Raw genomic sequence first — 230686 nt, 5'->3', positions numbered from 1 at the left:
TGCGTCCGGGTCAGCAGATCCACGGCATCGTCGGTCACGCCGGCACCGCCCCGAACATCGTCCCCGGATCGGCGGAGATGTTCTACTACCTGCGCGCGGACACTGCGGAGGCACTCGCCGATCTCGATCGTCGCGCGCGGGGATGCTTCGAGGCCGGAGCGGTGGCCACCGGGTGCACCCACGAGATCGTCACCGTGTCCCCGACCTACACCGAACTCACTCCCGATCCTTGGCTGGTGGCCGAATACCGTCGTGTCGCAAGCACTCTCGGTCGCGCACTGGTTCCCGAGGAGTTCGAGACCTCGCGCCCGTTCGGCAGCACGGACATGGGCAACGTCACCGCGCGGATCCCGGGCATCCATCCGGTGATCGGTCTCGATTCCGGCGGCGCGGTCACTCACCAGCCAGGTTTCACCACGGCGTGCATCACCGAGTCGGCCGACCGCGCCGTCGTCGACGGGGCCCGCGCCCTCGCTCGGGTGGCCGTCGCGGCGGCCACCGACCCACAGCAACGCTCTCGACTCGTCGAGGGCACACACGAGAGGACGGTACGACGATGAATCCGGCCGACGCCTGGATCGCAGCACACGGGGCGGATCTCGTGACGTGGCGTCGACGGATCCACATGCACCCCGAGCTGGCCAGGCAGGAATTCGAGACGACCAAGTTCGTCGCCGAGACCCTCACCGCCGCGGGACTGTCCCCGGTGGTGCTTCCCAGTGGCAGCGGCGTCATCTGCGACATCGGCCCCGCCGGTCCGCGCGTCGCTCTCCGGGCCGACATGGACGCGCTGCCCCTGACGGAGTTCACCGGCGCCGAGTACTCGTCGACGGTCCCGGGTGTGTCCCATGCGTGCGGACACGACGCCCACACGACGGTTCTGCTGGCGACCGGGCTGGCGCTGGCCTCACTCGACTCGCTGCCGCACGGCGTCCGGCTGATCTTCCAGCCCGCCGAGGAAGTCATGCCCGGGGGCGCTCTCGACATGGTGGCCGCGGGCGCGCTGGAGAGCGTGTCGCAGATCTACGCGCTGCACTGCGATCCCCGTCTCGAGGTCGGACGCGTCGGCATCCGCGTGGGCGCGATCACCTCCGCGGCGGATACCGTGGAACTGCGGTTGGACTCGGCCGGCGGACACACCTCCCGTCCGCACCTGACGTCCGACCTGGTGTATGCGCTGGGCACGGTCATCACCGGTCTGCCGGGACTGCTGAGCCGCCGCGTCGACCCGCGCACCAGCACCGTCATGGTGTGGGGCGCAGTCGTCGCAGGTCAGGCCCCGAACGCCATCCCGCAGAAGGGGATGCTCACGGGCACGGTCCGGACGGGCGACCACGAGACGTGGGCACTGCTCGAGCCGCTGGTGCAGGAGATCGTCGCCGGCGTGCTCGCGCCCACCGGTGTGAAGTACGAGGTGCACTACCGCCGCGGCGTGCCGCCGGTGGTCAACGACGAACACGCCACCCGGCGCTTCGAGGCGGCCATCCGCTCGCTGGGCCCGGATGCCCTGGCCGACACCGCACAGTCCGGCGGCGGCGAGGACTTCTCGTGGTACCTGGAGCACGTGCCGGGCGCGATGGCGCGTCTCGGCGTGTGGTCGGGCGTCGGACCTCAGCTCGACATCCATCAGCCGACGTTCGACCTGGACGAGCGTGCGCTGGCCGTCGGTGTCCGCACGATGACGGCACTGGCGCTGGGACTGGGAGACGACCCCGTCGCCTGAGAATCAAAGCTGCCCGAGGATCAGAGCGACGAGGTCCCGGGGCCGACGTTGCGGCTGTTGCGGGTGCGCAGGTCGCGCACGTAGTCGGCCGGGGCGCCGGCGATCTCCGCGGCCTCGGCCATGACGCCGAGATAGCGCGCCGAGGGCAGCCCACCCTCGTAGGCGTCGAGCACGTAGAGCCACGCCAGGACGGGTTCGTCGTCCGTCTCGACGCGGAGGCGGATCTTGCGGTGGATGCCGAGCTCGGAACCCTCCCACCGGTCGAGGCTCTCCTCGTCCTCCGGTGAGACGTCGTAGAGCACGACGAACACCTTCGAGTCGGGGTCCTCCACGACGGTCGCGAGCGCGCCCTCCCAGCCGATGTCGCCGCCGCCGAAGGTCAGACGCCACCCCGGCAACCACCCGGTTCCGGCCGCAGGGGAGTGGGGGCACCGCTCGAGCATCTGCTCGGGGTGCATGTTGGAGCCGTAAGCGGCATAGATCGGCACGGCGGTCAGCCTAAACCGTCGTACCCGATTCGCGCGGATCGAGGTGCCCACCGATATGGGCTCGGCCTGACGTGCAGCCGCGGCACCCCGTGGAATAGGTTTGATGCTGTGAGCAACCCTCACTCGCCAGGACTCTCCCGAAAACCCGCAACGGAGGACGAATGACCCGCATCGTGATCATCGGAGGCGGACCGGCCGGATACGAGGCCGCTCTGGTCGCCTCCCAGCACGGCGGGACGGTGACGCTCATCGACTCCGACGGAGTGGGCGGCGCCTGCGTCCTCTGGGACTGTGTTCCGTCCAAGACCTTCATCGCCTCGACCGGCATCCGCACCGACATGCGTCGCGCGTCCGACCTCGGTATCGAGCTCGACCCGACCTCGGCCACCATCGACCTGCCGCAGATCCACAACCGCGTGAAATCCCTTGCGCAGGCTCAATCCTCCGATATCCGCGCCCGTCTGCAGACGGTCGGCGTGACCGTGCTGTCGGGAACGGCGAAGGTGGTGGACACGCAGCCCGGCCTGGCCGCCCACCAGGTGGAGGCCACCCTGGCGGACGGGTCGACGCAGGAGATCGACGCCGAGGTCGTGCTCATCGCGACCGGTGCGAGCCCGCGCATCCTGCCCGGTGCCGAGCCCGACGGTGAGCGCATTCTGACCTGGCGTCAGCTCTACGACCTCGACTCCCTGCCCACCCACCTCATCGTGGTCGGGTCCGGCGTGACCGGAGCCGAGTTCGTCTCCGCGTACACCGAGATGGGCGTCAAGGTCACCGTCGTGTCCAGTCGCGACCGCGTCCTTCCCGGTGAGGACGCCGACGCGGCACTCGTGCTCGAGGACGTCCTGTCCGAGCGTGGTGTCACGTTGATCAAGAACGCACGCGCGGACTCGGTGACCCGCACCGCCGACGGCATAGTCGTGACGATGTCCGACGGCAAGACCGTCGAGGGTTCGCATGCGCTGATGACGGTCGGCTCCGTCCCGAACACGCAGAACCTCGGCCTCGAGAGCGTCGGCATCGAGCTCGACCGCGGCGGTTACCTTCGCGTGGACCGGGTCTCGCGTACCCGCGTGCCCGGCATCTACGCGGCGGGCGACTGCACGGGCCTGCTGCCACTGGCCTCCGTCGCCGCCATGCAGGGCCGCATCGCGATGTACCACGCGCTGGGCGAGGGCGTCAGCCCCATCAAGCTCAAGACGGTCGCCTCCGCCGTGTTCACGCGACCCGAGATCGCCACGGTGGGTGTCGGCCAGTCCGCCATCGACAACGGGGACGTCCCAGCGCGCACGGTCATGCTGCCGCTGAACACGAACCCCCGCGCCAAGATGTCCGGCCTGCGTCGCGGCTTCGTCAAGATCTTCTGCCGTCCCGCGACGGGTGTGGTCATCGGCGGAGTGGTCGTCGCTCCCACCGCGTCCGAGCTGATTCTCCCCATCGCCATCGCTGTGCAGAACAACCTGACGGTGAACGATCTCGCCGCCACCTTCTCGGTCTACCCGTCTCTCACCGGATCGATCACCGAGGCGGCGCGTCAGCTCATGCGCCACGACGATCTGGACTGACACCCTCGCTCGACTGTATCCCACACTGTGAGACAGTGGTTCCACTGTGTGAAAAGCCGCGCTACGCTACGAGAACGGTGCCCCACCCGCGGCACCGTTCTCGTCACGACCGACTCCGAGCCCACCCCGGTGAGCGCGCCGCGACGCCTCGTGTCCCACGATGCTCGGAGAATCCATGTCGTCCTCTGTTCTGCCACCCCTGTCCGTCCGCGCCTCGGCGATCACCGGATCAGCGATCCGTGACCTGCTGACGCTGACCGCCCGGCCGGACATACTGTCCCTCGCCGGCGGTCTTCCGTCGCCGGACGTCATGCCGCACAGCACCATTCGTGACGTCACGCATCGAATACTGAGCGGCGACACCGCCGCCCTGCAGTACGCGGAGACCACGGGGGTGCGGCGGCTCCGAGACGTCATCGCGGCGCGGGAGTCGGCGCTCGTTCGGGACGAGGTGCCGTCCACCTCGGTGGTGGTGACGCACGGCTCCCAGCAGGCGCTCAGCCTGCTCGCGTCCGTGCTGGTCGATCCCGGCGACGTCGTCGTGGTCGATCGACCGGTGTATCCCGGTGCGCTGCAAGCGTTCCAGGCCGTCGGTGCCCGTATCGAGTCGGTCCCGGTCGATGCGGACGGCACCGACACCGATGCCCTCGCGCGGCTGCTCGAGTCAGGAGTGCGCCCTCGCGCCGTGCACACCGTCAGCAACTTCCACAATCCTCGCGGGGGAGTGCTGTCGGTCGGGCGTCGCCGCGCCCTCGTCGACCTCGCGGAACGGTACGGCTTCTGGGTCATCGACGACGATCCCTACGGCGACGTGTGGTTCGACGCACCCCCGCCGGGCCCCATCGCGTCCGATCGGGTGATCCGTCTGGGCTCGGCGTCCAAGATCCTCGCACCGTCGTTGCGCGTCGGGTGGCTCACCGCGGCCCGACCGGTGTGCGACGCCGTGGAGCGGATCAAGCAGAGCGCCGATCTGTGCGGCTCGTCGTTGACGCAGCTGGTCGCGGCGGACCTGATCGCCGACGAGCCATGGTTGCGACAGCATCTGGACGACGTGCGTGCGGTCTACTCGGCACGGGCGGAGGTGTTGGTCGGAGCACTGCGGAGCGAACTCGGTTCGGCGATCGAGGTCGATGCGGCCCGTGGCGGGATGTTCCTGTGGGTGCAGTTCACCGACGGCACGGACACGTCGGCGCTGCTGCCGGCAGCGCTGGACCGCGGCGTCGCGTACGTTCCCGGTCGCGCCTTCGATCCGGCCGGTGGCGACGAACTCGGTACCGCGTTGCGCGTCTGCTTCGCGACGTCGACCGACGACGAGCTGCGGGAGGCCGTGCGACGTCTCGCCACTGCGCACGTCGCGCGGTAGTCGCCTCCGGTTTTCCGACTCCCGCCGAACCTGGCATCGTGTCGGCATGCGGTCCGTCGACGGCGTCCAGCCACCGAGTGTTCGGCACGGAACCGCCCAACTCCGCACCCGCCTGCTGCGCCAGTATCTGCTGGTGACCACCTGCCTCTATGCGGTGGGGGTGACCGTCTCGCTGCTGCCGCACGGCGACCGGGTGACGTCACCGGTGGCGGGCGGCGTTGTGGCTGTCGTCCTCGGCGTGGCGGCGCTGCTCGTCCTGGCGGTCCGACCGCGCGGACGCACCGCTCTCGGCATCGCGGTGGGCGCCGCCCTGATCGCGACGCCCGCCGTCATGGCGTTCCATGTGCTTACCGCATCGCAGTTCATGTGCCTGATCGCGGTGATGTTCCTGGCCATGTACATCCGGGCCTTCCATGGACGGACGGTGGCACTCGTTCTCGTGGTCGTGCTGGTGGTGGCCGTGTGTGGTGCCGCGGCGGCATCCCCCGCGACGCTGTATCCCATCAGCTACCTGGTCTTCGTGGTCGCGATCGTCGGAGCTGCCGAGGCGTTCGGATCGGTGACCAGGGCGCTCATCGACGCGTCCCACACGGATCCGCTCACCGGTGTGCGGAACCGGGCGGGGTGGGAGATGGCCGTCAGCGAGGTGACGACGTCGTCGATCACCGTCGTCGCGCTGGACGTCGACGGTTTCAAGGCCATCAACGACACGTCCGGCCATTCCGCCGGCGACCGGTTCTTGATCTCACTCGCCCGCTCGTGGTCCGATCTGGCACCCCCGGGCACGGTGATCGCGAGGCTGGGCGGCGACGAGTTCGCGGCTCTCGTGCACGGTGCATCGCCGACCGTGAGCCGTGCCTTCGCCGACGCGACCGCCGCTGCCTTCCCGCACGTCAGTGTCGGCTGCGCAGTGTCCGCGTTTCCCGGCGAGTCGGCGTCGGACGTCCTCGCACGCGCCGACGCCGACCTCTACCAGGTGAAACGGAAGAAGGCCGGCGTCGACGACAAGGCGTGAGTGCGGGTCAGTCCTTCGGGTCCAGAGCGGAGGGCTTGTGCACCGCGTCCTTGCCGGACTTGTCACTCTCCACTCGGTACTGCGGGTCGTCCTTCGACGCCTTGACCTTCCGCCCACCGGCTTCGGTCTCGGAGGTGATCTTCTCGACCACCTCGCCTTCGGTCGTGGTGCCGTGCGTCTTCCACTCGACCTTGTCGCCCTTGCTGAACTCGTCCTTCGACATGTGTCGGTTCCTTCCGTCTGCCGATTCCTCTTGTCCGGTGTGGGGCTCATACCCGGGAAGTGCTGTCGGCACACACGACCGTCCGGTTGTCGATGGTGCAACTTGCATGGTGCAAAGTACACAGTCGGCGTAGGGTCTCGAACCGATCGGTCTCCAGCCCATGTTCGTGGGACGGGGACTCGGCACGTCGAACGGGGAAGACGAGATGGCCGCGAGAATTGCTGCGACGGTACTGACGCTGGCCTTGGTGGCAGCGGGATGCAGCTCGGAGGAGGCGTCGCCGGAGCCACTCGCGGACAGCCCGCCGGCCGTCCCTGCCGCCCAGATCGACCGCGCGGACGTCGACGCGGCCGTCGGCGATCTCGACGGGTACGTCGAGGCGATGATGGCGCGAACCGGGACGCCGGGAGTCGCGGCTGCCGTCGTGTACCAGGACGAGGTGTTGTACTCGCGCGGATTCGGTGTCCGGAAGGTCGGTACCGACGAGGCCGTCGACACCCACACCCGGTTTCAGCTCGCGTCGGTGTCGAAGCCGGTCGCGTCCAGCGTCATCGCTGCCTCGGTCGGAGACGGAGCGGTCGACTGGGCCGATCCCGTGCGGAGGTACGAGCCCGAATTCGCGGTGGCGGATCCGTATGTGAGCGAGCACGCGACGTTCGTCGATCTGCTCTCGCACCGATCGGGTCTGCCCGATCACGCCGGTGACGTGCTCGAGGACTTCGGCTACGACTACGACGACATCATGGGCCGCCTCGACCAGCTCCCGCTGGGATCGTTCCGAGACAGCTACGCGTACACGAACTTCGGGTTCACCGCCGCCGGCAACGCCGCGGCCAAGGCGCAGGGCACCGACTGGCCCGAGCTGTCTCGTCGTCGCATCTACGAGCCCCTCGGCATGGCCGACACCTCGTCACGATTCGAGGACTGGGCGAACTCGCCCAACCATGCGGTGAACCACGTGCTCGCCGACGGTTCGACCACCGAGTGGGAAGCGAAGTACGTCCGTGAGCCCGACAATCAGTCACCTGCCGGAGGAGCGAGTTCGTCCGTCGACGACATGACGAAGTGGATCCGCATGGAACTCGGCGGGGGAGAGTTCGAGGGACGTCGCATCGTGGACGCGGACGCATTGCAGTACACGCACACCTCGCACTCCCTATCGGGCGCGTCCGGGACGGAGGGCGCGCGAGACTCGTTCTACGGGTTGGGGTTCAACGTGGGCACGGACGACAAGGGGCGCGTCGAGCTGTCGCATTCCGGAGCGTTCGCCCTCGGGGCGAGCACCACGGTGTTCATGTTGCCGAGTGAACAGCTGGGCATCGTCGTCCTGTCCAACTCGGCACCGGTCGGGGGCTCGGAAACTGTTGCCGCGCAGTTCATGGACCAGGTGAGGAACGGTCGGCAGACCGTCGATTGGGCACCGTTGATCGCCGGGATCTTCGACGGGATCGCAGAGGAGGAGGCGTCGCCGATCGACTACGCGACACCGCCGGCCTCGGTGACCCCTGCTCGTCCCGCGACCGAGTACGTCGGAACGTTCGACAGCCCGTTCCACGGTCCGGCTCGGGTCTCGGCGGACGGTGATCGGCTCACGCTCACCGTCGGAAAAGACGGCCGGCTGACGTACCCCCTGACCCACTACGACGGTGACACCTACTTCTTCGAGACGTCCGGCGAGAACGCGGTCGGACCGACAGGAGTCACGTTCGAGATCGTGAACGGTGCTCCCGCATCGTTCACGGTCGAATACCTCGACAAGCAGGGACTCGGAAGGTTCACACGCTCATGACTGTTCGCACTGTCTCCCGTTCCGTCGGTATCGCGACGGCCTCTGCCCTGATCTTCATCGCGGCCTGCTCGTCCGGCAGCGGCGAGTCGCCGGCACCGGCCACGTCGTCAGCGACCGAATCGGCTCTCCTGCCACTCGATCCCGCAGCTCTCGACGCGATGGTCGAGGACGTCGCCACGACGTCGCGGGAGATCGGCATGGTCGTGCTGATCACCACGCCGGACGGTGAGTACGTCAAGACCTGGGGTTCGGTGGCGGCCGATCGGTCGGAGGCCCCGACGCTCGACACCAAGGTGCGGATCGGGTCGAACACGAAGACGTGGACGGGCACGGTCATCCTGCAGATGGTCCAGGAGGGGTTGCTGTCCGTCGACGATCCGGTGAGCACGTTCCGACCCGATGTGCCGAACGGCGATGCCATCACGATCGGGCAATTGCTCGACATGCGCAGTGGGCTCTACAGCTACACCCAGACCGTGGAGCTCAACGAGGCACTCGACACCGATCCCGGCCGGGTGTGGACCGCCGAGGAGCTTGTCGCACTGGGGCTGAGCAACCCGCCGAACTTCCCACCGGGAGAGGGCTACAGCTACTCCAACACCAACACGGTGCTGCTCGGACTGATCGCCGAGAAGCTCGACGGCAAGCCCATCGCTCAGATCTTCCAGGACAGGCTCTTCGGTCCGCTGGCGCTGGCGGGGACGTCGTATCCCGCCACCACCGACACGAGCATTCCGGCGCCGTTCACCCGCGGCTACAGCTACAGCGGCAACGTCGAGACGCTCGGGGAGGGCAAGGAAGCGCTGTCACCGGACCGGATCGCTTCGATCGACGCCGGCTCGGTCCAGCCGAGGGACACGACGAACGACAACCCGTCGTGGACGAGCTCGGCCGGTCAGGGCATCTCGACGGCGAACGATCTGGCCACGTGGGTCCGGGCGCTGGTCAAGGGCGACCTGCTCGACGCGGACACCCAGACGTTGCGGATGGACAGTGTGCAGCCGACCGACCCCGACAACCCGTCCTCTGCCGGGTACGGCTACGGGCTCGCGCAGATGGGACCGATGTTCGGCCACATCGGCGAGATGCCCGGGTACAACTCCTTCATGGGGTACGACCCGGTCAACGACCTGACGATGGTGGTCTGGGCGAACATGGCGCCCGGAACGGACGGGAGTGCGCCGGCAGCGGCGCTGGCCGGGTCGCTGGCGAAAGCCCTGTACCCGCAGCAGTCCGGGCCGTCATCCGGCGCCGAGGACACAGCCGACGACATCGAAGAGGTGGCGGAGGACACCGGCAAGTAGGCTCGTTACCGGGGGAGAAATCCAGAGGTGGAACCGGTGGCTCAGGGCGACCTCACCACGACGTCGTACGTCGTGCTCGGCATGTTGGTGTCGCGGGACCTCACCGCGTACGACATCTCGGAACTGTTCGGTCGTGGTGTCGGCGAACTGTGGCCTCGGGCGGGACGGCAGCATTACAACGCGCCGAAGAAGTTGCTCGAGCGTGGGCTCGTGACAGCGAGGGCCGATGCGGTGGGCGCGCGTCCCCGCACCGTCTACTCGATCACCGACGAGGGGCGCGCAGCCCTGACGGCATGGTTGGCGGAGAAGTCTCGCCCGTCGGCTCTCGAGTTCGAGGGCATGATGCGGGTGCTGTTCGCCGAGCAGGGTTCCATCGAGGACCTGCGCGGCAACCTACGGACGATGCGGGAACAGGCCGACGCCACCCGCCGACTCTTCGGGCGGCACGCCGTCACGCTGCGAGACACCACCGTCGCGACGTTTCCCGAGCGTCAGCACCTGATGGCTCTCGCCAATCGCTTCATGGTCGGACACTTCTCGCACATCGTCGAGTGGAGCGACTGGGCGCTGGCGGAGATCGAGGACTGGCCGGACACCACGTCTCCGGCCACCTCGCACCGGGATCGGACCGAGACGATGCTCGACGCCTCCGCGCGGCTGGGTGCACCGGAGGTGTCCCACGAGCCGTGACCGGACAGTCGGTTCACGGAGCGGGTTGGCACCTCGGGCACCAGTAGATCTGCCGCTCTTCGAGCGGGTTGTCGCCGAGCAGCCCCTCGCGGATGCGCGTTCCGCATCGGCGGCACGGCTTGTTCTCGCGGCCGTAGACCCAGAAGTGCCGGCCCGCACGGAGATCACCGGTGAAGGTGCGCGCGTTGCGGTTCTTGTTGGCCGTGATCGTCCGGTGTGACAGATCGATCATCTTGGCCAGATTGCCCGCCTCGGCAACGGGAGTGTGGGGATCGACGCCGCGCAGGAACAGGATCTCGTTGCGGTAGACGTTCCCGAGACCGGCGATGACGCGTTGGTCGAGCAGAGCGAGACCGATCGGCCTGTCGGGCTCCGCTTCGAGATTCGCAAGGGCCTCCGCCGGATCCCACAGGGGCCCCAGCAGATCCGGCCCGAGATATCCGACCGCTTCCTCGACGGTATCCAGTATCTCGACGACACCGAGTTCGAATCCGACTGCGACCCTGTCACTCGTCCCGAGCACGATGCGCGCTTGGTAGGCGGGCCGTCGCCACGGTGTGTCCGGCTGGTAGACGTGCCAGGCGCCTTCCATCTTCAGGTGGGAGTGGATGACCTTGCCGCCGACCTCGATGACGAGGTGTTTTCCCGCCGAGAGAACCGATTCCACTGTCTCGCCGGTGAAGTCGACCGTGGCGTAGCGCGGCACGCGCACATCACACGTGGTGAGAACCTTGCCGTCGAGTGCGTCGCGCAGACTGTTGGCCGTGCGCCAGACGGTGTCGCCTTCGGGCATGGATCAGGCCCTGATCCGGAGGCCACGCGGCGTCGCCGAGAAGCCCGCCTCGGTGAGGATCGTCGCGAAGACGGAGCCGTGGATGTCGCTCCCGTCGGTGCGTTCGATCACCAGCTTGTCGACGGACCTGGTGGTCACCAACGACACGAGAGCCGACGCCGCGGTGACCAGCACGTCGCGCTCCTCGGTGAAGGTGAGCACCGTCTTGCCGCCCCGCTCGACGTACAGCACGAGTTCGCCGTCCACCATGACGACGAGGGCACCGGCCTTGCGTCCGGGGCGGTGGCCCGAGGCGGCGTCTACAGGACTCTTGGGCCAGGGCAGTGCGGCGCCGTACGGGTTGGCGGGATCGGTCGCGGCAAGTGCGACGGCTCCGACAGGACGTTCCGACTCGCTGCGCAGTCGGTCGACGACGTCCGAGGTGGAGAACTGGGCGCCGCCGAGCGAGTCGACGAAATAGCCGCGTCGCGCCCGGCCGCTGTCCTCGAAGCCGGTGAGCACCTTGTAGACACCGCCGAAGCCGCCGGGGACGCCCTCGTTCATGACGGACCCTCGGGTGACGACGCCGTAGCGCTCGAGCAGGATGTCCGAGGTGGCGTGTGCCCGGATGGTGGGGTCCGACTCGGCCTCCGGGAGCAGTGCCCACCGCCCACCGGCAGACGGCGGGCCCGTGCGCGTCGGTAATGAGGGCCGCGCGAACCGCTGGTAGGACCGCGCCCGCGGCGAGCGCCGCGCGGGGCGGTGGCTCGGCGCCGAACGGGTGGTGCCGTGCAGCAGCGCTCGCAGCGGGGCGAACGTGTCGTTGGTGAGGTGCCCGGTCCACACTAGATCCCACAGTGCCGCAACCAGAGTCGTGTCGTCGGCCGGGGCGCCGGACTCGGTTTGATGCAGCTGCCCGACGGTGTCGGACAGCTGCCGGAAGAAATACGCGCCGCCGCCCGAGAGCACCTGCAGCACGGTCTGCTGCAAATCCGTCAGTTCGTCGTCCTTGGCGGGCGGCAGCGTCACCGGTGCGGCGTCGGCGGGATGGAGGCAGATCCACCCGTCCTTCGAGGAGATCGCGCCGTGGCCGGACCACACCACTTCGCCGGTGGCGGTGAGCTCGTCGAGCATCGCGGGGGAGTAGTCCCGGACACGCTGAGGCAGGATCAGCGATTCCCAGGCCGAGGCGGGCGCGGGGACGCCGGCGAGCTGGTCGATGACCGTGGCCACGCCGTCGAGTCCGCGGAGGGTGCCGCCGACGTGTTGCCAGCGCGGCAGGAAGCGACCCAGGACACCGGTGGACACGGGTTCGACGTCCTGGCGTGCGGCGGCGAGCGAACGTCGGCGGAGCCTGCGCAGCACCTCGGCGTCACACCACTCACTGCCGGAACCGCCGGGCCGGAATTCCCCTTCCACCACGCGCTTCTGGGCGACGAGGCGCAGCAGCACGTCGCGGGCGACCGCCGACCCGATGCCGAAGCGGCCGGCGACGTCCGCGACCGAAAACGGACCGTGGGTGCGCGCGTAGCGGCTCACGAGGTCCCCGAGCGGATCCTCGACCGGCTCGATGAACGCCGCCGGGGTGCCGATGGGCAACGGGACACCCAGCGCATCACGGAGTCTGCTGGCGTCCTCGATGGCGACCCACCACTGCGACCCGGCGAACGAGACCTCGAGGGCGCGGCGCGCCGCGGTGAGCTCGCCCGCCCACTGCGCTGCGGAGCCGGGCGACTCGATGCGTGCCTCGATCTCCGCCGTCGTGAGCGGGCCGAGCAGGCGCAGCAGATCGGCCACGCCCTCCGCGTCACGTGCCTTGCGGTCGTCGACGAGGCGCTGCAGTTCGAGCTCGGTGTCGGTGACGACGTCGCCGTCGAGCAGGTCGCGCAGTTCGACGCGTCCGAGCAGCTCCGCCAGCAGCGAGGCGTCGAGAGACAGTGCAGCAGCGCGACGTTCGGCCAGCGGAGAGTCGCCCTCGTACATGAACTGGCCGACGTAGCTGAAGAGCAACGAGGTGGCGAACGGTGACGGGGAGTCGGTCTCGACGTCGACGATGCGGATCTGGCGGCGTGCGATCCGCACACACAGGTCCTCGAGTGCGGGCAGGTCGTACACGTCCTGCAGGCACTCGCGCACCGTCTCGAGCAGGATGGGGAACGTGGGGTACTTCTTGGCCACGTCGAGAAGCTGCGCGGCGCGTTGACGCTGCTGCCAGAGCGGCGCTCGCTTGCCCGGATTGCGGCGGGGCAGAAGCAGTGCGCGCGCGGCACATTCACGGAACCGCGACGCGAACAGGGCGGAGCCACCGACCTGCTCGGTGACGATGTCGGTGATCTCGTCCTTCTCGAAGACGAACAGGTCCGGGCCCGGCGGCTCGTCGTCGGTGTCCGGGAGGCGCACGATGATGCCGTCGTCCGATGCCGTGGGCTGCGAGTCGATGCCGTACCGCTCGATGAGGCGCGCGCCGATGGCCAGGGCCCACGGTGCGTGCACCTGCTGGCCGTACGGGGAGTGCAGCACCAGACGCCAGTCGCCCAGCTCGTCGCGGAACCGTTCGACGACCAACGTGCGATCGGTGGGCATGTGGCCCGTCGCCGTGCGCTGCTCGGTGAGCAGCGCGGACAGGTTGTTCACCGCGTTGACGTCGAGCCCGCTCTCCTGCAGCCGGCCGCGCAGCGCGTCGTCGTCCGACGACTCGCGCAGGAACGCGCCCAGTGCCTCGCCCAGTTCGGCCGGGCGACCGAGTCCGTCGCCGTGCCAGAACGGCAGTCGGCCGGGCTGCCCGTAGGCCGGGCTGACGAGAACTCGATCGTGGGTGATCTCCTCGATGCGCCAACTGGTGGCACCGAGGGCGAAGACGTCTCCGACGCGCGACTCGTAGACCATCTCCTCGTCCAGTTCGCCGACGCGGCTGGCCTTCTCGCCGACCATGAAGACGCCGAACAGTCCGCGGTCGGGGATGGCGCCGCCGGAGGTGACCGCCAGACGCTGGGCGCCGGGGCGACCGGTGAGCGACCCGCCGTCACGGTCCCAGACCAAACGCGGCCGTAGCTCGGCGAACTCGTCCGACGGGTACTTTCCCGACAGCAGGTCCAGTGTGGACTCGTAGGCGGACCGGGGCAGCGACCCGAAATTGCCGGTGCGCCTGACCATGTCGAACCACTCGTCGGCGTCGATCGGTTCGAGGGCGCACGCGGCGACCGTGTGCTGGGCGAGGATGTCCAGGGGATTGGCCGGCACCTTCAGCGCCTCGATGTGCCCGTCGGTCATCCGCTGCACGGTCACGGCGCAGTGGATCAGGTCGGTGCGGTGCTTCGGGAACAGCACGCCGCGGGAGATCTCGCCGACCTGGTGGCCGGCGCGACCGACACGCTGCAGACCGCTGGCCACGGACGGCGGCGCCTCGACCTGCACCACCAGATCGACTGCGCCCATGTCGATACCGAGTTCGAGGCTGCTGGTGGCGACGACGCACTTCAGTCGGCCGGACTTCAGGTCGTCCTCGATGAGCGCGCGCTGATCCTTGCTCACGCTGCCGTGGTGTGCGCGGGCCAGCAGCGGCTCGGCGCCGTGGACGACGTCCCCGGACGCGCCGATCTGGGACGGCGGCGCGTGATCGACGGGGGCACCGTCACCGAGGCGTTCGGCGTAGATCTCGTTGAGGCGCGCGGTGAGTCGCTCCGAGAGCCGTCGAGAATTGGCGAAGACGATGGACGACCGGTGCTCCAGGACGAGGTCGACGATCTGCGCCTCGACATGCGGCCAGATGGACCCCTGCTGCGGAGCGGCGGAGGCCGACCCCTCCTGCGGCTCGGTGGTGCCGAGTTCCGTCATGTCCTCCACCGGAACGCGCACCGAGAGGTCGAACGTCTTCGGCGACGGCGGGCACACGATGCTGATGGGTGCGGACCCGGTGAGGAAGCGTCCCACCTCCTCGTGCGGACGGACGGTGGCGGACAGACCGATGCGCTGAGCGGGCTTGTCCAACCTCGCGTCGAGACGCTCCAGCGACAGCGCCAGGTGCGCGCCGCGCTTGGTGCCGGCGACGGCATGCACCTCGTCGACGATGACGGTGTCGACACGCTCGAGTGATTCGCGCGCCGCGGACGTCAGCATCAGGAACAACGATTCCGGTGTCGTGATGAGGATGTCCGGCGGCGTCTTGAGCATCAGACGACGATCGGCGGGGCTGGTGTCGCCGGACCGCACGCCCACCGAGATCTCCGGCGGCGCGACGCCCTGCAGCTTGGCCGTCTGCGTGATGCCGACCAGGGGAGCGCGCAGGTTGCGCTCGACGTCCACCGCGAGCGCCTTCAGCGGCGAGACGTACAACACGCGGGTGCCGGGTGCCGTGTCCTCGGGATCACGGCTGACCAGCTTGTCCAGCGCCCACAGGAACGCGGACAGAGTCTTGCCGGAGCCGGTCGGGGCGACGACGAGGGTGTGCGCGCCGCTCGAGATGGAGTCCCACGCACCGAGCTGAGCGGCGGTGGGCGCGGGGAAGGCGCCGTCGAACCACGCCCGCGTCGGAGCCGTGAACCGCGCGAGCACGTCCTCGGGCGACGGAGCGGTGGGGTTCTTCACCTCTCCATAGTGCACGGACCCACCGACACGGTCGCCGGATGAGCGTCCCCACCCCTGCGAGTACGTCGATAAGGTCGCTGAGAAGGCCGGGATCACAGCACTCTGGACGTACTCGCGAGGTGTGGCGGCGCGACGATCAGTCGTGCAGGCGTTCCTCGCCGCGATTGCGGAAGAACTTGAACCCCGGGATTCCGATGACGGCCTTGCGCACGTCCTTGGTCACCTCGAGCAACTCGTGGATCTCGGGGGAGACCGTGTCGAGCGTCGCGAGGATCGGCATGATCCCCTCCATCCGCTGCACCAGCTCCGGCAGCTGGTCCACGAGCTTCACCGCCGCCTCCACCTCGGCCTCGGAGAAGTTGTCCACGAAGGTGCGGCCCAGCGGGATCGCGCGCGCGGTGATGGGTTCGAGCTCGGAGATCATCGCCAGCGCCTTGGACGAGGCGGACTCCGCTCCGACGATGACGCCCTGCGCGTCCTCGGTGGTGGCCGAGACCTTGCCGATGACCGTCTGGGCCTGGTCGGTGATGCGCTCGATCGCGGCGATGACCTCGTCGACACGAACGAACAGGTCGTCGATCCGCCGGGGCAGCTGAGCGACGAACGCGACGGTGTCGAGCGACCAGAGAACGGTCCCGCGGGCGAGTCCGAGCATGTTGCCGAGTGACGGTACGGGCAGCCGGACGGTACGCACCGACAGATCGTTGTCGGGTGCTCGGTGTCGATCCACGTCGGCCATGAGCACAGTCTGCACGGTGACGCCCCTCACGCGGCGGTATGCGAGCGCACCGCACCCGTAATGTCGAGAGCATGACTGCTTTCGTGACCGGGGCCAGCGGCTACATCGGTTCTCGCCTCGTCGACGCGCTCGTGTCGGCCGACGAGAGCGTCGTCGTGGGCTCGCGCACGCCGGAGAGGCTGACCGCCTTCGACTGGCACGACGACGTGCGGGCGGTGCGACTCGATGTGACCGACGCCGACTCGTGCGCCGAGGCGCTGTCCGCGGAGGACATCGACGTCGCGTACTACCTGGTGCACGCCATCGGGGAATCCGGCTACCGGGCCACCGACCTCGCGTCCGCCCGGCACTTCGCCGAGGCGGCACGCGCCGCGGGTGTCCGCCGCATCGTCTACCTCGGTGGCTTCGTCCCCGAGGGCGAGAAGCTGTCCGAGCACCTCGCGAGCCGCGCCGAGGTGGGCGAGGCGCTCACCATCGACGGCATCGAGGTGGTGTGGCTGCGCGCCGCCATCGTCATCGGCGCCGGATCGACGTCCTTCGAGATGATCCGGTACCTCGCGGACCGGCTGCCTGTGCTGCCGCTCCCGAGCTGGTTGAGCAAGCCGGTGCAGCCGATCGCCGTCGACGACGTCGTGCACTATCTCCTCGCGTGCGCGTCACCCGACGTGCCCGCCGACGCGTACGACATCGCGGGCCCCGAGATCCTTCCGTACAAGGACCTCGTCTTCGCCTACGTCCGCGCCGCCGAGCTGCATCGTCTGGGTGTGCCCACCCCGGGCATCCCGACCAAGCTCGCGGCTCTCGTGATCGGCCGACTGATCCCGGTTCCGGGACTGCTCGCCGACGACCTGGTGCAGTCTCTCGTGAACTCGATGACCGCCTCGGAGAACCGCATCTCGGAGTTCGTCCCCGAGCCCGAGGGCGGTCTCACCGACGTCGACGACGCCATGCGCCGAAGCCTGCTCGGCGCGAGCGCCACCCGCGGCCTGGCCACGACGCCCGACTCGCTGCGCCTGGTGTCCTCGGACGCGGAGTGGACCGGCGGCGACGTCCGCAGCATTCGCCGCCGCGGCGCCGAACTGCTGAGCGAGGACGGGTGGAAGCTCGCCGAGGCACTCGGCATCGGCGCGGTGCTCTACTCGTGGCCCGTCGCTCCGGTCGTCCGGACCAATCTGGACGTGGTTGCCGCGGTCTCGTCCCGGGTACGGTCTCTTCTGAAGTTCTAGTCGGTCTCTCGTTCACCGACCGCAAGTTCCGACACGACCGACAGGTTCGACGAGCCGGAGGAGTACTTCATGGTGTCCTGGCAGATAAGGGCCGAATCCATCGTGCGCAACGCGCTGGTGGACAAGGTCGACCGCGACCATCACGAGACCGATCGCGCCTTCCTACGGCGGCGCATCATCGTGGCGGTCGTGCTCGTCGTGGGCGCGACGCTGCTGGGAGTGTCGCTGTCGACCGAGCCCGGCGACCCCATGTTCTACACGCTGACCATCGCGCTGGCATTGGTGTGGATCGTCGGCGGGTTCCTGTCCGGGCCACTGCACCTCGGTCGCATCAACTTCCGCGGGACCCTGCGGCGGCCGATCATCACGCCGATCGCGATCGGTCTGGCCGCAGGTGGCGTGTTCATCCTCGGCGCACTCGTCGTGCGGGAGATCCCGCCGCTGCGGGACTTCACGGCCAACGTCCTCGATCACGCGCGCGTCGGACCGCTCGCGCTCATCGTCTTCATCACGTTGTTCAACGGGGTCGCCGAGGAGATCTTCTTCCGCGGCGCTCTGTTCTCGGCCATCGGCGTGAAGCGGCCGGTCGTCATCTCGACGATCGTCTACACCATCGCCACTCTGGCCACGGGCAACCCGATGCTCGGCTTCGCCGCCATCACCCTCGGTTTCGTGCTGGGACTCGAACGCCGGGCGTCCGGCGGCATTCTCGCGCCGATCCTGACGCACGTCGCGTGGTCGACGGTCATGGTCTTCGCCATGCCACCACTGTTCGCCTGACGCTGCCCGATCGGGACGTGGCAGGGTAGCGCCCATGACCGGTGCACGAGGCAAGTCCGTCCGCTCGGACGATCTGGACGCCACCGATCGCGTGCTGGTGGAGGAACTGATCACCGACGGCCGCGCGACTCTCGCTCACCTCGCGGAGCGGGCGGGCCTCTCGGTCTCGGCCGTGCAGTCACGAGTGCGCAGGCTCGAGTCGTCCGGGGTCATCCTCGGATACACCGCGCGCGTCGATCGGGAGGCCATCGGCCAGCCACTGTCGGCGTTCGTGGCCATCACCCCCTTGGATCCGACGGCGCCCGACGACGCGCCCGCGCGTCTGCGGCCGCTGCCCGAGGTGCAGGCGTGCCATTCCGTGGCGGGGGAGGACAGCTATGTGCTGCTGGTCCGCGTCGCGTCACCGCGGGATCTCGAGCGACTCCTGCAGCAGATCCGGACCACTGCCAACGTGCAGACCCGCAGTACCATCATTCTGCAGACCTTCTACGACTCCTGATCGCGCTGCAGCATTCTCCAGACGCGGTCAGCCGACATCGGCAGTGCGTGCGGCCGTACGCCGACGGCGTCCGTGACGGCATTGGCCAACGCCGGTGCGACGGGGTTGTACGGAGACTCGCTCATCGACTTGGCACCCAGCGGCCCGAGCGCGTCATAGGTGTCCGCGAACAACACTCGGGTCGTCGGAACGTCGGCGAGTTGCGGGATGTGGTAATTCCGTAGCGACGCTGTGGTCACGTGCCCCGTCTCGTCGAGCCTCATCTCCTCGTACAGTGCCGCGCCCAGCGCCTGCGCCACACCACCTTCCACCTGCCCACGGCACTGCACCGGATTCATCACCGTGCCGGCGTCGACGGCCTGCACGGAGTCCAGGATCGCGACGCGGCCGCTCCCGGGGTCGACCGCGACCCGAAACCCGTGGACGTTGAACACCACCGAGCGAGGCGATCCGCCGTGGTACCCGTCCGCCGCCAACGGTCCGCCGTGGGCCGCGACGATCTCGTCGAGGGAGCACAGTGCGCCGTCCACCGTGACGCCCTCCGGACCGAGCACACCCTGCGTCGGCAGCGATCCGGTCAGGCTCGATGCGGCACCGATGATGCTCTCGCGCAACGACTCCGCGGCGAGTGCGACAGCCTTGCCGGCGACCACCGTGCCCGCCGACCCGAAGGCGCCCGTGTCGTGGGAGGTGACGTCGGTGTCCGACTGTGCGATCTCGATGCGGTCGACGGTCGTGTTCAGGATCGACGCCGCGATCTGACCGTGCACCGTCGTGGTGCCGTTACCGAACTCGGCGGTGCCGACGCGCACCAGGTAGCGCGCTCCGGGCAGAGCGGTGATCGACGCGTCGGAGACGTGGCCGCGCGGCGGCACGGTGGCATTCATGCCGATGGCCACGCCGACGCCCACCTGCCATCCGTCGGGCGCCGGCGATCCGGGCTCGGCGAGTGCCTCGTCCACGAGATCGAGGCACTGGTCGAGTCCGTAACTGCCGAACAGGAGGTCGCCGTCGAGGACGTGCGCGGCGACGAACGGATCACCCGGCACGACGACGTTGCGACGCCGGAACTCGATCGGATCGATGTGCAATCGGTGCGCCAACTCGTCGAGCGCCGACTCGACGGCGAAACCGGTCTGCCCGACGCCGTATCCGCGGAACGCGCCGGACGGAATCGTGTTCGTGTACACCGCTCTCGCCTCGACGCGCTTGGCCGCGCAGCGGTAGAGGGCGATCGAGTCGGTGGAATGGTGCAGCACACCGGGACTGTGGTTGCCGTAGGCGCCGGCATCGCTCAGCACGTCGAGGGTCAGCGCGGTGAGCGTGCCGTCGGCCGTGGCGGCTGCGGTGACCGACACCTCCATGGGATGCCGACAGGGCGCGACGGTGAACTGGTCGGCACGGGAGAACTCGAGCTGTACCGGTCGACGCACCGTCAGAGCGGCGAGCGTCACGAGATCCTCGGTGAGCATCTCCTGTTTGGCGCCGAACCCGCCACCGACCCGCGTCGTGAACACGCGCACGGTGTCGGGATCGAGGTCGAAGATGTGACACAGCTCGTCCCGTACGAGGAACGGGACCTGCGAGCTCGTGCGGACGGTCAGGCGCCCGTCCTCCGCGAACCAGGCGATCGCACCGTGCGTCTCGAGGTGAGTGTGCTGCACGCGGGCGGTGCGCCACGTTCCGGTCACCACGGCGTCCGCGGCCGCCAGGCCCGCCTCGACGTCGCCGGTCGTACCGCTCACCTCGGCCACGACGTTGCGCTCGACGTCCGCGATCCTGGCCTCGGGACCCTTGCCGGCGTGGACGATCGGGGCTCCCGGTGCGAGCGCGTCCGCGGGATGCAGCACGGCGGGCAGCACCTCGTACTCGACGACGAGGCGCCGTCTGCCCTCCTCCGCGGCGGCCACCGACTCGGCGATCACCGCCGCCACCCGCTGCCCGACGTAGCGGAGCTCGCGATCCAGAACGAGTGTGTCGTCGGGATCGTCGTCCCGTGACTCGTGGCGTGCGGTGGAGAAGGCGACGGGCGGCGCGTCCTCGTGGGTGAGCACCGCGACCACGCCCTCGACGGCCAGCGCGGCCGACGTGTCGATCGAGACGATGCGCGCACGGGCGTGGGGGCTCCCCAGCACCGACAGATGCAGTAGACCCGGCATCGCGACGTCGAGCGTGTAGGGCTCCGTTCCCGTGACGACGCGAGCGCTGGCCGGCGCGGCGACGGAGCGTCCGCACGCCGGTCCCTCGGTGGACTTCTCGATGGTGCGCACACCCGTGACCGCGTCGGTGATCGCCCGATACCCGGTGCAGCGACACAGGTTTCCCTTGAGCGAGGTGTCCAGATCCTCGGTCTGCTCGTCGGTGAGGGCGGCGGCGGTGACGATCATGCCGGCCGTGCAGAAGCCGCACTGGAATCCGGCGGCGTCGACGAATCGCTGCTGCATCGGATGCAGGTCGTCCGGCGTGCCCAGCCCGGCCACCGTGGTGACCTCCCGACCTTCGGCGCGGTAGGCCGGAACGATGCACGACTGGACGGCGGCACCGTCCAGCAGCACCGAGCACGCGCCGCAGTCGCCCGCGTCGCACCCCTTCTTCACCTCGAACCGTCCGATGTCGCGCAGGGCCGTGCGCAGGCACTGGCCCGGTCGCGGCGACATCTCCACGGTCTCCCCGTTGACTCCCACTCTCATGACAGCTCCTCGCAGATCTGCTGTGCCAGCACGCCGCTCACGTGGCGTCGCCAGTCCGGTGCTCCGTGCACGTCGTCGTACCACTGGTCGGCGGGTATCGCGGCGTCGAGCAGCGCGGCCACGTCCTCGGCGTGCGGCACTGCCTCGAGTCGCAGCTGGTGCGGGCGGCGCGTCGACGCGGTGACGGTGAGGACGCACGATCCGTCGGCGTCCCGGCGACCGATCACGACGGCGCCGGAGCGCCCGCGAGGTGCCAAGGACATTCTGCGGCAGGCGAATCGGGAGCGCAGAACGGCGTCGTCGATCTCGATGCTGCGTATCACCTCGCCCGGTGCGAGCGACGTGCGCTGGGGTCCGGTGACCAGCGCCGCGACGGGCACGCGCCGTTCGTGACCGTCGGGGGTCCAGATCACCGCGACGCCGTCGAGCGCCGAACAGAGCGAGGTCATGGATCCCGCGGGAAGTCCGAGGGCGATGTTCCCACCGACCGTGGCGAACTGCTGCACCTTGAACGACGCGAGCAACGCGTCGGAGCAGAGGGCCACCAGCGACTCGAGGTCCAGCCACCGCGGCGGCCACGACATCCGACGCAGCGTGTCCACGGTGCACGTCGCGGCGATCTCCAGCCCCTCACCGACGACGACGGGTTCCCAGCCGAGGTCCGTCAGATCGACCAGTCGGTGCACCCCCACCTGCGGTTCCGAGAAGACCCACGTCCCACCTGCCACCACGGCGGTGCCGCCGTCGATGACCGAGAGATCGCCCCGCGTACGAGCCCGGACGACCTCGCGCACGGTGTTCAGGTCCACGGAATCACCGCCCGGCCTTCGTGAGCAGCGCCGTGTGCGCCGCCGCCACGTCCCGGGCCACCGTCTCCTCGTCGACGGTCATGACCACCCCGTTCTCGACCACCACCCGCCCGTGCACGAGGAGCCGTTCGAGGGGCGGCCGGTCGCCCAGTACCAACGCGGCGACGGGGTCGGTGATGCCGGCGTGGGCGGCGCCGTCGATGCGCCACAGCGCCAGATCGGCGAGCTTGCCCACCTCCAGCGAGCCGATCTCGTTCTCGCGCCCGAGGACTCGGGCACCGCCGAGTGTCGCGAGGTCGAGGCTCTCGCGCACAGTCATGGCCCGGGGTCCGCCGCGCGCCCGTGCGAACAGTGCTGCGTGGTGCGCCTCCTCGAGCATGCTGCAGGACTCGTTGCTGGCGGCACCGTCGACGCCGAGCCCCAGGGGAACCCGAGCGTCGATCAGATCGCGCGCTCGGGCGATACCGGCGCCCAGCCGCGCGTTGGACGTGGGGCAGTGGGCCGCCCCGGTTCCGGTGGCCGCCATGGTCGCGATCGCGGCGTCGTCGAGATGCACGGCGTGCGCGTACCAGACGTCGTCGCCGACCCAGCCGACCGATTCCATGTACTGCACCGGCGTCATGCCGAAGTTGCTGCGGCAGAACTCCTCCTCGTCCAGGGTCTCGGCGAGGTGTGTGTGCAACCGGACGCCCAGCTCGCGCGCCAGCGTCGCCGATTCGCGAAGGAGGTCGCCGGTGACGGAGAACGGCGAGCACGGTGCGAGAGCGATGCGCAGCATCGATCCGAAGGACGGGTCGTGCCAGCGGTCGACCGCGGCGCTGCTCGCGGCCAGGATCGCATCGAGCGACTCCACGACGCTGTCCGGCGGCAGACCACCCCGACTGTGTCCCAGGTCCATCGATCCGCGCGTCGGGTGGAACCGCAGACCGACCGTCCTCGCGGCGTCGATCTCTGCGCCCAACACGTCGCCGCCGTCGTGGGGGAAGACGTAGAGGTGGTCGGTGGTGGTGGTGCATCCGGTCGCGGCCAACCGAGCGAGCCCACCCGTCGCCGCGACGCGGACCGAGTCGGCGTCGATGCCGGCCCACACGGGATACAGCGTCGTCAACCACTCGAAGAGCGTCGAGTCCGCGGCCAGACCGCGGGTGATCCACTGATAGAGATGGTGGTGCGTGTTCACGAGGCCGGGAGTCAGGACGCAACCGCGGCCGTCGATGACGGTGACCTCCGGACCGTCGGGACGCGGCGGCGGTGTCCCGTCGCCGAGCGCCGCGATGAGCCCGTCCTCGATCAGGACCCAGCCCGCCGCCCACTCGGAGCGGGCGGGATCCACGGTGATCACGTGGGCGCCCGTGATGAGAATGCGGTCCGGCACGTCGTACTCCTGTCCTCGCTGTGTCACCGAGTCAACACCGTGTCGGCCACCCGCGCAGGGCGCGCGCCGACGAAACGTGGCCGAAACGAGCGCCGCCTACTGTCGGATCCTCCAACGACGATGCGGGCGGGTGAACGGGTGTGCTGATCCAGGACGTGCTCGACGTACCGGAACTCGCGCTGCGGCGCCTCGTCGGCACCGACGACCAACTCGGTCGGACCGTGCGGTGGGCCTTCGCGACCGATCTGCCGGACCCGTCGCGCTACATCGTGGGCGGCGAGCTGGTCGTCACCGGCATGGTGTGGCGCCGCGCGCCGGAGGACAGCGATGCCTTCGTGGCGTCGGTCGTCGCGGCGGGCGCGGTGGCGCTCGCGGCGGGCGACGAAGTGTTCGGTTCCGTCCCCGACGACGTGGTGAATGCGTGCGAGAAGTACTCGCTACCGCTGCTCGCGGTGCCCTCGGCGGTCGCGTTCGCGGACGTCATCGCGGCCGTCACCAGCCGGGTGACCGGCGATCGGGTGGCGCGGCTCTCCGCCAGTCTGGCCCGCCAGCACCGATTGCTCACCGCGGTCACCGACGGACGCGCGCTCGCGGACCTCACGCACGAGACGGCGCGGGACACGGGCGTGACCTGCCGGATCATCACCGCGGTGGGCCGGCCCGTGGTGTCCGCCGAGCCGTTGGCCACGGAGGTGGTGGACGCTCTCGTCCGCACTGCGGCGCAGAGTCTTCCGTGCCGCGTGCTCACCGAGAACACGGTGCGGTCCGTGCTGCCCGTCGGATCGAGTTTCGGTCACCGTGCGACTGCGTGGTACCTCGTCGTGGACGGTGACCACGAGTGCCTGGACGGGCAGGTTCTCGATGCGCTCGGTCAGCTGGCGAGCATCGCGGCCCTCGATCGCGTGCGCGTGGACGACGGCGCGCGGGTGCTGCGCACCATGGCCGACCGCGCGGCCGAACTCCTCGTCGACGGATCCGGAGAGCAGGCGCTGGAACGCATTCGACAGATCGGCGTCGACGTGACAGGAGACGTCGTCGCGCTGGCCGCCACCGCGGATATGCCTGTCGAGGTCCTGGCCGCGGTGCTCACCGACGCGGTGCGGGAACCGGTCGACGGTGCGGTGAGTGTGGGAGTCACCGGCGGGGACCTCGTGATCGGCGTCGTCGGGCTACCTTTCGGTCGGACGTCCACCCGCATGGCCGCCGATCTCGCCCTTGCGCTGCGTCGACTCGAGGACACCGTGACCGGACGGATCGCCGTGGGCGTGGGTACGGCTACAGAAGCCGCGGCCCTCGTCGGATGTGTGCGGACGGCACAGCATGCGCGTGAGGTGGCGGCGGCATCGGCTGACCGGATCGCCGTGCGGACCAGCGCGGACACCGGGTCGGCCGCCGTCCTGCTCTCGGTGGTGCCGGACGGACTGCGCGCTGCCTATGCCCGGCGGGTGCTCGGCGCGGTGCTCGAGCACGACAGCCGCACCGACGCGGGACTGCTGGACACGCTGCGGGCGTACCTGCACCACGACGGTTCGTGGAGTCGCACGGCGGACGCCCTCCACGTGCACGTCAACACGGTGCGGTACCGCATCGGACGGGTGGAGGCGCTGACGGACCGAGACCTGGGGACGACGGAGGACCGCACCGACGTCTTCGTCGCGTTGGCCGTGCTCGGGCCTCAGCCGACGACGCTGTAACCCCGCCAGGCGGATCCCGCGTCGGGGGCGTCCTCGCGTTCGACGGTCGCCTGGATGAGCCCGTAGGGACGGTCGTCGGCGTGGAAGACCTCGCCGTTGTTCTCGACACCGAAACGGTCGAGGTCGTACAGGAAGTGATGCTTGTTCGGTGCGCTCATCCGGATCTCCGCGATGAACGGGAATGCCTCCAGCGCAGCGCGTCCCATCGCGAAGAGTGTCTGTTGCAACGCGAGCGACTGGAGTGTGGCGAACTGCTCGATCATCACTGCCTTGACGCCGGCGTACACCTCGTCCCAGTCGACGTCGGTGGTGGTGTAGCGCCACCGGGCCTCGAGCGAGGTGGCCATGACGCGGTCATGAGTCGGGGCGAGCACGGTGTAGGAGTCCTCGAGGAAGCCGGCGAACTCGGAGCCCGTCGACTTCAGGATGATCAGATCCTTGAAACCCGCGGTGACCCAGGTCTTCTGCTCCGCTCCGGAGCCGCCCACGGTGACCGAGACGACCCGCGTCTCCTGGCCCTTGCGCACCCAGGTGTGATCGTGGGGGCGGCCGTCCACGGTGACACGCTCCCACGAGTACTCCTCGAGTTCGACCCGCGCCTCCGTCACCGGCTCGACGTCGTCGACGAAATGCCGTGCCAGATCCAGGCCGTACGATTCGAGATGCAGCAGGCCCTTCTCCTTCGCGTAGGCGTACGCGGTCTGCTTCTGGGTGTCCGTCGGCAGGACCGCGCCCTGGTCACCGACGAGATGGGCGGCGGAGAAGTCGCCCCGCAGTGCCGAGGACACGGAGATGTCCCGGATCTCGTGGCGGGCGGTGTCGCGGTAGATGCGCACCACTCGGTTCTCGGCCTTGCCGTACTGGTTGGCTCCCAGGACGATGTTCCCGGTCAGATCGGTCATGGGGTCAGCTTCCTCGATAGGTGGAGTACGCGAACGGGGACAGCAGCAGCGGAACATGGTGGTGCGCATCGACATCGAGGACGGTGAAGGTGATGGACACCTCGGGGTAGAAGGTCTGCGTCCCGGACTGCTCGAAGTACGCGGCGGTGTCGAACACGAGTGTGTAGACACCGGCCACCGCGTCGTCCGGGAGCAGTTCCTTGGCGCGTCCCTCCTCGTCGGTGATGCCGGTGGTGACCACGTCGCCGTGCTCGTCGACCACCGCGAGACCCACCCCCGTCGCCGGTGTCCCGTGCACCGCGTCGAGGACGTGGGTGCTGACACTCACTGTTCGGTCCGCTCGGTCAGCATGCGGGTCAACCTGATTCGATTGATCTTCGCCAGTTCTGTTCTCATCACGCGCCTCTCCGTCTCCGGATCGTTGTCGAGCCTCTCGGTGAGGATAGCGAGAAGCTCCGTCGCCGGTCGGCCGGTCGCACACACCAGGTACACGTGGCCGAACTTCTCCTCGTAGGTCCGGTTACCTGCCGCGAGCGCGTCCTTGACACTCTGGTCCGCCTCGCTCACCGCGGCCTGCTCGCGCTGCGACGACGAGCCGGCGGTCACCGACGCACCGATGCGCGGATGACCGTCGAGAGCCCGGTCGATCTCGGTCTCGGACAGCTCCGCCAACTCGCTGTCGGCGCGGTCGAGAAGGGCTTCGGCGCTGTCGAAGGGGCGACCGACGGCCACCCGGCGCGCCCAGATGGACGACGAGCAGCACTCGAACAAGGCGTGCATCGCGGCGCGATCGGACAGCCGATTGAATCCGTCGAGCCCGAGTGCTTCGTGCAGGAACACGAGCGTTCCCTTCTGTGGTGGGGATCAGGACAGGTCGTTCAGTCTGCCGAAACGCGCCGCGGCGATGGGATTCGCATCGGCGACCAGGTCGTCGAACCGGTGGTTCGCGATCTTCGCGACCTCGATCATGGCGAACGACCGCTCCGCACCCGGTGAGTTCTCCATCCGCGACCGCCCGTTGGCGAGCACCCGGTCGTAGTGCTCGGTCTCGGCCGCGCAGATGACGAGGGGGAAGCCGAAGTGATCCCGGTAGGCGGTGGCCAGGTCGACCACCGAGCGGTGCTCCTCGTCGCCGAGGTGCGCGAGCGAGACGTGGTCCTTGGCGAACGCGGTGCCGGTGTCGTCCTCGCTGCCCAGATCGGGGAAGGCGCTGATCAGCTCGACCTGCTCCTCCGTGGTGCCTGCGAGCAGGGAATCCTGGAACGCCTCCCGTAGTGCATGAGCATCCGCGTAGGGCCGCTGCTCGTACGCGCGACGCACCACCCAGTCCGATCCCTGCACCACGTCGCCGAACGTCGTCGAGAAGTCGTCGAGGCTCATCTCGTTGACGGCGTCGAGGGTGATCGAGTCGCCGGGGGAGCCCGCCACCGTCGCCCCGCGCGAGCCACCCACGTGGAAGAACAGGATGTTGAGGACGATCGCGGTGAACGCACCCAGCACGATGCCGCTCGAGAACAGCAGCTCGAGCCAGCTCGGGACACCCTCCGATACGGTCGGCTGGATCGTGACCAGCAGGGCCAGACCGAGACTCGTCGCGACGATGATGAGGTTGCGGTGGTCGGTGAAGTCCACCTTCGACAGGGTCTGGATGCCCACGACCGCCACGGTGGCGAAGAGCGCCAGCGCGGCGCCGCCCAGGACGGGTGACGGAATGGACGCGACCACCGCCGCCGTCTTCGGCAGCAGGCCCAGGACGATCATGATGGCACCGGCGGCGGCGACCACCCAGCGGCTGCGCACGCGCGTCAGGCGCACCAGGCCGACGTTCTCCGAAAAGGCCGTGTACGGGAACGAGTTGAAGGAGCCGCCGATCACCGTGGCCACGCCGTCGGCACGCAGGGTAGCGGCGATGTCGTCCTTCGTGATCCGCTTGCCGACGATCTCACCCGTCGCGAAGACGCTGCCCGTCGACTCGACCGCCGTGATCATCAGGACCACGATCATCGAGATGATGGCGATGACACTGAACTTGGGCGCGCCGAACAGGAACGGCTGCGTGAACCCTACCCACGACGCCTCGGAGACACCGTCGAACGTCATGTCGCCCAACACGTACGCGGTGGCGCTGCCGATGACGAGTCCCAGCAGCACAGCGATGGTGGCGGTGAAGCCGCGGAAGAACCGCTGGATCAGCACGATGATCACCAGCGTGCCGATCGCGTAGGCCATCCAGCGGCCGTTCGTCGGATCCTGTTCGTGGGTCGCAGGATTCGTGACGGCGTCGTTGACGGCCACCGGCAGCAGGGCGATACCGATGATGGCGATCACCGTCCCTGTCACCACCGGTGGGAAGAACCTCAGCAGCCTGCTGAACCAGGGGGCGATGAGAAACGTGAACAGGCCCGCCACGATGACGGCGCCGTAGACGTACAGCAGGCCCTCGGTCCCGCCGCCGTTCGCCATCGCGATCGCGATGACCGGGCTGACACCGGCGAAGGTGACGCCCTGCAGGAGCGGCAGCTTCACACCGATCTTTCGGAAGCCGACCGCCTGGATGATCGAGGCGATGCCACACGTGAACAGGTCGGCGTTGATCAGGTGGATCAACTGCTCGTTGGTGAGGCCGATGGCCCCACCGATGATGATCGGGACCAGCACCGCCCCGGCGTAGAAGGCGACGACGTGCTGGAACCCGTAGGCCGCCAGCTTGTGGGCGGGGAGAACCTCGTCGACGGGGTGACGCCGCGTGACGGCGGAGCGAACAGTCATGAGTGGACCTGGTTCCAGGCGAGGGCCGAAAAGGCCTGAGGCGGTGCCCTGCGACGGTGCAGGGCGGCGAGTGACCGGAGTGCGGTGCGATCAGACTCCGCCATGCGGGGCCACCCCGCCAGTCGAGACCGCACAAAGTCGGGGCACCGGTCCGCGCTGGTCGTTGGGTGATCCGCCAACAGGTGGTGAAGAGTGAGGGGCGATGAGCAACCACTATCACCACCTGGTGTTCGGACCCTCGGCGCTGGCGCGGCAGCGCGCGAAGGGCAGCTACACGGCCTACGGTGCGCAGACGGAACGCGGCGACGACGGACCCGACGCACTCGACGGCCGCGAGAAGGTGATCATCCGCGCCGCGGACCAGTTCTACCTGTCGACGGTCACCGAGACCGGATGGCCCTACGTCCAGTACCGCAGCGGGCCGGCCGGGTTCCTGCAGGTGCTCGACGACCACACACTCGCGTTCGCCGACTTCGCCGGGAACAACCAGTACGTGACGGCCGGCAATCTCGACGCGAACGACCGCGTGGCGCTGATCGTCGTGGACTACCCGCGCCGCCAGCGCGTGAAGATCTACGGGCGCGCGACGGTGGTCGAGGGAAGTGCGGACCCGGCGTTGCTCGAGCGACTTCGGCAGGTGCCCGGCGGCACCGTCGAGTCGCGGTGCGAGCGCAGCGTCGTGATCTCCGTCGAGGCGATCGACTGGAACTGCACCCGCAGCATCATCCCGCGCTACGACCAGGACTACGTGAGCAGGATGGGTGCGCTGTACGAGCGCGACGCCGCGGCGCGGGAGAAGGTGCTGCTCGACCGCATCGCCGAGCTCGAGGCGCGGCTGGAGTAGGGGGCGGGGGGTGCGCGGGGTGTTCCACTCGCGGGCGCTGGGGGCGGGTTCCCGCGCGTGGGTGCGAAAAGTGGGACGTGGCGCCCGGGAGGTGGAGTTTCTGCTGCCCTCGGCGGCGGATGGGGCGGGATCCCGCGCCATTCGGCGTCGAGCGGAGCGTCACGTGCGCGGGGTGTTCCACTCGCGGGCGCTGGGGGCGGGTTCCCGCGAGTGGGTGCGAAAAGTGGGACGTGGCGCCCGGGAGGTGCTCGACGCGCACTGGCGCCGGGGACGCAGCCCGTGCAGGGTGGTCGCATGACGACGGTCGGCGTGGTGCTCGCGGCGGGTGCGGGCACCCGGTACGGCGCCCCCAAGATCCTGGCGCACGACGGGCTCTGGTTGGACCTGGCGGTGCGGGCGCTGCGCGAGGGCGGGTGCGACGAGGTCCTGGTCGTCGTGGGTGCCGCGGCACCGGAGATGCCTCCCGGCGCGCAGGCCGTGGTGAACGACGAGTGGCGCACCGGCATGGGCAGCTCGGTCCGGGTGGGCCTGCAGACATGTGAGACGACCGACGCCGACCTCGCGGTGCTGCACCTGGTGGACACCCCCGACATCGGCGCCGAGGTGGTGGGGCGGGTTCTCGACCACGCCGCGAGCACTGGAATCGCGCGGGCCACCTTCGATGACACTCCCGGTCACCCCGTGGTGCTCGCGCGCCGGTGGTGGGCGGAGGTCGCGGAGGCGGCGACGGGGGATCAGGGCGCCCGCACCTTCCTCCGCGGCAACCCCGACGTGATCACCGTCGAGTGCGGGGACCTCGCGACGGGTCGCGATCACGACCGCCCGAGCCCCTGACGATTACGCCGAGGCCCGGCTGGGCACAGGACAGTCATGCCGATGAGTTCGTCCGAAGGTAAGTCCTGGACCCGCGACCGTGTCCACGCCCTGGGGTCCGAGCGACCCGTCTCCGTGCTCGACATCGGACCGGGGGTGGGGACCTACGCGAAACTGCTTGCAGGGCCGCAGCTCTCCCGCATCATCGGTGTCGAGATCTGGGAGCCGTACGTGGAGACCTACCGCCTCCACGAGTACTACGACGAGATCATCCTCGGTGACGCGCGCACGGTGGACCTGCCGACGGCGGACGTGGTGATCATCGGCGACGTGGCGGAGCACATGACCGAGGCCGACGCGGTGGCGCTGTGGGCCAAGTGCTGTGCGGCCGCGACGCGGGCGGCGTACCTGTCGATCCCGATCGTCCACTACCCGCAGCACGAGATCGAGGGCAATCCGCACGAGATCCACGTCGACGAGGACTGGAATCACGAGCGCGTGCTGTCCTCCTTCGAGGGCATCGGCGCCTGGGAACTCGGGTCCGAGGTCGGCGTCTACGAACGACTGCTCGCCTGACCGGACCGGAGAAGCCTGCCCAGTTCCTCGAGGTCGTCGACGACGAACTCCCAGTCGTCGGTGGGTTCGGACTCGGTCTGCTGCGGTCCGTGCTCGTGCGGGCGGCGCACGAAGGCGGTCTGTAGTCCGCACCCACGGGCGGCGGCGAGATCATCGTTGTGTGTCGCGACCATCAGGCACTGGCCGGGAGCGAAATCGAGCAACTCCGCCGTCCGCAGATACGACTCGGGAGTCGGCTTGTAGGCCTGCACCACCTCCGCGCCGAGGACCGCGTCCCAGGGGATGCCGGCACGCTTGGCCATGTCGAGGAGCAACGACACGTTGCCGTTGGACAGGGGTGCCACGATGACGGACTCGCGGACGGCTGCGATACCGGCGACCGAGTCCGGCCACGGCGGCAACCGGTGCCACGCCAGAGTGAGATCGTCGACCGCCTCGGTGGGGAGCACGTACTCCGCCAGCAGTTCCACGAGACTCTCGCGGTGCAGCACGTCGAGCTTGGTGAAGGGGCGCTCACCGGTCCGGATCGGTTGCATCGAGGGCTGGTACCTCGCACGCCACAGGTCCGCGAAGTCGCCCGGATCGATGTCGTCGCGTTCGGGGGCGTACTCCTCCAGCCAGCGCCGCACCTCGTCGGCGATTCCCCCGCGCCAGTCGACGACGGTGCCGAACACGTCGAAGAGAGCGGCCCGGACCTCTGTCACGACGCGTGCCCGTACGAGCCGGGAGACGGGAACGCCCGCCCTCGTCGATCGGTTCTCACGTGCGGACTGTCGTCGGCCATGAGAGGAGCGTAACGGGGGCGGGCGTCCGGCCGGCTCACTTCAGTTCTGCGAGAACAGTTCCCTGGGTGATGGCGGAGCCGGGCTCCACGGCGAGTCCGGTGACGACGCCGTCCTTGTGGGCGGTGACGGGGTTTTCCATCTTCATGGCCTCGAGGACGGCGATGAGGTCGCCGGCGACGACTTCCTGGCCCTCGGTGACGGCGACCTTGACGACGGTGCCCTGCATGGGTGCGGTGACGGCGTCACCGGACGCGGCAGCGCTGCCGGCGCCGCCACGGGTGCGCGCCTTGGGCTTGCGACGAATGACGTTGCCACCGGCAGCAGCATTGCCGCCGAGCGAGAACTGGCCGGGCAGGGACACCTCGACACGGCGGCCGCCGACCTCGACGACGACGTTCTGTCGGGGTCCGTTCTCGTCGTCCTCGATGGGGGCGCCGGCGGTGAACGGTTCGACGGTGTTGTCCCACTCGGTCTCGATCCACCGGGTGTGGACGTCGAAGGACTGACCGTCGCCGATGAAGGCCGGGTCGGAGACGACGGCGCGGTGGAACGGGATGACGGTGGCGAGGCCCTCGACGCGGAACTCGGCGAGGGCGCGGCGCGAGCGAGCGAGGGCTTCCTCGCGGGTGGCGCCGGTGACGATGAGCTTGGCGAGCATGGAGTCGAACTGGCCGCCGATGACGGAGCCGGACTCGACACCGGAGTCGACGCGCACGCCGGGGCCCTCGGGGGCGATGAAGGTGGTGACCGGTCCGGGGGCGGGGAGGAAGCCGCGGCCGGCGTCCTCACCGTTGATGCGGAACTCGAAGGAGTGTCCGCGCGGTGCCGGGTCCTCGGTGATGGAGAGTTCGTCGCCGTTGGCGATGCGGAACTGCTGCAGCACCAGGTCGATGCCGGAAGTCTCCTCGGTGACGGGGTGTTCGACCTGCAGGCGGGTGTTGACCTCGAGGAAGGAGACGAGTCCGTCCTGTCCGACGAGGTACTCGACGGTGCCGGCGCCGTAGTAGCCGGCTTCCTTGCAGATGGCCTTGGCGGAGGCGTGGATCTCGGCGCGCTGGTCGTCGGTGAGGAACGGTGCGGGAGCTTCCTCGACGAGCTTCTGGAAGCGGCGCTGCAGGGAGCAGTCGCGGGTGCCGGCGACGACGACGTTGCCGTGTTGGTCGGCGATGACCTGTGCTTCGACGTGGCGGGGCTTGTCGAGGTAGCGCTCGACGAAGCACTCGCCACGGCCGAAGGCGGAGACGGCTTCGCGGGTGGCGGAATCGAAGAGCTCGGGGATCTCCTCGCGGGTGCGGGCGACCTTCATGCCGCGTCCGCCGCCGCCGAAGGCGGCCTTGATGGCGATGGGGAGGCCGTGCTCGTCGGCGAAGGCGAGGATCTCGTCGGCGTCCTTGACGGGTTCGGACGTGCCGGGCACGGAGGGGGCCTTCGCGCGGGTGGCGATGTGGCGGGCGGTGACCTTGTCGCCGAGGTCGCGGATGGACTGCGGGGACGGTCCGATCCAGATCAGGCCGGCGTCGAGGACGGCCTGGGCGAAGTCGGCGTTCTCGGAGAGGAAGCCGTAGCCGGGGTGGATCGCGTCGGCGCCGGACTTGGCGGCGGCGTCGATGATCTTGTCGATCGCGAGGTAGGACTCGGCGGAGGTCTGACCGCCGAGGGCGAAGGCTTCGTCGGCGAGGCGGACGAAGGGCGCGTCGGCGTCGGGTTCGGCGTAGACCGCGACGGAGGTGTAGCCGGCGTCGGCCGCTGCGCGGATCACACGTACCGCTATCTCACCGCGGTTCGCGACGAGAACCTTGCTGATGCGGGCAGTGGCGTGGCTGGGCACGAAGCCTCCTGTGAGGTCGGGTGGGCCGTCGCGTGGTGTCGCTCCGGCGGACGAGCACGGGCCTTCGCCCGCGCCATCGGTTGGTCATCCTAGTTTCGGAGTGTAGGGGTGAGGTCACTCCGGGCCCGCACGAGGTGTGTCCCGGTGGTCACGACGTCGCTGAGCACGGTCCGCAGTTCTGCCACGAACCGGTGGACGGCAGCGGTGGCGACCTCGCTGCTGGGGAACCGGGCCGAGATGTTGACGCCCTGCGGAGTGCGATGCACCCACAGGTAGACGTCGTGGTCGTACTTCCTGCTCCGCAGTGCGCGCGCGTTGACGTCGGGCCACGTCCGCGCGTCGGGTGCGAAGCGCACGTCCATGAAGGAGACGACGAAACGCGGGGTGTCGTGCAGGTCGATCGCCTCGGCGACGAGATCGAGGGGGACGCGCGAGATCGGACGAGTGCGTGCGATCTCGGCTCCCGCGCGCACGACGACGTCTCCGAACGACTCGCCGTCCGCGACGTCGAACGCGAGGGGAGCCACGCCGACGAACCAGCCGAGGGACGCGGCCCACGACGGGTCGTGACGGGTGTGCATCGGGGTGACCGTGCGGAAGCGCCCGGCACCGGACACGGCAGCCGCCGCAGCGCCCATCGAGGCCATGAGGCCGGCGGAGAAGCCCGGACCGGCGCGGCGGCACGCCACGGTGAACGCGTCCGCCTCCTCGGGCGAGAGGATCCACGCGGACAGTCCGGCCTGCGGGATCGGCACCTCCGGGACAGGTCCGATGTCGAGCGGGAAGGACGGGAATCGTCCCCCGTCCTCGGCGAGGAAGTTCGCCCACTCCACGGCGGCGTCGTGCGTCCGGTCGACGCCGCTGCAGAGGGTGCGCTCGAGTTCGCCGAAATCGAGGTAACTGCCGGTGGGGAAGAGCCCTGCCGGGGCGCCGGTGGTCTCCTGCTCGTAGAGGCGGGTGAGTTCGTGCGCGATGAGCACGATGGACAGTCCGTCGATGATCGAGTGATCGGCGGCGAAGAACACGGTGAAGTGGTCCGGTGCCGCGTCGCCGCCGGAGTGTCCGGTGGGTTCGAGAGTGACGAACGCGTACGACGGCCACACCAGCGGCGACGTGTACTCGTCGAACAGGTGCTGAAGATGCTGGTACACCTCGCCGGCCTGCGTGCACGCGTCCTGCTGAATGACCCAGATGTCGGTGGCACCGACCGGGGCCGTCACGCGCGAGAGCAGGCCCGTGTCGGGGTCGACGGTGGCGTTGGACCGCATGCCCTCGTGCCGGTCGATCCACGCCAGCACCGCGCGCCGGAACGCGGCGGTGTCGAGCGGGCCCGCGATGTCGAACGCGGTGCCGAGCCACGACTCGCGACCGGCGGACGGCCAGGCCAGGGTGCGACGCAGGTGCGCCTCGTGCACGTAGGAGGTGGGCCGATCGTCGGGCAGCCACCCCGCGTCCTCCGGCGTCGATGCGTGCGGACCGACACTCGGGATCCATTCGGTGAGGGTGCCTGCCGGAATCGGGTAGTCGACCAGTTCGGTGAACTCCACGATTCGGCTGTCCTTCCACACCGGCGCGACGCCCCGTCCGGACGCCGCTCTCGGTACCTCAGTCTACCGCCGAGAGCGACATTGTCCGAACAAAGCGGCGAGTCAGGACCGCAGGTGCTGTTTGACGCGGCTGAGCATCGCCGACATCCCGCGCAGCCGTAGCGGACTCACGGCCGCCGCGAGTCCCAGCTCGGTGTAGAAGTCGTCCGGGACGTCGAGGATGTCGTCGGCGGGAAGACCGTCGAGCCCCTGCGCCAGGATCGACGCGAAGCCGCGCGTGGTCGGTGCCTCCGGCGGGGCGCTGAAGTACAGGCGCACCGCAGACCGGTCGGACGAGTCCACCGACAGGAACAGCGGTGACTGGCACTCCGGGACGGGCTCCATCGCGGCCTGCTCGAGACCTGCGGGCAAGGCCGGCAGCTCCTTGCTGAACTCGAGCAGCATCGTGATCTTGTCCTGGCCCTCGACGGCCGCGAAGTCGTCGACGATCTCGGCCAGCGGCGCGGGCAGTGTTCCGCTCACTGCAGGGCTCCGGGCTCCTCGCCGCGCGCGATCGGTGTGCGCACGGCGTTGCCCCACTCGGTCCAGGAACCGTCGTAGTTCCGGACGTTCTCGTAGCCGAGCAGATGCGTCAGCACGAACCACGTGTGCGACGACCGCTCGCCGATGCGGCAGTACGCGATGACGTCGGCGTCGGAGGACACGTCCCCGTAGACCTCGTCGAGCTCGGTGCGGGACTTGAACCGGCCGTCGGGTGCCGCGGCCTTCGCCCACGGGATGCTCAGCGCTGTCGGGATGTGTCCACCGCGCAGCGCGCCCTCGTCGGGGTAGTCGGGCATGTGGGTGCGCTCGCCGGTGTACTCGGCGGGGGACCGCACATCGACCAGCGGGCCGGATCCGAGGTGTGCGAGGACGTCGTCCTTGAACGCACGGATGGCTGCGTCGTCGCGCTCGACGACGGGGTAGTCCGCCCCGGAGATGTCGGGGACGTCGAGTGTGGTGTCGCGGTTCTCGGCGAGCCAGGCGTCGCGTCCACCGTCCAGCAGGCGCACGTCCTCGTGGCCGAACAGGGTGAAGACCCACAGCGCGTACGCGGCCCACCAGTTGCTCTTGTCGCCGTAGATGACGACGGTGTCGTCGCGCGAGATGCCCTTGCGGTTCATCAGGTCGGCGAACTTCTCGCCGTCGACGTAGTCGCGCGTGACGGGGTCGTTCAGGTCGAGATGCCAGTCGATCTTGACCGCGCCGGGGATGTGGCCGACGTCGTAGAGGAGCACGTCCTCGTCGGACTCGACGACCTTGAGTCCGGGTGTGCCGATGTTGGCGGAGAGCCACTGCGTCGTGACGAGTCGTTCGGGGTGCGCGAACGACGCGAAGGCGGGGTGGGGATCTGGCGCGACGGACACGTGCGTCTCCTGAGGTTGTCAGACGGGGGGTCGAACTGATTGTGCGTGACCACACGATCCTAGGGCGCGCGTCGGGACGGCGTCAGACGCTGGTGTCGTCGATCCCGTCACGATGCGCCGCGGCGCTCTCCCACAGATCGGCGATGCCGACACCCACCTCGGCGAGCAACCGGCGTACCAGCGGCAGCCCGATACCGATGACGGACGACGGGTCACCCTCGATGCCGTCGACGAACCAGCCACCGAGACCGTCGAGGGTGAACGCCCCCGCGACGGCGAGTGGCTCGCCCGAGCGAAGGTAGGCCTCGAGGTCCCGCTCGGTCGGCGAGGAGAAGTGCACCGTGGTCCCGCAGTGGGCCGCGCCGCGTGCGGTCACCCGGCCGTCGTCGAGCCGTAGGACGCAGTGACCGGTGAGCAGGTCACCGCTCGCACCGGCCATCGCCGCCCAGCGTTCGCGAGCGACGGCGACGTCTCGTGGTTTGCCCACGAGGTCGCCGCCGATCGACAGCATGGAGTCGCAGCCCACGACGACGACGGTGCCGGTCGACAGCTCCGGATCGTGGGCGAGAGCCTCTGCGATCACGGCCGCCTTGGCCGCGGCCAGCTCGGTGACCACCACCTCGTGCGGGGAGTCGGAGGGCAGTGCTGCGGCGACCGCGTCCTCGTCGACGTCCGAGACCCGGACGATCGGATCCACCCCGGCTGCCCGCAACACGGCCAGGCGGGCGGGCGAGCGCGACGCGAGTACGAACCGGACCGTCACCGCGGTCCGGTGACCCCGGTGGTGAACGAGTAGGGCGAGAAGGCCGTGCCCGCGCGGTGCATGGTGGACGGGCGACCCCAGTGATCGAGCACGGGGATCTCGGTCGGCCCGGCGTCGGCCGTGGCGGCGGACAGGACGGCCACGAGGGCGGCGATCTCCTCGTCGGTCGGGTTGCCCGACTCGACGCGCAGGAAGGGCGCCGAGGGAGCGGTCTCGTCCGTACCGGACTCGGTCCGGTCGTCGGCTGATGTCACGAAGCGTCTCCTCCAGGTGCAGGTGTTCCCCGAACTCTAGGGGACGGTGACCGGCGCGTCGGCCGCGGTCCGGGTGTCCACCGCGAACCGTAGGGCGGCCTCGCACGGCTGGGCGACGAGTGCGAGGTGGTCCGTGACGGCGGCCACGAAGGCCTCGATCGTGGTGCGGGCGGTCGGGTTGTCGGGGAACCGGCTCCGCAGTGCGAGACCGTCCGCGGTGCGGGAGATCCAGAACTGCGCGTCGTCGGAGACGGTGACGTTGGAGATGTGGTGGGCGTCGATGCTGCGCAGCAGGTCGTGTCCGGGGGCCGACCGGTAGTCGACGTAGGACACCATGAAGACGTCCTTGCGCGGGCGCCGGAGTCCGCCCGCGGCCTCGACCACGCGGGCGATGGGCACCTCGCCCAGCGCGACCGCGCGTCGCACCGCCGGACCGGTCGAGCGGATCGTGGCCCTCAGGTCGCTCTCGGTGACGACCTCGAGCGGCGCGTTGGTGACGAACCAGCCGACGGACGACCGCCACGCCGCGGATCGACGGGTGTGCAGCGGGAACAGCAGGGGAACCGTGGCGGCACCACCGAGGTCGCGTACCGCGTGCGCCATGGCCGCGAGCACACCGGCGTAGAGGCTGGCCCCGTCGGCCCGGCACCCGGTCTCGGCCGCGTCGGCCTCCCGTGCGGTGAGCAGGGTGTCGACGCGGACCGCACAGCGGTCCGTGCGCCCGTGCGGGACTCCGAGATCGAGAGGGAACTGTGGCGGAGCGCCGGCGCCCGCGTGCAGGAAGTCGACCCACGTGCGGAGCCGGTCGTCCGCGAGGTCGATCGGCGTGCCCGCGGACTCGGCTGCGCAGTAGTCGACGAAGTCACCCGGATCCGGCGCGGGTCTCCGGCTCGCCGAGATAGCCCCGACGGACGTCGTCGATGACGACCGCCAGCGAATAGGCGTCGACGTGCGCGTGATCGAACCCGCACACCACCGTGGAGACGTCCGGACGATCGATGGCGAGGAAGGTGTAGGCCGGTGCGGAGAAGGGAGCGCACGCGGCGTCGAGCGCGGCGCGCACGACGCGGTGCGCCTCCGGGACGGACGGGACCGCGATGTCCGGTCGTCGTCGGAGGGTGAGCGCACCCTGCGGATGGTTCACGCGTGACGGACCGGCGTCGGACCGCACGAACCCGGTCCGGAGCGAACCGTGGCGTGCGACCAACCGCTCGAGAGAACGCTCCAGGGCATCGGTGTCCAGCGGCCCCGGGACGTCGAACGATGCTGCGAGCCAGGTGCTTCCGTCGTCGACGTCGGCGAGGTGCGCACTCTGGTTGAACGACGGCGGGACCGTCGACGGAACGGGTTCGGCGTCGGAACGCACGAGCCACTGCAGGACGACGCCGGGGCGCGGGGCCCAGGCGTCCACTCCGATCACGTGCACGCGCCACCACCGACGACGCGGTTCCCGTCCCGCGCGACCGTCTGCAGGACCTCCCGCAGGTGCTGGTGGTATCGCGCCACCTGCCGCTGAGCCTCGGGCGTCGCGGGAGTCTGCGACCCGAGATAGAAGTGGCGATCGTCCCGGTTGAACCACATGGACGCGTTCGCGGTGCGGCCCTCGCCGGTGAACAGGATCGCGTCGTCGTCGGCCTCGGAGCCGTGGCCGGGGAACCAGCGGAAATCGATGTAGGACAACAGGTGCGGGCTCGATGCCAGTCCGGCGCCGCCGACACCGGACTCGAAGAGCAGCTGCAGCACCTTCCCGATCGGCGCTGCCGCGGTGGCCTTCGTGCGGGCGTAGGCCTCGCTCGCCCGACCGACGAGGGTGCGGAAGTCGCCGGCGCCCGCCACGGGGAACGTCACGGGCGCGAAATTGCAGAACCAGCCCTGGGACAGGGCGAAGTCCCCGAGGTGGCGGGTACCGAGCACGGTGATGCCGGCGTAGTCGTCTCGGCCCGCGAGCTCGTGATCGGTGATCGCGACCGCGGCGAACAGGCCCGTGACGAACTTCCCACCCGCCTCCCGGCACGCGGCGTCGAAGTCCGCGGTGTCGTCCGCGCCCAGCAGGTCCATCTCGATCGGTTCGACGGGAGCGGTCTCACCCGGTGCGAGTCCGAGGTCGAGCGGGAAGGACGGCATCGCGCCGCCGTGGGCTCGCACGACGTCGATCCACTCGGCCAGCTCGGGGGAGTCGGCGTCGACGGCCTCGGCCTTCTCGTTCTCGATCGCGACGTGCTCGAGGAAGCTCCCGGTCCACGCCGAGATGTCGGTGGGTGCACGGTTCGACTGCGCCGCGCGATAGAGATCGATCAGCTCCGCCAGGACCAGGACCTGCGAGGCGCCGTCGGAGAACGCGTGGTCCGCTCCGTAGTAGAGCGTGAATCCCCCCGGTCGCGCCACCGCCCCGAACGCCACGGCGGGCCAACTCAGGGGTGTGGCGTCCCGCGAGAGCCGATCGCGCACGTAGTCGAGGAACTGGTCGGGCGCCGAGCACCCGCCCGCGGAGACGGCCCGCAGGCGCGCGGCCGCCGGGGGAACGCGGCGCCGCACGACCGCGCCGCCGTCCGTCTCGAACCACGTCTGCAGTCCCTCGTGGCGCAGGAGGAACTGCTCGAAGGCGAGGGTCAACGCGGCGACGTCGAGATCTCCGGCGACCTCGGTCGCGGAGCCGAGGTACGCGGTGTGCGTGCCTCCCCGGTCCGCCACCGCGCGCACACCGCGAACATGGTTCTCCTGCAGGAACGACGGCGGGGTGGGATCGACCGGTGCGGACTCGACGAGCGGCCGTGCGTCGTCGACCGGATGCCACTCGAGCAGTTCGCCGGGTGCGGGTTTCCAGTTGCGCATCGCCGTGATGATCATGCGTGCACCGTCCTGTCCGCCCCGCTCTCGACGACGGCGCCGGCGGACTCGCGCAACACCTCCTGGAATCGGGCGAGGTAGGCGTGCACGTTGCGGACCGCCTCCTCGTGGCCGGGGAACCGGGCCGCGATGCTGAGGCCGAGCGGCGTGCGGAGGATCCAGAAGTAGACCTCGTCGCGGGAGGCGGTGGCACTGCGGAGTGTGCGCGTGTTCCACAGCGGCCACGACTCGGCATCGGGGGTGTGGCGCAGATCGAGGTAGGACACCACGAACTGCGGCACCGAGTCCACGTTCAGCAGCCGCGCGACACGGGAGTACGGCTGGCGCGCATAGCCCTTGACGGCGTCCAGGCCGGCGGCAGCGCGGCGCACGGCGTCGTCCACGTCCGAGGCGGGGTCGACGTGGACGTCGACCGGCACCACTCCCACGTACCAGCCGACCGATTCGGCGTACTGGGGCTCGAAGCGCGTGTGCATGGGCATGGTCACACGCAGTCGGTGTTCACCCGCGAGGTCGCGGGAGGTCAGTGCCAGCGCACCGACCACGGCCGCGGTCATGGACGCACCCCGCGCGCGGGTGTGTGCGGCGAGCGCGTCGGTGTCCGCCGCACTCAACAGGTACCGGGAGAGACTGCTCTGCCGCTCGGGACCGTGCTCGTCGTCGGCGCCGACCGGGAGGGGGAACGGGGGGAAGCTGCCGTCGGAGAGGAAGGACGACCAGGTGCGGACCACCTCGTGGTCGGGGGTCAGGCAGTCACCGGTCTCCCGGTCGACGACGCTGAAGTCGAGATGACTGCCGATCGCCGCCAGCCGTGGATCGCGCGCGTGGATCTCGAACTCGTACAGCCGGCGGAGTTCGCTGACGGCCAACAGCATCGAGTACGCGTCCATGACGGAGTGGTCGGCTCCGAAGACGAGCAGGAACCGGTCAGTCTCGTCGTCCTCCTCGGTCGACGAACTCGGGGCGATGTCCTCGACCGTGGCGACCACGCAGTGCGGCCACCGGAACGGCGACAGGGTGCGGGCGAAGAAGTCCGAGACGTCGGCGTGCACGTCGGATCCCGTGCGCCGACGCCCGAGTACACGCGGAACCACGTCCACCGCATCCTCCGGGACGGTGGAGCGGGCGAGACGGGCGCCGCCGTCGGCGTCGACGCCGTCCGTCGTGACCGTCGAGCGGAAGGTCTCGTGGCGAGAGGTCCACGCGCGCAGAGCACGACGCAGCGCCTCGGCGTCGTACCGGTCGTGGATCTCGAACACCGCCCCGATCCAGGCGGCGCCGATCTCGTCCGAGGATCCCGTGGCAGCCTTGGCGAGGCTGTGACGGCAATGTTCCTCGTGCGTGTAGGCCAGTGGTCGGTCGTCCCGATACCAGCGGTCGGTCGCGGTGACGGTGGGGATCCACTCGGTCACCACGCCCCGGGGGAGCGGGTGATCGGCGAGCTCGGTGAATTCCATCTTCGGTCTCACGTCCGTTCGGGTCGAGATCGCAGGGTCGGGAAGTGGAGCGGTGCGCTCAGGGCATTCCGCGATCGGTGCGGGGGCGCAGGAGATGTCGCGCGGAGAAGGATCCGCTGTCGCTGTCGTAGGCGCGGATCATCACGAGTCGGCAGGCGTGGAGCGCGGACACCCCCGGCACGTACAGCACGAGCGCTGCCGCCGCGAGCGCGTGGCGTCGATGCAGTCGCAGGGTTCGGGGGAGGCACGCCATGTAGCGGACGAAGGACCGCATTCCCGATTCCATGCGCCGCGGCGACACTCCCACGGTGAGGGAGGGCAGAAAGGCGTTGCGCCCGCCCGACTCCTGGACGCAGAGCCCCATGTCGACGTCCTCGAAGACGTCGCGGCGCAGCGAGACGTCCTCGCGGATCAGCTTCCACGTCTCGCGGCGCAGGATCATGTTGGAGCCGTACAGGACCGGAACGTCGCGGACCTCCGGCGTGGACGGCGACCGCCGGGCGAGCGGTGACCACCGCGCCTTGATGCGGGCGGCCGCGTCGCCGTAGGGCAGCTCGTACGCCTCACCGCGTCCGCACGCGGCGGCCCAGTGCTGGTCGACGTCGGCGGCGAAGAAGTCGAGAATCGTTGCCGCCCAGTCATCGGGCACGCGGGTGTCGGCATCGATCCGGGCGACGAGATCCCCGGACGCCGCATCCATACCGGCGTTCCGGGCGAAGACGAGACCCTGCTGCTTCTCGGTCACCACGCGGATCTCGGGGTGGTCCGTGGCATGTCGTCGCACGATGTCACGGGTGCCGTCCGCGGAGTTGTTGTCCACGACGATGATCTCGGTGATGCAGTCGAGCTGGGTGCACAGCAGGTCCAGGCACGCGCCGATACACTCCTCCTCGTCGAATGCCGGGACGACGACGGACAGGGACAGTCGGTTCATCGGGAGGTCTCCGTTCGCGAGGCGGTCGGGTGCAGCGGGGCCCTGCGGCACTGCGCTGCCGCCTCGACGAGGTCGGCGCACCGCCGGACCGCATCGGTGGGCGAGACGAGGGAATCCGCGAGACGCTCTGCAGCAGAACCTGTCCGTGGGTGGAGCACCCGGGTCAGAGCGGCATCGAGCGAGGCGGAGGACGCCGATCGTGCGGCGACGCTCGCGCCGACTCGCGAGGCGACGACGCGTCGTCCCCACAGGGGTTGATCGGCACCGACGTGACACACGAGAGTGGGTCGACCGGCGCGCAGACCGGCGGCGGTGGACCCGGCGCCGCCGTGGTGGACGACGGCCTCGCACTGCGGGAGCACCGCGGTGTGGTCGACGGCCGACACCGAGAGGACATCGTGCCCGAACTCGCTGGAACCGGGGGCGTTCTCGCGCAGCAGCCGGTCGTCCCAGCCGCCGACGAGCAGAACGCGTCTCCCGGCACGCCGAACGGCAGCGACGAGTTCGTCGAGAAGAGCCGCGCCGCCGGGGACCGTCATGCTGCCGAACCCGATGTACACCGGTGGTGTGCCCGCGCGGAGCCAGGAATCGAGACCGTCGGTGACCGGGGCAGCTCGCTGCACCGCGGCGCGAGTGCGGGCGTCGGGATGCAGGAAACCGGTGAGCGGTCGCGCCGGGCCCCATTCCTCCGTGAGCCCGGGAAACAGCGCCGCGTCGTACGCCTGGATCTCGGTTACGCCCGAACGCGCCAGCGCCCCAGCGACACTGGATGTCATGGGCGGAAGTCCGAGTTCTGCTCGGAGGGTGGTGTGCGCACCACGGGAGGCGCGCCACAGTGTGGTGTCGAGCGCCCACCACGCCGCGCGGTGCACGAAACCCGGGAGGGCCGACGGTACCGGGACGACGGAGGCGACGCCGTTGCTGCGAACCGGGCAGAAGTGCAGGGGTGCGTAGGGGATCGAGTGCACCTCGGCGACGTCGTACGCGCTCTCCTGACCGACGGACGACCCCACGAGGACATCGCTGCCGGCGGCCAGGTCGGTCAGTGCGGCTCGCGCGGCGCGACCTCCCGCGACGGTGATGGCCGTGACGGCTGCCAACCGGCGGCGCGGGTTGCGCGAGGCCATGTCTCGGGTCACGAGGGGCGAGGTGAGCAGCTCCGCGGTGTCCACACCGCACGGGCGAGCATCGAGGCCGGCGGACGCGGCGAAGGCGACGAGGTTCGGCGGAACGGCGAGCACCACCCGGTGTCCACGTCGTTCCAGCTCGGTGGCCAGGACGACGCCGGGCTGCACGTCGCCTCTACTTCCCTGAAATACCAACGTGAACTGCATGTCTCACCCCCTCGAGCGTTGCTCCGCGACCCCCGCGCGCCGAGCGTCCGCAACTGATGACCTCCGCGAACTGTTCGTGGAACGACCATTGCAGACATGGTGGGACTCCGCCAATCGTGACGTCCTACGCCACACCGACACGCCAGGGTGACGAGTGTCTCGCTGTCCGAGTTGCGATCGGGCCCGTCGTGACATCCCACGCCGCTGCGCCGACCCGACCTCCTTGTTCGGCGTATTCTGCTGTCAGCCTTGACAAGTCGACTGCGGCGCTGCTTGTGACCAACGTGCGTTCCCGACCTCGAGGTCTGTCCGTGGTCCAGTTCTCGGATCGGCACCACGACATGCCGTCCCGTGCGTCGAATGGTACGAACAAGTGACACAAGCGGACGAGACGCCATTTCCGGCGCACTCCACATCAGGTATGTCCGAGGGGGAATCGAGTCGTGCGCATCGTCATGGCCGTCAGCGGAACGCGAGGCGACGTACAACCTGCCGTCGTCCTGGGTTCGGATCTGGCGGGCCGGGGCCACCACGTTGTCATGGCAGTTCCGCCCAACCTCGTGCACCTGGCCCGCGGGGTCGGACTCGAGACGGTGCCGTTCGGGTACGACACCCGCGAGCACATGAACTCGGACCTGGTCCGTCACGGCCTGTCCCGCGGGTCGGTCGCCGACCGTGCGCGGGCGCTCGCCGCACTGTGGAACTTCGGGTGGGACCAGATGGTGACGGAACTGCGCGACGTCGTCGACACCACGGCGCCGGACGTGCTGCTCACCGGCATCACCACCGAACAGATCGCGCTGCCCCTCGCCGAGGCGCGCGGGATCGGTCTCGTCGCGCTGCATCACGCGCCGGTGCGCTCCAACCCGCGGTACTCACCGGTGCCCGGCATCGACGGTGCGCCGGCTGCGGTCGTCGGACTTGCCTGGACCGTGCTGGACCATGTCCTGTGGACGGCGACCCGGCGGCGCGAGAACACGCTGCGCCGCTCCCTGGGCATCCCCACGGTGTCGTCACCGCTTCCCGGTCGCATGGCCCGTCGCCGGACCGTCGAGATCCAGGCCTACGACCGGGTGTTCTGCCCCGAACTCGCCGTCGACTGGGACGGCACGCGTCCCCTCACAGGTTTCCTCGAGGTGTCCCCGGAGCTGCGGGCACGGATGGATCCGCAACCGTCCGACCCGTCCCTGGACGAGTGGATCGACGACGGCCCCCCGCCCGTCTACGTCGGCTTCGGATCCATGCCGGTGACGAACCCGGCGGCCGTCCTGGCCGCCGTCGCGGATGCCGCGGCGCGCGTGGGCGAACGGGTTCTGCTGTGCGCGGGCTGGAACGACGTCGACTCCGCCGACGCGCTCGGTGATCACGTCCGTGTGACCGGCGCCGTCGACCACACCGCGGTCTTCCCCCGGTGCCGCGCCGTCGTGCACCACGGCGGCGCGGGGACCACCGCGGCGGGACTGCGGGCCGGACGGCCGACGGTGGTGTGCTCGGTGTCGTCCGATCAGCCCTTCTGGGGTCGGCGGGTCGTCGCCCTGTCGTGCGGCGCCGCGATGTCCGCCTCCGACATCACGGCGCAGTCGTTGGAGAAGGCGTTGCGCCTCGCTCTGACGCCCGAGGCGGCCGCGGGCGCAGCCGCCGTGGCCGCCGCCATGACGAGTCCCGCGGAGGCGGTCCGCCGCGCGTCCGACCTCGTGGAGTCGGCCCGCCCCGCACCGACGGACGCGGTGGTCGCATGACGGCGCGGCTTCAGGATCAGGACTTCACCTACTGGTTCCTCTCCGAGGCGTTCGGGTGGGACGTGGTCCTGCAACTCGTGTGGCGCTTCGACGACGCGGTGCCGGACGCCGACGTGACGGCGATGGCGGTGGGACTCGCGCGCGGAGCACTGCATCGACGCATCGTGCGACCGTCGATTCCCGTCGCCCGCCCGGGCTGGGTCCGGTCCGACCGGGATCCCGCCGTTCGGCTCGATGACGAGTCTGTGACACCGGACGAGGTCCTCGACTGGGCGACGCGCGATCTCGAGACCGTCGACCTCGACGCCGAGGCGGGGCGCTGCTGGGCGCTGCGGTCCACCCGGACGACCACCGGTGGATCGGCGCTGTCTCTCACCTGCCTGCACCTCGTCGCGGACGGCCGAGCGATGACGGCGGCCGCTGTGGCCGCCGTCGCCGACACGGCCGGGGTGCGCGACGACATCGGCGCCGCGCCGACCGGGCCGTCCGCACTCGTCGGGGACGTCGGCGACGCAGCACGTCAGGTGGTCGGAGCCGTGGCCGGCGTGGCACGGACCGCCGTCGCGGTGGTGTCCGATCTCCGCTCGACCGACTCCGGCGTCGCACGTCCGGCCTCCGTCACCCCGCGCACCCCCGCACACACCCGTGCGCCGCTGGCTCGTCCGTCCTGGGCGACGGTCACGGTGCCGGTGGCGGAGTGGGACGCCGTCGCGCAGCGTCACGGCGGGACACGGAACTCGTTGTTCGTCGCGGTACTCGCCGGTGCGCTCGTCGCCACCGGCTACGCAGACGACGGGCTGCCCGTGAAGGTCGGCATCCCGATGAGTCTGCGCCGGGGTGACGACGATCAGCGCAGCAACGCCACCGGGGGCGTGTCGATCTCACTCGCCGAGCGCGTGGTTCCGGGCTCCGATCTGGGCGGTGTCCGCGCGCTGTGCCGGGACGCGTTCGCGGCGCTGTCCGCCGGACGCCGGCCGGCGATGATTCATCTGCAGCCACTGCTCCAGGTACTCCCGCTGTCCGTCGTGACGTCCGTGGTGACGGGCGGCGGGTCCGGTATGCCCGACGTGGTCGCGTCGAATCTCGGGTCCTTCGACGGTCTCCGCCGGGTCGGCGGCCGTACCGCCACGGACGTCGCCTTCCGGGGAACAGCGCACCACGTCGACCCCGCCGGCACGCAACGCTTCGGCGAGGGCGTGCAGTCCTGGTACCTGGAGACGGACGGTGCGGCGACCTTCGCCGTGGCCGGGTTCGACGAGACACGCGTGGGTTCCGCGCAGGCGCTGACGACAGCCCTGTCCGCGGAGCTCACCGGATGGGATGTGCCGCATGAGTTCTGGTGACGTGACCACTGCTCAGGTCCGCCCGGCAGACCGCGTGGCGGGTGCCGACGAGTCGTACGCGTTGGCGGAGCGACTCTTCGGATGGACGGCGCCGATCCAGTACCTGTGGATCTTCCCGGCCGACCCGGGTGCGGACGCCGTCGCGACGCTCGCCGACCGGCTCGCGTCGGGATCGTTCGACCGCCGGGTGGTCCCCACCTCCGTGCCGTTCGGCCACGACCGATGGGTGCGGGCCGAGCGCCCCGCCACGGTGTACACCGAACCGGGCACCATCGCGGATGACGCGGTGGGGGACTGGGTCGATGCGCGGCTCCGTGCGGCCGATCTCGACCCGTCTGCCGGACGCGGTTTCACGCTCGAGTGCGCGCACACCGATACCGGGAGAACCGTTCTGGCACTGCTGGTCTCGCACATGATCGCCGATGGCCAGGCCGTGTACGCGGCGCTCGATGCGGCTCGCCGGGGGCCGACGCGCTCGGCACTGCCCACCGGGCGTGACGTCGCCGGGTGGGCCGGCGTGCGGGGCGATCTCCGTGACGCGGGGGCGCAGATTCCGGCGGTGGCGCGGGCTCTCGCGGTGATCGGGAAGGCGGCGGCGACGGCGGGCGCGACGGCGCTGCGGACGGGGATCACGCGATCCGACGAGACTGCCCCGACCGCCGCGCCGGTCGCGGCTCGCGCGGACGAACCCACTCCGACCGAGTCCGACACCACTCTCGCCGTGGTGGATCTCGATCGCCGTGAGTGGGTCGCCCGCGCGGCGGAGCACGGTGGTACGCCGAACAGCCTCTTCACGGCCGTCATGGGCGGGGTTCTGCGTGCGTCCGGCCATCCGACGGGTCCCGAGGGCACGCGCATCTGCATCGCGGTGAGCAACCGCGCCGACGGCGACGACAGAGCGAATGCGTCCGGGGGCGTGTGGATCCGGGTGCCCGGGCCGATCGGACCCGAGGTGGGGCTCGGCGAGATCCGCGCGCTGAGCAAGGCGGCGTTCGCGAAGTACGCGACCACGGACGACGCGGTCACCGACCACCTGCAGGCGGTGGCCAGGTTGCTTCCGGACCGGGTGCTCGGGCGGATGATGACGTCCATCGCCGGGCCGGACACCACGGTGTCGAACCTGGGCGCCGCGCCGCAGAGCGCCCTCGAACTCGGTGATCAGGTCGCGGAGTCGTTCGGTATCCGCGCGATCATGCAGGGCCGCGACGCGGCCGCCCGGCGTCGACAGGGACCGGCGATCGCCGCGTGGGCGGTGGAGTACGGCGACAAGGTGACGGTCACCGTGTTCGGCATCCACCCCGAGTACGCGGGAGACACCGGCCGGCTCCGCGAGACGGTGTCCGCGGAGCTCGACCGGTGGTCACTCGAGCACTCGTTCTGGTGAGGTCTAGAGCGGGATGTTGCCGTGCTTCTTCGGAGGCAGGGTGACCATCTTGCGTTCGAGCAGGCGCAGTGCGGTGACGATCTGTCCGCGGGTGTGGCTCGGGGGGATCACCGCGTCGACGTAGCCGCGTTCGGCGGCGACGTACGGGTTGACGAGGGTGTCCTCGTACTCGTTCTGCAGCTCGAGGCGCAGTGCGTCGACGTCGTCACCGTTCTTGGCGGCTTCGAGGAGGCGTTTGCGGTAGACGAAGCCGACGGCGCCGGAGGCGCCCATGACGGCGATCTGCGCGGTGGGCCACGCGAGGTTGAGATCGGCGCCCATGTGCTTGGACCCCATCACGTCGTAGGCGCCGCCGTAGGCCTTGCGGGTGATGACGGTGATCTTGCCGACGGTGGCCTCGCCGTACGCGTAGAGCAGTTTCGCGCCGCGGCGGATGATGCCGTTGAACTCCTGATCGGTGCCGGGCAGGAAGCCGGGGACGTCGACGAGGGTGATGATCGGGATGTTGAAGCAGTCGCAGGTGCGCACGAACCGGGCGGCCTTCTCGGAGGCGTCGATGTCGAGGGTGCCGGCGAACGCGGTGGGCTGGTTGGCGACGATGCCGACGCTGCGCCCGTCGACGCGGCCGAACCCGACGATGATGTTGCGGGCCCGCCCTTCCTGCACCTCGAGGAACTCGTCGTCGTCGAGGATGCGGCGGATGACCTCGTGCATGTCGTACGGGGTGTTCGGCGAATCCGGGATCAGGGTGTCGAGTTCCAGATCCTCGGCGGTGAGGGAGTCGGCGATGGCCCCGTCGATGGGGTCCGAGGGGGCAAGGCGGGGCGCGGTGGCCTGGTTGTTCGAGGGGAGGTAGCCCAGGAGTTCGCGGACGTAGTCGAGGGCGTCCTGCTCGCCGGAGGCGACGTAGTGGGCGACGCCGGACTTCTCCATGTGGGTGTGGGCGCCGCCGAGGTCCTCCATGGTGACGTTCTCGCCGGTGACGGTCTTGATGACGTCGGGTCCGGTGACGAACATCTGGGAGGTCTTGTCGACCATGACGACGAAGTCGGTGAGGGCGGGGGAGTAGACGTGCCCGCCCGCGGCCGGTCCCATGATCAGCGAGATCTGGGGGACGACGCCGGACATGCGGACGTTGCGGTGGAAGATCTCGCCGTAGAGGCCGAGGGAGACGACGCCTTCCTGGATACGGGCGCCGGCGCCCTCGTTGATGCCGACGAGGGGGCGTCCGGTCTTGAGGGCGAGGTCCATGACCTTGACGATCTTCTCGCCGTAGATCTCGCCGAGGCTGCCGCCGAAGACGGTGGCGTCCTGGGAGAACACGCACACGTCGCGGCCGTCGACGGTGCCGTAGCCGGTGACGACACCGTCGCCGAAGGGGCGGTTGTCGGCGAGGCCGAAGTTGACGGAGCGGTGGCGGGCGAGGGCGTCGAGTTCGACGAACGAGCCCTCGTCGAGGAGCGCGGTGATGCGTTCGCGGGCGGTGAGCTTGCCCTTGGCGTGCACCTTCTCCACGGCCGCCTCGCCCATGGGCTTCTCGGCCTGGGCCTGGCGGGCGGCGAGCTCGGCCAGCTTTCCGGCAGTGGTGTGGATGTCGGGTGCGGCAGCCCCCGTCTCTTCTCGAGCCACTGATTCCTGCGCGGACGCATCCTGAACACTCGTCATAGACCAGCACTGTATCGACGCCGCGCCGCCGGACGTGGCAGGGGTGGTGCGTCGGCCGCGTCTCTATGCTCGGCCCCATGTGGGAGAACCTGGACAGACCGCCGCTCGACGGGCGTGCGCTCACGCGCGCACTCGTCGACGGACCCCGCGGATCGTGGTCGCGTGTCGACGTCGTGGCGCGGACCGGATCGACCAACGCGGACCTGTTGGCCGTCGCCGACACCGCCGGTGACCGCACCGCGCTGATCGCCGACGTCCAGGACGCGGGCCGCGGACGGCACTCGCGGTCGTTCACCGCTCCCGCGCGGTCGCAGGTCATCGTGTCGGCGCTGGTCAAGCTGCCCGGCGTGCCGCCCGGATCGGTGGGGTGGCTCCCGCTGCTCACCGGTGTCGCGGTGGTCGACGTGCTGCGCACCGTCACCGAGGTCGACGCGGTGCTCAAGTGGCCCAACGACGTCCTCATCCGCGGCGACGAGTCGTCCGGCTACGCCGGAGGCAAGGTGGCGGGCATCCTGGTGGAGGTGGCCTCGACCCATCCCGTCGTGACGGCGGTGTCCGGAGTCGGCATCAACGTCAGCCTCACCGAGGCGGAGCTGCCCGTCCCGACGGCGACGTCCCTGCAACTGGCCGGCGCGGCGGTGATCGATCGCGGCACCGTGGTGCGCGCCTTCCTGCGGGCCATGGGTTCGGCACTGGACGAGTGGCGGGAGTCGGGGTGGGACACCGCGCCGATCGCGGAGCTGTACCGCTCCCGGTGCGATACTCTCGGCCGCCGCGTGCGGGTCACGATGCCGGGCGACACCGAGCTGGTGGGCGTCGCGACCGACATCGACGAGCACGGTCGGGTGGTGATCGTGCCCGAGTCGGGGGACACCACGCCGGTCGCCGTCTCGGCGGGCGACGTCACTCACCTCCGCGCGCTCGACGCCTGACCGCCCCTTCCCCTCAGGAGAATCGCATGTCGTTTCCGCAGGACGCACTGGGGCACGAGGAGGACCTGATCCTGCATCGGCACCCGCACTGGAAGATGCTCGTGCTGCCGGTGCTGACGTTCCTCGTCGCGACACTTCTCGCGGGCTTCCTCGTGGGTCTGATCGGACGGTCGCTGGAGTCCACGGCGCGGTCCGCCGCGCTGATCGCCGTCGCGGTGGTGTGGCTCGGGCTGATCGCCTGGCGCACCGCTGTCCCCGTACTGCGGTGGCGGTCCACACATTTCGTCGTGACCGACCGACGCGTCCTCGTCCGCCAGGGTGTGCTGTCGCACTCGGGCATCGACATCCCGGTACGCCGGGTGTCCAACGTGCAGTTCCGTCACGGTCTTCTCGACCGGCTCCTGAAGACCGGCACCCTGGTGATCGTGGCGAGCTCCGACGACCCCCTCGAGTTCGACGACATCCCCGACGTCGAGCGGGTCCACTCCCTGCTGTACCACCAGGTCTTCGACTCCCAGAATCACGGCTGGGACGACGGAGACGATCTCGGTCCGGCGCGCACTACGTAGGGTGGTCCGGTGACCGAAGTCCTGCTCGCCGAAGACGATGAAGCCATCGCGACCCCGCTGTCCCGCGCACTCGGACGAGAGGGGTACACGGTGACGGTCGAGCAGACCGGCCCGGCAGCGCTCTCGCGCGCCCTGGAAGGCTCGTTCGATCTCCTGATCCTCGATCTCGGGCTCCCCGGGATGGACGGCCTCGAGGTGTGCCGGCAGATCCGCGCCACCAGGTCCGACCTCGCCGTCCTGATGCTCACCGCACGCACCGACGAGGTCGACTTCGTCGTCGGTCTCGACGCGGGAGCCGACGACTACGTGAGCAAGCCCTTCCGCGTCGCCGAGCTCATGGCGCGGGTCCGGGCCCTGCTCCGGCGCCGCGGCGCGGCCTCCGAGGACGGCACCATCGAGGTGGGCGGCCTGCGCCTCGAACCCGCCGCACGGCGCGTCCTGCTCGACGGCCACGAGATCCCCCTGGCCAACAAGGAGTACGAACTTCTCAAGATCCTGCTCGACCATGCCGGTCAGGTGGTCTCGCGCGAGACCATTCTGCGCGAGGTGTGGGGCGACGCCGAGCTGCGCGGCTCGAAGACGCTGGACATGCACATGTCCTGGCTGCGCCGCAAGATCGGCGACGAGGGCTCGGTGGCCGAACGACGCATCGCGACCGTGCGCGGCGTCGGCTTCCGGATCAACACGGACTGACCGGGCCACCGCATGAGGCGTCGGATCCTGCAGTCGATCCTCGCGGTCGTCATCCTCACCGGCATGCTGCTCGGCATCCCGTTGACCTACACCGCCTGGCTGTGGGTCGAGGACTTCACTCGCGGCGACCTGCGCACCCGGCTCGAGCGCATGGCGTCCGAGATCATCGATCAGGAGGGCGGGGACGGCCGCGTGGACGGCGGCCTCGACACCGCCTCGCTGCGTCTCGTCGTGCCCATGGGCGGGCGCCTCGTCGTCGTCTACCCCACCCCCGAGAACCCGGCGTCACGCATGGACATCGGCGCACCGTCCGTCGAGGATCCGATCGAGGAGTCCCTCTCGATGGGCACCTCGGGGTCGCTGCTTCTCGAAGTGCCGTCCGACGAGATGCGCACCGCCCAGAAGCAGGCCGTCGGCGCGGTGGCGCTCGTCGTCCTGGCCTCGATCGCGGCCGGCACCGTCGTCGCCGTCCTCACGTCCCGTCGACTCTCCACGCCCCTGCAGCACGTCGCGGGGCGGGCCGCCCGGCTGGCCGAGGGCGATTTCCGCAAGGACCCCACCCGCCACGGCATTCCCGAACTCGACCGGGTGTCCGACGTGCTGGACTCCGCATCGGTGGAGATCGTGGGGCGCCTGCAACGCGAACACTCCCTCGTCGCGGACGTCTCCCACCAGTTGCGCAGCCGTCTCACCGCGGTGCGCCTGCGTCTCGACGAGCTGTCCGGACACCCCGATCCCGAGGTGGTCACCGAGGCCAACGAGGCGATGGCCCAGGTGGACCGGCTCACCACCGCGATCGACGACCTCGTGCGGTCGTCCCGCAGTGACGGCGCGGCCGACGCCTCGACCGTGCGCGTGCGCGGCGAACTCGAACCCGTCATCGACGACTGGCGCGGGCCGTTCGCCGATGCCGGGCGCGACCTCGAGCTGCGCGGCGACTCGTCGGTCACCGCCCTGGTCACGGGTTCCCGGCTCCGCGAGGCGGTGTCGGTGCTGCTGCACAACGCGCTGGACCACGGCGGCGGGCGCTGCGTCGTCACGGTGCGCCTCGTGGGGGAGTCGCGTGCACCCGCGCAGGACGGACCACGGCCGCCCGTGGTCGTGGAGGTCTCCGACGAGGGAACCGGTGTCAAAGACGAACTCGCGCCGCACATCTTCGACCGTGGCTTCTCCGGCGCCGGATCCACCGGGGTGGGCCTCGCCCTCGCCCGCGCGCTGGTCGAGGCGGACGGGGGACGACTCGAACTGCAGCGCCGACGTCCGGCGCTCTTCGCGGTGTTCCTGCCCGCGGCACGCGTGGACCAGGTGATCCCGGCCGGGATGTCCGAACCGCGCTGACCGGCTCGACTCACCTAGGCTCGCGACGTGACTGCGCCCGACTTCTATTCCGAACTGCGGACTCTGCGACTCGAGCGGGTGCTCGACGCCGGGGTGGAGATCATCGCCGACCGCGGGTGGGACGGCCTGAGCATGACCGAGGTCGCGAAGCGTTCCGGGGTGCCCCGGCAGAGTCTCTACAAGGAGGTGGGTACCAAGGACGACCTCGGTCGCGCCGTCGTGGACCGAGAGGTCGAGCGATTCCTGGAGCAGGTGCGCACCGGGCTGGCAGCGCATCCCGACAGCTTCGAGGACGGCATCTCCGCTGCCGTTCGGGGCGTGCTCGAACACGGTCGGGCCAATGTCGCTCTCGCAGCCGTTCTGCGGCCGGGGCACGATTCGGGTCTGCTCGCCCTGGTCACGGTCCACCCCGACGCCGTGTTGGGCCACGCGAACAGTGCCGTCGGTGCGTTGGTGGGCGAGAGAGCGCCGGACGCGTTGGTGGACTGCGTGGTTCGACTGACGCTGAGCCATCTGGTGCAACCGTCCGTGGACGTGGACGAGGCGGTGGATCGCATCGACCGGGTGGTCCGCGGGTTCGCCTGAGCGGACTCGGCTCGGTCCCACCGGCCCGGCGCACTACAGGTCGAGCACCAGCTTCGACGACAGCGATCGCGAGACACACATCATGACCGTGTCCCCGCGTTCGCGTTCGCGACGCGACAGCACGGAGTCGCGGTGGTCGGGAGTGCCGCTCAGGACGTCGGCCTCGCACGTCCCGCAGATGCCTTCCATGCACGACCCGATGACGTCGGCACCGGCCTTCTCGACGGCGTCGAAGATCGACGTGCCGTCGGGGACGGTGACGGTCACCCCCGAGCGCGCGCACTCGACCTCGAACGAGTCGAGCGCGTCGTCGGGTGCCTCGACGGTCTCGGCCGCGAAACGCTCCAGGCGCAGGCTCCCGTCCGGCCACGCCGCGCACGCGTTCTCCACGGCATCGAGGAGCGGGCCGGGCCCGCAGCAGTAGATCAGGGTCTCGGGCCGGGGCTCACCCAGCACGGTGTCGAGATCGACACGCTCGCCGCGTTCGTCCTTGGCCCAGACCGTCACGCGGTCGTCGCCGTCGAACTCGTCGAGGAACGCCATGGACGAACGAGATCGACCGGTGTACACCAGGTTCCACTCGGCGCCGTCGGCTCGGGCAGCGGCGATCATGGCGCGGATCGGTGTGATGCCGATGCCGCCGGCGATGAAGAGGTAGCTCGGTGCGGGATCGAGTGCGAAGTGGTTGAGCGGCCCTCGTGCTCGCAGAGTGGCTCCCTCCGGCAGGTGGTCGTGCACGTGCGCCGAGCCGCCGCGGCCGTCCGGCTCGCGCAGGACCGCGATCGTCCACGAGGACTCGTCGGCGGTATCTCCACAGAGTGAGTAGTGCCTGACCAGGTCGGGGCGCAGCATCAGTTCGACGTGCGCGCCGGGCGTCCAGGACGGCAGCGATCCGCCGGCGGCATCGGTGAGGACGAGTTCGACGACGCCCTCCGCCGCGGTACGCCGGTGTGCGACCCGCACATCGAGCTGCGTCCGCTCTGCTCCGTCGCCGTCGCGGCGCTGCCGAGGGGGCGTGACGGTGGACGTGTCCACCACGGGAGCGGCGCCGGCGGCCTTCCGGTCGGTGCGGTAGGTGCCGTGCCGTCGACGCTCCCCGCCCTTCGGTGTCGTCGTCACCATCATGGAGCTGTAGCCACGAACGAAGTTGGACTGCACGCGCGTCGGCTCCGCGAGGACCTCGATGTCGTCGAAGCGCGTCAGCAGCTCCTCCCAGAGGATCCGCAGCTGCATCTCCGCGAGCCGACTTCCCATGCAGCGGTGGGTGCCGATGCCGAACGCGAGGTGATGCCGTGCGTTGCGCCGGTCGATCACGAAGCTGTCCGGGTCGTCGAACGTGCGCTCGTCGCGGTTGGCCGAGGCGTACCACATGACGACCTTGTCGCCCTCGCGGACGAACTGACCGTTCAGGACGGTGTCTCGAGTCGCGATGCGGCGCATGTAGGCGAGGGGCGTCTGCCACCGCAGGATCTCGTGGACCATCTTCGGTACCAGGCCCGGATCGGCGCGCAGGCGATCGAACTGCTCCGGGAACTGGTTCAGGGCCAGCAGTCCGCCCGTCATCGAATTGCGGGTGGTGTCGTTTCCGCCCACGACGAGCAGGACGATGTTGCCCAGGAACTCCATCGGGCGGTCGATCAGGTCCTTCGTGTCCTCGGAGAGCTGCATGAGGGTGATGAGGTCGTACCCGGGCTTCTCGCCGGCTGCGAGGCGCGCCGCCTTGTCGTGCCACAGCGCACTGAAACTGCGCGCTGCTTCCGCCGCGGCCCGATACGCCGCGTCCGTGTCGGTGGACCCGCCGGTGGCCGACGCGCTCGCGGCCACCAGATCGGTCCACTCGACCAACTTCCGTCGTTCCTCGTACGGGAAGTCGAGCAGCGTCGCGAGCATCCGCGAGGTCAACTCGATGCTGACCCGGTCGACCCAGTCGAAGGGCTCGCCCACCGGGAGCTCGTCGAGGACCTCCGCGACCCGCGAGCGGATGAGACCCTCCATCTCCTCCAGATTCCGAGGTGCGACGACGCCTTGCACCGCGGCGCGCTGCTGATCGTGGCGCGGCGGGTCCATCGCGATGAACATCTCGATGTCGAGGCCCTCCGGCGGTGTGCCCAGGATGATCTGCGGTTCCGCCGAGAACGTCTCGAAATCCCGGTCGACTGCGACGATGTCGTCGTAGCGCGTGACGGACCAGAACGGCCCGAACGCGCTGTCGGCCCGGAAGTGCACGGGCGACTCGTCTCGCAGTCTCCGGAAATAGGCCTCCCACGATCCCTGCCGCCACAGGAACGGGTTGCTGACGTCGATCTCGGTCAGGTCCAGCTCCGCCACGTCGGGGATCGCGGACTCACGGAAGTGCGGCTGCCCGTCGCTCACCACGAGCCTCTTCGCGCGCTGCCACAGATGCAGTCCCTGGATCTGACGCTCCATCGGGACCAGTGCCTGTGTTCTCGTGATGATCGTGTCGCGAACGCTCATGACGACTACCGCCTCGGTGCTGGGATGGTTCTGACGAGTGGGATGACAGAACTAAACCATGTGTATCCGGATATGACAATAGTCGACCTATTGTCGCCGCTGAGCGGCAGCGCACCAGCGGGCCCGTCGCCGGGTGGGTGAGGAGAGGTGGCCTGACGCGTCGCGTCAGCTGTGACCCATGAACTGCGTCTGCTCGTCGTCCGGGTCGACGTCGGGATCGAGATCGGGGTCCGGCTCGTCCTCGATCAGCGGATTCGCGATGATTCCGCGGCCGTTCTCGTCCGGGAACGCGAAGCGACGCAGTGCCCAGAATCGGAAGACCATCTGCAGCAGATTGCCGATGACGTAGTTGAGGACGAAGTCGATGATGATCAACGCGGTGAGGGTGGTCTGTCCCTCGCGGATGTCGAAGACGTTGTTCGCGATCCAGAGCGGAGCGGCGGCGAGGATGACGCCGATGCCACTGATGGTGAAGAACAACAGTGCCTCGTGATGACGCTCGCGGCCACCACGGTTCTTGAACGACCACTCGCGGTTGAGGATGTAGCTGAGAATCGTCGCCATCACGCCGGAGAAGATCTTGGCGACGACGGGCTTCGACTCGAGCACGGTGAGGCTCAGTGAGTAGAAGATCGCGAGGTCGAACACCATCGTGGTCGCGCCGACGATCGCGAACTTGATCAGTTCGGAGTGGCGGAGGGCGATGCTTCGGAACGGCTGCGGGATACCGGCAACCACACGGTCGATCAGAGGCACGGTGACCCACTTTACGAAGAGCAGTGACCAAACACTAATCGGACTCGTGACACGATGAGCGGCGTGACAGCAGGAGACACCGTGAATTCGGACATCCCCCAGCAGACCCCGCGCACCGACCCGCCGCGGCAGCGCACCTCGTCCCTGCCCGTCGTCGCGATGGTCGGCGGAGGACAGCTCGCACGGATGACCCACCAGGCCGCGATCGAGCTGGGTCAGACCCTGCGCGTGCTCGCGGCCGGGGAGAACGATCCGGCGGCTCGGGTGAGCGCCGACGTGGTGCTCGGCGAGCACACCGATCTCGCGGCACTGCGTGCGGTCGCCGCCGGTGCCGACGCACTGACGTTCGATCACGAACACGTCCCCACCGAGCATCTCGACGTCCTCGTCGCCGAGGGCGTCAACGTCCAGCCGCCTCCCGAGGCGCTGATCTTCGCGCAGGACAAGCTGCGGATGCGCGTTCGCCTGCGGGAACTGGGACTACCGGTACCGGATTTCACGGAGGTGGCGTCCGTCGAGGACGTCGTCGCCTTCGGTGACGCCCACGACTGGCGCATCGTGATCAAGGCCGTGCGCGGCGGCTACGACGGTCGCGGCGTCTGGATGCCCGACGACGCCGACGAGGCGCGCACCGTGGTGTCCGACCAGCTCGCCGCCGGAGTGCCGCTGATGGCGGAACAGCGTGTCGACATGGCGCGCGAACTCTCGGCGATGGTCGCGCGGTCCCCGTTCGGGCAGGGAGCGACCTGGCCCGTCGTCGAGACCGTGCAGCGGTCCGGACAGTGCGCCGTCGTCATCGCACCCGCCCCCGGCCTGTCCGAGGACCTGGCTGCGGACGCCGAGCACATCGCGCTCCGCATCGCGTCCGAGCTGGGTGTGGTGGGAGTCATGGCCGTGGAGCTGTTCGAGAAGGTCGACGGCACCCTGTCGATCAACGAACTCGCCATGCGCCCGCACAACTCGGGCCACTGGACGCAGGACGGTGCCCGGACCTCGCAGTTCGAGCAGCACCTGCGCGCGGTACTCGACTATCCCCTCGGTGACTGCGCGCCACTCGCGCCGGTGTCCGTCATGGCCAACGTCCTCGGCGCCGAGGAGCAGCCGTCCTCGACCATGGACGAGCGGGTGCATCACCTGTTCGCGCGGATGCCCGACGCCAAGGTGCACCTCTACGACAAGGGTGAGCGCAAGGACCGCAAGATCGGCCACGTCAACATCGTGGGCCCGCGGAACGGCTCCGCGTCCGATGCCGAGCACGTCGCCGAGGTCCGGGAGCGTGCCGAGCGTGCCGCGCACTGGCTCTCGCACGGCGTCTGGACCGACGGATGGGATCCGCATCATGGATGAGAACAGCAACAGCACGGCCGTCCGGGTCGGCATCATCATGGGCAGCGACTCGGACTGGCCGGTGATGGAGGCCGCCGCCCTGGCGGTCGCCGAGTTCGGCGTCCGCTTCGAGGTGGGCGTGGTCTCCGCGCACCGGACGCCGCAGCGCATGCTCGACTACGCGCGGGACGCGGCGGACCGCGGAGTCGAGGTGATCATCGCCGGCGCCGGCGGTGCCGCTCACCTGCCGGGCATGGTGGCCTCCGCGACGCCGCTCCCCGTCATCGGTGTCCCGGTTCCGCTGAAGTACCTCGACGGGATGGACTCGCTCCTGTCGATCGTCCAGATGCCGGCGGGGGTGCCCGTCGCGACGGTCTCCATCGGCGGCGCACGCAACGCCGGTCTGCTCGCCGTGCGCATTCTCGGTGCCGCCGATCCGCAGCTGCGTGGACGGATGGCCGAGTTCCAGCGCGGACTCGAGCAGATGGTGCTGGACAAGGACGAGGCGCTGCGTCGCAGTCTGCTGGAATGACCGCGTCCGCGGACTCGGTCCGTCCTCTGCACCGCACGCCCGCTGCCCTGGCCGCGGTCGTCGTCGGCGGTGCCGCGGGGACGGGTGCCCGCTACGCGGGGGAGTCCTGGGTGCCGCACTCTGGAACGGGATGGCCGTGGGCCACGTTCCTGATCAACCTGAGCGGTGCGTTCGTCCTCGGTCTGCTGCTGGAAGCGTTGGCGCGCTCGGGACCGGACGCCGGGCGGCGTCGGTGGGTGCGCCTGGTGGCGGGCACCGGTTTCTGTGGCGCGTTCACGACCTACAGCACGTTCGCCCTCGAGACGGTCGAGCTCTTCCGGGACGGCGCACCGACGACTGCACTGACCTACGCCGCCGTCGGAGTCGTGGCGGGACTGATCTGTGCCTGGGCGGGCATCGTGACCGGTGGCACCCTCCATCGGAGGCCACGCACATGACGGTCGCCGCGGTGCTGCTCGCGGGTGCGCTCGGGGCGGTGGTCCGCTTCGTCGTCGACGGCGAGGTGACGGCTCGTTTCGGTCGGCCGTTCCCCCTGGGGACTCTGATCGTCAACGTCAGTGGGTCGTTCCTTCTCGGCATCCTGGCCGGGCTCGTGCTGTTCGCCGGTCGGCCCGCCGAGTGGCAGGCCGTCGCCGGCACCGGGTTCTGCGGCGGGTACACCACGTTCAGCACCGCGAGCGTGCAGACGGTCCGACTCGTGCAGGAGGGTCGGCACCGGGCGGCCGCGGCGAACGCGGGGACCACCGTGATCGTCTCCGTCCTGGCCTGCGCCGGTGGACTGGCTCTCGCGTGGGCGGCGTCGGGTGGGAGCTCGGTGTGACGTCCTCCGGTCCGCGGGGGTCGAGCCCGCTGCGACGGGTGTCGCGCGGCAGCCTCCAATCGCTCGTCGTCACGGCCACGGCGCTCACCTGGGCTCGTCTGTGGCGCTCGCGGATCTCGTACGACGCGTCGTCGAACCTGATCGTGTGCGAGGCGATGCGAGGCGGATACGCCCGCGGCGGAACGTGTTTCGGCGGAGCGTTCCTCACCGGACACGCGCTCGTCGATCCCCGTCGACGGCGGGCGATGCTGCGCCACGAGTCCGTGCACGCCGACCAGTGGGCCCGCCACGGCTTCTCGTTCGCGATCCGGTACCTGGTGGAGGAGATGCGCCGGCCGGGCGCCGCCAACCGCTTCGAGGTGGAGGCCGGACTCGGCGACGGGGGTTATCTCACTCGAGGACCGTCGTGACCTTCTCCGTGGCGACGCGGCGATCGAGTGCCGCCGGGTCCAGCGCGGTCACCTGAACCAGTGACGCGCCGGCCGCGAGCACCGCGACGAGACCGTCGAGCAGTCCGTCGGCGTCGTCCCACGACCCGGTCGCGAGAACCCGGTCCGTCGCCGACAGTCCGCGCGCTGCGGCGCGGCCCTGTGCATCGGTCAGAACGTCCTGGACGGAGCGACCCTCCAGGGCCGGACCGGCGCCGACGGGAACGAACTGATCGCCGTGCACGCGAACCGACGTCGCGTAGTCGGTGACTCCGAGGGGGAGGTCGTCGACGGGCCGACCGAACGGGTCGAGCGACAGCGCGGCCACCTCACCGGCGTCGGCGGTCTCCACACCCGCGGCGGTCACCAGTGCGACCGCCGCGTCCGGATCGGGCCGGAGAGTCACCTCGGCGCCGGCCCACCACGCGCCGAGCAGCACCGAGGCGGTCTGCCAGTGCGCGGGGAGCACGACGCTGACGACGTCGCCGGGCGACACACCGAGCTCGTCTCTGAGGAAGTTGGCCGTCTTCGCGGCCCAGTTGGCCAGAGTCAGCGCGGACAACTCGATGCGCTCACCGGTCGAGTCGTCGTAGTAGGTGATGCGCGGTCCCGCCGCGTCCGCCGCGAGGATGGGTCCGAGAAGCGCGTCCGTGAGCGTCGTGCCACCTGAGGTCATCGACGACATTCTTCCGAACGGGCCCGATCAGTTGACGCACTGGGGGCCCCGTGGACCCGGCGTCGATCGGGTCCGCGGCCGCGGGAGCCGGGGTGGCGGTGTCGCCTGCGGGCGAGACACCGGCCGGAAGCGATCCCGCCGCTGCGGGAGCGGAGTAGTCGGAGGCCAGCACGACGCGCACGGTCCCGGACGGCAGCGAGTCGTCGGTCTCGGTCCGGTCGGTGCCGACCCGCGCGGCGACGGCCGCCGCGGCGTCACCGTCCGACGACGCGGCGTACACGGTGGTCCGGTCGACGCTCGCACCCTCGTTGTTGCCGACCTCGCCCGGAACGAAGCCCTCGCCCGACAGAGTGTCGGAGACCGAGGACGCCAGACCGTCGACGCCGCTGTCGTTCGCGACGTCCACGGTGACACTCGAGGCGTCGATGTCGGGAACGGTGGGCGTCGGCGTCACGCTCTCGGACGGCGCCGCGTCGCCGATGAGGCCTCGCACCCACGTCTGGACCTCGACGGGGTCGACCGCGACGATCGACTCGCCGTAGTCGGTGACGCCGTTGATGTCCGCGACGGGAATGGTGTCGAAGGTGACCGCGCCGCCGGCGACGTCCTGCAACTTCGTGGCGAAGTCGAGGACGTCCCAGTCGTCGTCGATGGTGACGGAGCGCTGCACGGCCGACCCGAGCTGCCCCAACGTGCCGGGGTTGCTGAGCGTGCGGGCGCTGAGCACCTTGCGGACCAGCGACGCCATGAACACCTGCTGACGGACGATGCGGTCGAGATCGCCACGGGGGAGATCGTGGCGCTGGCGCACGAAGCTGAGGGCGTCGGCACCCGAGAGCGTCTGCTGCCCGGCCGCGAAGCGCGCGCCCGAGAGGGGCTCGTCGACCGGCGCGTTCAGACACACGTCGACGCCGCCGACGGCATCGGTGAGCAGGACGAATCCGAGCAGCCCGACCTCGGCGTAGTGATCGACCGTCACGCCGGTGAGGCCCGCGACGGAGTCGATGAGCGCCTTGCGGCCCGCGAGCGTCGACTCGCTGTCGGCTTCGGCGTCGGGCACCCCGCTCTCGACGAGTTCGAGGCGCTTCTCCTCCTTGGTGGCTCCGTACGCGGCGTTGATCTTGCTGTCGCCGATGCCGGGCACGTTCACGTAGGCGTCGCGCGGGATCGAGATCGCCGACGCGGACGATCCGTCGTTGGGAACGCGGATCAGAATGATGGTGTCGGTGTTGTTGGCCACCTCGTCGCCGGCGCGGAGCGAGTCGAGCTCGTTCTGCGAGAGCGCGTTGCCGTGCGCGTCGGTCCTGCTGTCGGTGCCCACGAGCAGGATGTCGACCGCACCGTCGGCCCCGTCGCCGAGATCAAGGTTCGACACCGTCGCGAGGTTGCTGCGCAGCGAGTCGATGCTCTGCCATGCCACACCCGTCACCAGCAACGCGCCGGCGGAGAACAGTGCGACGGCGATCCGGCCGGCATTGGAGTGCCCCGGTGTCCGCGAGGGGCGGTGGCTGGTCGGAGGTCGACGCCCCCGGTCGGAGCGGGTGGAGGAGCGCCGCGCACCCGGTTCCGACTCGCGAGAATCGGGTCGCCGCTGCGCACCGCGCTGTGTCCGAGGTCTGTACGGATCGCGCGGTGTCCCGGGGCCCGTCACAGAATCCGTCACGATCCCCAGGCTAACGGCAGGGTCGCCGTGCTCCGCGCAACCCGCCACGGCGTGCCACACTCTGTCGCTGTGACCACCGACGCAGAGCAGAGTTCGGACAGGACGATCGTGGTGACCGGAGCCGGAGGTCAGCTCGGTCGCCGACTCGTCGACCGCGCGCGGGACGGGTACCGCGGGGCCCGCGTGCTCGGCTTCGGATCGGCCGACCTCGACATCACGGATCCGGAGTCGATCGCCGCCGCCGTGGTGCCGGGCACCGTGGTGATCAACTGCGCAGCGCACACGGCGGTCGACGCGGCGGAGACCGAGGAGGACCGCGCCGCACTGCTGAACGAGGTGGGACCGCGCCTGCTCGCCGAGCGGTGCGCCGAGGTCGGTGCAGGTCTCGTGCACGTCTCGACCGACTACGTGTTCGCCGGAGACGCGCGGACCCCGTACGAACCCGACGATCCCACCGCGCCGGCGACCGCCTACGGGCGCACCAAGCTGGCGGGGGAACGGGCCGTCCTGGAGGCGTTGCCGTCCGCGACGATCGTGCGGACCGCGTGGGTCTACACCGGCACCGGCTCCGACTTCGTCGCCACGATGCTCCGGCTCGAGGCCGAGCGGGAGACCCTCGACGTCGTGAACGACCAGGTGGGTTCGCCGACGTACTCGGGTGATCTCGCGGACGCGCTCCTCGAGGCGGCGACGTCGCCGCGAGCGCTGCCGCAGATCCTGCACGCCACCAACGCCGGGACGGCGTCCTGGTTCGACCTCGCTCGGGCGACCTTCGAGACCGTGGGCGCCGATCCCGACCGTGTTCACCCGTGCGGCAGTGATCGCTACGTGCGGCCGGCGCCGCGTCCCGCCTACTCGGTGCTCTCGCCCGCGGCCTGGAAGGGTGCCGGGCTGACCCCGCTGCGGCCCTGGCGCGACGCGCTGACGGCCGCGCTGGCGGCTCGGGCGGTCGCGGACCCGCCCGGAGCCGCCCAGTAGGGTGACCGGCGTGAGTGCCCCCCTGGCCGTCGTGACGGTGACCTATTCGCCCGGCGAGCACCTCGACGCATTCCTCGAGTCCCTGCGGGATGCGACGACGCGGCCGGTGTCGGTGATTCTCGCGGACAACGGGTCCACCGACGGCGCGCCCGAGGCGGCCGAGGCCGCGTACGACAACGTCCGATTGCTGCGCACCGGAGCCAACATCGGCTACGGCGGCGCCGCCAATCGCGCTGTCGCCGAGGTGGATCCGGCCACCGAGTTCGTCATGGTCGTCAATCCCGACGTCCAGTTCGGCCCCGGGTCGATCGACGAGCTGCTGGCGGCCGCCGAACGGCATCCGCGGGCCGGGTCGCTCGGGCCCCTCATCCTCGAGCCGGACGGTTCGCGCTACCCGTCCGCCCGCCGCGTTCCCGATCTCACGTCCGGGTCGCTGCACGCACTGCTCGGTTCGGTGTGGCCGTCGAATCCGTGGACGCAGCGCTACCGGCAGGACAACGACGAGGTCAGCGAGCGGTCGGTCGGGTGGCTGTCCGGCTCGTGCCTGTTGCTGCGCCGTGCCGCGTTCGACTCGGTGGACGGGTTCGATTCCCGGTATTTCATGTACATGGAGGACGTCGATCTCGGAGATCGCCTCGGACGAGCGGGCTGGACCAACATCTACGTGCCCACGGCCGTCGTGACGCACGCCAAAGGTCATGCCGCGGGGCGTCATCCGGAGTCGATGTTGCCGGCGCACCACCGCAGCGCCTACCGCTTCCAAGCTGATAGACACCCGCGGAGATGGCAAGCTCCTCTCCGGTGGACGTTGCGCGCCGGACTGGCGTTGCGGTCCAGGGTGGTCGTGACTGCTGCACTGCGGCAACGCGACGACACGGTCGGGTCAGGTTCGAGCTCGTGAGAAGTTTCTGAGAAAGGCGATACGCGATGACTGCTCCGGCGACCGATGCCGTAGTTCTGGTCGGAGGAAAGGGCACGCGACTGCGTCCGCTCACGCTCTCCGCCCCCAAACCGATGCTGCCCACGGCAGGTCTGCCGTTCCTCACCCATCTCCTGGCGCGCATCAAGGATGCCGGGATCGATCACGTGGTGCTCGGCACGTCCTTCAAGTCGGAGGTGTTCGAGCAGCACTTCGGTGACGGCAGCGCACTCGGCCTCGAGCTCGAGTACGTGTTCGAGGAGGAGCCGATGGGCACCGGCGGTGGCATCCGCAACGTCCTGCCCCGGCTCCGCGCCGACAACGTCATGGTCTTCAACGGTGACGTGCTGGGCGGTACCGATCTGCGCGGCGTGCTCGACACCCACCGCACCACCGAGGCGGACGTCACCCTGCACCTCGTCCGCGTCGGTGACCCGCGTGCGTTCGGCTGCGTGCCCACCGACGAGTCCGGCCGTGTCACCGCGTTTCTCGAGAAGACCCAGGATCCGCCGACGGACCAGATCAACGCCGGCTGCTACGTGTTCAAGCGGGAGATCATCGAGAAGATCCCGTCCGATCGTCCGGTGTCCGTCGAGCGTGAGGTGTTCCCCGCACTGCTGGCCGAGGACAAGCGAGTCTTCGGACACGTCGACGCCGCCTACTGGCGCGACATGGGTACGCCGGAGGACTTCGTGAAGGGCTCCGCCGACCTCGTGCGCGGAATCGCACCGTCGCCTGCGCTGACGGGGACGCGGGGCGAGTCGCTGGTCCATCCCGGCGCGGGCGTCGCGCCCGGCGCGCTGCTGATCGGCGGCACGGTCGTCGGACGCGGCGCCGAGGTGGGAGCGGGCGCCCGTCTCGACGGTGCCGTCCTCTTCGACGGTGCCGTGGTCGAGGCCGGCGCGGTGGTCGAACGATCGATCCTCGGATTCGGTGCGCGCATCGGACCGCGGGCACTCGTGCGCGACGCCGTCATCGGCGACGGAGCCAACATCGGCGCGCGGTGCGAGCTGCTCCGCGGCGCCCGGGTGTGGCCCGGAGTGACGCTGCCCGACGGTGGAGTGCGCTTCTCGACCGACGTCTGAGGATCCAGGGCGTCCGAGAATCCAGGGCGTCCGAGAATCCAGGGCGCCCGAGGCTCAGCGAGCCGCCGCGCGGGAGATCATGTCCTGCAACGCGTCTCGTTCGGCGCCCGCCTCCCCGTCGGGGAGGTCGTCGACGGGCCACCACCGCAGGTCGTTCGACTCCGCGCTGCGGACGATGTGTGCACCGTCCGCAGCGCGTACGACGAAGCGCAGGTCGAGATGGCGCGTCGGCTCGCCGAGCGAACACGTGATCGGGTGTGTGTGAATGGAGAGCAGCTCCGGCTCGAGAACCAGGTCGTCGATGCCGCTCTCCTCACGCGCCTCGCGGAGAGCCGCGTCCCGGACGGTCTCGTCGTCGACCTCGCAGTGTCCGCCCAGTTGGAGCCATCGTCCGACCCGCGGGTGCAGCGTCAGGAGCACGTGGCACCCACTCCGATCGAGCACCAGCGCCGACGCGGTGACGTGACCGGCCACGTTCTCGCGGAGACAGCCACGCGGCGCACTGTCGAGGAACGCCAGCATCGTGTGGCGCATCGAGTCGTCGTGCGGCTCGGTGGTCGACCAGGTGTGGAGCAGTTCTCTCGCGGACTCGTGGAGGCTCTCGGCGCTCACGGACGGTTCCTCACAGTTCTCGGAACGCGGAGCCGGGCGGCGTCGGCGCGCGGGGCGACGGGGGAGTGAGCGGGTGCCCGACGGCGACGGCCCCGACGGGATGCCAGTCGGCGGGTAGATCGAGCGTCTCGCGCACGGTGTCGGCGGCGAAGATGGTCGACCCGACCCAGCAACTGCCGAGGCCGCGCGCCGCGAGGGACACCAGGAACGCCTGCACCGACGCGCCCGCCGCCACCGTGAACATGACGGTCTCCGCGGACTGCCGTTCCGCGTCCGGATAGTCGTGCGCCTCGTCGAGCACCGCGAACGCCAGAATCAGTTCCGGCGCGGTGCGCAGCAGATCACCGCGTGCCAGACGGGCTTCGATCGAGTCCGCGGTCCGTCCGTCTCGCTCGAGATCGGCGCGCCACCGCGTTGCCATCGCATCGAGCAGTGCGGTGCGCACCGCCGGTGTCCGGACGGCGACGTAGCGCATCGGGTGGGAGTGATGGGGAGCCGGCGCGGTGACGGCGTCCGCCACGGCGGCCTCGACGACAGCGGGATCGACCGGGGCCGAGTCGAACTCGCGTACCGAGCGACGAGCGGGTACCGCGCCGAGTGCACCTCGTCGCAGCGCCTCCTGCGTTCCCAACCAGAAGAGGTCGTCCTCGCCCGGCCGCACCAGATCGCGGGCGGAGGAGCCGTCGTCGGCGTAGTGCAGACCCCGGACCACGGCGACGGGAACCGAGCCGAGCTTGCCCTTCACCAGATCCCCAGCGGATGCCAGCTCGTCCGCGAGCGCGACCTCGGTGACCATCAGCTCGTTGCCCTGCGCGTCGCGACCACCGGCGTAGGCGTGCAGGACGGGCAACCCGGCCGATCCGATCGCGTTGTCCGTCTGGCCGTTCCGCCACGCGCGGCCCATCGTGTCGGTGACGACGACGGCGACGGCCACGCCCAGCGAACGGCGTACACCGTCGCGCAGTGCCCGGGCGGACGCGTCGGGATCCTCGGGGAGCAGGGCCAACTCGTCCGTCGACACGTTGGATCCGTCGATGCCGGACGCGGCCTGCACGATGCCGAGGCGGTTCTCGGTGATGAGCGTGCGACCGCGCTGGGCGAGGACGCGCACGGCCTCCTGCTCGACGAGGATGCGGCGCAGTGAGTCCCGCGCCTCCGGGTCGGTCGGCGCGGTCACCAGGCGTCCCTCGACCTTGGAGACGATCTTGCTCGTGACCACCAGGACGTCGCCGTCGGCGAGCCACGGTGCTGCCGTGACGACTGCTGCCACCAGGTCGTCGCCCGGCCGGAACTCGGGGAGTCCCGCGACGGGAATCACCTCGATCGAACCGCCCGGTGCATGATCGCCGGGACCGTCGGATCGGGTCACAGGACGCCCGCTGCCTCGAGCGCGGCGCGCGCCATCCGTGCGGTCACCGCGGGCTCGGTCATGAGCAGAGGTACCGCGCGCACGTCCACGCCGGGAACGTCGGCGGTGTCGGTCTCGTGGATCAGCCAGGCGTCGAGGATGCCGGCCGCCGAGCGGGCGCCGTAGTGGCGGCCGATGGCCTCGGCCGTCGTCTCCACACCGATGACGGACAGGCACTCGTCGGCCATGCCGCGCAACGGCTTGCCGTCGATGACGGGGGAGAGCCCGACGACCTTCGCGGGTGTGGTGCGCAGTGCGGAGCGGATGCCGGGCACCGCCAGGACGGCGCCGATGCTGACCACCGGGTTGGACGGTGCGAGCAGTACCGCGTCCGCGGTCTCGATCGCCTCGACGACGCCGTCCGCCGGGGTCGCCTTGTCCGCTCCGACGTACGCGAAACTGTGAGTCGTCACAGCAGCGCGGTAGCGCACCCACCACTCCTGGAAATGAACGGCCTTGTCGGTGCCGTCGTCGGGATCGGTGATCACCACGTGGGTCTCGCTGCGGTCGTCCGTGACGGGCAGCAGGCGGACACCCGGAGACCACCTGTCGCACAGGGCCTCCACGACTGCGGACAGCGGGTACCCGGTGCGGAGCATGCGCGTCCGGATCAGATGCGTCGCGATGTCGCGGTCCCCGAGCCCGAACCAGTCCGGGTGGGCCCCGTACGCCGCGAGTTCCTCCTTGACGCTCCACGTCTCGTCGCGTCGACCCCAGCCGCGCTCGGTGTCGATGCCGTCGCCGAGCGTGTACATGCAGGTGTCGAGGTCGGGTGTGATGCGCAGGCCGTGCATCCAGACGTCGTCGCCGACGTTCACCACGGCCGTGACGTCGCCGTCCGGCCCCAGCAGTTCTCGAACCCCCTGGAGGAACCGCGCGCCACCGACGCCGCCCACCACCACAGTCACCTTCATGACCCTCGACCCTAGGCGGTCGCCGTCGGCGCGATCGGGCCGGTGGGCGCGAACCACGGCGTGTCCGACGCGAAACACCGGGGAAGTCTCGCCTTCCGGGAAAACCGGAGATCGGATGGTATTGCAAATCGAGCGGTCCGCTTGACCGCGACACACCGCGGCGTGTCTAATCACAGTCATGTCATTAACGGTTCGAACAGCGGAATCGCTTGTAGCGAACCACCGTTCGAACACGTGTTCCCATGAGTCGACACGAGTTCGCGCGCTGCGTTCCGCAGCGTCACGTCCCATGGTGACACGAGGCTTCGCTCTTCGATCCGGCTTCGCGGTCGATCATCGACACAAGTGACCGACAACAACTGCGCTCGAACAGGTGAGGAGGCGGACGTGATGCCGGAACAACACCACGACCTCGGTCGACAGGAGTCCCCCGTCGGGGAACTCGACGACGTACTGCACGTGGATGCCGTGACGGAGGACGCCCCGGCGGAACCCGTGGACGGGATCGACCCGGAGGACGTCTCGGTCGACGACGTCGACCCGCCGCTCACGAGCCTCGGAATGCCTGCGCCCGCACTGCATCTGAGTCTGGTGCCGGGCGACATGGACCCGCTCGAGGATCAGTGGCAGGAGCGCGCTCTGTGCGCTCAGACCGATCCCGAGGCGTTCTTCCCGGAGAAGGGCGGCTCGACGCGCGAGGCCAAGCGCATCTGCCTCGGGTGCGAGGTGAAGGACGACTGCCTCGAGTACGCCTTGGCGCACGACGAGCGGTTCGGCATCTGGGGTGGGCTGTCCGAGCGCGAACGTCGCCGCCTCAAGCGCGGCATCATCTGACGCGTCGCGTCACCGCAGCCGCCGAACGACGCGCCGCATGCGCCGGGGTGTCAGTCGTCCTCGGTGTCGGGGTCGACCACCTCGGGCGTGACCCCCAGGTAGGTCGCCACCTGCTCCACCAACACGTCGTGCACCAGGTCCGTCAGCTCCAGCGAGTCGTGTGCTCTCCGCTCGAGGGGCCGACGGAACAGCACGATCCGAGCCCGCGTCGTCGCTCCGCGCGTGTCCACTCCCGCCGGAACGAGTCTCGACAACGGCACCGGGCCCTCGGCCACGACCTCGGGTGGCCAGTTCACCGATTCCGGGTCCACCGCACGGATCTTCGGCACGTCGTCGACGGCGATGTCCAGTTTCGTCAGCCGGTCGTGCCACTTGCGGTCGATCTCGGCGAACGCGTCCAGCACCGCCGCATCGAACTTCTCGGCGCGAGACCTGCGTGCGGGCACCGTGTCGGGGAACAGGGTGCCGCGCATTCCGCGACCGCGCCGCGCCGCGGACCGCGAGCTGGACGCCCGATGTTCCCGTCCGGGACGGCCGCCGGCGCGGCCGCGGGGTTGAGAGGATCCGGTGAACGACACGCGCCCATGCTACGACCGTGTCCTGCGAGGCATGCCGGAGGACACGCGCTAGGGTTCGACCTGTGAGAGCTGTGCGGGGATGCTGCCGACCGGGATGCAAGAGACCGGCCGTCGCGACGTTGACGTACGTGTACTCCGACTCGACCGCCGTCGTCGGACCTCTCGCCACCGTGGACGAGCCCCATTCCTGGGATCTGTGCGAGGTGCACGGTTCGTCGATCACCGCCCCCAAGGGGTGGGAGATGGTGCGCTACGAGGGTGGGTTCTCCACGTCCAGCCCCGACGACGACGATCTGACCGCACTCGCCGAGGCCGTCCGCGAGGCCGGTGCGCGTGAGCGTCCCGCTCCGTCCCTCGGTCGACGTGGTTCGTCGTCCGACACGCGCACCTCCGCCGACGTACCGGCCGCCGCGCCGACACGCACGGGTCGACGCGGACATCTGCGCGTTCTGCCCGACCCCACCAGCTGAACGACTGTTCCTGCGCGCGGCGTCGGGCTGCAGGACTGCTCGCGCGTCGCCCCCGGGCACTAGGCTCCCAGCATGGTCTCGCCGACTCGTCGTCGTGCGTGATCCGTCCGGTTCGTCCCAGATGCAGGAGTGTGCAGTGGCCCGACCAGCTGACCTGGTTCACAGCGTCATCAAGGCGTACGACGTGCGCGGTGTCGTCGGAGAGCAGATCGACGAGGACTTCGTCGCCGACGTGGGGGCCGCCTTTGCGAGACTCGTACGCGGCGAGGGCGTCTCGCAGCGCGTCGTGGTCGGGCACGACATGCGCGACTCGTCTCCCGCACTGTCGGCCGCCTTCGCGCGAGGGGTGACCTCACAGGGTCTCGACGTCGTTCTCATCGGCCTCGCGTCGACCGACCAGCTCTACTTCGCCTCCGGTCGGCTCGACTGCCCCGGTGCGATGTTCACCGCCAGCCACAACCCGGCGAAGTACAACGGGATCAAGCTGTGCCGGGCCGGCGCGAAGCCCGTCGGCCAGGACTCGGGACTCGCCACCATCTCGGCCGAGATCATCGACGGCGTCCCGACGTTCGACGGTGCGCCGGGCACGATCAGCGAGCAGGACGTGCTCGAGGACTACGCCACGTTCGTGCGCGACCTCGTGGACATCAGCGACATCCGTCCGCTGTCGGTCGCGGTGGACGCCGGCAACGGCATGGGCGGGCACACGGTGCCCGCGGTCCTGGACCCGACGTCGGTGACCGTGCACCCCCTGTACTTCGAACTCGACGGCACGTTCCCCAACCACGAAGCGAACCCGCTGGAGCCGGCGAACCTCGTCGATCTGCAGAAGTTCGTCACCGAGACGGGCGCGGACATCGGCCTCGCGTTCGACGGCGACGCGGACCGCTGCTTCGTGGTGGACGAACGCGGCGAGCCCGTCTCACCGTCCGCGATCACCGCGCTGGTGGCCGAGCGGGAGCTGGGCAAGCACCCCTCCTCGACCATCATCCACAACCTCATCACCTCACGGTCGGTGCCCGAGTTGGTGGAGCAGCTCGGCGGTACCGCCGTGCGCACCCGGGTCGGCCACTCGTTCATCAAGGCACTGATGGCCGAGACCGGCGCGGTGTTCGGCGGCGAGCACTCGGCGCACTACTACTTCCGCGACTTCTGGGGCGCCGATTCGGGCATGCTCGCAGCGCTGCACGTGCTCGCCGCGCTCGGGACACAGGACGAGCCGTTGTCCGCCCTGATGCGCAAGTACGAGGTGTACGCGGCATCGGGCGAGATCAACTCGACGGTGGCCGACGCTCGTGAGCGCACCGCCGCGGTGGTCGCGGCGTTCGCCGATCGCACCGTCTCCACCGACGAACTGGACGGTGTGACGGTCGATCTCGGTGACAGCGCGTGGTTCAACCTCCGCGCCTCCAACACCGAGCCCCTGCTCCGACTCAATGTCGAGGCACGCACCCCCGAGGACGTGGACCGCCTGACGACGGAGATCCTGAGCATCGTCCGCGCGTGACGGTTGCGGACTGTCATAGTGGGGGATACGGAACGAGAGAGGCGGGTGAGGTGCCCATGACTGCTCCTTCGGCGTACGTCGATCTCGACGACGCGAGCGCGATACTGGCTGCGGACTCGTTGGGCGCACTGCACTCCGCCGCGCTGGCCGGCGCACAGATCCGCGCCACCGCGTCCGCCGTCCGCGAGGGCCTGCTGGCGCCGCTGGACGGTCTGCGTCCCCGCAGTGTCGTGCTCGTCGCCGCGTCCGGTCCCGCCCGGAGGGCGTCGGCGCTGGTCGCCGCGGTTCTCGCTCCGACCGCCGGCGTGCCGGTCGTCTCGCTCCCCGCCACCCCGCCGTGGGTCGGACCCCTGGACGTCGTGGTGGTGGCCGGCGACGACGCCGGCGATCCGGCCATCGCAGAGTCCGTCGCCGCCGGGGTACGTCGGCGTGCCGAGGTCGTGGTGGCCGTACCGGACGAGGGTCCTGTCGCGGACGCCGGCGCCGGCCGGGTGGTGTCCTTCCCGCCGCGAGTCCGTGTCCTCGATCGCAACTCCTACGCCCGGCACGTCGCGGTGATGGCCGCGGTTCTCGCTGCGGTGGACCCGGCGTCGTCGGTCGGTGACCTCGACGCGGTGGCCGATGCGGTGGACGCGGAGGCCATGCGGCACCACGCGTCCGTCGAGGTGTTCCAGAATCCCGCGAAAGGTCTGGCGTCCCGGATGGCGGGTCGTCGGGTCCTCATGACCGGTGACGGCGTGGTGGCGACCGAGGTGGCCCGGCACGGAGCCGCGTCCCTGCTGCGTGCCGCGGGCGTCGTGGCGGCGGCCACCGAACTCTCCGATGCCGTCGGTGTGATCCACGACCTCGGCGCGATCGGTGGGGACTCCGCCGAGAGCGGCAGTGTCGACTACGACCCGCTGTTCCACGACGACCAACTCGACGGTCCACCCCCGGCCGATCCCGTTCGGGTGTTCACCGTGTCGACCGACCCCGACGACAGTCTGGTCCGCCGTCGGGTGGCCGTCCTGGGTGAGGTCGACGTGGTGCGCGCCGACGACGACGGTGGTCCCCGCACGGATCTGGAGGCGCCCGCGCCCGCCGCGGTGCCCGGTCCCACGACGCCGGTCGGGGCGTCGCTGCGCAGGGCGCTCGTCCTGGCGGTGCGGATCGAGGCCGCGGCGGCCTATCTCCAACTCTCGAATTCTCAGGCCTCGGGAGGCAGGGAGTGACCCCAGCCGTGTCCGGGTTCGCAGCGATGACGACGGCAGGTGGTGGTCGGTGAATCTCCTCGACGGAACAGCACGGTCCTACGCGTGGGGTTCGCGCACGGCTCTCGCCGAACTGCGCGGCGTCCCCGCACCCACCCGGCATCCCGAGGCGGAGATGTGGTTCGGTGCTCATCCGGGCGACCCGGCGCATCTCGTCACGCCGCGCGGTCGGGTCTCGCTGCTCGAGGCCATCGACTCCGATCCGACCGGACTGCTCGGAACCGGTGTGGTGGAGCGGCACGGTCCGCGCCTGCCGTTCCTCGTGAAGTTCCTGGCGGCCGAGGAGCCGCTGTCGCTGCAGGCTCACCCGTCCTCGGACCAGGCGCGCGAGGGTTTCCGACGGGAGAACGCCGCGGGCGTGCCCCTCGACGCCTCCGTCCGGAACTACAAGGACGCCAGCCACAAGCCCGAGCTCGTGGTCGCCCTGACGGAGTTCGACGCGCTCGCCGGGTTCCGCAGTCCCGCCGAGACGGTGGAGCTGTTCGGTCGGCTCGATGCGGACGAGCTGCGTCCCTACCTCGAGATGCTTGCCGCGCAACCTGATTCGAGCGGCCTGCGCACCCTCTTCACCTCGTGGATCACTCTGCCGCAGCGGGCGTTGGACTCCGTGCTGCCGGCCGTGCTGGACGCGTGCGTCCGCGCTCTCGAACGTGCCGAGCAGACCGGGGACCGCACCTTCGTGCCGGAACTGCGCACCGCACTGGAATTGGGGGAGTACTACCCCGGCGATGCGGGCGTGCTCGCGGCGTTGCTGCTCAACCGGGTCACGCTGCAGCCGGGCGAAGCTCTGTACCTGGACGCCGGAAACCTCCACGCGTACCTGCGCGGAACCGCGGTGGAGATCATGGCCAACTCGGACAACGTGTTGCGTGGGGGACTCACGCCCAAGCACGTCGACGTCCCGGAACTGTTGCGGGTGCTCGACTTCGAGCCGCTCGACTCACCGGTCCTCGTCGCCGACACCAGCCGTCCGCACGTGGTGCGCTATCCCACGCCGGCACCGGAGTTCGCACTCGTCGGTGTCGAATTGTCCGCGGCGTCCGGCGACGGTGAGCCGTGGACGCTCGCGCACGACGGTGACGCCGCGCCGCGCATCGTCCTGTGTGTCGACGGTCGGGTACAGGTGTCCTCGGGTGAGTCCACCCTGGTCGTGGAGCGGGGAAGTGCCGTCTGGATCGCCGCGTCCGATCCGGACCCGCAGCTGTGTGCTCTCACCGACTCGGCTCGCGTGTTCGTGGCGGGCGTCGGCGGGATCTGACGGCCCCGACACGCTGGCGGATACGTCCCGCCGAGTTCACTGTTCGTGTGACGATGACCTCGGGCGGTCGACGGCCGCCCGGAGGACGTGAGGAGTTTCGACGGTGACCATCGACGGCAAGGACGCACCCGGTTCGCGCAACACCGGTCTGCGCAGAACGAAGTCCATCGAGCAATCGATGCGCGACACGGACGAGCCGGACACGAAACTTCGCAAGAGCCTGTCATCGTGGGATCTCACCGTCTTCGGTGTCGCGGTCGCCGTGGGTGCGGGCATCTTCACCCTGACGGCGCGCACCGCCGGGAACGTCGCGGGCCCGTCCGTCTCGCTCGCCTTCGTGTTCGCCGCGATCGCGTGCGGACTCGCCGCGCTCTGCTACGCCGAGTTCGCCTCGACGGTGCCGGTCGCGGGCAGCGCGTACACGTTCTCGTACGCCACTTTCGGCGAGTTCGTCGCGTGGATCATCGGCTGGGACCTGATCCTGGAGTTCGCGCTCGCGTCGGCCGTCGTGGCGAAGGGCTGGTCCCTGTACCTCGGTGAGGTGCTCGGGACGTCGTCGCCCGTGGTGTCCGTCGGCGGACTCGACGTCGACTGGGGTGCCCTGGTCATCGTCGCGGTGCTCACCGTCCTGCTCGCGACGGGTGTGAAGATCTCCTCGCGCGTCTCCCTCGTCATCACCGCGATCAAGGTGGGCGTCGTGCTGCTCATCGTCGTGGTCGGAGCGTTCTACATCAAGGCGGCGAACTACTCGCCCTACATCCCGCCCGCCGTCCCCGCCGAGAAGGAGTCGGGCCTCACCCAGTCGCTGTTCTCCTTCGTCACCGGCGCCGAGGGCAGCAACTTCGGCTGGTACGGACTCCTGGCCGCCGCGAGTCTCGTGTTCTTCGCGTTCATCGGCTTCGACGTGGTGGCCACCACGGCCGAGGAGGCGTCCGATCCGCAGAAGGCCCTGCCGCGCGGAATCCTGGGATCGCTTCTGATCGTCACGATCCTGTACGTCGCGGTCACCCTGGTGCTGACCGGAATGGTGAAGTACACCGAACTCGGTGGCGAGGGCGCGACCCTGGCCACGGCGTTCGAATTGAACGGCATCACCTGGGCGTCGAAGGTGATCTCCTTCGGTGCGCTGGCCGGACTCACGACCGTGGTCATGGTGCTCATGCTGGGACAGTCGCGCGTGCTCTTCGCGATGTCGCGCGACGGTCTGATGCCGCGTCGTCTCGCGAAGACGGGGAGCCGTGGCACCCCGGTGCGCATCACCGTGCTCGTCGGCATCGTGGTCGGCCTTCTCGCGGCGTTCTTCCCCATCGGGACGCTCGAGGAGATGGTCAACATCGGCACCCTGTTCGCCTTCGTCCTGGTCTCCATCGGTGTCGTCGTCCTGCGTCGAACCCGTCCCGACCTGAAGCGCGGCTTCCGCGTCCCCCTGGTTCCGCTGGTGCCGATCCTCGCCGTGCTGGCCTGCGTGTGGCTGATGCTGAACCTGTCGGTGGAGACGTGGCTGCGGTTCGTCGTCTGGATGGCGCTCGGAGTCGTGGTGTACTTCGGCTACAGCCGCCGCCATTCGGTGCTCGGAGCCCGGCAGCATGCGGACGACACTCACTAGTCACCATATTTCGCGCCGATAACGGACCGATCTCACCATTCGGATCGGCGGGCCGTCGCGCTACTTGCTCTACACTCGGATTCGAGACCGGAAGTTTGTTTCTGCGGTGGGCACGAGTCCGCCACGGAGTCCACTCGATGTCGAGGAGTTGACGTATGGCGCGGCGGTGGCACGACCCGAAGAAGCTGCTCTGGCTACTGGGGATCTTGGCGCCCGCCTCGGCACTGCTGCCGTCCCAACTGGTTCTGCACACGGGGGTGTCGGCCTTCTGGTGGAGCGGCGCGATGCTGTTCTTCCTGGTCATCCCCGTGGTCGACGCGCTGGCGGGGGAGGACGGCAACAATCCGTCCGACGCGCAGGTGCAGGACCTGCAGCACGACCGTTTCTACCGGTGGTGCACGTTCCTGTTCCTTCCGGTGCAGTACGCGGGGCTCGGTGTCGCGTGCTACCTCGTCACCTTCGGCACCCTGTCCGCCGTCGACAAGATCGGGTACGCGGTCAGTGTCGGTCTCGTCGCCGGCATCGGGATCAACGCGGCGCACGAGCTCGGTCATCGGGTGGAGAGCACCGAGCGCTGGCTGGCCAAGATCGCTCTGGCGCAGAGCCTGTACGGCCATTTTCACGTCGAACACAACCGCGGACACCATGCGCGTGTCGCGACGCCCGCCGACCCGGCCAGCGCGCGCATGGGCGAGTCCCTCTACCGGTTCCTGTCCCGCAGTGTCAGCGGCGGCCTCGTGTCCTCCTGGGAGCTGGAGAAGCAGCGTCTCGAGCGCAAGGGCAGCGGCGTGTGGACGTTCCGCAACAACGTGCTCAACGCGTGGGCGATGTCCGCTGCACTCCTCGGTGTCCTGGTCGCCGTCTTCGGCGTCGGCATCCTGCCGTTCCTCGTGCTCCAGGCGGTGGTCGGCGTGATGACCCTCGAGTCCGTCAACTACATCGAGCACTACGGGCTGCTCCGGGGACGGACACCCACGGGCCGGTACGAGCGGTGCGCGCCGCGGCACAGCTGGAACAGCGATCGGATCGTCACCAACATCTTCCTGTACCACCTGCAGCGGCACAGCGACCATCATGCGAACCCGGGCCGCCGGTTCCAGACGTTGCGCACCTTCGACGAGGCGCCGCAACTGCCGGCCGGCTACGCGACGATGGTCGTCCTCGCGGCCGTCCCGCCCCTGTGGCGTCGCGTGATGGACCCCAGGGTCGTCGCGCACTACGACGGCGACGTCACCCGCGCGAACCTGCAGCCGAGCGCCCGCGCTCGACTGGAACGGCGCTGGGCGACCGTTCCCGAACGCGCCGCCGCAGCCTGACCCGTCGGCGCGAGACGACGGAACCGGACACGTCGTGGCCCCGACCCACCCGCGGGCAGCCGTGAGCCGATAGCCTGGAAGCCGATCATCAGCCGACAGGAGTGGCATCACACAATGACGACATCGACATCCCCCGACATTTCGAGCACCGAGGCGCTGCAGGCGGACATCCGCGGTGGCATCGAGTTCAAGGTCGCGGATCTCTCGCTGGCTGAGTACGGCCGCAAGGAGATCGGCCTCGCGGAGCACGAGATGCCCGGCCTCATGTCCCTGCGTCGCGAGTACGCCGACGTGCAGCCGCTGAAGGGTGCACGGATCTCCGGGTCGCTGCACATGACGGTCCAGACCGCCGTCCTGATCGAGACGCTGGTCTCGCTCGGAGCCGAGGTGCGGTGGGCATCGTGCAACATCTTCTCCACCCAGGATCACGCCGCCGCCGCGATCGTCGTCGGACCCCACGGCACGCCCGAGGATCCGCAGGGAATCCCGGTGTTCGCCTGGAAGGGCGAATCGCTGGCCGAGTACTGGTGGGCCGCCGAGAAGATGCTGACCTGGCCGGTCGCCGAGGACGGCACTCCCCGCCACGCCAACATGATCCTCGACGACGGCGGAGACGCCACGATGCTGGTTCTGCGCGGTGCGCAGTTCGAGAAGGCCGGCGTCGTGCCGCCCGTCGACGAGGACCGCGACTCCGACGAGTACAAGGTCTTCCTCGGACTGCTCCGCGAGTCGCTCGCGCAGGACGCCACCAAGTGGACGAGCATCGCCGAGTCGGTCAAGGGTGTCACCGAGGAGACCACCACCGGCGTGCTGCGCCTGTACCAGTTCGCCGCGGCCGGCGAGCTGACCTTCCCGGCGATCAACGTCAACGACTCGGTCACCAAGAGCAAGTTCGACAACACCTACGGCACCCGCCACTCGCTGATCGACGGCATCAACCGCGGCACCGACGTGCTGATCGGTGGCAAGAAGGTCCTGATCTGCGGCTACGGCGACGTGGGCAAGGGCAGTGCCGAGTCGTTGGCCGGCCAGGGCGCGCGCGTCCAGGTCACCGAGGTCGACCCGATCAACGCGCTCCAGGCGCTCATGGACGGGTTCGACGTCGTCACGGTGGACGAGGCGATCGGCAAGGCCGACATCGTCATCACCGCGACGGGCAACAAGGACATCATCACGCTCGACCACATGCGGTCGATGAAGGACAAGGCCATCCTCGGCAACATCGGCCACTTCGACAACGAGATCGACATGGCCGGTCTCGAGCGGTCCGGTTCGACACGCATCAACATCAAGCCGCAGGTCGATCAGTGGATCTTCTCCAGCGGCAAGTCGATCGTCGTCCTCTCGGAGGGTCGTCTGCTGAACCTCGGCAACGCCACCGGTCACCCGTCGTTCGTCATGAGCAACAGCTTCTCCAACCAGGTCATCGCGCAGATCGAGCTGTGGACGAAGCCCGACGAGTACGACAACGAGGTCTACCGCCTGCCGAAGCACCTCGACGAGAAGGTCGCCAAGATCCACGTCGAGGCTCTCGGTGGCACGCTGACCAAGCTCAGCAAGGAGCAGGCCGAGTACATCGGTGTCGACGTCGAGGGCCCGTACAAGCCCGAGCACTACCGGTACTGACACTCGGTCCCGTAGGACTCGACAGGCAGGAGTGGAGTCGATGGGCACTCTCATCGCGATCGAGGGCGTCGACGGAGCAGGCAAGTTCACGCTCTCGTCCCGCCTCACGCACGCGTGGGAGGCCGCCGGGGTGGACGCCGTCCGCGTCGGCTTCCCCCGCTACGGGGAGTCGATCCACGCCGACCTGGCCGCCGAGGCGCTGGCCGGTGAGCACGGCGATCTCGCCGCCGGGGTGAACTCGATGGCAGTGCTGTTCGCCCTCGATCGTGCCGGTGCGGTGTCCGATCTCCGTCGGATGCTGCACCGGCACGACGTCGTTCTGCTCGATCGCTACGTCGCGTCCAACGCGGCGTACTCCGCCGCGCGGGTCCACCAGGACGCGGACGGTGCGATGGTCGAGTGGGTGCGCGCGCTCGAGTTCGACCGCCTCGTCCTGCCGCGTCCCTCCGCCCAGATCCTCCTCGACGTTCCGGTCGAGGTCGCGGAGCATCGCGCACGTGGTCGGGAGCAGGATGATCCGTCGCGGGCCCGCGACGCGTACGAGCGCGACGGTGGTCTCCAGGCCCGTACCGCGGCGGTCTACGCGGGACTCGCGGCCTCGTCGTGGATGTCGCCGTGGTTCGTCGTGAACGGCGCGCAGGCGGACGGTGAGCAGGTCGACGTGACGAGACTCGCCGCCGAACTTCTCAATCAGACTGCGGAGTACGACGGGATGACACGATAGTCGTCATGAAGCCACGAATTCTGGTCGTCGACGACGATACGGCTCTTGCCGAGATGCTCACCATCGTGTTGCGCGGTGAGGGATTCGAGCCGTTCGTGGTGGGAGACGGCACCCAGGCGCTGTCCGCCGTCCGGGAGAACCGACCGGATCTGGTGCTGCTCGACCTGATGCTCCCCGGTATGAACGGCATCGACGTCTGCCGCGTGCTGCGGGCGGACTCCGGTGTGCCGATCGTGATGCTCACCGCCAAGACCGACACGGTCGACGTCGTGCTGGGACTCGAGTCCGGCGCCGACGACTACATCATGAAGCCCTTCAAGCCGAAGGAGCTCGTGGCCCGCGTCCGCGCGCGCTTGCGACGCACCGAGGAGGAGCCGGCCGAGCTCCTGTCGATCGGCGACGTCGTCATCGATGTTCCGGCGCACAAGGTCACCCGCGACGGCTCGCTCATCTCGCTGACGCCGCTCGAGTTCGACCTGTTGGTGGCGCTGGCCCGCAAGCCTCGACAGGTCTTCACCCGCGAGGTGCTGCTCGAACAGGTGTGGGGATACCGGCACGCCGCCGACACCCGCCTCGTGAACGTGCACGTCCAGCGACTGCGCGCCAAGGTGGAGACGGATCCGGAGAACCCCGAGGTGGTTCTCACCGTGCGCGGTGTCGGGTACAAGGCCGGCCCGCCGTGATCGGAGCCGATCGACTGCGGGACGGTCGGTGATCTTCACGTCCCGCTCCCGTCGACGCATCAACGGAACCTTCTCGCCTCTGGTGCGATGGTCCCGGTCCATGTGGGCTGCCGCCGGTCACGCGTGGCGTCGGTCGCTGCAGTTGCGCGTCGTCGTGTCCACGCTGACGCTCTCCCTCATCGTGATCACGATCCTCGGCGTCGTGCTCACGAGTCAGATCACGGATCGACTTCTCGACACCAAGATCGACGCCGCCACGAAGGAGCTCGATCGCGCGCGTGCGTCCGTCGAGAGCCAGTTGGCGGGCGACGACTCGACGTCGATCTCGAACCGTCTGGAGCTCGCTCGGTCCGGTCTGACGAGCCGGGACACCGAGAGCGGCGCGGACAGCACGTCCGCCGGCACGTTCGACCCCGTGCTCATCGTCCCCGGCGACGGAGCCCGCGACGAGCTGTTCACCGGTCCCGCCGACCAGATCCCGCAGACGTTGCGCTCGTTCGTCCAGGCCGGCCAGGTGAGCTACCAGTACGCGACCGTGTCGGAACCGGACGGCTACTCGGGTCCGGCCCTCATCGTCGGCAGTCCCACCGCGTCGGACCTCTCCACCCTCGAGCTGTACCTGGTGTTCCCCCTCGCGGGAGAGGATCGCAGCCTCGCCCTCGTCCGCGGAACCCTGCTCATCGGCGGTGCGGTCCTGCTGGTGCTGCTCGCGGCCATCTCGATGCTGGTCGCCCGGCAGGTGGTGGTACCCATCAGATCGGCGTCGCGCATCGCGGTGCGCTTCGCGGACGGCCGGCTCAAGGAACGGATGCCGGTGCGCGGCGAGGACGACATCGCCCGGCTCGCCATGTCGTTCAACGAGATGGCCGAGAGCCTGTCGAAGCAGATCACCCAGCTCGAGGAGTTCGGAAACCTGCAGCGCCAGTTCACGTCCGACGTCTCGCACGAGCTGCGGACGCCGCTCACCACCGTCCGCATGGCCGCCGAGCTCATCCACGACGCCAGTGAGAGTCTCGATCCGCTGCTCAAGCGCTCGTCCGAGTTGCTGGTCGCCGAGCTGGACCGTTTCGAGACACTGCTCAACGATCTGCTCGAGATCTCCCGCCACGACGCGGGCGTCGCCGAACTGGCGTCCGAGCAACTCGATCTCCGTATGTGCGCCCGCGCCGCGGTGTCCACCGTGCGGCACCTCGCCCGCGAGACGGGCACCGAGCTGATCGTCGACATGCCCGACGAGCCGGTCAACGCCGAGGTGGATCCGCGCCGTGTCGAACGCGTGCTGCGCAACCTGTTGGCGAACGCTCTCGACCACGGGGAGGGCAAGCCCGTCCTGCTGCGCCTGCGCGCGGACGACGACGCCGCCGCCTTCGTCGTGCGGGACCAGGGTGTGGGACTGCGCCCCGGTGAGGAGAAGCTCGTGTTCAACCGCTTCTGGCGGTCGGATCCGTCCCGCGTGCGACGTTCGGGCGGTACGGGCCTGGGGCTCGCCATCAGTCTCGAGGACGCCCGCCTGCACGACGGCAAGCTCGAGGCCTGGGGCGAACCGGGCCAGGGCGCCTGGTTCCGCTTCACGCTGCCGCGCGTGCGTGGTCGCAAGGTCGTGTCCAGCCCCCTGCCGCTGCGACCCGCGGGCCGCAGGTACGCACAGGGACAGCCGCTTCCGGCGGCGCGCCCGACGAGTGTCGGCGCCACGGCGGGGGAGCAGCGACCGTGAGAGACCGCACCGTGCCGCGGCGACGAGCCGCCCTCGTGGCGTGCGTGGCCGCGCTCGCGCTCGTCGCGTCCGGATGCGCGTCGTTGCCCGCGTCGTCAGCGCCGCAGGCCATCGGCACCGTCGCGCGCGGGCCCGTCGAGCAGGAACTACCCGTTCCCGCCGCCGGTCGTGAACCCAATCTTCTGGTCCGCGACTTCGTGAAGGCCAGCACCGATCCGGCCGACGACCACGCGGGTGCACGTCAGTTCCTGACGGCGAACGCCGGCTCGGAGTGGAACGACGGCGCCAGCGCGATCGTCGTGGACAAGGTGGACGTCCTCGAGGACTCCCGGTCGAGTGACGCCGCGCAGTACACGATCCGAGCCAACCGGGTGGGGCAGCTCGATCAGGGTGGGCAGTACCGCGCCGAGCAGGGATCGTTCGAGACCCAGGTGACGCTGGCCCGCGAGGACGGCGAGTGGCGGATCGACGAGCTGCCGTCCGGAGTCGTCATGGACCGCACCCAGTTCCTCACCTCGTACCAGCGCAAGTCGCTGTACTTCGTCGATCCCACCGGCACCGAACTGGTGCCCGATCAGCGTTGGGTGAACACCACGCAGGACCGGATGACAGAGACCCTGACGGCACTGCTGCAGGCGGGTCCGCGACTGTCGCTGGAGCCGGCGGTGCGCAACGTGTTCAACGGTGTCACCACGGCCGGTCCCATCACGAAAGCCGACGGGCGTACCTCGGCCGTCGGCATCGGTCTCGGCGGTGTCCGCATCGACTTCCGGGGCGCCGGTGCGCTGGACCGCGCGACCCGCGAACTACTTGCCGCGCAGATCATCTGGACACTGGCCGAGGCCGAGGTGTCGGGTCCCTACGTCCTGCTCTCGGACGGCGCGCCGTTGGACCCGAACTATCCGGACGGCTGGACCACCGCCGAGGTCGCAGAATTCGATCCGTTGGCGGTGACGGGTGCCGACGTGGGCCTGCACGCACTGCGCAACGGCGGGCTCGTCCGCATCGGAACCGACGGCGTGACACCGGTTCCCGGCTACTTCGGCACCGTCAACAACATGCGGTCCATCTCGTTGTCCAGCGACGGAACGCTCGTGGCGGCCGTGTCGGACACCGGTCGTGCGGCGCCGCAGCCGCCCGACGCGTTGCTCATCGGCTCCTACGGCGGCAACGCCTTCCCGGTCGCGGAGGGTGGCTCGATCACCCGGCCCACCTGGGGTCCCGACCGCGACGCCGTGTGGGCCGTCGTGGACGGCACCGTGGTCAAGCGCGCTGTCCGCGACCCGGCCACCGGACAGGTGTCGGTGGTGGACGTCGATTCCGCCGACATCGCCGAGCTCGGCGGCCAGATCACCGAACTGCGGCTCTCCCGCGACGGGGTGCGAGCGGCTCTCATCGTGGACGGCGCCGTCTACGTGGCGGTGGTGGTGCGGCGCGCCGACGGCACCTACGCACTCCGCGAGCCCGAGGCGGTGGCCAACGGTCTGGCGAGCGCGGCGCTGTCCCTGGACTGGAGCACCGGCGACACGGTGGTCGTGGCCCGAGCGGCGACCGACATCCCGATCGTGCAGGTGGCCGTCGACGGCTCACGTCTCGACGGGCTGCCCAGCCGCAACCTCACCGCTCCCGTCGTGTCCGTCGACGCCTCCGCGTCGAGCACCTACGTGGCCGATTCGCGCGCCGTGTTCCAGATCGACGACAGCGACCCGGCGAGTGACCGCTACTGGCGCGAGGTGCCCGGCCTGACCGGCACGAAGTCCGTGCCCGTCCTGCCGGGCTGACGAGCGGCGAACTCTGTCGGAGCCCCGCGACACAGTGTCCCGGTGCCGACGACCCTGCTGGACCTCATCCTGCCCCGCGAGTGCGGCGGCTGCGCCCGTGTCGACGCCTCGTGGTGCCCCGCCTGCGCCTGCGCGCTCGACGCGGCGCCGGGGTCGGTGCGGCCGCGTGTCGATCCCGGGGTGCCGTGCTGGGCGCTCGGCCCGTACGCCGGCCCGCACCGTGCGTCGATCCTGGCGATGAAGGAACGCGGTCGGCGGGATCTCGCGGCACCGCTCGGGGTCGCCCTCGCCGCCGCCGTGACGCGCCTGCGCGACGCCGGGGAGATCGATCCACCCGAGCTGTCGCCCCTCGTGCTGGTCCCGGCCCCGTCCCGACGCCGCGCGGCACGGGCGCGCGGTGGTGATCCGATCCTGCGTACCTGCCGCCGTGTCGCGCGGGTGCTCGCACCGGAGGACGTGCGCGTCGTGTCGGTGCTGCGGGTGGACGCGCAGGTGCGTGACTCCGTCGGTCTCACCGCCGACGAGCGTGCGGACAACCTGCGGGGGCGGGTCCGTGTCCGGAGCGGGGGCATCGCCGCGATCGGTCGCGGACCGGTGCTGCTCGTCGACGACGTGGTGACCACCGGAACCACCGCCGCGGAGTCGGTGGCGGCACTGCGACGGTCCGGTGTCGGTGTCGACGCGGTGCTCGTTCTCGCTGCCGTGCGCTGACGTCGCAGTGCCTGTCCCGGTGCCGGAAAGGGAGCCTGAAAAGGTCCCGTGAATATCCCGTGAACAGTGGCAGACCACCCGGGGAGCGACTACGGTCAGGGCCACGATCGATCCTCGCTACCGGGTCTGGAGGTGATGCCTCACCACCGAAGGCGCCGGGCGGTCCGCGCTCCGGTGTCACCGTTCTTCCGCTGCGCCAGAAGCGATCTCGGCGCGGCCTCTATCGGGAGGTACGTATGACGACAACGTCACCAGTGACGACTGCACACACGAGCACCCACCGGGTGCACGCGCATCCCCGCGAAGCTCACGCCCATGGTCCGGAGCAGAACGACTCCACCGCCCTCGACTCGACCGACACCACTGCGGATTCCGTCTACTTCGACGATGCACCCAGTGCCGTCCCGGCCGACGACAGCTCGAGCGCCGAACCCGCCGCCGAGGTCGTGGTCAAGGGTCGCAACGTCGAGATACCCGACCACTTCCGCCTGTACGTCTCAGAGAAGCTCGCTCGCCTCGAGCGCTTCGATCCCACCATCCATCTGTTCGACGTCGAGCTGTTCCACGAACGCAACCGTCGTCAGTCCAAGAGTTGCCAGCGAGTCGAGATCACCGTGCGGGGCAAGGGGCCTGTCGCGCGTGCCGAGGCCTGCGCGGACAGTTTCTACGCCGCCCTCGAGTCGGCGACCACCAAGCTCGAGAGCCGTCTCCGACGGACGAAGGACCGCCGCAAGGTCCACTACGGGGAGAAGCGGCCCGTGTCGGTGGCCGAGGCGACCGCCGCGCTCGTCGAGGAGGCCGTCACTGCCCCCGTCGAGGAGGCGCCCGCCGTCGACGACCACGCCACCGAGGGCCCGGGCACCGTGGTGCGCGTCAAGGAACACCCGGCCGTGCCGATGACCGTCGACGACGCCCTGTACGAGATGGAGCTCGTGGGCCACGACTTCTTCCTGTTCCACGACAAGGAGTCCGACCGGCCGTCGGTCGTCTATCGCCGCCACGCGTTCGACTACGGACTGCTGCGTCTGTCCTGACGCTCGCACCGCCGCGCCGACCACATCGGGCGTCCGCTCCGGCGGGCGCCCGGTGTCGTGCGCGGAACATCCGGTGTGCCTCACAGCGCGCTGTCAGGCTCGACGCCTACGATGGTTCCGCCGGGAGACCGACGAGGTCTCTTCGCATCGAACTGCGCCCCCCCGTGTGGACGGGCTCGGTTCACGCCCCACGTACCCGATATTGAGGACGAATAGCCCGTGCCGACGTTGTCGTTGTCCAAGTTGCTCCGTGTCGGTGAAGGTCGCATGGTCAAGCGGCTGAAGCACATCGCCGACCACGTGTCGTCCCTGTCGCCGGACGTCGAGTCCCTGTCGGACGCCGAACTGCGTGCGAAGACCGACGAGTTCACGAAGCGGCACCAGGACGGCGAGAGCCTCGACGAACTGCTGCCCGAGGCGTTCGCGGTCGCCCGCGAGGCGTCCAAGCGGGTGCTGTCCCAGCGCCACTTCGACGTCCAGGTCATGGGCGGTGCCGCGCTGCACTTCGGCAACGTCGCCGAGATGAAGACCGGTGAGGGCAAGACCCTCACCTGCGTCCTCCCGGCGTACCTGAACGCGCTGTCCGGTGACGGCGTCCACGTCGTCACGGTCAACGACTACCTGGCCAAGCGTGACTCGGAGTGGATGGGCCGCGTTCACCGCTTCCTCGGACTGAGCGTGGACGTGATCCTCTCGGGCATGACGCCCGCCGAGCGGCGTGCCGCCTACGCGGCCGACATCACGTACGGCACCAACAACGAGTTCGGTTTCGACTACCTCCGCGACAACATGACGCACTCGCTGGACGACCTGGTCCAGCGCGGACACAACTTCGCCGTGGTGGACGAGGTGGACTCGATCCTCATCGACGAGGCCCGTACCCCGCTGATCATCTCGGGCCCCGCGGACGCGTCGTCGAAGTGGTACCCGGAGTTCGCCCGCATCGCCCCCATGATGAAGAAGGACGTCCACTACGAGGTGGACATCAAGAAGCGCACGGTGGGTGTGCACGAGGCGGGCGTCGAGTTCGTCGAGGACCAGCTGGGCATCGACAACCTGTACGAGGCCGCCAACTCGCCGCTGGTGAGCTACCTGAACAACGCCATCAAGGCGAAGGAGCTCTACCAGCGCGACAAGGACTACATCGTCCGAGACGGCGACGTCATCATCGTCGACGAGTTCACCGGCCGCATCCTGGTGGGGCGCCGCTACAACGAAGGCATGCACCAGGCCATCGAGGCCAAGGAGAAGGTGGAGATCAAGGCCGAGAACCAGACCCTCGCCACGATCACGCTGCAGAACTACTTCCGTCTGTACGACAAGCTCTCCGGCATGACCGGTACCGCCGAGACCGAGGCGGCCGAGCTGCACCAGACGTACTCGCTCGGTGTCATCCCCATTCCCACCAACCGCCCGATGGTGCGTGTGGACAACGGCGACCTCATCTACAAGAGCGAGGAAGCCAAGTTCAGTGCCGTCGTCGACGACGTCGTCGAGCGGCACGAGAAGGGTCAGCCGGTTCTGATCGGTACCACCAGTGTCGAGCGCTCGGAGTACCTGTCCAAGCAGTTCACCAAGCGCGGTGTCGCGCACAACGTGCTCAACGCCAAGTTCCACGAGCAGGAGGCGACCATCATCGCCGAGGCCGGCCGGTCCGGCGCGGTGACGGTGGCCACCAACATGGCGGGTCGAGGAACCGACGTGGTGCTCGGCGGCAACCCGGACATCATCGCGGACCTCGCGCTGCGCGGGCAGGGGCTCGATCCCGTCGAGTCGCCGGAGGAGTACGAGGCGGCGTGGGAGCCCACGCTGGAGAAGGTCAAGGACCAGGTCCGCGAGGATGCGGACAAGGTCCGCGACGCGGGCGGTCTCTACGTCCTCGGTACCGAGCGGCACGACTCGCGCCGTATCGACAACCAGTTGCGAGGACGCTCGGGTCGTCAGGGCGACCCGGGGGAGAGCCGGTTCTACCTGTCGCTCGGCGACGAGCTGATGCGCCGGTTCAACGGTGCCGCTCTCGAGTCGATCATGACGCGACTCAACCTCCCGGACGACGTCCCGATCGAGGCCAAGATGGTCTCCAAGGCCATCAAGAGCGCGCAGACGCAGGTCGAGCAGCAGAACTTCGAGATCCGCAAGAACGTCCTCAAGTACGACGAGGTGATGAACCAGCAGCGCACCGTCATCTACGAGGAGCGTCGCCGCATCCTCCGCGGAGAGGACATGGAGGGCCAGGTCGAGCAGATGATCACCGACGTGGTCACCGCGTACGTCGACGGCGCCACATCGGAGGGCTACGTCGAGGACTGGGACCTCGAACAGCTGTGGACCGCGCTGAAGACGCTCTACCCGGTGGGCGTGCAGCACACTGACCTCGCAGCGGAGAACGAGTTCGGCGAGAAGGGCGACCTGTCGCGGGACGACCTGCGCGAGGCGCTGCTCGAGGACGCCCGCGCGGCCTACGCCACGCGTGAGGCGGAGATCAACGAGATCGCGGGCGAGGGCGGTATGCGCGAGCTCGAACGACGGGTGCTGCTGTCCGTGCTCGACCGCAAGTGGCGTGAGCACCTCTACGAGATGGACTACCTCAAGGAGGGCATCGGTCTGCGCGCGATGGCGCAGCGCGATCCCCTCGTCGAGTACCAGCGCGAGGGCTACGACATGTTCACCGGCATGCTCGACGGGTTGAAGGAGGAGTCCGTCGGGTTCCTCTTCAACCTGCAGGTCGAGGCGGCGGCGCCGAGCCCCGCGGCCTCCGCGGGCCTGCAGGTGGGCGCGGGACTGCAGTCGCCCGTCGCAGCCCGACCGGCGCCGGCAGCGCAGGCCGCCCCCGCAGCGCAGGCCGCCCCCGCGGCGCCGGCCGCCCCCGCGGCGCCGGCGCAGCGTCGACCCGAACCCACGCCGGAATCGGCGCCCGAACCGCGGCCCGCCGCACCTGCCGCGCTGCGCGCCAAGGGGTTGGACGACGAGTCGACCGGTCGCCTGACGTATTCCGGTCCCGACGAGACGGGCGGCACCTCGGTCCGCCGCGCCGGGTCGGGGTCGCCGACGGGCGAGTCGAGCTCCGGCACCCGACGCGAGCGCCGCGAGGCGGCTCGGGCCGGGGTCAAGCCGGTCAAGCGCGCACCGAAGGCCAAGCGGCGCAAGTGATCTGCTCGTCCGGGGGCGGCGACCGCCGCCTCAGGACAGGCGCAGGCTCGTGAGCACCCAGGCCGGACCGGTGGTGTTGCGCCGTGCCGTCAGTCGCGCCGCGACGGCGAACACGCGGTCACCACGCGAGTAGGTGCCGAAGACCTCGACGTCGCCGTGCCCGGCGCCGTCGGGCACCGGACCGGCGGCGCGCACGTGCACGGTCCGGACGACGGCGACACCGAGTGTTCGGCCCGGCACGGCCGCCGTCGACAGGGCTGTCGCCATTCCGACCATGGCCGGTGACAGCACCGCGCGCAGGGACGCCGCGGGTCGGCGGCGGTCCACCACCTCGAGTGTCAGACGCAGGACGCGATCGGCGACGTGCCGCGCCGCGGCGGCGGTGCGCGCGTCGGCCTCCGACGGTCCGACGACGGGCCGGGTCGGTCGCGAGGTCGATCGTCCCGAGTGCGGGCCGGGGCGCGGCGACGAGAGCGCTCGGCCCGCGGACCGGGTCGTCGGGCGTGCACGCGTGGGAGTCGCGCCGACCTCGGGTGGCTCGGATCTCGGCAACCGCGCCACGTGAACGACCTCCGATGTCATGCGTTCTCCTCCATGCTCGTACCTGTGCGGCCACGGCCGGTGTGCGGCGAGTGTCGCACGCACGGACGCGGTTCCGGCCCGTCGAGGCAGACGCGGGGCGTCGTCACACCGCAGCCCGTCAGGGTCGGTGAATTCCGACGAGGACGACGGGGAACCGACACGGCGCGGACCACGAGGACGATCGTGAGCGTGGTCGGTCTCATCTGTCGTGCGAGACTGGGACCCGTCACACTCGACCGAGGGGATTCGCGCGTTGGCCACCAGACTCACCACTCAGGACGCGTCCTTCTACTTCCTGGAGGCCAGTACGACTCCCATGCACGTGGGGTCGCTCGCCATCTTCCGGCTCCCGCGCGGGGGCTTCAGTTACGACGAACTGCTCACCCTCGTCGAGAGCCGGCTCGCTCTCGTTCCGCGCTATCGCCAGAAGGTGCGCGAGGTGGCCTTCGGCCTGGCTCGCCCCGTGTGGGTCGACGACCGCGACTTCGACATCACGTACCACATCCGGCGTTCCGCGCTGCCCAAGCCGGGATCCACCGAACAGCTGCACGACCTGGTCGCGCGACTCACCTCACGCCCTCTCGATCGCACGCGTCCGCTGTGGGAGATGTACCTGGTCGAGGGTCTGGCACGGAACCGGTTCGCGATCTTCACCAAGTCGCACTCGTCGATCGTGGACGGCGACAAAGCGCTCGAGATCAGTCAGGTCATCCTGGACGCCACCAAGGCTCCGACTCCGATGGCCGAGGAGCTGTGGATGCCCGCGCGGGAACCGTCGGAGAAGGCGCTCGTCGCCGGGGCGCTCGCCGAGATGGTGTCGCGGCCGGGGGAGGGCGTGGAGGCGGTGCGCGGAGCCGTCGGTGACGTCACCCGCGCCGCCGGCGAGGCGGTACGCGCCGCGGGCAAGTTCGCGGCGGTGGTCCGCACCGCGGCGCAGACGGCACCGACGAGTCCACTGAACACGACCATCTCCCGCAACCGCCGGTACTCGGTGGCCAAGACCGATCTCGACGACTACCGGATGGTGCGGTCGAAGTTCGGGGGGACGGTCAACGACGTCGTGCTCACGGTCGTGTCCGGTGCTCTGCGGAACTGGTTGCTCTCGCGCGGTGAGCCCATCGGCCCGTACACGACGGTGCGCGCGATGGTGCCCCTGTCGGTGCACGCGGCCGCCACGGGGACGGGCGACGAGGGCGACGTGCCGCCCAACGAGGTCGAGTCCTTCCTCATCGATCTGCCCGTGGGCGAACCGAACGCCGTGGTGCGGTTGTCCCACGTGTCGCACGCGACGGAGGCTCACCTGGGACAGAGTCGCGGTGTGACGGCGTCGACCCTCATCACGCTGTCCGGGTTCGCGCCGGCCACGCTGCACGCGATGGGTGCGCGCGTCGGGTCGAGCCTGTCGCAGCGCATGTTCAACATCATCGTCACCAACGCCCCCGGCCCCCAGTTCCCGCTCTACGCGGGCGGTGCACGCATGCTCGAGATGTATCCGGTGCCGCCGCTCGTGCGCAATCAGGCGCTCAGCATCGGCCTGACGTCGTACGACGGCAACGTCTACTACGGTGTGAACGCGGACCGGGCAGCGATGCCGGACATCGACGTGATCACCACGTTGCTGCACGAGGCACTCGAGGAACTGGTCGACGCGGCGCGCGACGACAAGAACGTCCGCTGACGACGGTGAGGGAATGAGGCGCAGGTGAGGGTGTTCGTTCCGGCGACCATGCGGATGTTGCAGACACTGGTGGACGAGGGTCAGTTCTCGCCGATCAGTCGGACGGCCTTCGCCGTGACACCGACGTTGCGGGAGGCGTACGTCTCCGGTGACGACGACGAGTTGGCCGACGTCGCGCTGCGGGAGGCCGCGCGGGCGTCGCTGCGGCTGATCGGCGGTGAGCCGGACCTCGACTCCGACCATGACGGGGACGCCGACGAGGTCGCCGACGCCACTCCGAGTTTCCGCCGCGTCGTCATCGCCGCCGACGTCGATCCGGTGACCCTGCGTCCCGATCTCGACGACGCCGTGGTCCGCCTGCCGGCGCCGCTCTCCCTGACGGAGGTGGCGGCGGTCCACGTCGATCTCGCGGCGGCCGAGTCCGCCGTGAGCGCCGCTGTCGCCGCGGTGGACGCGGCCGACCTGGGGGATCCCGACGCCGAGTTCGTGCTGGGCGACGTCGAGGATCACGAACTCGCCTGGTACGCACCGCAGGAGATACCGTTTCTCCTGGAACTGCTCTGACACCGGAACTGCTCTGACACCGGAACCGCTCCGACACCGCCCTGTTTCGTCGCAGTCGTCGACTGCGTCCGTGGTGGCCGCTCGACCGAGGAGATGTGACATGGGAATCAAGGACTGGCTCGAAGCCCCGGCCGCGAGTGTGTCGTCCCCGCGGCGGCCGTCGCTGAACGTGGTGCGCGGTGCGTTCGCGCGCATCACCACGCCGTTGATTCCCGACGACTACCTGCACCTGGCCAATCCGCTGTGGTCCGCGCGCGAATTGCGCGGCCGCATCGTGCGGATCGAGAAGGTGACCGGCGACGCCGCGACCATCGTCATCAAGCCCGGATGGGGCTTCGACTTCGACTACCGGCCGGGGCAGTACATCGGCATCGGCCTCCACGTCGACGGTCGGTGGCACTGGCGGTCGTACTCCCTGACGTCGCCGCCCGACTGGAAGGACAAGCAGATCTCCATCGCCGTCAAGGCGATGCCGGAAGGCTTCCTGTCCTCGCATCTCGTCGGCGGTGTGCCGTCGGGCACGATCGTGCGGCTCGCCGCGCCGAAGGGGAACTTCGCCCTTCCGGAGCCGCCACCCGCCAAGATCCTGTTCGTCACGGCCGGCAGCGGCATCACACCGGTGATCGGCATGCTGCGCAGTCTCGACTCGCGCGGCCACATGCCCGACGTGGTGCACGTGCACTCGGCTCCCACGGCGGACGACGTGATGTTCGCCTCGGAGTTGGCGGCGCTCGACGCGAAGTACGACTCGGTCGTGTCCCACGTGCAGCACACCCGCTCGGACGGCAAGTTCGATCTGGGCTCGCTCGACGAGCACTACCCGGACTGGCGCGAGCGGCAGACGTGGGCGTGCGGTCCGGCGGCGATGCTCGACGACATCGAGAGGGTGTGGCGGGAGGCAGGCATCTCGGAGAACCTGCACACCGAGCGTTTCGAGATCGTGCGCACCGGCGCGCCGAGCGACGGCGGCACGGTCACGTTCTCCGTCTCCGACCGCACGGTGGCGGTGGACGGCGCCACCACGTTGTTGGAGGCCGGTGAGAAGGCAGGTGTGCGAATGCCTTTCGGCTGCCGCATGGGTATCTGCCAGACGTGCGTGGTGCCGCTGACCGACGGTCACGTCCGAGATCTGCGCTCGGGCAAGGAGCATGCGCACGGCGAGCGGATCCAGACGTGCATCTCCGCGGCTGCCGGGGACTGCACGCTCGAACTCTGACTTCGTCGGCCCCGGGTCGCGCCGCAGGGGTGATCGCACACACACCCTGCGCACAGGCTCGTCCGCTATTCTCGGAAAGGCCTGCCCGCCGATACCGAATCGGTGCGAGGAACGGCATACCGCGATCCGGGGAGTAGACCAGCATGGCCATCACGGACATCTTGGAGTTCGCACATCTGACCGACGAGGACATCGAGTCCCTCGGTCGTGAACTCGATGCCATCCGTCGGGACGTCGAGGACACCCGAGGACGCAAGGACGCGGAGTACATCCGCCGCACCATCGCGCTGCAGCGCGCGCTCGAGGTCGGCGGACGGCTCGCGATCATGGGTTCCCGCTGGCGCTCGGCCGCGCTGGTGGGCGCAGGTCTGCTGGCGGCCAGCAAGATCATCGAGAACATGGAGTTGGGCCACAACGTCTCTCACGGTCAGTGGGACTGGATGAACGATCCGGAGATCCACTCCACCTCGTGGGAGTGGGACCAGACCGGTCCGTCCGCGCACTGGAAGCGTGCGCACAACTACTCGCATCACACGTACACCAACATCGTCGGCATGGACCACGACGTGGGCTTCGGGATCCTCCGGATGACCCGCGACGAGAAGTGGCGGCCACGCAACCTGGTGCAGCCCCTGGGCAACCTGGTGCTGGCACTGACGTTCGAGTGGGGCATCGCTCTGCACGACCTGGACGCAGCGAAGCTCGAGGCCGGTGTTCCCGCGACGCAGCTGCTCTCGGAGCCGAACAAGGAGTTCGCTCGGAAGGTCGCGTCGCAGGTCGGCAAGGATTTCGTGCTCTTCCCGCTGCTCGCGGGTCCGGCGTGGCGTCGTGCACTCGGGGCGAACCTCACCGCCAACGTGGTGCGGAACCTGTGGGCGTACGCCGTGATCTTCTGCGGTCACTTCCCGGACGGCGCCGAGAAGTTCACGATGGGCCAGTTCGAGACGGAGACCCACGAGGAGTGGTACCTCCGGCAGATGCTCGGCAGCGCCAACTTCACGGCCGGCCCCACGATGGCGTTCATGAGCGGCAACCTCTGCTACCAGATCGAGCATCACCTGTTCCCAGACCTGCCGAGCAACCGGTACGCCGAGGTGGCCGTCCGGGTGCGCGCCCTGTGCGACAAGTACGACCTGCCGTACACCACCGGCAACCTGGCGACCCAGTACTGGAAGGCGCTGCGCACCATCTTCAAACTGTCGCTGCCCGACCAGCTGCTTCGTCGCACGTCGGACGATGCGCCGGAGACCAGTTCGGAGCGCCGTTTCCAGAGCTCCGGCTCCTCCGTCGTGGACCGGGTGCGGTTCGATCCGGTCACCGGTCGCAAGCGCGGACTGCGGTCTGCCCTGCACGAGGCGCGGCTCGAGGCGCGTCAGGCAGTGAAGCGGGTCACAGATACGACGGCGTAACCTACGGGTGCGTAACTTCCGGTAGAGTAACCACGGTCAGGCCCACACGGGCATCGACCACCTGCCGAGGAGTGACCACATGGCGATTTCCGACGTCAAGGAATATGCCCACCTCACCGAGGCCGACGTCGAGGCGCTGGGCCATGAACTCGACGCGTTGCGTCGGGAGATCGAGGAGTCGCGCGGCGAGAAGGATGCGCGGTACATCCGCAACACCATCCGTTTCCAGCGCTCCCTCGAGGCCCTCGGCCGCACCACGATGCTCGCCAGCAACCACCGCGCCGCGTGGTGGGCCGGTAGCGCGATGCTCGGTGTCTCGAAGATCGTCGAGAACATGGAGCTCGGCCACAACGTCATGCACGGCCAGTGGGACTGGATGAACGACCCGGAGATCCATTCCACCTCGTGGGAATGGGACAACACCGGGCCGTCCGAGCACTGGAAGCAGACCCACAACTACATCCATCACAAGTACACCAACGTGCTGGGCATGGACGACGACGTGGGCTACGGCCTCATCCGCGTCACGCGTGACCGCAAGTGGGTCCCGTTCAACGCCGGCAACCTCGTGTACAACACGCTGCTGATGCTCCTGTTCGAGTACGGCGTGGCGGTACAGCATCTCGAGCTGGGCAAGGCCGTGAAAGGCCGTGTGCCCAAGGAGGAGACGCGACGCAAGCTGAAGGAGGTCGGCGACAAGGTCGGCCGCCAGATGCTGAAGGACTACGCGATCACGCCGGCCATCACGTCGCTGTCGCCCGCCGCGTCCTACCGTAAGACGTTGACCGCCAACATCATGGCGAACGTCATCCGTAACATCTGGACGAACGCCGTCATCTTCTGCGGTCACTTCCCGGACGGTGCGGAGAAGTTCACGCGCCACGACCTCCAGGACGAGACGCAGGGGCAGTGGTACCTCCGACAGATGTTGGGCAGCGCCAACTTCCACGCCGGACCGACCCTCGCCTTCATGTCGGGCAATCTCTGCTACCAGATCGAGCACCACGTGTTCCCCGATCTGCCGAGCAACCGGCTCGCCGCGATCAGTGTGCGGGTTCGCGAACTGTGCGAGAAGTACGACCTCCCTTACACCACAGGGCCTTTCCTCGCCCAGTACGGCAAGTCCTGGCGCACCATCGCGAAGCTGTCGCTCCCCGACAAGTACCTCAAGGCCACTGCGGACGACGCACCGGAGACGGCATCCGAGCGCAAGTTCGGGGGCAACGTCACTTCGACGGTCGACCCGGTGACCGGACGTCGTTCCGGTCTGCTGAGCGCGATCAAGCAGGGTAAGGGCGGCACGGGACTGCGAAAGCTGCTCTCGCGCTGATCGATCGGTCGGAGCTCCGTCAGTAGGAGTCGTTCGACATCACGGCCACCAACAGCAGGCGAACCGCGGCGACGCGGTTCGCCTGCTGTCCTGTCAGGGTGTCCAGAGCGCACTCCGGGTCGGCCGGCGGCCCGAGGTGTGTGCAGCCGCGCGGGCAGTCCTCGATGGTGACGGCGAGGTCCGAGAACGCCGCGACGACATCCTCCGGCGAGATGTGGGCCAGCCCGAAGGACCGGATACCGGGAGTGTCGATGACCCAGCCTCCACCCGGAAGATGCAGCGACACCGACTGAGTCGACGTGTGCCGTCCCTTGCCGACGCCGGAGACGATGCCGACGGCGCGATGTGCCTCCGGCACCAGCCGGTTCACCAGGGTCGACTTGCCCACCCCCGAGTGGCCGATCAGCGCGGACGACTTCCCAGTGATCATCGCCAGGAGCTCGTCCAGCGGACGGTCCCGGCCCACCAGCACCACCGGCACGTCGAGGTCGGCGAAGACGGCGGCGAACTCGTCGGACGACGCCAGGTCGTCCTTCGTCAGACACAGCACGGGTCGGAGACCACCCACGAACGCTGCCACCATCGCGCGCTCGACGAAGCCCGAGCGGGGTGGCGGGTCGGCCAACGCCACCACGATCAGCAGCTGGTCCGCGTTGGCCACCACGACACGCTCGTACGGATCCGTGTCGTCGGCGGTGCGCCGCAGAACCGTTCGTCGTTCGTCCACGCGGACGATGCGGGCCAGGGCGTCGACGCGTCCCGAGACGTCGCCGACGATGCCCACCGCGTCACCGACGACGATCGGGGTCCGGCCCAGCTCGCGCGCTCGCATGGCGACCACGAGGCGCTCGGGATCGTTGTCGATCACGCAGCCCCACCGGCCGCGATCCACCGACACCACCATCGCGTCCGAGGCGTCGGCGTGGGTGGGCCGCGTCTTCGTTCGTGGGCGCGTGCCCTTGCCCGGCCGGACGCGGACGTCCGACTCGTCGTACACCCGCCGGATCAGCGTGCACCACCTCCGGCCAGCATGGCGCTCCAGAGGGTCGCGAACCCCGGCAGCGTCTTGGCGGTGGAGTCGATGTCGTCGACCTCGACGCTCGGGACGACCAGACCGATCACGGCGCCCGCCGTGGCCATGCGATGGTCGGCGTACGCCCGCCAGGGTCCGCCGTGCAGCGGCGCCGGCTCGATGATCAGGCCGTCCTCGGTCTCCTCGACACCGCAGCCCAGAGCGCCGAGTTCCGCCGTGAGTGCGGCGAGCCGATCCGTTTCGTGCCCGCGCAGATGGGCGATCCCGCGCAGGCGCGAGGGTGACCCGGCCAGGGCCGCCATCGCCGCGACCGTGGGGGTCAGCTCGCCGATGTCGTGCAGGTCCACGTCGACGCCCTCGAGCTTCTCGGGCCCCCGCGCCGTGAGCGACTCGGCAGTGAGCAGCACCTCGGCCCCCATCGACGTGAGGATGTCGCGGAACGCGTCACCGGGCTGCGTCGTCCGGGCAGGCCACCGGGGCACGGTCACCTTACCGCCCGTGACGGCCGCCGCGGCGAGGAACGGGGTCGCGTTGGACAGGTCCGGTTCCACGACACGGTCGACCGGAGCCACGGCGCCGGGATGCACCCGCCACCGGTTCGGAATGCCGGAGTCCTCGGGAGTCTCCACCTCGATCCCGCTCTCGCGCAGCATCTCCACCGTCATGTCGATGTGAGGCATCGACGGAACCGGGGGACCGACGTGCTCGACGACGATGCCCTCGTCGAACCGCGCTGCCGAGAGCAGGAGCCCCGACACGAACTGGGACGACCCGGACGCGTCCAGTCGGACCGTGCCCCCGCGGACACGGCCCGTGCCGTCGACGACGAACGGCAACCGGTCCCCGCTCACGGGAACACCCAGGGCGCGGAGCGCGTCGAGAATGGTCTGCTGCGGGCGCGAGCGGGCGTGCTCGTCGCCGTCGAAGCGCGAGCGACCGGTGGCCAGCGCGGCGACGGGGGGAACGAAGCGCATGACGGTGCCCGCCAGCCCGCAGTCCACGTCGCCGCCGCGGCCGGGTCCGGGGGTGACCCGCACCGTCGTCCCGTCGTCGTCGGGAGACTCCACGACGGCACCCAGGGTGCGCAGCGCATCGATCATCAGATCGGTGTCACGGCTGCGCAGAGCGCCGGTCACCGTCGACGGTCCGTCCGCGAGCGCCGCGAGGATCAGGGCGCGATTGGTGATCGACTTCGACCCCGGGAGGTCGACGGTCGCACGGACGGGCTGCGGGGCGAGGGGCGCGATCCAGGACGTCACGGTCACAGTCTCTCACTGGCGGACGCGCGTCGGATGTCCGCGACGGTCGCGGCGGTCGCCCGGACGAGATCCTGTGCGGAGAGTTCGATCTCCAGGCCGCGCCGACCGCCGCTGCAGAAGAGGGTCGAGTGCCCGAGTGCCGACGTGTCGACGACCGTGGGCAGGGGCGTGCGCTGACCGAGCGGGGAGACGCCCCCCAGGACGTAGCCCGTCGACCGGCGCACGGCTGCGGGATCGGCCATCGACACCTTGCTCGCCCCGAGGGCAGCGGCGACGGACTTCACGGCGAGCATGTCCGGCACGGGAAGAACCGCGACCGCCAACGAGGAGCCCGTCGACACGACCAGGGTCTTGAACACCCGATCCGCCGACACACCGAGTCGGGCGGACAGTGCGTCGACCGCCTCGTCGCCGTACTGCTCGGTGCCGCGGTCGTGCTCGTAGGTGTGGACGGTGAACTCGATTCCGAGCCGCGTCAGCATCGTCGTCGCGGGAGTAGCCGATCCGGCCATGGCGTCGTGGTCCCTTTCCCACCGTGATCACCCGCCCCCGCGAGTACGTCGAGAACGTCGTGATCGGCTGCTCGTTCACGACATTCTCGCCGTACTCGCGGAGACGATCCGGCAGCGGGGGGAACACGCCGACGGCCACGGCTGTTGCACGCAGCATCAGGACGGCGCGCACTGTGCGCCGCCGCTCGACGGAGGAGGGCGTGTGAACGTCGTTGCACCGGAGCGCTCCGGAGCCGAGAGGCTCTCGGCGACGCTGACGAATGTGGTGGTGATCCCACCGGTAAAGTGGAGTCCGGACGACCACGGTGATCTCACCGGTTCCCGGCTGTCCGAGGTCAGCACCTCGGAGGGCGGGGCGGTCGCCGCGGGGCACACGAGAGGGGCCAGCGTGACCGATCAGCCACGTACCGAGACCGGCACCACGACGGGCGCCGTCGATCCTGCGATCCTCGAGACCGAGGACGGCATCCGCTCGCGCGAGAACGCGGCGGACCTGACGGCGCGGTTCGAGCGTGACGCGCTCCCGCTGCTCGATCAGCTGTACGGCGCAGCGCTGCGGATGACGCGGAACCCGTCCGATGCCGAGGATCTGGTCCAGGAGACGTACGTCAAGGCGTACACGGCGTTCAAGAGTTTCCGCGAGGGCACGAACCTCAAGGCGTGGCTCTACCGCATCCTGACCAACACGTACATCAACTCCTATCGCAAGAAGCAGCGTCAGCCGGCGCAGTACCCGACGGACGAGATCACGGACTGGCAGCTCGCGGCCACCGCGGAACATTCGTCGACCGGTCTGCGGTCCGCCGAGGTCGAGGCGCTCGACGCCCTGCCCGACGACGACATCAAGGCGGCGCTGCAAGCGCTGCCCGAGGAGTTCCGCATGGCGGTGTACTACGCCGACGTCGAGGGATTCCCGTACAAGGAGATCGCCGAGATCATGGGCACGCCCATCGGCACCGTGATGTCGCGGTTGCACCGCGGCCGCAAGCAACTGCGCAACGAACTGGCGGAGGTCGCTCGCGACCGTGGATTCAACCGGTCCGCCGCGGCGACCGAGGAGGTAGCACGATGAGCGGCAACGAGTTCGAGGACCTGGACTGCTCGGCCGTCATCGCCGACGTGTGGACGTTGCTCGACAACGAGTGCGACGAGGCCAGCAGGCAGCGCGTGCAGCGTCACCTCGACAGTTGCGGTTCGTGCCTCGCGCAGTACGGCATCGAGGAGAAGATCAAGTCTCTGGTCGGCCGCAAGTGCGGCGGCGAGCGGGCTCCGGAAGGCCTGCGGGAGCGCCTGACGCTGGAGATCCGGCGGTCGGTGACCATCACCGCCACCGAGGACTGACCGCCTACACGACGAAGGGCCGGGACGCTGTGCGTCCCGGCCCTTCGTCGTGTGGTGCTCGTGATCAGCTGTTGGGGCGCTTGCCGTGGTTGGCTGCATTTCCCTTACGGCTGCGCTTCTTGCGTCCTCGCTTGCCCATGGTGGATCTCCTTCCTGTTCCACACAGTTTCTCACGTGTGGTTGGCTGTACGACGAGCGGCCGTGCCTCCGGCGTGGTCCGTTCACCGAACGAGTCGACACGCGCGTGCAGACGAGCGGAACGGAACAGGGGGACCGTGATGGCCGAGGACGTCCGAGCCGAGATGGTGTCGACGGTGTTCCAGATCGTCGTCGCCGAGGGTGATCACGTGAACGAGGGCGACGCCGTGGTGGTGCTCGAGTCGATGAAGATGGAGATTCCCGTGCTTGCCGAGTCCGCGGGCACCGTGACGTCCATCGGAGTCGCCGTGGGCGACGTGATCCAGCAGGGCGACCTGATCGCCGTCATCTCCTGATCCGGTCACCACTCTGATCAGCCGACGCCGCACCGGGACAGGGTGATTCGTCGTGTCCACGCTGTCCGAGATGCTCGCCGAGCACACCGACCTGCCGGGTACGGCGGTCGATCATCTGCAACGCGTCGTGGGGGAGTGGCAGATCCTCGCGGACATCTCCTTCGCGGACCTGCTGCTCTGGGTGCCCGTCGACCATCCCGGATCGCGTGCGGTGACGTCGTCGGACACGGCGACGGTGGTGTGCGTCGCGCAGTGTCGTCCGACGACGGCCCCCACGGTGATCCCGTCGGACACGGTCGGTGCGGTGGTCGGGGAGACCGAACATCCCGAGGTCGCGGAGTGCCTGCGCACGGCGTCGATCGTGCGCGGCGGTGGTCGCCTCCCCGACGATCAGGGTCCGCCCCACGACGCCGTTCCCGTGCGCGTCGACGGCCGCGTGGTCGCCGTGCTGACGCGTGACTCCGCGCCGGTCTCCGGCCGACCGCCGAGCTTGCTGGAGGCCGCGTACCGCGACTGCGCCCACCACCTCTCCGACATGATCGCGGAGGGGTCGTTCCCCTCGCCGTCCGAGAAGACGGACGTCAACTCGAGCCCACGCGTCGGCGACGGGTTCATCCGCCTCGACACCGCCGGCATGGTCACCTACGCGAGCCCCAACGCGGTGTCCGCCTACCACCGGATGGGGTTGACAGCAGATCTCCCCGGCCACGACCTCGCTGCGTCGACCCGGTCGCTCGTCACCGATCCCTTCGACGCGGAGGAGATCGCCGCCACCATCGGAGCGGCCGTCACGTCCGCCGGGGGACGACGGATGGAGGTGGACGCTCGCGGTGCCACCGTGCTGCTGCGCACGGTTCCGCTGCGCCCGGCCGGCACGTCCGTGGGCGCTCTGGTGCTGGTCCGGGACGTCACCGAGGTGAAGCGTCGCGATCGCGCGCTGCTGAGCAAGGACGCGACCATCCGCGAGATCCATCACCGGGTCAAGAACAACCTGCAGACCGTCGCCGCTCTCCTGCGTCTGCAAGCTCGCCGGACCGACAACGACGAGGCCAAGGTCGCGCTGAGCGAGTCGGTCCGCCGGGTCACCTCCATCGCCCTCGTCCACGACGTGCTGTCGACCTCGGTGGACGAGGTCGTCGATCTGGACGAGGTGGTGGACCGCCTGGTCCCCGTCATGGTCGACATCGGCTCGCTGTCGGCGGATGTCACCGTCGGTCGTGAGGGCAGCCTGGGCGTGTTCCCGGCCGAACGGGCGACCCCGCTGGTCATGGTGCTCACCGAGCTGGTCCAGAACTCGCTCGAGCACGGGTTCGACCCGGGTGCCCGAGGCCGCGTGACCATCGAGTCCCGGCGGTCCTCCCGCATGCTGGAGGTCACCGTGCGCGACGACGGCCGCGGGGTCTCCGACGACTTCGACGCGTCGGCGTCTGACCGGCTGGGACTGCAGATCGTCTCGACACTCGTCACGGTGGAGCTGGGCGGCACCATCAGTGTCGCGGCCGGGCGGGACGGGGGCACCGCCGCCGAGCTCCGCGTCCCGCTCGGACGCCGGGAGCCACGCGGCTGACCCGGGTTGCGAACCCCCGTCGGACACACAAAAGGCCCGGCACCATGCGGTGCCGGGCCTGCGTGCGTCTCACTAGCTGTGTCAGACCGCCGAGCGTGCGCGGGTCCGTGCGTTGCGACGCTTCAGTGCGCGACGCTCGTCCTCGCTCATCCCACCCCAGACACCCGCGTCCTGGCCGGACTCAAGAGCCCAGGACAAGCAGTCCGCGGTGACGGGGCACCGGTTGCACACGACCTTGGCATCAGCGATCTGTGCAAGTGCCGGGCCGCTGTTTCCCACCGGGAAGAACAGTTCCGGGTCCTCGTCGCGACAGATAGCCTTGTGGCGCCAATCCATCCTCTTACTCCTCACTGAGCGCACGACGGCGCTGTCGAATAACTGATCCTGGACTCTCGTCCGGATCGTGGGCTTGTTGTCCTGCAGTTCGCGAGCGCGGCAACCAATGTTTCCGCACTGTTACTTGTGAATGCTTTCACGAACCAAGCAGAAGTCAAGAGATGACGCGGTGCGGGTGGCCAAGCTCACTGGACCCGATTTGGTTTCACACCCGACGTCTGGTACCCGGATCGGGAGATGTGAAACACAGTAGCTTGGCCTACGGGGTATCGCCAGGTAAAGGCGCCACGACGGCGAGGGCGTCCGGTGCGGACGCGAATTCGACCTCGGTGCGTTCTCCCAGGTAGTCGCCGTCGACCTGCAGGCCGGTCGGTTCCACCGAACGCACGCGAATCCATTTCACGTCGTCCTCTCGGAGAAGCGCCCGAGAATGCGGACCGGACGTTCCGGACAGCATTTGCACGACCACTCGCAACGTCGTGAACACCTTCGTGGATCGCATTGCGAATATGCCGAGTCCGCTGTCGAACGAGGTGCCGGGGTTCGTCCGGACCGGGCGTGCGTCGAGGAACGTCCACGGATCGGAGTTGGTCACGAACGCGAAGTGAACGCCCGTCACGGCCTCGCCGGTGTCGGTCTCCACGGTGAGGTGCGGGTCGCGGCGCTTGCGGCGGAAGAACGTGGTGACCGCGGTCCGGACGTAGCGCGAGGGCGTGACCGCCTCGCCGCCCTTGCGGCCTCGATCGATCGCGTCGCACACGTCCGCGTCCCATCCGAGGCCGGCGTTGAACAGGAACCATGTCTTGTCGCAGTGCCCCAGGCCGATGCGCCTGCTCGTTCCCGACTCCAGCAGATCGATGAGCTGGTTGGTGGCCTCGACCGGGTCCCTCGCGATGCCCAGCGAGCGAGCGAACACGTTGGCGGATCCGCCCGGGACGACCGCCAGCAGCGGCACGGGTCCCACGGTGACCGACTGCATGGAGGTCGGGGCAGGAACACCGAGAAGTCCGTTCACCACCTCGTTGACCGTTCCGTCGCCGCCGTGCACGATCACCAGATCGATACCGGCCCGGCGGGCCTCGGTCGCGAGTTCGCTCGCGTGTCCACGGTGCGTGGTGTGGAGCACTCTGAGCGACACCCTGCTCGCGAGCGCATGCGCCACCAGGTCTCGGCCGGCAGCCGTGGTGGACGTGGCGTTCGGGTTGACGATGAGGATGGCTCGCACGATCACTCAGAGTAGACGCGAGCGGCGGCGGCTCACGACCACCGGCGCGTGACCGTCGGCCACCTCGTGCGTGTGCTCTAGGGTGGCCTGGTGCGTCCGAAGCTGCCCGATTCCGGTGTTCCGGCACCGGTGCGCGCCGCGGGCCTGTTGGTGTCCGTGCAGGGCGCCACGGCGGTCGTGGTGGCACTCGTCCTGGTGATCCGCGGCGCCGCCGGCGCCGACGAGAGCGTCATCAACGGTTTCGGCACCGCGATCTGGTTCGCCGCACTCGGGGGCGCCGTGCTCACCGGTGGCATCGCCCTGATCCTCGGGCACCGCTGGGGCCGCGCCATCGCGATCGTCGCGCAGCTGTTGTTGCTCCCGGTGGTCTGGTCGCTCCTCACCGATTCCGGGCGGCCCGTGCTGGGCTCGTTGCTCGGCCTTGTCGTCATCGGCGTCCTGGTCTGTCTGTTCAGCGGCCCCGCCACGCGGTGGCTCGCCGACGACTACGTCGAGACCGACGACGTCTGAGCGGCTCTCCGACCGACGCCGGGCAGCTCAGGAACCGAGGCGAGGATCCACGTTGTGGGTGTGGATCTGCCGGTACTCGTGCTCGTACCCCAGCACGGTGAAGCCGGCGGGCGCCAGCGCGAAGCGCTTTCCCTCGGTCACCGGTTGCTCGACCCACCGCGCGATGACCGACCTGGAGAAGTGGCCGTGTCCGACGAGCACGACGTCGCGCTCGGCGAGGGTGGGAACGACGACGGACAGGACGAGATCGGCCCGTGCGGACACGGCGTCGATGGTCTCGCCGGACGGCGACGGATGCGTCCAGACGGTCCAGTGCGGCGCGGTCTCCCGGATCTGCGGAGTGGTCAGGCCCTCGTAGTCGCCGTAGTCCCACTCGACCAGCGCGTCCCACACCCGATCGACGGTCAGTCCGGCCAGCTCCGCCGTCCGCAGCGCCCGCGATCGGGGGCTGCTGACCACCAGGGGACGTTCGAGCCCGAGCGCCGCGATGCGGTCCCCGGCGGCGCGGGCCTGGTCCTCCCCGTCGGCGGTGAGAGCGATGTCCGTCCGTCCGGTGTGTCGACCGCTCGCCGCCCACTCCGTCTGACCGTGACGGATCAACACCAGTCTGGCGTCGGAGCGCCGCGGCGACGTCCCGGACCCTCCGGACGATGCGGGTGCCGGGTCACGGGGGTCGGGGTCTGCCATGGCTCGATCATGCTCCCGGGTCGCGCCGCGTCGATGACGGAGGTCGTCCCGGTGACGGAGGTCTCGTGAAATCCGCTGGTGATCGCCGCCGGTGGGGTGTTTACTTCCTTGGTCCGATCACGCGACACCCGGCCTCGATGCCGGCGGATACAGATCAGCCAGGAGACTCCGCATGACCGATCAGAGCACCGAGAAGGGCGCGCAGGGGTCCCCGAACACCCCCGGGCAGGGTGGTGTCGACACCGGTCAGGGGCTGGACGCGGCCGTCCTCAAGATCGCCGCCGTCATCGTCATCGGCGCCATCATGTCGATCCTCGACGTGACCGTCGTGAGCGTGGCGCTGCCGACCTTCGCCTTCGAGTTCCAGACGTCCTACGCCAACGTCGCCTGGACCATGACCGGCTACACCCTCGCTCTCGCGACCGTCATCCCGCTGACCGGCTGGGCCGCGGACCGGTTCGGTACCAAACGCCTCTACATCCTGGCGCTGATCCTGTTCGTCGCCGGATCCATGCTGTGCAGCGTCGCGTGGGACATCACGTCGCTGATCGTGTTCCGCGTCCTGCAGGGCTTCGGCGGCGGCATGCTCATGCCGCTCGGCATGACGATCCTGACCCGCGCAGCCGGTCCCGAGCGCATCGGTCGTGTCATGGCCGTCCTGGGCGTACCGATGCTGCTCGGTCCGATCGCGGGCCCGATCCTCGGCGGGTGGCTCATCGACGCGGCGAGCTGGCACTGGATCTTCCTGATCAACGTGCCCATCGGCGCCGTGGCGCTGGTGGCCGCGTGGGTCATCCTCCCGAAGGACGCACCCGAGCCCTCGCAGTCCTTCGACTTCGTCGGCATGCTGCTGCTGTCGCCGGGCCTCGCGCTCTTCCTGTTCGGCGTCTCCTCGATCCCCGAGACCGGAACGGTGATGTCGGCTCGCGTACTGGTCTCCGCCGTCGTGGGGCTCGTCCTGGTCGCGGCGTTCGTGCGCCACGCCCTGCGGACCGAGCACCCGCTGATCGACCTGCGGCTGTTCGCCAACCGTCACCTGTCCGTCGCGGTGATCGCGATGAGCCTGTTCGCCATCGCGTTCTTCGGCGCGGGCCTGATCTTCCCGAGCTACTTCCTGCAGGTCCGCGGGGAGACCACGCTCATGGCCGGCCTGCTGCTCGCCCCGCAGGGACTCGGGGCGATGGTGTCGATGCCCATCGCCGGACAGCTCGCCGACAAGATCGGGCCGGGCAAGATCGTGATCACCGGCATGGTGTTCGTGACGCTGGGCATGGCCGTCTTCACGCAGGTGGGATCCTCGACCTCGTACGTCGTCCTGCTCGGCGCCCTGTTCGTCATGGGGTTGGGACTCGGCGCGACGATGATGCCGATCATGACCGCCGCGCTCCAGACGTTGGACGACGCGTCCGTCGCCCGCGGTTCGTCGCTGATGAACATCATCCAGCAGTCGGCCGGGTCGATCGGTACGGCCGTGATCTCGGTGGTGCTCACCAACCAGCTGCTCGACCGGGCGGCTGCGGGACCCGCCATCGCGGCACAGCGTGACCCGGCGATCGCCGAGCAGATCGGGCCGAATGCCGTGCAGGCCGGACTGGCGCAGGCAGCCGACGCGTTCGGCGGCACCTTCCTGGTGGCCACGATCATCGTCGCGTTCACCTTCGTGCCCGCGCTTCTGTTGCCGCGCAAGAAGTTTCAGCGTGCAGACCAGGGTGACGCCGTCGCGCGCGGTGCGATGCTGCACTGAGCTCGGCCTCCGTTCCACCCCGTTCGGCCCGGTGCGGCATCACGCCACGCCGGGCCGAACGTCGCTCGACACACCGAGTGATGCCAAGATCGTGCTGTGACGACGATCCTGGCAGTGGCCAACCAGAAGGGTGGCGTCGCCAAGACGACCACCGTGGCATCGCTGGGAGCGGCGCTCGTCGCTCTGGGCCGACGAGTACTCGTGGTGGACCTCGACCCGCAGGGAAGTCTGACCTTCTCGCTGGGGCACAACCCCGACAAGCTGGAGACCTCGATCCACGAGGTCCTCACCGCCGGGGTTCCCGTGGGCGACGCCGTGCTCGGCACGAACGAGGGTGTGGACCTGCTTCCCGCCACCATCGACCTGGCCGGCGCCGAGGCGCTGTTGCTCATGCGTCCGGGCCGCGAGTACACCCTCAAACGCGCCCTCGCACCACTCCTCGAGAACTACGACGTCATCGTGCTGGACTGCCCGCCCTCCCTGGGCGTGCTCACCCTCAACGGGCTGACTGCCGCGACGAGCGTGCTGATCCCGCTGCAGTGCGAGACGCTCGCTCACCGCGGCGTGGGTCAGCTGTTGCGCACGGTCAGTGAGGTCCAGCAGATCACCAACCCCGATCTGACTCTCCTGGGCGCTCTCGCGACCCTGTACGACGCCCGCACCACGCACAGCCGTGACGTCCTCGCGGACGTGTCCGGTCGGTACGACATCCCTGTGCTCGCGCCGCCGATCCCGCGCACCGTGCGGTTCGCGGAGGCGTCGGCGTCCGGCACCTCGGTGATCGCGGGACGTAAGAACAAGGGCGCTCAGGCGTACCGCGACCTCGCCGACAACCTGGCCGCGCACTGGACCGAGGGCGCACCCCTGGCCACGTACGACGCCGACGCCTGAGGCTCAGCCCAGGGCGACGGTCTCGGCACCGCGGCGCTCGAACACGCTGGTGCCGAGGACGGACAGTGCGACCGGTCCGGTGTACTCGCCGCGGTCCACCGCGATCGTGCGGGAGGCGACGCCGTTCTCCGGATCCACCACCGCGATACCGCCGGGAACCGGGACGAGGAGCTGACCGGCCATCACGGCACCCGCGCCGAGAGTTCCGGCGAGAACCCAGCGCTGTGACAGATCGGACTGCGTGAAGCCGACGGTGTCGGCGCCCGTCCACCAGGAGACGACGGAACCGGTACGCACGATGTCGGATGCGAGGGCGTCGGCGGACGGTGTGGTGACGTCGGCGGTCACGGCCTGCGCGGAGACGAAGTTGGCGGACCCGTCGAAGAGTGCCACCCGGGCGACCTCGCTCCCGGCCGGGGGGAGGTAGACCGCGAGGCGATCCCCGACCACCGCGAGGACGCGTGCTGCCGCTGCGTCCGCGGGGACGTCGGCCAGGATGGTCGAGCCGTACACGTCGGGCACCGTGTTGTCCTTCGGTGCGGGGTTCATCGACGTCAGGCGCAGGCCTTCCTCACCGGGACACCGTTCCAGCACGGCGAGGCGGGTGCTCGCGGACGCGCTCGACACGAGGTCGCATCCGGTGCGGGGTTGGCTGCGCGGGTTGACCGGGGCGTCGACACGCCCGTACTCGAGTGTGCGCACGAGGTCGGAGCGCCAGAGTTCGAGGCGCGTGGCGCCGAGTTCGGTCACGTACGTGCCGTCGAACGACAACCGGACCGGGTCGTCGGCGTCGTTGGTGCGCTGGTCCTCGCGCGCTCCGGTGGACCCGTCGAGCTCGGTGACCTGGCCGCATCCCCGGCCGTCCCGGAACACCGCCACCGCCGCGTCCCACGCCCCCACGACCGAGCAGAGGGCCCGGTCACGCGTGTAGGACCAGGACGGCGAGCCGGTGGCGGGATCGAGTCCGGTCACCGCGTCGCCGGTGGAGACGACGACGGCTCCGCCGACGGTGGTCGGTGCCCCGGTTCCGGTGTCGTCGGCGCGCCAGATCTCCGAGAACGACTCGGGCACCGACAATGCCGACGCCGGGGCGGTGAGAGGCACGTCGGCGACCACGGACGTGGTGCCGCGAGCGTCGCTGCGGAACCAGATCACCGAGGCGCCCACCAGGACGACCACGACGATCACCACAGCGGCGATCACGTCGACGCGGGTGCGCCGTTCGGGAGCGAGCACGTCAGGTACGTGACGGTCAGTCGGACGTACCGGCGGACGACGAGGCCTCCGCCGACGCGCCGTTCTCACCGGCGTGCGCCGCGGACCCGGCGGACGACCGGCGTCGACGGCGACGACGGGGCTTGTCCGACGTGGATCCGTCACCGGACGCCTCGGCGGGACCTGTCGTGGCCGAACTGTCTGCGGTGGCGGCAGCGTCGGCGTGGCCCCCGCCGCGGGTGCGGCGACGTGACCGGCTCCGGCGCGACGTGGTGGTGGCCTCGCCGTCCGACGCCTGGTCCGAGTTCTCGCTCCGGCTCGAGCGGGTGTCCGTCTTCTCGGCGGCGGAAGTCTCGGCGCGCCGCTTCGCGATGCTGCCCGTGGTGCCGTGCGGGATGTTCAGTTCCGCGTACAGGTGCTCGGAGCTGGAGTACGTCTCCACCGGGTCGGGGATGTCGAGGCCCAGGGCCTTGTCGATCAGCTGCCAGCGGGGGATGTCGTCCCAGTCGACCAGCGTGACGGCGATACCGGTGCGGCCCGCACGACCCGTACGTCCGATGCGGTGGACGTACGTCTTCTCGTCCTCGGGGCACTGGTAGTTGATGACGTGGGTGACGTCGTCGATGTCGATACCGCGCGCCGCGACGTCGGTGGCGACGAGCACGTCGATCTTGCCGGAGCGGAACGCCGCGAGCGACTTCTCGCGGGCGACCTGCCCGAGATCACCGTGGACGGCGCCGACGGAGAATCCGCGCTCGGCCAGATCGTCGGCGACCTTCTGGGCAGTGCGCTTGGTGCGCGTGAAGATCATCGTGGCGCCGCGGCCCTCGGCCTGCAGCACCCGCGCGACCATCTCCGCCTTGTCCAGTGCGTGTGCCCGGTAGACGTGCTGGGCGGTGCGCTCGTGGATCGCGGAGGACTCGGCCTCCTCGGCGCGGATGTGCGTCGGCCGAGTGAGGAACGTGCGGGCGAGCGTGATGATCGGCCCGGGCATGGTCGCCGAGAACAGCATGGTCTGACGCTTCTCCGGCACCATGCTCATGAGGCGCTCGATGTCGGGGAGGAAGCCCAGGTCCAGCATCTCGTCGGCCTCGTCGAGCACCAGGACGCCGACCTTGCCCAGGACGAGGTGGCCCTGTTTGGCCAGGTCGAGAAGTCGTCCGGGGGTGCCGACGACGACGTCGACGCCGGTCCGCAGGGTCTCGATCTGGGCCTCGTAGGGCCGTCCGCCGTAGATCGACATGACCTTCACGCGACCGTTGGCCGAGTGCAGGTGCTTCGACGCGTTCTCCAGGTCGGAGGTGACCTGGACGCACAGCTCGCGCGTGGGAACGATGATCAGCGCACGCGGGGTGCCGTCCAGGACCGTGGTGCCCGAGCCGTCGGCCGGACCGGTGGCGAGACGGTGCAGCAGCGGGACGCCGAAGCCGAACGTCTTGCCCATGCCGGTGCGGGCCTGGCCGATGAGGTCGTCGCCCGCGAGTGCCAGGGGAAGCGTGAGTTCCTGGATCGCGAACGTGCGCTCGATGCCGATGTCGGTCAACCCACGGACGATCTCGGGGTGAACGCCCAGCTCGGCGAAGGTCGGGGGAGTGTGGGTGGTGTCCAGGGTGGCCGAGACGGTGGTCTCCGCCACGTCGTCGGTCTCGTGGTCCACAGTGATCTTGCTCAGTGTTTCGGCCTTTCTCGTCTCTCGCCTCGCACGCACGACGAGGGCCAGGCCGCTCCGCGGCCGGTGTCGAAACCCTCGATTCGTCGACAGGCGCGATCGGGGTCGGCCGCAGATGCGGCGACACGATCGGCGGCAGACACGAATCAGGTGCGCGCACAATGTCGTGAGCACGGCTCCCGGTGCTCGCCGCGATCGCCTCCGACGGAGGTGACCACGGTGCGTCGAGCCGGCGTGCGGACTGTCTCGGTCCCTGCTGCCGGCACCGGTGGAGCGTGCTCGCGACCTATTCTACCTGGTCGGCACCCGACTCCGCGGTTCCGCTCACGCGAGCCGTGTCGACGGTAGTCTCGGCAGCCATGCGAACAGATTCGGATCCACAGCACGGCGGGTCCACTCCGAACGTCCCGTCCGGGTCCGACGAGGGCCTTGCGACCGGGGGAACCGTGCCGGGTGATCACCCCGGAATCATCAGTCTCCTGGGCGTTCTCGCGTACGGCGAGATCTCGGCGTTCTACCGGTTGGTCGACGACGCTCGAATGGCCCCGACGCTCGGCGACCGCATCGCCATGGCGAGCATGGCGGCCGCCGAGATGAACCACTTCGAGGTGCTCGAGGCGGCCCTCGCGGAGCGCGGGCGGGACGTCCTGTCGGTCACCGAGCCTTTCGCCGCCGCTCTCGACGCTTACCATGCCTCGACGCTGCCCTCGACGTGGATGGAGGTGCTCGTCAAGACCTACGTCGCCGACGGCCTCGCCGCCGATTTCTACCGCGAGATCGCGCACAGCCTCCCGGACGACATCGCCGCCACCGTGCGCGAGGTGCTCGCCGAGACGGGCCACTCGGAGTTCGTCGTCACCGAGGTGGTGGCGCGTGTCGCGGCGAGTGCCGCGGACAAGGACCGGTTGATGCTCTGGGGACGCCGCCTGCTCGGGGAGGCCATCACCCAGGCGCAGTTCGTCCTGGCGCAGCGCGAGGAGCTGACCGAACTGGTCATGACGGCGTCGGGCGATTTCAACGGCATCGTGGCGCTGTTCGACCGCATGCAGGTCCGGCATTCCGAGCGGATGGCGATTCTCGGCCTCGTCTGACTCGTGTCGGTGTTCGCTGTGGGCGTGTGCGTCACGCACTCACCGGCGGCCGGTGCTGCTCTAACCTGAAGTGGACAGCAGGTTCGCGACAACGTTTCGGAGGTCGGCCGTGGAGGTCAAGATCGGAATTTCGGACAGCCCACGGGAATTGGTCATCAACAGCGCGCAGACGCCCGACGAGGTGGAGACCCTGGTCTCGAAGGCCTTCGGCGGCGAGGGTGTGCTGTCGTTGGTGGACGAGAAGGGCCGCAAGTTCCTGGTGCCCGCGGGCAAGCTCGCGTACGTGGAGATCGGTCCGTCCGACAGTCGTCGGGTCGGTTTCGCGTCGTCCGGCACCGCCTGACCGACGCGCCCACCGCGCACGAGGAACGGCCCCGCACCTGCTGGTGCGGGGCCGTCGTGGTTCGTGGGACCGGGGTGCGTCGCCTACTGGGACTGCAGGGGGACGTGCGAGAGACCACCCCAGGCGAGGGTGACGGTGGTGTCCACCGCTTCCTCCTTGGTGATGGGACGATCCGCCTCGAGCCAGTAGCGGGCGGTGAACTGGCTCGCGCCCACGAGGCCGACGGCGAGGATGCGGGCACGGTGCGGGTCGAGTCCGGAGTCGTGGCTGACGAGGTCGAACACGGCGTCGACGCAGGCCTCGGTGGCCTGATCGACGCGGCTCTGCACCTGAGGATCGCCCATGAGGTCCGACTCGAACACCAGGCGGAATCCCTGGCTGTCGTTGTCGACGAAGTCGTAGAACGCGAGCACGGCGGCCCGGACGCGCTTGTGGTTGTCCGTCGTCGACCGCAGCGCCTGGCGCAGACCCGAGATGAGGCTGTCGACGTAGTTCTGCAGCACCGCGACGTAGAGGTCGAGCTTGCCGGGGAAGTGCTGGTACAGAACAGGTTTGCTGACGCCCGCGCATTCCGCGATCTCGTCCATCCCCGCGGCGTGGTACCCGCGGGCGACGAAGATCTCCCCGGCAGCGGCGAGGAGTTGGGCGCGGCGTGCATCACGGGGCAGTCGAGCACTGCGCCGGCCACTCCCGGTCCCGCCCACGGAGGAGCTTCGGTCGGCGACGTCTGTCATGTGTTTCGTGTGTCCCATCCGCCGCGACACCGGTGGACGAGGATCACTCAGACATCGGAACTACGCGGCATGAAAGTTCTTCCGGATCGTGACGACGATACCCCGGCGCGCCGACCGAAGGCCGCAGACGCGTGTGAGAACCTGGATCGGTGAGTGACCGACGGCAACCGCAGAGAGAGCCTGCGACGCGTGACGACCGTGCGCGACGCTCGCATCAGCCTCTGCGCGCCCAGTGGGATCCCACCGCGGTCGATCCCGGACGCACACGCGCCGCACGGCCGGAGCGCAGCGCCCGGAAGCAGAGCCGGCTGGGGCGGTTCACGTCGACCTACGGTTGGCGCGCCTACGCGATCCCGATCCTCGCGGTCGTGACGGTGCTCGTGGTCGTCGACGCGATACGCGATCCCGGAACCGCGTCCACGACGGACTCGGCACCCGGATTCCCCGCGCTGAGCAACACGACCGACGACACCGGCATCATCGGTGTCCCGCCGCAGGCCGACGGGAACTTCGCCGAGACGGTGTCCAGCGGTCAGCTGCCCGACGGCGGTCAGTTCGCGGTGCAGGGCGCAGGCACGTGGCGCGTGGTGCCGGGAGTCACCGACCAGGTGGGCCAGGGCACCGAACGCACGTTCACCTACACCGTCGAGATCGAGGACGGCGTGGACACGACGGGCTTCGGAGGCGATGAGTCGTTCGGTCGCCTCGTCGACCAGACTCTCGCCAATCCCAAGAGCTGGACGAACGATCAGCGTTTCGCGTTCCGCCGCGTCGACACCGGTGATCCGGACTTCCGGGTCTCGCTGACGTCGCAGATGACCATCCGCGACGCGTGTGGGTACGACATCCAGCTCGAGGTGTCCTGCTACAACCCCGGTATCGGCAGGGTGGTGCTCAACGAGCCGCGCTGGGTGCGCGGCGCCGTGGCGTTCCAGGGCGACATCGGGTCGTATCGGCAGTACCAGATCAACCACGAGGTGGGCCACGCGATCGGGTACCAGGCGCACCAGCCCTGCGAGACCGACGGTGGCCTGGCCCCGATCATGATGCAGCAGACCTTCGGCACGGCGAACGACGACATCGCGGTACTCGATCCTGCGGGCGTGGTGCCGATGGACGGCAAGACCTGTCGCTTCAACCCCTGGCCGTACCCCAGGGCCTGACCGGGGAGGTACGAGGAGCATGACGATCGTCGACCCGGTGGTGGAACCGGGCCCGGAGCTGAGCCGCGAGCAGGTCGCTCGGTACAGCAGACACCTGCTGCTACCCGACGTCGGAGTGCTGGGCCAGCGGCGTCTACGCAACGCGAGAATCCTGGTGATCGGTGCCGGCGGCTTGGGTTCGCCCGTGCTGCTGTATCTTGCCTCGGCGGGCGTGGGCACCCTTGGCATCGTCGAGTTCGACGAGGTGGACGCCTCCAACCTGCAGCGACAGATCATCCACGGCGAGGCCGACATCGGTCGGCCGAAGTCGGTCAGCGCCCGCGAGTCGATCCGGGCTGTGGACTCCACCATCGAGGTCCGGCTGCACCAGGTCCGGCTCGAGCCCCGCAACGCGGTGAACCTCTTCCGCCAGTACGACCTGGTGGTGGACGGCACCGACAACTTCGCGACGCGGTACCTCGTCAACGACGCGGCCGCCGTCGCCGGCATCCCGTACGTGTGGGGATCCATCTATCGCTTCGACGGGCAGGTGTCCGTGTTCTGGGATGCCGCACCCGGCGGTCTCGGCGTCGACTACCGGGACCTCTACCCGGATCCGCCCGCGCCGGGCACTGTGCCGTCGTGTTCGGAGGCCGGCGTGCTGGGCGTGCTCTGCGGGGTCGTGGGCTCGATCATGGCGACCGAGGCCGTCAAGCTGGTGACGGGCATGGGCGACACGCTGCTCGGGCGTCTGCTGGTCTACGACGCGCGCACCATGACCTTCCGCACGGTCACCCTGCGCCGGGACCCCGGTCGCGTGCGGGTGTCCGAGGTGGAGGAGGACTACGAGGTGTCCTGCGGTGTGGCCTCGCCCCTGCCGTCGGTGGACTCGGTGGACGGCGACCTCGATCCGGCGGCCGTGCGCGCGCTGCTGGACGGCGGTGCCCCGGTGGCACTGATCGACGTGCGGGATCCGGTCGAGTGGGACATCGTGCACCTCGACGGCGCAACGCTGATGCCTCTGCCGACGGTGGTGGCCGGTGACGCGGTCGCGTCGCTGCCGACGGACCGGCCGGTGGTGCTCTACTGCAAGACGGGTGTCCGCTCGGCCGAGGCACTCGCGGTCCTGCGGTCCGCCGGCATGGCCGACGTCCACCACCTGCGCGGCGGACTCGAGGCGTGGGCGCGCGACGTCGACCCCACCGTCCCGACGTACTGACACCGGGTTCGGTCACGCGTGCCGGGACACGCGCTCACCGGGGTCTGCGGACTCGCACCGCGGCGGCGGTACGGTGGCCGTCATGACATCGGCGGAACCTCCCCAGCACGTCATCGGCACGTTCGGGCTCCGAGACGTCGCGCCGGTGGCTCTGGGAGCGGACTGGGACGGCGGTTGGCGTCTCGGTGACGTCGTCCTGTCCCCGGTGGCCGATCACGCCCGCGGTGCCTGGTCGGCGAAGGTGCGCGAAACCCTTGCGGTGGAGGGGGTTCGGCTCGCACGGCCGGTGCGGTCGACCGACGGCCGCTACGTCGTGTCCGGATGGCGCGCGGACACGTACATCGAGGGGGTTCCCGAACCCCGCCACGACGAGGTCGTCTCGCTGGCGACCCGGCTGCACGTCGCGACGTCGCAGCTCGAGAAGCCGCGGTTCCTGACCCAGACGCCGGTCGCGCCGTGGAGTGACGTGGACGTGTTCGTCGCCGCTGATCGTGCTGCGTGGGAACAGGTTCCGTTCCGCTCCGCGCGTGCCGGGGGAGCGGTGGAGCCGACGTCGCCGGACGGTGTGCGCAGTGTCGAGGTGATCGGTCAGCTGGCCACCCTGCGTCGGCCGGTGCGCGAGCCCGACCAGTTGGTGCACGGAGATCTGTTCGGCACGGTGCTGTTCGACGGCGTGCAGGCTCCCGGTATCACCGACATCACCCCGTACTGGCGCCCCGCGTCGTGGGCCGCGGCCGTGGTGGTCGTCGACGCGCTCTCCTGGGGCGGCGCGGACGACGGGCTCATCGGCCGCTGGGAGGATCTCCCCGAGTGGCCGCAGATGTTGTTGCGGGCGGTGATGTTCCGCCTCGCGGTGCACGCTCTGCATCCGCGCTCGACCGCCGAGGCGTTTCCCGGTCTGGCCCGTACCGCCGATCTGGTGCGCCTGATCCTCTAGTCGGTCGGCAGTGCGCCGGTGTCCCGATCATCGGCACCGTCCGCGGCGAGCTCGGTGAAGAAGCAGCGTGCGGCGGTGGCCGCCGCGTCGGCGTCCCCGGACACGACCGCTCGGACCAGGGCCGCGTGCTCCTCGTGGAACGCACGGTCGGAATCGGCGTCGTGGTCGAGGATGGTTTCCTCGATACTGGGGAGCAGGAAGTCGTAGACCTCCAGGTAGATGCTGTTGTGGCTGGCCGCGACGATGGCACGGTGCAGGGACACGTCGAGATGCAGGGCCCGGGTGCGGTCGACGTCCCACAGTGCGGTCCGATGCGCCAGGGTGTCCTCGAGCATCCGGACGTCCTCGTCGGTCCGCCGCTCGGCGGCCAGTGTGGCCGCGGTGATGTCGAGCGCCCGCCGCAGCTCCAGGACGTCGCGTCGCCGCGCGGTCGAGAAGTACTTGCCGAGGGCCGACGGCATCTCCGACGACGCGAGCACGTAGGTGCCCGATCCCTGACGCCGCTCGAGCATGCCCGCATGCACCAGCGCCTGGACGGCCTCGCGAACGGTGTTGCGTCCCGTGCCGGTCAGCTCGGTCAACTCCGGTTCTGTGGGTATCCGCGTACCGACGGCCCACGTCCCGGACTCGATCTCGCCTCGTAACTGGTCGGTGACCTGCCCGATGAGGCTCTGTCGGCGTACGGGTTGCACGTCAGTGTCTTTCTCTCGTGTGGTGTCGGTCTCGGCCAGTCTAGTAGTCCTTTGCCAGACAGGTCGGATCATCCTATGATTCGTCCCATGACTGCGACCGCCACCACTGCCGAGCCCGGGTCACGCTCGACACTGCAGGGACGGCTGTTGGTGTTCGCGGCACTCATCCTGTCCGCGTTCACACTTCGGGCAGCGGTCACCTCGGTGTCGCCGCTGTTCCCCCGGATCGGCGACGACCTCGGGTTCGGCGCCGGCGCCATCGGGCTCCTCGGGATGCTCCCGACCGCGATGTTCGCGCTGTTCGGCGTGCTCACCCCGGTCATCGCGACTCGTCTCGGACTCGAGCGGACGGCACTCGCCGCGGCGGCTCTGACCGGTGTCGGCATCTTCGCGCGGGCGTTCGCCCCCGGGCTCGGGTCGCTGGCGCTGCTCTCGGCGGTCGCCCTGGCCGGTATGGGTATCGGCAACGTGGTCATCCCGCCGCTGGTCAAGCGCTACTTCTCCGACCGGCTCGCCATGATGAGCACCGTCTACATCTGCCTCCTGCAGCTGGGCACCATCGTCCCGTCGCTCACGGCGGTCCCCGTCGCCGACGCGGTCGGGTGGCGCTGGTCGCTCGCGATGTGGGGTGTGGCCGCCGTCGCCGCCGTGGTGCCGTGGACCGCCATCGTGCTGACGCGACGCACTCGCCCCGCCGCCCCCGCGGTGCGCGGTGCGGAGGCTCCGGCGCAGGACGCCGCCGTGGAGGCCGAGCTCGACGGGCCGCTCACCGAGCCGTCGGCCCAGCCGGTGGCGCCGCCCGTCCCGGTCTGGCGCACCTCGCTCGGCTGGGGGATGGCCGGCATGTTCGCGATGACGTCCATGGTCACGTACTCGATGCTGACGTGGCTGCCCTCCCTCCTGGTCGAGGCCGGCATCAGCGAGGGTGCCGCCGGTGCCTCGCTCGGGGTGTTCGCCGCGGTCGGTCTCGCAGGTTCCCTGCTCGCGCCGTCCTTCACCAGTCGGATGGTCGACCCCTATCCCATCGTCATCGGCTGCGCGGTCTGCTATCTCGCAGGCTTCGCGGGCCTGCTGTGGGCGCCCGCGACGGGCACGGTGCTGTGGCTGATCCTGGTCGGTGCAGGTCCGACGACGTTCCCGATGTCGCTCACGCTCATCAATCTGCGCACGCGCACGGCCGTCGGCTCGGCATCCCTGTCCGGCTTCACGCAGGGAGTCGGGTACACCATCGCCTGCGCCGGCCCCATTCTCTTCGGTGTGCTGCACGAGAACACCGGGGGCTGGGAGTGGTCGTTCGCGTTCCTCACGTGCGGCATCGCCGTGCTGCTGGTCGCCGCCAAGGCCGCCTGCCGTCCGCGCGTCCTCGAGGACGGGCCCGTCCGCCAGGCTCAGTCGCGACCCTGACCCTCACGAAGCAGACCCTCACCAACCCGGAAACACGGACGTGAGGTCAAGTTCACGCACGGGTCACAGCGTGCAGCGCCCCCGCAACATGGTTTTCCTATCTTTGGGCTTCCCCAGAGATCAGGAGGCCACTCGTGACCAGCTTGTCGGATACCGGCGCTGCCACGGCGCCCACCGGTGCCCCCGGTGCAGTCGCTCGTAAGCACCACATCACGAACTGGGACGCGGAGGACGTCGAGGCCTGGGAGGCCGGCGGCAAGCACATCGCCCGCCGCAACCTGATCTGGTCCGTCGTCGCGGAGCACGTCGGCTTCTCCATCTGGTCCATCTGGTCCGTGATGGTGCTCTTCATGCCGATGGCGCAGTACGGCATCGACCCGGCCGGGAAGTTCTTCCTGGTGGCCGTGCCGACATTGGTCGGCGCCATCCTGCGAATCCCGTACACGTTCGCCACCGCGAAGTTCGGCGGCCGCAACTGGACGATCTTCAGCGCCCTCGTGCTGCTGATCCCGACCGTGCTGACGCTGTACTTCATGATGAATCCCGCCTCGTACACGACGTATCTCGTCGTGGCCGCGTTCGCGGGACTGGGCGGCGGCAACTTCGCCTCCTCGATGACCAACATCAACGCCTTCTATCCCCAGCGTGAGAAGGGGTGGGCTCTCGGACTGAATGCAGGCGGCGGCAACATCGGTGTCCCCGTCATCCAACTCATCGGGCTCCTCGTCATCGCGACGGTGGGCAACACCGCACCCGAGATCGTGTGCGCCGTCTACCTCGTCCTGATCGCGGTCGCCGCCGTGGGCGCGGCCCTGTACATGGACAACCTGGACAACCAGAAGACCAACGGCCGCTCCATGATCGACGTGCTGCGCTTCTCCGACTCGTGGTGGATCGCGTTCCTCTACATCGGTACGTTCGGGTCGTTCATCGGTTACAGCTTCGCGTTCGGGCAGATCCTGCAGATCAACTTCCTCGCCGGTCTGGCCGACGGGGGTGCGGTCACCCCGGCCATGCAGGCACAGGCCTCCCTGCACGCCGCTCAGATCGCGTTCATCGGCCCGCTCCTCGGTTCCCTGTCCCGACCGATCGGCGGCAAGTTCGCCGACCGCGTCGGCGGCGGCCGCATCACGATGTACACCTTCGTCGCGATGATCTTCTCCGCCGGCATCCTGGTCGCGACGTCGATGACGGACGACGCCACGGCAGGAGCGGCGACCGGATCGATGATGGTGTTCTACGTCGTCGGCTTCATCCTGCTGTTCGTGCTCTCGGGGCTCGGTAACGGCTCCGTCTACAAGATGATTCCGGCGATCTTCGCGTCGAAGTCGACGTTGCTGGTGGGGATGTCGGCCACCGAGCAGGCCGCGTGGTCCCGCCGGATGTCCGGTGCGCTCATCGGTATCGCCGGTGCGATCGGCGCGCTCGGTGGAGTGGGCATCAACCTGGTCCTGCGCGCGTCGTACTCGGGCGCGGAGAAGTCGGCGACGTCCGCCTTCTGGGTCTTCCTCGTCTTCTACGTCCTCTGCGCCGCGGCCACGTGGGCCGTGTACCTCCGCCGATCCGGCGCGCGTACCGCGAACGAGCAGGACGTGGTCACCGTATGACCGTCGCTGCATCCGTGCCGGAGACCCTTCGGCCACCGGCCACCCGAGCAGGAACGGCGACGCACTGCCCGTACTGCGGGCTGCAGTGCGCGATGACCGTCACCGGCACGGATGCAGCGAGCGCCGGGATCGAGGCCCGCCAGTTCCCGACCAACAAGGGTGGTCTCTGCCAGAAGGGGTGGACCGCCGCCGAGGTGCTGCGAGTGCCCGGCAGGCTCACCGCACCACTGGTGCGTGTCGACGGGGAACTCGTCCCGACGACCTGGGACGCCGCACTCGACGCGGTGGCCACGACGCTTCGACGCGTCCGGGCCGAGCACGGCGCCGACGCGGTCGGGATCTTCGGGGCGGGCGGGCTGACCAACGAGAAGTCCTACATGCTCGGCAAGTTCGCCCGTGTCGCGCTGGGCACGTCGAACATCGACTACAACGGGCGGTTCTGCATGTCGTCGGCCGCGGCCGCCGGCAACAAGTCGTTCGGAATCGACCGAGGACTGCCGTTCCCGTTGGCGGACATCGGTTCCGCGCGGGCCGTGCTGGTGCTGGGCGGCAACGTCGCGGAGACGATGCCCCCCTTCGTGCAGCATCTCCGGACCGCCGCCGACGCGGGCGGGCTCATCGTCGCCGACCCACGGCGCACCGCGACGGTGGACCGGGCGCTGTCCGCCGGCGGAGTGCACCTGCAACTGTCGCCGGGCACCGACCTGGCACTCGCGCTGGGCCTGGTGCATCTGGCGGTGGTCGAGGGGTACGCCGATCGCGACTACATCGACTCACGCACCGAGGGTTTCGACGAGTTCTGGACGGCGGCGGCGCAGTGGTGGCCGGAGCGGACCGAGCGCGTCACCGGCGTTCCCGTCGCTCGCCTGCGGGAGACGGTGCGGTTGCTGGCGCAGTCACGGGACGCGGGTACGGGCGCCTACGTGCTCACCGCCCGTGGCGCCGAACAGCACGCGTCCGGAACCGACACGGTCTCGGCCGTCATCGGACTCTCTCTCGTGCTGGGGCTGTGCGGACGACACGGAACCGGATACGGCTGCATCACCGGCCAGGGCAACGGACAGGGCGGACGCGAGCACGGGCAGAAGGCGGACCAGCTTCCCGGATACCGCAAGATCACCGATCCCGCAGCGCGTGAACACATCTCCGCCCTCTGGGGTATCGAGGAGTCCGCACTCCCGGGTGCGGGACTGAGCGCCTATGAACTGCTCGACGCCCTCGGCACCCCCGGTGGTCCCCGCGCGCTCATGGTGCACGGCTCGAACATCGCCGTCTCGGCCCCGCGGGCCGGTCACGTCGTCGATCGGCTCGCCTCACTCGAGATGCTCGTCGTCACCGATTTCGTGCTCTCCGAGACTGCCGCGATGGCCGACGTGGTGCTGCCGACGCTGCAGTGGGCCGAGGAGGAGGGCACCATGACCTCTCTCGAGGGCCGCATCCTGCGCCGGCGCAGGGCCGTGGACGCTCCCGAGGGCGCGCGCGGGGAGCTCGACATCCTCGCCGATCTCGCCGTTCGCCTGGGCCAGCCCGCCGACCGCTTCCCCCGCGACGCACGGACGGTGTTCGAGGAGTTGCGCCGAGCGTCCCGCGGTGGCATCGCCGACTACTCGGGCGTGACCTACGAGCGTCTCGACGCCGGGGAGGCGCTGTACTGGCCGGTACCGTCGGAGACGCACGGCGGCACACCGAGACTGTTCCTCGATCGTTTCGAGACACCCACCGGGCGAGCGCGTTTCGTCACGGTCGACCAGGTCGGGCCCGCAGAACCCACCGACGCCGACTTTCCTCTCCTCGCGACGACGGGGCGGGTGCTCACGCACTACCAGTCCGGTGCGCAGACCCGGCGCGTGCCGTCCCTGTCGGAGGCGGCAGGCCCGATGTTCGTCCAGGTCCACCCGGACACCGCCGGTCGCGCGGGGCTCGAGGACGGCGACGACGCGGACGTCGTCTCGCGCCGCGGAACGGTCGTCGCCCGCGTGCGGTGCGACGCGTCGATGCGGCTCGACACGGTGTTCCTGCCGTTCCACTTCGCCGATGCGGCGCGCGCCAACCTCGTGACCAACCCGGCACTCGATCCCACCAGCCGGATGCCCGAGTTCAAGGTCTGCGCGGTGCGCATCGCCGCGCACCTGGTCGGCGCGACGGACGGGGAGACGGCATGAGTGCACCTCATCGCGTCGTCGTGGTCGGGAACGGCCTCGCCGGTGCCCGGTTGCAGGAGGAGATCCACCGACGCGACTCGGATGCGGCCCGCGTCCAGGTGGTCGTCTACGGCGACGAGAATCACGCCGCGTACAACCGCATCCTGCTCTCCAACGTGGTCGCCGGGCACCTGACCCCGAGGGACACTCGAATCAAGCCCGAGAACTGGTGCGAGCGCAACGGTCTGGAGACGCACATCGGGGTCGCGGTCACGTCGATCGATCGCGAGCGCCGCACGATCACGCGCTCGGACGGGTCCACGGACACCTACGACACGCTCGTCCTCGCCACCGGCTCGCGGTCCTTCCTGCCGCCCGCGCCCGGCATGACCGACGCGGACGGTCACCCCGCGGACGGTGTGGTGGCGTTCCGCACTCTCGCCGACTGCGACGCCATCACCGCAGCAACGGGACCCGGTTCCCGCGTCGTCGTGATCGGCGCCGGGCTTCTCGGCATCGAAGCCGCACGCGGCGCCCTCATGCGCGGATCGGACGTCACCATCGTCCACCCCCGCGCGTATCCGATGGAGAAGCAGATGGACGCCGGTGGTGGCGCCGTGCTGACCCGAGTGTTGCGAGAGCTGGGGATGGACGTGGCGCTGGGCGCTCGGGCCGAGGCTCTGCGTACCTCGCCCGACGGCACGCGCGAACTCGTGTTGTCCGACGGCAGCGCGTTGCCCGCCGACCTGGTCGTCGTCGCGGCCGGGATCCGTCCGAACATCGACCTCGCCGTCGCGGCCGGGCTCGACGTCGACCGCGCTGTCGTCGTCGACGACGACCTGCGCACCTCCGACCCGCACATCCGCGCGATCGGCGAGTGCGCCCAGCACCGCGGTGAGGTCTACGGCCTGGTCCAGCCCGCCTGGGAGATGGCCGGGGTGGTCGCGGACCAGCTGTGCGGCAGCGCGTCCCGCGCCGAGTACCACGGCACCGCGCAGATCACCCGCCTCAAGGCGCACGACGTCGACCTCGCCTCGATGGGCGAGATCGACGTCGACCCGAACGACACCGAGTCCGAGGTCCTGGTCATGAGCGACCCCACCCGCGGCCGGTACGCGAAGGTCGTCGTCCGCAAGGACCGCCTGGTCGGCGCGGTGATGCTCGGCAACCCGGAAGTCGTCGGAACGCTCAGCCAGTACTTCGACGGCGGATCGCTCGTCCCCGTCGACCGTATGACCCTGCTGCTCGGGCACCTCGTCGGTGGACCCACCGAGAGCGCCAACCCGTCGACCATGCCCGACGCAGCCGTGATCTGCCGCTGTAACACCGTCACCAAGAAGCACTTGGTCAGCGCGTGGCGCGGCGGTGCCCACACCCCCGAGGCCATGGCCGAGAAGACCCGCGCCACCACCGGTTGCGGTAGCTGCGTGGGCGTCGTCGACGGCCTCTGCGACTGGCTGCACCGAGCGGATCCCGTCCCCGACAACGGCCGGCCTCCGGCCTTCCCGGTCACAGACGACCGGCCTCCGGCCTTCCCGGTCACCGACAACGACCGGCCTCCGGCCTTCCCGGTCACCGCATGACCGACCCGAGTCACACCACCCGTTCACCGTTTCCCGAGGAGATTGTCATGACCGACCAGACCGCTCACCGCACAGTCGTGGTGGTGGGACACGGAATGGTGGGCCACCGGTTCGTCGAGGCGCTGCGCGCACGCGACACGGCCGGCGAGTGGTCCGTCACCGTCCTCTGCGAGGAGGCCCTCCCCGCCTACGACCGCGTCGGGCTCTCGTCCTACGTCGGCGCCTGGGACCACAAGGAACTCGCGTTGGCGGGCAACGACTATGTCGGGGACACCGCGGTGACCCTGCGTACCGGCGTGCGGGCCGAGTCGATCGACCGCGACGCTCGGGTGGTCACCACCTCGGACGGTGCGGTGGTGCCGTACGACGCGCTGGTCATGGCCACGGGGTCCTACCCGTTCGTCCCGCCCATCGCGGGGCACGACCTCGATCGCTGCTTCGTCTATCGCACGATCGACGACCTGGATCGTATCCGCACCTGCGCCGACGCGGCCGGCCCCGGCGCAGTGGGAGTGGTCGTCGGCGGCGGCCTGCTCGGTCTCGAGGCCGCGAACGCCCTGAAGCAGATGGGCATGACGCCGCACGTGGTGGAATTCGCGCCGCGACTGATGCCGCTGCAGGTCGACGAGGGCGGCGGTGCGGTCCTGGCGAAGCTCGTCACCGAGCTCGGTGTCACCGTCCACGCCGGTGTCGGCACCTCGGCCATCGCCGAGAACGATCACGGCATCGACGTCACTCTGGCGGACGGCAGCGTCATCGATGCCGCCCTTCTGGTGTTCTCGGCGGGTGTCCGCCCGCAGGACGCTCTCGCCCGCACCAGCGGCCTCCCGGTCGGCGAGCGTGGTGGCATACTCACCGACATCGGTTGCCGTACCGAGGATCCCGCGATCTACGCCATCGGCGAGTGTGCGGCCATCGAGGGCCGGTGCTACGGCCTCGTCGCTCCGGGGTACTCCAGCGCGGAGGTCGTCGCCGATCGGCTCGTCGGCGGTACCGCCGAGTTCCCGGGCGCGGACCTCTCGACCAAGCTCAAACTGCTCGGTGTCGACGTCGCCAGTTTCGGGGACGCGATGGGCACCACCGAGGGCGCACTCGAGGTGGTGCTCAACGATGCCGCGAAGGGCACCTACGCCAAGCTCGTGCTGTCGGACGACGCGAGGACTCTGCTCGGCGGCATCCTGGTGGGGGACGCGTCGGCGTACGCGACGCTGCGCCCGCTCGTCGGCCGCGAACTCCCGGGCGATCCGGCTGCACTGATCTCGCCGAGCGGCGAGAAGCTCGGCGCCGGAGCGCTTCCCGACGATGCCGAGGTGTGCTCGTGCAACGGTGTGGACAAGGGGACCATCTGCTCGGCCATCGCTGCGGGCGCCTGCGACATCGCCTCGGTCAAGTCCTGCACCGACGCCGGCACCACGTGCGGTGGCTGTCTCCCCACGATCAAGCAGTTGCTCGCCGCGTCGGGCGTCGTCATGTCGAAGGCCCTGTGCGAGCACTTCTCCCAGTCGAGGCGCGAGTTGTTCGAGATCGTCGCCGGCGCGGGCATCCGCACGTTCTCCGGTCTCGTCGCCGCTCACGGCCGCGGCGCCGGCTGCGACATCTGCAAGCCGGTCGTGGCCTCGATCCTGGCGTCCACGTCCTCGGAACACATCCTCGACGGTGAGCAGGCTGCCCTGCAGGACACCAACGATCACTTCCTCGCCAACATCCAGAAGAACGGCACCTACTCCGTCGTGCCGCGGATGCCGGGTGGAGAGTGCACTCCCGAACAATTGATCGTCATCGGTGAGGTGGCACGCGACTTCGGTCTGTACACCAAGGTGACGGGTGGTCAGCGCATCGACATGTTCGGCGCGCGCGTCGAGCAGCTCCCCGCCATCTGGAAGCGATTGGTCGACGCCGGCATGGAGTCGGGTCAGGCCTACGGGAAGTCGTTGCGCACCGTGAAGAGTTGCGTCGGGTCCACGTGGTGCCGCTACGGCGTGCAGGACTCCGTGGGCATGGCCGTCGACCTCGAGAAGCGCTACCGGGGTCTGCGGTCCCCGCACAAGATCAAGTTCGGTGTGTCCGGCTGCGCCCGCGAATGCGCCGAGGCGCGCGGCAAGGACGTCGGCATCATCGCCACCGAGAGTGGCTGGAACTTGTACGTCGGCGGTAACGGCGGGCAGTCGCCCAAGCATGCGCAACTCCTCGCGTCGGGGCTGGACGACACCACCCTCGTCCGGTACATCGACCGGTACCTCATGTTCTACGTGCGCACGGCGGACCGCCTGCAGCGCACGGCGCCGTGGGTCGAGAGTCTCGAGGGCGGACTCGACCACCTGCGCGCCGTCGTGTGCGAGGACAGCCTGGGTATCGCCGCGGACCTCGAGGCCGCGATGGCGTCGCACGTCGAGGGCTACAGGGACGAGTGGCGGGGTGTGTTGGAGGACGAGACCAAGCTCGCGCGCTTCGTCTCGTTCGTCAACGCCACGGAGGAGTCCGACCCCACCGTCTCGTTCGACGAGTCCGGTGCCCGCAAGGTTCCGGTCCTGATGGGGATGCCGTCCGTTCCGGTCGGGTGAGTGGCGGTCATGTCGCCGTAACGGCCGAGTAACACCAGCCCCGTAGAACTGTCCCCAGGGAGGACCACCATGACTGTCATCGACTCAGCACCTCGCCATTCCACGACCGTGACCAGCGGCGACACCGACGAGTGGATCACCGCGCTCGCACTCTCGGAACTCACCCCGGGTCGGGGAGTCGCCGTGTTGCTGCCTTCCGGGGCGCAGGTGGCGTTGTTCCGCACCGGCGACGAGGAGCTGTTCGCCGTGAGCAACATCGACCCCTTCGGACGGGCCGCCGTGATGTCGCGCGGACTGGTCGGGGACCGCGGCGGCGAGCCGACCGTCGCGTCGCCGTTGCTCAAGCAGGTATTCTCGCTGGTGGACGGCCGTTGCCTCGACGACCCGGACACGACCTTGGCGGTACACGAGGTCACCGTGATCGACGGCGTCGTCGCAGTGTCCGCCCAGCCCTCGGGCGCATCGACCCAGACCTCGGGCACATCCGTCCGGCCGAGAAGTGGAACGGAGACGACATCCCCGTGATCGATCAGCCGACCTCGTCCGACGCTCCCCTCGCGGGGTTCACCGTGGGCGTCACCGCGGCTCGACGCGCCGACGAACTGGCCTCGCTGCTGGTACGGCGCGGAGCGAACGTGGTGCAAGCCCCGGCGATCAGGATCATTCCGCTGTCGGACGATGCGGAGCTCGGTCGTCGTACCCGCGAGATCATCGAGTTTCCGCCGGCTGTCACCGTGGCCACCACGGGCATCGGTTTCCGTGGCTGGATGGAGGCCGCCGACGGGTGGGGCGACGCCGAGGAGCTCACTCGGGCCCTCGAGGGCACCCGCATCCTCGCCCGTGGGCCGAAGGCCAAGGGGGCCATCCGTGCAGCAGGTCTGCGCGAGGAGTGGTCACCGGAGTCCGAGTCGTCCGCGGAGGTGCTGGAACATCTGTTGGCGGAGGGCGTGGACGGCGTCCGCGTCGCGGTGCAACTGCACGGCGCCACCACCGAGTGGGAGCCCGTTCCGGACTTCTGCGAGGTGCTGCGGCAGGCCGGCGCGACGGTCATCCCGGTTCCGGTCTACCGCTGGGTGCAACCCGACGACTCGGCACCGATGGACCGCATGATCGAAGCCGTACTGTGTGGTGACCTCGATGCGGTGACCTTCACCAGTGCCCCCGCCGTGGCCTCGATGTTGATGCGCGCCAAGGAGAACGGTGTGCTGGAACCGATGCTGCAGTCGTTCCGCGACCGGGTGCTCGCCGTGTGCGTCGGGCCCGTGACCTCCGCTCCGCTCGACGTACTGGGTGTTCCCACGACGGCGCCCGCGCGGGCGCGTGTAGGAGCTCTCGTGCGCCACGTCGCCGACGAACTTCCGCGTCGAGCGGGCATCGTCCGGGCCGGCGGTCACGAGTTGCGCGTTCTCGGCGCGTGCGTCGTCGTCGACGGCACACCCAAGGCTCTGTCACCCGCGGGCATGGCCGTGCTGAAGACTCTCGCTCGCCGTCCCGGACAGGTGGTCTCCCGTGAGGACCTGCTCGCCGCTCTGCCGGGCGGGGGCGGCGACACCCATGCCGTCGAGACGGCCATGGCGCGAGTGCGGTCCGCGCTCGGCGCACCCAGAGCGATCCAGACCGTCGTCAAGCGGGGATACCGCCTCGCCGTCGACGACAGCGCGGACGACCTGATCGACGCCGTGTCGAGTGTTCCGGGCGGCGGCCTCGGCCGGACGGGGGAGGCGTCGTGAGCGATCCTCGACTCGTCCTCGTCGCACACGGCACGCGCAACCCCGCGGGCGTCGAGGTGATCGCCGCGCTGGCCGACGCCGTGGCTTCGCACGTGGGCCCGGTGCGGGTCGCCTTCGTCGACGTGCTCGGACCCACTCCGTCGGAGGTTCTGCGCGATGTCGACGGTCCCGTCGTGGTCGTGCCCGCCTTCCTGGCCTCGGGCTATCACGTGCACGCGGACGTGCCCCGCGAGATCGCCGAGAGCGGTCACGACGACGTCCACGTCACCCGCGCACTGGGCCCGGATCTCGATCTCGCGCGGGTACTGCGTGACAGGCTCGAGCAGATCGGATGGACGACCGGCGATCGCATCGTCCTCGCCGCGGCGGGCTCCTCCGACGTGCGGGCCCTCGACGACGTGCACACCGCGGCGGATCAGCTCGCCGCCGTCACCGGATCGGCGGTCACCGTCGCCTACGTCGCCACGGGCGAGCCGCGCGCGGCGGACCTGGTCCCCACTCTGAAGGCCACCGGGGAGAAGGTCTTCGTCGCCTCGTACCTGTTGGCGCCCGGCCTCTTTCACACGAGGTTGCAGTCCGCTGGAGCGGACGGTGTCACCGAACCGCTGGGGCTGCACGGGGGAGTGGTGCAGCTGCTCGTCGATCGCTACCGCGAGGGTGTCGACGTCATCTCTGCGGCAGCGGCACGATCTCGACGGGAGCGCCCGGACTCCGGCCCGCAGTGACGACGGCGATGCCGTCACGGCCCACCAGCGCCGCGAGATGTGCTGTACGCACGGAGCTCTCGCACCGCCAGGTACCCGCGCCGAGGTAGGACGCGGGCAGGGCTCGAGTGACGTCACCGGCATCGACCTCGGTGGCCAGTGTCCCGGTCAGCGGTATCGGGACGGACCGTCCGGTCAAGGCCGCGGCGATGGCGGGGCCGAGCAGCATCACCGTGGTGACGGCGGCATACGGATTGCCGGGGACACCCAGGACCACACGATGATCGGGCAGCTTCGAGACGGAGGCGGAACCGCCGGGGCGACAGGCGAGTCCGTCGACGACACGGTGTGCTCCGGCGCGTCGAAGTGCGTCGTCCAGTCGATCCGCGGCGCCGCCGCCGGTCGCGCCGATGATGACGACGACGTCCGGCGGTGCGGAGTCCGCACCGCCGTGGATCGCCGCGTCGAAGGCATCGTCGGTGTCGGCGCAGTGCGCGACGTCGGCGAGTGCGAACCCGCACGACCGTAGGTACGTCGGCATGACCGGCCCGATGGTGTCGCGGATGCGCCCGGCCACCGGCGCGGTGTCGTCGCCGATCTCGTCGCCCGTGAGGACGAGTCGGACGGTCGGGGCGGGGCGCGTCGACGCCCGGATCACGCCGGCAGAGAGCGCGGCCGACACGACGGCGGGGGAGATGACGGTGCCCGCCGGCGCGAGTTCGCTTCCGCCGTCCCAGTCCTCGGCGACACTGCGGGCGTCGTCGCGCACGGGTGCGCCGTCCGACCGGTGGAGCAGACCGTCGTCGTCGAGAACGACGAACTCGTCGCGTACCACGCCCGCCTCCGCCGGAACCGCTGCGCCGGTGGCGATGCGCACCGCGTGGCCGGTGTCGAGGACGACGTCGTCGGTGGCGCCGGCGACCACCACGGCGTCGTCGACGTGCCAGGGTCCGTCGCCGCGCACGGCGTAGCCGTCCATCGCGGACGTGACGAAGCTCGGAAACGGGCGCGCGGCGATCAGCGGCTCCGCGAGCGTGCCGCCGAGGCTGTCGGCCAGGGACGCGGTACGAGGTGTGATCGCGGTGAGTCTGCTCCCCACGAGGACGCGCGCCACCTCGACGGAGGGGCGTCTCGACGCGGTGCGGACGGCCGCGAGTTCGGTGGGCGTGTCCACGTCGTCGATGCCGGTGAGCGCCACGGTGCCCACGACGTCCGGCAGGGCGTCGCGGATGGACGGGCCGCGCTCGGCGTCCGCCGGACAGCGTGCGAGCGCGGCGGTGACGCCTCGAACGAGGGCGTCGCGACGCCAGGCGCCCACGAGGTACTGGGTGCGACCGGTCGAGTCGGTTCCGAACACTGCTTCGACTGTCGTGTCTCGCAGCAGTTCTCGCACGAGCAGTCGGAGTGCAGGCTCGGTGATGTACGGCAGGTCGGCGGACAGGGTCAACACGACGTCGTTCTCCCGCGGACCGTCACCGTCGTCGACGGTGACGGCCAGCCCGGCCGCCAACGCACGTACCGGGCCTCCGAACGGCGGGTCCTCGCGGGTGCGGCGGACACGCCTCGGTCCCGGCGGGTCGGCAGTCACGTCGTCCGGTCCGACGAGGACGGTGACGGTGCAGAACGACGTCGCTCCCAGCACCCGATCGACGAGGGTGACTCCGTCCACGAGCGCGGCAGGCTTGGTGGTTCCCTGCATCCGTGAGCTGCGTCCGCCGGCGAGTATCAGCGCGTCCGTGCGCGCTGTGCGTCCCGACATGTGATCCACAGTAGTGGAGGCGACGCGGCAGCCTCACCGACCGGTGGTGGACACGGGCCGACTGCGCGGTGGGCCCTCGGGAGAGTGGCGACCGCCGCCCGCGACGGCGACGGCGCCGAACCCGATGCTGAGAGTGGACAGGGCCAGAAGTGTTCCGATGACGATCATGGACAGAGTCTCGACCGGCGAGAGGCCTGATGGAGCAGTCCACTGGACTCGAGTGGACTGTGGCATAGTGGCGGCATGGCATCCACTCCCGCACGGCTGCGCGACGGGTTGTCGGCGCGCGCACTCGCCGCCGCGATCGACATGACCGCCGTCGCGCGGGACAGTCGGTCCCTGTACCTCGGACTCGCGCAGGAACTGCACCGTCTCGTCGAGGAAGGCGCGGTGGCCGCCGATGCCCGCCTGCCCGCGGAGCGCGTCCTCGCGTCGGTGCTGGGGGTCAGCCGTGTGACGGTCGCGTCGGCCTATCGCGAACTCCGTGAGCACGGCATCGCGGTGTCGGTGCACGGGGCGGGCACCTTCGTCGTTCCGCGCGGGGACAGTCAGCCGTGGGGCGGCATCCTGCGCGGCACCCAACCGGGCGTGCTCGAATTCGTCAACGCCGCGCCGCCGGCCTCGGCCCTGCTGGGACCCGCTTACGACGCTGCTGCCCGCGCGCTGAGCACGACGGGCCTGCACGTCGGCTACGTGCCCACCGGTGTGGGCCGACTGCGCGAGGCGATCGCCCGGTACTACTCCGCTCGCGGGCTCCCCACCAGCGCCGACCAGATTCTCGTGACCGCGGGCGCCAGCGATGCGTTGCACGCCGTGATCGACACCTTCGTCGAACAGGGCAATCGTGTGCTGACCGAACACCCGACCTACCCGGGCGCCATCGACATGGTGCGAGCCGTGGGTGGCAAGTGTGTTCCGGTGGCCATCGATCCGGATGATCCCGACACGTTCGTGGAGAACATGGACAGGGCTGCGCGGCAACATGATCCGGTACTGGCCTACCTGATGCCCGACCACTCCAACCCGTCCGGAGCGGTGTTGCCCGAGACGTCCCGGCGTCGGCTCGCGGCCACGCTGCATCGGCACGCCGTGGTGACCGTGGTGGACGAGGCGTCGGCCGACCTCCGTCTCGACGGCGACGCCGACGTCGAGCCGTTCGGCGCACCGGTCCCGGACCGCGCCTGCATCACGGTCGGATCGTTGAGCAAGACCGTCTGGGGCGGGCTGCGGGTGGGGTGGGTGCGCGCGGACCCGGTGCACCTGGCGCGCGTGGCCACGACCTACGCGAGGCGGCAGCTCTCGGTGTCGATGATGGATCAGTACACGGCCGTGGAACTGTTCGGCGAGTACGACGCGGTGGTGACGCACCGCGCCGATCAGCTGCGGGCGGGTCGCGACGCGGCGATGGCGGCCGTGACGCGGTCGCTGCCGGGCTGGACCTTCCACCGGCCGCGCGGCGGACTGTCGCTGTGGTGCACATTGCCACCGGGTGTCCGGTCGACGGACCTGGTGGAATCGGCCCGCGGGCGCGGACTGCTGCTCGCCCCCGGGTCACGCTTCGGGACGGGATACGCCTTCGACGAGTGCCAACGCATCCCGTTCTCCCGCAGCCCCGAGGAGATCGAGGACGCGGTCGCCGTCCTGGCGGAACTGGTGGGAGCGGGAGTCGATGCCGGGCCCCGCGAGAGCGTTCCGTCGCACGCCGTCCCCGAAGCGATGGTCTGATACTCGATCAGGGCTCGTGGCGGTACCGGACCGAGGCCAGAGCGATGCGGCCGTCGACGGACGACACCCCCTCCTCGGCCAGCGCCGCGAGCTGACGTGTCACGAGGTGGGGAGCCGGGCGGCCGTCGGCACGGATGACCCGGTGCCACGGCAGATCGGAGGAGTCCGTCCGCATGATCCACGCGACGATGCGTGGGCTGGGCAGTCCGACGACCCGGGCGATGTCGCCGTACGTGGTGACACTGCCCGGGGGGACTGCGGCCACGACGGCGCGCACGGCCTCGACCTGTTCGTCGGTGATGCGGCTCACGACGTCGTCACGCGTCGGATCATCTCGTCGACCAGAGCTGCCGATTCGGGACCCTTCGCCTGCGGCACCATGTGGTCGCAGTCCAGGTCGACGATCCGCACGTCCGGCGACGAGCGGACGAGTGCGTCCCGGAACTCCGGTGTGAGGTACGGCGGGTCCACCCGCGCGGCGCGCACGACGGTGACCGGAATGTCACTGGGCGGCAGCACGAACGGGCGCGCGAGCTCGCCCCACGACGCGACGACGGCGGCCGTCGACGTCCGCCATCGCACTCGCCCGTCGTCGGTGTCCACCAGGTGTTCGGCGATCTCCTCGTCGACGAGAGCCGGGTGGACGTCGGACCACGCGCCGTGGAGCTTCTCCGAGCGTGCCTCCGCGGCATCGGTGTAGTCGTCGTACAGCACCGTCGACTGCGCCGTCTCCAGCATCGAGTCCGGCGACAGGCCGATGGCGGGATCGAGCAGCACCAGTCCCGCGACGAGCGACGGGAACGACCGCGCGAGATGGATCGCGAGCGCGCCCCCGTAGGAGTGGCCGACCACGACGACGGGCCCGGCCGAGTGGGCCCGTAGGACGTCGGCCAGCCGATCGACCTGGCGCTCGATCGACCACGGCGGAGTCCACGGTGCCCTGCCGTGACCCACCAGGTCCGGAGCGACGACGCGGGCCTCGGGCAGGTGCTCGCTCCACCGATGCCAGCGCCTGCCGTGGCCGGTCATGCCGTGGATCGCCAGGACCACCGGTCCGGACGCCGGGCCGTACACGGCGACGTCGTCGGCATCCGTCGTGGGGGCGGGGGATTCGGAGGTCGTCGGCATGGGGTCTCCTGAGCGGTCGAGTGTCGACGCGGTGGCGGAACCGAGTCGGTCTCGGAGAGGGGGCTGTGTGGGAACTGGGGGTGTGTCGGACTCCCATGATGCAATGCGCCTCATGAACGACGACGGCGCGGGCACCACCGGAGACGCGGCTGTCACCCGTGGCGGTATCCGGCTGGTGCGCCGGACGCACCGTGTCGCGCAGGTGCGCACGTGGCCGCAGGAGTGTGCGCCGCTGGTCGCGCCGAGTGAGCCCGGCGACTCCCGGCCGTGGCAGGTTCTGGGCGGTCCGGGCACCGGGAAGACCGCGCTCGTCGCCGATGTGGCGGTGGCGCGGATGACGGCGCCGGGAAGCGATCCGGAGTCGGTCCTGGTGCTCACGCACTCGCGTCAGGCGGCCGTCGACATGCGCGAGCAGATCACCGCCGGGCTGTTGGGCGTGTCCTCCGAGCCCCGCGCGACACGCGAGCCACTCGTACGCACGGTGCACTCGTACGCCTTCGCCGTGCTGCGGTTGCAGGCGTCCGCCTACGGCAATCCGCCGCCGCGTCTCCTCACCAACGCGGAGCAGGACTCCGTGATCCGCGAGATGCTCCGCGGTGAGATCGCGGACGGCGCCGCCCGGTGGCCGGAGCGCGTGCGCCCGGCGCTCGGACTGGTGGGCTTCGCGTCCGAGCTCCGTGATCTCGTCCTGCGCGCCGCGGAACGCGGGCTCGGTCCGGAGGACCTGATCGCGTGGGGGCGGAAGCACTCTCGGCCCGAGTGGGTAGCTGCGGGCAAGTTCGCCGCACAGTACGAACAGGCGATGTTGCTTCGAGGATCGGTCGGCGTCGAGACTCCGGAGGCCACGTCGCCCGGACTGGACGCGGCCGAGCTCGTGGGTGCAGCGCTCACGGCGTTCGCGACGGATCCGGACCTGCTCGTCTCCGAACGTCGGCGCATCCGCCACGTGCTGGTGGACGATGCCCAGCACCTCGATCCGCAGGCGGCCCAGCTGGTGCGGCTGCTCTCCGCCGGTGCGTCGTCCACCGTCGTCGCCGGCGATCCCGATCAGGCGGTCTTCTCCTTCCGCGGCGCGGACGCGCACTTCCTCACCGATCTGGACGACGGGCACGGTGGTCGTCGTGTCGTGTTGTCCCGCAACCACCGTTCGGACTCCGGTGTCGGCTCGGTGCAGCGGGCGATCACCGCGCACCTGTCCGGTCGGGTCGCACACCGTGTCGGCACGCAGTTCCGCGACGACAGGGCGGAGGACGAACACCCGTCGGCCGAGGAGGAGACCCGCGCGGTTCCGCCGGTGCGGGTGGTCGTCGCGTCCTCGACGGCGAAGGAGGCCACCGCCATCGCCGACACGTTCCGCCGCGCGCATCTCGCCGACGGCGTGCCCTGGTCGGAGATGGCCGTCGTCGTCCGCTCCGTTCCGCGGTCGCTGCCGTCCCTGCGTCGCGCGCTGCACGCCGCGGGGGTGCCGGTGGTGTCGTCCGCCACGGCCGTGCCCCTGCATCGGCACCGTGGTGCGGCTGCCCTGCTGCTCGCGATGCGTGCGGTCGCCGCTGCCCGGTGCGCACCCGAGCGGTCGGCGGCGGTGTTCTCCGACGACGCTGCGTTGGCACTGCTCGAAGGTCCCATCGGAGGGGCGGATCCGCTCGCCGTCCGCAGACTGCGTCGCGGGCTACGGCGGGGCGACGTGGCCGAGGGCGGCGAGCGGGACTCGTCCGTGCTGCTGCGCGCCGCGATGATCGGCTCCTCGGTCGACCCGCTCGTCGCACGTCTGTCCGACGTCGAGAAGGCACCGCTCACCCGCGTCCGTGCCGTGGTCACGGCCATCGCGAAGGCGGTGGGCCCAGCCGGTCGTCGCGTCGAGGACGCACTCTGGGCCGGGTGGCGGGCCACCAGGCTCGAACGCCGGTGGGTGGCGTCGTCCGCCCGGGGTGGGCCTCTCGGCGTGCAGGCAGATCGGGATCTGGACAGCGTCGTCGCGTTGTTCGACGCCGCGGCCGCGTACGTCGACGCACTCCCGCGCGGCACCCTGGAGGGGTTCGTCGAGTACGTCACCGACCAGGAGGTTCCCGTGGGCGACGGGCGGCGTCCCGCGATCGTTCCCGACGCGGTGCGGATTCTGAGTGCCCATGCCGCGGTCGGGCGCGAGTGGGACGTCGTCGCGGTGGCGGGCGTACAGGAGGGACTGTGGCCCGCGCTGCGCCCGCGCGGATCGCTGCTCGGGGTCGAGGCCCTGGTGGATCTCGCCGCGGGTGTCTCCGACGGCGATCGAGAGTTGGACGATCGGGTCTCGCGGACCGCACCGTTGCTCGCGGAGGAACGTCGCCTGTTCCTGGTGGCGTGCAGCCGCGCACGGTCGAGCCTGCTCGTCACCGCCGTCGACTCGGTGACCGGTGGCGCGGACACCGTGCGGTCGAGGTTCGTGGACGACCTGCTCGCGTCCGATGCCGTGCGGTACTCGGACGTCGACGAGAGCGACTCCGGTGCCGGCCCCACCGCGCCTCTCGGCCGGGTGCTCGCGTTGCCCGCTCTGGTCGCCGAGCTGCGTGCGGTCGTGTGCGACCGTCGTGTCGCGGAGAACGACCCCGACCGCCATGCGCGCGCCGCACGGCACCTGGCGCGACTGGCGAGTGAAGGGGTTCGCGGCGCCCACCCGGACGAGTGGTACGGGCTGTCCGGAACCAGTACCGAGATGGCGCTGTGGGATCCGGCGGACGGGCCGGTGTCGTTGTCGCCGTCCACGGTGGAGGTGCTCACCGCGTGCCCGCTGCGGTGGGCTCTCGAACGCAACGGGGGCACCGACGGCGACACCGTGCACGCGGTCACCGGAACGCTGGTGCACACGCTGGTGCAGGCAGTGGCCGGTCGGGTGCCGCCGGACGAGGTGCGCAGAGAGCTGGAGAAAGCTTGGGTGGCAGTCGATCTCGGATCTGCGTGGTTCTCGCGCAAGGAGCTCGCACGTACCGCCACCATGATCGAGACGTTCCAGGAGTGGATGTCACGTTCACGCGGCGAGCTGACGGAGGCCGGTGTCGAGGTGCCGGTGGACGGGGTGTTGGAACCGCGCACGCCGGACGAGCCCGCCGTCGCGCTGCGCGGACGGATCGATCGGCTCGAACGTGACCCCGACGGACGACCCGTGGTCGTCGACGTCAAGACCGGTAAGAACGCGGCGACGGCCGCGGCGACGGCCGAGCACGCGCAGCTCGCGACGTATCAGGTGGCACTCGCCGCCGGTGCGGTCGAGGGCGAACCGGCCGGCAGTCCCGGCGGCGGGCGGTTGGTCTACGTCGCCAAGCCGCACACCAGGACCGGTGCCACCGAACGAGCGCAGGCAGCACTCACGGGGGAGACCCTCGAGCAGTGGCGCACCGTCGTCGTCGACGCGGCGCGTGCCACGCGGGGCCCGGTGTTCGAGGCTCGCGTCAACGACGGCTGTCGGCACTGCCCGATAGCGTCGTCCTGCCCGGCACAGGACAGAGGCAGGCAGGTGACCGAAGGATGAGAGACGTGGCCCGAGTGAGCCCCGCCGAGGTCGCCGTCGCTCTCGGCCAGTTTCCGCCCACCGACGAGCAGTCGGAGATCATCGCGGCTCCGCGCGGTCCGTTGCTGGTCGTCGCCGGCGCCGGTGCCGGCAAGACGGAGACCATGGCGGCGCGAGTGGTCTGGATGGTGGCCAACGGTCTGGTCCGGCCGGAGGAGGTGCTGGGCCTGACCTTCACGCGCAAGGCCGCCCAGCAGCTCACCACGCGCATTCGCCAACGGCTGGCCCGATTGGCCGGGTCCGACCTGCTGCGGCGTCTCGATCCGTCCGGTGAGCTGCGGCGCACCGTCCTGTCGGGCGAGCCCGAGGTGAGCACGTACCACTCGTACGCGGGCCGACTGCTCCAACGCCACGGCATGGTGCTGCCGCTCGAACCGTCCACGACCCTCGTGTCGGAGACCGAGCTGTGGCAGCTGGCCCACCGCGTGGTGGCCGCATGGGACGGCGACGTCCCACTGGACCGGGCACCGGCGTCGATCACGGAATCCGTGCTCGCCCTGTCCGGTCAGCTCGCCGAGCACCTGGTCGAACCGGGCGACCTGGGAGAGGCCCACACAGAGCTCGAGAAGCTGATCCACCATCTGCCACCGGGCCCGAAGCAGAAGAGCGGCGGTCCCACCAAGGACCTGCTGGGCATACTGCAGGTGCAGGAACACCGGCTCGATCTGCTGCCCCTGGTGGCGCGGCTCCACGAGGTCATGACCCGTGACGGACTGCTCGACTTCGGGCGGGAGATGTCCCTGGCCGCCCGTGTCGCGGCGGACCACCCGGACGTGGGCCGCGACGAGCGCACGCGGTGCCGGCTGGTGCTGCTGGACGAGTACCAGGACACCGGTCACGCGCAGCGCGTCCTGCTGTCCTCGCTGTTCGGGGGTGGCCGTGACTCCACTCTGACGGTGACGGCCGTCGGCGACCCGATGCAGTCGATCTACGGCTGGCGCGGTGCGTCCGCCGCGAACCTTCCCCGGTTCGCTACCGACTTCCCACGCTCGGCGCGCTACCCGGCCCCGGTGCGTCAGTTGTCGACCAGCTGGCGCAACCCGCCCGAGGCGCTCGCGCTGGCCAATGCGGTGGCTGCCCCGTTGCGCATGCGCGGTGTCGCGGTGGACGAGTTGCGCGCGCGTCCCGGTGCGGTGCCCGGCGATGTCCGGCTCGCGCTGACCACCACGGTGGACGACGAGCGCCGGTGGATCGCCGAGGCGATCGCGCGGGAGTACCGCACGGCGCGGGAGGACGGGCGCACTCCGCCCACCGCGGCGGTCCTGGTGCGGCGCAACGCCGATGCGGGGCCGATGGCCGAGGTTCTGCGCGGCGCAGGCCTGCCCGTCGAGGTCGTCGGACTCGGTGGGCTGCTCCGGACGCCCGAGGTCGCCGACCTCGTGGCGATGCTGCGGCTGGTGAGCGACCCGCTGGCCGGCAGCGCCGCCATGCGCGTTCTCACCGGCTCGCGCTGGCAACTGGGTGCCGCCGATCTGCGTGCCCTGTGGAGGCGAGCGCGGGAGATCGCGGCGCACACCGGCCGCGGGCGGACGGGCACGGTCACCGACGCCGAGGAGTTGGGGCGCGCGCTCGAGGACGGCATGCCCGGGGAGCGATCGGAACAGTCCGGGCTGGTGGACGCCCTGGCGGATCCGGGCGACCCGTCGCGCTACTCCGAGGCGGGACATCGGCGCATCCTCGCCCTCGGCGGGGAACTGCAGTCACTGCGCCACCGGCTCGGTCAGCCACTTCCCGATCTGGTCGCCGACGTCGAGCGAGTGCTCGGGATCGACGTGGAGGCGGGGGCGCGTCGTCCGTCGGGGGACGCGGGCGGGCGCGAGCATCTCGACGCCTTCGCCGAGGTGGTCGCCGAGTACGGCGATCAGCAGACGGCGACTCTCACCGGACTGCTGTCCTTCCTGTCCGCCGCCGAGTCCGTGGAGGACGGCCTCGCGCCCGGCGAGGTCGACGTCGACCCGCACCGGGTGCAGGTGCTCACCGTGCACTCCGCGAAGGGTCTGGAGTGGGAGGTCGTGGCGGTACCGCACGTCTGCGAGAGCGTGTTCCCGTCCACCAGGTCGTCCGCGTCCTGGTTGGGCTCGGTGGCCGAGCTACCGCCGTCCCTGCGCGGTGACAGGGCGATTCCGGGTGACGACGCCGGGGGCGTCCCCGTTCTCGATCTCGAGGGCGCGACTCACCGCGGCGACATCGCCGACGCCGTCACCGAACACAAGGCTGCGCTCGCACGTCGCCGACTCGACGAGGACCGACGGTTGTTCTACGTCGCCCTCACGCGCACCGAGCGGGTGTTGCTGGTCTCGGCGCACCACTGGGCTCCCGGCGCCTCGTCGCCGAAGGGTCCCTCGTCGTTCCTCGCCGAACTGCACGGCCTCGTCGAGACCACCTCGGCGATCGGCGGCGCGGAGATCGGGACCGTGCAGCACTGGGAACCCACTCCGCCGGACGGAGCCGACAACCCCTACGCGACAGTCGAACTGACGGCACTTTGGCCGGCCGATCCGCTGGGTGCCCGCCGTGAGGACGTGATCATGGGGTCTGCAGCCGTGCGCGCCGCACTCGTCGAGTCGGCATCGGTCGAGGAATCGTCGTCCGAGAATCCGGACGACGACGACTCCGACGGGTGGGCGCGTGACGTCGAACTGCTTCTCGCCGAACGTGATGCGGTGTCGCGGCCGGAAACCGACGTCGTCGTGCCCGACACCATGTCGGTGAGCCAGGTGGTCCACCTCGTCGCGGATCCGGACGCCCTGGCATCGACGCTGCGGCGACCGGTCCCGTTCGCGCCCAACCCCTTGGCGCGTCGCGGCACCGCGTTCCACGCCTGGGTCGAACGACGCTTCGGGGCGACCCGCCTGCTCGACCTGGACGAGCTGCCCGGCGCGGCGGACGGCGCCTCGGCCGCCGACACGGACCTCGAGGAGCTGCAGCGTGCGTTCGACGCGTCACCGTGGGCGTTGCGCAGTCCCGTCGAGGTGGAGGTCCCGTTCGAGACGTCGGTCGGTGGAGTCGTGTTGCGGGGACGGATGGACGCCGTGTTCGCGGACTCCGACGGTGGCTGGACGGTGGTGGACTGGAAGACCGGCGCGCAGCCGACACCGGCCGAGGAACGTGCGGTGGCGATCCAGCTCGCCGCCTACCGACTCGCCTGGGCGGAGCTGATGTCGGCGACCCGCTCCGAGCCGGTGCCCCTCACCACGGTGCGGGCGGCCTTCCACTACGTGCGATCGGGAGTCACCGTGTCTCCGACGGATCTCCCGGACGCGGAACGGTTGGCGGAGATCATCTCCACGGCGGGCGCGGACCCGGCGACGTGATCAGCGCGCGTCGCGGTACACCTTCCAGGACTGCGTGATCAGCGGGATCTGCAGCGGCAGTCGAGCCACGACCCCCACCTTCATCGCGGTCGAGGTCTTCTCGCTCTGCAACCACGACGCGGCCATCTGCAGGTTGGCCGGGAACACGGCCACGAAGAAGGCGGCGGCCGCGGCGCCGGTCAGGCGACGAGTGCGGGGAACGATCAGTCCGGCCGCCAGTCCGAGCTCCGCCACTCCCGACACGTACGTGTACGTCCGCGGTGATCCGGGGAGCACGTGCGGCACCTGGGAATCGAACGGCGCCGGTGTGACGAAGTGCAGGACACCGGCTCCGCCGAGGAGGACCGCGAGTCGCTGCGCCGCCCTGTCCGCCGCCCGTCGGCGCGACGGGAGTCGAACGGAATCGAGCAGCGGCAGGGTGCGGAGCGTCATGGTCGCAGCCTGCACCATCGTCTGCTCGTTGCCAACAGGACGGTGGAGCACCGGAGTTCTGCAGCGACTGATGGGGGTCGGCGGCTCGATGCTCCGATACAGTCACGGCAGCCGACGAGGCGGATCGACGACCACGAGCGACGGACGAGGACCACATTCATGGCAGGACGGTTGCGGAATCGGCTGCTGAACACCGACACCGGACTCACGGATCGCCCCGACTTCGCACTGGTGGGTGTCCTGCGGATCCCGGAGTTCGAGCAGAGCCCCTGGCGGGCGATCTACCAGCGCATCATCATCGCGCTCGCCACGCTCTTCGTGGCCGCCATGGTCGTCTACGTGGACCGGGACGGGTACGCCGACAACCAAGACAATCAGCTGTCCTTCCTCGACGCTTTCTATTACACGACCGTGTCGCTGTCGACCACCGGCTACGGCGACATCGCGCCCATCACCCCGTCCGCGCGCCTGGTGAACATCCTGGTCATCACGCCGCTGCGCGTCTTCTTCCTGATCCTGCTCGTCGGCACCACCCTGTCAGTGCTCACCGAACGTTCGCGCCAGGCGTTCAAGATTCAGCGATGGAGGCGCAACGTGCGCAATCACACCGTGGTCGTCGGGTACGGCACGAAGGGTCGCACCGCGATCGCCGCGATGCTCGGAGACGGGGTGTCGGCCTCGGACATCGTGGTCGTCGACACCGATCAGTCGTCCCTGGACGCGGCGAGCAACCTGGGCCTGGTGACCGTGCAGGGCTCGGCCACCCGGTCGGATGTCCTGCGCCTGACCGGTGCTCAGTACGCCGCGTCGATCATCGTCGCGACCAACCGGGACGACACCGCCGTGCTGGTGACGCTCACGGCGCGGGAGATCGCGCCCAAGGCGAAGATCGTGGCCGCGGTGCGCGAGGCGGAGAACGTGCATCTCCTGCGCCAGTCGGGCGCCGATTCCGTGGTGGTCTCCTCGGAGACCGCCGGGCGACTGCTGGGCATCGCGACGACCACGCCGAGCGTCGTGGAGATGATGGAGGACCTGCTGACCCCCGAGGCGGGCTTCGCGATCGCCGAGCGCGAGGTCGAACGCGACGAGGTCGGCGGATCGCCCCGCCACCTGTCGGACATCGTGCTCGGTGTGGTCCGTGACGGTCGCCTGGTGCGGGTCGGTTCGCCCGAGGTCGATGCGATCGAGGCGGACGACAGACTGCTCTACATCCGACGCGTCTCCAACTGACCAGCCGCACTGCGGTGCACCGGATCTGCCGCCGTCGGACCCGGTCAGTAGGGTCGTGACGTGTCCTTCCGACTTCTGTCCGAGCCCATGCTCTCGCGTTCCCCGATCGACCGCGCCGAGGAATTGCGTCGCGACGACGCGGCACTCGCCGCAGGGTGGCCCACCGCACGGCTGTTGCGCGTGGACAGTCAGGGTCGCGTGCCGGTCGAGGACGGTCGAGTGGCGCTCGTACCGGCCGTCGACACGGCGGACTCGCCGCCGGAGGACGCGGTGTTCCTGGGAGTCGTCGACGACCACCACGTCTGGGCGGTCTCCGTCTCCGCACTCGCCGGCGAGGTGACGGATCTGCGGTCGTTCGGCGACGTCCTCACGGAGTCGTCGGCAGGGCTGGTCGTGACGGCGGTGGCATTGTTGAACTGGCACCGGTCAGCGGCGTTCAGTGCGCGCGACGGATCACCGACCGTGCTCTCGTCGGCGGGGTGGTCCCGCACCAGCACCCTCACGGGCCACGAGGAGTGGCCTCGGTCCGACCCGGCGATCATCGTCCTCGTGCACGACGGGGCGGACCGCGTCCTCCTCGCACGCCAGCCGATGTGGCCGGAGCGTCGGATGTCGGTGCTCGCCGGTTTCGTGGAGGCGGGGGAGTCGCTCGAGACGTGCGTGAGCCGCGAGGTGGGCGAGGAGGTCGGTCTCGACGTGTCCGACATCACCTATCTCGGCAGTCAACCCTGGCCGTTCCCGCGCTCGGTGATGATCGGGTTCGCGGCGCGCGCGAACGCCTCACAACCGCTGTCGTTCAACGACGGTGAGATCGCGGAGGCGCGATGGTTCACCCGTGACGAGGTACGCACCGCCCTCGCCGCCGGGGACTGGAGCGCCTCGGAGGACGCTCCGCTCCTGCTTCCGGGAAGCATCTCCATCGCCCGCGCGATGGTGGAGTCGTGGGCGGCGCTCGAGTCCTGACGAACGCGAGCGCCCACGCCTCAGTTCAGGCCGATGGCCTTCTTGACCTGCGCGAGGCTGGGGTTGGTCGCAGTGGAACCGTCGGCGTACTTCAGAGTCGGCACGACGTGGTTTCCGTTGTTGACGCTCCCGACGAACTCGGCGGACGCGGGATCCTTCTCGATGTCGATCTCCGTGTAGGCGATGCCGTTCTCGTCGAGCTGCGTCTTGAGACGTCGGCAGTAGCCGCACCAGGTCGTCGAGTACATCGTCACTGCGGGCACGTGGGCTGTGTCTTTCTGCTGTGCTGTGGTCACGCAACTCTCAACGCGGAGTCATCGACGGTTGTTCCGATCGGGCGGTGGGCGCGCCGGCGGTGTCGGTGCGGGCTGACATGATGGCCACGTGAACGACAGGGATGCGGTGGAGGGTCTCGACCCCGAACAGTCGGCCGCCGTGCTCGCTCCGCGAGGCCCCGTGTGTGTGCTCGCGGGTGCAGGAACCGGCAAGACCAGGACGATCACCCGTCGCATCGCCCACCTCGTCGCGGACGGGCACGTCAAGCCGAGTCAGGTCCTCGCCGTCACGTTCACCGCGCGGGCTGCGGGGGAGATGCGCGAACGGCTCCGCGTCCTCGGTATCCGGGGGCAGTCGTCCGACGGGCAGGTGCAGGCGCGCACGTTCCATGCCGCCGCGATGCGGCAGCTCAAGTACTTCTGGCCGCAGGTCGTGGGAAACACGGACTGGCGTCTGCTGGATCGCAAGTTCGGCGTCGTCGGGCAGGCCGCCTCCGCTGCCGGCGTCTCGACGTCCACCGACAGTGTCCGCGACCTGGCGGGTGAGATCGAGTGGGCCAAGGCCTCGCTGATCGCGCCCGAGGACTATCCGGCCGCCGCCGCACGGCTGCACCGCGACACGCCGACCGACGCGGATCGTGTCGCCGCGGTCTACGAGGGTTACGAGGAACTCAAGAACCGCGATCCCGATGCTGTGCTCCTCGACTTCGACGATCTGCTGCTGCACACGGCGGCGGCGCTCGAGAACAGCCCGTCCGTCGCACAGGAGTTCCGCGAGCGGTACCGGTGCTTCGTCGTGGACGAGTACCAGGACGTCACTCCACTGCAGCAGCGTGTGTTGGACGCCTGGCTGGGCGATCGGGACGACCTGACGGTGGTCGGCGACGCCAACCAGACCATCTACTCCTTCACCGGGGCCACACCGCGGTTCCTGCTCGACTTCTCGCGGCGGTTCCCGGAGGCGACGGTGGTGCGCCTGGAGCGCGACTACCGGTCCACGCCGGAGGTCGTCGGGCTCGCCAACAAGGTCATCGGCGCGGCGAAGGGGCGCATCGCGGGGACACGGCTCCAGCTCATCGGACAGCGCGCGGCGGGACCGGACCCCACCTTCGTGGAGTACGACGACGAGGCGTCCGAGGCAGCGGGAGTCGCGCGCACCGTTCAACGGTTGATCCGTACCGGCACGGCGCCGTCCGAGATCGCTGTGCTCTATCGCATCAACGCTCATTCCGAGGCGCACGAGAAGGCGCTGACGGATCTGGCAATTCCGTATCAGATCCGCGGCGGCGAGAGCTTCTTCCAGCGGCAGGACGTCCGGTCGGCCGTCGCCGCCGTTCGGTCGAGCGCCGCCCGGGACGACCTGCCGTCCGACGCACGCAGCGGGGCCGGGCTGCCGCGCCTCGTGGAAGCGGTGCTGGCTCCCCTGGGACTGTCGGCGACGGAACCGAACGGTGCTCAGGCGCGGGAGAAGTGGGCTGCGTTGCGGGCTCTCGTCGCGCTGACCGAGGATCTCGTCGTCCAGGTACCCGATCTCGATCTCGAGGGACTGGTGCGTGAGTTCGCGATGCGCGCGGAGGCTCGGCACCCTCCGGTGGTGGAGGGGGTGACGCTGGCGTCACTGCACGCCGCCAAGGGACTCGAATGGGACGCGGTCTTCCTCGTCGGTCTCACCGACGGCACGCTGCCCATCAGTCACGCTCTGGGAGACAACAACTCGTCGCCCGACGAGGCCGCGGTGGAGGAGGAGCGTCGCCTGTTGTACGTGGGTGTGACGCGCGCCAGGGAGCACCTCGAACTGTCCTGGGCGCTGGCCCGTAACGAGGGCGGTCGCAAGTCGCGTCGGCGTTCGCGGTTCCTGGTCGACCTGGTTCCCGAGTCGTCGCCCGCATCGCGCATCGCCGCACCCACCGTCCACAAGAAGCGGCCGGTCTGCCGTGTGTGCGGCAAGCCCGTCATCGGCACGGTGGCCACCATGCTCGGCCGGTGTGAGAACTGCCCGTCCGACGTCGACATCGCTCTGCTCGAATCCCTGCGGACCTGGCGGTCGGAGACGTCGAAGGCGCTCAAGGTTCCTGCCTACGTGGTCTTCAGCGACAACACGCTGACCGCCATCGCGGAGCAACGGCCACGCGACGATCGCGGGCTCGTCGCGATCCCGGGTATCGGGGCGAAGAAGCTCGAGCGGTTCGGAGCCGACGTCTTGGCGCTCGTCGACGCCCGTCTCTCCGCCACCGAGTGAGCGCATCTCCGCAGGTCGAAAAAGGGTTGTGCGGTCTGAGGCAGCCGTTTACTGTGTATTTCGTACCGCGCGCCCCGTGAGGGTTTCCGGTGCGTGACCTGCTCGATTCCGACTCGCCGCCGAAGGAGGTGTCACCCGTGGAGATCTACACCACCGCAGCGCTTCTGCAGCAGAAGTCTGCCGTCTGCAGCACCGGCATGAACAAAGCCGGCGCAGGCGCAGTCGCCGAAGCACTCGCACTGAGCACGAACGGTTTCGGAGTGGCACCCTTGCCGCGCCGTCACCGCGAGCGCTGGGCGCATCGCGCATCCGTGGGCACCGGAGTCGATCGGGACATCACTCGATAGGCACCGCACAGCATTCCTTCGTCGAAGGCCACGGATTCGCACCTGCGAACCGTGGCCTTCGTCGTGGGACACCCCTCGACGCCGTTCACGGATCTCGCCAGATCTGTCGAGTTCGACACCACCGTGAATCGCAGCAGAAGAGGAGAACGACGTGTCACCCGCCACCACCCGGACGACATGCCGCACCGACGACACCACGACCGACCGGTCCGTGGCCGCCATCGACGACTTCGTCGCAGATCAGTTGCCGTGCCGCCGAGCCGATCCGGATCTCTGGTTCGCCGAGTCGCCCGACCGTCTCGAACGCGCCAAGCAGCTGTGCGCACATTGCCCCATCAGGTCGGGGTGCCTCGACGCGGCGCTCGACCGTGCCGAGCCGTGGGGAGTGTGGGGCGGCGAGATCTTCGATCAGGGAGTCGTCATCGCGCGCAAGCGGTCTCGCGGCCGTCCCCGCAAGAACCCGGTCACACCCGCACCGTCCGTCGTCTGTGCTTGACGGTCGGTGCGGGTGTCGCCCGGCTACTCGGCGAACCCGGGCATCCACTCGGTGAGAATCGCCATGTACGGAGCATTCGCGTCGAGCTGGGCGCAGATGCCCACCGATCCCAGGAGAACGCGGAAGATCACCGCGTACCGCGGCGGCAGATTGAGGGACCGGGCCGTACGGAACTGCGGACCGTTGAAGTCCGCGGCCTTGCCTGCCGTGCCCTGCAGCCACTTTCGAGTGAAGTGGAACGACTCGGTCTTGATCGGATCGGTGAAGGGGCGGAGATAGTCGGCGATCTCCTGCTCGGTGACCTCGCGGCCGGGAATCACGAATCCCGTCTCGCGCAGCAGTTCCGTCAGCTCGTCGAACTCCTCGTCGCGCGAGAGTCGCACCATCCGACCGAGTTCCGGGGGCAGACCGTCGGGGAGAGTGAGGCACGCACCGAAGTCGATGACGCCGAGCCTGCCGTCGGCGAGCAACTTGAAGTTGCCGGGGTGCGGATCGCCGTGGATGCGGCGGACGCGCTCCGCCGATTCGAAGTGGAAGCGGGCCAGGTTCTCGCCGGCGGTGTTGCGCTGCTCCGCGGTTCCGGTGGCGATGACGGAGGAGAGGGACGTTCCTTCCATCCACTCCGTGATGACCACCTTGGGAGCACTCGCCACGACACGAGGCACGGCGAATCTTTCGTCCCCGTCGTAGACCGCGGCGAACGCACGCTGGTTCTCGCCTTCGATCCGGTAGTCGAGTTCCTCCTCCGTGCGCGCCGACATCTCGTCGAGGACGGCCTTCACGTCGGTTCCCGGCACGATGGTGCCGAGGATGCCGACGAAACGCGACAGCGTCTTGAGGTCGGCCTTCAGCGCCTCGTCCGCACCCGGGTACTGGATCTTGACCGCCACGTCGCGACCGTCGGACCAAGTCGCTCTGTGCACCTGCCCGATGGAGGCCGACGCGGTGGCCGTGTCGTCGAAGTCGGAGATGCGCGAGCGCCACCCGGTGCCGAGCTGTTGATCCATCACCCGATGGACCGTCGCGATCGGCATCGGGGGCGCCTCGGCCTGCAGCTTGGTCAGCGCCTCGCGGTAGGGCTCTGCCATCTCCTCGGGTACGGCCGCCTCCATGACGCTGAGAGCCTGACCCAACTTCATCGCTCCGCCCTTGAGTTCGCCGAGAACGGCGAACATCTGCTGGGCGGCCTTGGCGCTGAGTTCGGCGTCGATCTCCGCACGATTTCCGCCCGCGAGTTTGCGTCCGAAGCCCATCGCTGCGCGGCCTGCCATCCCGAGGGGGATGCTGGCCAGCTTGGCTGTCCGGGCGGAACTGCTGCGGGGGATGTCGGGCATGACTCCATCATGTCTGACGATCGGCCGACGCGCCGCGACCGGTCGAGACCCGGCCGCGCATCCGTGACACGTCACACCGTCCGTCACCGACGAGCGCAGGTGCACAACAGGTGACGCGGCCATCGTCGACGGCGGGTGGCCGCGGCGACGAGGTCCACCTCCAGGCTGTGCCCGACGGTCATCGGTGCGGGCGAGTCCGCGTGTGCGTCGAGGAACTCGGTGACCTGCGCGACCGCGAACGCCGCGGTGGCGGCGATGGTGGCGCCGCTCGCGGACCCGACGGTGCCGAGGAGCTGCGCGGCGAGGTGCGGCCACTCCCGGTCGTAGTCGCACCGCGTCAGCTCGACGCACTCGAGGCAGGGCGTGTGTCCGGGAAGGACTAGCGGTCCCACCACGCCGACGCCGTCGCGCAGCCGCACGGGAAGGTGCGGGATGCCGTCGTCCATGAGCACCCGGGAGACCTCGGGGGCACAGAGCACGGTGTCCGCCACGACCACGCAGTCGACGTCCGCGTGTCTGTGGGGGAGCGACACGTGCCGGCGCTGGACGCGGCCCGTCGGGGACAACCCGATGGACACCGCATCCGACAGGGGACCGCGTCCCAGAACGAGGACCGTGCGGACGGCGGACGACCGCGGACGACGACGTCCGAGCACGCCCAGTCGTTCGAGTTCGGCCTGCACCGCGGTGAGCACTGCCGCGTCCACGCCGAGTTCGGCTGCACGCCAGTACACGTCGGGTATCGACCGCCGTCCGTCCAGGAGACGTAGCACCGAGGCCATGACGGCCGGTGTCACGCCGTCCGGCGGGGTGAGGACCACCCGGCGCTCAGGATGCCAGCCGACCTGCAGCCGACCGTCTCGGCGCACGAGGAGCGTGACCGATTCGGCCAGGTGCGGGAGGCCGTCCCGGTCGGCGCGCGTGCGGGCGATCTCGGGCGAGCTCGCGTGGCGTGTCTCCGTCATGCGCAGACGATGGCACGCCCCACACTGCGGACGGGGGTGTCTCGCGCCGCTTGTCCACAGGTGTGCGGCGCTCCGACCTGCGATCCAGTCACGCGGACGTCGGGAAGTCCCAGGTCGACGGAATCAGACGGGGGCGGGGCCCTCGTCGTCTCCCTCGGCCTTCTTCTCGGCCGCGCGCTTGCGCTCGAACTCCTCGAGCTGAGCGATGGGGTCGTCGAAGGACCCGGTGTCCCCGCCCACGATGCGATCGATGAAGGACGACGAGTCGTCGAGGTCCGCGGTGTCGGGCAGCAGATCGGGGTGGGCCCACACACCGTCGCGGCCGTCGATACCCGCAGCGTCGGTCAGTCGACGCCACAGATCGGATGCTTCACGCACCTTGCGCGGCCGCAATTCGAGGCCGATGAGCGTCGCGAAGGTCTGCTCGGCCGGGCCGCCGGACGCGCGACGGCGCCGCATCGTCTCCGACAGCGCGGACGCTCCCGGCAGCCGCTCGCCCAGAGCGGTGGTCACCACCGTGTCCACCCACCCCTCGACGAGGGCCAGCAGTGTCTCGAGGCGCTCCAGGGCCGCCTTCTGCTCCGGGGTCGTCTGCGGCTCGAACGCACCCTGCTGCAGGATCTTCTCCAGCTGGCTCGGGTCGGTGAGCGCGGACGGATCGATACCGCGGGCCGCCTCCTCGATGGCACCGAAGTCCATCCGAATGCCGCGCGCGTACTCCTCGACGGTGGCCAGAACGCGCTGACGCAGCCACGGCACGTGCGAGTAGAGACGATGGTGGGCGACCTCGCGCGCGGCCAGGAACACCAGCACCTCGCGCTCGGGCAGCTCGGTGCCCTCGCTGAACACCGCGACGGCGTCGGGAAGCAGCGCCGCAGTGTCCGACGGGCCGAGCGGCAGGCCGATGTCGGTCGAGGTGAGGACCTCCTTGGCCAGCTGGCCCAATGCCTGGCCCAGCTGTGAGCCGAACGCCATGCCGCCCATCTGACCGAGCATGCCGATCATCGGACCGACCATCTGTTGCGCCTCCGGCGGCAACGCGGAGGTCCACATGCCGGAGATCTGCTCGGCGACGGGATCGCACAACCGCTTCCACGTGTCGAGCGTGTTGTCCAACCATTCCTGCGGAGTCCACGCCTCGGTGCGCACCGCGCCGGCCGGGAGGATGGTGGCCTCGTTCAGCCACTGCTCCGCCAGGTGCGCCGCGTCGACGACGGCGGACTTCGATCCCTCCCGCACGGGGGTGGTCGACCCGATCTGCTGGAGGGCCAGCTTCTTCGCCAGGTCGTAGTTCACCGGTCCGGACGTGGCACCGGATCCCATCCCGCTGAACATCTGACCCATCTGCGTGAACATCTGGCCGAGCGCCGCCGGATCGAAACCCTCGGCGCCGAAACCGAATCCGCCGGCACCACCTCCGGGCGTGCCGGAGCCGCCGCTCGACCCCTCGTTCTTGTCCGGGTCGTCGTCGGAATTGGAGAATCCGAAAGGCGTGTTGGTCATGGTTCAACGGTACAAGCCGAACACGGGTTCGGCGGCGATGCCGAGTGCGCCGAGCGCGAACACAGCGACGCCACGGGCGACGTCGACGCGTCTCCCCGACAGCGCTGACGGTGTCGTTCTCTACTGTGGTGACGTGAATCGAAGGATCGCGACGCTCCTGGTCGCTCTGTTGCCGGTGGTCGTCCTCGGAGTTCTGGGATCTGCGGTCACCGTTCCGTTCGCGGCCCTCGGGCCCGGACCGACGTTCGACACACTCGGTGAGGTGGACGGCAAGCCCGTCGTGGACGTCCAGGGCACCGACGTCGATCGGCCGTCCGGCCACCTGAACATGACGACCGTGGCGGTTCGGGACGAGTTGACGGTGTTCGACGCTCTCGGCCTCTGGCTCAGCGGCAGGCAGGGGTTGGTCCCGCGCGACGAGATCTACCCGCCCGATCGCAGCCGAGAAGAGGTCGAGAACGCCAACCAGGCCGACTTCGCGGAATCCGAGGACAGTGCGGAACTCGCAGCCCTGGATCACCTCGGACTGCCCACGGTGCTCACGGTCGCGCAGATCGGCGACGACAGCCCCGCGGCGGGCGTCCTCGAGGAGGGTGACCGGGTGACCGCGATCGACGGCGCGCCCGTGTCCACTGTGGCCGACGTCCAGAAAGCTGTCGGTGCCGTGAATCCCGGCACGACCATCTCGGTGGACGTCACGCGGGACGGCGCGACGACGACGGAGAACGTCACCGTCGCCGCCCGTCCGGACGACGCCGAGCGCGGCTATCTCGGCATCACCCCGGAGGAGACACCGGACGTGCCGTTCACCGTGGAGTTCAATCTCGCCGACGTCGGCGGCCCGTCCGCCGGACTGATGTTCTCGCTGGCGGTGGTGGACAAGCTCAGTCCCGGCGACCTCAGCGGCGGTGCCTTCGTCGCCGGCACGGGAACGATCGACGCCGACGGCGTGGTGGGTCCCATCGGCGGGATCCCGTACAAGTTGGTCGCCGCACGCGAGGCCGGCGCGACGATCTTCCTCGTTCCCGCGGACAACTGCGCCGAGGCGGCGCCGCGGACGCCGGAGGGGCTACGCCTGGTGAAGGTCACGAGCCTGGACGATGCGATCGGGTCGCTCGACGCTCTGGCCGGTGGGGGAGACGCCCCGTCCTGCTCGTGACGATCCGGGTGCGAACGTCAGTAGTCCTCGTCCTCGGGATCCGCGTCGAGCGTGGCGTGCAGCGCCGCGACGACGTTCGGCGCCAGGTTCTCGTAGGTCAGTAGCTCCGGCGCCTCGTCGAAACTGCTGTCGTCCTCGTTCTCGGGACGCAGCTGCAGCAGGGCGATGGACGGACCGTCCCGAAGTACGGCGACGATGAGCCGCCCGTCGCGCCGGTCGGGGTGCTCCTCGGCCGTGAGGCGCGCGGCCTGGTCCGCCGCGTCGCGATCCGCCAGGAGCGGAGCGAGGGCGCTGTCGAGATCCGATTCGGCCTCGGGCGGCAGAACGACGATCTCCTCGACCAGTGCGCACCCGGCGACCGAGGCCGGCCAGGTGGTCGTGCCGAGGAACTCGTCGAGCGCGTGCGATCCGCCCGCGACGTCGGCGGGCAGCCGCTCCTGGGCGACAGGGGTCAGGTCGGCGCCGTCCTCGAGCTGGTCGAGCAGGCTGGGCTCCGCGGCCGCCAGATCCTCGGTCGGGACCAACGCGAACAACTGAGGCCCCTGGTCCCACCCGCCGGCGTCCACGTAGTCGACGACCTCGCGCACACAGCGGGCGAGGGCGCGTTCGGCGCGGGCGTCCCCGGATTCGGGATCGAACCACTCGCTCCCGGTCACGATGCATCCTCGTTGTCACTCACCGCTCCATCCTCGCATCGAGGGCTAGAGTCGTGGACGTCGCCACGGCGGGACACTTCGCGTTCGAGGGTGTCCGTACAGTGGTCGAAAACGGACATGTGGTGTCGTCACGGTGGTGTCACGAGGCGACGGCGCGCGAGATCTTGGAGTGTGGCACGTGGGCATGAGGCCCCCAACCGGTTTACCGTCGTTGTCGAGACGGAGCCGTACGTTACTGGTCCTGGCGTTGGTTCTGGCCGCGCTGTTGCTCATCGGTCCCCGGTTGGTGGACACGTACACGGACTGGTTGTGGTTCGGGGAGGTCGGCTTCCGCAACGTCTTCACGACGGTGCTCCTCACTCGCGTGATCACGTTCCTCGTCGTCGCTCTGCTGGTGGGCGGCACGGTGTTCGGTGCTCTCACCGTCGCCTACCGGTCGCGTCCGGTCTTCGTGCCCACGGCCGGACCGAACGATCCCATCGCTCGCTACCGCACCACCGTCATGTCGCGTCTGCGCGTGTTCGGTATCGGCATCCCGGTCGTCATCGGCCTGCTCTCCGGCCTTGTCGCACAGGGCAACTGGGTCACGGTGCAGATGTTCCTGCACGGTGGATCCTTCGGCGTGCAGGATCCGCAGTTCAACCTGGACGTCGGCTTCTACGCCTTCGATCTGCCGTTCTACCGGTCGATCCTCAACTGGCTCTTCGTCGCCGTCGTCATCGCCTTCTTCGCGGCACTGGTCACGCACTACATCTTCGGCGGCCTGCGCCTCAGCGGCCGCGAGGGTGCGCTGACCAAGTCGGCGCGCATCCAGTTGGCCGTGCTCGCCGGCACCTTCGTCGTCCTCAAGGCGGTGGCGTACTGGTTCGATCGTTACGCACTCTTGTCGAGCAGCCGTAAGGAGCCCACGTTCACGGGCCCCGGCTTCACCGACATCAACGCCGTCCTGCCCGCGAAGCTCATCCTGCTGGCCATCGCTGTCATCTGTGCGGGTGCCTTCTTCGCGGCGATCTTCCTGCGCGATCTGCGGATCCCGGCACTCGCCACCGCGCTTCTCGTCCTGTCGTCGATTCTCGTCGGCGCCGTCTGGCCGTTGGTCGTCGAGCAGTTCTCGGTGCGCCCCAACGCTGCCGACAAGGAGCGGGCGTACATCGAACGGAACATCGAGGCCACCCGAGCCGCCTACGGCATCACGGACGACACCGTGACCTACGAGGACTACACGGGCGTCGGTTCCGCGTCGCCGCGGGACGTCCCCGCGGACCAGACCACCATCGCCAACACCCGTCTGCTCGATCCGAACGTGCTCTCGCGCACCTTCACCCAGCAGCAGCAGCTCAAGAACTTCTACGGGTTCCCGTCCACGTTGGACGTCGACCGCTACGAGATCGACGGGCAGCTCCAGGACTACATCGTCGCGGCGCGTGAGCTGTCTCCCAACAGCCTCACCGGCAACCAGACCGACTGGATCAACCGCCACACGGTGTACACGCACGGCAACGGTTTCGTGGCGGCCCCGGCCAACCGTGTGAACGCCGCCGTGCAGGACGCGACGAGCACCGAGTCCAACAGCAACTCCGGGTACCCGATCTACACCGTCAGCGACCTCGCGTCGCAGGCCGCGGACGACCAGGTCATCCCGGTGGAGCAGCCCCGCATCTACTACGGCGAGGTCATCGCGTCGTCCAACCCCGACTACGCCATCGTCGGTGGCAGCGAAGGCTCGGACGGCCGCGAGTACGACACCGACACCTCGCGCTACACCTACACCGGTTCGGGTGGCGTCAGCATCGGCAACTGGTTCAACCGGTTGGCGTTCGCGGCGAAGTACACCGAACGCAACATCCTCTTCTCGGGCGCCATCGGCGACGACTCGAAGATCATCTTCAACCGCGATCCTCGTGAGCGCGTGCAGAAGGTCGCACCGTGGCTGACCGCGGACGGCAACTCCTACCCGGCCGTGGTCGGTGGAAAGATCGTCTGGATCGTCGACGCGTACACCACGCTGGACCAGTACCCCTACGCGCAGCGCAGTTCGCTCGAGGGACTGGTGCAGGACAGCATCGACGCCAACACCGGTCGACTGCTTCCGCGTGACGAGGTGTCCTACATCCGCAACTCGGTCAAGGCCACCGTCGACGCCTACGACGGGTCGGTGAACCTGTACCAGGTGGACGACAACGATCCCGTCCTCGCCGCGTGGATGGGCGCGTTCCCGGGTGCGGTCCAGCCCGAGTCGGCGATCTCCGACGAACTGCGTCAGCACTTCCGCTACCCCGAGGACCTGTTCAAGGTCCAGCGCGAGATGCTCGCCAAGTACCACGTCAACGATCCCGGCGAGTTCTTCACCAACAACGCGTTCTGGTCGGTCCCCAGCGACCCGACCGTCGAGGGTGGCACCAACCTCAACCAGCCGCCGTACTACGTCCTGATCGGTGATCCGGACACGGGCCAGCCGTCGTTCAGGTTGACCAGTGCGATGGTGGGCTTCAACCGAGAGCTGTTGTCCGCGTACATCTCCGTGCGCTCCGATCCGGAGGGTTACGGCGAGTTCACGGTGCTGCAGTTGCCCACCGACACGCAGACTCAGGGTCCGCAGCAGGCGCAGAACTCGATGACGTCGGACACCCGTGTGGCGTCGGACCGAACGCTGCTGCAGCAGTCCAACAGGATCCAATACGGCAACCTGCTGACACTGCCCATCGCCAACGGCGGAATCCTGTACGTCGAGCCGCTGTACACCGAGCGCAACACGACGAACACCTCCACGTTCCCGCAGTTGTCCCGCGTACTCGTGAGCTATCGCGAGCCGGGTGCGGGCGGCGGTGTCCGCGTCGGGTACGCGGCGACGCTGGCCGAGGCACTGGACCAGGTGTTCGGCTCCGGTACGGGCAGCGTGGCGACCGCGCCGGGCGGTGAGGCGACAGAGCCCCAGCCGGACAACGGCTCGTCGACCGGCACCACCCCGGCACCCACCGAGGGGTCTGCCACCACGCCTCCGTCCACGTCGGCCGCACCCGCTGCGCCCGTCGACCGGACGGCGGCGGTGAACAACCTCAACAGTGCGCTGGCAGCAGTGCGGACCGCGCAGCAGTCGGGTGACTTCGCCCAGCTCGGTACCGCGTTCGACAACCTGCAGCGCGCGATCGACCAGTACAACAGCACCGGCGGTTAGTCGGCTCTGCACCACGCGACGCCCCGCCCTCGATTCACGAGGGCGGGGCGTCGCTGTGTGGCGGCTTGGCTGCGCGCGCACCCTGTTGTGGTCGCCGCGCACCCTTTCCAGTCGGCTGCTGGGGGTGTGCGGTGCGCGGAGGGGGTGTGTGCTCCCCGTGCAGTGCCGGAGCGTGGTGGCTCGGCGAGGGCGCGCCGCCCGGTCCGGCCGAGCGCACACCTGTTGTGGTGGCCGCGCACCCTTTCCAGTCGGCTGCTGGGGGTGTGCGGTGCGCGGAGGGGGTGTGCACACCCCGTGCAGTGCCGGAGCGTGGTGGCGCGACAGCACGCACCCACCGCACACGACGAAGCGGGCGCACCCGATGATCGGGTGCGCCCGCTTCGGACGTTCGAGAGGATGCTCTAGCGAGCGAGGCCCGCGAGGACGCCGGAGTTGGCGGCCACGAAGTCCTGGTACTGCTGGCCGACGCCGTACTGCTGGGCCAGTGCTGCGCCCTGCTCGACGGCGGACTGCACGGGTGCCGGTGCGGCGGGTGCAGCAGGCGCGGGAGCGGGTGCCGGTGCGGGCGCCTCGGCGACCGACGTGGTGCCCGACGAGAGGTACTGGCCGCAGGTGGGCCATGCGCCGACGCCCTGGGTCGCGAGAACGTTCTCGGCGACGCGGATCTGCTCGGCCTTGGAGGCGCTGGACGCGGTGCCGGAGCCGCCGTTGGCCACCCAGGTGCTCTGCGAGAACTGCAGGCCACCGTAGTAGCCGTTGCCGGTGTTGATGCCCCAGTTGCCGCCGCTCTCGCACTGTGCGACGCCGTCCCAGTTGTGGGCGGGTGCTGCGGAGGCGGTTCCGGTGCTCAGGACGAGCGGTGCGGCGACGACGGCGCCGGTGACGGCGGCCCATCCGAGCGCGCGGGTGGTGAAGTTACGTGCAGTGGTCATGCGGGGTAGATCCTCTCAGCGCTGGTCGACGTGAGCGCGCAGGCGAGTGACGCCTGCATTCGCTCGAATCCCTGCCCCCATCGAGTCGGGTCTCCGATCCCGCGGGGCAGAAGAATCCAGCGGCGGGTCGGCCTGGCCCTTGTTTCGGGCCGAGCGCGACGGTAACGAAACAATCACGAGCCGTCACCCGGCCCTCTGGCGAGGTCGGAAACGGGCGAGATGGTGGGTTCGTGACATCTCTGCAGGTCATGACGGATGACAACCGTCTCGTGTCCTCTTCGTGACCCCATCGTTATGTGAGGGGGAACACGGGTGAAAAGAGACCGCGGTCACCCTCCGAGGCTCGATCTCGTTGCTCAGCAGGCGATTTGCAATTCACCGACGCCGTCCGGTAACTTCTTGTTCAGCAAGAACGCAGTACAGCTTGCACCGCAGACGGAGCCGAAAGGTTCTCGACGCTGACGCGGGGTGGAGCAGCTCGGTAGCTCGCTGGGCTCATAACCCAGAGGTCGCAGGTTCAAATCCTGTCCCCGCTACCACCACGAAAGGCCCGACAGTCTCAGACTGTCGGGCCTTTTGCGTTGCCGCAGGCACCGGCGTCGACTCGATCGGATCAGAGCGACGTTGGTGCCTGGTGCTCAGTGAGAGATGTCGGGATCCGCCGACGTCATGCCCGTGCTGGGCGCGTCGTTCTCGTCGACGTCCCCGCCGGCGTCCGTAAGGTCCCCCGAGTCGTCCGTCTCGTCCAGATCGACGGCGTCCGCACCCTCGAGGTGGGTGAGGCCCACCTCGGCCTCCGCGACGAGGCCCTTGGCTTTGTCCTCGATCTTCTTCGCCCAGTCCGACATGGCAGTCTCCCTCGTGTTCGCCGTGCTTCGTCCGTTCCAGCTTGCCAGAACAGCAGAAAGGCCCGGCACACGTGCCGGGCCTTTCTCAGGGTCGCGTGACCGTCACTTCAGCTCGGCGGACGTCTTCCCGAGCACGCGGCGAGCCACGATCAGCTGCTGGATCTGCTGGGTGCCCTCGAAGATGTCGAGGATCTTCGAGTCGCGTGACCACTTCTCGAGCAGCAGGTGCTCGGAGAAGCCGAGCGTGCCGGCCAGTTCCACCGCCTTGAGTGTGATGTCGGTGGCGCTACGGCCTGCCTTCGCCTTGGACATCGACGCCTGCAGCGAGTTGGGCTCCTTGTTGTCCGCCATCCACGCAGCGCGGAGAGCGAGCAGGTAAGCAGCCTCCCAGTCGGCCTCGAGCCGGATGTACTCCGCAGCAGCGGCCGACTGGCTGTAGGTGGCAGCGTCGTAGTCGATGACCACTCCGGCGTCGGTCAGGATCGACCGGAGCTCCTCGAGCGCTGCACGGGCGACTCCGATGGCCATGCCGGCGACCAGAGGACGGGTGTTGTCGAACGTCTGCATGACGCCGGCGAAGCCCTTGTCCGTGTCGACGTCCGGGGAACCCAGGAGGTTGTCCTTCGGGATGCGGCAGTTGTCGAGGAGCAGGGCTGCGGTGTCGGACGCCTTGATGCCCAGCTTGTGCTCGAGGCGTGCGACGGACAGGCCCGGTGCGTCCCGCGGGACGACGAAGGACTTGATCGCGGCGCGGCCCTTGGTCTTGTCGACGGTGGCCCACACGACGATGTGCGTGGAGCGCTCGCCGGCCGTGACGTAGATCTTCTCGCCGTTGAGGACCCACTCGTCACCGTCGAGTACCGCGGTGGTGCTCACGGCGGCCGAGTCGGAACCGAACGAGGGCTCGGTGATGGCCATCGAGGCCCACACCTTGCCGAAGCGCTCGAGCTGCTCGTCGGTGGCGACGGCGGCGATGGCGGAGTTGCCGAGGCCCTGGTAGGGGATGGACAGGGTCAGACCCACGTCACCCCAGCAGGTCTCGATGACGTTGACCAGAGCGGACATGTTGCCGCCGTTGGCATTTGCGGTCTTGCTCGGCTTCGGAGCGTCGCCCTTGGCCTCACGGCCGCCCTTGGCGCCGCCGATCTCACCGCCGGCGTCGCTCATGCCCTCGATCATGGCGGCCATGGTGTCGAGCTCGACCGGGTAGGCGTGCTCCGCCAGGTCGTACTTGCGCGACACGGGGCGCATGATCTCGGCCGCGACCTGGTGAGCCTGGTTGGCCGACGCCCTGAGCTTGCGAGGAAGTTCGAGATTGATCATGAGAGTTCCAATCGAAAGGTGGGGTGTCGGATCAGATCAGGACGATGCCCTCGGCAACGCCGACGGCGCGGAGATCGCGGTACCAGCGCTCGACCGGGTGCTCCTTGGTGAAACCGTGTCCGCCGAGAAGCTGGACACCGTCGAGGCCGATCTGCATGCCCTTGTCCGTCGCGAGTCGACGGGCGAGCGAGGCCTCGCGTGCGAAGGACAGTCCCTGCTCCGCACGGGACGCACCACGCTGGATGACCAGGCGCAGACCGTCGAGCTCGATCGCGATGTTGGCCACCATGAAGGCGACGGCCTGACGGTTGCTGATCGGCTCGCCGAACGCGGTGCGGTCGTTGACGTAGGGGACCACGTAGTCCAGGACGGCCTTCGACGTGCCGGCGGCCATGGACGCCCAGCCGAGACGCGCGAGCCGGATGGCGTCGGTGTAGTCGGACACGTGGGCGTCCGCGTCGCCGTCGCCCAGCAGGTTGGCCTCGGGTACGGCGACGCCGTCGAGATGCAGTCGGCCGATGCCCGCTGCACGCAGACCCATGCTGGGGTCCGCCTCGACACTCAACCCGGCGCTGTCCGACTCGACGATGAAGAGAGCGGGACGGCCGTCGAGTTCGGCGGCGACGATGAAGAGCTCGCAGGCGGCGGCCGACGGCACGAGGCTCTTGACGCCCGTGAGCTTGTAGCCGCTGGGGGAGCGGACCGCCTTGGTCTGCAGCGCGAACGGGTCGAAGAGCGCGCGCGGCTCGTTCACGACGAGAGCCGCACTGGGCACCTTCTCACCCGTGAAGGACGGCAGGTACGTCTTCTGCTGAGTCTCGGTGCCCCACTGCGTGAGCGCCACCGCCACGCCGCTGGGGGCGAGGATCGGCAGGGCCAGGCCCATGTCTCCGTACGCGAGCGCCTCGGCGACGAGGGCGTTGGTGACGGCGCCGCGCTCACTGGCCGCGCCCTCGAGGTTCTCGGGGACGTTGATGAGGGTGATGCCCAGTTCGGCGGCGCGAGCGACGAGGTCGTCCGGCGATGCCGCGGCCTCGTCGGCGTCGTGCGCTGCGGGGCGCATGATCTCCTCGGCGAACTCGAGCACCGTCTCGACGATCATCTTCTGCTCGTCGTCGGGAGTCAGGTCGAAGTAGTCGAGTCCCTTGGTGGAGGACTCGGGCAGACGCTCGGGCTTGCCTCCGCCGGACACCTTGGAGAAGGTCCGGGTGGCGGCACCGAGCGTCTTGAAGCCGGTCTTCGTGCTCTCGTACGTGACACGGTCGATCGTCTGGCGCAGGTTGTACTTCTCGGCCAGGTCGGAGCCGGAGAGCTTGGTGAGCACGCGCATCGCGGTTCCGATGGCGTCGCGTCGGATCGGGTTGAGCCCGACCGCTGACGTGTCGCGCACCGGGCGCCGAGACGCATCGGTCTTGGTCGTGGGGGCGCTGTCGTTCTTCGTCATGATCACCCAGCTGTTCTCGGTGTTCGGTCGTGGACGGGACCTATCTTACTCGCCGGTAAGTTCGGTGTCTACCGTCGAGTAAGGTCGGCGCGTCAGGCGCCCGAGGACGGCGTCGTGCAGAAGCGCGTTCGACGCCACCGCACTGCCCCAGTGCGGCCCCGCCGCACCGTCGAGAGCGGTGAAACGGCCGCCCGCCTCCCGTACCAGCACGTCGAGCGGAGCCAGGTCCCACAGTGATACTTCGGGCTCGGCGGCCACATCGATCGATCCCTCGGCGACCAGGCAGTACGAGAGGAAGTCGCCGTAGCCGCGGACGCGCCACACCTCGTCGGTCAGATCCAGGAAGTTCTCTCGCAGACCGGCGTCCCTCCACCCGCTGAGGCTGGAGAATCCCAGGCTCGCCGAGGACGGAGACGCCACCGACGACACCGACAACCGTCGCGGCTCGTCGGCACCGAAGCGTGCGAACGCTCCCAGCCCGTCGGCCGCCCACCATCGCCGCGCGAGAGCGGGAGCGCTGACCACTCCCACGACCGGCACGCCGTCGGAGAGCAGCGCGACCAGCGTCGCCCAGATCGGCACACCGCGGACGAAGCTCTTGGTGCCGTCGATGGGATCGAGCACCCACTGACGCCCGGAGAGGACGGCGTCGCCGCCGAACTCCTCGCCCAACACCGCATCGCCCGGTCGGACCTCGCCGAGCAGCCGCCGGATCTCGGTCTCGACGGCCAGATCCGCGTCCGAGACGGGTGTGAGATCAGGCTTGTCCTCGATGCGCAGGTCCACGGCCAGGAATCGCGCCGTGGTGATGGCGTCGGCCGCGTCCGCGAGACGGAGGGCGAGGGTGAGATCGTCGGCGAGGTCGGTCACGGCACAGGACGTTACTGCGGTGCGGGCCCGTCGGTCGTTGCCGGTAACCTCGGGCGCGTGCATCCTGACGTATCCGCTGACATCGCCGAACTCGACACCACCCTCAAGACCGTGGAGTCGGTGCTCGACATCGAGGAACTCCGTCGCCGGATCGACGAGCTCGAACACCAGGCTGCCGACCCCGAGCTGTGGAACGACCAGGACCACGCCCAGCAGGTGACCAGCGCGTTGTCGCACGCGCAGACCGAGTTGCGGCGGGTCGAGGCGCTGCGCCAGCGGCTCGACGATCTTCCGGTGCTGTACGAGCTCGCCGAGGCGGAAGAGGGCGAGGCCGCCGCCGAGGCGCTCGCGGAGGCGGACGCCGAGCGCGTCTCCCTGCACACCGACGTCGAGCTGCTCGAGGTGCGGACCCTGCTGTCGGGTGAGTACGACAAGCGTGACGCGCTGGTCAACATCCGGTCCGGCGCCGGCGGGATCGACGCCGCGGACTGGGCCGAGATGCTGATGCGCATGTACATCCGCTGGGCCGAGAAGCACGGATACGGCGTGGAGGTCTACGACACCTCGTACGCCGAGGAGGCCGGCATCAAGAGCGCCACCTTCGCGGTGAAGGCGCCCTACAGTTACGGAACTCTGTCGATCGAGCAGGGCACGCATCGTCTCGTGCGCATCAGCCCCTTCGACAACCAGGGTCGCCGCCAGACGTCCTTCGCCGAGGTCGAGGTGCTGCCGGTCGTCGAGACCACCGATCACATCGAGATCCCCGAGAACGACATCCGTGTCGACGTGTACCGCTCGTCGGGACCGGGTGGTCAGTCCGTCAACACCACCGACTCCGCCGTGCGGCTCACACACATTCCGACCGGCATCGTCGTCACCTGCCAGAACGAGAAGTCGCAGCTGCAGAACAAGGTGTCCGCCATGCGCGTGCTGCAGGCCAAGCTGCTCGAGGTCAAGCGCAAGGAGGAGCGCGCCGAGATGGACGCCCTCAAGGGCGACGGCGGCAGCTCCTGGGGTAACCAGATGCGCTCGTACGTCCTGCACCCGTACCAGATGGTGAAGGATCTGCGGACCGAGTACGAGGTCAACAACCCGTCCTCGGTGCTCGACGGTGACATCGACGGCTTCATCGAGTCGGGCATCCGCTGGCGTATGCGTGCAGAGCAGGAGTAACAGGTGAGCGCCTTCTGGCCACTGCCTCCCGATTTCGTCTTCTGGCTCCAGAACAACTTCCTCGAGATGATCCTGTGGATCCTCGGCGGCATGCTCGCGGCGCGGGCGGTGGGGTGGGCCGGCGGCAAGATCACCGGCCGCATCGACCGGACCTACCAGCAGACCGACGCGCTCGTGCGCACCGAGGCGGCGAAACACCGCCACTCGGTGGCGCAGGTCGTCACCTGGGTGGTCGTGGCACTCATCTACGTGCTGGTCGCCATCCGGGTCCTGCAGCGCCTCGGCTTCCCGATCACCAGCCTCGTGGCTCCGGCGACCGTGCTCGGTGCCGCGCTCGGTTTCGGTGCCCAGCGCATCGTCCAGGACATCCTGTCCGGGTTCTTCATCATCACCGAGCGTCAGTACGGGTACGGCGACGTGGTCCAGCTCGCGATCACCGGCACCGCGGGCGACGCGATCGGCACCGTCGAGGACGTGACACTGCGCGTCACGCGGGTGCGGTCGGCCGAGGGCGAGGTGATCACCGTGCCCAACGGGCAGATCGTCAAGGCGGTCAACCTGTCGAAGGACTGGGCGCGCGCTGTCATCGACGTGCCGGTGCCGCCGTCCGCGGATCTCTCGCGCGTCACCGAGCTGCTGAAGTCGGTGGGCGAGGAGGCCTACCGCGACGGTCGGCTCACCGAGTTGCTGCTCGACGAGCCCACCGTCATGGGTGTCGAGAGCATCGAGGTGGACCAGGTCAACTTGCGCCTCGTCGCCCGCACCCTGCCGGGCAAGCAGTTCGAGGTGGGACGTGAGCTCCGCGCGCGCATCGCTCTGACACTGCGCAACGACGGCATCACCGTCTCGCCCGAACTCTCCGCCGACCGTCCCGTGGGAGGCGACCAGTGACCTCGAACGAACCCGAGAGCTCGGCGACCGAGCACCCGGACGCTCCGCGATCGACGTTCCGCCCCGGGTGGATGTCGCGCATACCGGCGCGCATCCTCGGCCGTTTCCGCACGACCACCGTGGTGATGGTGCTCGCCTTCCTGGCAGTACTGGTGCTGTGGAACAACGTGCGCTTCGACCCGACCCTCAACGAGAACTCGCCGGTGTACGTCCCGCCCGCGCCGTCGTCGTCCGAGGCGCCGCCCCCGGCGGAGAACTACGCCCCGACGACCACCACGTTCCGGTCGACCACGACGCCCGTGCCGACCACGACTGATCCGGCCTCGCCGCAGGACGGTGTCACGACGACCGCGCCGGCGCCCACGACCACCACCGGCACGACGACGCGAGCGCCCGGGTTCCAGCTGCCGACCATCCCCGGTCTGCCGTTGCCGAGCGGAACGAACTGACCCGCGCGTCGCTGTAGCGGCACCGTCGGGACGCGCGGCTACACTGGCGACCCGTGATCAGCGTGGAGAACGTCTCGAAGTCCTACAAGTCCTCGACTCGACCCGCACTGGACAAGGTGTCGGTGAAGGTGGAGAAGGGCGAGTTCGTCTTCCTCATCGGGCCGTCGGGCTCGGGCAAGTCGACCTTCATGCGCCTGCTCCTGCGCGAGGAGATGCCGACCTCGGGCGACATCACGGTGGCGGACTTCCACGTGAACAAGCTCGCCGGGCGGCGCGTGCCTAAGCTGCGGCAGAGCATGGGATGCGTCTTCCAGGACTTCCGCCTGCTGCAGAACAAGTCGGTGTCGGAGAACGTCGCGTTCGCCCTCGAGGTGATCGGCAAGCCGCGCGGGGTGATCGAGCGGACGGTGCCGGAGGTGCTCGAGCTGGTCGGCCTGTCCGGCAAGGCGGATCGGCTTCCGTCCGAGCTGTCCGGCGGCGAGCAACAGCGAGTCGCCGTGGCCCGCGCCTTCGTGAACCGGCCGCTCGTGCTGCTCGCGGACGAGCCCACCGGCAACCTGGACCCCGACACCAGCCAGGACATCATGTTGCTGCTCGAGCGCATCAACCGCACGGGCACCACCATCCTCATGGCCACTCACGACAACCACATCGTCGACTCGATGCGTCGCCGCGTCGTCGAGCTCGACAACGGCCGGGTGGTCCGCGACGAGGCACGAGGGGTGTACGGCGTGGGTCGTTAGATCCCGCTCTCGGCTCCGTCCTCTGCTCGCGCCTCGGCGCAACGACCTCTCGAAGAAAGTGTGTGAACCGTGCGCGCTAGTTTCCTTCTCGGCGAAGTTCTCACCGGACTGCGCCGCAACATCACGATGACCATCGCGATGGTGCTGACCACCGCCATCTCCCTCGGTCTGTTCGGTGGTGGCCTGCTGGTCGTGCAGATGGCGGGGAAGACGCAGCAGATCTTCCTGGATCGCGTCGAGGTCCAGATCTTCCTGACCGACGACATCTCGACCACCGACCCGGACTGCACCTCGGGCATCTGCGCCGGCCTCCGCACGGACCTCGAATCGACGCCGTCCGTGGTGTCGGTGCAGTACCTCAACCGGGAGGACGCCGTCGCCGACGCCACCGATCGCGTCTTCAAGGATCAGCCGGAGCTGGCATCCCTGGTGTCACCCGAGAGCTTCCCCGCGTCGTTCAAGGTGAAGCTCAGCGATCCCGAGCGGTTCGGCGTGATCAACGACGAGTTCGGGGCGCGGCCGGGTGTGCAGAGCGTGCTCAACCAACGCGAACTGGTCGACCGGCTGTTCAGTGTCCTCGCGGGCGTCCGCAACGCCGCGTTCGCGGTGGCTGTGGTCCAGGCCGTCGCGGCGGTCCTGCTGATCGCCAACATGGTGCAGATCGCCGCGTTCACCCGTCGGACCGAGGTGGGCATCATGCGCCTGGTCGGCGCCACGCGGTGGTACACGCAGCTGCCCTTCCTGCTCGAGGCCATCGCGGCATCGCTGGTGGGTGCGGTGCTCGCCATCGCCGGACTGTTCACCGCCAAGGCGGCGTTCATCGACTCGGTGCTGGACGACCTGTACCAGGCCAACATCCTGGCTCGGGTGACGACGAGCGACGTCCTGTTGGTCTCGCCGATCCTGCTTCTGGTCGGCGTCGGCATGGCCACGATCACCTCCTACATCACCCTGCGCCTGTACGTCCGGCAGTAGCGCACCCGGCACCCGGAACAAACGGGTGGACGGAGTCCTTATGGTTGTCAGAAGTCACGTCCACCCGCGCCCGAAGGAGTTCCAGCTGTGAAGGAGAAAGGTCGCAAGGCGATTGCGACCAATCGCAAAGCGCGACACAACTACACGATCCTCGACGTCTACGAGGCCGGAGTCGCCCTCGTCGGCACCGAGGTCAAGAGCCTGCGTGACGGGAAGGCGTCGCTGGCCGATGCCTTCGCCACCGTCGACGACGGCGAGGTGTGGCTGCGCGGCCTGCACATTCCCGAGTACATGGCGGGAAGCTGGACCAACCACGCGCCGCGGCGCAACCGCAAGCTTCTGCTGCACAAGCGGGAGATCGAGGTCCTCATCGGCAAGACGCGTGAGGGCAACATGACGCTGGTACCGCTCTCCATGTACTTCAACGAGGGCAAGGTGAAGGTCGAGCTGGCCCTGGCGAAGGGCAAGCAGGACTACGACAAGCGTCAGGACCTGGCTCGCCGAACGGCGGAACGCGAGGTCACCCGTGAGCTCGGTCGTCGCATAAAGGGAATGCGCTGACCGCGATCGTCCTCGCGCTGATCGCGGCGCTCGGGTACGGCATCAGCGACTTCGTCGGAGGAGTCGCGTCCCGACGCGTCGCCGCGCTGCGCGTGGTGATCGTCTCGTACCCGGTCTCGGTACTCGTCGTGGCGGCGGTGATGCCCTTCGTCGGAGGCACTCTCACCGCGTCGTCCGTGATGTGGGGTGCGTTGTCCGGACTGGCCGGCGGTGTCGCCGTGTGGTGGTTCTACCTGGCACTCGCCGCCGGGCCGATGGCCGTCGTGTCGCCGATCACGGCCGTTCTGGTGGCCGGTGTACCGGTCGGCGTCGGGCTCGTCCTGGGCGAGCGACCCGGGGTCCTGGCATACATCGGCATCGCGCTGGCGTTGGTGGCCGTGCTCATGGTCAGCAAGGAGTCACCCGACGACGCCGCAGGTGACGTGGCCGGCGGACGGACTCTGCGATTCACGCCCCGGGTGGCATGGCTGACCGTCGGTTCCGGTCTGGCATTCGCGTTGACGTTCATCTTTCTCGACCGGGCCGGGGAGGACGACGCCGGTCTGTGGCCGTTGCTTGCTAACCGGGTCACCGCCACCGCCCTCGTGTGGGCGGTCGCCCTCGGCACCGGCATGTTCTCGTTCCCCCGTGGCGGCGTTCTGAAGCTGGCCGCCTGGATCGCTCTTCTGGACGTCGCCGCCAACGCCGCGTTGCTCTATGCCTTCCAGGGTGGGCTGCTGTCCCTCGTCAGCGTGATCGCCTCGCTGTATCCCGCCGCGACCGTGCTGCTGGCCATGGTGATGCTGGGGGAGCGCGTGGCCAAGGTGCAGATCGTCGGCATGGTCATCGCCCTGGGCGCGGTCGGGCTGATCACCGCGGGTGCCTGACCACCTGGCGGTGGTCTCGCTCCGGGTGGGCGCCACACTCGAGGTGCTCCTCTGCTACGAATGGAGTGCATGAACACCGAAGCAGGCGCCCGTGTCGTGGTCACCGGAGCGACGGGCTACATCGGCGGTCGACTCGCCCCGCGACTGACGGAGGCCGGCTACCGGGTCCGCGTCCTCGCCCGGTCGCCTCAGAAGCTTCGCGACGTGCCGTGGGCTGCGGACGTCGAGGTGGTGCAGGGCGATCTGAGTGATCGCGAGTCGCTGGACGACGCGTTCCGGGACGTCGACGTCGTCTACTACCTCGTCCACTCCATGGGGGGATCCGACCACTTCGCCGAGGCGGAGCGTCGGAGTGCGGAGAACGTGGCCGAAGCGGCGAAGGCCGCCGGAGTGCAGCGCATCGTGTATCTCGGCGGCCTCCACCCGGTGACCGGCGCGTTGTCCCCGCACCTCGAATCGCGTGCCGAGGTGGGCCGGATCCTCATCGAGTCCGGCGTCTTCACCGTGGTGCTGCAGGCGGGTGTCGTCATCGGCTCCGGATCCGCGTCGTTCGAGATGATCCGGCACCTCACCAATCGACTGCCCGTCATGACGACCCCCAAGTGGGTGCACAACCAGATCCAGCCGATCGCCGTCCGCGACGTGCTGCACTACCTGATCGAGTCGGCGACCGCTCCGTTCGAGACGTCCCGTACCTGGGACATCGGTGGGCCGGACGTCCTGCAGTACGGCGAGATGATGAACGAGTACGCGAGTGTGGCGGGTCTGCGCAAGCGTCGCATGCTGGTGTTGCCGGTGCTGACGCCCCGACTCGCCGGTCACTGGATCGGGTTGGTCACGCCCATCCCACGCGGACTGGCCATGCCCCTCATCGAGTCACTGCAGTACGACGCCATCGCCCACGAACAGGACATCGACACGGTCGTCCCACCGCCGGAGGGTGGATTGACCACATTCGCCGATTCCGTGCACCTCGCGCTGCGGCGCATCGAGGACGGGGAGGTGGAGACCACGTGGTCCAACGCGACCGATGCCGGCGCCCCCTCCGATCCGCTGCCGTCGGACCCGGACTGGGCCGGCGAGGTGGTGTACGTCGACGAACGTGCGCAGGACTGCAACGCGCCACCGGAGCTGCTGTGGGACGTCGTCGAGGGCATCGGCGGTGAGAACGGGTGGTACTCGTTCCCCGCTGCCTGGGTCATCCGCGGCTGGATGGACAAGATCGTCGGGGGCGTGGGACTCAAGCGCGGCCGTCGGGATCCGCGTCGGTTGGTCAACGGCGAGGCGCTCGACTGGTGGCGCGTCGAGGAGATCGAGCGCGGGTCGCTGCTGCGTCTGCGCGCCGAGATGAAGGCGCCGGGCGGTGCCTGGCTGGAACTGCGCGTCCTTCCGCGCGACGGCGGGACCCGCTCCCGCTACGAGCAGCGCGCGATCTTCTTCCCGCGGGGGCTGGGCGGACGGCTGTACTGGTTCGCCATCATGCCGTTCCACGGTGTGATCTTCCGCGGCATGCTCGAGAACATCACGGGCAAGGCCGAACGCGCGGCCGACACCGGTGACAAACGGGATGAAACCCGCGTCGGATGACGTTAGACTGACGTGACCACCGGGAAGACCGGTGGGACGAGACTTCGCCACAGCGGAGGAAAGGGGCTGAACGGTTTCGACTGTGTGCGTCTAGTCAGGGGAAGCGTGCCGGTGCAGGCGAGAGACCACCGCAAGCGTCATCGCAAAAATATAAGCGCCGATTCCAATCAGCGCGACTACGCACTCGCTGCCTAAGTAGCGACTGCGTGTCTGTCAGTCCGATCTTGCCCTCGGGTCGGGTACTGGCATCAGCTAGAGGGCTCACCTGGTCACTCGGTCACGGAGTGATGTGGGACATCAAACAGTGGCTGGGATCGTCATCCAGGCTTGTCTGCGAGATCTGGAGATCCGAGTAGAGGCTTAGCAGACTGCGCACGGAGAAGCCCTGGCAAACCGACACAGGACCCGGGTTCGATTCCCGGCAGCTCCACCGAACGGCCGGACACCATCAGGTGTCCGGCCGTCGTCGTGTCACCCCCCTGACGTCCGGCAGTGAGGGCGCGACGTTCGCCACTGCCAGGCATCCAGCGGCCGGAGCGCCCCGAATCAAGAACCATGAGTGTTGACGACGTCGCGGCCCCGACTCTGCACGGGCTCCGGTCCGGGCCCGCAGACTCCGCGGTGCTGGTTCTGCACGGCGGCAAGGTGACCAGCCACGACCGTGCCCGTCCGTGGCAGCTGTCGGCCCTGCGCATGGTCCCCTTCACGCGCATGCTCCGGCGCGCGACGGGGCCATCGGTCGCGGTGACCCAGTTGCAGTACCGGTATCGCGGCTGGAACGGCGCCGACCGCAGTCCCGTCGCGGACGCGTGGTGGGCGTGCGAGCAGATCCGCGACACGTACGGACCGGGGACTCCCATCACCGTGCTCGGTCACTCCATGGGCGGTCGCACGGCAGCAGCGATCGCGGGGCACCCCGACGTGGTGGCTCTCGTCGCGCTGGCGCCGTGGTGGCCCGATGGCAGGGAGACCGACACCCTGCGCGCCGATCAGCGCCTGTTGGTCCTGCACGGCACCGTCGACCGGTGGACCGACCCCGTCGCGTCCCGCGCCGCGACCGAACGCGCCGCCGCGCGCGGTGTCGACGCCTTGTTCGTTCCGATGGCGGGAGCGGGTCACTTCATGCTTCGATCACCGCGGACATGGTCGCGGCGGGTACGGGAGTTCGTCGTCGACCAATCGCGCGAGGTGTCGTCTACGAAACCCGAGTGACACTGCGAGCGGTCCGACGCACAGCGGCCGGCCGATCGCATCACGTAGGGAGAAGACACATGGCTCACGATGCTCACACCGACCGGCGCATCGCCGTGGTCGGCGCCGGCGTCGCCGGCCTCACGGCAGCGTACGTGCTGTCGAAGACTGCTCGCGTCACGCTGTACGAGGCCGACGGCCGTCTCGGCGGTCACGCGGACACCCACGTCGTGTCCACCCCGGAGGGTGATCTGCCCGTGGACACGGGCTTCATCGTCCACAACGACCGGACATACCCGACACTGCAGCGACTGTTTCGCGAATTGGACATTCCGACACAGGAATCGGACATGAGCATGTCGATCCGCTGCGACGGATGCGGGCTCGAGTACTCGGGTGGGCAGGGCCTCTCCGGGCTGATCCCCGGCCCCGGCAGTGTGGTCCGCGGTCGCTACCTGCGGATGCTGCTCGAGGTCACCCGCTTCCACCGTGTCGCCCGTGCGCTGCTCGCGTCCGACGACGATGATGCGACGGTCGCCGATGTGCTTGCCCGGCACGAGTTCTCGCAGTACTTCGAATCGCACTTCATGACGCCCCTCGTGTCCGCCGTGTGGTCGTGCGAGCCGTCACGGGCCCTGGACTACCCGGCCCGGTACCTCTTCTCGTTCCTCGAACATCACGGGATGCTCGGCGTCGGAGGTTCGCCGACCTGGCGCACCGTGACCGGTGGATCTGCCCGCTACGTCGAGCGTGTCGCCGAGACGATCGCCAAGATCCGTTCGGGCACACCGGTGGCCGCCATCCGTCGGGGCGACCGGTCGGTCGAGATCGAGGACGCCTCCGGGCACACGGAGACGGTCGATGCCGTCGTCGTCGCGACGCATCCCCAGCAGGCGCTGAAGATGCTCGCCGAGCCCACCTCGACGGAGCACCTCGTTCTCGGTGCCATGCCGTACTCGCCCAACGTGGCTCGGCTCCACACCGACGAGAGCGTGCTCCCGCGTCTGCGGCGTGCCCGCGCCTCGTGGAACTACCGCATGCCGGCGTGCGATGCGGCGCCGGGCGGAGTGGTGGTCACCTATGACATGTCACGGCTGCAGCGGCTGCCCGACACCGGCTCCCGGTACCTCGTGACGTTGGGCGACGAGGACGATCCCACGGCCGAGGGTGCCGCACTCGACCCGTCCGCCGTGCTCGAGACGATGCGGTACGAGCATCCCCTCTACACGTCCGAGTCGGTCGCCGCGCAGGCGCGACTCGGGGAGCTCGACACCGACCTGGTCGCCTTCGCGGGCGCCTACCACGGGTGGGGCTTCCACGAGGACGGTGCGGCCTCGGGCCTGCGCGCGGCGGAACGTCTCGGCGGGGTCTGGGCATGACCGCCGTCGACACCCGCGCCGCGGCCGGTACTCGCACCGCCATGATCTACGAGACCTCCATCAGGCACGTTCGGCGCGAGCCGATCGAGAACGAGTTCACGTATCGCAGCTACTCGTGGTTCGTCGACATCGACGCACTCCCGTCGCTGCCCGGTCCGCTCGCGCCGTTCGCGAAGATCGACGCCGCCGACCATGTGGGCGATCCGTCGGCGACGCTGCGGGCCAATCTCGACGACTTCCTCCGGGCACACGGCCGGGTACCCGTCGCGGGGCGGATCACGATGCTGACCAACGCTCGTGTTCTCGGGTACGTCTTCAACCCCCTGACGGTCTACTGGCTGCACGATGGCGCCGACCGCGTCGAGCACGTGGTCGCCGAGGTGCACAACACCTACGGCGAACGTCACCGCTACCTGCTGGACACGGACGCGCGCGGGGCGGCGCGCACGCCCAAGGAGTTCTACGTCTCGCCGTTCAACGACGTCAGCGGGGAGTATGCGATGCGGCTCCCGGAGCCCGATGGCTCCCTCGCCCTGTCGATCACGCTGCTCCGGGACGGGCACCCCCCGTTCGTCGCGGTCATGTCCGGCACCGGACGCTCCGCGACGACGGGCCGCGTCCTGGGCGTTCTCGCACGAGCCCCCCTCGCCCCGCACGTGGTCACCGCGCGCATCCGGCGTCAGGGGATCGGGTTGTGGGCGCGTGGACTCCGCACGGTTCCGCGTCCGCCGGTGCGCGGCGACGTACCCGCCGTGGTGGACCGGCACGGTCCGCTCTCCACTCCGCTCGGCCCGGCAGTACCCCCTCGATCAGAAGGCACCAGGATGACTCAGTACGCCGTGGCATCGACCGTCGACGCCGAACGTTGGCCCTCCATCGCGACGGCGCCGGTCACCGTCAAGGCGCGCCTCGCCGCGCCCGTCGCCGACGCTCTCTTCCGCAGGGCGGCAGAACATCTCGCGATCCGGGTCGAGATGCCGAACGGCGTCGTCATCGGAGGTGGCGCGAACGATCCCACCGCCCCGGTGATGACGATCCACCGCCCACGCGACTTCGCGGCGCGCGTGGGGGAGAGTGGGCTCATCGGATTCGGTGAGGCCTACATGGCCGGCGACTGGGACGCGCCCGACCTCACGGCGGCACTCGGTGTCTTCGCCGAACGCATGGCGACCCTCATCCCGAAGTGGTTGCAACGCCTGCGCGGCCTGTACATCCCCAAGCAGCCGGTCTCCGAGACCAACACCACGAGCAACACGCGCTCGAACATCTCGCGCCACTACGACCTGTCGAACGAGATGTTCGAACTGTTCCTGGACGAGACCATGACCTACTCGAGTGCGCTGTTCCCGTCGCTGACCCCGCAGCCCGGATGGGACGACGTCGCCGCCGCGCAGCGGTCCAAGATCGATCGACTGCTCGATCGCGCGGGGGTGACCGCGGGAACACGCGTCCTGGAGATCGGCACGGGCTGGGGCGAACTCGCCATCCGCGCCGCCGAACGCGGAGCCACGGTGCGGACGGTGACCCTGTCCACCGAGCAACTGGAACTCGCGTGCAAGCGCATCGACGCCGCCGGCCACGCCGACCGGGTCCAGGTCGATCTCCTGGACTACCGGCTGGTCGACGGCGAGTACGACGCGATCGTGTCCGTCGAGATGATCGAGGCCGTGGGACACCAGTACTGGGGCGAGTACTTCCGCACCATCGACTCGTTGCTCGCCCCCGGAGGCAAGGTGGCGATCCAGGCCATCACCATGCCGCACGAGCGCATGCTGGCCACGCGCAACACGTACACGTGGGTACACAAGTACATCTTCCCCGGCGGGTTCCTCCCGTCGATCCGCGCGATCGAGAGCATCACCGAGAAGGAGACGACGCTGCGCGTGCGAGAGCGTCTGTCCATCGGCGACCACTACGCCCGCACCCTGCGCCTGTGGGACGAGCGCTTCCACGCGCACGCCGAGGAGGCCCGGATGCTGGGCTTCGACGACGTGTTCGCCCGCATGTGGCACTTCTACCTCTGCTATTCCGAGGCCGGTTTCGGCTCCGGCTACATCGATGTCCAGCAGATCCTGCTCGAACGAAGGAGCGACCGATGACCGGCACCCCCACCGTGGCCGCACGGCTCGAAGACCTGATCGCCCCCTTCGTCGGCGGCGCGCTGCCGGTGCACCTGACTGCGTGGGACGGCTCGACCGCCGGCCCCACCGACGCGCCGAAGGTGACGCTGTACAGCCCGAACGTCCTGCGACGGTTGCTGTGGAGCCCGGGGGAACTGGGTGCTGCTCAGGCGTACGTCACCGGTGAACTCGACGTGGAAGGTGACCTCGACGAGGCGCTGACGCACGTGTGGGACGTGGTGCGCACCCGTCGGCTGACGGCCGTGCGGCCCAGCCCGAAGGCGATCGTCGAGCTCATCCGCACCGCGGCGTCGCTCGGTGTCGTCGGGGTGAAGCAGGCCCGCCCTCTTCCCGCCCCCGCCTCGCAGGCGGTCATCAAGGGTCGGCTGCACTCGCTGGTGCGCGATCGCGCGGCGATCAGCCACCACTACGACCTGTCGAACGAGTTCTACGAGATGGTGCTCGACCCGCAGATGGCGTACTCGAGCGGCTACTGGACGTCGGACTCGCCCGACTACGGCCTCGAGGACGCGCAGCGCGACAAGCTCGACCTCGTGTGCCGCAAGATCGGCCTCGGCCGCCCCGGAATGCGGTTCCTCGACGTCGGGTGCGGATGGGGGTCGCTGAGCCTGCACGCGGCGGAACATTTCGACGCGCAGGTCGTCGGCGTCACCATCTCCCGCGAGCAGAAGGCCTTCATCGACAAGCGCATCGCGGACCGCGGCCTGCAGGACCGGGTGGAGATCCGCATCCAGGACTACCGAGAAGTGCCCGACGGCCCCTTCGACGCCGTCGCGTCCATCGAGATGGGCGAGCACGTCGGCGAGAAGAACTATCCGATCTACGCGAAGGCGCTGCACGACAACGTGGTGCCCGGCGGCCGGGTGCTGGTGCAGCAGATGTCGCGCAAGGCGGGGGACAACCCTGGCGGCGGTGCCTTCATCGAGTCGTTCATCGCCCCCGACATGTACATGCGGCCCGTGGGCGCGACGGTCGCCATGATCGAGGAGTCGGGTCTCGAGGTCCGCGACGTGCACGCCCTGCGCGAGCACTACGTCCGCACCGTCGACGCCTGGTACGCGACCTTCGAGAGCCGCTGGGACGATCTGGTCGCACTCGTCGGAGACGAGGTGGCGCGGGTGTGGCGTCTGTACCTCGTGGGCGGCGGAATGGCGTTCCGCGACGGCCGGATGGGTGTCGACCAGATCCTGTCCGTCCGCCCCGACGACCGCGGCGTGTCCTCGATGCCGCTGGGGCGGACGCACGGATGACGGACTTCTCCTGGTCCGATCTGGCCGTCGTGTCGGCGTTCTCCCTGCTGGCGGTGGCGGTTGTCCTCACCGTCACCGCGGTCGTCGGCTTCCGTATCGGTCGGCACAACGTGGTCGACGTGAGCTGGGGGGCAGGCTTCGTCGCGGTGGCGATCGCCGCGGCACTGGCCGGGTCCGGCGACGGGTGGCGGCGAGTGCTGATGCTGGTGCTCGTCGGAGCCTGGGGCACCCGTCTCGCGGTCTCGATGTTCCGCCGCTCACGGGGCAAGGGCGAGGACCCGCGGTACGAGAAGATGCTGTCGAACGCGCCGGGCAGCCCCGCTGTGTACGCGATCCGCAAGATCTATCTCACGCAGGGTGTCGCGCTGTGGTTCGTGTCGCTGCCGGTGCAGGTCGCCGCCGTGTCCGACGGATCGTTCGGCGTCGTCTCTGCGGTGGGCGTCGCTCTGTGGGTCCTGGGCATCGTCTTCGAGACGGTGGGGGATCGTCAGATGGACGCCTTCAAGGCGGACGCGTCCCGCAAGGGCACCATCATGGACCGGGGCTTGTGGCGGTACACGCGCCACCCCAACTACTTCGGTGATGCCTGTGTCTGGTGGGGCGTCTTCCTGGTCTCCGCGGCGCACTGGCCCGGTGTGCTGACCGTCCTCTCGCCGGTCGCCATGACGTACTTCCTCGTGTTCGCGACGGGTGCGCGGCTGCTCGAGCAGCACATGGCGGAGCGGCCCGGATATCGCGAGTACCAGCAGCGCACCAGCTACTTCGTTCCGCTCCCGCCCCGCAAGGCCTGAGCGGGCCCGACTTCCGGTCACGCACGCAGCCCCGAGGAGGGGTGGTCTGCGCGCGTGACCGGTTCACCTCGAGATCAGGTCACCGTCGGACGAGGAGCGCGACCGGGAGCGCGGAGAGCAGTGAGGACACGGTGACCGTTCCGCTGAACGACCCACCATTCACGAGGTCGGTCCACTCACCGTCCGGCAACGCCAGCGAGGTGTCACCCCATCCGGCCTCGCCGAGGCGCATCGACCACCGCGTGGCGACGGCGACGACGTCGGCGTCACCGTCGGCGGGTCCACGACCGAACGCCACGACGTGGTCGGCGGCGGCGCCGGTCGCGAACACCGGAACGTAGGACCCGCCCACGAAGCTGTCCGGACGGTCGCGGCGCAGCCGTGCGGCACACCGGGTCACGTGGAACTTGGCGGCGCCGCTCGCGTCGAGCGCCGGCGTCCCGTCGATGTCCAGGAGAGCCTTGCGGGCGTCGTAGTCCACGTCCCGGCGGTTGTCGGGGTCGACGAGAGAGTCCTCCCACAGCTCCGTGCCCTGGTAGATGTCCGGGATGCCGGGACCCGCCAGGTGGAGGAGCTTCTGTCCGAGCGAATCGCTCCATGCGTGCGGAGCGATCTGCTGGACGAACGTCGTGAGCGAGGGAGCCACCGCTCCGTCGACGATGCCGTCGATCCACGTGTGGACGGCAGACTCGAAGTCCTCGTCCACGTCGTTCCAGCCGGTGTACGAGCCCGCCTCGCGGATGGCCTTCTCGGCGTAGGCGTGCAGTCGCTCGCGGTACTCGTCCGTGACCACGCCGTCGGTCGGCCAGGTGCCGACGATGTTCTGCCACAAGAAGAGTCCGGTGGACCCGTTGGGCGACGGAGCCTGCTCCTCCCAGTCGCTCAGGCACGCGCGCCACAGGTCGGGCACCTGAGACAGCACGCCGATGCGCGCCCGGACGTCCTCGCCGCGCTTGGTGTCGTGTGTCGAGAGGGTCGTCATCGCGGCAGGCCACAGCCGGGCCCGCTCGGACAGGCGGAGGTGGAACTCCGGCACCGACCGACCGAAGCGGGACGGGTCACCGCCGACCTCCTGGAGCGAGACCAGCCGCGAGGTGCGATAGAACATGCAGTCCTCGACGCTCTTCGCCATCACGGCGCCCGCGACCTGCTGCAGACGTCCCGACGCCTCGCCGCGTGCGGCCACGGCGGCCGCGACGACATCGAGGGCGGGAACCAGTTCGGGGCGATCCGCGGCGACGTCGCCGAGCAGGCGGGGCAGCATGCCGGCCAGCGGCGCGTAGTCGGAGCGGTACACCGGCATGCGGGCGACGATCTCGGTCACGGCCTCGCGGGCGAGGTCGGCGTCCAACGACGTTCCGGTGTCGCGGGCGATCGCCGCAACCAGGCGCCGCACCTCGGGAGCGAGCTGTGTGCTCGCCGTGTCGGCCTTGATGGTCCGCTCGGCCTCGTGCACCCAGTGTGCGTCCCCCGCGTGGCCGGTGACGTCCGCCGACAGTCGCGTCAGTGGCTCCTCACCCGACGCGTCGAGGAACACCCCACCGAGATCGGCGAGAGCGTCGTACCCGGTGGTTCCGTCGACGGGAAGGGTGACGTCGAGCGGCTCCTCGGCGGTGAGGATCTTCTCGACGACGAGCCACGAGTCGGGTCCGACGACGCCCCGCAAGCGAGCGAGATACTCGGCCGGTGCGGTGAGCCCGTCCGGATGGTCGACGCGCACACCGTCGACGAGACCGTCGCGGAACCAGCTGCCGACCTCGGCGTGCGTCGCGTCGAAGACCGCGGGGTCCTCCTGACGGAGACCGGCCAGGTCGCTGACGGAGAAGAACCGGCGGTACCCGATGCGCCCGGAGCGCCATCCGACCAGTTCGTAGGACTGCTTGTCGTGCAGTGCTTTCGCGTCGTCCCCGCCGTCGTCGGTCGCAGGGTCCACCGGGAAGCGGTTCTCGTAGTAGGCCAGCGTGGCCTCGTCTCCCGACCGGTCGACCGAGAGTTCGTTCACGTCGGCATCGTCGCCCAGCACGGGGAGCGCGATGCGCTCCGCACCGGCCCAGTCGATGTCGAACCACGAGGCGTACTGCGATGCGCGTCCGTGTCTCAGCACGTCCCACCAGAACGGGTTCTCCCGCGCCGTGGCCACACCGAGGTGGTTGGGCACGATGTCGACCACGACGCCCAGGCCGTGGGACCGGCACTCGGCGACGAGGTCCTCGAGAGCGGCTCGACCACCGAGTGCCTCGGAGACGGTGCGCGGATCGGTGACGTCGTACCCGTGGGTGGAGCCCTCGGCCGCCGTCAGGATCGGCGACAGATAGACGTGGGAGACACCGAGTTCGGCGAGATAGGGAACCAGCGACGCGGCATCGCGGAGAGTGAAGCGATCACCCCGTAGCTGGAATCGATAGGTCGAGGTGATCGCGTGGCTCATGTCGCTTCCTTACCCCGTTTTCCGTAGCACCAACAGTGACCGTGCTTGCACCTCGACAGCGGTGCCGGCGACGATGACTCGATCGTCGGCTCCGGTGGCCGAGGCGGTGTCGAGCGCGACGGTCCACTCGTCGGCGTACTTGCCGTCCAGTGTGGTGAAGTCGATCGGCTCGTGATGGGCGTTGAAGCACAGGTAGAACGTGTCGTCGACGACCCGGTTGCCCCGGTTGTCGGGCTCGGGGATGTTCTCGCCGTTGAGGAACACCGCCAGCGACTTGCCGAAGCCGCTGTCCCAGTCCTCCTCGGTCATCTCCTCGCCGGTCGGGGTGAGCCACGCGATGTCGCGCGTCTGCTCCGCCTTGCGGATCGGCCGGCCCTCGAAGAAGCGTCGTCGACGGAACACCGGGTGGTCGTTGCGGAGTGCGATCACGCGGGACGTGAACTCGACCAGATCGGCGTTCGTCTCCGCCAGCGACCAGTCCATCCAGGCCAGTTCGGAGTCCTGGCAGTAGACGTTGTTGTTGCCCTGCTGGGTCCGGCCCATCTCGTCGCCGTGCGCGAGCATCGGCGTGCCCTGGCTCAGCATGAGCGTCGCCAGCATGTTGCGGATCTGACGGGCGCGCAGCGACAGCACCTCGGGGTCGTCCGTCGGCCCCTCGACACCGCAGTTCCAGGACCGGTTGTGGCTCTCGCCGTCGTTGTTGTCCTCGCCGTTGGCCTCGTTGTGCTTGTCGTTGTAGGACACCAGATCGTGCATCGTGAAGCCGTCGTGCGCGATGACGAAGTTGATGCTCGCACCGGGGCGGCGACCCGTCGCCTCGTAGAGGTCGGAGGATCCGGTGAGCCGCGACGCGAACTCGCCGAGTGTCGCCGGCTCACCGCGCCAGTAGTCGCGGACGGTGTCGCGGTACATGCCGTTCCACTCGGTCCAGAGACCGGGGAAGTTGCCGACCTGGTAGCCGCCCTCACCGACGTCCCACGGCTCGGCGATCAGCTTGACCTGGCTCACCACCGGGTCCTGCTGGACCAGGTCGAAGAACGCGCTCAGCTTGTCCACGTCGTGCAGTTCGCGGGCCAGGGTCGATGCGAGGTCGAAGCGGAAGCCGTCGACGTGCATCTCGGTGACCCAGTAGCGCAGGGAGTCCATGATCAGCTGCAAGGTGTGCGGGTGACGAACGTTCAGGCTGTTACCCGTGCCCGTGTAGTCCATGTAGAAATACGGGTCGTCGTCGACCAACCGGTAGTACGCGGCGTTGTCGATGCCGCGGAACGCGATGGTCGGACCCATGTGGTTGCCCTCGGCGGTGTGGTTGTAGACCACGTCGAGGATCACCTCGATGCCGGCTTCGTGGAACGAGCGCACCATCGTCTTGAACTCCGACACGGCCGAACCGGCCATGGGGGAGGACGCGTACTCGTTGTGCGGGGCCATGAAACCGAACGAGTTGTAGCCCCAGTAGTTGCGAAGTCCCTTGTCCACCAGTGTCTGATCCTGCATGAACTGATGCACCGGCATCAGTTCGATGGCGGTGACGCCGAGCTTCTCCAGGTGGCTGATCACGGCCGGATGGCCGAGACCGGCGTACGTACCGCGCAGATCCTCCGGGATGTCCGGGTGGGTCATCGTCATGCCCTTGACGTGGGCCTCGTAGATGACGGTCTCGTTGTAGGGGCGACGCGGCGAGCGGTCGTTCTGCCAGTCGAAGAACGGGTTGACGACGACCGTCGTCATCGTGTGCCCCAGCGAGTCGTGCTGGGGGAAGTGGTTCTCGGACTCGGGCTCTGGATCAGGCTCGGGTGCAACGGTTCTGGCAGTCGCGACGTTGGCGCGGGTCGCGTCGACGGTGCGCGATGCGGTGGCCGATCCCGCGGGGCCGGCGACGTGCGCCTCGCCGGGATGCACGGCGTCGTCGTTCTCCTGCGCTGCGGGCACGGGACGTTCGGGGATGTCGATGTCGTAACTGAAGAGCGAGCGGTCACCGTCGAACGATCCGACGAACGCCTTGCCGTAGGGGTCGAGCAGCAGCTTGCTCGCGTCGCACCGCTGTCCCGCTCCGGGATTCCACGGGCCGTGCACGCGGTAGCCGTACCGCTGGCCGGGCTGGACCTGGGGGATGTAGGCGTGCCAGACGTACCCGTCGACCTCTTCGAGGCGGACGCGGGTCTCGTGACCGTCGGCGTCGATGAGGCAGAGATCGACGGCCTCGGCGACCTCGGAGAAGAGCGCGAAATTGGTTCCGGCGCCGTCGTAGGTGGCGCCCAGGGGATACGCGCTGCCGGGCCATACCTGGATCGATGGTTCGTGTGCATGGTCGACGGACATGCTCGGAACCCTATCCCGGCAGCGGCGAAGGCCACCTGTCGGCGAGGTCCGTCGCAGGCCGGAGCGTCGGCCGCCCGGGCTCAGCCCAGTCGTGCGATCAGCGCGTGCCCGAGGTCGGTGCCCGATCGCCAGGCGCTCTCGACGCGGGGCGAGCCCTCCGGGCACCACTGATCCCCGGCGAAGCCGACCAGACGGTCTCCGTGCGAGACGATGTCGTGGCTCGCGTCGTGCTGGGAGGCGGGCTTGGCGAAGGTCCAGCGGTGGGCGTGCGTCCAGATCGGAGTGCCGATGCCCGTGAGCGCGGCGACGGCGTCGACGACGGCGGGGATCGCACCGGCGGGATCGTCGAGGTGTCGCCGGGCGCGCTGCGCGGACGTGTGGGCGACCAGGACCGCGGCTCCGTCTCCCCGGCGTGCGCCGTCGCGCGCGAGGAACTCGACGTCCGCGTCGTCGGACACGAAGGCGGCGTCGGGGAAGGGGAGTCCGGCGGCGTCGTCGTCGGTGAGCCCGAGGACCACCGCGACGACGGGGTCGTAGTCGACGGCGTCGGGCACGGTCACCAGGCGGGAGGCCTGCGGGTCGGGCATGGCCAGGACCACGTGTCCGTCGGGCAACGCCCGAGCCTCGGTGGCGTCGACAGGGATGCCGGACAGCAGGTCCTTGACCAGAGATCGCAGGCCCGCCGGCGTTCCCCACCGCGTGGGTCCCGATTTCTGTTCCGGCTCCGCCCCGGCCCGCACCACCGTGAAGGTGTCTGTCCACTCGTGCACGAGACCGCGAGAGGCCCAGTCGGACACGACGTCCCGGAACCCGTCGTCGCGGACGGTGAAGTAGCCGGCGCCCACATCGACTCGGCGTCCGTGCAACTCGGGGGACGACATTCGACCGCCGACGGCGCGGCCCCGGTCACGCAGCACGAACGGGACACCGGCGTCGCGGAGCACGCGAACGCACGCGGCACCGGCGATACCGGCTCCGAGGACGGTGACGGGAGAGGTCGAGGAGGTCACTCGTTCAGCGTACGGACGCGGCTCCGAACGCCGTCGACGAAGAGTTCGAGGCCGAAATCGAACCGAGCGGTGGCATCTCGATCGAGGTCACCGTCGTCTGGGTGTCGATCCGCGGCCAGCGCACCCGCGGACTCCATCTGCAGCCGGGACTGTTCGTCGCTCGTCGCACCGAGCACGTAGTAGAGCAGGGCGTCCGCGGCGTGTCCGGCGTCCTCCGGGGTCAGCCCGGTGGCGCGGAGATCGTCGACGACCGTGGTCCGCACGGGGTGCGTCACCGTGCGGGCGGCCAGGCTGGAGGCGACCACCTCGGCGCCGTCCCGGTGAGCCAGGAGAGCGTCTCGAAGTCCGTGAGCGCGGCCGCGCACGGCGTCCAGCACATCGGAGGTGACGTCAGCGGGCACGGTGTCCAGGCGGCTCAGGATGCGATCGGACACCGCGCCGAGCAGCGCCTGCTTGTTCGCGACGTGCCAGTACAGCGCGCCCGGCGCGACACCGAGCGAGCCTGCCAGTCGGCGCATCGTGAGGTCGGCGAGACCGTAGTCGTCGAGAATGGTCAGTGCGCCGTCGACGACGTCGTCTCTGCGCAACTGCATTCCGCACCTCTCCCGACTCGTGTCGCGGGCCCGTCGGCCACGCAGCGACAGCCTAGGCTGGCCGACGTGAGTGATGTCGACACGACGGGGTTCGCCTCGACCGCACCCGGGATCGGCGATGCGGGTCGGCCGTCGCGCGGCGCGTTCACCCGGCGTTCGATCCGGATCGTGCTCGCGACCGCGGTGGTCGGTGCCGTCCTCGGGATCCTGTGGGCTCTGCTCGCGCCCGTGGAGCACGCCGCCGCCGTCGGTGACGGCCGCGCGATCGTGTTGACCGGCGAGAGCGATCATCGCTTCGACGCACTGGCTCTGTTCCTCTGCGTGACCGCCGCGGCCGGGGTGCTGACCACGGTCGCCGTCTGGGCTCGCGTGGCCGAGCGAGGACCGCGTCTGGTCCTCGACATCGTGGTGGCGTCGGCGCTGGCGTCGGCCGCGGCGATCGGTGCCGGCCTCGCCGTGGGCGCGGTGCGGTATCCGAGTGCCGACGGCGCCCTTCGCGGCGATGTCGTCGCACTCGCCCCCGGTGTCTCGACGTGGCTGGCTCTGCTCGCGCAACCTCTGGCTGCGGGCGGTCACGCTCGTTCTCGTCACGGCGCTGTCGCCGTCGGACGATCTGGGTCGGGACGAGTCCCCCGAGGAGTGATCCGTTCGGGTCTCGGACGCCGGATTCGTCTGCTTGAATGAGCGCTCTCAGGGCGGCCCACGACGGGCCGCGGGCGGGGGCCGACCTCTTCGAACGGCGAGGGTCTCCAGGACGTGGCGAACACCATTCGGCGGTGGTTGACCAGACCCGTCGATTACGCGTGGACCGTCCACTACTTCGAGACGAACACCGCGCTCGGCTCGACCCGCGTCCTCATCGGTCTGTCCTGCCTCCTGTTCTCCGTCCTGTACGTCGTCGCCGGACTCGCCCCGCCGACCGCGCCGACGGGAGCAGCACTGACGATCGTGCTCGTGAACGCGGTGGGGACCGCCGGCGTCGGGCTCGCCTGGATCCGCGGACCGTGGCCCTCACGCCGGATGTCGACGGCCTTCGTCGTGTACGCAGACGTCGGACTCTCCGTGGTGCTTCTCTCGCTGTCCGACCCGCTCGCCGTGCTGCCCTGCGCGATCCTGTTCGGCGTCGCGAGCAGTTACGTGGCGACGTTCCACACGCCGCGGGTGTTCGCCGTCCACCATTCCCTCACCGTGGTGGTGTGCGTCGGGTTGTTCGTCCGAGCGATCGGCTCGGAGTCCGTGCTCGGAGCGGCGCGCACCTCGCTCGCCGTCACCTACGGATTGCTCATCGTGATGGTTCTCTTCCTCGCACCGATCTCCATCTACCGCCTGCAGTTCCTGCAACGCGGCGACGTCACCGCCGCGTACGTGGATCCGCTGACCGGCCTGCGCAACCGGCGGGGACTCACCGTCGCGGCGGGCGAACTGCTCGGCACCCGGAACGGTCTCGTCGCGGTGGTCATCGACATCGACCGCTTCAAGTCGATCAACGACCGCTTCGGACACCACCACGGTGACCTCGTCATCCGTCGGACGGCGGACACCATCGACGAGATGTTCCCGTCTCCGTCGATCACGGCCCGCACCGGCGGGGAGGAATTCGCCGTCGTGACCGCGCTGCCGATGGACGAGGTGCTCGACCGGGCGCGGCGGCTGCGCAGCGCCTACACGGCGCGGTCGGACCACGAGTCGAGTCTGAGCATCGGGGTCGCTCGCGAGGAGCGGGTCGTCACCTCGCACGACGTGGAGGTGCTCCTCATCTGTGCCGATCGAGCGATGTATTCCGCCAAGGCGGACGGCGGCGATGCCGTCGTCGGCTACGGCACTCTCACGTAGGTGGTCGGAGCGCGGCGAACTCGTCGGTCACACGTAGTGCGCTGTCCCGGAAGCGGTACAGCGCGGCGGGACGTCCTCCGGACGGGCCCGGGGGAGCGGTGTGGCCGGTGGACTCGATGACGCCCCGCCGGGTGAGCACCCGTTGGAGATTGGTGGTGTCGACTTGGTAACCCAATGCGGCGCAATAGATATCACGCAAGGTCGACAGGCTGAACTCGACGGGCGCGAGCGCGAAGGCGATGTTGGTGTAGGACAGTTTGGCCGCCAGTCTCGCGCGGGCGTGCGCCACCATCGTGCCGTGATCGAAGGCGGTCTCGGGGAGCGTCGCGACCGGGTGCCACGCAGTGTCGACGGGAAGTCGCGGGTCGCCGACGATTGGGACCAGACCGAGGAACGTCGAGGCGATGCGGCGATCGCCGGGGACCCGCCCGGGATCGGAGAAGACGGACAGCTGCTCGAGGTGGCGTACCTCGCGCACGTCGACCTTCTCCGCCAGCTGACGTCGCGCGGAGTCGGTCAGGTTCTCGTCGCCCCGGAGGAGCCCGCCGGGGAGTGACCAGGTTCCGCGTGCCGGGGCGAGTGCGCGCTGCCACAGCAGCACGCACAGTTCGGCAGGCTCGCGGGGCTGCAGCTCGCGCACCTGGAAGACGACGGACAGCACTTCGTGCACCGGTCGGGTGGCCGGATCGGGGGCACTTCCGGTCGGTCCGTCGGCGGCGGTGCTACGATGAATCACGTTTTCGATCATAAGTCGAAAACCCCGTCGGGTCCATTCCGGCGGATCGGCACCGGCGCACGCGAGCGCTGGACGCACGCGAGGAGCACGACATGGCGATCACCACCACGCGATTCGGCGGGAACTCCGCGGTCTTCGACGGACCGACGGGCTACGCCGGCGTCGATGCCGGCCCGGAGTGGGCCGAGGAGATCCTGCGCCTGGCAGAGGCGAAGAACGCGACGATCCTGGCGCACAACTATCAGCTGCCCGCCATCCAGGACATCGCCCACCACGTCGGCGACTCGCTCGCGCTCTCGCGCATCGCCGCCGAGGCGCAGGAGGAGACCATCGTCTTCTGCGGCGTGCACTTCATGGCCGAGACGGCCAAGATCCTCGCGCCGTCCAAGACGGTCCTCATTCCCGACGAGCGGGCGGGCTGCTCTCTCGCCGACTCCATCGACGCGGCCCAGCTGCGCGAGTGGAAGGCCGAGCACCCGGACGCCGTCGTCGTGTCGTACGTGAACACCACCGCCGAGGTGAAGGGACTGACGGACATCTGCTGCACCTCGTCCAACGCGGTCGAGGTCGTGCAGTCCATCGACCCGGACCGCGAGGTGCTCTTCCTGCCGGACCAGTTCCTCGGGGCCCACGTCCGTCGGCAGACCGGTCGCACCAACATGCACATCTGGGCCGGTGAGTGCCACGTCCACGCCGGCATCAACGGCGACGAGCTCACCGCACGGTCGCAGGCGTACCCCGAGGCCGAGCTCTACGTCCACCCCGAGTGCGGCTGTGCGACGTCCGCGCTCTACCTCGCCGGCGAGGGATTCGTGCCCGAGGACCGCGTCAAGATCCTCTCGACCGGCGGCATGCTCGACGCGGCGCGCACCACGGGTGCGAAGCAGGTTCTCGTCGCCACCGAGATCGGCATGCTGCACCAGCTGCGCAAGGCGGCGCCCGGTGTCGACTTCCAGGCCGTGAACGACCGCGCGTCCTGCCCGTACATGAAGATGATCACCCCGTCGGCGCTGCTCCGGTGCCTCACGGAGGGTAGGGACGAGGTGCACGTCGACGTCGCGACGGCCGAACGCGCACGCGCGTCCGTCGAGCGGATGATCGCCATCGGCTCGCCCGGCGGCGGCGAGTGACCACTGCGGCCACTCCGGGCGGAAGTGTCGCTGCCGCTCCGGGCTGGGAGGCCGCGGCCGATCTCGTCGTGGTCGGCGGGGGAGTCGCCGGTCTCGCCGCGGCGATCGAGGCGACCCGGTCCGGGCTGAGCGTGCTGGTGCTGAGCAAGGACGCGGCGGGTACGGCGACGCAGTACGCCCAGGGCGGCATGGCCGTCGCGATCGGCGAGGACGTCGAGGCTCACGTGCGCGACACGATCGTCGCGGGCGCCGGTCTGTGCGACGAGGCCGCGGTGCGCTCGATCGTCGGGGCCGGCGCCGACGCGCTGAGTGTGCTCACCGGCATCGGTGCTCGGTTCGACAGCGGCGCGGACGGCTCCATGGCCCGCACTCGTGAGGGCGGCCACTCGGTCGGCCGCATCGTGCACGCGGGCGGCGACGCCACGGGGCGCGAGATCCAGCGCGCTCTGTCGTCCGCGGCGCCCGCGACGGTGAACGGCGCGACCGTGCTCGACGTCCTGGTCGGCGACCGCGGTGTGGCGGGCGTGCTCGTATCGCTCTCGCCGGACGATCTCCACGCGAACCTCGGCGTGGTGCACGCACCCGCCGTGCTGATCGCCACCGGTGGCACCGGAATGCTGTACTCGGCCAGCACGAACCCGTCCGGCGCCACGGCCGACGGCCTCGCTCTCGCACTGCGGGCGGGCGCGGACGTGGCGGACGTCGAGTTCGTGCAGTTCCACCCGACCGTGCTGTTCCGCCCCGGCGGCCGCGGGCGGCTCCCGTTGGTCAGCGAGGCGGTCCGCGGTGAGGGCGCGCGTCTCGTCGACGCGGACGGCCGCTCGATCATGGCGGGCGTGCACCCGCTGGGTGATCTCGCTCCCCGCGACGTCGTGTCCCGGGCGATCGCCGCTCGGCTGGCCGAGAGCGGCGCCGATCACGTCTTTCTCGACGCGCGGTCCGTGCCCGACATGGCCCTGCGTTTTCCCACCGTCACCGCGGCCTGCCTCGCTCAGGACGTGGACCCGACGGAGCAGCCGATCCCGGTGGCCCCTGCAGCGCACTATGCATGCGGCGGTGTCGTCACAGACGAGTACGGCCGCACCTGCGTCGCCGGGCTCCACGCCGCGGGCGAGGTGGCCCGCACAGGACTGCACGGAGCGAACCGTCTCGCGTCGAACTCGCTGCTCGAGGGCGTGGTGCTGGGGACCCGAGTGGCTCGCAGCGCCCGAGACCGGGTGTCCGTCCGCTCCCTGACGTCCGGCGATCCGTCTGCGCGACACCGGGCGCCCCGGCTCGACAGGGACGTCCTCCAGTCCGCGATGACCCGTCACGTCGGCGTCGTCCGCGACGACACAGGTCTGCGCGAGGCAGCGGCGATCGTGGGAGCCGCTGTCCCGCGCGAGCTCACGTCGACCCACGACGTCGAGGACGCCGCACTGACACTGCTGGCGTCCGCGACCGCCTCGGCAGCTCTCGCCCGCACCGAGACGCGGGGTGCGCACACCCGCGCCGATCACCCCCGGTCCGACGACGCACAGCGCCGCAGCACCGTCTTCCGGCTGGCCGACGACGGCAGCCTCGCGATCGTGCGGAATGCCCGCAGCGCCGACCAGGTCGGCCCGATAGGAGTCTCATGACCACACCCGCCGCTGCTCTCGACCCCGTCGATCGGGACGAGATCCTCCTCGTCGTGCGCCGCGCGCTGGAGGAGGACCTCCGATACGGGCCCGATGTGACGAGCCTCGCCACGGTGCCCGAGGGCGCGCGCACCCGCGCCGCGGTCGTCTCGCGGGCACACGGCGTCGTGGCGGGCCTCGACGCCGCGCTGGCGGTGCTCGACGAGGTGATCGGCGACCACGTCGTGCTCTCCCGGATCGCCGACGGCACCACCCGGGTCGAGCCGGGTGATGTGGTGCTGTCGGTGGAGGCACCGACCAGGGCCCTGCTCACCGCGGAGCGGACGATGCTCAACATTCTCTGCCACCTGTCCGGCATCGCGACCGCGACCGCGGCGTGGGTCGACGCGGTGTCCGGCACGGGATGCGTCGTACGGGACAGTCGCAAGACCTTGCCCGGGCTACGTGCACTGCAGAAGTACGCCGTGCGTGCCGGCGGCGGGCAGAACCACCGCATGGGCCTCGGCGACGCGGCACTGATCAAGGACAACCACGTGGTCGCCGCGGGCTCGGTGGTGGCGGCTCTGCGCGCCGTCCGAGCCGCGGCGCCGGACATCGCGTGCGAGGTCGAGGTGGACACTCTCGAGCAGCTCGACGACGTGCTGGCCGAGGGCGTCGACCTGGTGCTGCTCGACAACTTCCCGCTGTGGCAGACGCAGATGGCGGTGCAACGTAGGGATCGAGCAGCTCCCGCGACGAAGCTCGAATCGTCCGGCGGGCTGTCCCTGGACTCGGCCGCCGAGTACGCGGGCACCGGTGTGGACTTCCTCGCGGTCGGCGCGCTCACCCACTCCGTGACGGTGCTCGACCTGGGGCTCGACTTCGAGTGACGTTTCGCGTGAGCGGGATCCGGGCACAGGACCGCACATGACATCTGTGAGCACTGTGGACCGCGGCGATCGCGTCATCGCCCGCCGCGTGACCGTGAACGCCCCTGCCGACGACCTCTTCGCTCAGGTGGCGGATCCGCACCGGCACGGCGAGCTGGACGGCTCCGGAACGGTGAAGGACACGGTGAAGGGTCCGACGACGCTCTCGCGCGGAGCGAAGTTCTCGGTGGGCATGAAGCAGTTCGGCGTGCCCTACCGCATCACCAGCACCGTCACGGAGTTCACCGATACCGGGGACACCAAGGTGATCGAGTGGCAGCACCCGCTGGGCCACAAGTGGCGCTGGGAGTTCGTCGCGGTGGGCCCCTCGTCCACAGAGGTGACGGAATCGTTCGTCTACGGAACGGCGAAGATCCCGAAGATGCTCGAGGTGACCAAGCAGACGGCACAGAACGCGAACGGCATCACGAAGACGCTGGAGAAGCTGGCAGCCCGCTACTCCTGAGACCATGGTGCGGGCAGGCCGGAGGCCGGTCGGTGGGACCAGGTGGATCGTCCCCCTCGGGGCGCCGGTCGGGGCTCGAGCGATAATCGACGTGCGCCGACCGGCGCGCCCTTGCTCGACCCGAGAGGATCACCCATGACTGCCCGCACCGAGTTGCGACGCGTGGATCTACGCGGCAGCTCTCCGTCCACCGCCGAGCTGCGCGCGGTTCTCCCACGGGGTGGAGTGGACGTGAACTCGGTGCTGCATCTGGTCACCCCGGTGGTCGAGGCGGTGCGTGAGCGCGGCGCCGACGCGGCGCTCGAGTACAGCGAGACGTTCGACCGCGTGCGTCCCGACTCCGTGCGAGTCCCGGCCGCCGAGCTCGCGAAGGCTCTGGACCAGCTCGATCCCGACGTGCGGGCGGCACTCGAGGTGTCCATCGAGCGTTCGCGCATCGTGCACGAGGATCAGCGTCGGTCCGAGACCGTGACCACCGTCGTCCCCGGTGGAACCGTCACCGAGAAGTGGGTCCCGGTCGAGAGAGTCGGACTGTACGTACCGGGCGGCAACGCCGTGTACCCGTCGTCCGTCGTCATGAACGTCGTCCCCGCGCAGGTCGCCGGCGTCGGCAGCCTCGTCGTCGCCTCGCCGCCGCAGGCGGACTTCGGCGGCCTCCCGCACCCCACCATCCTGGCGGCGGCAGCGTTGCTCGGCGTGGACGAGGTCTGGGCGGTCGGCGGTGCCCAGGGCGTCGCACTGCTCACCTACGGCGGCGTGGACACCGACGGTGCGCCGCTCGAGCCCGTGGACATGATCACCGGCCCGGGCAACATCTACGTCACCGCGGCGAAGCGGTTGTGCCGTGGAGCGGTGGGCATCGACTCCGAGGCCGGGCCCACCGAGATCGCCATCCTGGCCGACGACACCGCCGACCCGGTGCACGTCGCCGCCGATCTGATCTCGCAGGCCGAACACGACGTGCTGGCGGCGAGCGTGCTCGTCACCACCTCGGTCGCCCTGGCGGATGCCGTCACGCGCGAGGTCGCCGAGCGCACGCTCACCACCAAGCACTCCGAACGCGTCGCGACGGCGCTGTCCGGTGAGCAGTCGGGCATCGTGCTGGTGGACACGGTGGACGACGGCATCCGCACGGTCGACGCCTACGCGGCGGAACACCTCGAGATCCAGACCGAGAACGCCTCCGAGGTGGCGGGCCGCATCCGCAGCGCCGGAGCGGTGTTCGTCGGACCGTGGTCGCCGGTGAGCCTCGGCGACTACTGCGCCGGGTCGAACCACGTCCTGCCGACGGCCGGATGCGCCCGTCACTCGTCCGGGTTGTCGGTGCAGACCTTCCTGCGCGGCATCCACATCGTCGACTACTCGCGCGACGCTCTCGACGGCGTCGCGAAGCACGTCGTCGCCCTCGCGAACGCGGAGGATCTGCCGGCGCACGGTGATGCCGTCCGCGTGCGGTTCGAGAGCCGATCGTGACGGCCGCGCCCGGCGCCGGGACCTCACTGTCGGACCTGCCGCTGCGCGACTCGCTCGTCGGGAAGTCTCCGTACGGTGCGCCGCAGCTCGAGGTGCCGGTGCAGCTCAACACCAACGAGAACCCGCACCCACCGTCGGCAGCGCTCGTGGAGGACGTCGCCCGCTCCGTGCGGGAGGCGGCAGCGTCGCTGCACCGTTATCCCGATCGGGACGCCGTCGCACTGCGCACGGATCTCGCCGCGTACGTGGCGGCCCGTACGGGGGTGCCCGTCACCGTCGACAACCTGTGGGCCGCGAACGGATCGAACGAGATCCTGCAGCAACTGCTGCAGGCATTCGGGGGGCCGGGACGCACGGCGCTGGGATTCGTGCCGTCGTACTCGATGCACCCCATCATCTCGGCGGGCACCCAGACCGAGTTCCTCGATCTGCATCGGCGTGACGACTTCTCGCTGGACGTCGACGCGGCCGTGGCCGCGATCGAGTCGATGACGCCGGACGTCGTGTTCGTCACCAGCCCCAACAACCCGACGGGACACAGTCTCTCGCTCGACGACCTCCGGCGTCTCGCTTCCGCGACCACCGGGATCCTCGTCGTCGACGAGGCGTACGGCGAGTTCTCGGCGGCGCCCAGCGCGGTCGACCTCATCGACGAGTTCCCCAGCCGAGTCGTCGTCAGCCGGACCATGAGCAAGGCCTTCGCGTTCGCGGGTGGGCGACTCGGGTACCTGGTGGCCGCTCCGGCTGTCGTGGACGCACTGCTCCTGGTGCGGCTGCCGTACCACCTGTCGGTGCTCACGCAGGCTGCTGCGCGCGCCGCACTGCGCCATGCCGACGACACGCTGGCCTCGGTGGCCGAGCTGGCGGCCGAGCGTGATCGCGTCGTCGCCCGGCTCGCCGTCCTGGGCTACCGAGTGGTGCCCAGCAGCGCCAACTTCGTGCTGTTCGGCCTGTTCGACGATGCGCCCGCGGTGTGGTCGCGGTACCTCGATCAGGGTGTACTCATCCGCGACGTCGGCATCGCGGGGCATCTCCGCGTCACCATCGGCACCGAGGCCGAGAACGATCGGTTCCTCGAGGTCAGCGCCGACCTGTCCGAGGACGTCGTCCACTCGTCCGCCCCCGCCACCTGAACCCCAACAGAGGATCCGACCAGTGAGCAGCATCATGACCCCGAACCGCATCGCGCGCATCGAGCGGACCACCAAGGAGTCGTCCATCACGGTGGAGCTGAATCTCGACGGCACCGGCATCGTCGACGTGTCCACCGGTGTGCCGTTCTTCGACCACATGCTCACCGCGCTCGGGACGCACGCGAGTTTCGACCTCACGGTGCACGCGAAGGGCGACATCGAGATCGAGGCGCATCACACGGTCGAGGACACCGCTATCGTCCTCGGACAGGCGCTGGGCCAGGCACTCGGCGACAAGAAGGGAATTCGCCGTTTCGGTGACGCGTTCATTCCGATGGACGAGACGCTGGCACACGCCTCGGTCGACGTGTCCGGTCGGCCGTACTGCGTGCACACCGGGGAACCGGAGCACATGCTGCACGCGATCATCGGCGGCTACCCGGGAACCCCGTACGCCACGGTGATCAACCGCCACGTCTTCGAATCCATCGCGTCCAACGCGCGTATCGCCCTGCACGTCCGGGTGCTGTACGGACGCGACCAGCACCACGTCACCGAGGCCGAGTTCAAGGCCGTCGCTCGCGCCCTCCGCGCGGCCGTCGAGCCCGATCCGCGGGTCACGGGAGTGCCGTCGACGAAGGGAAGCTTGTGAGCAGCGGGAAGGCCGGAGGCCGGCCGGAGATCGGCGGGAAGGCCGGAGGCCGGCCGGAGATCGGCGGGAAGGCCGGAGGCCGGCCGGGAAGAGCAGGCAAGTCTGTCGCGTTGCTGGATTACGGTTCGGGGAATCTGCACTCGGCGCAGCGCGCACTCGAACGTGTGGGCGCCGACGTCACGGTGACGTCCGATCACCGCGTCGCGCTGCAGGCCGACGGACTGGTCGTGCCCGGTGTCGGCGCGTTCGGCGCATGCATGGACGGTCTGCTGTCGGTGCGCGGCGACGAGCTCGTCGACAAGCGGCTCGCCGGGGGCCGCCCCGTGCTCGGCATCTGCGTCGGCATGCAGATCATGTTCGACCGCGGCGTCGAGTTCGACGTGCCCGCCACCGGCTGCGGCCAGTGGCCCGGCACCGTGGAGAAGCTGCAGGCCGAGGTGCTCCCGCACATGGGCTGGAACACGGTGCGCCCGGGCGAGGACTCGGTGCTGTTCGCGGGCATGGACCCCGACACGCGCTTCTACTTCGTGCACTCGTACGGCGTGCAGGACTGGGAGATGGCACCGAGCGAGTCGCTTGCCGCTCCGGTTCTCACGTGGGCCGATCACGGCGGCGAGTTCCTCGCGGCGGTGGAGAACGGCCCTCTGTCCGCGACACAGTTCCACCCGGAGAAGTCCGGCGACGCCGGCGCCACGCTGCTCGAGAACTGGCTCCGCACCCTCGGATGAGCGAGCCCCGCGAGTTCTCACTGGGTCGCCACACCGGGCTCGTCCTCGGTGCGGCGACCCTGATGCTCGCTGCGACCACCCTCGTCCTCTGGCTGCTGCAGCCGAGTGGTCCGGTGGGGCTGCTGGTGGTGGCCGTCGGACTCGTCGCCACGGGCGTCTGCGCGTCGCTGGTGGCGAAGGCGTCCGTTCGCCGATCCTTCGGCGAGGAGCCCGACGGGTCCGAGCCGTCCGACTGACGCGCCGCCCTGCCCGGTGTCGCCGCGGATCGTGCCGGTAACCTCGTCGAACGTGAGCCTGGTACTTCTCCCCGCAGTCGATGTCGCCGATGGTCAAGCTGTTCGTCTCGTGCAGGGAGAGGCAGGCAGCGAGACCGCCTACGGCTCTCCGCGCGACGCCGCGCTGGCCTGGCAGAACGACGGCGCCGAGTGGGTGCATCTGGTAGATCTGGACGCCGCCTTCGGCCGCGGTTCGAACCGCGACCTCCTCGCGAGCGTGGTGGGGGAACTCGACGTGAAGGTCGAGCTGTCCGGTGGCATCCGCGACGACGAGAGCCTGCGGGCAGCGCTCGCGACGGGCTGCGCGCGCGTCAACCTCGGCACCGCCGCACTCGAGGATCCGGAGTGGTGCCGCCGCGCCATCGGTGAGTACGGCGATCGTGTCGCCGTGGGACTGGACGTGCGCATCGTCGACGGTGAGCACCGCCTGCGCGGTCGCGGCTGGGTGAGTGACGGCGGCGATCTGTGGGAGGTGCTGGAGCGGCTCGACCGCGACGGGTGCTCGCGATACGTGGTCACCGACGTCACGCGGGACGGCACTCTGACCGGCCCCAATCTCGAACTGCTCGAACAGGTCTGCGCTGTCACCGACGCGCCGGTCATCGCGTCCGGCGGAGTGTCCACCGTCGCGGATCTGGTCGCCATCGCCACGCTGACCGACAAGGGCGTCGAGGGTTCCATCGTCGGCAAGGCCCTCTACGCCGGCCGCTTCACGCTGCCGGAGGCCCTCGCCGCCGTCGCGGACAGCGCATCGTCGGCGACGTGACCGCCGTGGACCTGGACGCTCTCGCGGCCACCGCGCGCACCCTGCTCGACGGCACCCACGAGCGGTTCGTCGCGGGCACCGGCGCGCCCAGCGCCGTGGCCAAGGGGCCGGACGACTTCGCCACCGCGGTCGACCTCGAGCTCGAACGTCGGCTGGTCGAGGAACTGCAGGAGCAGACCCAGATCCCCGTGCACGGCGAGGAGTTCGGCGGGCCACCCGTCGAGTCCGGCACCGTGTGGGTGCTCGATCCGATCGACGGGACCTTCAACTACTCGTTCGGGCTGCCCACGGCGGGCACCCTGCTGTCGCTGCTCGTCGACGGGCGCCCGGTCATCGGTCTGACGTGGCTTCCGCTGATCGGCCAACGCTTCTGGGCGGTGGAGGGCGGACCCGTGCACCGGGACGGGGAGGCGCTCCCCGCGCTGCCCACCTCCGCACTCGCCTCCTCCATCGTCGGATTCGGTGCGTTCAACATCGACAGCCGCGGCCGGTTGCCCGGCGCTTATCGGGTACAGGTGCTCTCGGACATCAGCCGCGTCTCGTCTCGCATCCGGATGCACGGGTCGACCGGACTGGACCTCGCGTACACCGCGGCGGGAACACTCGGTGCGTCGATCGTGTTCGGCCACCATGCGTGGGACAACGCCGCCGGAGCGATGCTGGTCCGCGCCGCCGGCGGAATCGTCACCGATCTGGCGGGGGAGCCGTGGACGGTGACCTCGACGTCGGTGCTCGCCGCAGCCCCCGGCGTGCACGAGGAACTGCTGCAGGTGCTCGCCGGAGTCGGCGAGCCGTCCACGTACACACCGACATCGCGCGCGCGGGAAGGAGTCCGGAGATGAGTGTCGCCGTACGCGTCATCCCGTGCCTGGACGTCGATGCCGGTCGCGTCGTCAAGGGTGTCAACTTCGCCGATCTGCGCGATGCGGGTGACCCGGTCGAGCTCGCCGCGAAGTACGACGCCGAAGGTGCCGACGAGCTGACTTTCCTCGACGTCACCGCGTCGTCCGGTGGTCGCGCCACGATGCTCGACGTGGTGACCCGCACCGCGGAGCAGGTGTTCATTCCGCTCACCGTGGGCGGCGGTGTCCGCACCGTGCAGGACGTGGACACGCTCCTGCGAGCGGGCGCCGACAAGGTGTCCGTCAACACGGCAGCGCTCGCGCGACCGGAGTTGTTGCGCGAGTTGAGCTCTCGATTCGGATCGCAGTGCATCGTGCTGTCGGTCGACGCCCGGACGGTGCCCGAGGGCGAGGCGCCGACGGCGTCCGGTTGGGAGGTGACCACGCACGGCGGCCGCCGCGGTACCGGCGTCGACGCCGTGGAGTGGGCACACCGCGGGGCCGAACTCGGGGTGGGCGAGATCCTGCTCAACTCGATGGACGCGGACGGCACGAAGGCCGGCTTCGACATCGCCATGATCACCGCTGTCCGCGCGGCCGTCCGGGTCCCGGTCATCGCCAGTGGCGGCGCCGGCGCCGTCGAGCACTTCGCGCCCGCCGTGGCCGCGGGTGCCGATGCCGTTCTCGCGGCCAGCGTCTTCCACTTCGGCGAGATGACCATCGGCGACGTCAAGGGCGCTCTGCGCGCGGACGGTGTGGAGGTTCGATGAGCGCCCCCGTTCTCGATCCGGCGATCGCCGACCGTCTCAAGCGCACCGACGACGGACTGGTGTGCGCCGTCGCGCAGGAACGCGGCACCGGTGACGTGCTCATGGTCGCGTGGATGGACGACACGGCCCTGGCCATGACGCTCGCGACGCGCAAGGGCACGTACTGGTCGCGGTCACGGCAGGAGTACTGGGTCAAGGGCGAGTCGTCCGGACACGCACAGTACGTCCACGAGGTCCGCCTCGACTGCGACGGTGACACGATCCTGCTGACGGTCGATCAGACCGGCGGCGCGTGCCACACCGGTGATCACTCGTGCTTCGACGCCGACGTGTTGCTGAGCGAGCCCCCGACCGCGTGAGTACCGGCGGTCAGCCACCGCCGTCGCGGGCGATGCCGGCGTCGAGGTTGGTGACCATGACCTCGGCGAGCGCTCGCATCGTCTCGACCTGCTCGTCGTCCAGCCCGTCGAACACGAGTGACCGCACCGTGGAGACGTGGCCGGGAGCCGTGGCGACCACCTTCGCGTACCCCTCGTCCGTGAGAACGGCGTGGGAGCCGCGGCCGCCGCTGATGCTCTCCCGCCGGGCCCATCCGGCGCGCTCGAGCTTGGTCATCACGTGCGACAGCCGGGACAGCGACGCGTTGGCGAAGTCCGCGAGGTCACGTAGGCGCAGCCGACGATCCGGAGCCTCGGACAGCGTCGCCATCACGAAGTAGTCGAAGTGCGTCAGTCCGGAGTCACGCTGCAACTGGGTGTCCAGCGCGGCGGGCAACCGGGTCACGAAGGCGACCAGCACGCGCCAGGCGTCCTGCTGTGCCGGTGTGAGCCAGCGCATCTCATCCGGCTGCGTCTCGGACGGCGGTGTCGCGGTCATCGGGTGCGCGTTCCTCTCCTCGTGCCGGATCACGACCGACCAGTTCGGTTTCCGACTCGTCGAGTGTCCCACCGCCCGTGCGACCACCGCGTTCGGCACCTCCCGAACCCGGCGGGACGGCACCCGGGAAGATGACACCCATGGATTCGCAGAAGGACCCGGCACCCGGAACCACCACCCGGGAGCAGTTCCGCCAACTGGCCGCCGTCCATCGCGTGGTCCCTGTCGTCCGCAAGGTTCTCGCGGACTCCGAGACTCCGCTGTCGGCGTACCGCAAGCTCGCCGGGGACCGGCCCGGCACGTTCCTGCTCGAATCCGCCGAGAACGGGCGGTCGTGGTCCCGGTGGTCGTTCATCGGTGCGGGCAGCCCCAGTGCGCTCACGGTCGTGGACGGCGAGGCCGCGTGGATGGGGGAGACGCCGGCGGGTGCCCCGTCGGGTGGCCATCCGCTGGACGCACTCGGAGCCACCATCGAGCTGCTCCGCTCCGAACGGTTGCCGGACCTGCCCCCGCTCACCGGCGGGATGGTGGGGTATCTCGGCTACGACGCGGTGCGCCACATCGAGCGACTGCCCGAACTCACCGAGGACGATCTGCAGATCCCCGAGATGGTGATGCTCCTCGCGACCGATCTGGCCGCGGTGGACCACCACGAGGGTGCGATCACCCTCATCGCCAACGCGGTGAACTGGAACGGCACCGACGAGCGGGTCGACGAGGCGTACGACGACGCGGTGGCACGGCTCGACCGCATGACCCTCGCACTGTCGTCCGCCGCGGAGTCCACGGTGGCGTCGTTCTCGCGACCCGAGCCGCAGTTCCGGCGCCAGCGGACCTCCGAGGGGTTCGGCGCCGACGTGCACCGCCTGGTCGAGGAGATCGAGGCGGGCGAGGCGTTCCAGGTGGTGCTGTCCCAGCGTTTCGAGATGGAGACCACCGCGACGCCGCTCGACGTCTATCGCATGCTCCGACGCTCCAATCCCAGCCCGTACATGTACCTGATGCACGTCCCCGGCGCGGACGGCGAGACCGCGTTCTCGATCGTCGGGTCGAGCCCCGAGTCCCTCGTGACGGTCGCCGACGGTGTCGCGACGACGCACCCGATCGCCGGGACCCGGTGGCGCGGCGCCACCGAGGAGGACGACCTCTTGCTCGAGAAGGACCTCCTCGTGGACGAGAAGGAGAACTCCGAGCACCTCATGCTGGTGGACCTCGGACGCAACGATCTCGGGCGGGTCTGCGAGCCGGGCACGGTCAAGGTCACCGAGTACCGCCACGTCGAGCGCTACAGCCACGTCATGCACCTGGTGTCGACGGTGACGGGTCGGCTCGACGAGGGCAGGCACGCACTCGACGCCGTCCGCGCCTGCTTCCCGGCGGGCACGCTGTCGGGCGCTCCCAAGGTGCGGGCGATGGCGCTCATCGAGGAACTCGAACCGACCCGCCGCGGCGTCTACGGCGGCATCGTCGGATACCTCGACTTCGACGGGGACGCCGACACGGCGATCTGCATCCGCTCCGCCCTCATCAAGAACGGCACCGCGTACGTCCAGGCGGGTGCCGGCGTGGTGGCCGACTCGGTCGCCGAGTACGAGGACACCGAGGCGCGCAACAAGGCGATGGCGGTGCTCAGCGCGGTGGCCGCAGCGGAGACGGTGACCACCGTCGGAGGCGCCGAGTGAAACGCGGGGGCGTCGGTCTCGCCGCGCTGCTCCTGGCTCTCGCGGCGCTGGCGCTGTGGGCGTCGTCGCGGATGACCTGGGTCCGGGTCGTCAGCTCGGACGGGCTGGGGGAGCAGCAGACGTCCTCGCTCGTCGGGGGTACGTGGGCCGCGGCGACCACGCCGTTGGCCATCGCGGCCATCGCTGCGGTGGCGGCTCTGTTCGCGATCCGCGGACGGTGGACGGTGCTGCTCGCGGTGCTCGTCGCGCTCGTCGGTGTCGGAGCCGCCGTTCCCGCGGTGCAGTTGATCGTCTCGGGCGTGGATCCGGAGCGCGCCGGCGCGCTGGCGGAACTACCCGGTCGTGCCGAGGTCCTCTCCGCGGAGGCGAGCCGCGCGCCCGCCGCACTCGCGCTCCTGGGCGGTCTGCTCGCGCTGGCCGCCGCCGTCGTGGTCGCGCGCACGTCCCGCTCCAAGGCCGGCCTGTCGGCCCGGTACGACAGTCCCGCGGTGCGCCGTGAGCGCGCCGAACAGGACGTTCGGTCTGCCGCCGTGGACGCCGACGAGGAACCGAGCGAGCGGGCCATCTGGGACGCGCTGGACTCCGGTGCCGACCCGACCGTGACCGACGACGCCACCGGTGTCGACGACCGACCCCGCGGCGGTGAGACCCGCTAGTCGGTGGTGTTACTCCGGCCTCTACTCTGAGCGCACCGGATGAGCAGCGCCACACATCCACTGCGATGTCGAGCAGACATTCACCACTCTGGCGGAAGGACGCGGGGGACACCGATGACCGTTCTCGATTCGATCCTCGACGGTGTACGGGCCGACACGCAGGCCCGTGAATCCGTGGTGGACTTCGCCTCCGTCAAGAAGGCCGCCGCCGCCGCGCGGCCGGCTCTCGACGCCGCCGCCGCGCTCATCGAGCCGGGCATCGCCGTCATCGCAGAGGTCAAGCGCGCCAGCCCTTCCAAGGGTGCGCTGGCCGACATTCCGGACCCCGCCGTGCTCGCGGGTGCCTACGAGTCGGGCGGAGCGCGCGTCATCAGCGTGCTCACCGAGGAGCGCCGCTTCCGCGGATCGCTGGACGATCTCGACGCCGTGCGTCGCGCCGTCGAGATCCCCGTGCTGCGCAAGGACTTCATCGTCGGGCCTTACCAGATCCACGAGGCTCGCGCCCACGGCGCCGACATGATCCTGCTGATCGTCGCGGCTCTGGAGCAGGACGCCCTCGCGTCCCTGCTCGACCGCACCGAGTCGCTCGGCATGACCCCGCTGGTCGAGGTGCACACCGAGGAGGAAGCGGACCGCGCGCTCGAGGCCGGCGCCAAGGTCATCGGCGTCAACGCCCGCAACCTCAAGACACTCGACGTCGACCCGGACACCTTCTCCCGCATCGCGCCCGGCCTGCCGTCGGACATCATCCGGGTCGCCGAGTCCGGCGTCCGCGGCACCGCCGATCTCCTGGCCTACGCCGGAGCGGGTGCCGACGCGGTTCTCGTCGGTGAGGGACTGGTCACCAGCGGCGACCCGCGGTCCGCGGTGCGTGACCTGGTCGCGGCCGGAACGCACCCCTCCTGCCCGAAGCCTGCGCGCTGATTTCAGGCTCCACCCGGCTCGTCGTCCCGGTGTGTCATCGGGCAGACTCGACACCGTGACTACCAGCTATCTTCCGAACTCGAGCGACGGCATCACCGATCGCACCGATCACGACCCCGACCTCGGCGGACACTTCGGTAAGTACGGCGGCCGCTACGTGCCCGAGGCGCTCATGGGCGTCATCGAGGAAGTCACCACCGAGTACGCCAAGGCGCGCGGAGATCGAGACTTCCTCGACGAGCTCGATCGTCTGCAGCGCGACTACACCGGTCGCCCGTCGCCGATCTTCGAGGCGGCGAATCTGTCGAAGCAGGCCGGTGGGGCCCGCATCTTCCTCAAGCGCGAGGACCTCAACCACACCGGTTCGCACAAGATCAACAATGTGCTGGGCCAGGTGCTGCTCGCCAAGCGGATGGGCAAGACCCGCGTCATCGCCGAGACCGGCGCCGGCCAGCACGGCGTCGCCACGGCCACGGCCTGTGCGCTGCTCGGCCTCGAGTGCCTCGTCTACATGGGCGAGGTGGACACCGAGCGTCAGGCCCTCAACGTCGCCCGGATGAAGCTCCTCGGTTCCGACGTCGTCGCGGTGACGTCCGGCTCGCGCACACTCAAGGACGCCATCAACGAGGCGCTGCGCGACTGGGTGACCAACGCGGACGAGACCTACTACTGCTTCGGCACCGTCGCCGGACCGCACCCGTTCCCCATGATGGTCCGCGATTTCCAGCGCATCATCGGCATGGAGGCACGCGCGCAGATGCTGCACGATCACGGCCGGCTTCCCGACGCCATCGCCGCGTGCGTCGGCGGCGGGTCGAACGCCATCGGCATCTTCCACGCCTTCATCGACGACGCGGACGTCCGGCTGATCGGGTACGAGGCAGCCGGCGACGGCATCGAGACGGGTCGCCACGCCGCGACCATCGGTGCGGGCTCGCCCGGCGCCCTCCACGGCGCCTTCTCGTACCTGCTGCAGGACGAGGACGGTCAGACCATCGACTCGCACTCCATCTCCGCCGGGCTCGACTACCCGGGCGTCGGACCGGAGCACTCGTACCTCAACGACATCGGGCGAGCCGAGTACCGACCCATCACCGACACGGAGGCCATGGAGGCCTTCACTCTGCTGTGCAAGACCGAGGGCATCATCCCGGCGATCGAGTCCGCGCACGCCATCGCGGGTGCCGTGAAGCTCGGCCGTGAACTCGGTGACGGCGCCATGATCCTGGTCAACCTCTCCGGTCGCGGAGACAAGGACGTCGACACCGCCGCGAAGTGGTTCGGCATCCTGGACGAGAAGGGCAACGTGACGTGAGCACCCCCACCCCCATCCCGGTGCACTCCGGTCCGTCGCGGTTGGGCCCGGTCTTCGACCACACCCGCGGTGAGCACCGCGCGGCCCTCGTCGGCTACCTGCCCGCCGGGTTCCCGACGGTGCCCGAGTCGATCGACGCCGTGCGCGCGCTCGTCGACAGCGGCTGCGACATCATCGAGGTCGGCGTCCCGTACTCCGATCCCGTCATGGACGGCCCCACCATCGCGGCCGCCGCAGGGCGCGCCCTGGCCAACGGCGCCCGCGTCCGCGACGTCTTCACCGTGGTCGAGGCCATCGCCGACGCCGGTGGCAAGGCCGTCGTCATGACGTACTGGAACCCGGTCATGAAGTACGGCGTGACCGAGTTCGCCGCGAATCTCGCGTCGGCGGGCGGCCTCGGCATGATCACGCCGGACCTGATCCCCGACGAGGCCGGCGACTGGCTCGGCGCCTCCGAGGAGCACGGGCTCGATCGCATCTTCCTCGTCGCACCGTCGTCGACGGAGGAGCGTCTCTCGCGCACCGTGCAGTCGAGCAGCGGTTTCGTCTACGCCGCGTCGACCATGGGCGTGACGGGTGCCCGCGATGCGGTGTCCTCTGCCGCGCCCGCACTGGTGTCCCGCATCCGCGTGCACTCCGACATCCCCATCGGCATCGGCCTCGGGGTGCGTTCCGGTGCCCAGGCCGCGGAGATCGCCGCGTACGCCGACGCCGTCATCGTCGGATCCGCGCTCGTCTCCGCCGTCGACCAGGGTGTCGGCGCCGTTTCCGCGCTCACCGCAGAACTCGCCGAGGGCGTGCGGTCGGCGAAGGCCGCGTCGTGATGCTCGCGGCGAACACCGCCGTGCTCGCCTACATCCCCAGTCCGCCGCAGGGCGTCTGGTACGTCGGGCCGCTCGCACTGCGGGCGTACGCCTTCTTCATCATCGTCGGCATCGTCGTCGCGATCGTGTGGGGTGACCGCCGCTGGGTCGCCCGCGGCGGCGACAAGGGGACCGTCCTCGACGTCGCCGTGTGGGCCGTGCCGTTCGGTCTCATCGGCGGTCGGCTCTACCACGTCATCACCGACGCGCCGACGTACTTCGGCGAGGGTGGCAATCCGATCGACGCCCTCAAGATCTGGCAGGGCGGTCTCGGCATCTGGGGCGCCGTCTTCCTGGGTGGTGTCGGCGCGTGGATCGCCTGCAGGCGACGCGGGATACCGCTCCCGGCCTTCGGCGACGCCGTCGCGCCGGGCATCCTCCTCGCGCAGGCCATCGGCCGCATCGGCAACTACTTCAACCAGGAGCTCTACGGACGCGACACCACCCTGCCGTGGGGCCTCGAGATCTACGAACGCGTCGACGCCAACGGTCGGGTCGACTCCCTCGCCGGCGTCTCCACCGGAATCGTCGAGCGGGTCGTGCATCCGACGTTCCTGTACGAACTGTTGTGGAACGTCGTTGTCGTCGTGCTCCTGGTGCTGGTCGACCGTCGCTTCCGCCTCGGACACGGCCGCATCTTCGCCCTGTACGTCGCGGGCTACTGCGCCGGACGCTTCGTCATCGAGCTGATGCGCAGCGACTTCGCGACGCTGATCGGCGGCATCCGCGTCAACTCGTTCACCTCCGGCATCGTCTTCCTGCTCGCGCTGGCGTACGTCGTCCTCGCGCCCAAGGGTCGTGAGGAACCGGCCACGCTGCGCACCCGGACCGACGAGGTCGAGCCTGACGGCGAGGTGACGGACGAGGCGGACGCCGATGCTCCGGCGAAGGACGAGGACCGATCCACCGACGAGGTGACCACCCCGACGACGAGTGAGGACGAGGGACGTGACCGATCCGGACAAGCCTGACCTGACGAAGAAGTCGACCGGCTCGGACCCCGTGGGGTCCGACGACGTCACCGGGAGCACTCCCGGTCCGGGGTGGAACACCAACGCCAGTTTCGGCGAGGGTCCGGGTTCCGGCGCCTACCCGTCCTACCCGTCGCCCGGGACGTACCCCGAACCGTCGGCCGGTGACACGGCTGCCTTCGGCTACCCGGTCGGCGAGTACGGCTCCTGGAATCGTGAGCCCGAGTCGACGGACTGGTCCGCACGGCCGGCCGCGGACACCCCGTACGCCCAGCCCCAGTACGGTCAGCCCCAGTACGCCCAGCCGCAGTACGCCCAGCCGCAGTACGGGCAGCCCCAGTACGGTCAGCAGCCGCAGTACGGGCAGCCACCGTTCGCGGGCGGCCACGGCGTCGATCCGATGGCGCCGTTCGGTCGAGACATGGGGACGGGTGAACCGTTCGGCGACAAGTCGAAGGTGACGGCAGGCGTTCTCCAGTTGGCCCCGCTGCTCTTCGGTCTGCCGCTCGGCATCGGCCGGTTCTACATCGGCTCGACGGTGCTCGGCGTCGCGCAGCTCGTGTCGTTCATCGTGAGCGTCCTGCTGACCGTGACGATCATCGGCGCGTTGATCGGTATCCCGCTCTACGCGGCCGTCTGGCTGTGGTGCCTCGCCGACGGCATCGTGATGCTCGTGAGCAAGGTCCGCGACGGGAACGGCCGACTTCTCAAACCCTGAACGACCTCCCGGTTAACTACTGGCCAGTAGCCCAATTGTCAGGACATAGAGCGGCGTCGTCGATAGGAATCGGGTCCGGCGGGGACTAGGCTTGCGCCCGTGACCCGACGGACGAAGATCGTATGCACCCTGGGACCGGCGACTGCCACCGACGAGAGAATCAAGGAACTCGTCGAGAGCGGAATGGATGTGGCTCGGCTGAATTTCAGCCACGGCGACTACCCCGACCACGAGGCGAACTACAAGCGGGTGCGTGCGGCGTCGAACGCCACCGGGAAGGCCGTGGGCATCCTCGCCGACCTGCAGGGTCCGAAGATCCGGCTCGGCCGGTTCAAGGAGGGCAAGACCACCTGGGCCAACGGTGAGCTGATCCGCATCACGGTCGAGGAGTGCGAGGGCACCCACGATCGGGTCTCCACGACCTACAAGGAACTCGCGCAGGACGCCAAGGAAGGCGATCGCCTCCTCGTCGACGACGGCAAGGTCGGTCTGGTCGTCACCGGTGTCGAGGGCAACGACGTCCTCTGCCGCGTGACCGAGGGCGGCCCCGTCAGCAACAACAAGGGCGTGTCCCTCCCCGGCATGGACGTGTCGGTTCCCGCCATGTCGGACAAGGACACCGAGGATCTCGAGTTCGCTCTGGCCCTGGGAGTCGACTTCATCGCACTGTCGTTCGTGCGGTCGCCGGCCGACGTCGAGCTGGTGCACGCGATCATGGACCGGGTGGGCCGCCGGGTCCCCGTCATCGCCAAGATCGAGAAGCCGGAAGCGGTCGACAACCTCGAGGCCATCGTCCTCGCGTTCGACGCGGTGATGGTCGCGCGTGGTGACCTCGGTGTCGAGCTCCCGCTCGAGCAGGTGCCGCTGGTGCAGAAGCGCGCCATCCAGATCGCGCGCGCCAACGCCAAGCCTGTCATCGTCGCCACGCAGATGCTCGAGTCGATGATCGAGAACTCGCGTCCCACCCGCGCGGAGGCGTCCGACGTCGCGAACGCGGTGCTCGACGGCACCGACGCCGTCATGCTGTCCGGCGAGACCTCCGTCGGCAAGTTCGTCATGGAGACGGTGCGCACGATGGCACGCATCGTGGAGACCGTCGAGATGGAGGGCGACGCGGTTCCGGCGCTCACCCACACTCCGCGCACCAAGCGCGGCGTCATCTCCTACGCGGCTCGCGACATCGGAGAGCGGCTCGACGCACGCGCTCTCGTCGCCTTCACGCAGTCCGGTGACACCGTGCGGCGCATGGCGCGTCTGCATTCGCGGCTGCCGCTGCTGGCCTTCACGTCCATCCCCGAGGTGCGCAGTCAGCTCGCTCTGACCTGGGGCACCGAGACGTTCCTGGTGCCGTTCGTCGACACCACCGACGGCATGGTGCGTGAGGTCGACAAGTCGTTGCTCGAGCTCGACCGTTATCACCGCGGCGACCAGGTCGTGATCGTCGCCGGTGCGCCTCCCGGCACTGTAGGCTCCACCAACTTGATCCACGTGCACCGAATCGGAGAAGAGGACCGGTAAGTGACCGAACTGGGGGGAACGGTCGACAGACCGGAATCGGCGCGTCGGGGGGACGCGCCGTTCGCCACGGCGGGGCGCTCACGCGACCTCGACGTGTTGCTGGACATCCTCGACCTCACGGAGGTCGACGAGAACACCTACGTCGGCCGGCACCCGGCAGAGGTCGGGAGCAGAACGTTCGGCGGACAGCTGGTCGCCCAGGCGCTGGTCGCGGCCGGCCGCACCGTCAGCGGGGCGAGGCCGATCCACGCCATCAACGCACACTTCATTCGCGGCGGAGATGTCAAGCGAGACATCACTTTCCGCGTGGAACGTCATCGTGACGGCCGCGCCTTCGCCAACCGTCAGGTGACGGCTTACCAGGGTGACGAGGAGCTGTTCGTCATGCTCGCCGCCTACCAGGACTCGCGCGGCGGCCTCGAGCACAGCGTCGAGTGGCCCGAGGTGGAGTACCCGGAATCGCTGCCGCCGCTGGGCAACCACTTCGACGGGTACGAGGACCGTCTGAAGATGTTCGTGGACGCGCTGAAGCCGATCGACATGCGGTACGCCAATGATCCGGCCTGGATCATGAAGGGCACCGGAGAACGGTCGAACCACAACAGGGTATGGATGAAGTCCGACGGACCGTTGCCCGACGATCCCGCTCTGCACGTCGCCACGATGGGATACGCGTCGGACACGACGGTGCTCGACTCGATCATCACCACACACGGCCTGTCCTGGGGTTTCGACCGTATCGTGGCCGCGACGGTGAACCATTCCATCTGGTTCCACCGTCCGTTCCGCTTCGACGAGTGGATGCTCTACGCCACCGAGTCGCCGGTCGCCGCGGGGTCCCGCGGACTGGCCACCGGCCGATTCTTCTCGCGCGGAGGAGAATTGGTGGCGACCGTGGTGCAGGAAGGGCTCATCCGCCATTTCCCGGCACGATGACGCGGTCGTCGGTCACCACGAAGACGTCGTCGAAGCGGTCGGTCCCGAACTCCGAGAGCAGGCCGGCGATGAATTTCGTTCCGGGCGCGCACTTCCCGCTGAGAATGCGGGAGACCGTGGCCGGGTCGACCCCGATGCGTTCGGCCAGTTGCCCGTCGGTCGTGATGTGAGCGAAGCGCCGTAGTCGTTCCAGCCCGTCGCGGTCCAGCTCGAGATTCGCCATCGATTCCCCCCGGTGATCGATCGTGTCGCGCTCGTTGCGCGCACGAGACGAAAGGTACACATGCACTGGCGGGCGGGCAATCGACACACTGCGCGTGAACTTGCGTCCGTGTCAGTAGTGTTCGCGCCATGGATCAGACGTCCGGGGTGGGGGAGACGTGGTGGGAGTATCTGAACCGCGTCACAGACAGAGCATCACAAGTGGAGATCGCGCGGGCTGCAGGGGTGGACCCCGCGTCGGTCTCGAGATGGAAACTGGGGAAGAACACGCCGAGTGCGGATCGCGTGATCGCGGTCGCACGGCACTTCGGTCGGAATCCGGTGGAGGCGCTCGTCGTCGCGCGCTACCTCGAGCCTCGAGAAGTCGACGCGTCGATCGAGTTGGCCGCCAGCGCCGCCGCGCTGACGGACGACGAGTTGATCACGGCCGTCCGACGTCGACTCGAGTTGGCGCGGGGCATGGTCGCATCGGGGTCACCGGTGAGCCACGACTGACCGGGGTGTTCAGGGCGTGCGCTCGTCGATGACGAAGATCGCGAGCGTCGCCGCCAACACCGCGGCCGGTATCCACGCGGCGCGGACGCCGACGGACCCGGTCGCGGCGGCGCCGGCCAGTGCGCCGAGGATGAACACGGCGATCACGGCGCTGTAGACACCGAACGCCCGTCGGCCGGCGGAGTCGCGGTCGACGATCGCAGCGAAGCCGGCCTCGGTCACGCGCATCAGATTTCCGGTCATCGCGATCGCGATGTAGTTGAGATCGCCGATGTTCCGGAACAGGGCGATCTGCAGCGCGGCGATGAACGAGATCGGCACGGTGACCAGCGCATTCGGCACCGTGGCGGGTACGAAGCCCACCACGGCGAGGATGGCTGCCTGCGCCGCGATGGACCACCGGATCGGCCGGTGCACTCGGCGTTCGGCGCGTCCCGTCTTGATGACGTTGGCGATCGAGACACCGACCACGAACGCGAGGATCGGCCACAGGTGTTGGGCCGCGTCCCGCCAGTGCGTCCGCGACACCTCGATCGCCAGGAAGATCACGTTGCCCGTCTGCGCGTTGGCGAAGACGCCGCCTCGGCTGACGTAGGTGTAGGCATCGAGGAACCCGCTCGCAGCGGTGACGAGGAGCGCGAAGCGCAGACTCGAGGCCGTCGCGGTCACCGGTCTTCCCTCGCGACGATGCGCCAGGCGTCGACCTTCGCCGCCGCGCTCAGGGCGGCATGGGCAGGGCTGGTGGACGGCAGACGGAACGTCTCGACGGGCCGGGACAGCGCCACGTGGCGAGCGAACAGCCGCGCCGCCGCGGCGCCGTTGAACACGATGCGGTCCAGGGTGGGGTGGGCCGTGAGCAGCGCGTCGATGTCGTTCGGCACCACCGTGTCGCTCTCGATGGCCGAGTCGAGACTGCCCTCGCGAGTGCACAGTTCGAGAACGTCCCACACCGCGACGCCCGCGGCCGTGAGTGCGCGCACGCGCTCCGCGTAACCGACATCCCCGGGTAGGTGGAAGATGTGAGTCATGATGGGCCAGAACGCATTCCGCGGATGGGCGTAGTACTGCTCGGCCGTCAGCGACGCGACCCCCGGCATGGAACCGAGCACCAGCGTGTGCGGCGAGTCGCCGACGAGCGGGGCGAAGCCGTGCACCACCGTCATGCTGCGACACCGGCGACGACGAACAGCACCGACGCACCCAGTCCTGCGACCACGCGGACGTGGTTCCACCGGGTCCACCGAGTGAGGTACTCGGGCCACACGTCCTCCGCGGCAGCGAGCCGATCGTTGAGCGGCACGTTGACGGCGACGGTCACGCCGAGGCAGCCCGCGACGTAGAGCGCCGCCGCCGCTGCGACGAGAACGGCGGGTGTGCCAGGCTCGAGGAACGCGGTGACGGCGGCGAGGACCGATGCCGCCGCGGTACCGAACAGCAGGACCATGAAGACGGGAGCGACGATGACCACGTTCACGCGCGTCATCACCGCCGTGGCGGCGGACGCGGGCTGTACGCCCAGCGCCGGCATCACGGCGATGGAGAAGGCCAGCAGGACGCCGGCCACCGCAGCGGAACCGACACCCGCCGCGACGACGGCGGCGGAGAGCAGAACGGACACGACGGAGCCTTTCGATGATGCGGCGGTTCTGTCGTCCCATCAGATCACGGTGCCCACCGCCGGGGTCGTCCGATGATCGTCACGAGTGCCTTCTTCGCCGACTACGCGCGCCAGTCGGACCAGAAGCTCGACGTGCTCGGCGGCATCTGGGACTGGTGTGTGGTCCCGTCCCTCGCGCAGCCCGTCGAGGCCTACCTGGTGGTCCTGCTGCAGCGTGGCCCCGACGACGTGTCGGGTGAGCGGGTACGGGTGGAGATCACGGACGGCGAGGACGAGCCTCTGCACGTGTTCGAACTGCCCGTCGCCGGTCACCTCGAGGGGGAGCAGCAGGCTGTGGCGTTCCCGATCTCCTTCGCATGCCGACGGGTGGGGCGCCACGTGCTGCGCCTGACGACGGGGGCGGCCGATCCGGGATTCGCGCTCTCGCTGGACGTTCGATCGATGGCCTGAGCGGCTGCGGGGGAGATGTACTGGTGCCCTCGGTGAGACTCGAACTCACACTGCACGGGTTTTGAATCCGTTTCCTCTGCCAATTGGGATACGAGGGCGAACCGCTCGCGGGGCGAGCTGGTGCGGTCACCGAGTGTAGAAGATCGGTGCCGGATGCGGTGCACCGGTACCCTGACGACGGCCCGGGCGCAGCGTCGAGAACGGCGCCGCCGCGGGGGAGCAGTGCATCGAGGGAGGGCGAGTCAGCGTGAACACACCGGCACCGTCACAGCCACGTCGTGTGGTGGTCGCGGAGGACGAGTCACTCATTCGGCTGGACCTCGTGGAGATGTTGCGCGAGGAGGGGTACGACGTCGTCGGCGAGGCCGCGGACGGTCAGGAAGCGGTGGACCTCGTCCGCGCCCTGGTTCCGGATCTGGTGATCATGGACGTGAAGATGCCGCGTCGAGACGGTATCGACGCGGCCTCCGAGATCGCCGCGGCTCGGTTGGCTCCGGTCGTGATCCTGACGGCCTTCAGCCAGCGCGAACTCGTCGAGAGGGCCCGCGACGCCGGCGCCATGGCGTATCTGGTGAAGCCCTTCACGAAGGCGGACCTGGTGCCCGCCGTGGAACTGGCCGCCAGCCGGTTCACCGAGATCTCCGCGCTGGAGACCGAGATCGCGGATCTCCACGACCGCCTCGACACGCGCAAACTCATCGAGCGCGCCAAGGGTCTGCTGATGACGTCCCAGTCGCTCTCCGAGCCGGAGGCCTTCACGTGGATCCAGCGGGCCGCGATGGACCGACGCACCACCATGAAAGCGGTCGCCTCCGTCGTCATCGAGACGCTCGGAGACGCCCCCGTCGCGTGACACCGAGTGCCGTGATCCGGCCTCGAAGACTGTGCCAGGCTACGGCTGCGTTAAAACTGGCTGCGTAGACGTCACAGTAAGGTCACAGGGCTTGTTCCACGGGTCGCGAACCGTCGGGGAGCGATAGGTTCTCCTTCACGAGCGTCACGGTATCGGGTGCGTGACGCACATATTTCTAGGAGACGACAGATGGCAAGACGAACCATCGTTCGGACGGCTGCGGTGGTGAGCGTCGCTTCGCTCGCCCTGTTCGGCTGTTCCTCGAGCGACGATTCGAGTTCCGGCAGCGAAACCAGCGCTGCCGGCGGCTCTTCCGCAGCTGCGGAGGCCACCGTGGACACCGACTGCACACCCGAGCAGGCAACTGCCGGCGCGACGCCGGTGACCACTCCGCTCAAGCTCGGCACACTGCTTCCCGAGACCGGTAGCCTCGCCTTCCTCGGCCCGCCCGAGGTCGCCGGCGTGCAGCTCGCAGTCAACGACGTCAACGGCGCCGGTGGCGTTCTCGACCAGCCGATGGAGCTCATCCCCGGCGACTCGGGCGACACCACCACGGACACCGCGAACAGCACCGTCGACCGCGAGCTCGCGGCCGGCGTCAGTGTCATCCTGGGTGCAGCGTCGTCCTCGGTGTCCCTCAAGGTCATCGACAAGATCGCCAGCGCCGGCGTCGTGCAGATCTCGCCGGCCAACACCTCCGACCAGTTCGTCTGCTACGCGGACAAGGGCCAGTACTTCCGCACGGCACCGACCGATGTGCTTCAGGCACAGGCGCTCTCGCAGCTCATCGCCGAGGACGGCGGCCAGCGCGTCTCCATCCTCGCGCTCAACGACCCGTACGGTACGGGCCTGGCGAGCAACACTGTCACCAACCTCGAGGACGCCGGCATCGCGTCCGACCAGATCCAGAAGATCATCTACGACCCCAACGCGCAGTCGTTCAACGCCGAGGTGGACCAGGTGAAGAACTTCAACCCGGACGCCGTCGCCATCATCGGCTTCGAGGAGTCGGCGAAGATCATCACCCGTATGCACGAGATCGGCATCGGACCGTCGGACGGCACCGCCGTCTACGGCGTCGACGGCAACATGGGCAACGCCCTCGGCGAGTCGGTCGGACCCGGCCTGCTCGACACCATGCGTGGCACCACGCCGCTCACCGACGTGGGCGCCGGTTTCCAGGACCGTCTCAAGGCCGTCAACCCGGCTCTGGTCGACTTCAACTACGCCGGTGAGTCCTACGACGCCGTCGTGATCTCCGCCCTGGCCGCGGAGCAGGCGAAGTCCACCGCGGGTGTCGACATCGCGGCGAACATCAACTCCGTCACCAAGGACGGAACGAAGTGCACCACGTTCCAGGAGTGCCTGCCGCTGGTGAAGGCCGGAACCGACATCGACTACGACGGTGTCACCGGTGAGCTCGCGTTCACCGACGGCGGTGAGCCGTCCGTCGGCTCGTACGGCAAGCTGGTCTTCGGACCGGACAACAAGCTCACCACCGAGGACTACATCGTCGTCGGCGGCTGATCTGCAGTAACCCGGAACGGGCCCGACTCCACCGGAGTCGGGCCCGTTCTGCTGTCGTGCTCGGGGCTCCCCGTCCGCGAGTACGTCGACAGTGCTGTGAATACGGCTCGTTGCACGGCACTTCGGACGTACTCGCCGAGGGTGAGGGGCCGCAGACAGCGAGAAGGGCGCCCCGAGCGAACTCGGAGCGCCCCTGTCGGTGTGCGCGGGTACTACTTCTTCTCTTTGCTCCCCGCCAACGTGCCGAGGTACAGCTCGATGACCTTGGGGTCGTTCATCAGGTTCGTGCCGGTGTCGGTGTACGCATTCTTGCCCTGATCCAGCACGTAGCCGCGGTCACAGATCTGGAGGCACCGGCGAGCATTCTGCTCCACCATGATGATGGAGACGCCTGCCGCGTTGATCTTCTTGCAGCGGATGAAGACCTCGTCCTGGAACATCGGAGACAGTCCGGCCGACGGCTCGTCGAGCAGCAGCACGGACGGTTCCATCATCAGCGCGCGGCCCATGGCGACCATCTGCCGCTCGCCACCGGACAGTGCGCCCGCCTTGATCTTGCGACGCTCCGACAGCAGCGGGAAAAGCTCGCTCACGAAGTCGAACCGTTCCTGGAACTTCTTCGGCCGCAGGTAGATCCCCATCTCGAGGTTCTCCTCGATGGTGAGCGAGGGAAACACGTTCTGGGTCTGCGGAACGTAACCGACGCCCTTCGTCACGAGCACGTGTGCCTCGGCGGAGGTGATGGTGTCGCCGCGCAGCGTGACGGATCCGCTGCGGATCGGGATGAGACCGAAGAGTGCCTTGAGCAACGTCGACTTGCCGGCACCGTTGGGGCCGATGATGCCGACGATCTCGCCGTCGTTCAGATAGAAGTTGCAGTCCTTCAGGATGTTCACGCCGGGGATGTATCCGGCCACCAGGTCGTCGGCACGCACGAGCGCGTCGGTGGCCAGGCGGCGGTGTTCGTCCGGTGTCGCCGCGAATTCTGCTGCGGTGAGCCCGGTTCCCCCGGATGTGGTCGCTCCGGATTCGGTCATGTCGTGGTCCTCTTGTCCGTCCCGATCTCGGGTTCGGCCGCGGAGAGATCTCCGCCCGACTCGAGTGTCTCGACCTCGGCCTGCTCGAGCGCCTCGGCCAGTTCTGCCGTGGCGCCCACAGGATTTCCGTCGGCGTCGAACTCGAGCGCCTGATCGTGGTGGCTTCCCAGGTACGCGTCGACGACGGCCTCGTTGTCCGCCAACTGCGCGGGCGCGGACTCGGCGATGACGCTGCCCTGAGCCATGACCACGACCCAGTCACTGATGTCGCGGATGACGTCCATGTCGTGCTCGACGAAGACGACGGTCATGCCGTCGTCGCGCAGCGACTTGATGTGGCCCAGAAGGCTCTGCGTCAGTGCGGGATTCACGCCGGCCATGGGCTCGTCGAGCATGACGACGGCGGGATCGGTCATGAGCGCTCGCGCCATCTCGAGCAGCTTGCGCTGTCCGCCGGAGAGGGATCCCGCGAGGTCCTCGGACTTCGCGTCGAGTTTGAATCGCGCGAGCAGTTCCCGCGCACGCTCGGTCACCTCCCGCTCCTGCGCCTTCCACGTCCACGGCATGAGCGTGTTGAAGATCCGCTCACCCTTCTGTCCCGTGGCACCGAGCCGGACGTTGTCCAGCACGGTCAGCTTCGACAGTGCCTTCGTCAGCTGGAACGTGCGCACCACGCCGTGGCGCGCCACCTGGTGCGGCGTCATCCTGCCCAGCGACTTGCCGTCCATCGACCAGGACCCGGTGTCCGGCTGGTCGAACCCGGTGAGCAGGTTGAACAAGGTCGTCTTGCCGGCGCCGTTCGGGCCGATCAGACCGGTGATGCAGCCACGCTGGATCTCGAGGTGTGCCACGTCGACGGCCTTGAGGCCACCGAAGGTCCGGGACACGCCGTCGACCACCATGGTCGGGTCGGGCTTGGCGACGCCGGGGGTGTTCGCGACGTCGGCGAACAACGCCGCGCGCACCTCGGCGCTGAGCGGCTTGCGTGCCGCGATGGTGTTACTTGGCATCGAGCTGTACCTCCCGCTTGTTGCCCAGCAGTCCCTGCGGGCGGAAGATCATCAGCACCGCGATGAGGATGCCGAGGAGGACGAATCGTGTGGCGCCGACCTGCTGTTCGGTCATCGGAATGAGCGGGTCGTCGCCGGCGGCGGCCTGACGCAGCAGCACGTCGGGGATCGACAGGAAGAACCAGAAGAGCATGGCTCCGACGACCGGACCGAAGACCGTGGCCGCACCGCCGAGGATCAGTGCGCCGAAGGCGAAGAAGGTCTGCGCCGTCGAGTAGAAGTCGGGGTTGATCGACTTGGTCTGCAGAGCGTTGAACACGCCGCCCATACCGCCGATGACGCCACCGAGGACGAGGGCCTGCATCTTGTAGACGAAGACGTTCTTGCCCAGCGAGCGGGCGGCGTCCTCGTCCTCGCGCACCGCCTTGAGGACGCGTCCCCAGGGGCTGTGCGTGAGCAGGTACACGAGTCCGCACAGGATCAGCACCAGTGACCATCCGACCACCATGGCCCACAGGTCGTCGCCGTAGAACTTCACGCCGACGAACGAGTACTGCTTGCCCGAGTCGAACGGGCTGAGGTTGGTGAACGGATCGGCGAAACCGAAGAGGCCGTTGGTCGATCCGGTGACACCGTTCGACGCGGTGGACCGGAAGACCAGTCGCAGGATCTCCGACGCCGCGATGGTGACGATGGCGAGATAGTCCGCCCGCAGTCGCAGGGTGGGGATACCGAGCACGAGCGCGAGGAGACCGGCTGCCGCGAGTCCGACGAGGATGCCGAGCCACAGCGGCTGTTCGTACGTGATGGTCATGATGCCGACGCCGTATCCGCCCAGCAGGGCGAAGCCGATCTGACCGAAGTTGAGCAGTCCTGCGTAGCCGAAGTGCAGGTTCAGTCCGATGGCGAGAAGTGCGTAGAAGATCGCGGAGGGCCCGACGAGCTGGGCCAGCGATACCTGGATTGCTCCGATGATGTCCATGGTCAGCCGATCCTTTGCCGCGAGCCCAGGATGCCTTGCGGCCGGACGATGAGGATGACGATCAAGACGAGCAATCCTCCGATGTATTTGAGGTCGGGGTTGATCACGAGCGTCGACCACTGCACCAGCAGACCGACGATGACACAGCCGAGCAGGGCGCCGTACGCCGTACCGAGGCCACCGAGGGTGATGCCGGCGAACATGAGCAGGAGGAGCTTGAAGCCCATCTCCCACTGGACGCGTCCGCCGAGCTCGGAGAGCCCGAACAGCACGCCGCCCAGAGCGGCGAGACCGCCGCCCATGCACCAGACGAAGGTCACGACGCGCTCGACGTTGATGCCGGACGACGCGGCGAGATCGCGGTTGTCGGCGACGGCGCGCATGGCCTTGCCGATACGGGTCTTCTGCAGCATGAGCGCGACGAGCACGAGCACCACGACGCTGATGACGATGCAGGCGAGGTTGACGTCGGTGATGGCGAACGGCCCCCACTCACGCTGCACCTGCGCCTGATAGTCCTTGTAGGGCTCGGCGCGGTCGGAGAAGAAGATGAGGATCAGGTACCGCAGGGCGATCGCGAGACCGATCGAGACGACGAGTTGGCCGATGAGGCCGGTCTTGCGTCTGCGCAGCGGTCTCCAGAGTCCGGCGTTGTTCGCCCAGCCGACCGCCACACCGACGATCACCGCCAGGACGGTCGCCGGGATCAGCTGGATCCCGAGCTTCTGGTTGAAGACCCATGCCGCGACGGCGCCGAGCGTGACCAACTCGCCGTGGGCGAAGTTGGTGAGCCCGGTGGTGCCGAAGATGAGGCTCAGACCGATCGCGGCGAGCGCGATGACCAGTCCGAAGCGCAGCCCGTCGATGGTGGTGCGCAGGAACTTCTCGTAGAACGGGACGACCGTGGCGCTGCGTTCCTCACCGAAACTGAAGATGACGGTGTTGGCGCGACCTGCCTCCACGGTGCGTTCGACGTCGCCCTGCACGGAGACACCGTCGGGCAGGGTCTCGGGGTCGACGCGGAACGTGTAACTGCCGGGTGAGACCGGAAGTGTCCATCGCCCACCGGTTTCCGACGTGGTGCGAGCCACCTCGGACTCTCCGGAGTCGAGGGCCACGACGTCGACGCCGACGAGGCGTTCACCGGCGTTGTTCAGGCTGCCGCTGACGTTCACCGCGTCGGCGGGTGGAGCGGAGTCGGACTCGGAGCCGCTCGCGGGTGGGGAGCTCGAGCTCGGAGTGGGGGACGGAGTGGGTTCCTGGGCCAGGGCCGTTCCACCGAAGGTGGCTGCGGCGATGAGGCCGAGGAGTACGACGACGAGCGCGCGGACGAGGGCGGCGGTGGCCGTCGTTCGTCCGGGCCGTCGAGGACTCGAGGGGGGCACGGGGGTCCTCTCGGACGGTCGACTAACGCCGAGGAATCTCGGCTCTGCTTGCAATTGTCGGACTCTATCGGGCTCCGGGTATCGAGAACGGCCGCTTCGATTTCTTCGATGTTTCAGTCTTGTTTCGAAGCGGTCGACCGCCGACCACGCCCGTGTCGGTACGCCTCCCTAGACTGACCTGCGTGAGTCCAGTAACCGAGTCCTCGCCCCTCCTGATGCTGATCGACGGTCACTCGGTGGCGTACCGCGCCTTCTACGCCCTGCCCGCCGAGAACTTCAAGACCACCAGCGGGCAGACCACCAACGCGGTGTACGGGTTCACCTCCATGCTCATCAATCTGCTGCGGGACGAGTCGCCCACGCACGTCGGCGCGGCCTTCGACGTCTCTCGCCAGACCTTCCGAGCGGACAAGTTCCCGGAGTACAAGGCCAACCGCATCAAGACCCCCGACGAGTTCGCGGGCCAGATCGACATCACCAAGGACGTCCTCGGAGCACTGGGCATCCCGGTGATGGCGGAGCCGGGCTTCGAGGCGGACGACATCATCGCCACCCTCACCACGCAGGCGGTCGCGGCGGGGTACCGGGTGCTGGTGGTCACCGGCGACCGGGACTCGCTGCAGTTGGTCAACGACCAGGTGACCGTCCTCTACCCGCGCAAGGGCGTCTCCGACCTGACGCGGTTCACGCCGGCGGAGGTCGAGAGCAAGTACGGACTCACCCCGGCCCAGTATCCGGACTTCGCGGCGCTGCGCGGAGACCCCAGCGACAATCTTCCCGGCATCCCGGGGGTAGGTGAGAAGACCGCCACCAAGTGGATCCGGGAGTACGGCAGCCTCGAGGACCTGGTCGACAAGGTCGACACCGTGCGCGGCAAGGTCGGCGACGCGCTGCGCGCCAATCTCTCCAGCGTCGTCCTCAATCGTCAACTCACCGAGATGGTGCGCGACGTCCCTCTGCCGTACACACCGGATCAGCTGCAGCTGGCGCCGTGGGACCGCGAGCGCGTGCACGCGCTGTTCGACGATCTCGAGTTCCGTGTGTTGCGCGATCGGCTCTTCGCCACCCTCTCGTCGACCGAGCCGGAGGCGGAGGAGGGCTTCGAGGTGCGGGGCCGCGCGCTCGAACCGGGCGAGCTCGCCGAGTGGCTCGAGGCGCACACGCAGGACGGTGTCCGCACCGGGCTCTCCGTCGTGGGGACGCGGTCCCCGTTCGACGGTGACGCGTCGGCCGTCGCGTTCGCGTCGGCGGACGGGGAGGGCGCCTACGTCGAGACCATCGGGCTCACCGCCGAGGACGAGCAGGCACTCGCGGCCTGGTTCGCGAACGAGTCGCGGCCCAAGGCTCTCCACGAGGCCAAGTGGGCGTTGCATGCGCTGCGCGGTCGCGGATGGCCCGTCGCGGGGCTGACCAGCGACACCGCACTCGCGGCCTACCTGGTCCGCCCGGGGCAGCGGAGCTTCGCGCTCGACGACCTGTCGCTGCGGTACCTCAAGCGCGAGCTGCGCATCGAGGACGCCGGCGACGCCCAGCTGTCCCTGCTCGACAGCGAGGACGAGACGCAGGCAGCGGTGGCCGAGGGGGAGATCCTGCGAGCGCAGGCGGTGCTGGATCTCGCGGACGCGCTGGACCGTGAGCTCGACGAGATCGAGTCCGCGCCGCTGCTCTCGGACATGGAGCTGCCGCTGCTCGGCGTGCTCGCCACCGTCGAGAACACCGGCATCGCGATCGATCTCGATCATCTGCACGACCTGCAGAGCCAGTTCGCCGGGGAGGTGAGCGTCGCCGCCGAGGCGGCCTACGCGGTGATCGGCAAGCAGATCAACCTCGGGTCACCCAAGCAGTTGCAGGTGGTCCTGTTCGACGAGCTCGACATGCCCAAGACCAAGCGCACCAAGACCGGCTACACCACCGATGCCGAAGCGCTGCAGTCGATGTTCGAGAAGACCGAGCATCCCTTCCTCCGGCACCTACTCGATCACCGGGACGCCACGAGGCTCAAGGTGACGGTCGACGGTCTGCTCAAGTCGGTCAGCGACGACGGGCGCATCCACACCACGTTCAACCAGACCATCGCCGCGACGGGTCGGCTGTCCTCCACCGAGCCCAACCTGCAGAACATTCCGGTCAAGACGTCCGCGGGCCGTCGCATCAGGGAGGGCTTCGTCGTCGGCGAGGGTTACGACTCGCTGATGACGGCGGACTACAGCCAGATCGAGATGCGGATCATGGCGCACGTCTCCAAGGACGAGGGGCTCATCGAGGCCTTCAACACCGGCGAGGATCTGCACAGTTTCGTCGGGTCGCGCGCTTTCGGGGTGCCCATCGACGAGGTGACTCCGGAGTTGCGCCGCCGGGTCAAGGCGATGTCGTACGGACTGGCGTACGGGCTCAGTGCATACGGCCTCTCCCAGCAGCTCAAGATCTCCACCGAGGAGGCCAAGGAGCAGATGGAGGCGTACTTCTCCCGGTTCGGTGGGGTGCGCGACTATCTGCACGAGGTCGTGGAGGCGGCGCGCAAGGTCGGTTACACCTCGACTCTCTACGGACGTCGCCGCTACCTGCCGGATCTCACGAGCGACAATCGTCAGCGCCGCGAGGTCGCCGAGCGCGCGGCCCTCAACGCCCCCATCCAGGGCACCGCGGCCGACATCATCAAGGTCGCGATGATCGACGTCCAGCTCGGACTGGTCGAGGCCGGGCTCACCTCGCGGATGCTCCTCCAGGTGCACGACGAACTGGTGCTCGAGGTCGTCGAGTCCGAACGCGCCGAGGTCGAGGCGTTGGTCCGAGACAAGATGGCGCACGCCATCGAGCTGTCGGTGCCGCTCGACGTCTCCGTGGGAACGGGTCGCACCTGGGACGACGCCGCACACTGAGGCGACCACACGACGACGACGGCGGGCGACGGAATCTCTTCCGTCGCCCGCCGTCGTGGTGCGGGTGTCAGCCCGCGGTGGTCACTCGGCCGCGGCCTGCTGCTCCGCGATCTGCTTGCGGACGTCGTCCATGTCCAGGCCCTTGATCTGGCCGACCAGGTCCTCGAGCGCCGCCTGCGGAAGTGCGCCGGGCTGCGCGAAGACGAGGACGCCCTCGCGGAACGCCATGAGCGTGGGAATCGAGCGGATGTTCGCGGCGGCGGCGAGTCCCTGCTCCGCCTCGGTGTCGACCTTGCCGAACACGACGTCGGGGTGCTGCTCCGAGGACTTCTCGAACGTCGGGGCGAACTGCTTGCACGGTCCGCACCAGTCGGCCCAGAAGTCGACCAGAACGACGTCGTTACCGGTGACGGTCTCGTCGAAGTTCTGCTGGGTGAGGGTCTGCGTTGCCACGAGGATCCTTTCGTCGTGAGTGCCGACCCACCTCGCGTGGGCTCCGGCATGGTGTTCTGTCCACCGTCAACAGGCGGACCCGCGCCGTCATTCCCGAATTCGATCAGACCGAGACGGGCGCCGCCCGGAAGGTGCGCCGGTAGGACTGCGGTGTGGTGCGGCGTAGCCGCAGGAAGTGCTGGCGCAACACCGCCGCGGAACCGAATCCCACGGTGTCCGCGACGGCGTCCACCGACAGGTCACTTGACTCGAGGAGTCGCTGCGCCTCGAGAACGCGCTGATCGCTGATCCAGCGTGCCGGGGTCGTGCCCGTCTCCGCCTGGAATCGGCGAGCGAAGGTGCGGGGCGACATCGAGACGCGTGCTGCCAGGACGTCCACGGTGAGGTCCTCGCGCAGGTTCTCGGCGATCCAGTCGATGAGCGGGGCGAGGGTGTCCGAGTCGCAGGTGGGGACGGGCACCGCGACGTACTGGGCCTGGCCGCCGTCACGGTGCGGGGGCACCACCATGCGTCGTGCGATGCCGTTGGCCACCGCGGCGCCCTGTGTGGACCGCACGATGTGCAGGCACAGGTCGATCCCGGCAGCGGTTCCCGCGCTGGTGTAGACGTTGCCGTCCTGGACGTAGAGCACGTTCGAGTCGACCGTGGCGCCGGGAAAGCGCTCGGCCAGGCGCGCCGCATGGCGCCAGTGGGTCGTGCACCGACGTCCGTCCAGCAGTCCCGCCTCGCCGAGAACGAAGGCGCCGGTGCACAGGCTCGCGACGCGCGCGCCTCTCGCCACGGCAGCGCGCAACTTCTCGGCCAGCGGCTCGAGGTCGTGGCCGTCACCGGTGCCGCAGGCGAACGTGCCGTCCGGCGCCGTCGCGGTACCACCCGCGGACATGATGATCAGATCCGCGTCGTCGAGTCGATCGAGGTCGTACGGGACGTCGATGGAGTAGCCGAACCGAGTGCGGATCGGGTCGGGGACGGCCGCGATCAGCGAGAAGTCGTAGACCGGCAGTCCGTCGTCCGACCGGTCGAATCCGAAGACCTCGCACGCGACACCCAGTTCGAACGCCTCGGTCAACGGCAGGAGCGGGACGACCACCTTCGTCAGCATGTCGCCCAGTATGGCAGGAAAACGACGAAATATGTCATTACTGCCACTGTTGGTGGAATCCGCTGCGACGGAGTATTTCTCGCATGACCTTCTTCCTCGTTCTCGCGACAGTCCTGCTCCTCCTCACTGTCCTGGCCGCCCTCGCACTCGCGGATCGGACACCCGACACCCATGCCGAGGTGACCCGCCACGGCGACTACCGTTTCTGATCGTGCTCGTACTGCAGTTCCTGGCCACCGCAGCGGTGTGGGGCGCGAGCTTCCTGTTCATGAAGGTGGGCCTCGAGGGGCTGAGCTTCGTCCAGGTGGTGCTGGCGCGACTCGTCCTCGGTGCGGCCACACTGCTGATCCTGTTGCGTCCCATGCATGTTCGACTCCCGCGGCGAGGAGTCGTGTGGCTCCACTCGACGTTCCTCGCGGTGGTGCAGTGCATCCTCCCGTGGCTGCTGTTCGCGTGGGCGGAGCAGGAGATCGACTCGGCCACGGCATCCATCGTCAACGCGACGACGCCGCTCATGACGACGGTGCTGGCCTTCGCCGTTCTTCCCGCCGAACGGCCGACTCTGCTGCGCGCCGCGGGCCTCCTGATCGGCTTCGCCGGCATCGTCGTGGTGTTCGCGCCGTGGGAGAGCGGTCTGAGTGGCAGCCCGCGTGCGCAGCTGGCGTGCCTCGGCGCCACCGCGTCCTACGGTGTCGCGCTGGTGTACCTGCGTCGGTTCGTCATCCCGCTGGGTGTGCCGTCGTTGGCGGTGGCGACGATGCAGATCGGTCTCGCCGCGATGATGATGCTGGTCGCGGCACCCGTGGTGGCGAGCGACGCGGTGCGTCTCGACGTGCCCGTCGTCGCGTCGACGCTCGCGCTCGGCTGTGCCGGCACCGGGCTGGCCTTCCTGTGGAACACCAACGTCGTGACGGGATGGGGACCGTCCGCCGCGTCGACCGTGACGTACCTCAGTCCCGTCGTCGGCATCGCGCTCGGCGCCCTCGTGCTCGACGAGTCGGTCACCGCGAACGCGGTGCTCGGTACCGCGCTCATCATCGTCGGGGTGGTGGTCACGACGAGGCGCCGAGCCGCCTCGGTGGCCGCGCCGCCTGTCACCCGATGAGCCAGTCGGCTCTCGCGTCGCCGTCCCAGCGACGGACGGCCGACACCTCGGCGTCGACGTCCTGAAGATCGGTCACGAGATGCGATGCCGCGGAACCGATGTCCTCGGGACGTGCGCGCATCGCCAGGGTCACGTGCGGAGTCCAGTGCCCGGGTTCGAGATGCGGGGGAATGCCGGGCGAGTCGGCGAGCGCCTCGTACACCCGCGCGTGCAGATCCAGGAGAGCCGCGGTCGGCACGACGGAGCGGGCCAGGACCGCCCGCGATCCGCCGAAGACCACCAACCCGCCGAGGCGTACCGACTCGGGGAACCGCCACGACCCGGCGTCTCGTCCGTCGGCGATCAGAGCGGCGAGCCGGCGCTCGGCGACGTCGTCGATCCTCGACGCGACCGCGATGGTGACGTGCGGACGGTTGGACGCCCCCGCGTGGCGAGCCTGACTCGGCAGGCCCAGCTCGGCGAGGTAGTTCCACTCGCGCCGGATCGCATCGTCGCTGCGCTCGTCCAGGAGGAGTTCCACCGACTGCACCATGATGGGTAATGATGGCGGCCATGACGAGTGCAGCGCATCCCGGGGCCTCACGGTCCGACGACTCCGGTGCCGGTTCGCGCCGCGCACCGCACCGCATCGGTGTCCTGCACGGCGACGGCATCGGCACCGAGATCGTGCCCGGGACCGTACAGATCGTCGATGCGGCCGTGCAGGCCCTGGGTGCCACGCCCGTCGAGTGGGTGGAGCTGCCCTTCGGTCGTGCGGCACTCGACGAGTTCGGCGACGCGGTACCGCCGCGCACCCTGAGCGCGTTGGCAGAGTTGGACGCCTGGGTCCTCGGACCGCACGACAGCGCGTCCTACCCCGAGGAGACGCGGGGGCAGCTGACGCCGGGTGGTCGCATCCGCAAGGAGTTCGATCTGTACGCGAACATCCGGCCGGCACGCGCGTTGCCGGGCGTGCGGGCGACGAGTCCGGACATGGACCTGGTCGTCGTCCGGGAGAACACCGAGGGCTTCTACGCCGACCGCAACATGGCCGTCGGATCCGGGGAGTTCATGCCCACTCCCGACGTCGCCCTGGCCGTGGCGGTGTTCACCCGTCGAGCGTGCGAACGCATCGCCGAGCAGGCGTTCGCCCTCGCGGAGACTCGTCGGCGTCACGTGACCGTGGTGCACAAGACGAACGTGTTGCGGTTGACGACGGGGCTGTTCAAGGACGTGTGCATGGAGGTGGCCGAGCGGCACCCGGACGTCGAGGTGGACCACGAGCACATCGACGCCCTCACGGCGAAGCTCGTGCGGTCGGGGGAGACCTTCGACGTCCTGGTGGCCGAGAACATGTTCGGAGACATTTTGTCCGACCTCACCGGCGAGTTGGCCGGGTCGCTCGGGACGGCACCGTCGATCAACGCCTCGGACACCAAGGTGATGGCTCAGGCCGCCCACGGCGCGGCCCCCGACATCGCGGGCCGCAACCGCGCCAACCCGACGGCGCTGCTGCTGTCGGTGGCCGCGATGCTCGAGCACCTCGCGGCGGGACCCGGGCCCGCCGATCACGCACGGGTGGGTGAGCGGATCCGCGCGGCGGTCGAGGCGACCATCGCCTCGGGAGTCGGTACCGCGGACATCGGGGGACTCGCGTCCACGAGCGAGTTCCTCGAGACGGTCGACGCCCACGTGGTGCGCGGTCTGTGACAGGTCAGGCGGTGCAGCAGAAGATCGCGGTGCCGGGGAAGAGCTCTCCACGCAACGGCGACCACTGACCCCACTCGCGATCGAGCCACTCCGGCCAGTCGGGTTCGACGATGTCGACCAGAGTCAGCCCGGCGGCGACGATCTCGCGAACGCGGTCGCCCACCGTGCGATGGTGCTCGACGTAGGTGGCGGTGCCGTCAGGATCGAACTCGGCGTACGGCGTGCGGTCGAAGTAGGGGATGGTGGCGGTCAGCCCGGCCGGGCCCGGATCGTCCGGGAAGATCCACCGCATCGGGTGGTTGACCGAGAACACCCACCGTCCGCCGGGGCGCAACACGCGCCGGACCTCACGCATGACTCCGGCGGAGTCGGCGACGAACGGGATCGCGCCGAAGGCCGAGCACACCACGTCGAAGGACGCGTCGGCGAACGGCAGGTTCTCCGCGGAGGCCTGGATCAGTGCGGGTGACGCACTGCCGGGGGACGATGCCTCGCGGGCCGCGATCGCCGCAGCGCCGTGCGCCAGCATCCCGGCCGAGATGTCGAGGCCCGTCGCGCGGGCACCGTGACTGGCCAACCAGCGCGAGCAGGGCGCGGATCCGCATCCGATCTCGAGCACGTCGCGCCCCTCGACGTCACCGAGCAGGTGCACGTCGCCCTCGTGCAGACCCTCGGGGCACCACACGAACTCGCCGGCCTCGCTCGTCACGCCGAGGAAGTCGCCGTGGGTGCGATGGTACTCGTCGGAATCCTGGTCCCACCAGGACCGGGACGCCCGCTCGGAGGATCGGGAGTCGACGCGGCGGCGACCGGGCAGCGGCTCCGAGGGGGCCGCCTCGGCAGCGGGAGCGTGGCCGGGCGTGGACCCGGTCGGACGTGCCGGAACACCGAGATCGCCGGGGGTTTCTGTGGACACGCGCAACACGGTAACCGGGTTTGCTCGGTGCGCGGGGCACCGAGTAGTCTTCGATACGCGAATGTCTGTCTTCGCGTGCACGTGGTCGGACTCCCGCTCGTCGGCGAGGGTCCGTGGCGTGTCCGGGGGGACTGCGTCGTGTCTCGTCTCCCAGCGCTCAAGATACGGCAGCACGCGTGTCCTGTCCGCAGGAAGAACGAGTCTGTCCGACCGAACATCCATCCACCGACCCCAACCCGTCCGGAGCAACTCACCACATGGCCTCATCCACCGTCACCTCGCCGCAGGTAGCCGTCAACGACATCGGCTCCGCCGAGGATTTTCTCGCCGCGATCGACGCGACGATCAAGTACTTCAACGATGGCGACATCGTCGAGGGCACGATCGTCAAGGTCGACCGTGACGAGGTCCTGCTCGACATCGGTTACAAGACCGAAGGCGTCATCCCCTCTCGCGAGCTCTCCATCAAGCACGACGTCGACCCCAACGAGGTCGTCTCCGTGGGCGATGAGGTCGAAGCTCTCGTCCTCACCAAGGAGGACAAAGAGGGTCGTCTGATCCTGTCGAAGAAGCGCGCACAGTACGAGCGCGCCTGGGGCACCATCGAGGAGCTCAAGGAGAAGGACGAGGCCGTCAAGGGCACCGTCATCGAGGTCGTCAAGGGTGGACTCATCCTCGACATCGGTCTCCGTGGCTTCCTTCCCGCGTCGCTCGTCGAGATGCGTCGTGTCCGCGATCTCCAGCCGTACGTCGGCAAGGAGATCGAGGCCAAGATCATCGAGCTCGACAAGAACCGCAACAACGTCGTCCTCTCGCGCCGTGCATGGCTCGAGCAGACGCAGTCCGAGGTGCGCAGCGAGTTCCTGCACCAGCTCCAGAAGGGCCAGGTCCGCAAGGGCGTCGTGTCCTCCATCGTCAACTTCGGCGCGTTCGTCGATCTCGGCGGAGTCGACGGCCTGGTCCACGTGTCCGAGCTGTCCTGGAAGCACATCGACCACCCGTCCGAGGTCGTCGAGGTCGGCACCGAGGTCACGGTCGAGGTTCTCGACGTCGACCTGGACCGCGAACGTGTCTCCCTGTCGCTCAAGGCGACGCAGGAAGACCCGTGGCGTCAGTTCGCCCGTACCCACGCGATCGGTCAGATCGTCCCGGGCAAGGTCACCAAGCTGGTTCCCTTCGGTGCGTTCGTGCGCGTCGAAGAGGGCATCGAGGGCCTGGTCCACATCTCCGAGCTGGCCGAGCGCCACGTGGAGGTCCCGGACCAGGTCGTCACCGTGGGCGACGACGCGCTCGTCAAGGTCATCGACATCGACCTCGAGCGTCGCCGCATCTCGCTGTCGCTGAAGCAGGCCAACGAGGACTACAGCGCCGAGTTCGATCCGTCCAAGTACGGCATGGCCGACTCGTACGACGAGCAGGGCAACTACGTCTTCCCCGAGGGCTTCGATCCCGAGACCAACGAATGGCTCGAGGGCTTCGACAAGCAGCGCGAGGAGTGGGAAGGCCGCTACGCCGAGGCGGAGCGTCGCCACAAGATGCACACCGCGCAGATGGAGAAGACCGCAGCCGACGAGGCGCAGGAAGCTGCCAACGCAGCGGCCGGCTACTCATCGGAGACCGGTACCCCGTCCGCACAGGGTGCACCGGCGGCAGCAGCTCCCGAGTCCACCGGCGGATCGCTCGCCAGTGACGCTCAGCTCGCCGCTCTGCGCGAGAAGCTGTCCGGCGGAGCCTGATTCGCCGACCCGGCGGAGCATGATCCGCTGATCGACCGCTGAACGAGAGAAGCCCCGAACCGCACAGGTTCGGGGCTTCTCCCGTTCGTGGCACCGGCACCCGACCGGCTCCACACACGAGAGAAGGCCCGATCCGCGCAGGATCGGGCCTTCTCTCGTGTGGTCGGTGGTGCGGTGGGTCAGCTCGCTGCGGCTGCACTCCAGCCGGTGCCCATCTGCACGCCGCGCTTGCGCATGGACGCGAAGCTGTGGCGAGCAGGGCTGATGAGCGAGGTGAACCAGTTGCGGCGATGTTCCGCCAGCGCATCGGCGACCTGAGGGATCAGGATGCAGTGGACGCCGTCGGACATGCCCAGGCGGTGCCGTCCGGACTGCATCCGACCGACTCCCTCTCCCGCAATGGTGTTCATGCCCGTCCTTTACCTGTCGAGTACCGTCTCGCGGAGCCTTCCGGAGAAAATACGAAAGCCTGTTGTGCGCCTCGAAGATAACCGACAGGTTGGGAAACATGGTGCATTTGAGACTGGTGATTCGCGGCGTGTTGATGCGCTGCGCGCCGGACTCGGCCACACTGGGTGCGTGTTGAGAATCGGATTGACCGGTGGAATGGGCGCGGGGAAGTCGACGGTGTCACGCACCCTCGCCGACCTCGGCGCCGTGGTGGTGGACGCCGACAAGATCGCGCGCGAGGTCGTGGAACCGGGCACGCCCGGACTGGCCGCCCTCGTCGAGCGCTTCGGCGGGGACATCCTGGCTGACGACGGCAGCCTGAATCGACCGGCGTTGGCGGCCAAGGCCTTCGGGGACGAGGAATCCCGCCTCGCTCTGAACGGCATCCTGCACCCCTTGATCGGGCAGCGCACGACCGAACTCGTGAACAGCGCTCCGCCGGACTGCGTCCTGGTGCACGACATCCCGTTGCTCGTCGAATCTCGCACCGCCGCAGCCTTTCACCTCGTCGTGGTCGTCCACGTCGAGGCGGAGGAGAGGGTGCGACGGCTGGTGGCCTCGCGTGGACTGAACGAGGACGACGCCCGCGCCCGCATCGCAGCCCAGGCGACGGACGAGCAGCGCCGCGCCGCCGCCGACGTGTGGCTCGACAATTCCGGGACACCGGAGGCGTTGGAGGCCACCGTCCGTGAACTCTGGGCCGATCGTCTCGAGCTCTTCGCGGCCAACCTCCGCTCGGAGACCGTGGCCCGGACCGCCCCCCGCGTGGTGCCGGCCGACCCGATGTGGCCCGCCGAGGCACAGCGCGTGATCGATCGTGTGCGCCTCTCCTGCGGCAACCGAGCGCTACGGATCGACCACATCGGATCCACCGCGGTTCCCGACTTCCCGGCGAAGGACGTCCTCGACATCCAGGTGACGGTGGCGGATCTCGCCACCGCGGACGCACTGCGCGATCCGTTGACGGCGGCCACCTTTCCGCGCATCGAACACATCACGGCCGACGACCCGAAGCCGTCGGCGGTGCCGGGGGAAGCCGATCCTGCACTGTGGGAGAAGCGTCTGCACGGCGCAGCCGACCCGGGCAGACCGGTGAACATCCACCTCCGGGTCGACGGGTACCCCGGACAGGTCTTCGCGCTCATGTTCCGAGACCGGCTTCGCGCCGACCCCGGCGCTCGGGAGGCGTACCTCGACGTGAAGACCCGTGCTGCCTCGCGAGCCGCGGAACACGGCGAGTACGTGGAGGCCATCGAGGCGTACGTGGGGGAGAAGGCGCCGTACTTCGACACTGTGTATCCCGAGGTCGTGGAATGGGCGGCTCGGACGGGGTGGAAAGCCGACTGATCGCTCCTCAGCGATCCGCCCAGTGGGTCGTCATGCCGAGAGCGGCGAGCCATCCGTCGACGTCGTGGTTCGCCGCCGCGATTCCGTCCACGGCGTCGGACGCCCGACGGATGGCGGCCTCCGTCGTCCGCGCGTCGAGCACCCCGGTGCTGTGCGCGACGAGCAACTCGTCGACGTCCAGGAGCTCGGCGTCGCGGCCGGTACGGACGACGATGTCGAGGTAGTGGTCGACCGAGTGCCACACGTTCCCGTCGCGGACGAACTCGCCGATGTCGACGTAGTGATTCTGGTCGCGGACATGCGTGGGCAGGTAGTGGAAGATCGACGCGCGGATACCCAGGCTGGGGACGATCCACGACTCCAGGTAGTCGAAGGACGGATGGTCCGACGGACGGGCCATGTAGAGCCCCCAGTCGGTCGTCTCGTACACGTCGACCGGGCGGACGACACCTTTCGGATCGGTGTTGGTGCGTCCCGCGACGTCGAACACCTCGACCTTCGGTGGGTGCACGTGTGCCAGACCCGTCATGGTCCGCACCGTACCGCGCACCGTCACGGAGCGGGCGGCGCGAACATGCTGCGCACGCCGTCGAGCGTGTCGGCGTCCGCAGCCACCTTGTCGTCGCGGTAGCGGACCACGCGCGCGAATCGGAGTGCGATGCCGCCCGGATAGCGCGAGGAACGCTGCAGTCCGTCGACCGCGATCTCGACGACCTGCTCGGGCCGCACGTGCACCACGTGCGAGGTCCGTCCCGTCTCGAGAGCCAGGAACCGCTCCGTCTGCCAGGCGAGCATCTCGTCGGTCATGCCCTTGAAGGTCTTGCCCAGCATCACGAACCCGCCGGCAGGATCCACTGCGCCCAGGTGGATGTTGGACAGCAGACCGGACCGGCGACCGGATCCCCACTCGACTGCGAGCACCACCAGGTCGAGCGTGTGCACCGGCTTCACCTTGACCCAGGCGGCGCCGCGCCGTCCCGCGTCGTACGGCGCATCGAGGTTCTTGACGACCACACCCTCGTGACCGGACGCGACCGCCGACGCCGCGAACGAGTCCGCGGCCTCGAGGTCGGCCGTCACCAGCCGCGGCACACGGTTGCCCTCCGGGATCAGAGCGTCGAGAACGGCCAGCCGCTCGTGCAGCGCACGGTCCAGCAGGTCCTCACCGTCCAGGTGCAGGATGTCGAAGAAGAAAGGCGTCACGGCCACACCCGTCGACTGCGCTGTGCGGGACGCCGTCTCCTGGAAGGCCCGCGGACGTCCCTGTTCGTCCAGGGCCAGTGCCTCGCCGTCGAGCACCACGGAGGTGAGCGGCAGGGCGCGCACGAACTCGACGACCTCGGGCAGGCGTGCGGTGATGTCGTCGAGACTGCGGGTGCTGATCGAGACGTCTCCACCGCGACGGTGGACCTGCACACGGATGCCGTCCAGCTTGGTGTCGAGCGCCACGGCGCCGGCGGCGCCACCGGCCGCCTTCGCCACACCCTCGGCCACGGTGGGGGCGCTGGAGGCCAACATGGGGAGCACTGCTCTGCCCACGGTCAGTCCCAGCTCCGCGAGTGCCGCAGACCCGCCGGTGAACGCGGCCGTCGCGGCCGTCACCGTGGATCCCGACAGCATCGCGGCCCGGCGCACCTCGGGGAGCGGGACGTCGGCCGCGGCCGCCACGGCTTCCTGGACCAGCGCGTCGAGCGCACCCTGGCGGACCTCACCGGTGACCACGCCGCGCAGCCAAGTCTGTTCCGTGTCGGTGGCGCCGCCGAACAGAGCGGACACCGCCGCCGCGCGTGCTGCCTGCGATCCCGGACCCGCCATCGTCGAGACGGCGTCGAACGCCGCGTCGACGGCGGCGACCGTCAGCGTCGGTGCGTCGGCGGCCGGGGGAAGAGTGGCGACGCTGCGCCAACCCAGGCCGGTACGGCGTTGACGCAGAGTGCCGGACGCGTAGAGCGTCACCAGGGCGACCTCCTCGGGAGCGCACTCGGACAGCAGCGCGGCGAGCGCCACGACCTTGGCCTTGCGGGACCGGGTGGCGGCCACCGTGGCCGAGGTCTCGACGACGCGTGCGAGCAGCATGGGCCCATTGTGACGCGCAGGTCCGACAGCGACGGTCGGTGTACCCGCGGCCGGGTCGTGTGACCCGCCGAACGGCGACTGTGTCGGTGGTCGGGCCTACTCTGGTGGTATGGCTTTTGCAGCTGAACAACCCGTCCTGGCGCACTCCGAGTTCCGTCCCGTGGGCGACATCGAGCGCAGCGATCGTCCCTTCGAGGTGGTCAGCGAGTACAGCCCTGCGGGCGATCAGCCGACGGCCATCGCGGAGCTGACCAAGCGGGTCCAGGCGGGCGAGAAGGACATCGTGCTCCTGGGCGCCACCGGCACCGGAAAGTCGGCCACCACCGCGTGGTTGATCGAGCAGGTGCAACGGCCCACGTTGCTCATGGCGCCCAACAAGACGTTGGCTGCGCAGTTGGCCAACGAACTGCGAGAGATGTTGCCCAACAACTCCGTCGAGTACTTCGTCTCGTACTACGACTACTACCAGCCCGAGGCCTACATCGCCCAGACCGACACCTACATCGAGAAGGACTCGTCGGTCAACGACGACGTCGAGCGGCTCCGTCACTCGGCGACGGCGAATCTGCTGTCCCGTCGCGACGTCGTGGTGGTCGCCTCGGTGTCGTGCATCTACGGTCTCGGCACACCGCAGTCCTACGTGGACCGGTCGGTGCATCTCGAGGTGGGGCAGGAGGTCCCGCGCGACAAGTTCCTCCGGCTGCTCGTCGACGTGCAGTACACCCGCAACGACATGGCGTTCACCCGCGGATCGTTCCGTGTGCGCGGCGACACGGTCGAGATCATCCCGTCCTACGAGGAACTCGCCGTCCGTATCGAGTTCTTCGGTGACGAGATCGAGGCGCTGTACTTCCTGCACCCCCTCACCGGCGACGTGGTGCGCCAGGTCGACAGCGTGCGCATCTTCCCGGCGACCCACTACGTCGCCGGGCCCGAGCGCATGGAGCGTGCGGTGCGGGACATCGAGGCCGAGCTCGAGGAGCGGCTCGCCGATCTGGAGGGCAAGGGCAAGCTGCTCGAGGCCCAGCGGTTGCGCATGCGTACGCAGTACGACCTCGAGATGATCAAGCAGGTCGGCTTCTGCTCCGGCATCGAGAACTACTCGCGCCACATCGACGGGCGACCTGCCGGGACTGCGCCGGCCACACTCATCGACTACTTCCCGGACGACTTCCTGCTCGTCATCGACGAGTCCCACGTGACGGTGCCCCAGATCGGTGCCATGTACGAGGGGGACATGTCGCGCAAGCGCAACCTCGTGGAGTTCGGCTTCCGGCTGCCGTCGGCCACCGACAATCGCCCCCTGACGTGGGAGGAGTTCACGCAGCGCATCGGGCAGACGGTGTACCTGTCGGCCACCCCCGGCAAGTACGAGCTGGGACAGAGCGGCGGTGAGGTCGTCGAGCAGGTCATCCGCCCGACCGGCTTGGTCGACCCCGAGATCGTCGTCAAGCCCACCAAGGGCCAGATCGACGACCTCGTGCACGAGATCCGCCAGCGCACCGAGAAGGACGAGCGCATCCTGGTCACCACGCTGACCAAGAAGATGGCGGAGGATCTCACCGACTACCTCCTCGAGCTCGGTATCCGGGTGCGCTACCTGCACTCCGACATCGACACTCTCCGACGCGTCGAGCTGCTACGTCAGCTCCGGCTCGGCGAGTACGACGTGCTCATCGGCATCAACCTGCTCCGTGAGGGTCTGGACCTCCCGGAGGTCTCCCTCGTCGCGATCCTGGACGCCGACAAGGAGGGCTTCCTGCGCAGCGGGACCAGCCTGGTGCAGACCATCGGCCGTGCGGCCCGAAACGTGTCCGGCCAGGTGCACATGTACGCCGACAAGATCACCGACTCGATGCAGTACGCCATGGAGGAGACCGAGCGTCGCCGCGCCAAGCAGATCGCCTACAACGAGAAGATGGGTGTGGATCCGCAGCCGCTGCGCAAGAAGATCGCCGACATCCTCGACCAGGTGTACGAGGAGGCGGAGGACACCGAGGCCACCGTGGACATCGGTGGATCGGGCCGCAACGCGAGCCGTGGCCGGCGGGCGCCCGGCGAGGCGGGACGAGCCGGCAGCAGCGGTGTCGTGGAGGGGCGCGACGTCTCGACCATGCCGCGCGCCGAGCTGGCAGACCTGGTCAAGCAGCTCACCGATCAGATGATGAACGCGGCGCGCGAACTTCAGTTCGAGCTGGCAGGCCGTCTGCGCGACGAGATCCAGGACCTCAAGAAGGAGCTGCGCGGGATGGACGCCGCGGGCCTGTCCTGACCCGTCCTCGCACACGAGAAGGCCCGGCACCGACGGACACGGTGCCGGGCCTCGTCGTCAGCTCGTGATGTCCTTCGTCGCGAATCGTCGCCACGCGATGATGCCGAAGATCGTGGCGTACGCGAGCGAGGAGAAGGCGCCGTCGAGCAGGTCGTTCCACGACAGCGTCGGTGACAGCACGCCCGTCCACGACGTCGAGTAGTGGCCGGGCAACAGGTTGCGCAGTGATCCCAGTGCCGTGATCTGATCGAGGATCTGGGCCACGATCGACACCATCACCGTGCCGCCGACCGCGCCCAGGGGCGCGTCGGTGGACACCGACAGGGCGAGTGCCAGCCCGGCCACCCACGTCAGATTGATCGCGATGAAGACGACGCCGATCGCGAGCCTCCCGATCGACAGCCCGAACGACAGGGCATCGCCGAAGGGTGACACCAGCGACCCCAGGCCGTACAGCACGCTGCCCAGGATGAGCGACACCCCCACGAGCGTGAGCAGCGCGGCGAGCGACAGGATCGCCGACACCAGGGCCTTCTGTCGCAGCAGCCGACCTCGCGGAACAGGAACCGCGAGCAGGTAGCGCAAACTCGACCACGATGCCTCGCTGGCGATCGCGTCGCCGAAGAACAGCGCCACCACCACGATCAGCAGGAATCCCACCGACA

The 230686-nt window shown here is 69.3% G+C and carries 211 protein-coding genes, 2 tRNA genes, 1 other RNA gene and 2 pseudogenes (2 of these 216 only partly in view); 132 read left to right on the top strand and 84 right to left on the bottom strand.

Annotated features, from left to right (window positions below; translation table 11 throughout):
• Positions 1–560 carry the 3' end of a M20 family metallopeptidase gene (locus QE397_RS11320; RefSeq protein ID WP_027503704.1) on the top strand. The gene continues 613 nt to the left of window position 1, outside the view, so only the last 560 of its 1173 coding nucleotides appear in the window; the start codon falls outside the window, past its left edge; it ends in the stop codon at positions 558–560.
• The gene (locus tag QE397_RS11315) at positions 557–1723 is read left to right on the top strand and encodes a M20 family metallopeptidase (protein ID WP_027503703.1); all 1167 of its coding nucleotides are present in this window, start codon (positions 557–559) and stop codon (positions 1721–1723) included. The genes QE397_RS11320 and QE397_RS11315 overlap by 4 nt, the downstream gene beginning before the upstream one ends.
• A 20-nt stretch (positions 1724–1743) precedes the next feature.
• On the opposite strand, the gene QE397_RS11310 is transcribed toward QE397_RS11315, so the two are convergent.
• A complete protein-coding gene (locus QE397_RS11310) occupies positions 1744–2211 on the bottom strand; it encodes a gamma-glutamylcyclotransferase (RefSeq protein ID WP_027503702.1) in 468 nt (155 codons plus the stop codon).
• A 161-nt stretch (positions 2212–2372) separates the two neighbouring features.
• Between QE397_RS11310 and QE397_RS11305 the strand changes: the two genes are divergently transcribed.
• The 3 genes from QE397_RS11305 (at position 2373) to QE397_RS11295 (ending at position 6154) form a co-directional block, all read left to right on the top strand.
• Positions 2373–3776: an NAD(P)H-quinone dehydrogenase gene (locus QE397_RS11305; protein ID WP_027503701.1), complete on the top strand. Its 1404-nt coding sequence runs from the start codon at positions 2373–2375 to the stop codon at positions 3774–3776.
• 175 nt (positions 3777–3951) lie between these two features.
• Positions 3952–5139: a PLP-dependent aminotransferase family protein gene (locus tag QE397_RS11300; RefSeq protein WP_307093394.1), complete on the top strand. Its 1188-nt coding sequence runs from the start codon at positions 3952–3954 to the stop codon at positions 5137–5139.
• 46 nt (positions 5140–5185) lie between these two features.
• Entirely contained in the window at positions 5186–6154 is a 969-nt protein-coding gene (locus QE397_RS11295) for a GGDEF domain-containing protein (protein WP_307093392.1), read from the top strand.
• Positions 6155–6161: 7 nt separating this feature from the next.
• On the opposite strand, the gene QE397_RS11290 is transcribed toward QE397_RS11295, so the two are convergent.
• On the bottom strand, positions 6162–6377 hold the full coding sequence (locus QE397_RS11290) for a DUF2945 domain-containing protein (RefSeq protein ID WP_307093390.1): 216 nt from the start codon (positions 6375–6377) through the stop codon (positions 6162–6164).
• A 205-nt stretch (positions 6378–6582) separates the two neighbouring features.
• Between QE397_RS11290 and QE397_RS11285 the strand changes: the two genes are divergently transcribed.
• From QE397_RS11285 to QE397_RS11275, 3 genes are read left to right on the top strand one after another with little or no spacing between them, the layout of a single operon-like run.
• Positions 6583–8166, top strand: coding sequence for a serine hydrolase (locus QE397_RS11285; RefSeq protein WP_307093389.1), 1584 nt, complete (start codon positions 6583–6585; stop codon positions 8164–8166).
• On the top strand, positions 8163–9470 hold the full coding sequence (locus tag QE397_RS11280) for a serine hydrolase (protein WP_307093387.1): 1308 nt from the start codon (positions 8163–8165) through the stop codon (positions 9468–9470). Before QE397_RS11285 ends, QE397_RS11280 begins: the two co-directional genes overlap by 4 nt.
• Positions 9471–9506: 36 nt before the next feature.
• Positions 9507–10160 carry a PadR family transcriptional regulator gene (locus tag QE397_RS11275; protein WP_222627177.1) on the top strand — a complete coding sequence of 218 codons (654 nt, stop codon included), beginning with the start codon at positions 9507–9509 and terminating at the stop codon, positions 10158–10160.
• A gap of 13 nt (positions 10161–10173) precedes the next feature.
• Here the strand turns inward: QE397_RS11275 and QE397_RS11270 are convergent, their stop codons facing one another.
• From QE397_RS11270 to QE397_RS11260, 3 genes are all read right to left on the bottom strand, one after another.
• Entirely contained in the window at positions 10174–10953 is a 780-nt protein-coding gene (locus QE397_RS11270; protein WP_056069272.1) for a DNA-formamidopyrimidine glycosylase family protein, read from the bottom strand.
• Between the two features lie 3 nt (positions 10954–10956).
• Positions 10957–15516: an ATP-dependent helicase gene (locus QE397_RS11265; protein WP_307093382.1), complete on the bottom strand. Its 4560-nt coding sequence runs from the start codon at positions 15514–15516 to the stop codon at positions 10957–10959.
• Between the two features lie 136 nt (positions 15517–15652).
• A complete protein-coding gene (locus QE397_RS11260; RefSeq protein WP_082544656.1) occupies positions 15653–16255 on the bottom strand; it encodes a hypothetical protein in 603 nt (200 codons plus the stop codon).
• Between the two features lie 71 nt (positions 16256–16326).
• On the opposite strand from QE397_RS11260, the gene QE397_RS11255 reads away from it, so the two are divergent.
• The 3 genes from QE397_RS11255 (at position 16327) to QE397_RS11245 (ending at position 18760) form a co-directional block, all read left to right on the top strand.
• On the top strand, positions 16327–17481 hold the full coding sequence (locus QE397_RS11255) for an NAD(P)H-binding protein (RefSeq protein WP_056447708.1): 1155 nt from the start codon (positions 16327–16329) through the stop codon (positions 17479–17481).
• Positions 17482–17550: 69 nt separating this feature from the next.
• Positions 17551–18261: a CPBP family intramembrane glutamic endopeptidase gene (locus QE397_RS11250; RefSeq protein ID WP_307093379.1), complete on the top strand. Its 711-nt coding sequence runs from the start codon at positions 17551–17553 to the stop codon at positions 18259–18261.
• 34 nt (positions 18262–18295) lie between these two features.
• Positions 18296–18760, top strand: a complete 465-nt coding sequence (locus tag QE397_RS11245) for an Lrp/AsnC family transcriptional regulator (RefSeq protein ID WP_027503691.1) — start codon at positions 18296–18298, stop codon at positions 18758–18760.
• Here QE397_RS11245 and QE397_RS11240 read toward each other — a convergent pair.
• The 3 genes from QE397_RS11240 to QE397_RS11230 are packed head-to-tail and all read right to left on the bottom strand — an operon-like array spanning position 18748 to position 23661.
• A complete protein-coding gene (locus QE397_RS11240) occupies positions 18748–21450 on the bottom strand; it encodes a molybdopterin-dependent oxidoreductase (RefSeq protein WP_307093375.1) in 2703 nt (900 codons plus the stop codon). The two genes, QE397_RS11245 and QE397_RS11240, sit on opposite strands and share 13 nt — an antisense overlap.
• Positions 21447–22259 (bottom strand): xanthine dehydrogenase family protein subunit M, encoded by an 813-nt coding sequence (locus QE397_RS11235; RefSeq protein ID WP_307093373.1) that lies wholly within the window; start codon positions 22257–22259, stop codon positions 21447–21449. Before QE397_RS11235 ends, QE397_RS11240 begins: the two co-directional genes overlap by 4 nt.
• 4 nt (positions 22260–22263) lie before the next feature.
• The gene (locus tag QE397_RS11230; protein WP_307093371.1) at positions 22264–23661 is read right to left on the bottom strand and encodes an 8-oxoguanine deaminase; all 1398 of its coding nucleotides are present in this window, start codon (positions 23659–23661) and stop codon (positions 22264–22266) included.
• Positions 23662–23774: 113 nt separating this feature from the next.
• Between QE397_RS11230 and QE397_RS11225 the strand changes: the two genes are divergently transcribed.
• Positions 23775–25328 (top strand): PucR family transcriptional regulator, encoded by a 1554-nt coding sequence (locus QE397_RS11225; RefSeq protein WP_307093370.1) that lies wholly within the window; start codon positions 23775–23777, stop codon positions 25326–25328.
• Here the strand turns inward: QE397_RS11225 and pucL are convergent.
• Genes pucL through QE397_RS11205 form a run of 4 tightly spaced genes read right to left on the bottom strand, consistent with a single transcriptional unit; the run spans position 25310 to position 28999 of the window.
• The gene (gene pucL / locus QE397_RS11220; protein WP_307093367.1) at positions 25310–26230 is read right to left on the bottom strand and encodes a factor-independent urate hydroxylase; all 921 of its coding nucleotides are present in this window, start codon (positions 26228–26230) and stop codon (positions 25310–25312) included. The genes QE397_RS11225 and pucL overlap by 19 nt on opposite strands.
• Before the next feature lie 4 nt (positions 26231–26234).
• A complete protein-coding gene (uraH, locus tag QE397_RS11215; protein ID WP_027503685.1) occupies positions 26235–26558 on the bottom strand; it encodes a hydroxyisourate hydrolase in 324 nt (107 codons plus the stop codon).
• Positions 26555–27064, bottom strand: a complete 510-nt coding sequence (gene uraD, locus QE397_RS11210; protein ID WP_307097515.1) for a 2-oxo-4-hydroxy-4-carboxy-5-ureidoimidazoline decarboxylase — start codon at positions 27062–27064, stop codon at positions 26555–26557. Before uraD ends, uraH begins: the two co-directional genes overlap by 4 nt.
• 30 nt (positions 27065–27094) lie before the next feature.
• On the bottom strand, positions 27095–28999 hold the full coding sequence (locus QE397_RS11205) for a solute carrier family 23 protein (protein ID WP_307093363.1): 1905 nt from the start codon (positions 28997–28999) through the stop codon (positions 27095–27097).
• Between the two features lie 202 nt (positions 29000–29201).
• Between QE397_RS11205 and QE397_RS11200 the strand changes: the two genes are divergently transcribed.
• From QE397_RS11200 to QE397_RS11190, 3 genes are all read left to right on the top strand, one after another.
• Positions 29202–29843, top strand: a complete 642-nt coding sequence (locus tag QE397_RS11200; protein ID WP_056447722.1) for a pyridoxamine 5'-phosphate oxidase family protein — start codon at positions 29202–29204, stop codon at positions 29841–29843.
• Positions 29844–30137: 294 nt separating this feature from the next.
• Positions 30138–30677 (top strand): nucleotidyltransferase family protein, encoded by a 540-nt coding sequence (locus QE397_RS11195; RefSeq protein ID WP_307093359.1) that lies wholly within the window; start codon positions 30138–30140, stop codon positions 30675–30677.
• A gap of 42 nt (positions 30678–30719) precedes the next feature.
• Complete coding sequence (locus tag QE397_RS11190; RefSeq protein WP_307093357.1) at positions 30720–31232, top strand: bifunctional 2-polyprenyl-6-hydroxyphenol methylase/3-demethylubiquinol 3-O-methyltransferase UbiG; 513 nt, start codon at positions 30720–30722, stop codon at positions 31230–31232.
• Here QE397_RS11190 and QE397_RS11185 read toward each other — a convergent pair.
• The 13 genes from QE397_RS11185 to QE397_RS11125 form a co-directional block, all read right to left on the bottom strand.
• Entirely contained in the window at positions 31211–31936 is a 726-nt protein-coding gene (locus QE397_RS11185) for a haloacid dehalogenase type II (RefSeq protein ID WP_307093354.1), read from the bottom strand. The two genes, QE397_RS11190 and QE397_RS11185, sit on opposite strands and share 22 nt — an antisense overlap.
• Positions 31937–32051: 115 nt before the next feature.
• Positions 32052–33845: an acetyl/propionyl/methylcrotonyl-CoA carboxylase subunit alpha gene (locus QE397_RS11180; protein ID WP_285188779.1), complete on the bottom strand. Its 1794-nt coding sequence runs from the start codon at positions 33843–33845 to the stop codon at positions 32052–32054.
• An 89-nt stretch (positions 33846–33934) separates the two neighbouring features.
• Positions 33935–35392: a condensation domain-containing protein gene (locus tag QE397_RS11175; protein ID WP_307093350.1), complete on the bottom strand. Its 1458-nt coding sequence runs from the start codon at positions 35390–35392 to the stop codon at positions 33935–33937.
• 102 nt (positions 35393–35494) lie between these two features.
• Positions 35495–35914: a SufE family protein gene (locus tag QE397_RS11170; RefSeq protein WP_037186768.1), complete on the bottom strand. Its 420-nt coding sequence runs from the start codon at positions 35912–35914 to the stop codon at positions 35495–35497.
• Positions 35911–36798, bottom strand: coding sequence for a sulfurtransferase (locus QE397_RS11165; protein WP_222627152.1), 888 nt, complete (start codon positions 36796–36798; stop codon positions 35911–35913). The genes QE397_RS11170 and QE397_RS11165 overlap by 4 nt, the downstream gene beginning before the upstream one ends.
• Positions 36799–36880: 82 nt before the next feature.
• Positions 36881–37561 carry a nucleoside triphosphate pyrophosphatase gene (locus QE397_RS11160; protein WP_056447730.1) on the bottom strand — a complete coding sequence of 227 codons (681 nt, stop codon included), beginning with the start codon at positions 37559–37561 and terminating at the stop codon, positions 36881–36883.
• A complete protein-coding gene (locus QE397_RS11155) occupies positions 37558–37815 on the bottom strand; it encodes an acyl-CoA carboxylase subunit epsilon (protein ID WP_027506905.1) in 258 nt (85 codons plus the stop codon). The genes QE397_RS11160 and QE397_RS11155 overlap by 4 nt, the downstream gene beginning before the upstream one ends.
• Positions 37816–37851: 36 nt before the next feature.
• Complete coding sequence (locus tag QE397_RS11150) at positions 37852–38418, bottom strand: hypothetical protein (RefSeq protein ID WP_307093348.1); 567 nt, start codon at positions 38416–38418, stop codon at positions 37852–37854.
• A 259-nt stretch (positions 38419–38677) separates the two neighbouring features.
• Positions 38678–39241: a hypothetical protein gene (locus QE397_RS11145; RefSeq protein ID WP_307093346.1), complete on the bottom strand. Its 564-nt coding sequence runs from the start codon at positions 39239–39241 to the stop codon at positions 38678–38680.
• A complete protein-coding gene (locus tag QE397_RS11140) occupies positions 39232–40662 on the bottom strand; it encodes a condensation domain-containing protein (protein ID WP_307093345.1) in 1431 nt (476 codons plus the stop codon). The genes QE397_RS11145 and QE397_RS11140 overlap by 10 nt, the downstream gene beginning before the upstream one ends.
• Entirely contained in the window at positions 40659–42119 is a 1461-nt protein-coding gene (locus QE397_RS11135) for a condensation domain-containing protein (RefSeq protein ID WP_307093343.1), read from the bottom strand. Before QE397_RS11135 ends, QE397_RS11140 begins: the two co-directional genes overlap by 4 nt.
• Positions 42120–42177: 58 nt before the next feature.
• Complete coding sequence (locus QE397_RS11130; protein ID WP_307093341.1) at positions 42178–43053, bottom strand: glycosyltransferase family 2 protein; 876 nt, start codon at positions 43051–43053, stop codon at positions 42178–42180.
• On the bottom strand, positions 43050–44387 hold the full coding sequence (locus tag QE397_RS11125) for a glycosyltransferase (protein ID WP_307093339.1): 1338 nt from the start codon (positions 44385–44387) through the stop codon (positions 43050–43052). The genes QE397_RS11130 and QE397_RS11125 overlap by 4 nt, the downstream gene beginning before the upstream one ends.
• Positions 44388–44830: 443 nt before the next feature.
• Between QE397_RS11125 and QE397_RS11120 the strand changes: the two genes are divergently transcribed.
• From QE397_RS11120 to QE397_RS11110, 3 genes are read left to right on the top strand one after another with little or no spacing between them, the layout of a single operon-like run.
• The gene (locus tag QE397_RS11120; protein ID WP_307093336.1) at positions 44831–46126 is read left to right on the top strand and encodes a glycosyltransferase; all 1296 of its coding nucleotides are present in this window, start codon (positions 44831–44833) and stop codon (positions 46124–46126) included.
• A complete protein-coding gene (locus tag QE397_RS11115; RefSeq protein WP_307093334.1) occupies positions 46123–47469 on the top strand; it encodes a hypothetical protein in 1347 nt (448 codons plus the stop codon). The genes QE397_RS11120 and QE397_RS11115 overlap by 4 nt, the downstream gene beginning before the upstream one ends.
• Positions 47456–48853 carry a hypothetical protein gene (locus tag QE397_RS11110; RefSeq protein ID WP_307093332.1) on the top strand — a complete coding sequence of 466 codons (1398 nt, stop codon included), beginning with the start codon at positions 47456–47458 and terminating at the stop codon, positions 48851–48853. The genes QE397_RS11115 and QE397_RS11110 overlap by 14 nt, the downstream gene beginning before the upstream one ends.
• 3 nt (positions 48854–48856) lie before the next feature.
• Here QE397_RS11110 and QE397_RS11105 read toward each other — a convergent pair whose 3' ends face one another.
• Positions 48857–50518, bottom strand: a complete 1662-nt coding sequence (locus QE397_RS11105; protein WP_261769639.1) for an acyl-CoA carboxylase subunit beta — start codon at positions 50516–50518, stop codon at positions 48857–48859.
• A 77-nt stretch (positions 50519–50595) separates the two neighbouring features.
• Here QE397_RS11105 and QE397_RS11100 point away from each other — a divergent pair, with 77 nt between their 5' ends.
• Genes QE397_RS11100 through QE397_RS11080 form a run of 5 tightly spaced genes read left to right on the top strand, consistent with a single transcriptional unit; the run spans position 50596 to position 54635 of the window.
• Positions 50596–51450, top strand: coding sequence for a biotin--[acetyl-CoA-carboxylase] ligase (locus tag QE397_RS11100; protein WP_027506897.1), 855 nt, complete (start codon positions 50596–50598; stop codon positions 51448–51450).
• A 26-nt stretch (positions 51451–51476) separates the two neighbouring features.
• On the top strand, positions 51477–52019 hold the full coding sequence (locus QE397_RS11095; protein ID WP_222647010.1) for a PH domain-containing protein: 543 nt from the start codon (positions 51477–51479) through the stop codon (positions 52017–52019).
• 9 nt (positions 52020–52028) lie between these two features.
• Positions 52029–52712 carry a response regulator transcription factor gene (locus QE397_RS11090; protein WP_027506895.1) on the top strand — a complete coding sequence of 228 codons (684 nt, stop codon included), beginning with the start codon at positions 52029–52031 and terminating at the stop codon, positions 52710–52712.
• A 12-nt stretch (positions 52713–52724) separates the two neighbouring features.
• Positions 52725–54050 carry an ATP-binding protein gene (locus tag QE397_RS11085; RefSeq protein WP_222647012.1) on the top strand — a complete coding sequence of 442 codons (1326 nt, stop codon included), beginning with the start codon at positions 52725–52727 and terminating at the stop codon, positions 54048–54050.
• Between the two features lie 27 nt (positions 54051–54077).
• Positions 54078–54635 carry a TetR family transcriptional regulator gene (locus tag QE397_RS11080; protein ID WP_027506893.1) on the top strand — a complete coding sequence of 186 codons (558 nt, stop codon included), beginning with the start codon at positions 54078–54080 and terminating at the stop codon, positions 54633–54635.
• A 33-nt stretch (positions 54636–54668) separates the two neighbouring features.
• On the opposite strand, the gene QE397_RS11075 is transcribed toward QE397_RS11080, so the two are convergent.
• Both QE397_RS11075 and QE397_RS11070 read right to left on the bottom strand, forming a co-directional pair.
• A complete protein-coding gene (locus QE397_RS11075) occupies positions 54669–57110 on the bottom strand; it encodes a cytochrome P450/oxidoreductase (protein WP_307093329.1) in 2442 nt (813 codons plus the stop codon).
• 165 nt (positions 57111–57275) lie between these two features.
• Positions 57276–57866, bottom strand: coding sequence for a GtrA family protein (locus tag QE397_RS11070; RefSeq protein WP_037186749.1), 591 nt, complete (start codon positions 57864–57866; stop codon positions 57276–57278).
• Positions 57867–57920: 54 nt separating this feature from the next.
• On the opposite strand from QE397_RS11070, the gene QE397_RS11065 reads away from it, so the two are divergent.
• Genes QE397_RS11065 through QE397_RS11045 form a run of 5 tightly spaced genes read left to right on the top strand, consistent with a single transcriptional unit; the run spans position 57921 to position 60954 of the window.
• Positions 57921–59213 carry a 5-(carboxyamino)imidazole ribonucleotide synthase gene (locus QE397_RS11065; RefSeq protein WP_373425227.1) on the top strand — a complete coding sequence of 431 codons (1293 nt, stop codon included), beginning with the start codon at positions 57921–57923 and terminating at the stop codon, positions 59211–59213.
• Positions 59206–59724, top strand: a complete 519-nt coding sequence (gene purE, locus QE397_RS11060; protein WP_307093327.1) for a 5-(carboxyamino)imidazole ribonucleotide mutase — start codon at positions 59206–59208, stop codon at positions 59722–59724. The genes QE397_RS11065 and purE overlap by 8 nt, the downstream gene beginning before the upstream one ends.
• Complete coding sequence (locus QE397_RS11055; RefSeq protein WP_307093325.1) at positions 59721–60161, top strand: CrcB family protein; 441 nt, start codon at positions 59721–59723, stop codon at positions 60159–60161. Before purE ends, QE397_RS11055 begins: the two co-directional genes overlap by 4 nt.
• Positions 60158–60544, top strand: a complete 387-nt coding sequence (gene crcB, locus QE397_RS11050) for a fluoride efflux transporter CrcB (protein WP_307093323.1) — start codon at positions 60158–60160, stop codon at positions 60542–60544. Before QE397_RS11055 ends, crcB begins: the two co-directional genes overlap by 4 nt.
• A complete protein-coding gene (locus tag QE397_RS11045) occupies positions 60541–60954 on the top strand; it encodes a hypothetical protein (protein WP_307093321.1) in 414 nt (137 codons plus the stop codon). The genes crcB and QE397_RS11045 overlap by 4 nt, the downstream gene beginning before the upstream one ends.
• Here the strand turns inward: QE397_RS11045 and QE397_RS11040 are convergent.
• Both QE397_RS11040 and QE397_RS11035 read right to left on the bottom strand, forming a co-directional pair.
• Entirely contained in the window at positions 60935–61648 is a 714-nt protein-coding gene (locus tag QE397_RS11040; RefSeq protein ID WP_307093319.1) for a TIGR03089 family protein, read from the bottom strand. The two genes, QE397_RS11045 and QE397_RS11040, sit on opposite strands and share 20 nt — an antisense overlap.
• A 27-nt stretch (positions 61649–61675) precedes the next feature.
• A pseudogene (locus tag QE397_RS11035) lies at positions 61676–63113 on the bottom strand (LCP family protein).
• A gap of 267 nt (positions 63114–63380) precedes the next feature.
• Here QE397_RS11035 and rfbD point away from each other — a divergent pair.
• Genes rfbD through QE397_RS11020 form a run of 3 tightly spaced genes read left to right on the top strand, consistent with a single transcriptional unit; the run spans position 63381 to position 66293 of the window.
• The gene (rfbD, locus tag QE397_RS11030; protein ID WP_285188816.1) at positions 63381–64289 is read left to right on the top strand and encodes a dTDP-4-dehydrorhamnose reductase; all 909 of its coding nucleotides are present in this window, start codon (positions 63381–63383) and stop codon (positions 64287–64289) included.
• A gap of 10 nt (positions 64290–64299) precedes the next feature.
• Complete coding sequence (locus tag QE397_RS11025; RefSeq protein WP_222647020.1) at positions 64300–65190, top strand: glycosyltransferase family 2 protein; 891 nt, start codon at positions 64300–64302, stop codon at positions 65188–65190.
• A 26-nt stretch (positions 65191–65216) separates the two neighbouring features.
• A complete protein-coding gene (locus tag QE397_RS11020; RefSeq protein ID WP_027506882.1) occupies positions 65217–66293 on the top strand; it encodes a sugar phosphate nucleotidyltransferase in 1077 nt (358 codons plus the stop codon).
• 54 nt (positions 66294–66347) lie between these two features.
• Here QE397_RS11020 and QE397_RS11015 read toward each other — a convergent pair whose 3' ends face one another.
• Genes QE397_RS11015 through cofD form a run of 3 tightly spaced genes read right to left on the bottom strand, consistent with a single transcriptional unit; the run spans position 66348 to position 69227 of the window.
• Entirely contained in the window at positions 66348–66905 is a 558-nt protein-coding gene (locus QE397_RS11015; RefSeq protein WP_307093313.1) for an NUDIX hydrolase, read from the bottom strand.
• 10 nt (positions 66906–66915) lie between these two features.
• A complete protein-coding gene (locus tag QE397_RS11010; protein WP_307093312.1) occupies positions 66916–68274 on the bottom strand; it encodes a coenzyme F420-0:L-glutamate ligase in 1359 nt (452 codons plus the stop codon).
• Positions 68271–69227 carry a 2-phospho-L-lactate transferase gene (cofD, locus tag QE397_RS11005; RefSeq protein ID WP_027506879.1) on the bottom strand — a complete coding sequence of 319 codons (957 nt, stop codon included), beginning with the start codon at positions 69225–69227 and terminating at the stop codon, positions 68271–68273. Before cofD ends, QE397_RS11010 begins: the two co-directional genes overlap by 4 nt.
• A gap of 603 nt (positions 69228–69830) precedes the next feature.
• On the opposite strand from cofD, the gene QE397_RS11000 reads away from it, so the two are divergent.
• Complete coding sequence (locus QE397_RS11000; protein ID WP_197027846.1) at positions 69831–70061, top strand: WhiB family transcriptional regulator; 231 nt, start codon at positions 69831–69833, stop codon at positions 70059–70061.
• A 50-nt stretch (positions 70062–70111) separates the two neighbouring features.
• On the opposite strand, the gene QE397_RS10995 is transcribed toward QE397_RS11000, so the two are convergent.
• Positions 70112–70534 (bottom strand): metallopeptidase family protein, encoded by a 423-nt coding sequence (locus QE397_RS10995; RefSeq protein ID WP_051613606.1) that lies wholly within the window; start codon positions 70532–70534, stop codon positions 70112–70114.
• A 167-nt stretch (positions 70535–70701) separates the two neighbouring features.
• Between QE397_RS10995 and QE397_RS10990 the strand changes: the two genes are divergently transcribed.
• The 14 genes from QE397_RS10990 (at position 70702) to secA (ending at position 89469) form a co-directional block, all read left to right on the top strand.
• On the top strand, positions 70702–71109 hold the full coding sequence (locus tag QE397_RS10990) for a DUF3499 domain-containing protein (protein ID WP_027506876.1): 408 nt from the start codon (positions 70702–70704) through the stop codon (positions 71107–71109).
• 136 nt (positions 71110–71245) lie between these two features.
• On the top strand, positions 71246–72616 hold the full coding sequence (locus tag QE397_RS10985) for a phosphomannomutase/phosphoglucomutase (protein WP_027506875.1): 1371 nt from the start codon (positions 71246–71248) through the stop codon (positions 72614–72616).
• Positions 72617–72672: 56 nt separating this feature from the next.
• Positions 72673–73827 carry a hypothetical protein gene (locus tag QE397_RS10980; RefSeq protein WP_027506874.1) on the top strand — a complete coding sequence of 385 codons (1155 nt, stop codon included), beginning with the start codon at positions 72673–72675 and terminating at the stop codon, positions 73825–73827.
• A 49-nt stretch (positions 73828–73876) separates the two neighbouring features.
• Positions 73877–75124, top strand: coding sequence for a mannose-6-phosphate isomerase, class I (gene manA, locus QE397_RS10975; RefSeq protein WP_307093310.1), 1248 nt, complete (start codon positions 73877–73879; stop codon positions 75122–75124).
• A gap of 178 nt (positions 75125–75302) precedes the next feature.
• Entirely contained in the window at positions 75303–76730 is a 1428-nt protein-coding gene (locus tag QE397_RS10970; RefSeq protein ID WP_197027845.1) for an amino acid permease, read from the top strand.
• 155 nt (positions 76731–76885) lie between these two features.
• Positions 76886–78046 (top strand): alkane 1-monooxygenase, encoded by a 1161-nt coding sequence (locus QE397_RS10965; RefSeq protein ID WP_307093308.1) that lies wholly within the window; start codon positions 76886–76888, stop codon positions 78044–78046.
• Between the two features lie 114 nt (positions 78047–78160).
• Complete coding sequence (ahcY, locus tag QE397_RS10960) at positions 78161–79672, top strand: adenosylhomocysteinase (RefSeq protein WP_037186733.1); 1512 nt, start codon at positions 78161–78163, stop codon at positions 79670–79672.
• Positions 79673–79712: 40 nt separating this feature from the next.
• The gene (locus QE397_RS10955) at positions 79713–80396 is read left to right on the top strand and encodes a dTMP kinase (RefSeq protein ID WP_027506870.1); all 684 of its coding nucleotides are present in this window, start codon (positions 79713–79715) and stop codon (positions 80394–80396) included.
• Positions 80397–80401: 5 nt separating this feature from the next.
• Entirely contained in the window at positions 80402–81079 is a 678-nt protein-coding gene (mtrA, locus tag QE397_RS10950; protein ID WP_027506869.1) for an MtrAB system response regulator MtrA, read from the top strand.
• 28 nt (positions 81080–81107) lie between these two features.
• Positions 81108–82793: an MtrAB system histidine kinase MtrB gene (gene mtrB / locus QE397_RS10945; protein WP_027506868.1), complete on the top strand. Its 1686-nt coding sequence runs from the start codon at positions 81108–81110 to the stop codon at positions 82791–82793.
• Positions 82790–84574 carry an MtrAB system accessory lipoprotein LpqB gene (gene lpqB, locus QE397_RS10940; protein WP_373425226.1) on the top strand — a complete coding sequence of 595 codons (1785 nt, stop codon included), beginning with the start codon at positions 82790–82792 and terminating at the stop codon, positions 84572–84574. Before mtrB ends, lpqB begins: the two co-directional genes overlap by 4 nt.
• A gap of 42 nt (positions 84575–84616) precedes the next feature.
• Positions 84617–85285 carry a ComF family protein gene (locus QE397_RS10935; RefSeq protein WP_056447788.1) on the top strand — a complete coding sequence of 223 codons (669 nt, stop codon included), beginning with the start codon at positions 84617–84619 and terminating at the stop codon, positions 85283–85285.
• A 446-nt stretch (positions 85286–85731) separates the two neighbouring features.
• Positions 85732–86319, top strand: a complete 588-nt coding sequence (hpf, locus tag QE397_RS10930; RefSeq protein WP_027506865.1) for a ribosome hibernation-promoting factor, HPF/YfiA family — start codon at positions 85732–85734, stop codon at positions 86317–86319.
• A gap of 219 nt (positions 86320–86538) precedes the next feature.
• A complete protein-coding gene (secA, locus tag QE397_RS10925; RefSeq protein ID WP_307093305.1) occupies positions 86539–89469 on the top strand; it encodes a preprotein translocase subunit SecA in 2931 nt (976 codons plus the stop codon).
• Positions 89470–89499: 30 nt separating this feature from the next.
• Here secA and QE397_RS10920 read toward each other — a convergent pair whose 3' ends face one another.
• Positions 89500–90051, bottom strand: coding sequence for an Rv3235 family protein (locus QE397_RS10920; protein ID WP_051613604.1), 552 nt, complete (start codon positions 90049–90051; stop codon positions 89500–89502).
• Between the two features lie 253 nt (positions 90052–90304).
• Between QE397_RS10920 and QE397_RS10915 the strand changes: the two genes are divergently transcribed.
• From QE397_RS10915 to QE397_RS10895, 5 genes are all read left to right on the top strand, one after another.
• A complete protein-coding gene (locus QE397_RS10915; protein WP_307093302.1) occupies positions 90305–91729 on the top strand; it encodes a wax ester/triacylglycerol synthase family O-acyltransferase in 1425 nt (474 codons plus the stop codon).
• Positions 91730–91777: 48 nt separating this feature from the next.
• Positions 91778–92293 carry a hypothetical protein gene (locus QE397_RS10910; protein WP_307097503.1) on the top strand — a complete coding sequence of 172 codons (516 nt, stop codon included), beginning with the start codon at positions 91778–91780 and terminating at the stop codon, positions 92291–92293.
• Between the two features lie 100 nt (positions 92294–92393).
• Entirely contained in the window at positions 92394–93509 is a 1116-nt protein-coding gene (locus QE397_RS10905) for a ferredoxin reductase (protein WP_027506861.1), read from the top strand.
• Positions 93510–93652: 143 nt separating this feature from the next.
• Positions 93653–94918, top strand: a complete 1266-nt coding sequence (locus QE397_RS10900; protein WP_056447798.1) for a fatty acid desaturase — start codon at positions 93653–93655, stop codon at positions 94916–94918.
• Positions 94919–94997: 79 nt separating this feature from the next.
• A complete protein-coding gene (locus QE397_RS10895; protein WP_027506859.1) occupies positions 94998–96248 on the top strand; it encodes a fatty acid desaturase in 1251 nt (416 codons plus the stop codon).
• Positions 96249–96267: 19 nt separating this feature from the next.
• Here the strand turns inward: QE397_RS10895 and rsgA are convergent, their stop codons facing one another.
• The 3 genes from rsgA to QE397_RS10880 are packed head-to-tail and all read right to left on the bottom strand — an operon-like array spanning position 96268 to position 99052.
• On the bottom strand, positions 96268–97245 hold the full coding sequence (gene rsgA / locus QE397_RS10890) for a ribosome small subunit-dependent GTPase A (RefSeq protein WP_155957112.1): 978 nt from the start codon (positions 97243–97245) through the stop codon (positions 96268–96270).
• Between the two features lie 8 nt (positions 97246–97253).
• Positions 97254–98540 carry a 3-phosphoshikimate 1-carboxyvinyltransferase gene (gene aroA, locus QE397_RS10885; RefSeq protein WP_307093297.1) on the bottom strand — a complete coding sequence of 429 codons (1287 nt, stop codon included), beginning with the start codon at positions 98538–98540 and terminating at the stop codon, positions 97254–97256.
• A gap of 2 nt (positions 98541–98542) precedes the next feature.
• Positions 98543–99052 (bottom strand): aminoacyl-tRNA deacylase, encoded by a 510-nt coding sequence (locus tag QE397_RS10880; protein WP_307093295.1) that lies wholly within the window; start codon positions 99050–99052, stop codon positions 98543–98545.
• Positions 99053–99497: 445 nt separating this feature from the next.
• Between QE397_RS10880 and QE397_RS10875 the strand changes: the two genes are divergently transcribed.
• Both QE397_RS10875 and rsrA read left to right on the top strand, forming a co-directional pair.
• Positions 99498–100124 carry a sigma-70 family RNA polymerase sigma factor gene (locus QE397_RS10875; protein WP_037186858.1) on the top strand — a complete coding sequence of 209 codons (627 nt, stop codon included), beginning with the start codon at positions 99498–99500 and terminating at the stop codon, positions 100122–100124.
• Complete coding sequence (gene rsrA, locus QE397_RS10870) at positions 100121–100393, top strand: mycothiol system anti-sigma-R factor (RefSeq protein WP_027506855.1); 273 nt, start codon at positions 100121–100123, stop codon at positions 100391–100393. Before QE397_RS10875 ends, rsrA begins: the two co-directional genes overlap by 4 nt.
• 64 nt (positions 100394–100457) lie before the next feature.
• Here rsrA and QE397_RS21785 read toward each other — a convergent pair whose 3' ends face one another.
• The gene (locus tag QE397_RS21785) at positions 100458–100532 is read right to left on the bottom strand and encodes a 50S ribosomal protein bL37 (protein ID WP_110293457.1); all 75 of its coding nucleotides are present in this window, start codon (positions 100530–100532) and stop codon (positions 100458–100460) included.
• Positions 100533–100671: 139 nt separating this feature from the next.
• On the opposite strand from QE397_RS21785, the gene QE397_RS10865 reads away from it, so the two are divergent.
• Entirely contained in the window at positions 100672–100887 is a 216-nt protein-coding gene (locus QE397_RS10865; protein ID WP_027506854.1) for a biotin/lipoyl-binding carrier protein, read from the top strand.
• Positions 100888–100939: 52 nt separating this feature from the next.
• Positions 100940–102454, top strand: a complete 1515-nt coding sequence (locus QE397_RS10860; RefSeq protein ID WP_307093292.1) for a sensor histidine kinase — start codon at positions 100940–100942, stop codon at positions 102452–102454.
• Between the two features lie 81 nt (positions 102455–102535).
• On the opposite strand, the gene QE397_RS10855 is transcribed toward QE397_RS10860, so the two are convergent.
• On the bottom strand, positions 102536–102790 hold the full coding sequence (locus QE397_RS10855; protein ID WP_027506852.1) for a WhiB family transcriptional regulator: 255 nt from the start codon (positions 102788–102790) through the stop codon (positions 102536–102538).
• Positions 102791–103049: 259 nt separating this feature from the next.
• Entirely contained in the window at positions 103050–104015 is a 966-nt protein-coding gene (locus tag QE397_RS10850; RefSeq protein ID WP_027506851.1) for a diacylglycerol kinase family protein, read from the bottom strand.
• A gap of 87 nt (positions 104016–104102) precedes the next feature.
• Here QE397_RS10850 and QE397_RS10845 point away from each other — a divergent pair, with 87 nt between their 5' ends.
• On the top strand, positions 104103–104525 hold the full coding sequence (locus QE397_RS10845; protein WP_373425289.1) for a hypothetical protein: 423 nt from the start codon (positions 104103–104105) through the stop codon (positions 104523–104525).
• Between the two features lie 27 nt (positions 104526–104552).
• On the opposite strand, the gene QE397_RS10840 is transcribed toward QE397_RS10845, so the two are convergent.
• Positions 104553–105212 (bottom strand): acid phosphatase, encoded by a 660-nt coding sequence (locus QE397_RS10840; RefSeq protein ID WP_081821426.1) that lies wholly within the window; start codon positions 105210–105212, stop codon positions 104553–104555.
• A gap of 172 nt (positions 105213–105384) precedes the next feature.
• On the opposite strand from QE397_RS10840, the gene QE397_RS10835 reads away from it, so the two are divergent.
• Both QE397_RS10835 and QE397_RS10830 read left to right on the top strand, forming a co-directional pair.
• A complete protein-coding gene (locus QE397_RS10835; protein ID WP_081821425.1) occupies positions 105385–106956 on the top strand; it encodes a DHA2 family efflux MFS transporter permease subunit in 1572 nt (523 codons plus the stop codon).
• Between the two features lie 96 nt (positions 106957–107052).
• Positions 107053–107847 (top strand): ParA family protein, encoded by a 795-nt coding sequence (locus QE397_RS10830; protein ID WP_222628436.1) that lies wholly within the window; start codon positions 107053–107055, stop codon positions 107845–107847.
• A gap of 3 nt (positions 107848–107850) precedes the next feature.
• Here QE397_RS10830 and QE397_RS10825 read toward each other — a convergent pair whose 3' ends face one another.
• Both QE397_RS10825 and QE397_RS10820 read right to left on the bottom strand, forming a co-directional pair.
• On the bottom strand, positions 107851–109083 hold the full coding sequence (locus QE397_RS10825; protein WP_222638668.1) for a hypothetical protein: 1233 nt from the start codon (positions 109081–109083) through the stop codon (positions 107851–107853).
• A gap of 16 nt (positions 109084–109099) precedes the next feature.
• Positions 109100–110770 (bottom strand): DEAD/DEAH box helicase, encoded by a 1671-nt coding sequence (locus QE397_RS10820; RefSeq protein WP_307093285.1) that lies wholly within the window; start codon positions 110768–110770, stop codon positions 109100–109102.
• 320 nt (positions 110771–111090) lie between these two features.
• Here QE397_RS10820 and QE397_RS10815 point away from each other — a divergent pair, with 320 nt between their 5' ends.
• Positions 111091–111822 (top strand): ferritin-like fold-containing protein, encoded by a 732-nt coding sequence (locus QE397_RS10815; RefSeq protein WP_051613614.1) that lies wholly within the window; start codon positions 111091–111093, stop codon positions 111820–111822.
• A 109-nt stretch (positions 111823–111931) separates the two neighbouring features.
• Positions 111932–112165 carry a DUF3107 domain-containing protein gene (locus QE397_RS10810; RefSeq protein WP_027506844.1) on the top strand — a complete coding sequence of 78 codons (234 nt, stop codon included), beginning with the start codon at positions 111932–111934 and terminating at the stop codon, positions 112163–112165.
• Between the two features lie 83 nt (positions 112166–112248).
• On the opposite strand, the gene QE397_RS10805 is transcribed toward QE397_RS10810, so the two are convergent.
• The gene (locus QE397_RS10805; RefSeq protein ID WP_027506843.1) at positions 112249–112899 is read right to left on the bottom strand and encodes a TetR/AcrR family transcriptional regulator; all 651 of its coding nucleotides are present in this window, start codon (positions 112897–112899) and stop codon (positions 112249–112251) included.
• A gap of 149 nt (positions 112900–113048) precedes the next feature.
• On the opposite strand from QE397_RS10805, the gene QE397_RS10800 reads away from it, so the two are divergent.
• The 3 genes from QE397_RS10800 to QE397_RS10790 all read left to right on the top strand — a co-directional run bounded on the left by QE397_RS10800 (position 113049) and on the right by QE397_RS10790 (position 116197).
• Complete coding sequence (locus tag QE397_RS10800) at positions 113049–114062, top strand: DUF3152 domain-containing protein (RefSeq protein ID WP_051613603.1); 1014 nt, start codon at positions 113049–113051, stop codon at positions 114060–114062.
• 19 nt (positions 114063–114081) lie between these two features.
• Complete coding sequence (gene moeB, locus QE397_RS10795) at positions 114082–115260, top strand: molybdopterin-synthase adenylyltransferase MoeB (protein ID WP_307093280.1); 1179 nt, start codon at positions 114082–114084, stop codon at positions 115258–115260.
• Between the two features lie 82 nt (positions 115261–115342).
• A complete protein-coding gene (locus tag QE397_RS10790; protein WP_027506841.1) occupies positions 115343–116197 on the top strand; it encodes a TIGR02569 family protein in 855 nt (284 codons plus the stop codon).
• Here QE397_RS10790 and QE397_RS10785 read toward each other — a convergent pair.
• Entirely contained in the window at positions 116194–116889 is a 696-nt protein-coding gene (locus tag QE397_RS10785; RefSeq protein WP_222638666.1) for a FadR/GntR family transcriptional regulator, read from the bottom strand. The genes QE397_RS10790 and QE397_RS10785 overlap by 4 nt on opposite strands.
• Positions 116890–116976: 87 nt before the next feature.
• Between QE397_RS10785 and QE397_RS10780 the strand changes: the two genes are divergently transcribed.
• The 8 genes from QE397_RS10780 to QE397_RS10745 all read left to right on the top strand — a co-directional run bounded on the left by QE397_RS10780 (position 116977) and on the right by QE397_RS10745 (position 128640).
• Complete coding sequence (locus QE397_RS10780) at positions 116977–118293, top strand: MFS transporter (protein WP_056447820.1); 1317 nt, start codon at positions 116977–116979, stop codon at positions 118291–118293.
• Between the two features lie 134 nt (positions 118294–118427).
• Positions 118428–119900 carry a nitrate/nitrite transporter gene (locus QE397_RS10775; protein WP_373425225.1) on the top strand — a complete coding sequence of 491 codons (1473 nt, stop codon included), beginning with the start codon at positions 118428–118430 and terminating at the stop codon, positions 119898–119900.
• The gene (locus tag QE397_RS10770) at positions 119897–122062 is read left to right on the top strand and encodes a molybdopterin oxidoreductase family protein (protein WP_307093277.1); all 2166 of its coding nucleotides are present in this window, start codon (positions 119897–119899) and stop codon (positions 122060–122062) included. The genes QE397_RS10775 and QE397_RS10770 overlap by 4 nt, the downstream gene beginning before the upstream one ends.
• A complete protein-coding gene (locus QE397_RS10765) occupies positions 122059–123624 on the top strand; it encodes an FAD-dependent oxidoreductase (RefSeq protein WP_307093276.1) in 1566 nt (521 codons plus the stop codon). Before QE397_RS10770 ends, QE397_RS10765 begins: the two co-directional genes overlap by 4 nt.
• A 47-nt stretch (positions 123625–123671) precedes the next feature.
• The gene (gene nirB, locus QE397_RS10760; protein ID WP_307093274.1) at positions 123672–126185 is read left to right on the top strand and encodes a nitrite reductase large subunit NirB; all 2514 of its coding nucleotides are present in this window, start codon (positions 123672–123674) and stop codon (positions 126183–126185) included.
• Positions 126186–126254: 69 nt separating this feature from the next.
• A complete protein-coding gene (gene nirD / locus QE397_RS10755) occupies positions 126255–126710 on the top strand; it encodes a nitrite reductase small subunit NirD (protein ID WP_051613601.1) in 456 nt (151 codons plus the stop codon).
• Entirely contained in the window at positions 126710–127915 is a 1206-nt protein-coding gene (locus tag QE397_RS10750; protein WP_373425288.1) for a uroporphyrinogen-III synthase, read from the top strand. The genes nirD and QE397_RS10750 overlap by 1 nt, the downstream gene beginning before the upstream one ends.
• A complete protein-coding gene (locus tag QE397_RS10745; RefSeq protein WP_307093269.1) occupies positions 127912–128640 on the top strand; it encodes a sirohydrochlorin chelatase in 729 nt (242 codons plus the stop codon). Before QE397_RS10750 ends, QE397_RS10745 begins: the two co-directional genes overlap by 4 nt.
• Here the strand turns inward: QE397_RS10745 and QE397_RS10740 are convergent.
• Together QE397_RS10740 and QE397_RS10735 are read right to left on the bottom strand one after the other, a co-directional pair.
• Positions 128582–130378: an NTP transferase domain-containing protein gene (locus tag QE397_RS10740; RefSeq protein ID WP_307093267.1), complete on the bottom strand. Its 1797-nt coding sequence runs from the start codon at positions 130376–130378 to the stop codon at positions 128582–128584. The genes QE397_RS10745 and QE397_RS10740 overlap by 59 nt on opposite strands.
• Before the next feature lie 33 nt (positions 130379–130411).
• A complete protein-coding gene (locus QE397_RS10735) occupies positions 130412–130546 on the bottom strand; it encodes a hypothetical protein (protein ID WP_307093265.1) in 135 nt (44 codons plus the stop codon).
• Positions 130547–130621: 75 nt separating this feature from the next.
• On the opposite strand from QE397_RS10735, the gene QE397_RS10730 reads away from it, so the two are divergent.
• A complete protein-coding gene (locus QE397_RS10730; protein WP_056447838.1) occupies positions 130622–132103 on the top strand; it encodes a PLP-dependent aminotransferase family protein in 1482 nt (493 codons plus the stop codon).
• Between the two features lie 7 nt (positions 132104–132110).
• Here the strand turns inward: QE397_RS10730 and QE397_RS10725 are convergent, their stop codons facing one another.
• Both QE397_RS10725 and QE397_RS10720 read right to left on the bottom strand, forming a co-directional pair.
• Entirely contained in the window at positions 132111–132413 is a 303-nt protein-coding gene (locus QE397_RS10725) for an MGMT family protein (protein ID WP_027506835.1), read from the bottom strand.
• Complete coding sequence (locus tag QE397_RS10720; RefSeq protein ID WP_222627086.1) at positions 132410–133231, bottom strand: alpha/beta fold hydrolase; 822 nt, start codon at positions 133229–133231, stop codon at positions 132410–132412. Before QE397_RS10720 ends, QE397_RS10725 begins: the two co-directional genes overlap by 4 nt.
• Positions 133232–133343: 112 nt before the next feature.
• On the opposite strand from QE397_RS10720, the gene QE397_RS10715 reads away from it, so the two are divergent.
• A complete protein-coding gene (locus QE397_RS10715) occupies positions 133344–136733 on the top strand; it encodes an ATP-dependent DNA helicase (protein ID WP_307093261.1) in 3390 nt (1129 codons plus the stop codon).
• Positions 136730–140086 (top strand): ATP-dependent DNA helicase, encoded by a 3357-nt coding sequence (locus tag QE397_RS10710; protein ID WP_307093259.1) that lies wholly within the window; start codon positions 136730–136732, stop codon positions 140084–140086. The genes QE397_RS10715 and QE397_RS10710 overlap by 4 nt, the downstream gene beginning before the upstream one ends.
• Here QE397_RS10710 and QE397_RS10705 read toward each other — a convergent pair whose 3' ends face one another.
• Positions 140087–140518: a hypothetical protein gene (locus QE397_RS10705; RefSeq protein ID WP_051613612.1), complete on the bottom strand. Its 432-nt coding sequence runs from the start codon at positions 140516–140518 to the stop codon at positions 140087–140089.
• Positions 140519–140677: 159 nt separating this feature from the next.
• Between QE397_RS10705 and QE397_RS10700 the strand changes: the two genes are divergently transcribed.
• Positions 140678–141748, top strand: a complete 1071-nt coding sequence (locus QE397_RS10700; protein ID WP_027506830.1) for a TrkA family potassium uptake protein — start codon at positions 140678–140680, stop codon at positions 141746–141748.
• Between the two features lie 87 nt (positions 141749–141835).
• Positions 141836–142711 carry an NAD(+) diphosphatase gene (nudC, locus tag QE397_RS10695; protein ID WP_056448061.1) on the top strand — a complete coding sequence of 292 codons (876 nt, stop codon included), beginning with the start codon at positions 141836–141838 and terminating at the stop codon, positions 142709–142711.
• Positions 142712–142731: 20 nt separating this feature from the next.
• On the opposite strand, the gene QE397_RS10690 is transcribed toward nudC, so the two are convergent.
• On the bottom strand, positions 142732–142959 hold the full coding sequence (locus QE397_RS10690) for a mycoredoxin (RefSeq protein WP_037186837.1): 228 nt from the start codon (positions 142957–142959) through the stop codon (positions 142732–142734).
• Between the two features lie 136 nt (positions 142960–143095).
• Here QE397_RS10690 and QE397_RS10685 point away from each other — a divergent pair, with 136 nt between their 5' ends.
• The 3 genes from QE397_RS10685 (at position 143096) to QE397_RS10675 (ending at position 146068) form a co-directional block, all read left to right on the top strand.
• Positions 143096–145225: an ATP-dependent DNA helicase UvrD2 gene (locus QE397_RS10685; RefSeq protein WP_307093257.1), complete on the top strand. Its 2130-nt coding sequence runs from the start codon at positions 143096–143098 to the stop codon at positions 145223–145225.
• A gap of 89 nt (positions 145226–145314) precedes the next feature.
• The gene (locus QE397_RS10680; protein WP_307093256.1) at positions 145315–145572 is read left to right on the top strand and encodes a hypothetical protein; all 258 of its coding nucleotides are present in this window, start codon (positions 145315–145317) and stop codon (positions 145570–145572) included.
• A gap of 151 nt (positions 145573–145723) precedes the next feature.
• Entirely contained in the window at positions 145724–146068 is a 345-nt protein-coding gene (locus tag QE397_RS10675) for a WhiB family transcriptional regulator (protein WP_156380535.1), read from the top strand.
• A gap of 23 nt (positions 146069–146091) precedes the next feature.
• Here QE397_RS10675 and QE397_RS10670 read toward each other — a convergent pair whose 3' ends face one another.
• From QE397_RS10670 to QE397_RS10660, 3 genes are all read right to left on the bottom strand, one after another.
• Positions 146092–147402 carry an AarF/ABC1/UbiB kinase family protein gene (locus tag QE397_RS10670; RefSeq protein WP_027506825.1) on the bottom strand — a complete coding sequence of 437 codons (1311 nt, stop codon included), beginning with the start codon at positions 147400–147402 and terminating at the stop codon, positions 146092–146094.
• 83 nt (positions 147403–147485) lie between these two features.
• Positions 147486–148367 carry a hypothetical protein gene (locus tag QE397_RS10665; RefSeq protein WP_222627077.1) on the bottom strand — a complete coding sequence of 294 codons (882 nt, stop codon included), beginning with the start codon at positions 148365–148367 and terminating at the stop codon, positions 147486–147488.
• Between the two features lie 123 nt (positions 148368–148490).
• Positions 148491–149870: a zinc-dependent metalloprotease gene (locus tag QE397_RS10660; RefSeq protein WP_307093254.1), complete on the bottom strand. Its 1380-nt coding sequence runs from the start codon at positions 149868–149870 to the stop codon at positions 148491–148493.
• A 133-nt stretch (positions 149871–150003) separates the two neighbouring features.
• On the opposite strand from QE397_RS10660, the gene QE397_RS10655 reads away from it, so the two are divergent.
• Entirely contained in the window at positions 150004–151029 is a 1026-nt protein-coding gene (locus QE397_RS10655) for a PDZ domain-containing protein (protein ID WP_056448064.1), read from the top strand.
• Positions 151030–151046: 17 nt separating this feature from the next.
• On the opposite strand, the gene QE397_RS10650 is transcribed toward QE397_RS10655, so the two are convergent.
• Positions 151047–151685, bottom strand: a complete 639-nt coding sequence (locus QE397_RS10650; protein WP_231476446.1) for a PPA1309 family protein — start codon at positions 151683–151685, stop codon at positions 151047–151049.
• Positions 151686–151863: 178 nt separating this feature from the next.
• Here QE397_RS10650 and QE397_RS10645 point away from each other — a divergent pair, with 178 nt between their 5' ends.
• Positions 151864–154860, top strand: coding sequence for a UPF0182 family protein (locus QE397_RS10645; protein WP_222638652.1), 2997 nt, complete (start codon positions 151864–151866; stop codon positions 154858–154860).
• A 401-nt stretch (positions 154861–155261) separates the two neighbouring features.
• On the opposite strand, the gene QE397_RS10640 is transcribed toward QE397_RS10645, so the two are convergent.
• Positions 155262–155792 (bottom strand): transglycosylase family protein, encoded by a 531-nt coding sequence (locus tag QE397_RS10640; RefSeq protein ID WP_307093250.1) that lies wholly within the window; start codon positions 155790–155792, stop codon positions 155262–155264.
• A 462-nt stretch (positions 155793–156254) separates the two neighbouring features.
• Between QE397_RS10640 and QE397_RS10635 the strand changes: the two genes are divergently transcribed.
• Positions 156255–156331: transfer RNA gene (locus tag QE397_RS10635), tRNA-Met, on the top strand.
• Positions 156332–156430: 99 nt separating this feature from the next.
• On the opposite strand, the gene QE397_RS10630 is transcribed toward QE397_RS10635, so the two are convergent.
• From QE397_RS10630 to QE397_RS10615, 4 genes are all read right to left on the bottom strand, one after another.
• Positions 156431–156640 carry a hypothetical protein gene (locus QE397_RS10630; protein ID WP_307093248.1) on the bottom strand — a complete coding sequence of 70 codons (210 nt, stop codon included), beginning with the start codon at positions 156638–156640 and terminating at the stop codon, positions 156431–156433.
• Positions 156641–156742: 102 nt separating this feature from the next.
• Positions 156743–157963 carry an acyl-CoA dehydrogenase family protein gene (locus QE397_RS10625; protein WP_056447862.1) on the bottom strand — a complete coding sequence of 407 codons (1221 nt, stop codon included), beginning with the start codon at positions 157961–157963 and terminating at the stop codon, positions 156743–156745.
• 31 nt (positions 157964–157994) lie between these two features.
• Entirely contained in the window at positions 157995–159413 is a 1419-nt protein-coding gene (locus QE397_RS10620; protein WP_027506817.1) for an acyl-CoA dehydrogenase family protein, read from the bottom strand.
• Positions 159414–159452: 39 nt separating this feature from the next.
• The gene (locus QE397_RS10615) at positions 159453–160277 is read right to left on the bottom strand and encodes an inositol monophosphatase family protein (RefSeq protein WP_307093245.1); all 825 of its coding nucleotides are present in this window, start codon (positions 160275–160277) and stop codon (positions 159453–159455) included.
• Between the two features lie 57 nt (positions 160278–160334).
• Here QE397_RS10615 and prfB point away from each other — a divergent pair, with 57 nt between their 5' ends.
• The 15 genes and pseudogenes from prfB (at position 160335) to QE397_RS10540 (ending at position 174274) form a co-directional block, all read left to right on the top strand.
• Positions 160335–161450: a peptide chain release factor 2 gene (prfB, locus tag QE397_RS10610; protein WP_027506816.1), complete on the top strand. Its 1116-nt coding sequence runs from the start codon at positions 160335–160337 to the stop codon at positions 161448–161450.
• A gap of 66 nt (positions 161451–161516) precedes the next feature.
• Positions 161517–162341 (top strand): mechanosensitive ion channel family protein, encoded by an 825-nt coding sequence (locus tag QE397_RS10605; RefSeq protein ID WP_307097496.1) that lies wholly within the window; start codon positions 161517–161519, stop codon positions 162339–162341.
• Entirely contained in the window at positions 162338–162790 is a 453-nt protein-coding gene (locus tag QE397_RS10600; protein WP_307093242.1) for a hypothetical protein, read from the top strand. Before QE397_RS10605 ends, QE397_RS10600 begins: the two co-directional genes overlap by 4 nt.
• Before the next feature lie 53 nt (positions 162791–162843).
• The gene (gene ftsE / locus QE397_RS10595; RefSeq protein WP_027506813.1) at positions 162844–163533 is read left to right on the top strand and encodes a cell division ATP-binding protein FtsE; all 690 of its coding nucleotides are present in this window, start codon (positions 162844–162846) and stop codon (positions 163531–163533) included.
• A 69-nt stretch (positions 163534–163602) separates the two neighbouring features.
• The gene (gene ftsX, locus QE397_RS10590; RefSeq protein ID WP_027506812.1) at positions 163603–164508 is read left to right on the top strand and encodes a permease-like cell division protein FtsX; all 906 of its coding nucleotides are present in this window, start codon (positions 163603–163605) and stop codon (positions 164506–164508) included.
• A gap of 87 nt (positions 164509–164595) precedes the next feature.
• Positions 164596–165069: an SsrA-binding protein SmpB gene (gene smpB, locus QE397_RS10585; RefSeq protein ID WP_027506811.1), complete on the top strand. Its 474-nt coding sequence runs from the start codon at positions 164596–164598 to the stop codon at positions 165067–165069.
• Positions 165066–165935 carry a DMT family transporter gene (locus QE397_RS10580; protein WP_307097494.1) on the top strand — a complete coding sequence of 290 codons (870 nt, stop codon included), beginning with the start codon at positions 165066–165068 and terminating at the stop codon, positions 165933–165935. The genes smpB and QE397_RS10580 overlap by 4 nt, the downstream gene beginning before the upstream one ends.
• Positions 165936–166004: 69 nt before the next feature.
• Positions 166005–167522: an SDR family oxidoreductase gene (locus QE397_RS10575; RefSeq protein ID WP_051613594.1), complete on the top strand. Its 1518-nt coding sequence runs from the start codon at positions 166005–166007 to the stop codon at positions 167520–167522.
• Positions 167523–167584: 62 nt separating this feature from the next.
• Positions 167585–167955: a transfer-messenger RNA gene (ssrA, locus tag QE397_RS10570) on the top strand.
• Positions 167956–168077: 122 nt separating this feature from the next.
• Entirely contained in the window at positions 168078–168734 is a 657-nt protein-coding gene (locus QE397_RS10565) for a S9 family peptidase (protein ID WP_037186676.1), read from the top strand.
• 59 nt (positions 168735–168793) lie between these two features.
• Positions 168794–170092 carry an NAD(P)/FAD-dependent oxidoreductase gene (locus QE397_RS10560; protein ID WP_307093237.1) on the top strand — a complete coding sequence of 433 codons (1299 nt, stop codon included), beginning with the start codon at positions 168794–168796 and terminating at the stop codon, positions 170090–170092.
• Positions 170089–170760, top strand: a pseudogene (locus tag QE397_RS10555) (DUF1365 domain-containing protein); the annotation flags it as partial. The gene QE397_RS10560 and the pseudogene QE397_RS10555, both read left to right, overlap by 4 nt.
• Positions 170761–170916: 156 nt before the next feature.
• Positions 170917–172191 (top strand): cyclopropane-fatty-acyl-phospholipid synthase family protein, encoded by a 1275-nt coding sequence (locus QE397_RS10550; RefSeq protein WP_307097491.1) that lies wholly within the window; start codon positions 170917–170919, stop codon positions 172189–172191.
• The gene (locus tag QE397_RS10545) at positions 172188–173483 is read left to right on the top strand and encodes a cyclopropane-fatty-acyl-phospholipid synthase family protein (RefSeq protein ID WP_307093235.1); all 1296 of its coding nucleotides are present in this window, start codon (positions 172188–172190) and stop codon (positions 173481–173483) included. The genes QE397_RS10550 and QE397_RS10545 overlap by 4 nt, the downstream gene beginning before the upstream one ends.
• Complete coding sequence (locus QE397_RS10540) at positions 173480–174274, top strand: DUF1295 domain-containing protein (protein ID WP_307093233.1); 795 nt, start codon at positions 173480–173482, stop codon at positions 174272–174274. Before QE397_RS10545 ends, QE397_RS10540 begins: the two co-directional genes overlap by 4 nt.
• Before the next feature lie 79 nt (positions 174275–174353).
• Here the strand turns inward: QE397_RS10540 and treY are convergent, their stop codons facing one another.
• From treY to QE397_RS10520, 4 genes are all read right to left on the bottom strand, one after another.
• Entirely contained in the window at positions 174354–176702 is a 2349-nt protein-coding gene (treY, locus tag QE397_RS10535; RefSeq protein WP_307093231.1) for a malto-oligosyltrehalose synthase, read from the bottom strand.
• Positions 176703–176711: 9 nt separating this feature from the next.
• The gene (glgX, locus tag QE397_RS10530) at positions 176712–179024 is read right to left on the bottom strand and encodes a glycogen debranching protein GlgX (protein ID WP_307093229.1); all 2313 of its coding nucleotides are present in this window, start codon (positions 179022–179024) and stop codon (positions 176712–176714) included.
• Positions 179025–179104: 80 nt separating this feature from the next.
• Entirely contained in the window at positions 179105–180034 is a 930-nt protein-coding gene (locus QE397_RS10525; protein ID WP_056447895.1) for an NAD(P)/FAD-dependent oxidoreductase, read from the bottom strand.
• The gene (locus QE397_RS10520; protein ID WP_307093225.1) at positions 180031–180627 is read right to left on the bottom strand and encodes a TetR/AcrR family transcriptional regulator C-terminal domain-containing protein; all 597 of its coding nucleotides are present in this window, start codon (positions 180625–180627) and stop codon (positions 180031–180033) included. The genes QE397_RS10525 and QE397_RS10520 overlap by 4 nt, the downstream gene beginning before the upstream one ends.
• Positions 180628–180693: 66 nt before the next feature.
• Between QE397_RS10520 and QE397_RS10515 the strand changes: the two genes are divergently transcribed.
• Complete coding sequence (locus tag QE397_RS10515; protein ID WP_307093223.1) at positions 180694–181311, top strand: DUF2567 domain-containing protein; 618 nt, start codon at positions 180694–180696, stop codon at positions 181309–181311.
• A gap of 72 nt (positions 181312–181383) precedes the next feature.
• The gene (locus QE397_RS10510) at positions 181384–182460 is read left to right on the top strand and encodes a GGDEF domain-containing protein (protein ID WP_307093221.1); all 1077 of its coding nucleotides are present in this window, start codon (positions 181384–181386) and stop codon (positions 182458–182460) included.
• Here the strand turns inward: QE397_RS10510 and QE397_RS10505 are convergent.
• Complete coding sequence (locus QE397_RS10505; RefSeq protein ID WP_373425224.1) at positions 182453–183208, bottom strand: NUDIX domain-containing protein; 756 nt, start codon at positions 183206–183208, stop codon at positions 182453–182455. The two genes, QE397_RS10510 and QE397_RS10505, sit on opposite strands and share 8 nt — an antisense overlap.
• 80 nt (positions 183209–183288) lie before the next feature.
• On the opposite strand from QE397_RS10505, the gene nadA reads away from it, so the two are divergent.
• The 13 genes from nadA to hisI all read left to right on the top strand — a co-directional run bounded on the left by nadA (position 183289) and on the right by hisI (position 194317).
• A complete protein-coding gene (gene nadA / locus QE397_RS10500) occupies positions 183289–184326 on the top strand; it encodes a quinolinate synthase NadA (RefSeq protein ID WP_307093219.1) in 1038 nt (345 codons plus the stop codon).
• On the top strand, positions 184323–185945 hold the full coding sequence (locus QE397_RS10495) for an L-aspartate oxidase (protein WP_307093217.1): 1623 nt from the start codon (positions 184323–184325) through the stop codon (positions 185943–185945). The genes nadA and QE397_RS10495 overlap by 4 nt, the downstream gene beginning before the upstream one ends.
• Positions 185942–186814, top strand: coding sequence for a carboxylating nicotinate-nucleotide diphosphorylase (nadC, locus tag QE397_RS10490; protein WP_307093216.1), 873 nt, complete (start codon positions 185942–185944; stop codon positions 186812–186814). Before QE397_RS10495 ends, nadC begins: the two co-directional genes overlap by 4 nt.
• Before the next feature lie 37 nt (positions 186815–186851).
• Positions 186852–187319 carry an SRPBCC family protein gene (locus QE397_RS10485; protein ID WP_027506797.1) on the top strand — a complete coding sequence of 156 codons (468 nt, stop codon included), beginning with the start codon at positions 186852–186854 and terminating at the stop codon, positions 187317–187319.
• Between the two features lie 135 nt (positions 187320–187454).
• Positions 187455–188792, top strand: coding sequence for a histidinol dehydrogenase (gene hisD, locus QE397_RS10480; protein WP_307093214.1), 1338 nt, complete (start codon positions 187455–187457; stop codon positions 188790–188792).
• Entirely contained in the window at positions 188789–189925 is a 1137-nt protein-coding gene (locus QE397_RS10475; protein ID WP_307093212.1) for a histidinol-phosphate transaminase, read from the top strand. The genes hisD and QE397_RS10475 overlap by 4 nt, the downstream gene beginning before the upstream one ends.
• Before the next feature lie 34 nt (positions 189926–189959).
• A complete protein-coding gene (hisB, locus tag QE397_RS10470) occupies positions 189960–190577 on the top strand; it encodes an imidazoleglycerol-phosphate dehydratase HisB (RefSeq protein WP_307097488.1) in 618 nt (205 codons plus the stop codon).
• A 59-nt stretch (positions 190578–190636) separates the two neighbouring features.
• Positions 190637–191305 (top strand): imidazole glycerol phosphate synthase subunit HisH, encoded by a 669-nt coding sequence (gene hisH, locus QE397_RS10465; RefSeq protein WP_222647119.1) that lies wholly within the window; start codon positions 190637–190639, stop codon positions 191303–191305.
• Positions 191302–191541 (top strand): hypothetical protein, encoded by a 240-nt coding sequence (locus tag QE397_RS10460; RefSeq protein WP_027506792.1) that lies wholly within the window; start codon positions 191302–191304, stop codon positions 191539–191541. The genes hisH and QE397_RS10460 overlap by 4 nt, the downstream gene beginning before the upstream one ends.
• Before the next feature lie 52 nt (positions 191542–191593).
• Positions 191594–192346 (top strand): bifunctional 1-(5-phosphoribosyl)-5-((5-phosphoribosylamino)methylideneamino)imidazole-4-carboxamide isomerase/phosphoribosylanthranilate isomerase PriA, encoded by a 753-nt coding sequence (priA, locus tag QE397_RS10455; protein WP_037186668.1) that lies wholly within the window; start codon positions 191594–191596, stop codon positions 192344–192346.
• Entirely contained in the window at positions 192343–193188 is an 846-nt protein-coding gene (locus tag QE397_RS10450) for an inositol monophosphatase family protein (protein ID WP_307093208.1), read from the top strand. Before priA ends, QE397_RS10450 begins: the two co-directional genes overlap by 4 nt.
• Positions 193185–193958, top strand: coding sequence for an imidazole glycerol phosphate synthase subunit HisF (hisF, locus tag QE397_RS10445; protein ID WP_027506789.1), 774 nt, complete (start codon positions 193185–193187; stop codon positions 193956–193958). The genes QE397_RS10450 and hisF overlap by 4 nt, the downstream gene beginning before the upstream one ends.
• Complete coding sequence (gene hisI / locus QE397_RS10440; protein ID WP_056447928.1) at positions 193955–194317, top strand: phosphoribosyl-AMP cyclohydrolase; 363 nt, start codon at positions 193955–193957, stop codon at positions 194315–194317. The genes hisF and hisI overlap by 4 nt, the downstream gene beginning before the upstream one ends.
• 10 nt (positions 194318–194327) lie before the next feature.
• On the opposite strand, the gene QE397_RS10435 is transcribed toward hisI, so the two are convergent.
• On the bottom strand, positions 194328–194834 hold the full coding sequence (locus QE397_RS10435; protein ID WP_307093205.1) for a MarR family winged helix-turn-helix transcriptional regulator: 507 nt from the start codon (positions 194832–194834) through the stop codon (positions 194328–194330).
• Positions 194835–194974: 140 nt separating this feature from the next.
• Between QE397_RS10435 and QE397_RS10430 the strand changes: the two genes are divergently transcribed.
• From QE397_RS10430 to QE397_RS10390, 9 genes are all read left to right on the top strand, one after another.
• Positions 194975–196516 (top strand): anthranilate synthase component I, encoded by a 1542-nt coding sequence (locus QE397_RS10430; protein WP_307093203.1) that lies wholly within the window; start codon positions 194975–194977, stop codon positions 196514–196516.
• The gene (locus QE397_RS10425) at positions 196513–197172 is read left to right on the top strand and encodes a TIGR02234 family membrane protein (protein WP_222627037.1); all 660 of its coding nucleotides are present in this window, start codon (positions 196513–196515) and stop codon (positions 197170–197172) included. The genes QE397_RS10430 and QE397_RS10425 overlap by 4 nt, the downstream gene beginning before the upstream one ends.
• A 114-nt stretch (positions 197173–197286) precedes the next feature.
• Positions 197287–198096 carry an indole-3-glycerol phosphate synthase TrpC gene (trpC, locus tag QE397_RS10420; RefSeq protein ID WP_027506784.1) on the top strand — a complete coding sequence of 270 codons (810 nt, stop codon included), beginning with the start codon at positions 197287–197289 and terminating at the stop codon, positions 198094–198096.
• 55 nt (positions 198097–198151) lie between these two features.
• On the top strand, positions 198152–199411 hold the full coding sequence (gene trpB, locus QE397_RS10415) for a tryptophan synthase subunit beta (RefSeq protein ID WP_027506783.1): 1260 nt from the start codon (positions 198152–198154) through the stop codon (positions 199409–199411).
• A gap of 20 nt (positions 199412–199431) precedes the next feature.
• The gene (trpA, locus tag QE397_RS10410) at positions 199432–200235 is read left to right on the top strand and encodes a tryptophan synthase subunit alpha (protein WP_056448083.1); all 804 of its coding nucleotides are present in this window, start codon (positions 199432–199434) and stop codon (positions 200233–200235) included.
• Entirely contained in the window at positions 200235–201245 is a 1011-nt protein-coding gene (gene lgt, locus QE397_RS10405) for a prolipoprotein diacylglyceryl transferase (RefSeq protein ID WP_056448086.1), read from the top strand. Before trpA ends, lgt begins: the two co-directional genes overlap by 1 nt.
• On the top strand, positions 201223–201963 hold the full coding sequence (locus QE397_RS10400; protein ID WP_307093200.1) for a TM2 domain-containing protein: 741 nt from the start codon (positions 201223–201225) through the stop codon (positions 201961–201963). Before lgt ends, QE397_RS10400 begins: the two co-directional genes overlap by 23 nt.
• A gap of 99 nt (positions 201964–202062) precedes the next feature.
• On the top strand, positions 202063–203481 hold the full coding sequence (gene pyk, locus QE397_RS10395) for a pyruvate kinase (RefSeq protein ID WP_027506780.1): 1419 nt from the start codon (positions 202063–202065) through the stop codon (positions 203479–203481).
• A gap of 93 nt (positions 203482–203574) precedes the next feature.
• The gene (locus tag QE397_RS10390) at positions 203575–204417 is read left to right on the top strand and encodes an acyl-CoA thioesterase II (RefSeq protein WP_307097483.1); all 843 of its coding nucleotides are present in this window, start codon (positions 203575–203577) and stop codon (positions 204415–204417) included.
• On the opposite strand, the gene QE397_RS10385 is transcribed toward QE397_RS10390, so the two are convergent.
• Positions 204392–204640 carry a helix-turn-helix transcriptional regulator gene (locus QE397_RS10385; protein WP_027506778.1) on the bottom strand — a complete coding sequence of 83 codons (249 nt, stop codon included), beginning with the start codon at positions 204638–204640 and terminating at the stop codon, positions 204392–204394. The two genes, QE397_RS10390 and QE397_RS10385, sit on opposite strands and share 26 nt — an antisense overlap.
• Positions 204641–204768: 128 nt before the next feature.
• Here QE397_RS10385 and QE397_RS10380 point away from each other — a divergent pair, with 128 nt between their 5' ends.
• Positions 204769–205134 (top strand): helix-turn-helix transcriptional regulator, encoded by a 366-nt coding sequence (locus QE397_RS10380; RefSeq protein ID WP_082544652.1) that lies wholly within the window; start codon positions 204769–204771, stop codon positions 205132–205134.
• 9 nt (positions 205135–205143) lie between these two features.
• Here the strand turns inward: QE397_RS10380 and QE397_RS10375 are convergent, their stop codons facing one another.
• Genes QE397_RS10375 through QE397_RS10365 form a run of 3 tightly spaced genes read right to left on the bottom strand, consistent with a single transcriptional unit; the run spans position 205144 to position 206752 of the window.
• Positions 205144–205803 (bottom strand): YoaK family protein, encoded by a 660-nt coding sequence (locus QE397_RS10375; protein ID WP_307093198.1) that lies wholly within the window; start codon positions 205801–205803, stop codon positions 205144–205146.
• Positions 205800–206297, bottom strand: coding sequence for a DNA-deoxyinosine glycosylase (locus QE397_RS10370; protein WP_307093196.1), 498 nt, complete (start codon positions 206295–206297; stop codon positions 205800–205802). The genes QE397_RS10375 and QE397_RS10370 overlap by 4 nt, the downstream gene beginning before the upstream one ends.
• Positions 206294–206752: an anthrone oxygenase family protein gene (locus tag QE397_RS10365; protein ID WP_037186651.1), complete on the bottom strand. Its 459-nt coding sequence runs from the start codon at positions 206750–206752 to the stop codon at positions 206294–206296. Before QE397_RS10365 ends, QE397_RS10370 begins: the two co-directional genes overlap by 4 nt.
• A gap of 72 nt (positions 206753–206824) precedes the next feature.
• Between QE397_RS10365 and QE397_RS10360 the strand changes: the two genes are divergently transcribed.
• A complete protein-coding gene (locus QE397_RS10360; protein ID WP_056447944.1) occupies positions 206825–207202 on the top strand; it encodes a hypothetical protein in 378 nt (125 codons plus the stop codon).
• A 21-nt stretch (positions 207203–207223) separates the two neighbouring features.
• Here the strand turns inward: QE397_RS10360 and QE397_RS10355 are convergent.
• Positions 207224–207300: transfer RNA gene (locus tag QE397_RS10355), tRNA-Leu, on the bottom strand.
• A 149-nt stretch (positions 207301–207449) separates the two neighbouring features.
• Here QE397_RS10355 and QE397_RS10350 point away from each other — a divergent pair.
• Positions 207450–208055, top strand: coding sequence for an ANTAR domain-containing response regulator (locus QE397_RS10350; RefSeq protein WP_027506773.1), 606 nt, complete (start codon positions 207450–207452; stop codon positions 208053–208055).
• A gap of 189 nt (positions 208056–208244) precedes the next feature.
• A complete protein-coding gene (locus QE397_RS10345; protein WP_027506772.1) occupies positions 208245–209582 on the top strand; it encodes an ABC transporter substrate-binding protein in 1338 nt (445 codons plus the stop codon).
• Between the two features lie 212 nt (positions 209583–209794).
• On the opposite strand, the gene QE397_RS10340 is transcribed toward QE397_RS10345, so the two are convergent.
• From QE397_RS10340 to QE397_RS10325, 4 genes are read right to left on the bottom strand one after another with little or no spacing between them, the layout of a single operon-like run.
• Complete coding sequence (locus tag QE397_RS10340) at positions 209795–210619, bottom strand: ABC transporter ATP-binding protein (RefSeq protein ID WP_027506771.1); 825 nt, start codon at positions 210617–210619, stop codon at positions 209795–209797.
• Positions 210616–211629: an ABC transporter ATP-binding protein gene (locus QE397_RS10335; RefSeq protein WP_027506770.1), complete on the bottom strand. Its 1014-nt coding sequence runs from the start codon at positions 211627–211629 to the stop codon at positions 210616–210618. Before QE397_RS10335 ends, QE397_RS10340 begins: the two co-directional genes overlap by 4 nt.
• Complete coding sequence (locus QE397_RS10330; RefSeq protein WP_027506769.1) at positions 211619–212611, bottom strand: branched-chain amino acid ABC transporter permease; 993 nt, start codon at positions 212609–212611, stop codon at positions 211619–211621. Before QE397_RS10330 ends, QE397_RS10335 begins: the two co-directional genes overlap by 11 nt.
• Before the next feature lie 2 nt (positions 212612–212613).
• The gene (locus tag QE397_RS10325; protein WP_027506768.1) at positions 212614–213996 is read right to left on the bottom strand and encodes a branched-chain amino acid ABC transporter permease; all 1383 of its coding nucleotides are present in this window, start codon (positions 213994–213996) and stop codon (positions 212614–212616) included.
• A gap of 215 nt (positions 213997–214211) precedes the next feature.
• Here QE397_RS10325 and polA point away from each other — a divergent pair, with 215 nt between their 5' ends.
• Complete coding sequence (gene polA, locus QE397_RS10320; protein ID WP_056447950.1) at positions 214212–216875, top strand: DNA polymerase I; 2664 nt, start codon at positions 214212–214214, stop codon at positions 216873–216875.
• Between the two features lie 81 nt (positions 216876–216956).
• On the opposite strand, the gene trxA is transcribed toward polA, so the two are convergent.
• Both trxA and QE397_RS10310 read right to left on the bottom strand, forming a co-directional pair.
• Positions 216957–217328 carry a thioredoxin gene (trxA, locus tag QE397_RS10315; RefSeq protein WP_027506766.1) on the bottom strand — a complete coding sequence of 124 codons (372 nt, stop codon included), beginning with the start codon at positions 217326–217328 and terminating at the stop codon, positions 216957–216959.
• A gap of 103 nt (positions 217329–217431) precedes the next feature.
• Positions 217432–218430 (bottom strand): GlxA family transcriptional regulator, encoded by a 999-nt coding sequence (locus QE397_RS10310; protein ID WP_027506765.1) that lies wholly within the window; start codon positions 218428–218430, stop codon positions 217432–217434.
• Between the two features lie 83 nt (positions 218431–218513).
• Here QE397_RS10310 and QE397_RS10305 point away from each other — a divergent pair, with 83 nt between their 5' ends.
• Both QE397_RS10305 and QE397_RS10300 read left to right on the top strand, forming a co-directional pair.
• Complete coding sequence (locus QE397_RS10305) at positions 218514–218639, top strand: hypothetical protein (protein ID WP_261769712.1); 126 nt, start codon at positions 218514–218516, stop codon at positions 218637–218639.
• A 2-nt stretch (positions 218640–218641) separates the two neighbouring features.
• Positions 218642–219535, top strand: coding sequence for a DMT family transporter (locus QE397_RS10300; RefSeq protein WP_307093189.1), 894 nt, complete (start codon positions 218642–218644; stop codon positions 219533–219535).
• On the opposite strand, the gene QE397_RS10295 is transcribed toward QE397_RS10300, so the two are convergent.
• Complete coding sequence (locus QE397_RS10295) at positions 219525–220067, bottom strand: 2'-5' RNA ligase family protein (RefSeq protein ID WP_027506763.1); 543 nt, start codon at positions 220065–220067, stop codon at positions 219525–219527. The genes QE397_RS10300 and QE397_RS10295 overlap by 11 nt on opposite strands.
• Positions 220068–220087: 20 nt before the next feature.
• On the opposite strand from QE397_RS10295, the gene QE397_RS10290 reads away from it, so the two are divergent.
• Positions 220088–221224 carry an isocitrate/isopropylmalate dehydrogenase family protein gene (locus QE397_RS10290; protein WP_222650462.1) on the top strand — a complete coding sequence of 379 codons (1137 nt, stop codon included), beginning with the start codon at positions 220088–220090 and terminating at the stop codon, positions 221222–221224.
• A 4-nt stretch (positions 221225–221228) separates the two neighbouring features.
• Here QE397_RS10290 and QE397_RS10285 read toward each other — a convergent pair whose 3' ends face one another.
• Entirely contained in the window at positions 221229–222041 is an 813-nt protein-coding gene (locus QE397_RS10285) for a class I SAM-dependent methyltransferase (RefSeq protein WP_037186791.1), read from the bottom strand.
• 356 nt (positions 222042–222397) lie between these two features.
• Here QE397_RS10285 and rpsA point away from each other — a divergent pair, with 356 nt between their 5' ends.
• Positions 222398–223876, top strand: a complete 1479-nt coding sequence (gene rpsA / locus QE397_RS10280) for a 30S ribosomal protein S1 (RefSeq protein ID WP_027506761.1) — start codon at positions 222398–222400, stop codon at positions 223874–223876.
• A gap of 179 nt (positions 223877–224055) precedes the next feature.
• Here the strand turns inward: rpsA and QE397_RS10275 are convergent, their stop codons facing one another.
• Positions 224056–224286: a hypothetical protein gene (locus tag QE397_RS10275; protein WP_081821417.1), complete on the bottom strand. Its 231-nt coding sequence runs from the start codon at positions 224284–224286 to the stop codon at positions 224056–224058.
• Between the two features lie 169 nt (positions 224287–224455).
• On the opposite strand from QE397_RS10275, the gene coaE reads away from it, so the two are divergent.
• The gene (gene coaE, locus QE397_RS10270; RefSeq protein WP_307093187.1) at positions 224456–225673 is read left to right on the top strand and encodes a dephospho-CoA kinase; all 1218 of its coding nucleotides are present in this window, start codon (positions 224456–224458) and stop codon (positions 225671–225673) included.
• A 7-nt stretch (positions 225674–225680) separates the two neighbouring features.
• Here the strand turns inward: coaE and QE397_RS10265 are convergent, their stop codons facing one another.
• Positions 225681–226202 carry a DUF402 domain-containing protein gene (locus QE397_RS10265; protein ID WP_307093185.1) on the bottom strand — a complete coding sequence of 174 codons (522 nt, stop codon included), beginning with the start codon at positions 226200–226202 and terminating at the stop codon, positions 225681–225683.
• 23 nt (positions 226203–226225) lie between these two features.
• A complete protein-coding gene (locus tag QE397_RS10260) occupies positions 226226–227749 on the bottom strand; it encodes an ATP-dependent DNA ligase (protein ID WP_307093183.1) in 1524 nt (507 codons plus the stop codon).
• Positions 227750–227858: 109 nt separating this feature from the next.
• Between QE397_RS10260 and uvrB the strand changes: the two genes are divergently transcribed.
• Positions 227859–230021 carry an excinuclease ABC subunit UvrB gene (gene uvrB, locus QE397_RS10255; RefSeq protein WP_027506756.1) on the top strand — a complete coding sequence of 721 codons (2163 nt, stop codon included), beginning with the start codon at positions 227859–227861 and terminating at the stop codon, positions 230019–230021.
• 57 nt (positions 230022–230078) lie between these two features.
• Here uvrB and QE397_RS10250 read toward each other — a convergent pair whose 3' ends face one another.
• A protein-coding gene (locus QE397_RS10250; protein ID WP_027506755.1) for an ABC transporter permease crosses the window boundary here: on the bottom strand, positions 230079–230686 show its 3' portion. 277 nt of this gene lie beyond the right edge of the window; only the last 608 of its 885 coding nucleotides appear in the window; the start codon falls outside the window, past its right edge — the gene reads right to left on this strand; its stop codon occupies positions 230079–230081.

Source organism: Rhodococcus sp. SORGH_AS_0301 (assembly GCF_030818285.1).
Taxonomy (GTDB): Bacteria; Actinomycetota; Actinomycetes; order Mycobacteriales; family Mycobacteriaceae; genus Rhodococcoides.
The sequence above is the reverse complement of the archived record's forward strand: the minus strand, read 5'-3'. Positions and strand labels throughout refer to the sequence as shown.

What these genes read in the sequence shown, in the direction of transcription:
- QE397_RS10560 (WP_307093237.1), top strand. Translation starts at nt 168,794, where the DNA reads ATGGCTCACGATGCTCACACCGACCGGCGCATCGCCGTGGTCGGCGCC.
- QE397_RS11305 (WP_027503701.1), top strand. Translation starts at nt 2,373, where the DNA reads ATGACCCGCATCGTGATCATCGGAGGCGGACCGGCCGGATACGAGGCC.
- pucL (WP_307093367.1), bottom strand. Translation starts at nt 26,230, where the DNA reads ATGACCGATCTGACCGGGAACATCGTCCTGGGAGCCAACCAGTACGGC.
- QE397_RS11110 (WP_307093332.1), top strand. Translation starts at nt 47,456, where the DNA reads ATGAGTTCTGGTGACGTGACCACTGCTCAGGTCCGCCCGGCAGACCGC.
- QE397_RS10780 (WP_056447820.1), top strand. Translation starts at nt 116,977, where the DNA reads ATGACTGCGACCGCCACCACTGCCGAGCCCGGGTCACGCTCGACACTG.
- QE397_RS10550 (WP_307097491.1), top strand. Translation starts at nt 170,917, where the DNA reads ATGACTCAGTACGCCGTGGCATCGACCGTCGACGCCGAACGTTGGCCC.
- QE397_RS11020 (WP_027506882.1), top strand. Translation starts at nt 65,217, where the DNA reads ATGACTGCTCCGGCGACCGATGCCGTAGTTCTGGTCGGAGGAAAGGGC.
- QE397_RS10835 (WP_081821425.1), top strand. Translation starts at nt 105,385, where the DNA reads ATGACCGATCAGAGCACCGAGAAGGGCGCGCAGGGGTCCCCGAACACC.
- QE397_RS10665 (WP_222627077.1), bottom strand. Translation starts at nt 148,367, where the DNA reads ATGACGGAGACACGCCACGCGAGCTCGCCCGAGATCGCCCGCACGCGC.
- QE397_RS10895 (WP_027506859.1), top strand. Translation starts at nt 94,998, where the DNA reads ATGGCGATTTCCGACGTCAAGGAATATGCCCACCTCACCGAGGCCGAC.
- QE397_RS10765 (WP_307093276.1), top strand. Translation starts at nt 122,059, where the DNA reads ATGAGTGCACCTCATCGCGTCGTCGTGGTCGGGAACGGCCTCGCCGGT.
- uvrB (WP_027506756.1), top strand. Translation starts at nt 227,859, where the DNA reads ATGGCTTTTGCAGCTGAACAACCCGTCCTGGCGCACTCCGAGTTCCGT.
- QE397_RS10710 (WP_307093259.1), top strand. Translation starts at nt 136,730, where the DNA reads ATGAGAGACGTGGCCCGAGTGAGCCCCGCCGAGGTCGCCGTCGCTCTC.
- QE397_RS11250 (WP_307093379.1), top strand. Translation starts at nt 17,551, where the DNA reads ATGGTGTCCTGGCAGATAAGGGCCGAATCCATCGTGCGCAACGCGCTG.
- QE397_RS11105 (WP_261769639.1), bottom strand. Translation starts at nt 50,518, where the DNA reads ATGACGAGTGTTCAGGATGCGTCCGCGCAGGAATCAGTGGCTCGAGAA.
- ahcY (WP_037186733.1), top strand. Translation starts at nt 78,161, where the DNA reads ATGACGACATCGACATCCCCCGACATTTCGAGCACCGAGGCGCTGCAG.
- QE397_RS10965 (WP_307093308.1), top strand. Translation starts at nt 76,886, where the DNA reads ATGGCGCGGCGGTGGCACGACCCGAAGAAGCTGCTCTGGCTACTGGGG.
- QE397_RS10690 (WP_037186837.1), bottom strand. Translation starts at nt 142,959, where the DNA reads ATGTACTCGACGACCTGGTGCGGCTACTGCCGACGTCTCAAGACGCAG.
- polA (WP_056447950.1), top strand. Translation starts at nt 214,212, where the DNA reads ATGCTGATCGACGGTCACTCGGTGGCGTACCGCGCCTTCTACGCCCTG.
- QE397_RS10485 (WP_027506797.1), top strand. Translation starts at nt 186,852, where the DNA reads ATGACATCTGTGAGCACTGTGGACCGCGGCGATCGCGTCATCGCCCGC.
- QE397_RS10605 (WP_307097496.1), top strand. Translation starts at nt 161,517, where the DNA reads ATGATCCTGTGGATCCTCGGCGGCATGCTCGCGGCGCGGGCGGTGGGG.
- QE397_RS10770 (WP_307093277.1), top strand. Translation starts at nt 119,897, where the DNA reads ATGACCGTCGCTGCATCCGTGCCGGAGACCCTTCGGCCACCGGCCACC.
- nirD (WP_051613601.1), top strand. Translation starts at nt 126,255, where the DNA reads ATGACTGTCATCGACTCAGCACCTCGCCATTCCACGACCGTGACCAGC.
- QE397_RS10840 (WP_081821426.1), bottom strand. Translation starts at nt 105,212, where the DNA reads ATGGCAGACCCCGACCCCCGTGACCCGGCACCCGCATCGTCCGGAGGG.
- QE397_RS10430 (WP_307093203.1), top strand. Translation starts at nt 194,975, where the DNA reads ATGGATTCGCAGAAGGACCCGGCACCCGGAACCACCACCCGGGAGCAG.
- QE397_RS10700 (WP_027506830.1), top strand. Translation starts at nt 140,678, where the DNA reads ATGGCAGGACGGTTGCGGAATCGGCTGCTGAACACCGACACCGGACTC.
- QE397_RS11245 (WP_027503691.1), top strand. Translation starts at nt 18,296, where the DNA reads ATGACCGGTGCACGAGGCAAGTCCGTCCGCTCGGACGATCTGGACGCC.
- QE397_RS10330 (WP_027506769.1), bottom strand. Translation starts at nt 212,611, where the DNA reads ATGGACATCATCGGAGCAATCCAGGTATCGCTGGCCCAGCTCGTCGGG.
- QE397_RS10865 (WP_027506854.1), top strand. Translation starts at nt 100,672, where the DNA reads ATGGCCGAGGACGTCCGAGCCGAGATGGTGTCGACGGTGTTCCAGATC.
- QE397_RS10920 (WP_051613604.1), bottom strand. Translation starts at nt 90,051, where the DNA reads ATGACATCGGAGGTCGTTCACGTGGCGCGGTTGCCGAGATCCGAGCCA.
- QE397_RS11190 (WP_307093357.1), top strand. Translation starts at nt 30,720, where the DNA reads ATGAGTTCGTCCGAAGGTAAGTCCTGGACCCGCGACCGTGTCCACGCC.
- QE397_RS11055 (WP_307093325.1), top strand. Translation starts at nt 59,721, where the DNA reads ATGACCGCGTCCGCGGACTCGGTCCGTCCTCTGCACCGCACGCCCGCT.
- QE397_RS11260 (WP_082544656.1), bottom strand. Translation starts at nt 16,255, where the DNA reads ATGGCCGACGTGGATCGACACCGAGCACCCGACAACGATCTGTCGGTG.
- QE397_RS10260 (WP_307093183.1), bottom strand. Translation starts at nt 227,749, where the DNA reads ATGCTGCTCGCACGCGTCGTCGAGACCTCGGCCACGGTGGCCGCCACC.
- QE397_RS11285 (WP_307093389.1), top strand. Translation starts at nt 6,583, where the DNA reads ATGGCCGCGAGAATTGCTGCGACGGTACTGACGCTGGCCTTGGTGGCA.
- QE397_RS10565 (WP_037186676.1), top strand. Translation starts at nt 168,078, where the DNA reads ATGAGTGTTGACGACGTCGCGGCCCCGACTCTGCACGGGCTCCGGTCC.
- QE397_RS10905 (WP_027506861.1), top strand. Translation starts at nt 92,394, where the DNA reads ATGGGAATCAAGGACTGGCTCGAAGCCCCGGCCGCGAGTGTGTCGTCC.
- nadA (WP_307093219.1), top strand. Translation starts at nt 183,289, where the DNA reads ATGGCGATCACCACCACGCGATTCGGCGGGAACTCCGCGGTCTTCGAC.
- QE397_RS10855 (WP_027506852.1), bottom strand. Translation starts at nt 102,790, where the DNA reads ATGGATTGGCGCCACAAGGCTATCTGTCGCGACGAGGACCCGGAACTG.
- QE397_RS10265 (WP_307093185.1), bottom strand. Translation starts at nt 226,202, where the DNA reads ATGACGGGTCTGGCACACGTGCACCCACCGAAGGTCGAGGTGTTCGAC.
- QE397_RS10910 (WP_307097503.1), top strand. Translation starts at nt 91,778, where the DNA reads ATGCGGATGTTGCAGACACTGGTGGACGAGGGTCAGTTCTCGCCGATC.
- cofD (WP_027506879.1), bottom strand. Translation starts at nt 69,227, where the DNA reads ATGAAGGTGACTGTGGTGGTGGGCGGCGTCGGTGGCGCGCGGTTCCTC.
- QE397_RS10540 (WP_307093233.1), top strand. Translation starts at nt 173,480, where the DNA reads ATGACGGACTTCTCCTGGTCCGATCTGGCCGTCGTGTCGGCGTTCTCC.
- QE397_RS10520 (WP_307093225.1), bottom strand. Translation starts at nt 180,627, where the DNA reads ATGCAGTTGCGCAGAGACGACGTCGTCGACGGCGCACTGACCATTCTC.
- QE397_RS11300 (WP_307093394.1), top strand. Translation starts at nt 3,952, where the DNA reads ATGTCGTCCTCTGTTCTGCCACCCCTGTCCGTCCGCGCCTCGGCGATC.
- crcB (WP_307093323.1), top strand. Translation starts at nt 60,158, where the DNA reads ATGACGGTCGCCGCGGTGCTGCTCGCGGGTGCGCTCGGGGCGGTGGTC.
- QE397_RS11065 (WP_373425227.1), top strand. Translation starts at nt 57,921, where the DNA reads ATGAGCGGCGTGACAGCAGGAGACACCGTGAATTCGGACATCCCCCAG.
- QE397_RS10730 (WP_056447838.1), top strand. Translation starts at nt 130,622, where the DNA reads ATGGCATCCACTCCCGCACGGCTGCGCGACGGGTTGTCGGCGCGCGCA.
- QE397_RS10435 (WP_307093205.1), bottom strand. Translation starts at nt 194,834, where the DNA reads ATGACCGCGACACCGCCGTCCGAGACGCAGCCGGATGAGATGCGCTGG.
- QE397_RS10370 (WP_307093196.1), bottom strand. Translation starts at nt 206,297, where the DNA reads ATGACGGTGGTGCACGGCTTCGCCCCGCTCGTCGGCGACTCGCCGCAC.
- QE397_RS11100 (WP_027506897.1), top strand. Translation starts at nt 50,596, where the DNA reads ATGTGGGAGAACCTGGACAGACCGCCGCTCGACGGGCGTGCGCTCACG.
- QE397_RS11140 (WP_307093345.1), bottom strand. Translation starts at nt 40,662, where the DNA reads ATGATCATCACGGCGATGCGCAACTGGAAACCCGCACCCGGCGAACTG.
- QE397_RS11075 (WP_307093329.1), bottom strand. Translation starts at nt 57,110, where the DNA reads ATGAGCGTTCGCGACACGATCATCACGAGAACACAGGCACTGGTCCCG.
- QE397_RS10980 (WP_027506874.1), top strand. Translation starts at nt 72,673, where the DNA reads ATGACTGCTCCTTCGGCGTACGTCGATCTCGACGACGCGAGCGCGATA.
- QE397_RS11270 (WP_056069272.1), bottom strand. Translation starts at nt 10,953, where the DNA reads ATGCCCGAAGGCGACACCGTCTGGCGCACGGCCAACAGTCTGCGCGAC.
- QE397_RS10295 (WP_027506763.1), bottom strand. Translation starts at nt 220,067, where the DNA reads ATGGTGCAGTCGGTGGAACTCCTCCTGGACGAGCGCAGCGACGATGCG.
- QE397_RS10385 (WP_027506778.1), bottom strand. Translation starts at nt 204,640, where the DNA reads ATGGCGAATCTCGAGCTGGACCGCGACGGGCTGGAACGACTACGGCGC.
- QE397_RS10505 (WP_373425224.1), bottom strand. Translation starts at nt 183,208, where the DNA reads ATGATCGAAAACGTGATTCATCGTAGCACCGCCGCCGACGGACCGACC.
- purE (WP_307093327.1), top strand. Translation starts at nt 59,206, where the DNA reads ATGGATGAGAACAGCAACAGCACGGCCGTCCGGGTCGGCATCATCATG.
- trpC (WP_027506784.1), top strand. Translation starts at nt 197,287, where the DNA reads ATGACCGTTCTCGATTCGATCCTCGACGGTGTACGGGCCGACACGCAG.
- QE397_RS10340 (WP_027506771.1), bottom strand. Translation starts at nt 210,619, where the DNA reads ATGACCGAATCCGGAGCGACCACATCCGGGGGAACCGGGCTCACCGCA.
- QE397_RS10345 (WP_027506772.1), top strand. Translation starts at nt 208,245, where the DNA reads ATGGCAAGACGAACCATCGTTCGGACGGCTGCGGTGGTGAGCGTCGCT.
- QE397_RS10815 (WP_051613614.1), top strand. Translation starts at nt 111,091, where the DNA reads ATGCGAACAGATTCGGATCCACAGCACGGCGGGTCCACTCCGAACGTC.
- QE397_RS10575 (WP_051613594.1), top strand. Translation starts at nt 166,005, where the DNA reads ATGAACACCGAAGCAGGCGCCCGTGTCGTGGTCACCGGAGCGACGGGC.
- QE397_RS10790 (WP_027506841.1), top strand. Translation starts at nt 115,343, where the DNA reads ATGACATCGGCGGAACCTCCCCAGCACGTCATCGGCACGTTCGGGCTC.
- QE397_RS11280 (WP_307093387.1), top strand. Translation starts at nt 8,163, where the DNA reads ATGACTGTTCGCACTGTCTCCCGTTCCGTCGGTATCGCGACGGCCTCT.
- QE397_RS11290 (WP_307093390.1), bottom strand. Translation starts at nt 6,377, where the DNA reads ATGTCGAAGGACGAGTTCAGCAAGGGCGACAAGGTCGAGTGGAAGACG.
- QE397_RS11125 (WP_307093339.1), bottom strand. Translation starts at nt 44,387, where the DNA reads ATGCAGTTCACGTTGGTATTTCAGGGAAGTAGAGGCGACGTGCAGCCC.
- QE397_RS11150 (WP_307093348.1), bottom strand. Translation starts at nt 38,418, where the DNA reads ATGGCGCACGCGGTACGCGACCTCGGTGGTGCCGCCACGGTTCCCCTG.
- mtrA (WP_027506869.1), top strand. Translation starts at nt 80,402, where the DNA reads ATGAAGCCACGAATTCTGGTCGTCGACGACGATACGGCTCTTGCCGAG.
- QE397_RS11115 (WP_307093334.1), top strand. Translation starts at nt 46,123, where the DNA reads ATGACGGCGCGGCTTCAGGATCAGGACTTCACCTACTGGTTCCTCTCC.
- glgX (WP_307093229.1), bottom strand. Translation starts at nt 179,024, where the DNA reads ATGTCCGTCGACCATGCACACGAACCATCGATCCAGGTATGGCCCGGC.
- QE397_RS11200 (WP_056447722.1), top strand. Translation starts at nt 29,202, where the DNA reads ATGAGCAACCACTATCACCACCTGGTGTTCGGACCCTCGGCGCTGGCG.
- QE397_RS10880 (WP_307093295.1), bottom strand. Translation starts at nt 99,052, where the DNA reads ATGGCCGGATCGGCTACTCCCGCGACGACGATGCTGACGCGGCTCGGA.
- QE397_RS10275 (WP_081821417.1), bottom strand. Translation starts at nt 224,286, where the DNA reads ATGAACACCATTGCGGGAGAGGGAGTCGGTCGGATGCAGTCCGGACGG.
- hisF (WP_027506789.1), top strand. Translation starts at nt 193,185, where the DNA reads ATGAGTGTCGCCGTACGCGTCATCCCGTGCCTGGACGTCGATGCCGGT.
- QE397_RS10970 (WP_197027845.1), top strand. Translation starts at nt 75,303, where the DNA reads ATGCGCGACACGGACGAGCCGGACACGAAACTTCGCAAGAGCCTGTCA.
- QE397_RS10290 (WP_222650462.1), top strand. Translation starts at nt 220,088, where the DNA reads ATGACGAGTGCAGCGCATCCCGGGGCCTCACGGTCCGACGACTCCGGT.
- nirB (WP_307093274.1), top strand. Translation starts at nt 123,672, where the DNA reads ATGACCGACCAGACCGCTCACCGCACAGTCGTGGTGGTGGGACACGGA.
- QE397_RS11085 (WP_222647012.1), top strand. Translation starts at nt 52,725, where the DNA reads ATGAGGCGTCGGATCCTGCAGTCGATCCTCGCGGTCGTCATCCTCACC.
- QE397_RS10660 (WP_307093254.1), bottom strand. Translation starts at nt 149,870, where the DNA reads ATGACCAACACGCCTTTCGGATTCTCCAATTCCGACGACGACCCGGAC.
- QE397_RS10720 (WP_222627086.1), bottom strand. Translation starts at nt 133,231, where the DNA reads ATGCCGACGACCTCCGAATCCCCCGCCCCCACGACGGATGCCGACGAC.
- QE397_RS11000 (WP_197027846.1), top strand. Translation starts at nt 69,831, where the DNA reads ATGGACCCGCTCGAGGATCAGTGGCAGGAGCGCGCTCTGTGCGCTCAG.
- rsrA (WP_027506855.1), top strand. Translation starts at nt 100,121, where the DNA reads ATGAGCGGCAACGAGTTCGAGGACCTGGACTGCTCGGCCGTCATCGCC.
- QE397_RS10335 (WP_027506770.1), bottom strand. Translation starts at nt 211,629, where the DNA reads ATGCCAAGTAACACCATCGCGGCACGCAAGCCGCTCAGCGCCGAGGTG.
- QE397_RS11315 (WP_027503703.1), top strand. Translation starts at nt 557, where the DNA reads ATGAATCCGGCCGACGCCTGGATCGCAGCACACGGGGCGGATCTCGTG.
- QE397_RS10900 (WP_056447798.1), top strand. Translation starts at nt 93,653, where the DNA reads ATGGCCATCACGGACATCTTGGAGTTCGCACATCTGACCGACGAGGAC.
- QE397_RS10740 (WP_307093267.1), bottom strand. Translation starts at nt 130,378, where the DNA reads ATGTCGGGACGCACAGCGCGCACGGACGCGCTGATACTCGCCGGCGGA.
- QE397_RS10310 (WP_027506765.1), bottom strand. Translation starts at nt 218,430, where the DNA reads ATGCTGACGAAGGTGGTCGTCCCGCTCCTGCCGTTGACCGAGGCGTTC.
- QE397_RS10715 (WP_307093261.1), top strand. Translation starts at nt 133,344, where the DNA reads ATGAACGACGACGGCGCGGGCACCACCGGAGACGCGGCTGTCACCCGT.
- QE397_RS10460 (WP_027506792.1), top strand. Translation starts at nt 191,302, where the DNA reads ATGAGCGAGCCCCGCGAGTTCTCACTGGGTCGCCACACCGGGCTCGTC.
- QE397_RS11295 (WP_307093392.1), top strand. Translation starts at nt 5,186, where the DNA reads ATGCGGTCCGTCGACGGCGTCCAGCCACCGAGTGTTCGGCACGGAACC.
- QE397_RS10625 (WP_056447862.1), bottom strand. Translation starts at nt 157,963, where the DNA reads ATGATCAATCTCGAACTTCCTCGCAAGCTCAGGGCGTCGGCCAACCAG.
- hisB (WP_307097488.1), top strand. Translation starts at nt 189,960, where the DNA reads ATGACCCCGAACCGCATCGCGCGCATCGAGCGGACCACCAAGGAGTCG.
- nadC (WP_307093216.1), top strand. Translation starts at nt 185,942, where the DNA reads ATGACCACACCCGCCGCTGCTCTCGACCCCGTCGATCGGGACGAGATC.
- QE397_RS10545 (WP_307093235.1), top strand. Translation starts at nt 172,188, where the DNA reads ATGACCGGCACCCCCACCGTGGCCGCACGGCTCGAAGACCTGATCGCC.
- nudC (WP_056448061.1), top strand. Translation starts at nt 141,836, where the DNA reads ATGCTCTCGCGTTCCCCGATCGACCGCGCCGAGGAATTGCGTCGCGAC.
- QE397_RS11255 (WP_056447708.1), top strand. Translation starts at nt 16,327, where the DNA reads ATGACTGCTTTCGTGACCGGGGCCAGCGGCTACATCGGTTCTCGCCTC.
- lgt (WP_056448086.1), top strand. Translation starts at nt 200,235, where the DNA reads ATGCTCGCGGCGAACACCGCCGTGCTCGCCTACATCCCCAGTCCGCCG.
- QE397_RS11130 (WP_307093341.1), bottom strand. Translation starts at nt 43,053, where the DNA reads ATGAACCGACTGTCCCTGTCCGTCGTCGTCCCGGCATTCGACGAGGAG.
- QE397_RS11095 (WP_222647010.1), top strand. Translation starts at nt 51,477, where the DNA reads ATGTCGTTTCCGCAGGACGCACTGGGGCACGAGGAGGACCTGATCCTG.
- QE397_RS11040 (WP_307093319.1), bottom strand. Translation starts at nt 61,648, where the DNA reads ATGACCTCAGGTGGCACGACGCTCACGGACGCGCTTCTCGGACCCATC.
- QE397_RS10805 (WP_027506843.1), bottom strand. Translation starts at nt 112,899, where the DNA reads ATGACAGACGTCGCCGACCGAAGCTCCTCCGTGGGCGGGACCGGGAGT.
- rpsA (WP_027506761.1), top strand. Translation starts at nt 222,398, where the DNA reads ATGGCCTCATCCACCGTCACCTCGCCGCAGGTAGCCGTCAACGACATC.
- QE397_RS11195 (WP_307093359.1), top strand. Translation starts at nt 30,138, where the DNA reads ATGACGACGGTCGGCGTGGTGCTCGCGGCGGGTGCGGGCACCCGGTAC.
- moeB (WP_307093280.1), top strand. Translation starts at nt 114,082, where the DNA reads ATGACGATCGTCGACCCGGTGGTGGAACCGGGCCCGGAGCTGAGCCGC.
- hisD (WP_307093214.1), top strand. Translation starts at nt 187,455, where the DNA reads ATGACTGCCCGCACCGAGTTGCGACGCGTGGATCTACGCGGCAGCTCT.
- QE397_RS10360 (WP_056447944.1), top strand. Translation starts at nt 206,825, where the DNA reads ATGATCGTCACGAGTGCCTTCTTCGCCGACTACGCGCGCCAGTCGGAC.
- QE397_RS10670 (WP_027506825.1), bottom strand. Translation starts at nt 147,402, where the DNA reads ATGCCCGACATCCCCCGCAGCAGTTCCGCCCGGACAGCCAAGCTGGCC.
- QE397_RS10630 (WP_307093248.1), bottom strand. Translation starts at nt 156,640, where the DNA reads ATGTCGGACTGGGCGAAGAAGATCGAGGACAAAGCCAAGGGCCTCGTC.
- QE397_RS10955 (WP_027506870.1), top strand. Translation starts at nt 79,713, where the DNA reads ATGGGCACTCTCATCGCGATCGAGGGCGTCGACGGAGCAGGCAAGTTC.
- QE397_RS11240 (WP_307093375.1), bottom strand. Translation starts at nt 21,450, where the DNA reads ATGAGAGTGGGAGTCAACGGGGAGACCGTGGAGATGTCGCCGCGACCG.
- QE397_RS11205 (WP_307093363.1), bottom strand. Translation starts at nt 28,999, where the DNA reads ATGACTGTTCGCTCCGCCGTCACGCGGCGTCACCCCGTCGACGAGGTT.
- QE397_RS10735 (WP_307093265.1), bottom strand. Translation starts at nt 130,546, where the DNA reads ATGATCGTCATCGGAACACTTCTGGCCCTGTCCACTCTCAGCATCGGG.
- QE397_RS10640 (WP_307093250.1), bottom strand. Translation starts at nt 155,792, where the DNA reads ATGACCACTGCACGTAACTTCACCACCCGCGCGCTCGGATGGGCCGCC.
- hisI (WP_056447928.1), top strand. Translation starts at nt 193,955, where the DNA reads ATGAGCGCCCCCGTTCTCGATCCGGCGATCGCCGACCGTCTCAAGCGC.
- QE397_RS10380 (WP_082544652.1), top strand. Translation starts at nt 204,769, where the DNA reads ATGGATCAGACGTCCGGGGTGGGGGAGACGTGGTGGGAGTATCTGAAC.
- QE397_RS10995 (WP_051613606.1), bottom strand. Translation starts at nt 70,534, where the DNA reads ATGCGCGGCACCCTGTTCCCCGACACGGTGCCCGCACGCAGGTCTCGC.
- QE397_RS10305 (WP_261769712.1), top strand. Translation starts at nt 218,514, where the DNA reads ATGACCTTCTTCCTCGTTCTCGCGACAGTCCTGCTCCTCCTCACTGTC.
- treY (WP_307093231.1), bottom strand. Translation starts at nt 176,702, where the DNA reads ATGAGCCACGCGATCACCTCGACCTATCGATTCCAGCTACGGGGTGAT.
- QE397_RS11135 (WP_307093343.1), bottom strand. Translation starts at nt 42,119, where the DNA reads ATGGAATTCACCGAGCTCGCCGATCACCCGCTCCCCCGGGGCGTGGTG.
- QE397_RS10705 (WP_051613612.1), bottom strand. Translation starts at nt 140,518, where the DNA reads ATGACGCTCCGCACCCTGCCGCTGCTCGATTCCGTTCGACTCCCGTCG.